The organism is Providencia rettgeri (assembly GCF_013702265.1).
Taxonomy (GTDB): domain Bacteria; phylum Pseudomonadota; class Gammaproteobacteria; order Enterobacterales; family Enterobacteriaceae; genus Providencia; species Providencia zhijiangensis.
Genome location: NZ_CP059348.1, coordinates 461,372 through 692,057 on the forward strand (window position 1 = coordinate 461,372; position 230,686 = coordinate 692,057).

186 protein-coding genes, 1 tRNA gene, 3 rRNA genes and 2 pseudogenes (2 of these 192 cut by a window edge) are annotated in these 230,686 nt (G+C 44.3%); 136 read left to right on the forward strand and 56 right to left on the reverse strand.

Going from position 1 to position 230,686, the window contains the following annotated elements; all coding sequences use genetic code 11:
• A protein-coding gene (gene aceK, locus H0913_RS02095) for a bifunctional isocitrate dehydrogenase kinase/phosphatase (RefSeq protein WP_181477905.1) crosses the window boundary here: on the forward strand, nt 1-91 show its 3' portion. The gene continues 1,652 nt to the left of window position 1, outside the view; only the last 91 of its 1,743 coding nucleotides appear in the window; the start codon falls outside the window, past its left edge; it ends in the stop codon at nt 89-91.
• 62 nt (nt 92-153) lie between these two features.
• Here aceK and H0913_RS02100 read toward each other — a convergent pair whose 3' ends face one another.
• Nucleotides 154-792: a bifunctional 4-hydroxy-2-oxoglutarate aldolase/2-dehydro-3-deoxy-phosphogluconate aldolase gene (locus H0913_RS02100; protein WP_108479271.1), complete on the reverse strand. Its 639-nt coding sequence runs from the start codon at nt 790-792 to the stop codon at nt 154-156.
• Between the two features lie 41 nt (nt 793-833).
• Nucleotides 834-2,684: a phosphogluconate dehydratase gene (gene edd / locus H0913_RS02105; protein ID WP_181477906.1), complete on the reverse strand. Its 1,851-nt coding sequence runs from the start codon at nt 2,682-2,684 to the stop codon at nt 834-836.
• A 235-nt stretch (nt 2,685-2,919) separates the two neighbouring features.
• Between edd and H0913_RS02110 the strand changes: the two genes are divergently transcribed.
• The 3 genes from H0913_RS02110 to H0913_RS02120 all read left to right on the forward strand — a co-directional run bounded on the left by H0913_RS02110 (nt 2,920) and on the right by H0913_RS02120 (nt 5,620).
• Nucleotides 2,920-3,714: an N-acetylmuramoyl-L-alanine amidase-like domain-containing protein gene (locus H0913_RS02110; protein WP_181477907.1), complete on the forward strand. Its 795-nt coding sequence runs from the start codon at nt 2,920-2,922 to the stop codon at nt 3,712-3,714.
• A 412-nt stretch (nt 3,715-4,126) separates the two neighbouring features.
• Entirely contained in the window at nt 4,127-4,405 is a 279-nt protein-coding gene (locus H0913_RS02115; protein WP_154601991.1) for a helix-turn-helix domain-containing protein, read from the forward strand.
• Nucleotides 4,406-4,732: 327 nt separating this feature from the next.
• On the forward strand, nt 4,733-5,620 hold the full coding sequence (locus H0913_RS02120; protein WP_154638679.1) for an N-acetylmuramoyl-L-alanine amidase: 888 nt from the start codon (nt 4,733-4,735) through the stop codon (nt 5,618-5,620).
• Between the two features lie 56 nt (nt 5,621-5,676).
• Here H0913_RS02120 and iclR read toward each other — a convergent pair whose 3' ends face one another.
• On the reverse strand, nt 5,677-6,507 hold the full coding sequence (iclR, locus tag H0913_RS02125; protein ID WP_036955435.1) for a glyoxylate bypass operon transcriptional repressor IclR: 831 nt from the start codon (nt 6,505-6,507) through the stop codon (nt 5,677-5,679).
• 261 nt (nt 6,508-6,768) lie between these two features.
• Between iclR and metH the strand changes: the two genes are divergently transcribed.
• The 4 genes from metH (at nt 6,769) to H0913_RS02145 (ending at nt 13,460) form a co-directional block, all read left to right on the forward strand.
• Nucleotides 6,769-10,452 (forward strand): methionine synthase, encoded by a 3,684-nt coding sequence (gene metH, locus H0913_RS02130; RefSeq protein WP_181477908.1) that lies wholly within the window; start codon nt 6,769-6,771, stop codon nt 10,450-10,452.
• A gap of 69 nt (nt 10,453-10,521) precedes the next feature.
• Complete coding sequence (locus H0913_RS02135; RefSeq protein ID WP_232368814.1) at nt 10,522-11,112, forward strand: hypothetical protein; 591 nt, start codon at nt 10,522-10,524, stop codon at nt 11,110-11,112.
• 195 nt (nt 11,113-11,307) lie between these two features.
• Nucleotides 11,308-12,864, forward strand: a complete 1,557-nt coding sequence (locus H0913_RS02140) for a tetratricopeptide repeat protein (RefSeq protein WP_181477909.1) — start codon at nt 11,308-11,310, stop codon at nt 12,862-12,864.
• A gap of 350 nt (nt 12,865-13,214) precedes the next feature.
• A complete protein-coding gene (locus H0913_RS02145) occupies nt 13,215-13,460 on the forward strand; it encodes a hypothetical protein (RefSeq protein WP_181477910.1) in 246 nt (81 codons plus the stop codon).
• Between the two features lie 91 nt (nt 13,461-13,551).
• Here H0913_RS02145 and lysC read toward each other — a convergent pair whose 3' ends face one another.
• On the reverse strand, nt 13,552-14,919 hold the full coding sequence (gene lysC, locus H0913_RS02150; RefSeq protein ID WP_154601997.1) for a lysine-sensitive aspartokinase 3: 1,368 nt from the start codon (nt 14,917-14,919) through the stop codon (nt 13,552-13,554).
• Nucleotides 14,920-15,293: 374 nt separating this feature from the next.
• Here lysC and pgi point away from each other — a divergent pair, with 374 nt between their 5' ends.
• The 3 genes from pgi to ubiA all read left to right on the forward strand — a co-directional run bounded on the left by pgi (nt 15,294) and on the right by ubiA (nt 18,678).
• Nucleotides 15,294-16,940 carry a glucose-6-phosphate isomerase gene (gene pgi / locus H0913_RS02155; protein WP_181477911.1) on the forward strand — a complete coding sequence of 549 codons (1,647 nt, stop codon included), beginning with the start codon at nt 15,294-15,296 and terminating at the stop codon, nt 16,938-16,940.
• A gap of 305 nt (nt 16,941-17,245) precedes the next feature.
• Nucleotides 17,246-17,749 carry a chorismate lyase gene (ubiC, locus tag H0913_RS02160; RefSeq protein WP_154601999.1) on the forward strand — a complete coding sequence of 168 codons (504 nt, stop codon included), beginning with the start codon at nt 17,246-17,248 and terminating at the stop codon, nt 17,747-17,749.
• A 74-nt stretch (nt 17,750-17,823) separates the two neighbouring features.
• Complete coding sequence (gene ubiA / locus H0913_RS02165) at nt 17,824-18,678, forward strand: 4-hydroxybenzoate octaprenyltransferase (protein WP_036955408.1); 855 nt, start codon at nt 17,824-17,826, stop codon at nt 18,676-18,678.
• Between the two features lie 78 nt (nt 18,679-18,756).
• On the opposite strand, the gene plsB is transcribed toward ubiA, so the two are convergent.
• On the reverse strand, nt 18,757-21,261 hold the full coding sequence (gene plsB, locus H0913_RS02170; RefSeq protein WP_181477912.1) for a glycerol-3-phosphate 1-O-acyltransferase PlsB: 2,505 nt from the start codon (nt 21,259-21,261) through the stop codon (nt 18,757-18,759).
• A 124-nt stretch (nt 21,262-21,385) separates the two neighbouring features.
• Here plsB and H0913_RS02175 point away from each other — a divergent pair, with 124 nt between their 5' ends.
• Nucleotides 21,386-21,760 carry a diacylglycerol kinase gene (locus H0913_RS02175; RefSeq protein ID WP_154602001.1) on the forward strand — a complete coding sequence of 125 codons (375 nt, stop codon included), beginning with the start codon at nt 21,386-21,388 and terminating at the stop codon, nt 21,758-21,760.
• A gap of 137 nt (nt 21,761-21,897) precedes the next feature.
• Nucleotides 21,898-22,515, forward strand: a complete 618-nt coding sequence (gene lexA, locus H0913_RS02180; protein WP_108479281.1) for a transcriptional repressor LexA — start codon at nt 21,898-21,900, stop codon at nt 22,513-22,515.
• Nucleotides 22,516-22,686: 171 nt separating this feature from the next.
• Here lexA and zur read toward each other — a convergent pair whose 3' ends face one another.
• Complete coding sequence (gene zur / locus H0913_RS02185; RefSeq protein WP_154638676.1) at nt 22,687-23,202, reverse strand: zinc uptake transcriptional repressor Zur; 516 nt, start codon at nt 23,200-23,202, stop codon at nt 22,687-22,689.
• 965 nt (nt 23,203-24,167) lie between these two features.
• Between zur and H0913_RS02190 the strand changes: the two genes are divergently transcribed.
• The 7 genes from H0913_RS02190 to H0913_RS18960 all read left to right on the forward strand — a co-directional run bounded on the left by H0913_RS02190 (nt 24,168) and on the right by H0913_RS18960 (nt 30,579).
• Entirely contained in the window at nt 24,168-24,746 is a 579-nt protein-coding gene (locus H0913_RS02190) for a fimbrial protein (RefSeq protein ID WP_181477913.1), read from the forward strand.
• Nucleotides 24,747-24,847: 101 nt separating this feature from the next.
• Nucleotides 24,848-27,328: a fimbria/pilus outer membrane usher protein gene (locus H0913_RS02195; RefSeq protein WP_232368815.1), complete on the forward strand. Its 2,481-nt coding sequence runs from the start codon at nt 24,848-24,850 to the stop codon at nt 27,326-27,328.
• A gap of 33 nt (nt 27,329-27,361) precedes the next feature.
• On the forward strand, nt 27,362-28,099 hold the full coding sequence (locus H0913_RS02200) for a fimbria/pilus periplasmic chaperone (protein WP_154602005.1): 738 nt from the start codon (nt 27,362-27,364) through the stop codon (nt 28,097-28,099).
• A gap of 11 nt (nt 28,100-28,110) precedes the next feature.
• On the forward strand, nt 28,111-28,602 hold the full coding sequence (locus H0913_RS02205) for a fimbrial protein (RefSeq protein WP_181477915.1): 492 nt from the start codon (nt 28,111-28,113) through the stop codon (nt 28,600-28,602).
• Between the two features lie 11 nt (nt 28,603-28,613).
• Nucleotides 28,614-29,108 (forward strand): fimbrial protein, encoded by a 495-nt coding sequence (locus tag H0913_RS02210; RefSeq protein ID WP_154602007.1) that lies wholly within the window; start codon nt 28,614-28,616, stop codon nt 29,106-29,108.
• Nucleotides 29,108-29,659 carry a fimbrial protein gene (locus tag H0913_RS02215; protein WP_154602008.1) on the forward strand — a complete coding sequence of 184 codons (552 nt, stop codon included), beginning with the start codon at nt 29,108-29,110 and terminating at the stop codon, nt 29,657-29,659. The genes H0913_RS02210 and H0913_RS02215 overlap by 1 nt, the downstream gene beginning before the upstream one ends.
• Nucleotides 29,660-29,724: 65 nt before the next feature.
• Entirely contained in the window at nt 29,725-30,579 is an 855-nt protein-coding gene (locus H0913_RS18960; RefSeq protein WP_154602009.1) for a hypothetical protein, read from the forward strand.
• Between the two features lie 147 nt (nt 30,580-30,726).
• On the opposite strand, the gene H0913_RS02225 is transcribed toward H0913_RS18960, so the two are convergent.
• The 8 genes from H0913_RS02225 to H0913_RS02260 all read right to left on the reverse strand — a co-directional run bounded on the left by H0913_RS02225 (nt 30,727) and on the right by H0913_RS02260 (nt 39,256).
• A complete protein-coding gene (locus tag H0913_RS02225) occupies nt 30,727-31,203 on the reverse strand; it encodes a FidL-like protein (RefSeq protein WP_154602010.1) in 477 nt (158 codons plus the stop codon).
• Nucleotides 31,204-32,163: a winged helix-turn-helix domain-containing protein gene (locus H0913_RS02230; RefSeq protein ID WP_154602011.1), complete on the reverse strand. Its 960-nt coding sequence runs from the start codon at nt 32,161-32,163 to the stop codon at nt 31,204-31,206.
• A gap of 452 nt (nt 32,164-32,615) precedes the next feature.
• Nucleotides 32,616-34,646 (reverse strand): TonB-dependent receptor plug domain-containing protein, encoded by a 2,031-nt coding sequence (locus H0913_RS02235; RefSeq protein WP_154638675.1) that lies wholly within the window; start codon nt 34,644-34,646, stop codon nt 32,616-32,618.
• 141 nt (nt 34,647-34,787) lie between these two features.
• Nucleotides 34,788-35,633: a ModD protein gene (modD, locus tag H0913_RS02240; protein ID WP_181477916.1), complete on the reverse strand. Its 846-nt coding sequence runs from the start codon at nt 35,631-35,633 to the stop codon at nt 34,788-34,790.
• On the reverse strand, nt 35,630-36,448 hold the full coding sequence (locus H0913_RS02245) for a class I SAM-dependent methyltransferase (RefSeq protein WP_154602014.1): 819 nt from the start codon (nt 36,446-36,448) through the stop codon (nt 35,630-35,632). Before H0913_RS02245 ends, modD begins: the two co-directional genes overlap by 4 nt.
• A gap of 11 nt (nt 36,449-36,459) precedes the next feature.
• Nucleotides 36,460-37,227 carry an ABC transporter ATP-binding protein gene (locus H0913_RS02250; protein ID WP_181477917.1) on the reverse strand — a complete coding sequence of 256 codons (768 nt, stop codon included), beginning with the start codon at nt 37,225-37,227 and terminating at the stop codon, nt 36,460-36,462.
• Entirely contained in the window at nt 37,224-38,228 is a 1,005-nt protein-coding gene (locus H0913_RS02255; protein ID WP_181477918.1) for a FecCD family ABC transporter permease, read from the reverse strand. The genes H0913_RS02250 and H0913_RS02255 overlap by 4 nt, the downstream gene beginning before the upstream one ends.
• Nucleotides 38,225-39,256 carry an ABC transporter substrate-binding protein gene (locus H0913_RS02260; RefSeq protein WP_181477919.1) on the reverse strand — a complete coding sequence of 344 codons (1,032 nt, stop codon included), beginning with the start codon at nt 39,254-39,256 and terminating at the stop codon, nt 38,225-38,227. The genes H0913_RS02255 and H0913_RS02260 overlap by 4 nt, the downstream gene beginning before the upstream one ends.
• A 194-nt stretch (nt 39,257-39,450) precedes the next feature.
• Between H0913_RS02260 and gntR the strand changes: the two genes are divergently transcribed.
• The 3 genes from gntR to gntU all read left to right on the forward strand — a co-directional run bounded on the left by gntR (nt 39,451) and on the right by gntU (nt 42,559).
• Nucleotides 39,451-40,446 (forward strand): gluconate operon transcriptional repressor GntR, encoded by a 996-nt coding sequence (gntR, locus tag H0913_RS02265; protein ID WP_181477920.1) that lies wholly within the window; start codon nt 39,451-39,453, stop codon nt 40,444-40,446.
• Nucleotides 40,447-40,661: 215 nt separating this feature from the next.
• Nucleotides 40,662-41,204, forward strand: coding sequence for a gluconokinase (gene gntK, locus H0913_RS02270; RefSeq protein WP_036955343.1), 543 nt, complete (start codon nt 40,662-40,664; stop codon nt 41,202-41,204).
• Nucleotides 41,201-42,559, forward strand: coding sequence for a gluconate transporter (gntU, locus tag H0913_RS02275; protein WP_154602019.1), 1,359 nt, complete (start codon nt 41,201-41,203; stop codon nt 42,557-42,559). Before gntK ends, gntU begins: the two co-directional genes overlap by 4 nt.
• Before the next feature lie 90 nt (nt 42,560-42,649).
• Here gntU and H0913_RS02280 read toward each other — a convergent pair whose 3' ends face one another.
• The 7 genes and pseudogenes from H0913_RS02280 to H0913_RS02310 all read right to left on the reverse strand — a co-directional run.
• Nucleotides 42,650-43,876 carry an SGNH/GDSL hydrolase family protein gene (locus H0913_RS02280; protein WP_154638672.1) on the reverse strand — a complete coding sequence of 409 codons (1,227 nt, stop codon included), beginning with the start codon at nt 43,874-43,876 and terminating at the stop codon, nt 42,650-42,652.
• Entirely contained in the window at nt 43,827-45,011 is a 1,185-nt protein-coding gene (locus tag H0913_RS02285; RefSeq protein ID WP_181477921.1) for a DUF459 domain-containing protein, read from the reverse strand. Before H0913_RS02285 ends, H0913_RS02280 begins: the two co-directional genes overlap by 50 nt.
• Entirely contained in the window at nt 44,998-46,416 is a 1,419-nt protein-coding gene (locus H0913_RS02290; protein WP_181477922.1) for an MBOAT family O-acyltransferase, read from the reverse strand. Before H0913_RS02290 ends, H0913_RS02285 begins: the two co-directional genes overlap by 14 nt.
• Before the next feature lie 435 nt (nt 46,417-46,851).
• The gene (locus tag H0913_RS02295; protein ID WP_154602023.1) at nt 46,852-47,658 is read right to left on the reverse strand and encodes a protein bax; all 807 of its coding nucleotides are present in this window, start codon (nt 47,656-47,658) and stop codon (nt 46,852-46,854) included.
• Between the two features lie 471 nt (nt 47,659-48,129).
• Complete coding sequence (locus H0913_RS02300; protein ID WP_181477923.1) at nt 48,130-49,281, reverse strand: DUF4056 domain-containing protein; 1,152 nt, start codon at nt 49,279-49,281, stop codon at nt 48,130-48,132.
• Complete coding sequence (locus H0913_RS02305; protein ID WP_181477924.1) at nt 49,281-50,426, reverse strand: BamA/TamA family outer membrane protein; 1,146 nt, start codon at nt 50,424-50,426, stop codon at nt 49,281-49,283. The genes H0913_RS02300 and H0913_RS02305 overlap by 1 nt, the downstream gene beginning before the upstream one ends.
• Nucleotides 50,426-50,635, reverse strand: a pseudogene (locus tag H0913_RS02310) (hypothetical protein); the annotation flags it as partial. The pseudogene H0913_RS02310 and the gene H0913_RS02305, both read right to left, overlap by 1 nt.
• A gap of 151 nt (nt 50,636-50,786) precedes the next feature.
• Between H0913_RS02310 and H0913_RS02315 the strand changes: the two are divergent.
• Nucleotides 50,787-51,767 carry an IS5-like element ISEc68 family transposase gene (locus tag H0913_RS02315; RefSeq protein ID WP_181478652.1) on the forward strand — a complete coding sequence of 327 codons (981 nt, stop codon included), beginning with the start codon at nt 50,787-50,789 and terminating at the stop codon, nt 51,765-51,767.
• Here the strand turns inward: H0913_RS02315 and H0913_RS02320 are convergent.
• Nucleotides 51,702-52,739 carry a hypothetical protein gene (locus H0913_RS02320; RefSeq protein WP_232368816.1) on the reverse strand — a complete coding sequence of 346 codons (1,038 nt, stop codon included), beginning with the start codon at nt 52,737-52,739 and terminating at the stop codon, nt 51,702-51,704. The genes H0913_RS02315 and H0913_RS02320 overlap by 66 nt on opposite strands.
• 266 nt (nt 52,740-53,005) lie before the next feature.
• On the reverse strand, nt 53,006-53,188 hold the full coding sequence (locus H0913_RS02325) for a hypothetical protein (protein ID WP_181477925.1): 183 nt from the start codon (nt 53,186-53,188) through the stop codon (nt 53,006-53,008).
• Nucleotides 53,189-53,451: 263 nt separating this feature from the next.
• Here H0913_RS02325 and H0913_RS02330 point away from each other — a divergent pair, with 263 nt between their 5' ends.
• The 6 genes from H0913_RS02330 (at nt 53,452) to arnT (ending at nt 62,230) form a co-directional block, all read left to right on the forward strand.
• Complete coding sequence (locus H0913_RS02330; protein ID WP_181477926.1) at nt 53,452-54,900, forward strand: DUF4026 domain-containing protein; 1,449 nt, start codon at nt 53,452-53,454, stop codon at nt 54,898-54,900.
• 69 nt (nt 54,901-54,969) lie between these two features.
• Nucleotides 54,970-55,428 carry a regulatory protein RecX gene (locus H0913_RS02335; RefSeq protein ID WP_108479297.1) on the forward strand — a complete coding sequence of 153 codons (459 nt, stop codon included), beginning with the start codon at nt 54,970-54,972 and terminating at the stop codon, nt 55,426-55,428.
• Nucleotides 55,429-55,708: 280 nt separating this feature from the next.
• The gene (gene dcuC / locus H0913_RS02340) at nt 55,709-57,067 is read left to right on the forward strand and encodes an anaerobic C4-dicarboxylate transporter DcuC (RefSeq protein WP_036955315.1); all 1,359 of its coding nucleotides are present in this window, start codon (nt 55,709-55,711) and stop codon (nt 57,065-57,067) included.
• A gap of 313 nt (nt 57,068-57,380) precedes the next feature.
• Complete coding sequence (locus H0913_RS02345; protein ID WP_036955312.1) at nt 57,381-58,640, forward strand: aromatic amino acid transport family protein; 1,260 nt, start codon at nt 57,381-57,383, stop codon at nt 58,638-58,640.
• Between the two features lie 234 nt (nt 58,641-58,874).
• A complete protein-coding gene (locus H0913_RS02350; RefSeq protein WP_154602029.1) occupies nt 58,875-60,149 on the forward strand; it encodes a bifunctional O-acetylhomoserine aminocarboxypropyltransferase/cysteine synthase in 1,275 nt (424 codons plus the stop codon).
• Nucleotides 60,150-60,583: 434 nt separating this feature from the next.
• On the forward strand, nt 60,584-62,230 hold the full coding sequence (arnT, locus tag H0913_RS02355; protein WP_181477927.1) for a lipid IV(A) 4-amino-4-deoxy-L-arabinosyltransferase: 1,647 nt from the start codon (nt 60,584-60,586) through the stop codon (nt 62,228-62,230).
• Nucleotides 62,231-62,515: 285 nt separating this feature from the next.
• Here arnT and H0913_RS02360 read toward each other — a convergent pair whose 3' ends face one another.
• Nucleotides 62,516-65,620 carry a MexW/MexI family multidrug efflux RND transporter permease subunit gene (locus H0913_RS02360; protein WP_181477928.1) on the reverse strand — a complete coding sequence of 1,035 codons (3,105 nt, stop codon included), beginning with the start codon at nt 65,618-65,620 and terminating at the stop codon, nt 62,516-62,518.
• A gap of 9 nt (nt 65,621-65,629) precedes the next feature.
• The gene (locus tag H0913_RS02365; protein ID WP_181477929.1) at nt 65,630-66,727 is read right to left on the reverse strand and encodes an efflux RND transporter periplasmic adaptor subunit; all 1,098 of its coding nucleotides are present in this window, start codon (nt 66,725-66,727) and stop codon (nt 65,630-65,632) included.
• A gap of 101 nt (nt 66,728-66,828) precedes the next feature.
• Between H0913_RS02365 and soxR the strand changes: the two genes are divergently transcribed.
• The 7 genes from soxR (at nt 66,829) to H0913_RS02400 (ending at nt 73,531) form a co-directional block, all read left to right on the forward strand.
• Nucleotides 66,829-67,311, forward strand: a complete 483-nt coding sequence (gene soxR, locus H0913_RS02370; RefSeq protein ID WP_181477930.1) for a redox-sensitive transcriptional activator SoxR — start codon at nt 66,829-66,831, stop codon at nt 67,309-67,311.
• A 194-nt stretch (nt 67,312-67,505) separates the two neighbouring features.
• The gene (locus H0913_RS02375) at nt 67,506-68,291 is read left to right on the forward strand and encodes an SDR family oxidoreductase (protein WP_154602034.1); all 786 of its coding nucleotides are present in this window, start codon (nt 67,506-67,508) and stop codon (nt 68,289-68,291) included.
• 35 nt (nt 68,292-68,326) lie between these two features.
• Entirely contained in the window at nt 68,327-69,574 is a 1,248-nt protein-coding gene (locus tag H0913_RS02380; RefSeq protein WP_154602035.1) for a styrene monooxygenase/indole monooxygenase family protein, read from the forward strand.
• 11 nt (nt 69,575-69,585) lie between these two features.
• Nucleotides 69,586-70,122, forward strand: coding sequence for a flavin reductase family protein (locus H0913_RS02385; protein ID WP_225577094.1), 537 nt, complete (start codon nt 69,586-69,588; stop codon nt 70,120-70,122).
• Nucleotides 70,123-70,136: 14 nt separating this feature from the next.
• Nucleotides 70,137-70,919, forward strand: coding sequence for a cyclase family protein (locus tag H0913_RS02390; RefSeq protein ID WP_154602036.1), 783 nt, complete (start codon nt 70,137-70,139; stop codon nt 70,917-70,919).
• Between the two features lie 3 nt (nt 70,920-70,922).
• On the forward strand, nt 70,923-72,536 hold the full coding sequence (locus H0913_RS02395) for a phytoene desaturase family protein (RefSeq protein WP_181477931.1): 1,614 nt from the start codon (nt 70,923-70,925) through the stop codon (nt 72,534-72,536).
• A 98-nt stretch (nt 72,537-72,634) separates the two neighbouring features.
• Entirely contained in the window at nt 72,635-73,531 is an 897-nt protein-coding gene (locus H0913_RS02400) for a SphA family protein (RefSeq protein WP_154627248.1), read from the forward strand.
• A gap of 176 nt (nt 73,532-73,707) precedes the next feature.
• On the opposite strand, the gene H0913_RS02405 is transcribed toward H0913_RS02400, so the two are convergent.
• The gene (locus H0913_RS02405) at nt 73,708-74,715 is read right to left on the reverse strand and encodes an AraC family transcriptional regulator (RefSeq protein WP_154602038.1); all 1,008 of its coding nucleotides are present in this window, start codon (nt 74,713-74,715) and stop codon (nt 73,708-73,710) included.
• 717 nt (nt 74,716-75,432) lie between these two features.
• Between H0913_RS02405 and H0913_RS02410 the strand changes: the two genes are divergently transcribed.
• The 10 genes from H0913_RS02410 to H0913_RS02455 all read left to right on the forward strand — a co-directional run bounded on the left by H0913_RS02410 (nt 75,433) and on the right by H0913_RS02455 (nt 88,415).
• Nucleotides 75,433-77,631 (forward strand): indolepyruvate ferredoxin oxidoreductase subunit alpha, encoded by a 2,199-nt coding sequence (locus H0913_RS02410; RefSeq protein ID WP_181478654.1) that lies wholly within the window; start codon nt 75,433-75,435, stop codon nt 77,629-77,631.
• 8 nt (nt 77,632-77,639) lie between these two features.
• A complete protein-coding gene (locus H0913_RS02415) occupies nt 77,640-79,184 on the forward strand; it encodes an indolepyruvate oxidoreductase subunit beta family protein (protein WP_230089105.1) in 1,545 nt (514 codons plus the stop codon).
• 10 nt (nt 79,185-79,194) lie between these two features.
• Complete coding sequence (locus tag H0913_RS02420; protein ID WP_181477932.1) at nt 79,195-79,617, forward strand: acyl-CoA thioesterase; 423 nt, start codon at nt 79,195-79,197, stop codon at nt 79,615-79,617.
• A gap of 28 nt (nt 79,618-79,645) precedes the next feature.
• On the forward strand, nt 79,646-81,961 hold the full coding sequence (locus tag H0913_RS02425) for a bifunctional salicylyl-CoA 5-hydroxylase/oxidoreductase (RefSeq protein ID WP_181477933.1): 2,316 nt from the start codon (nt 79,646-79,648) through the stop codon (nt 81,959-81,961).
• 28 nt (nt 81,962-81,989) lie between these two features.
• Nucleotides 81,990-83,132: a cupin domain-containing protein gene (locus H0913_RS02430; protein ID WP_154602041.1), complete on the forward strand. Its 1,143-nt coding sequence runs from the start codon at nt 81,990-81,992 to the stop codon at nt 83,130-83,132.
• 110 nt (nt 83,133-83,242) lie between these two features.
• Nucleotides 83,243-84,154, forward strand: coding sequence for a fumarylacetoacetate hydrolase family protein (locus H0913_RS02435; RefSeq protein WP_154638653.1), 912 nt, complete (start codon nt 83,243-83,245; stop codon nt 84,152-84,154).
• 18 nt (nt 84,155-84,172) lie between these two features.
• Complete coding sequence (locus H0913_RS02440; RefSeq protein WP_154638652.1) at nt 84,173-85,204, forward strand: carbon-nitrogen hydrolase family protein; 1,032 nt, start codon at nt 84,173-84,175, stop codon at nt 85,202-85,204.
• A complete protein-coding gene (locus H0913_RS02445) occupies nt 85,201-85,956 on the forward strand; it encodes an Asp/Glu racemase (RefSeq protein WP_154602044.1) in 756 nt (251 codons plus the stop codon). Before H0913_RS02440 ends, H0913_RS02445 begins: the two co-directional genes overlap by 4 nt.
• An 85-nt stretch (nt 85,957-86,041) precedes the next feature.
• Nucleotides 86,042-86,494 carry a MarR family winged helix-turn-helix transcriptional regulator gene (locus tag H0913_RS02450; RefSeq protein ID WP_036955244.1) on the forward strand — a complete coding sequence of 151 codons (453 nt, stop codon included), beginning with the start codon at nt 86,042-86,044 and terminating at the stop codon, nt 86,492-86,494.
• Between the two features lie 274 nt (nt 86,495-86,768).
• Nucleotides 86,769-88,415: a Na+/H+ antiporter gene (locus tag H0913_RS02455; protein ID WP_154602045.1), complete on the forward strand. Its 1,647-nt coding sequence runs from the start codon at nt 86,769-86,771 to the stop codon at nt 88,413-88,415.
• A gap of 19 nt (nt 88,416-88,434) precedes the next feature.
• Here the strand turns inward: H0913_RS02455 and H0913_RS02460 are convergent, their stop codons facing one another.
• Nucleotides 88,435-88,938 carry a PIN domain-containing protein gene (locus tag H0913_RS02460; protein WP_230089106.1) on the reverse strand — a complete coding sequence of 168 codons (504 nt, stop codon included), beginning with the start codon at nt 88,936-88,938 and terminating at the stop codon, nt 88,435-88,437.
• Between the two features lie 71 nt (nt 88,939-89,009).
• Nucleotides 89,010-89,471 (reverse strand): helix-turn-helix domain-containing protein, encoded by a 462-nt coding sequence (locus H0913_RS02465; RefSeq protein ID WP_154602047.1) that lies wholly within the window; start codon nt 89,469-89,471, stop codon nt 89,010-89,012.
• Nucleotides 89,472-89,801: 330 nt separating this feature from the next.
• Between H0913_RS02465 and H0913_RS02470 the strand changes: the two genes are divergently transcribed.
• The 3 genes from H0913_RS02470 (at nt 89,802) to H0913_RS02480 (ending at nt 91,261) form a co-directional block, all read left to right on the forward strand.
• Nucleotides 89,802-90,218: a YybH family protein gene (locus H0913_RS02470; RefSeq protein WP_181477934.1), complete on the forward strand. Its 417-nt coding sequence runs from the start codon at nt 89,802-89,804 to the stop codon at nt 90,216-90,218.
• 161 nt (nt 90,219-90,379) lie between these two features.
• Complete coding sequence (locus tag H0913_RS02475) at nt 90,380-90,667, forward strand: zinc ribbon domain-containing protein (RefSeq protein ID WP_154602049.1); 288 nt, start codon at nt 90,380-90,382, stop codon at nt 90,665-90,667.
• A 36-nt stretch (nt 90,668-90,703) separates the two neighbouring features.
• The gene (locus H0913_RS02480) at nt 90,704-91,261 is read left to right on the forward strand and encodes a class I SAM-dependent methyltransferase (protein WP_154602050.1); all 558 of its coding nucleotides are present in this window, start codon (nt 90,704-90,706) and stop codon (nt 91,259-91,261) included.
• 46 nt (nt 91,262-91,307) lie between these two features.
• Here H0913_RS02480 and H0913_RS02485 read toward each other — a convergent pair whose 3' ends face one another.
• Nucleotides 91,308-91,928 (reverse strand): flavin reductase family protein, encoded by a 621-nt coding sequence (locus H0913_RS02485; RefSeq protein ID WP_154602051.1) that lies wholly within the window; start codon nt 91,926-91,928, stop codon nt 91,308-91,310.
• 684 nt (nt 91,929-92,612) lie between these two features.
• Between H0913_RS02485 and H0913_RS02490 the strand changes: the two genes are divergently transcribed.
• The 11 genes and pseudogenes from H0913_RS02490 to H0913_RS02540 all read left to right on the forward strand — a co-directional run bounded on the left by H0913_RS02490 (nt 92,613) and on the right by H0913_RS02540 (nt 101,448).
• Complete coding sequence (locus H0913_RS02490; RefSeq protein WP_154602052.1) at nt 92,613-92,954, forward strand: helix-turn-helix domain-containing protein; 342 nt, start codon at nt 92,613-92,615, stop codon at nt 92,952-92,954.
• Nucleotides 92,955-93,085: 131 nt separating this feature from the next.
• Nucleotides 93,086-93,637 carry a fimbrial protein gene (locus H0913_RS02495; protein WP_154602053.1) on the forward strand — a complete coding sequence of 184 codons (552 nt, stop codon included), beginning with the start codon at nt 93,086-93,088 and terminating at the stop codon, nt 93,635-93,637.
• 116 nt (nt 93,638-93,753) lie between these two features.
• Nucleotides 93,754-94,293 (forward strand): fimbrial protein, encoded by a 540-nt coding sequence (locus H0913_RS02500; RefSeq protein ID WP_154602119.1) that lies wholly within the window; start codon nt 93,754-93,756, stop codon nt 94,291-94,293.
• 104 nt (nt 94,294-94,397) lie between these two features.
• A pseudogene (locus H0913_RS02505) lies at nt 94,398-94,670 on the forward strand (FimD/PapC N-terminal domain-containing protein); the annotation flags it as partial.
• 71 nt (nt 94,671-94,741) lie between these two features.
• Nucleotides 94,742-95,856, forward strand: a protein-coding gene (locus tag H0913_RS02510; RefSeq protein WP_181478664.1) for an IS3 family transposase whose coding sequence is annotated in 2 segments (ribosomal slippage) — nt 94,742-94,994 and nt 94,994-95,856 — 1,116 coding nt in all. Because the reading frame shifts where the segments join, the coding sequence is not laid out codon by codon here.
• A 43-nt stretch (nt 95,857-95,899) separates the two neighbouring features.
• Entirely contained in the window at nt 95,900-98,107 is a 2,208-nt protein-coding gene (locus H0913_RS02515; protein WP_232368819.1) for a fimbria/pilus outer membrane usher protein, read from the forward strand.
• Nucleotides 98,108-98,161: 54 nt separating this feature from the next.
• Nucleotides 98,162-98,890, forward strand: coding sequence for a fimbria/pilus periplasmic chaperone (locus H0913_RS02520; RefSeq protein WP_154602055.1), 729 nt, complete (start codon nt 98,162-98,164; stop codon nt 98,888-98,890).
• Between the two features lie 31 nt (nt 98,891-98,921).
• On the forward strand, nt 98,922-99,314 hold the full coding sequence (locus tag H0913_RS02525; RefSeq protein ID WP_181477935.1) for a hypothetical protein: 393 nt from the start codon (nt 98,922-98,924) through the stop codon (nt 99,312-99,314).
• The gene (locus H0913_RS02530; RefSeq protein WP_181477936.1) at nt 99,307-99,837 is read left to right on the forward strand and encodes a fimbrial protein; all 531 of its coding nucleotides are present in this window, start codon (nt 99,307-99,309) and stop codon (nt 99,835-99,837) included. Before H0913_RS02525 ends, H0913_RS02530 begins: the two co-directional genes overlap by 8 nt.
• Nucleotides 99,837-100,370: a fimbrial protein gene (locus H0913_RS02535; RefSeq protein ID WP_181477937.1), complete on the forward strand. Its 534-nt coding sequence runs from the start codon at nt 99,837-99,839 to the stop codon at nt 100,368-100,370. Before H0913_RS02530 ends, H0913_RS02535 begins: the two co-directional genes overlap by 1 nt.
• Nucleotides 100,371-100,383: 13 nt before the next feature.
• Nucleotides 100,384-101,448: an adhesin gene (locus H0913_RS02540; protein WP_181477938.1), complete on the forward strand. Its 1,065-nt coding sequence runs from the start codon at nt 100,384-100,386 to the stop codon at nt 101,446-101,448.
• A 2-nt stretch (nt 101,449-101,450) separates the two neighbouring features.
• Here H0913_RS02540 and H0913_RS02545 read toward each other — a convergent pair whose 3' ends face one another.
• Complete coding sequence (locus tag H0913_RS02545) at nt 101,451-102,224, reverse strand: AraC family transcriptional regulator (protein WP_181477939.1); 774 nt, start codon at nt 102,222-102,224, stop codon at nt 101,451-101,453.
• A gap of 205 nt (nt 102,225-102,429) precedes the next feature.
• Between H0913_RS02545 and H0913_RS02550 the strand changes: the two genes are divergently transcribed.
• The 3 genes from H0913_RS02550 to H0913_RS02560 are packed head-to-tail and all read left to right on the forward strand — an operon-like array spanning nt 102,430 to nt 106,348.
• Nucleotides 102,430-104,841 carry a DMSO/selenate family reductase complex A subunit gene (locus H0913_RS02550; protein WP_181477940.1) on the forward strand — a complete coding sequence of 804 codons (2,412 nt, stop codon included), beginning with the start codon at nt 102,430-102,432 and terminating at the stop codon, nt 104,839-104,841.
• On the forward strand, nt 104,838-105,476 hold the full coding sequence (locus tag H0913_RS02555; protein ID WP_154602061.1) for a DMSO/selenate family reductase complex B subunit: 639 nt from the start codon (nt 104,838-104,840) through the stop codon (nt 105,474-105,476). The genes H0913_RS02550 and H0913_RS02555 overlap by 4 nt, the downstream gene beginning before the upstream one ends.
• The gene (locus H0913_RS02560; protein WP_181477941.1) at nt 105,473-106,348 is read left to right on the forward strand and encodes a dimethyl sulfoxide reductase anchor subunit family protein; all 876 of its coding nucleotides are present in this window, start codon (nt 105,473-105,475) and stop codon (nt 106,346-106,348) included. The genes H0913_RS02555 and H0913_RS02560 overlap by 4 nt, the downstream gene beginning before the upstream one ends.
• Nucleotides 106,349-106,381: 33 nt before the next feature.
• Here H0913_RS02560 and H0913_RS02565 read toward each other — a convergent pair whose 3' ends face one another.
• From H0913_RS02565 to H0913_RS02585, 5 genes are read right to left on the reverse strand one after another with little or no spacing between them, the layout of a single operon-like run.
• Nucleotides 106,382-107,083 carry a molecular chaperone gene (locus H0913_RS02565; RefSeq protein ID WP_181477942.1) on the reverse strand — a complete coding sequence of 234 codons (702 nt, stop codon included), beginning with the start codon at nt 107,081-107,083 and terminating at the stop codon, nt 106,382-106,384.
• Nucleotides 107,084-107,095: 12 nt separating this feature from the next.
• On the reverse strand, nt 107,096-108,172 hold the full coding sequence (locus H0913_RS02570; RefSeq protein WP_154638696.1) for a fimbrial protein: 1,077 nt from the start codon (nt 108,170-108,172) through the stop codon (nt 107,096-107,098).
• 11 nt (nt 108,173-108,183) lie between these two features.
• A complete protein-coding gene (locus tag H0913_RS02575) occupies nt 108,184-110,691 on the reverse strand; it encodes a fimbria/pilus outer membrane usher protein (protein WP_181477943.1) in 2,508 nt (835 codons plus the stop codon).
• Nucleotides 110,692-110,705: 14 nt separating this feature from the next.
• Nucleotides 110,706-111,398 (reverse strand): molecular chaperone, encoded by a 693-nt coding sequence (locus H0913_RS02580; RefSeq protein WP_154602066.1) that lies wholly within the window; start codon nt 111,396-111,398, stop codon nt 110,706-110,708.
• Between the two features lie 52 nt (nt 111,399-111,450).
• Nucleotides 111,451-112,044, reverse strand: coding sequence for a fimbrial protein (locus H0913_RS02585; protein ID WP_154602067.1), 594 nt, complete (start codon nt 112,042-112,044; stop codon nt 111,451-111,453).
• Between the two features lie 647 nt (nt 112,045-112,691).
• Here H0913_RS02585 and H0913_RS02590 point away from each other — a divergent pair.
• Nucleotides 112,692-113,114, forward strand: a complete 423-nt coding sequence (locus tag H0913_RS02590; RefSeq protein ID WP_006663313.1) for a DoxX family protein — start codon at nt 112,692-112,694, stop codon at nt 113,112-113,114.
• A gap of 61 nt (nt 113,115-113,175) precedes the next feature.
• Here the strand turns inward: H0913_RS02590 and H0913_RS02595 are convergent, their stop codons facing one another.
• From H0913_RS02595 to H0913_RS02605, 3 genes are read right to left on the reverse strand one after another with little or no spacing between them, the layout of a single operon-like run.
• Nucleotides 113,176-113,991: a DNA polymerase beta superfamily protein gene (locus H0913_RS02595; RefSeq protein WP_420720236.1), complete on the reverse strand. Its 816-nt coding sequence runs from the start codon at nt 113,989-113,991 to the stop codon at nt 113,176-113,178.
• A 22-nt stretch (nt 113,992-114,013) separates the two neighbouring features.
• On the reverse strand, nt 114,014-115,240 hold the full coding sequence (locus H0913_RS02600; RefSeq protein WP_006663311.1) for an RtcB family protein: 1,227 nt from the start codon (nt 115,238-115,240) through the stop codon (nt 114,014-114,016).
• Between the two features lie 2 nt (nt 115,241-115,242).
• Nucleotides 115,243-116,361, reverse strand: coding sequence for a slipin family protein (locus H0913_RS02605; protein ID WP_181477945.1), 1,119 nt, complete (start codon nt 116,359-116,361; stop codon nt 115,243-115,245).
• Between the two features lie 480 nt (nt 116,362-116,841).
• On the opposite strand from H0913_RS02605, the gene rtcR reads away from it, so the two are divergent.
• Nucleotides 116,842-118,419: an RNA repair transcriptional activator RtcR gene (gene rtcR / locus H0913_RS02610; RefSeq protein WP_181477946.1), complete on the forward strand. Its 1,578-nt coding sequence runs from the start codon at nt 116,842-116,844 to the stop codon at nt 118,417-118,419.
• 74 nt (nt 118,420-118,493) lie between these two features.
• Here rtcR and H0913_RS02615 read toward each other — a convergent pair whose 3' ends face one another.
• Nucleotides 118,494-126,686: an invasin domain 3-containing protein gene (locus H0913_RS02615; RefSeq protein ID WP_181477947.1), complete on the reverse strand. Its 8,193-nt coding sequence runs from the start codon at nt 126,684-126,686 to the stop codon at nt 118,494-118,496.
• Nucleotides 126,687-126,943: 257 nt separating this feature from the next.
• Between H0913_RS02615 and rnz the strand changes: the two genes are divergently transcribed.
• Nucleotides 126,944-127,858 (forward strand): ribonuclease Z, encoded by a 915-nt coding sequence (rnz, locus tag H0913_RS02620; protein WP_181477948.1) that lies wholly within the window; start codon nt 126,944-126,946, stop codon nt 127,856-127,858.
• 61 nt (nt 127,859-127,919) lie between these two features.
• Here the strand turns inward: rnz and H0913_RS02625 are convergent, their stop codons facing one another.
• Nucleotides 127,920-128,699, reverse strand: coding sequence for a DeoR family transcriptional regulator (locus H0913_RS02625; RefSeq protein WP_181477949.1), 780 nt, complete (start codon nt 128,697-128,699; stop codon nt 127,920-127,922).
• 46 nt (nt 128,700-128,745) lie between these two features.
• Complete coding sequence (gene deoC, locus H0913_RS02630) at nt 128,746-129,414, reverse strand: deoxyribose-phosphate aldolase (RefSeq protein ID WP_154602075.1); 669 nt, start codon at nt 129,412-129,414, stop codon at nt 128,746-128,748.
• 182 nt (nt 129,415-129,596) lie between these two features.
• Between deoC and rbsK the strand changes: the two genes are divergently transcribed.
• The 3 genes from rbsK to H0913_RS02645 all read left to right on the forward strand — a co-directional run bounded on the left by rbsK (nt 129,597) and on the right by H0913_RS02645 (nt 133,066).
• Nucleotides 129,597-130,517 (forward strand): ribokinase, encoded by a 921-nt coding sequence (gene rbsK / locus H0913_RS02635; RefSeq protein ID WP_154601062.1) that lies wholly within the window; start codon nt 129,597-129,599, stop codon nt 130,515-130,517.
• A 161-nt stretch (nt 130,518-130,678) separates the two neighbouring features.
• Nucleotides 130,679-131,986, forward strand: coding sequence for an L-fucose:H+ symporter permease (fucP, locus tag H0913_RS02640; protein ID WP_154602076.1), 1,308 nt, complete (start codon nt 130,679-130,681; stop codon nt 131,984-131,986).
• Nucleotides 131,987-132,049: 63 nt separating this feature from the next.
• The gene (locus H0913_RS02645; protein ID WP_181477950.1) at nt 132,050-133,066 is read left to right on the forward strand and encodes an aldose 1-epimerase family protein; all 1,017 of its coding nucleotides are present in this window, start codon (nt 132,050-132,052) and stop codon (nt 133,064-133,066) included.
• A gap of 43 nt (nt 133,067-133,109) precedes the next feature.
• Here the strand turns inward: H0913_RS02645 and H0913_RS02650 are convergent, their stop codons facing one another.
• Nucleotides 133,110-133,517, reverse strand: coding sequence for a DUF2750 domain-containing protein (locus H0913_RS02650; protein ID WP_154602078.1), 408 nt, complete (start codon nt 133,515-133,517; stop codon nt 133,110-133,112).
• A gap of 142 nt (nt 133,518-133,659) precedes the next feature.
• On the opposite strand from H0913_RS02650, the gene H0913_RS02655 reads away from it, so the two are divergent.
• The 6 genes from H0913_RS02655 (at nt 133,660) to H0913_RS02680 (ending at nt 140,111) form a co-directional block, all read left to right on the forward strand.
• Nucleotides 133,660-134,673 (forward strand): mechanosensitive ion channel family protein, encoded by a 1,014-nt coding sequence (locus H0913_RS02655; RefSeq protein ID WP_154602079.1) that lies wholly within the window; start codon nt 133,660-133,662, stop codon nt 134,671-134,673.
• 272 nt (nt 134,674-134,945) lie between these two features.
• Nucleotides 134,946-137,105 (forward strand): ornithine decarboxylase, encoded by a 2,160-nt coding sequence (locus H0913_RS02660; protein ID WP_181477951.1) that lies wholly within the window; start codon nt 134,946-134,948, stop codon nt 137,103-137,105.
• Between the two features lie 99 nt (nt 137,106-137,204).
• Nucleotides 137,205-138,140: a nucleoside hydrolase gene (locus tag H0913_RS02665; RefSeq protein WP_181477952.1), complete on the forward strand. Its 936-nt coding sequence runs from the start codon at nt 137,205-137,207 to the stop codon at nt 138,138-138,140.
• A 16-nt stretch (nt 138,141-138,156) separates the two neighbouring features.
• Nucleotides 138,157-138,630 carry a DUF6882 domain-containing protein gene (locus H0913_RS02670; RefSeq protein ID WP_181477953.1) on the forward strand — a complete coding sequence of 158 codons (474 nt, stop codon included), beginning with the start codon at nt 138,157-138,159 and terminating at the stop codon, nt 138,628-138,630.
• Between the two features lie 184 nt (nt 138,631-138,814).
• A complete protein-coding gene (gene dusA / locus H0913_RS02675) occupies nt 138,815-139,840 on the forward strand; it encodes a tRNA dihydrouridine(20/20a) synthase DusA (protein ID WP_181477954.1) in 1,026 nt (341 codons plus the stop codon).
• 97 nt (nt 139,841-139,937) lie between these two features.
• Nucleotides 139,938-140,111, forward strand: a complete 174-nt coding sequence (locus H0913_RS02680; RefSeq protein WP_181477955.1) for a hypothetical protein — start codon at nt 139,938-139,940, stop codon at nt 140,109-140,111.
• Between the two features lie 104 nt (nt 140,112-140,215).
• Here H0913_RS02680 and H0913_RS02685 read toward each other — a convergent pair whose 3' ends face one another.
• Nucleotides 140,216-141,199, reverse strand: a complete 984-nt coding sequence (locus tag H0913_RS02685) for a quinone oxidoreductase (RefSeq protein WP_181477956.1) — start codon at nt 141,197-141,199, stop codon at nt 140,216-140,218.
• 212 nt (nt 141,200-141,411) lie between these two features.
• On the opposite strand from H0913_RS02685, the gene dnaB reads away from it, so the two are divergent.
• From dnaB to H0913_RS02700, 3 genes are all read left to right on the forward strand, one after another.
• The gene (gene dnaB, locus H0913_RS02690) at nt 141,412-142,821 is read left to right on the forward strand and encodes a replicative DNA helicase (RefSeq protein WP_036955040.1); all 1,410 of its coding nucleotides are present in this window, start codon (nt 141,412-141,414) and stop codon (nt 142,819-142,821) included.
• 206 nt (nt 142,822-143,027) lie between these two features.
• Nucleotides 143,028-144,110, forward strand: a complete 1,083-nt coding sequence (gene alr, locus H0913_RS02695) for an alanine racemase (protein ID WP_154638709.1) — start codon at nt 143,028-143,030, stop codon at nt 144,108-144,110.
• 64 nt (nt 144,111-144,174) lie between these two features.
• The gene (locus tag H0913_RS02700) at nt 144,175-145,371 is read left to right on the forward strand and encodes an aromatic amino acid transaminase (RefSeq protein ID WP_036955033.1); all 1,197 of its coding nucleotides are present in this window, start codon (nt 144,175-144,177) and stop codon (nt 145,369-145,371) included.
• A gap of 60 nt (nt 145,372-145,431) precedes the next feature.
• On the opposite strand, the gene uvrA is transcribed toward H0913_RS02700, so the two are convergent.
• The gene (uvrA, locus tag H0913_RS02705; protein ID WP_154602086.1) at nt 145,432-148,266 is read right to left on the reverse strand and encodes an excinuclease ABC subunit UvrA; all 2,835 of its coding nucleotides are present in this window, start codon (nt 148,264-148,266) and stop codon (nt 145,432-145,434) included.
• A 343-nt stretch (nt 148,267-148,609) separates the two neighbouring features.
• Here uvrA and H0913_RS02710 point away from each other — a divergent pair, with 343 nt between their 5' ends.
• The 16 genes from H0913_RS02710 to ilvN all read left to right on the forward strand — a co-directional run bounded on the left by H0913_RS02710 (nt 148,610) and on the right by ilvN (nt 169,743).
• Complete coding sequence (locus H0913_RS02710; RefSeq protein ID WP_036955024.1) at nt 148,610-149,128, forward strand: single-stranded DNA-binding protein; 519 nt, start codon at nt 148,610-148,612, stop codon at nt 149,126-149,128.
• A gap of 217 nt (nt 149,129-149,345) precedes the next feature.
• On the forward strand, nt 149,346-150,521 hold the full coding sequence (locus tag H0913_RS18815) for a tyrosine-type recombinase/integrase (RefSeq protein ID WP_034613846.1): 1,176 nt from the start codon (nt 149,346-149,348) through the stop codon (nt 150,519-150,521).
• Nucleotides 150,518-152,116, forward strand: coding sequence for a tyrosine-type recombinase/integrase (locus tag H0913_RS02720; RefSeq protein WP_049246663.1), 1,599 nt, complete (start codon nt 150,518-150,520; stop codon nt 152,114-152,116). Before H0913_RS18815 ends, H0913_RS02720 begins: the two co-directional genes overlap by 4 nt.
• Nucleotides 152,109-154,118, forward strand: a complete 2,010-nt coding sequence (locus tag H0913_RS02725) for a hypothetical protein (RefSeq protein ID WP_001279565.1) — start codon at nt 152,109-152,111, stop codon at nt 154,116-154,118. Before H0913_RS02720 ends, H0913_RS02725 begins: the two co-directional genes overlap by 8 nt.
• Nucleotides 154,111-154,587, forward strand: a complete 477-nt coding sequence (locus H0913_RS02730; protein ID WP_000240784.1) for a hypothetical protein — start codon at nt 154,111-154,113, stop codon at nt 154,585-154,587. The genes H0913_RS02725 and H0913_RS02730 overlap by 8 nt, the downstream gene beginning before the upstream one ends.
• A gap of 60 nt (nt 154,588-154,647) precedes the next feature.
• Nucleotides 154,648-155,790 carry a helix-turn-helix domain-containing protein gene (locus H0913_RS02735; RefSeq protein WP_001172094.1) on the forward strand — a complete coding sequence of 381 codons (1,143 nt, stop codon included), beginning with the start codon at nt 154,648-154,650 and terminating at the stop codon, nt 155,788-155,790.
• The gene (locus H0913_RS02740) at nt 155,790-156,341 is read left to right on the forward strand and encodes a DNA-binding protein (RefSeq protein ID WP_049246660.1); all 552 of its coding nucleotides are present in this window, start codon (nt 155,790-155,792) and stop codon (nt 156,339-156,341) included. Before H0913_RS02735 ends, H0913_RS02740 begins: the two co-directional genes overlap by 1 nt.
• Before the next feature lie 97 nt (nt 156,342-156,438).
• Nucleotides 156,439-156,663, forward strand: coding sequence for a helix-turn-helix domain-containing protein (locus tag H0913_RS02745; RefSeq protein WP_001283160.1), 225 nt, complete (start codon nt 156,439-156,441; stop codon nt 156,661-156,663).
• Nucleotides 156,664-156,675: 12 nt separating this feature from the next.
• Complete coding sequence (locus tag H0913_RS02750; protein ID WP_034613856.1) at nt 156,676-158,817, forward strand: N-6 DNA methylase; 2,142 nt, start codon at nt 156,676-156,678, stop codon at nt 158,815-158,817.
• Nucleotides 158,814-159,968, forward strand: coding sequence for a restriction endonuclease subunit S (locus H0913_RS02755; protein WP_049246659.1), 1,155 nt, complete (start codon nt 158,814-158,816; stop codon nt 159,966-159,968). The genes H0913_RS02750 and H0913_RS02755 overlap by 4 nt, the downstream gene beginning before the upstream one ends.
• 14 nt (nt 159,969-159,982) lie before the next feature.
• Nucleotides 159,983-162,115, forward strand: coding sequence for a RecQ family ATP-dependent DNA helicase (locus tag H0913_RS02760; protein ID WP_049246657.1), 2,133 nt, complete (start codon nt 159,983-159,985; stop codon nt 162,113-162,115).
• A complete protein-coding gene (locus H0913_RS02765; protein ID WP_001103168.1) occupies nt 162,112-163,500 on the forward strand; it encodes a DNA-processing protein DprA in 1,389 nt (462 codons plus the stop codon). The genes H0913_RS02760 and H0913_RS02765 overlap by 4 nt, the downstream gene beginning before the upstream one ends.
• A 12-nt stretch (nt 163,501-163,512) precedes the next feature.
• Nucleotides 163,513-166,755, forward strand: coding sequence for a type I restriction endonuclease subunit R (locus H0913_RS02770; RefSeq protein WP_049246655.1), 3,243 nt, complete (start codon nt 163,513-163,515; stop codon nt 166,753-166,755).
• 809 nt (nt 166,756-167,564) lie between these two features.
• A complete protein-coding gene (ivbL, locus tag H0913_RS02775; RefSeq protein ID WP_108479355.1) occupies nt 167,565-167,654 on the forward strand; it encodes an ilvB operon leader peptide IvbL in 90 nt (29 codons plus the stop codon).
• Between the two features lie 104 nt (nt 167,655-167,758).
• Complete coding sequence (gene ilvB, locus H0913_RS02780; RefSeq protein ID WP_154638710.1) at nt 167,759-169,456, forward strand: acetolactate synthase large subunit; 1,698 nt, start codon at nt 167,759-167,761, stop codon at nt 169,454-169,456.
• Between the two features lie 2 nt (nt 169,457-169,458).
• The gene (gene ilvN / locus H0913_RS02785; protein ID WP_132497153.1) at nt 169,459-169,743 is read left to right on the forward strand and encodes an acetolactate synthase small subunit; all 285 of its coding nucleotides are present in this window, start codon (nt 169,459-169,461) and stop codon (nt 169,741-169,743) included.
• Between the two features lie 45 nt (nt 169,744-169,788).
• On the opposite strand, the gene H0913_RS02790 is transcribed toward ilvN, so the two are convergent.
• Entirely contained in the window at nt 169,789-170,346 is a 558-nt protein-coding gene (locus H0913_RS02790; protein ID WP_181478668.1) for a helix-turn-helix domain-containing protein, read from the reverse strand.
• Between the two features lie 341 nt (nt 170,347-170,687).
• Here H0913_RS02790 and H0913_RS02795 point away from each other — a divergent pair, with 341 nt between their 5' ends.
• Nucleotides 170,688-171,884, forward strand: coding sequence for an MFS transporter (locus H0913_RS02795; protein WP_154602091.1), 1,197 nt, complete (start codon nt 170,688-170,690; stop codon nt 171,882-171,884).
• 72 nt (nt 171,885-171,956) lie between these two features.
• On the opposite strand, the gene H0913_RS02800 is transcribed toward H0913_RS02795, so the two are convergent.
• Nucleotides 171,957-173,642: an ArnT family glycosyltransferase gene (locus H0913_RS02800; protein WP_232368820.1), complete on the reverse strand. Its 1,686-nt coding sequence runs from the start codon at nt 173,640-173,642 to the stop codon at nt 171,957-171,959.
• Nucleotides 173,643-174,197: 555 nt separating this feature from the next.
• Here H0913_RS02800 and H0913_RS02805 point away from each other — a divergent pair.
• The 3 genes from H0913_RS02805 to H0913_RS02815 all read left to right on the forward strand — a co-directional run bounded on the left by H0913_RS02805 (nt 174,198) and on the right by H0913_RS02815 (nt 178,440).
• The gene (locus H0913_RS02805; RefSeq protein ID WP_181477957.1) at nt 174,198-175,544 is read left to right on the forward strand and encodes an NCS2 family permease; all 1,347 of its coding nucleotides are present in this window, start codon (nt 174,198-174,200) and stop codon (nt 175,542-175,544) included.
• A 292-nt stretch (nt 175,545-175,836) separates the two neighbouring features.
• Entirely contained in the window at nt 175,837-177,486 is a 1,650-nt protein-coding gene (locus tag H0913_RS02810; RefSeq protein ID WP_036955001.1) for a Na+/H+ antiporter, read from the forward strand.
• Between the two features lie 66 nt (nt 177,487-177,552).
• Nucleotides 177,553-178,440: a carboxylate/amino acid/amine transporter gene (locus tag H0913_RS02815; RefSeq protein ID WP_154602094.1), complete on the forward strand. Its 888-nt coding sequence runs from the start codon at nt 177,553-177,555 to the stop codon at nt 178,438-178,440.
• Here H0913_RS02815 and metR read toward each other — a convergent pair.
• A complete protein-coding gene (gene metR, locus H0913_RS02820; RefSeq protein ID WP_154602095.1) occupies nt 178,337-179,293 on the reverse strand; it encodes an HTH-type transcriptional regulator MetR in 957 nt (318 codons plus the stop codon). The genes H0913_RS02815 and metR overlap by 104 nt on opposite strands.
• A gap of 108 nt (nt 179,294-179,401) precedes the next feature.
• Here metR and metE point away from each other — a divergent pair, with 108 nt between their 5' ends.
• On the forward strand, nt 179,402-181,681 hold the full coding sequence (metE, locus tag H0913_RS02825) for a 5-methyltetrahydropteroyltriglutamate--homocysteine S-methyltransferase (protein WP_181477958.1): 2,280 nt from the start codon (nt 179,402-179,404) through the stop codon (nt 181,679-181,681).
• 64 nt (nt 181,682-181,745) lie between these two features.
• Here metE and H0913_RS02830 read toward each other — a convergent pair whose 3' ends face one another.
• Complete coding sequence (locus H0913_RS02830) at nt 181,746-182,135, reverse strand: YidB family protein (RefSeq protein WP_154602097.1); 390 nt, start codon at nt 182,133-182,135, stop codon at nt 181,746-181,748.
• Between the two features lie 421 nt (nt 182,136-182,556).
• On the opposite strand from H0913_RS02830, the gene ltnD reads away from it, so the two are divergent.
• From ltnD to tatC, 17 genes are all read left to right on the forward strand, one after another.
• Nucleotides 182,557-183,465 carry an L-threonate dehydrogenase gene (gene ltnD / locus H0913_RS02835; protein ID WP_181477959.1) on the forward strand — a complete coding sequence of 303 codons (909 nt, stop codon included), beginning with the start codon at nt 182,557-182,559 and terminating at the stop codon, nt 183,463-183,465.
• The gene (gene otnK / locus H0913_RS02840; protein WP_181477960.1) at nt 183,462-184,739 is read left to right on the forward strand and encodes a 3-oxo-tetronate kinase; all 1,278 of its coding nucleotides are present in this window, start codon (nt 183,462-183,464) and stop codon (nt 184,737-184,739) included. The genes ltnD and otnK overlap by 4 nt, the downstream gene beginning before the upstream one ends.
• Entirely contained in the window at nt 184,732-185,373 is a 642-nt protein-coding gene (locus H0913_RS02845) for an aldolase (protein ID WP_154638716.1), read from the forward strand. The genes otnK and H0913_RS02845 overlap by 8 nt, the downstream gene beginning before the upstream one ends.
• A gap of 10 nt (nt 185,374-185,383) precedes the next feature.
• The gene (otnI, locus tag H0913_RS02850) at nt 185,384-186,163 is read left to right on the forward strand and encodes a 2-oxo-tetronate isomerase (protein WP_181477961.1); all 780 of its coding nucleotides are present in this window, start codon (nt 185,384-185,386) and stop codon (nt 186,161-186,163) included.
• 9 nt (nt 186,164-186,172) lie between these two features.
• Nucleotides 186,173-186,940, forward strand: coding sequence for a DeoR/GlpR family DNA-binding transcription regulator (locus H0913_RS02855; RefSeq protein WP_036954967.1), 768 nt, complete (start codon nt 186,173-186,175; stop codon nt 186,938-186,940).
• 57 nt (nt 186,941-186,997) lie between these two features.
• Nucleotides 186,998-187,957: a D-erythronate dehydrogenase gene (gene denD / locus H0913_RS02860; RefSeq protein ID WP_181477962.1), complete on the forward strand. Its 960-nt coding sequence runs from the start codon at nt 186,998-187,000 to the stop codon at nt 187,955-187,957.
• Nucleotides 187,958-187,968: 11 nt separating this feature from the next.
• Entirely contained in the window at nt 187,969-189,345 is a 1,377-nt protein-coding gene (locus H0913_RS02865) for a GntP family permease (RefSeq protein WP_036954960.1), read from the forward strand.
• A gap of 283 nt (nt 189,346-189,628) precedes the next feature.
• Nucleotides 189,629-190,384: a uridine phosphorylase gene (gene udp / locus H0913_RS02870; RefSeq protein ID WP_006658334.1), complete on the forward strand. Its 756-nt coding sequence runs from the start codon at nt 189,629-189,631 to the stop codon at nt 190,382-190,384.
• A 282-nt stretch (nt 190,385-190,666) separates the two neighbouring features.
• Nucleotides 190,667-191,449 carry a tyrosine-protein phosphatase gene (locus tag H0913_RS02875; RefSeq protein ID WP_154602103.1) on the forward strand — a complete coding sequence of 261 codons (783 nt, stop codon included), beginning with the start codon at nt 190,667-190,669 and terminating at the stop codon, nt 191,447-191,449.
• A 184-nt stretch (nt 191,450-191,633) separates the two neighbouring features.
• Nucleotides 191,634-192,164: a DedA family protein gene (locus H0913_RS02880; protein WP_154602104.1), complete on the forward strand. Its 531-nt coding sequence runs from the start codon at nt 191,634-191,636 to the stop codon at nt 192,162-192,164.
• 105 nt (nt 192,165-192,269) lie between these two features.
• Nucleotides 192,270-193,625: a DNA recombination protein RmuC gene (gene rmuC / locus H0913_RS02885; RefSeq protein WP_181477963.1), complete on the forward strand. Its 1,356-nt coding sequence runs from the start codon at nt 192,270-192,272 to the stop codon at nt 193,623-193,625.
• Between the two features lie 75 nt (nt 193,626-193,700).
• Complete coding sequence (ubiE, locus tag H0913_RS02890) at nt 193,701-194,456, forward strand: bifunctional demethylmenaquinone methyltransferase/2-methoxy-6-polyprenyl-1,4-benzoquinol methylase UbiE (protein WP_036954951.1); 756 nt, start codon at nt 193,701-193,703, stop codon at nt 194,454-194,456.
• Nucleotide 194,457: 1 nt separating this feature from the next.
• Nucleotides 194,458-195,111, forward strand: a complete 654-nt coding sequence (locus H0913_RS02895; protein WP_154602105.1) for a ubiquinone biosynthesis accessory factor UbiJ — start codon at nt 194,458-194,460, stop codon at nt 195,109-195,111.
• On the forward strand, nt 195,098-196,732 hold the full coding sequence (gene ubiB / locus H0913_RS02900; RefSeq protein WP_154602106.1) for a ubiquinone biosynthesis regulatory protein kinase UbiB: 1,635 nt from the start codon (nt 195,098-195,100) through the stop codon (nt 196,730-196,732). Before H0913_RS02895 ends, ubiB begins: the two co-directional genes overlap by 14 nt.
• A 113-nt stretch (nt 196,733-196,845) precedes the next feature.
• Nucleotides 196,846-197,133 carry a twin-arginine translocase TatA/TatE family subunit gene (gene tatA / locus H0913_RS02905; protein ID WP_036954943.1) on the forward strand — a complete coding sequence of 96 codons (288 nt, stop codon included), beginning with the start codon at nt 196,846-196,848 and terminating at the stop codon, nt 197,131-197,133.
• Between the two features lie 3 nt (nt 197,134-197,136).
• Nucleotides 197,137-197,673, forward strand: a complete 537-nt coding sequence (tatB, locus tag H0913_RS02910; protein ID WP_036954940.1) for a Sec-independent protein translocase protein TatB — start codon at nt 197,137-197,139, stop codon at nt 197,671-197,673.
• 3 nt (nt 197,674-197,676) lie between these two features.
• Nucleotides 197,677-198,438, forward strand: a complete 762-nt coding sequence (tatC, locus tag H0913_RS02915; protein WP_036954937.1) for a Sec-independent protein translocase subunit TatC — start codon at nt 197,677-197,679, stop codon at nt 198,436-198,438.
• 86 nt (nt 198,439-198,524) lie between these two features.
• On the opposite strand, the gene rfaH is transcribed toward tatC, so the two are convergent.
• Nucleotides 198,525-199,019, reverse strand: coding sequence for a transcription/translation regulatory transformer protein RfaH (rfaH, locus tag H0913_RS02920; protein ID WP_181477964.1), 495 nt, complete (start codon nt 199,017-199,019; stop codon nt 198,525-198,527).
• A gap of 174 nt (nt 199,020-199,193) precedes the next feature.
• Here rfaH and pepE point away from each other — a divergent pair, with 174 nt between their 5' ends.
• The 3 genes from pepE to fre all read left to right on the forward strand — a co-directional run bounded on the left by pepE (nt 199,194) and on the right by fre (nt 202,215).
• Nucleotides 199,194-199,919 carry a dipeptidase PepE gene (pepE, locus tag H0913_RS02925; protein WP_181477965.1) on the forward strand — a complete coding sequence of 242 codons (726 nt, stop codon included), beginning with the start codon at nt 199,194-199,196 and terminating at the stop codon, nt 199,917-199,919.
• A gap of 111 nt (nt 199,920-200,030) precedes the next feature.
• Nucleotides 200,031-201,503, forward strand: a complete 1,473-nt coding sequence (ubiD, locus tag H0913_RS02930) for a 4-hydroxy-3-polyprenylbenzoate decarboxylase (protein WP_181477966.1) — start codon at nt 200,031-200,033, stop codon at nt 201,501-201,503.
• A gap of 10 nt (nt 201,504-201,513) precedes the next feature.
• Nucleotides 201,514-202,215 carry an NAD(P)H-flavin reductase gene (gene fre / locus H0913_RS02935; RefSeq protein WP_181477967.1) on the forward strand — a complete coding sequence of 234 codons (702 nt, stop codon included), beginning with the start codon at nt 201,514-201,516 and terminating at the stop codon, nt 202,213-202,215.
• 251 nt (nt 202,216-202,466) lie between these two features.
• On the opposite strand, the gene fadA is transcribed toward fre, so the two are convergent.
• Both fadA and fadB read right to left on the reverse strand, forming a co-directional pair.
• Nucleotides 202,467-203,633: an acetyl-CoA C-acyltransferase FadA gene (gene fadA / locus H0913_RS02940; protein WP_181477968.1), complete on the reverse strand. Its 1,167-nt coding sequence runs from the start codon at nt 203,631-203,633 to the stop codon at nt 202,467-202,469.
• A gap of 4 nt (nt 203,634-203,637) precedes the next feature.
• Nucleotides 203,638-205,830 carry a fatty acid oxidation complex subunit alpha FadB gene (gene fadB, locus H0913_RS02945; RefSeq protein WP_181477969.1) on the reverse strand — a complete coding sequence of 731 codons (2,193 nt, stop codon included), beginning with the start codon at nt 205,828-205,830 and terminating at the stop codon, nt 203,638-203,640.
• 258 nt (nt 205,831-206,088) lie between these two features.
• On the opposite strand from fadB, the gene pepQ reads away from it, so the two are divergent.
• The 8 genes from pepQ to rrf all read left to right on the forward strand — a co-directional run bounded on the left by pepQ (nt 206,089) and on the right by rrf (nt 215,654).
• Nucleotides 206,089-207,423: a Xaa-Pro dipeptidase gene (gene pepQ / locus H0913_RS02950; RefSeq protein WP_154602112.1), complete on the forward strand. Its 1,335-nt coding sequence runs from the start codon at nt 206,089-206,091 to the stop codon at nt 207,421-207,423.
• Nucleotides 207,423-208,049, forward strand: a complete 627-nt coding sequence (locus H0913_RS02955) for an IMPACT family protein (protein WP_181477970.1) — start codon at nt 207,423-207,425, stop codon at nt 208,047-208,049. Before pepQ ends, H0913_RS02955 begins: the two co-directional genes overlap by 1 nt.
• Nucleotides 208,050-208,064: 15 nt before the next feature.
• Entirely contained in the window at nt 208,065-209,516 is a 1,452-nt protein-coding gene (trkH, locus tag H0913_RS02960; protein WP_108479348.1) for a Trk system potassium transporter TrkH, read from the forward strand.
• A 48-nt stretch (nt 209,517-209,564) separates the two neighbouring features.
• Entirely contained in the window at nt 209,565-210,089 is a 525-nt protein-coding gene (hemG, locus tag H0913_RS02965) for a menaquinone-dependent protoporphyrinogen IX dehydrogenase (protein ID WP_181477971.1), read from the forward strand.
• 475 nt (nt 210,090-210,564) lie between these two features.
• A 16S ribosomal RNA gene (locus H0913_RS02970) occupies nt 210,565-212,105 on the forward strand.
• Nucleotides 212,106-212,190: 85 nt separating this feature from the next.
• Nucleotides 212,191-212,266 (forward strand) — tRNA-Glu (locus tag H0913_RS02975).
• A gap of 226 nt (nt 212,267-212,492) precedes the next feature.
• A 23S ribosomal RNA gene (locus H0913_RS02980) occupies nt 212,493-215,398 on the forward strand.
• Between the two features lie 140 nt (nt 215,399-215,538).
• A 5S ribosomal RNA gene (gene rrf / locus H0913_RS02985) occupies nt 215,539-215,654 on the forward strand.
• Together the 16S, 23S and 5S rRNA genes with 1 tRNA gene alongside form the textbook arrangement of a ribosomal RNA operon.
• A gap of 449 nt (nt 215,655-216,103) precedes the next feature.
• On the opposite strand, the gene idi is transcribed toward rrf, so the two are convergent.
• From idi to H0913_RS03005, 4 genes are all read right to left on the reverse strand, one after another.
• Nucleotides 216,104-216,625 carry an isopentenyl-diphosphate Delta-isomerase gene (gene idi / locus H0913_RS02990; RefSeq protein ID WP_181477972.1) on the reverse strand — a complete coding sequence of 174 codons (522 nt, stop codon included), beginning with the start codon at nt 216,623-216,625 and terminating at the stop codon, nt 216,104-216,106.
• Between the two features lie 179 nt (nt 216,626-216,804).
• A complete protein-coding gene (narL, locus tag H0913_RS02995; RefSeq protein WP_230086564.1) occupies nt 216,805-217,443 on the reverse strand; it encodes a two-component system response regulator NarL in 639 nt (212 codons plus the stop codon).
• A 70-nt stretch (nt 217,444-217,513) separates the two neighbouring features.
• Complete coding sequence (gene narX / locus H0913_RS03000) at nt 217,514-219,307, reverse strand: nitrate/nitrite two-component system sensor histidine kinase NarX (RefSeq protein WP_154602818.1); 1,794 nt, start codon at nt 219,305-219,307, stop codon at nt 217,514-217,516.
• A gap of 74 nt (nt 219,308-219,381) precedes the next feature.
• Nucleotides 219,382-220,302 carry a DUF808 domain-containing protein gene (locus H0913_RS03005; RefSeq protein WP_181477973.1) on the reverse strand — a complete coding sequence of 307 codons (921 nt, stop codon included), beginning with the start codon at nt 220,300-220,302 and terminating at the stop codon, nt 219,382-219,384.
• A 211-nt stretch (nt 220,303-220,513) separates the two neighbouring features.
• On the opposite strand from H0913_RS03005, the gene H0913_RS03010 reads away from it, so the two are divergent.
• The 5 genes from H0913_RS03010 (at nt 220,514) to H0913_RS03030 (ending at nt 226,086) form a co-directional block, all read left to right on the forward strand.
• A complete protein-coding gene (locus H0913_RS03010) occupies nt 220,514-221,500 on the forward strand; it encodes a glycosyltransferase (RefSeq protein WP_181477974.1) in 987 nt (328 codons plus the stop codon).
• Nucleotides 221,501-221,740: 240 nt separating this feature from the next.
• Entirely contained in the window at nt 221,741-222,487 is a 747-nt protein-coding gene (locus tag H0913_RS03015; protein ID WP_181477975.1) for a helix-turn-helix transcriptional regulator, read from the forward strand.
• A 348-nt stretch (nt 222,488-222,835) separates the two neighbouring features.
• The gene (locus tag H0913_RS03020; protein ID WP_154637938.1) at nt 222,836-224,137 is read left to right on the forward strand and encodes an NAD(P)/FAD-dependent oxidoreductase; all 1,302 of its coding nucleotides are present in this window, start codon (nt 222,836-222,838) and stop codon (nt 224,135-224,137) included.
• Between the two features lie 57 nt (nt 224,138-224,194).
• Nucleotides 224,195-224,563 (forward strand): cupin domain-containing protein, encoded by a 369-nt coding sequence (locus tag H0913_RS03025; protein WP_154602814.1) that lies wholly within the window; start codon nt 224,195-224,197, stop codon nt 224,561-224,563.
• Between the two features lie 29 nt (nt 224,564-224,592).
• Entirely contained in the window at nt 224,593-226,086 is a 1,494-nt protein-coding gene (locus H0913_RS03030) for an aldehyde dehydrogenase family protein (RefSeq protein ID WP_181477976.1), read from the forward strand.
• A gap of 63 nt (nt 226,087-226,149) precedes the next feature.
• Here the strand turns inward: H0913_RS03030 and H0913_RS03035 are convergent, their stop codons facing one another.
• Complete coding sequence (locus tag H0913_RS03035; RefSeq protein WP_154637989.1) at nt 226,150-226,818, reverse strand: helix-turn-helix transcriptional regulator; 669 nt, start codon at nt 226,816-226,818, stop codon at nt 226,150-226,152.
• Nucleotides 226,819-227,215: 397 nt separating this feature from the next.
• On the opposite strand from H0913_RS03035, the gene H0913_RS03040 reads away from it, so the two are divergent.
• From H0913_RS03040 to phoA, 3 genes are all read left to right on the forward strand, one after another.
• Nucleotides 227,216-228,709, forward strand: coding sequence for an APC family permease (locus H0913_RS03040; protein WP_154602812.1), 1,494 nt, complete (start codon nt 227,216-227,218; stop codon nt 228,707-228,709).
• Complete coding sequence (locus tag H0913_RS03045) at nt 228,684-229,289, forward strand: DUF3156 family protein (RefSeq protein ID WP_232368821.1); 606 nt, start codon at nt 228,684-228,686, stop codon at nt 229,287-229,289. Before H0913_RS03040 ends, H0913_RS03045 begins: the two co-directional genes overlap by 26 nt.
• Before the next feature lie 150 nt (nt 229,290-229,439).
• On the forward strand, nt 229,440-230,686 hold the 5' portion of the coding sequence (phoA, locus tag H0913_RS03050) for an alkaline phosphatase (protein WP_154637940.1). It continues 193 nt past the right edge of the window; 1,247 of the gene's 1,440 nt are visible here — the first part of the coding sequence; the start codon lies at nt 229,440-229,442; the stop codon falls past the right edge of the window.

Below are 230,686 nucleotides of genomic sequence, written 5' to 3' on the forward strand. Positions count from 1 at the left end.
TATTTTGGATGGGTATGTAGAAGATGTGTTTGCTTACTCGGAAGATCTGCGCTTTTGCCGTCGATTTCTTCACGCTATCTCTGCGGCTTAGTTGATTGAAAGTGGGTCAATGACCCACTTTATAACTCAACCACTCACATCATAACTTAGCAATTACAGCGCGCCTTGCACCGCTTGCTGTGCTAATTCGGTGATTTTATCGTAGTTGCCATTTTCCAGAGCATCTTCTGGTACTAACCATGAGCCACCAATACACAGCACGCTGTCTAGAGCGAGATAATCACGGTAATTTGCGAGGGAGATCCCGCCTGTTGGGCAGAAGCGAACTTGGGAGAAAGGCCCTGCAATCGCTTTGAGCGCTTTCACGCCACCATTGGCTTCGGCTGGGAAGAATTTGAATTCTTTAAGTCCGTAGTTCATGCCCGCCATTAATTCAGATACGGTGGAAATTCCGGGAATTAATGGAATGCTGCCTTGATTTGCCGCCGCTAATAATTCGTCCGTTAAACCTGGGCTGATAGCAAATTGCGCACCCGCTTGGGTCACTTCAGCCAGCTGTTTTGCATTGATAACGGTACCGGCACCTACAATCGCTTCAGGGACTTCTTCAGCAATAAGTCGGATGGCTTCGATGGCGCATTCCGTTCTTAACGTGACTTCCAATACTTTGATACCGCCTTTGAGTAAGGCTTTTGCTAAAGGAACGGCTTGCTCGAGTTTTTTGATCACAATGACAGGAACAACAGGACCTTGTTTTAGAACATCTTCAGCAGTCATTTTCCAATTATTCATAATAAATCCTATTAAGCGGCATAAACTAAAAATTAATACAGTCAGTCATTAATACTACAAGCACCTTCTTCGGCGCCGGATAAATGTTGTCTTAATGCACCAAACAGCTCTCGACCACAACCCACTCGTTCTGCACTCAGGTCGGCTTGATAAGGTTGACGAGCGGATAAAATGTGTTCGTCGACGAGAAGCTCAATTTCTCCCGTTAATGCATTAACGCGAATTAAATCACCGTCTTGGACTTTGGCGAGTAAGCCGCCATTGTAAGCTTCTGGGGTGACATGAATAGCAGAAGGTACTTTGCCCGATGCTCCCGACAATCGCCCGTCAGTGACTAATGCCACTTTATAGCCTTTGTCCAATAATACTCCGAGTGGCGGCATTAATTTATGTAATTCAGGCATGCCATTCGCAGATGGTCCTTGGAAACGAACCACAATGACGCAGTCTCTGTCTAATTCGCCTGCTTCAAAACGCGGTGCAATATCATTTTGATTATTGAACACGATGGCTGGGGCTTCAATCACTTGGTTTTCAACGGGAACGGCTGACGTTTTCATCACAGCGCGACCAAGGTTCCCAGACAGTAGTTTAGTCCCACCGTGATGGGAGAAAGGATGATCAATATCAGCAATCACTTCAAGATCATAAGAATTTTTTGCCCCTTCGCGCCAAGATAACTGACCGTTGTCCAACCAAGGTTCGAGGGTATAACGTGATAACCCAAACCCGGCGACGGTGTGAACGTCATCATGGAGTAAACCTTTAGCAAGGAGCTGGCGGATCAACAACTGAACGCCACCGGCCGCTTGGAATTGGTTAATATCAGCTTGGCCATTTGGATAAATTCGGCAAATCAGAGGAACGACAGCAGAAAGATCAGAGAAATCATCCCAATTGATAATAATGCCGGCGGCGCGTGCAATCGCCACCAGATGCATGGTGAGATTGGTGGATCCCCCTGTTGCCAGAAGCGCCACAATACCATTTACAATCACTTTTTCATCAACCAGTTTACCAATCGGTAAATAATTTCCTGATTGCTCAGTAAGGCGTGTAATTTGGCGAGCCGCAGCACGAGTGAGTTCATCACGTAATGGGGAATCTGGTGGAACAAAGGAAGAGCCAGGTAAGTGTAACCCCATCACTTCCATCACCATTTGGTTAGAGTTTGCGGTACCGTAAAATGTGCAGGTACCAATGCTGTGATAGGACGCGGCTTCAGCATCAAGTAATGCATTGCGGTCAACTTTCCCTTCAACGTATAGCTGACGAATTCTCACTTTTTCTTTGTTGGGTAAGCCAGTGCTCATGGGGCCTGCAGGGACAAAAACTGCGGGTAGGTGCCCAAAAGAGAGCGCGCCCATCATCAGCCCCGGAACAATTTTATCGCAGATCCCTAAATAGAGCGCGCCATCGAACATATTGTGGGAAAGTCCGATGGCAGTGGACATCGCGATAACATCGCGGCTCAGTAATGAGAGCTCCATACCATCTTGCCCTTGGGTAACACCATCGCACATGGCAGGAACACCCGCAGCTACTTGTCCAATCGCACCATTTTCCAGTAGCGCTTGTTTCAATTGGTCAGGGTAGCGGTCATAGGGGCGATGAGCGGAAAGCATGTCGTTATAGGAGTTAATGATAGCGATATCGGAACGAGTCATGCTTTTGAGAATACTTTTTTCTTCACTTTGGCAGGCAGCAAAACCATGAGCCAGATTCCCACACGCTAATTCAGCGCGATGTACAGTACTGCTACGAGCCTGTTCAATTTTTTCGAGATACGCTTTTCGACTCTCTTTCGAGCGCGCGATGATACGTTGGGTGATCTGTAAAATATGGTCATTGACCTTCGTTGAAGGTGTGACGTCAGAAATATTTTTGCTCATGATAATGGCTCCATTATACAAACAGTACTCTTTATGTTACCGGTAACATTGTTCAATGAAAAAACAATTGTTGCAATGATCAAAATGAAGATTTCGACATATCTGTGATCTGAATCAAGAAGAGGATCGGGGAGTAATTTGGGAGTAATCGTGACCATTTCAGCCTAACAGAATGATAAATAATAACTATAATGAGTTGGTCAATGGCATTGAGATAAAAATCAAGTAGGGAAATATGGCTGGGTTGAAAAAACGGAATTCGCTTGGGTGGCTGTTAGGTGTTTTTTGGTTGTGCTCAAGCAGCGTTCAAGCGACAGAAGTGCCTGAAGTGGTTTTAACCACAGGATCTTACGGCGTATTAGAGAAGGCGATTTCAGCTAGTCAAGGTAGTTATGCTGAGCAAAAAATGGCGAATGCAACCGCCACTTTGTTGGGTACTCCCTACAATAATCGCACTTTAAATATGGATGCATTCTCAACGGAACGGTTAATCATTGACTTAAAAGCCGTTGATTGCATGACATTCATTGAGTATAGCGAAGCCTTTAAATATGCGGATGATGCTGAACAATTTGCCTCATATTTAGAGAAAGTACGCTATGTTGATGCAAAAGTCGCATTTAATCAACGTCGTCATTTCTTTTCGGATTGGGCAGAAGGGGATCATAAAGTGGTCTCTGATATAACAGCTCAATTGAGCCCCCACACTATTTTTGTTAATAAACAACTTAATAAAAAAAGTAACGGTGATCCTATTATTGCCACGATTAAAATAACACCAAGAGTGATTGGTTATATCCCAACTCGATTTATTGATAGAAAATTACTGAAGCAGTTAAAAACAGGGGATTACATTGGTATTTATTCCCCTGCATCAGGATTGGATGTCACCCATGTGGGTGTTGTTATTAGAGATGGCGAAAAAGTGATATTTCGCCATGCTTCTTCGCAACGAAAAAATTTACGGGTAATGGATGTCGAACTATTTTCTTATCTTCAAGGAAAAAGTGGAATTATGGTATTTAGATAAAGCTGGCTTGAAAGTTAAGCCCGCTAATTACTTATTTTTTAATGCTGATTACGTATGACATTATTTTAAATAAATTTCAAATCTTAAAATAAAATTAAAACGTAAGTACAAGTGATTTTTAGTTACCAATTATTTCCATAACTATTTAAATTGTAAAACATTATTAAATTAGAGATGTTTTAATAATAGTTTCACAAGGTTAAAACAACGAGTGACATTAAAAAATATTTTTATAAAGCAATGGATTACAACTAAGAATAGTAAAGGTTAAAAATTAAAATCATAATGGCACCTTAAATTCCTATCAATAATAGTTAATTCGATTGTTTTTATCTATTTTAAAAAAAACAGATTGTTTTTATAATGCCCGTTAATGTTTGATTGAGTTCTTTATATTGAGGTGAGCATGTACATGTCAGAAAAACAAAATATTTATGCTTTGCTTGGCAATCATCTTCGTAAAGCTAGAGTACGTAAAGGGTTATCAGGTCAGGAGTTAGCGGCTATTATTCAACTTAGTCAGCAGCAGGTATCTCGATATGAACTGGGTGTGAATAAGCTGAGTTTAGATAAATTAATCGAGATTGCTATTTTACTTGAAATTGATATTCATGAAATTACAACTATGATTGCACGTCAATTTGAGAAAGAGAAAGATAATTCTAGTGAGGTGGCTCTAGCGAGTTTTTAATTTATTTTCACTTTCCTTAAATTTTAATAGGTTAAAAAAATTATAATGATTAAATGATTTTAATTATTAATGCTATCTTCAATGTAATAATTAAATGTCATAAATCTGATGATTCTGCTTTTAAATGATAAAAGCAGATAACGATTAAATTCGATTAGCTTTTTTTATAAAATTATTCATATTCTGCTTTTTTTGATTCATTTAATTTACTCTTTTTTTATATTTGCTCATATTTAAGACGATTCTTTACGAAAAGTTCTCATGGTTTTATCGAGGGCGGTGTGCTTAAATGTGCGACAATTCAACATGGAAAAAGGGCAGTTTTAAATGGCTAGGGCAATATGGATATTTGTCATATTCCTACTTGTCGGTTGTTCAACGACACCTTCAAAAACGGGTTACTATCTCGATCAGAGTTACCCGTCACAGAATACCAGTGAGCGTATTCAATTTATTGTTCTGCATTACACTGTTTCTGATGATGCCCACTCAATTAAAATATTAACGAAAGGAAAGGTGAGTTCCCACTACCTCATTCCTAGTCAACCTGCACAAAAAAATGGTCAGCCTGTTATTTTACAACTCGTTCCTGAGCGTTTGAAAGCGTGGCACGCAGGGGATAGCCGCTGGCAATATCATCATGGACTTAATGATAGCTCGATTGGTATTGAAATCGTTAATGAAGGTTTGGTGAGAAAAAATGGTCAAGATATCTGGCCGCCTTTTAATGACTCACAGATAGATGCGTTGATCCCGCTATTGAAAGACATCATGCAACGTTATGACATTCCGCCTGAAAATGTCATTGGTCATAGTGATATCGCACCACTGCGTAAGCAAGATCCGGGACGTGCATTTCCGTGGCAATCATTAGCGCTGCACGGGATTGGTGCTTGGCCTGACCCTCAAACCGTCAATAAGTATTTAGCTGGGCGACAAATTAATGCACCTGTCAGTGTATTAAATCTACAAAAAGCATTGAAGTTTTATGGCTATGCGGGGATCCCACTGACAGGAAAATTAGATAAAGAAACGAAGCAGACGTTGCGTGCATTCCAAATGCATTATCGTCCACGGGATATTGATGGGCGGGCAGATGCGGAAACGGAAGCTATCGCTTTAGCTTTGATTGAAAAATATCGCAATATGCCGAAATTCAAACAATCTTTGAAATCGAATAAATCGGAAAGCGTATCCGGTCAACAGGGTGATTAACCCGTCAGTAACATGATTAATTGAAGAAGTGCGGGGAGATCCCGCACTTTTACTTGCTAGCGATTAGCGCCATATTCATGGCTGATTTCTTTAGCGGCTTTGATCACCATCGCTCCCAACTCAGTTACCCGATCATCGGTGATCCGTGAAAGTGGCCCAGAAATTGAGATCGCAGCAAATGCCTCTTTATGCTCATCATAAATACAGGCGCCAATACATCTTAACCCCAGCGCATGTTCTTCATCATCATAAGAAAACCCTTGTTTTTTAGCTTGTTGCAGATTTTCTTTCAATGCGGATGGGTTAGTTAATGTATGCGGTGTATAGGCATGTAAGCCTTTTTTGCCAAGTAATGGAATTAGCTGTTCTTCAGGCAAATTGGCAATAAACGCCTTTCCTGCACCCGATGCATGTAATGGCAGTTTCCCGCCAATCGGAGCAGACATGCGCATTAGTGCATTACATTGTACTTGGTCAACAATCACAGCGTCATATTCCGTGTGATCTAAAATCGCTAAATTAACGGTTTCGCCAGATTCTTCCATCAAACGGCGTAATATCGGATGGACAAGGGCTAATAAATTACGACTTTCAAGGAAGCTACTGCCGATGATAAAGGCATGAGAAGCGATGACCCACAGCCCAAGATCCCCTGTCTGGCGCACAAAACCGTGCTGCTCTAGGGTCATTAATAAGCGGTGAGTTGTGGAATTAGGTAAACCAGCTTGAAGGGCTAAATCGGTGAGGGCGATCCCCCCGGTTGATTCAGAAATGTATTCCAAAAGCGTCAGTCCACGGCTTAAGGATTGAACTTGTCCGGCAGCCGTAGCGCCACTCGCAGGTCCTTTTGCCTTCTTTATTTTTTTAGTAATAGGTGTAGCCGCCATCAAGTGTCTCCTGACAGGAATGAATATTCGTTTCTATTATGAATGATTTCATTCAAAAATACTCATCGGATCAGCAAAAAGTCGATCTTTGGCAACCTGAAAAACTCTCATCATAACGACGAATTTTCTCTTCTGAAGTTATGGTAGGATGTGATTCATACAAATTTAGTTTAGTTTCAATTCATTGACGTTTTAGCTGTGTGAAGTCACAGCATGGGGCCGATTAAGCCGAGGGATTATCATTTTCAGGAGGACAGTGCAGTGTCCAGCAAGAAAAACCAATTAGAACAACAATTAAAAAATAGAATTCTCGTCCTAGATGGTGCGATGGGAACGATGATCCAACGCCATAAACTCTCTGAAGAGCAGTTTCGCGGCGCGCGTTTTGCAGATTGGCCAAGTGATTTGAAAGGCAATAATGACTTACTTGTGCTTACCCAGCCCGAGATTATTCGCGATATCCATAGCCAATATTTTGCGGCAGGGGCGGATATTGTTGAAACCAATACATTTAACTCCACCACCATTGCGATGGCGGATTATAAAATGGAAGCCCTTTCTGCACAAATCAATGAAACCGCAGCTCGCCTTGCTCGTGAATGTGCCGATGAGTGGACACGTAAAACCCCAGAAAAACCGCGTTATGTGGCTGGGGTCTTGGGACCAACAAACCGTACGGCATCGATCTCCCCTGATGTGAATGATCCGGCCTATCGCAACGTCACGTTTGATCTGCTGGTGGACGCGTATCGCGAATCCACACGATCGCTGATTAAAGGTGGTGTCGATCTGATCATGATCGAAACTATCTTTGACACATTAAATGCAAAAGCGGCGATTTTTGCCGTAGAAACTGAATTTGAAGCCCTTGGGATCCATTTACCAGTGATGATCTCAGGGACTATCACTGATGCCTCGGGACGCACCTTATCGGGGCAAACCACGGAAGCATTTTATAACTCATTGCGTCACTCTCAGCCGCTATCATTCGGGCTTAACTGCGCACTGGGGCCTGACGAACTTCGTCAATATATCGCTGAATTATCTCGTATTTCAGAGTGCTATGTTAGCGCCCACCCCAATGCAGGATTACCGAATGCATTCGGTGAATACGATCTTGATGCCCAAAATATGGCGCAGCAGATCCGCGAATGGGCGGAAGCTGGCTTTTTAAATATCGTCGGTGGATGCTGTGGTACCACGCCACTTCATATCCAAAAAATGGCGCAAGCCGTTGAGGGGCTTAAACCTCGCCAGTTGCCAAAATTGCCAGTGGAATGTCGTTTATCCGGTTTAGAGCCGCTGAATATTGGTGCGCAGTCTCTGTTTGTGAACGTGGGAGAGCGTACTAATGTCACAGGCTCAGCAAAATTCAAGCGTTTAATTAAAGAAGAAAATTACCAAGAAGCCCTTGATATCGCTCGCCAACAAGTGGAAAACGGCGCGCAGATCATCGACATCAATATGGATGAGGGAATGCTAGATTCTCACGCGGCGATGGTGCGCTTTCTGAATTTGATCGCGGGGGAGCCGGATATTGCACGGGTACCTATTATGATCGATTCCTCAAAATGGGATGTGATCGAAAAAGGCCTGAAATGCATCCAAGGCAAAGGGATCGTGAACTCCATCTCAATGAAAGAGGGAGTTGATGCCTTTATTGAACACGCCAAATTAGTCCGTAAATATGGTGCGGCAATGGTGGTCATGGCGTTCGATGAAGTGGGGCAAGCAGATACCCGCGAGCGTAAAATCGAAATTTGCCGCCGTGCATACCAAATATTGACGGAAACGGTCGGTTTCCCGCCTGAAGATATTATTTTTGACCCGAACATTTTTGCGGTTGCTACGGGGATTGAAGAACACAATAACTATGCTGTTGATTTTATTGAAGTCTGTAAGGATATTAAAGATCAACTGCCCCATGCATTGATCTCCGGCGGGGTATCAAACGTCTCTTTCTCATTCCGAGGCAATGATCCGGTACGTGAAGCCATTCACGCGGTTTTCCTGTACCACGCGATCCGCAATGGCATGGATATGGGGATCGTCAATGCGGGACAATTGGCCATTTATGACGATCTTCCTGCTGAACTCAAAAACGCGGTAGAAGATGTGATCCTCAATCGCCGAGAAGATGGTACTGAAAAGCTACTGGAACTGGCTGAAAAATACCGTGGAACAGGGGGACAAGAGCAGCAAGTTCAACAAGCGGAATGGCGCAGTTGGGAAGTGGAAAAACGGCTGGAATACTCGCTAGTAAAAGGGATCACGGAATTTATTATCCAAGATACGGAAGAGACCCGCCAACGCGCATCAAGCCCTATCGAAGTGATCGAAGGCCCGTTAATGAACGGCATGAATGTGGTGGGCGACCTATTTGGTGAAGGAAAAATGTTCCTGCCCCAAGTGGTGAAATCCGCTCGCGTGATGAAGCAAGCCGTGGCGTACTTGGAGCCGTACATTCAAGAACTCAAACAATCAGGAAGCAGCGCAGGTAAAGTATTATTAGCGACGGTGAAAGGGGATGTGCACGACATTGGCAAAAATATCGTGGGCGTCGTTTTGCAGTGTAATAACTATGAAATCATTGATTTAGGCGTCATGGTGCCATGTGAAACGATCCTGAAAACCGCTCGTGAACAAAACGTAGATATCATCGGTTTATCGGGGCTGATTACACCGTCATTGGATGAGATGGTGCATGTGGCAAAAGAGATGGAGCGACAAGGGTTTGCCTTACCGCTATTGATTGGTGGCGCAACCACTTCGAAAGCTCATACAGCCGTAAAAATCGAGCAAAACTATTCAGGGCCCACGGTCTATGTGCAGAATGCATCCCGTACGGTGGGTGTCGTCGCCGCATTACTTTCAGCAACTCAAAAAGCCGAGTTTGTAGCCCGAACGCGTCGTGAATATGACACGGTTCGCTTGCAACATGGGCGCAAAAAGCCAAGAACCCCACCCGTCACATTAGAAGCCGCTCGCGCTAATGGGGTGAATATTGATTGGCAACAGTACCAGCCGCCAGTTCCTAAATTCCTAGGCGTTCAAGAAGTGACGGCATCGATTAAAACATTGCGTGACTATATCGACTGGACGCCATTCTTTATGACATGGTCATTGGCAGGCAAATATCCGCGAATTCTGGAAGATGAAGTCGTCGGGGAAGAGGCGCGTAAATTGTTGGCGGATGCCAATGCGATGCTCGATACGCTGGATAGCCAAAAATTACTGACGCCAAAAGGGATTTTTGGCATTTTCCCTGCAAACAGCGTAGTGGATGATGTGGAAATCTATCGCTCCTCTGCTCGGGATGAAGTCCAAGCGGTTGCTCTGAATTTACGCCAGCAAACGTTGAAAACCGATTTTCCTAACTACTGTTTATCCGATTTTGTGGCGCCGAAAGAGAGTGGTAAAGCAGACTATATCGGTGCATTTGCGGTTACTGGCGGGTTAGAAGAGGATGATTTGGCTGAGCAGTATGAAAATGTCCACGATGATTATAATAAAATCATGGTGAAAGCCTTGGCTGATCGCTTAGCAGAAGCCTTTGCAGAATATTTGCATCAACAAGTCAGAACCCAGTATTGGGGCTACGCACAGGATGAAGCGCTGAGCAACGAAGAGTTGATCCGCGAAAATTATCAAGGCATTCGCCCTGCGCCGGGTTATGCCGCTTGTCCTGAACACACAGAAAAGGAAAAAATCTGGCAACTCCTGAATGTGGAAGACAAAATTGGTATGAAACTGACCAGTTCTTACGCTATGTGGCCGGGAGCCTCGGTGTCGGGTTGGTACTTTAGTCACCCTGATAGTAAATATTTTGCGGTGGCGCAGGTGCAAAAAGATCAAATTGAAGATTATGCTAAACGCAAAGGAATGACTGTCGCAGAATTAGAACGCTGGTTAGCACCGAACCTCGGCTATGATCCAGAAGATTGATTTGATCCAGAAGATTGATTTTTCAGTTATTCGCCTCCATCTTATAGGTAGGAAATCTATTGGGAGCAAATGATGAGCTATGAATTTATAATTGAAGGAAAACTGCCGTCCTCGGTAGTTTATCCTTATCAGATCCAAAATAGCGCTGCACCAGACACGTTTATGATGAGCGAAGATGCGGTGAGTGCCATGATGAGTATTTTGCAAATCATGGACAAATTGGATACTGAAGATTCATTGACGGAACATTGCTTTAACCAAATTTGGTTAAGAAGCGAGTTAACGCCAGCAAGAGCAGAAGAAATTTATCTGTTCTTGGAAAACCAAGAGCGGGTTGAGCCGATCCCTTCACAAGAAGAAATCGACGCGTTTTATCAAGCCCAACAAGCGGAAGATAAGTTACTCTCTAAAGAAAGTACCAAAGAAGGTATGGTTCCGGTTCATAAATTTGCGACCAATGATGGCTGGTTAATTACAGCGAAAGAGAGTGAATTAATTGCTGAGGTATTTTCAGAAGAATTAGTGGGTGAAAACCATTTTGTGGTTTCCCAAATATCGACGCTATGCAAAATTAGTCATCAAAAATTGGAATTGATTTTAATTGAGTGGGGTAAGTTTAATTTATTTGCTAGTAAGCATGGTGGATATCGCGTTAATTAATTTTCCGCATTAAGGCAATTTAATTATTAATTAGAGGGTGATTAGCTCGTTTTATAACCAATTACGATAATCACCCAAATTATTTTCTTAAAAATTCACTTCATTTGGTTATTTTCTGCTTATAGTCCTTATGATTTTTGTATGGGAATGATATCTTATATAGCAGTGGTCAATGCCAAGCTGTGAGTAAATGTCATGAAATTACCCTCTCTCTTATTTAGTTTCTGCATTATCTGTGCCCCTTATGTGCAAGCAGAGCCAATAGAGTCGGGTTCGTTTCATAACCAGCCAGCCAAAGCGGCTGCTAATCAATCTTCTACCCCAAATATCACCCCTGTAGTTTTAACGCCTCAGGCGGATTCTGCTTTAGTTGAACCTTTACCTAAAGCCCTTGAAGTGACTGAGCCAAGCAACCTTCCAACCGATTTCCAAAGTAGCATTAAAGAGGCTAATGCGGGCAAAGTTGATGCCATGATTGATGTGGGTGTTGCGTATTTGGATGGCACAGATTTTCTCGATGCTGATGAAAATAAAGCCTATTACTGGTTTAAGAAAGCTTCTGATTTAAATAGTAATGATGGTGATTACTACATCGGTATGCTGGCGCAGCGCAAAAAGGATTATGAGCAAGCGGGTAACTGGTATCGTAAATGCGCCGAAAAAGGCGATGCATATTGCCAATATGCGATGGGCTATTTATTTGAGCGCGGTTTAGGTGTCGAAAAAGACTATAAACAAGCACGCGCTTGGTATTATGAAGCCGCAGAGCAAGAGCAGGAATATGCACAGTTTGCCATTGGGCTGTTTTACCATGATGGGCTTGGTGGTGATATTGACTACAATAAAGCTTTTACATGGTATGAGCGCAGTGCACGTAATGGCGTAGCCTCTGCCGTGAACAACTTAGCCGTGATGTATGAAAATGGCGAAGGCATGGAAAAAGATGAGGACACGGCGATTTACCTGTATCGCCAAGCTGCGAATATGGGCTCCCCAGTTGCACAAAAAAACATGGGGGACTTTTACAGTAAAGGTCATCCGCTCGTTGAGCAAAATAACTACCAAGCCGTTTACTGGTATAAACGCGCGGCAAACCAAGGTGAATTTTCAGCTCAATATGCATTAGCGCAAGCGTATGAGACAGGCGATGGCGTTGGGCAAGACCTGAGCGAAGCCTTCAAGTGGTACCAAATGGCTGCGGATAATGAATCTGCTGAAGCCGCCATGAAAGTGGCTGAGTATTATGAAAAAGGTCTTGGCGGTGTTAAGCCTGATATGGCCAAAGCGACCCAGTGGTATATCGAATTAGCCGATTCAGATATTGTTGATGCACAATTAAAGTTAGCGAATTTATACCTGGCGGGTCAGTTGAAGGATGTTGAGATCCAGCAGATTGTGAAGTGGCTGGAAGTCACGAAAGAAGACAATATGGACGCAAAAAACCAGTTAGCAATTTTCTACCTGACTGGAACTGGAGTTCAACAAGATAGCCAAAAAGCACGAGAGCTTTTGGAGTCTGCGGCATTCAAAGAAAACAGTGATGCGCAAAATAACCTCGGCGTGATGTATGCTCGAGGAGAAGGCGGTAGTAAAAATATTTTCCGCGCTATTATGTGGTTTGAGCGTGCAGATAAATTGGGTAATGTGACCGCAAAAAATAACTTAGCATTATTGCAAAAAGACCATAATGCAAAAGCGAATATGCTGCAATATACAGAAAGTGTAAAAGATTCATTACCTTCTAGAAAATGAGTTAATAAAAAGATCCATTCCATTTTATTTGAAAGCCAATAACCTTATTAATATTATTGGCTTTTAATCATCAATGTCTATTTCGATTTTTATCATATTTACAAATATCATTTTGATATTCTTAGGAATTACTTTAATTGTACTTTTTCTTATCTACTTTTGAATAGAAACTACGTATATCTACACCATAAAATTTATCAATCTTTGTGAATTAGGAAGCTATTTTTATTTAGCTAAATAATGAAGTATAGTTTTATTAACTGGTTCTTTGTTGAGTCTTTGTTGTAAATCTCTCCATTAGATTAGAACGAGTTTAGTTGTTTTTTGAGTATGAAAAAATGAGGTGTCAAATGAGCACTTATTGTTTTTTTATTAAATCCGACGAAGTTGTTGCGTTAGAGATGAAGGAAACCCAAAAAGCGTCAGAGTTGCTGAGTGCGGGTTATCAGAAGCAGTTTGAAGAGATAGAGGCGAATAGCAAAGATTTAGCGTTAGCGCGCTTTGCGGATATTCGCGGAGAAGAGCTAAAAAGCACCTATGCTTTTGCGGGTGAGTCGACGTTTAGTGGGCTGATTACTTCTTTCCTAAGTCGTTAAATTTATATTTATTAGCAAGTCAAACGGGCAATCAAAAGATTGCCCGTTATCGTTTCTGGCTCGCTATCATATTATGAATAGCTATTCGCTATCACTCAAAAAGATTATTGTGCAGCGTGCGAATAATCTCTTCCGCGTCGTTACCCGGCACAAGCAGACAAATATTATGGCTGCTAGCACCGTAACTGATCATGCGAATATTAAAGGATTCCAGTGCGCCGAAAATCTGTTTTCCGAGCCCGTTCACTTGTGATAGTTGGTTGCCAATAATCGCCACTAGAGCAAGGTTTTCTTCCACTTCTACGCGGCACAGCGCGGATAATTCGGTCATTAAGGCATTAGTTAGTAAGCTACCATTAGTGCCTGTTGAGCCCGTTGTATCTAATGTCAGTGCGACACTCACTTCCGATGTGGTGATCAAATCCACGGAAATATTATGGCGCAGCAAGATAGTAAAAATCTCTGCTAGGAAACCACGCGCATGCAGCATTTTCAAACTGTGCAGCGTCAGTAACGTTTGTTTGCGGCGTAGTGCGAGCGCTCTAAATTGCGGTGGGTTTTCCGTTTGGTCACTGACAATTGTTCCGCCTGCTTCTGGCGCTTTACTAGAACCGACGAATACTGGGATCCCCGCACGCACTGCGGGTAATAACGTGGCTGGATGCAGAATTTTGGCGCCGAACGTCGCCATTTCAGCCGCTTCATCAAAGGCGATTTCATCGATTTTTTGGGCATTCGGCACCACGCGAGGGTCGGTAGTGTAAATACCAGGTACATCCGTCCAAATATCCACGCGGGATAGGTTCAATACTTCAGCCAGTAAGGCCGCGGTATAGTCACTTCCTCCGCGTCCTAGTGTGGTGGTGCGCCCTTTGGCATCACGACCAATAAACCCTTGAGTGATAACAATTGACTCGGCTAAGCGTGGAAGTAACTGCTGCTGTGCGAGCACTTGTAGCTGTTCAAGATCCGGCTCAGCGCGCCCAAAGCTTTCATTGGTTCTCATCACTTTACGGACATCAAACCACTGTGAGGATGCTCCACGTTGACGCAACACTTCCACAAACAGTAATGTGGACATAATCTCGCCGTGACTGACCATTTCGTCCGTTAAGGCATCGGAAGTGGCCAGAGAGGCTGAATCGGCTAAATGGGCAATATTCTCAAGTAGACGGTCGATTTCTTCGCGGATCACGTTCGCAGTTTGCAGGTGTTCGATAATGTCATATTGAGTTTGTTTGACTCTTTGCAGTAGCTCGTTGCGTTTATCAGTGTCACAGCCTTCAGCGAGTTCAATGAGTAAGTTGGTGATCCCCGCACTTGCGGAAAGCACAACCACACGAACTTGATCATTTGCCAGTACGATGTCTGCACTTTTATTCATGGCGTCGAAGTTAGCGACGCTTGTGCCACCGAATTTTGCGATAACAAACTGATTACTGCCAGCTACTGTATTCATTTTCCAATCCCTTTAATTAAACCGCCTATCTTTAAATAATGCATTAACCCAAAATAATTCCTGCGGCGCTGGCCGAATGAGGCACTACATCAACAGCTTGAAATACGTTGGAGTAATAGATTTATCGACTTTGGCACGTATCGTCAATAATGAATCGAGGTAAATCAGTAATTCTAATGATGGGCAAATGATTATCGGTTTTCCCAATACCTTTTCTTTTTTAATCCTTTTGGGGATGAGATGACAGTTGGCGTTAGGTTTGGGAGAATAGACCTAACAACAGCAGATTATGAGAACGCAGAAAACCGATAAGCTTCGTGTCCTCGGCGAGTTACAATCTATTATTATTTGAAATTGTTTTGGAGGTGTTATCCATGAAAAGTATCAATCCAAGCCAGACGGCGGCATGGCGAGCGCTAGAGCAGCATTTTGCAGACATGAAAAATGTGCATATGCGTGACTTATTTGCACAAGATGAACAGCGCTTTACGAAGTTTTCAGCCACTTTTGATGACCAAATCTTAGTGGATTTCTCCAAAAACCGTATTACACAAGAGACATTGGACAAACTTTTGGCATTAGCCAAAGAAACGCAACTGGAAGATGCAATCAAAAGTCTGTTCAGTGGTGAGAAAATCAACCGCACTGAAGACCGTGCTGTGCTGCATACCGCATTACGTAACCGCGACAATACCCCAGTGCTGGTGGATGGCAAAGATGTGATGCCAGAAGTGAACGCAGTGCTGGAAAAAATGCAGCAGTTCAGCGCGCGTATTATTAGTGGCGAGTGGAAAGGGTACACAGGTAAAGCCATTACGGATGTGGTGAACATTGGGATTGGTGGCTCAGATCTGGGACCATTTATGGTGACTGAGGCGTTACGTCCTTATAAAAACCATTTAAATATGCACTTTGTTTCCAACGTTGATGGCACTCAAATTGCAGAAACATTGAAGGATCTCAATCCTGAAACTACGTTATTCCTGATAGCTTCGAAAACCTTCACAACGCAAGAAACCATGACTAATGCGCATTCAGCGCGTGAGTGGTTATTGACGTTTGCCAAAGATGAAAAACATATCGCGAAGCATTTTGTAGCGCTCTCAACGAACAGCGAGCAAGTCGCAAAATTTGGTATTGATACCAATAACATGTTCGAATTCTGGGATTGGGTTGGCGGTCGTTACTCTCTGTGGTCAGCGATTGGTTTGTCTATCATTTTATCCATCGGTTATGAGAATTTCGTTCAATTACTGAGCGGTGCTCATGCAATGGATAAGCACTTCACGCAAACGCATCTAGAAAGCAATATCCCCGTTTTATTAGCGCTGATCGGCATCTGGTACAACAACTTTTTTGGCTCAGAAACTGAAGCGATTCTTCCATACGACCAATACATGCATCGCTTTGCTGCCTATTTCCAACAAGGCAATATGGAATCAAACGGAAAATATATCGACCGTAATGGCAATGCAGTCACTTACCAAACAGGTCCAATTATTTGGGGTGAACCGGGAACTAACGGGCAACATGCGTTTTACCAGTTGATTCACCAAGGGACAAAAATGATCCCATGTGATTTTATTGCGCCGGCAGTGACACACAACCCGCTGGGGGATCACCACGCTAAATTGCTGTCTAACTTCTTCGCACAGACTGAAGCGCTAGCCTTCGGTAAAACCCGCGAAGTGGTGGATGCAGAATTTGCCGCGCAAGGTAAAACCGTTGAAGAGATGGAATATGTAGCACCTTACAAAGTGTTTGAAGGTAACCGCCCAACTAACTCTATTCTGCTTAAAGAGATCACGCCGTATTCATTAGGGGCGCTGATCGCTATGTATGAGCATAAAATCTTCACCCAAGGTGCAATTTTGAATATTTTCACCTTTGACCAATGGGGGGTAGAGTTAGGTAAGCAACTAGCGAGCCGTATTCTGCCTGAATTGGAAAATAGCCAAGCGGTGGCGAGCCATGATAGTTCCACCAACGGGCTGATTAATTGCTATAAAAACTGGCGTTAATGGCGTTTTTTTAAGCGACTAATAGCCTGTGATTGGCAGGCTATTAGTATCCTAATAAAATACGATTTTTAAGCTAACTCATTATAAATCAAATATTTTTCACAAAATTTTTACAATTTGTGTTGAATTAGCGACTTTTTATATAAATTGTTATCTATCTTTAACCTTGCACAACAACAACGTGCTATTCTATCGCCCAATAATTTAGATGAACGATGCTGGTTGTGGCTTTAACGCGCTAGACGTTAACACGCTGGAGTAGCAATCAGGGGATAACCATAATTACTATGGTGGAATTTGATTGAATGCCTGAAACGATTTTTACCTCTCACCCGATAAACTGGTTAGAAGAGGGCGACGAGAGTGTTCCTGAAAGTGTATTGGATTGGTTGCAAGAGCAGGGGTCGATGACCAAGCGGTTTGAGCAGCATAGTCAGAAAGTGACAGTAATACCTTATTTAGAACGCTATATCTCACTGGATATGCTCACCGCCGACGAACAAAAATGCTTACCAATTAGTGAGCGTTATTGGCTACGGGAAGTGATTATGTATGGGGATAATATCCCTTGGTTGATTGGCAGAACGCTGATCCCAGAAGAGACGCTCACCGATAATGACAAACAATTAGTGGATATTGGGCGAGTCCCATTAGGGCGCTACCTCTTTAGTCATGAAAACCTAACCCGAGATTATATTGAAATGGGATCCAGCGCTGACCGCTGGGTACGCCGCTCCTTACTAAGATTGTCCGAAAAACCATTATTATTAACCGAAATATTTTTACCTGAATCACCTGCATATAGATAACTATCTAACATAATTCAAATAACGTTTATGGGTAAAATAGAAGCATAAAGGAGCACGACAACGTGGAGGGAAGTATGGCGCTAAGTAAATGGCATGCATACAGCCGTTTAATGCGTATTGATAGACCTATTGGCTCACTGTTATTACTGTGGCCAACCTATTGGGCGCTGTGGATTGCCGCCCAAGGCACGCCAAGTTTGCATATTCTGATTGTCTTTACGGCAGGTGTATTTTTAATGCGTGCCGCAGGCTGTGTTATCAATGATTTTGCTGATCGTAATTTCGATGGGCACGTAGAAAGAACCAAACATCGACCACTGCCTAGCGGTGATGTCACGGAAAAAGAAGCAAAAATCCTATTTGCTGCGCTAGTGGGGCTCTCTTTCTTATTGGTATTGAGTTTGAATACCATGACTATTTGGTTATCGGTCGCAGGCTTAGCGCTAGCGTGGATCTACCCGTTTGTAAAACGCGTGAGCCATTTACCTCAAGTCGTATTGGGGGCTGCATTTGGCTGGTCAATCCCGATGGGATTCTCAGCCGTTAGTGAGTCCTTACCATTAGTTTGTTGGTTACTGTTTTTAGTGAATATCATCTGGTCAGTGATTTATGACACCCAGTATGCGATGGTTGACCGCAACGATGATTTAAAAATTGGCGTGAAATCGACGGCGATTTTGTTCGGTCAATATGACAAGCTGATTATTGGTTTGCTACAAATTGTCATGGTTGGCTTGCTGGTGGTGATTGGCTCATTAGCTAACTTAGGCATGGTTTATTATGGTTCGTTAGTGCTAGCCGCTGCGCTGTTTGTTTATCAGCAGCAATTGATGGTGAACCGGGAACGAGCGCCGTGCTTTAAAGCGTTTATGAATAATAACTATGTCGGTTTTATTCTGTTTATCGGTATGGTGATTAGCTATTTTTAACCATTAAAACGGGATAAGAAAAAGGGTAATGCATCTGCATTACCCTTTTTTATTGGTGCGTATCATTGACTTGCGAGATTACTCTTGCGGAGCTTCTGAGTCTGCATCAGCACTTTCCGGCGTATTTTTCGGTGCCGGTTTTGGTGCAGAAAGTTCTTCAGTTTGGCTAACGCTCTCAATGGTCAGACGGATTTCCGGTGACATCAAGCGTGCAAGCACAGCGTACAAGTTCTTCGCATTCGTCGAGAAAATATCGTTCTCGTTATTATCGATGTAGCCTTCTTCTTTGAGTGTGTCGACCAGTGTTGAGAACACGGCTTTATCAAAGAATTCAGGGGCGTTAATACCGTGAAGAACGGACAGACGCTGTGCGAGCATGCGGCTCTCTTTTTCCAACGTATTGCGGCTGACTTCTGGGCTTGCATTGAGTAATGACAGCGTGATGGCGTAGCGTTGCAGTGTCTCACGAACACCTGCGGCCAGTAGCTGCAAAGGACGGATACGGCGAGGATTTAACACCACCATATTCTCATCTTTCACACAGATCAGTTGTTGGCTGTTCAGCTCATTAATCAATGTATCCACCGTTTCCGTGAGCGCGTTTGCGTCATAGCGCATAAATAGCTCAGCTTTCAGGAATGGATAAATCAGCGCAACTTGCTGGTGGATTGCGTCACGGCTAATTCGCTCATGGTGCAGCACAATGCTGGCGATAAGCGAAGGCAGAACCAGTAAGTGATGAATATTGTTACGGTAATAGGTCATTAAGACGGCATTTTCGCGTGGCAGAATAATAATATCCCCCATGCTGTCTTTTTCGACTTCAAACTTATTCATCTGCAAAGCGTGTTCAAGCAGCTCTTCAGCCGTTTTGTTCGGCGTGGTTGCATCGGCAGTGTAAGGCACATTGCGCAGTAGCTGCAGATAGCACTCGATTTGCTCAAGCAGCTGTTCACGGGTGAGTGAGCGCTGGCGTGAAGCCAACAATGCCGTTGAACATAAGTTAATCGCGTTGGCAGCTGCTGCATTATTGATATTCACCATAATGTTATCGGCTAAGCTGCTGACGGTTGGGTTCAACCAGCTTGGTCGTTGTGGCTCAATCGGGTCGATAGATTCACGCCAATTTGGTACGCGGTTATTTAAGTATTGGGTCAGTGAAATTGGTTGCCCAAAGTTCACATAGCCTTGGCCTAAATTACGCAGTTTGCGCAGACCACGCACCATGGAGAAGAAGCCTTCTTTCTCTTTCTCAGCACCACGCAGCTCTTTTGCGTAAGTTCCCACTTCCATCACATGCTCGTAACCAATATAGATAGGGACGATGGTGATAGGGCGGGAGTCTCCGCGTAGCATCGCTTGTAAGGTCATCGACAAGGTACCGGTTTTCGGTTCCAGTAAGCGACCTGTACGCGAACGACCGCCTTCCACAAAGTATTCAATGGAATAGCCGCGAGCAAATAGCTCACTGAGGTATTCGCGGAATACAGTGGAATAGAGCTTATTACCTTTGAACGTACGGCGAATAAAGAATGCGCCCAAACGGCGGAAAATCGGACCGGCTGGCCAAAAGTTCAGGTTAATACCCGCTGCAATGTGTGGTGGCACCAGACCTTGGTGATAAAGCACATAAGAAAGCAGCAGGTAGTCCATATGGCTACGGTGAGAGGGCACATACACAATTTCGTGGCCATCTTGCGCCAGCTGGCGAACGCGCTCAGCATGTTGAACGTTGATCCCTTGGTATAAGCGGTTCCATGTCCAGCCTAGTACGCGGTCAGTCAGTCGCACTGCTTCATAAGAGAAGTTGGCGGCAATCTCTTCCATCATCGCCACGGCATTTTGTTGGGCTTTTTGTAATGGAATTTTTTTACTGCGAGCTTCGTCTTCAACGGCTTTTTCAATGGCTTTAGAGGACAGCAGCTTATTAAACAGCTCATAGCGTGCTGGTAATCTAGGCCCTACAGCCGCCAAACGCTGACGAGAGTAATGAATTCGTGCTACGCGAGCGAGTTTATTGGCAATGATGGTATCAGTGCCATGCTCTTGTGCCATCTGGCCAAGAGAAATGCTCGGAGAAAAACGCACAAAGCTATCGCGCCCTAACCACAGGACTGCAAAGAATTTTTGCACACCGTTTAAGAGTTTCAGCGGGGCAGGCTTATGCCCTTCGCGACCCGGCGCACGTCCAAACATGACGGATGCAGGTAGCATTTGAATATCAAGATTTGGGTTGTTTTTATGCAAATCCAGATACGCATGGAATATTTTTACTGACTCTTTACGTGGATCTGGGGAGTAGTAACGGAACACACGCGGGCCATCATCAATAAACACATAGGCTGGGAGCTTGGTGCCATTGATGTCGTTATCCATGAGTGGATCAGGTAAACCAATCGCTAAGCATTGTTGGCGAAGCGTGAGCAGGTCGGACTTTGAGTGATATGGCAAGACATACAGCGTTGGCTTGTTTGGGTCAAGCTGCAACTCTGTTATCGGGTCCGTTGGGATTAGTTTACTTTTTACCAATAATTTCAGTGGTAAATTCAACGTGTTGTAATATATTTTACGCCATAGTGACATAAATGATTATAGCCTCTTGTTAGTAATGCTGCGCAATCATATCAGAAAGCAATGTTTAGATCTGTTATCGATAATTCACTTTGACTGCAAAAGTTGATTATTGTTTAGAAATTAAGGAAAAAATATGGCAAGTCAAACTAAGGGACTCACTCGGGTCATCAAAGCGGCTGGATACTCCCTTAAAGGTTTAAAAGCAGCATGGGTAAATGAAGCTGCATTTCGTCAAGAAGCGGTTGCTGCTATCATTGCGATAATTATAGCTTTTTACTTGGATATTAGCCAAATTGACAGAATTTTGTTGATTGGATCAGTGGTTTTAGTCGCTATTGTTGAGTTAATTAACAGTGCGATTGAGGCGGTTGTTGACCGTATTGGTAGTGAATACCATGAATTATCTGGACGAGCGAAAGATATCGGCTCCGCAGCCGTGTTCGTCACGATAGGATTGGCTCTGTTTATCTGGGGAACCGTTTTATGGGCGCGTTATTTTGCGGTTTAGTTGGCTAAAAACAGTAAAAGCGATAAAAAGCCAGAAATTCATCAACAAATGCAGATTTTGGCTAATTTAACAGTTCCCAATACCCATTTACCTGTATATACTCACAGTCTGACTGTATAAACAAACAGGGGAACGGGATGAAAGCACTGACAGCTCGACAACAGCAAGTTTACGATCTGGTGCGTGACCACATTTCGCAAACGGGCATGCCACCAACACGCGCTGAGATAGCAGCAAGTTTGGGTTTTCGTTCGCCTAATGCGGCAGAAGAACATTTAAAAGCCTTAGCTCGTAAAGGGGTAATTGAAATTGTTTCTGGAGCTTCCAGAGGCATTCGTCTGTTGTTAGAAGAAGAATCCGAAGATTTAGGGCTTCCTCTGATTGGACGTGTTGCTGCCGGCGAACCATTGCTTGCACAAGAGCATATTGAAAGCCATTATCAAGTCGACCCAGAGTTATTTAAACCACACGCGGACTTTTTATTACGCGTAAATGGTATGTCGATGAAAGATATCGGTATTATGGATGGTGATCTACTTGCGGTACATAAAACGCAGAATGTCCATAATGGGCAAATTGTTGTGGCGCGTATCGAAGATGAAGTCACGGTTAAACGCTTTAAGCAACAAGGTAATCGCGTTGAACTTATTGCTGAAAACGCTGATTTTGCACCAATCGTGGTTGATTTGCGCGAACAGAATTTTACCATTGAAGGTCTGGCTGTTGGGGTTATCCGTAACAGTGATTGGCATTGATGATGAGTGATTGAGTCTGGCAGCAGACTCAATATCTCTTTTCCGAATAGTCTTTCTTTATATAGTTATTTTCACTTTTTACTTCTTTATATAGACCTTCTTTATATAGCCATTTTTCATGTTGCTATATAGATCCCTTTCTTTTACTTCCTGTATATCTCTTCTTCTATATCACTTCTTTTTTGAACTGACTGTATTGTGATGGTCATGTTCACAGTGTTCGTGATCTTGGCAATTGGAAACCTCAAAACATTTTTGGCATAAACCATGGTTTTCTACCACTGTATGCCTGAGATGAAAATGATTTTCTTCGGCTAGTGTACTAATCGCTTTTTCGATGGTTGTGCAGTCACTTTCAGTCACATTGCCACAATTATCACAAATTAACATCACTGAAATATGGCTTGGATTATCGACATGGTGACAAACCACATAGCTGTTTGTGGATTCAATTTTATGAATAAACCCTTGTTCCATGAGGAACTCTAAACCACGATAAACGGTAGGAGGTTTAGCCTGAGGCTCTATTTCACGCAGTAAATCTAGCAAATCATAAGCACTGATCGCACCGTGTTGTTGCGCAATTAACCGCAGAACAGTCTCTCTTTGTGGGGTCAAACGCACGCCTCGAGACTGACAAATACGTTCGGCCGTCGTAAGCAGCATGTCTTCACTGATTGTTTTCATCTTGTTTGGCCCCACCTGGATAGCTTCAAGTTTTTATTACTGTTTAGTTTACCATAACTTCCATTTCTGTTGTGTTTGAAATGATGGTGATGAAATAAACAGTTTTTTACTAAATTGAATACGCAATTTTAACTTTAATAAAGTCAACGTTAATAAAGAATGAATATCTTATTTAAAATGTGGCTTTTTTTATTTTAAATAAATCATTAATTGCTGCATTTTAGTTAATCATTGAGTGTTAATTTTAACCAAATAAAAACAATTATTGAAATTCATTGTTACTATTTGACGTTGATTTTAATTAAGACTTATCTTACACCTTGTTTTTTATGTAGCGATTACTGGTAGGAAAAAGACACTCAATAGATGTTAAATCTAATAAATTTGCATCTTTACGGTTTATTAAGTTGTATATAAATATAAATATAGGTTTTTATATTTATAGGTTTTTTGCAATATTTAGACATTTTTATAAATGCAAAATGAAGCCTTCATATAAATCTTTCTAAGTAATTCATCATTTCTTCAGGTTTAAGTACTCATTCAGTGAATAAAACTTGTTTATCTGCATTTTGTCGATATAAAAAACCAAGTCAACGCTTTATTTGGGTGGTTTTTGACAACATATGTCACATATGTAGAATTGACATCAGAAAATATCACAAGGTAGTTATCAGGATTCATTTAGTGTTCTATATCAATTTTAATTAATTAATGAATGACTCAATAATTAATTTAGAAGTGAGAATGTTGGCTTAATGAGTTCTGTTTTTTAAATCACATAAATGAGATGGATCTCGTTTATATAAAAAAATCTCTAACCTGAATGAAATTCATCAAGTAGGAAAGCTAGAGGAATTTTCAAGGATGCACTGCTTAAGTAAATAGACTTGATTTTGCATCAGTGAAAACAGGAAAGAGAAAAAGAGAAATAGCAGTTCCTACTCATTTAAAGGAAAACTTTTATGAAACTGAATAAATTAGCATTAACTCTAGCTTTAGGTTTAGGTGTTGGCGTTTCTGGTGCTGCTTTAGCTGCTGATCCAGTAGAAAGCTCACAAGGTGAAATCCGTTTTACTGGTTTCATTAACGACGTTCCATGTTCAATCGATGCTGACAACCTGAAGCAACTAGTTGAATTCGGCGAAATCGCATTACACGAACTGACTTCTAACCAATTCCGTTCAGACAGCAAAACGTTCGATATCGTTCTGAAAAACTGCTCTACTGAAACTTACAAAAACGCAAAAATCACATTTACTGGTTCTACAGTAAATGGTTTCCAAGGCTTCACTGGTGACTTACTGGGCTTAGGCGGTAAAGTTAAAAACGCTGGTATCGTAATCACTAACGGCGCTGACAAAATCGTTGAATTTGGTAAAGCATTCCCAGGTACTGGTGACGGCTACGCGTTAAATAATGGTGACGGTTCACAAACTACTCTGCACTTCGCAGCGTACGTTAAAGGTAACGAAGACCCAACTCAAAAAGCTACTACAGGTCGTTTTGACACTGTAGCTAACTTCAAAATTGTTTACCAATAATAGTCAGTTTCTATAGAGAATAATATGGCGTAGTCATACGCCATATTTCTTATATCGTCTTCACTGTATTTGTTTGTATAGGCGCATAGTTAATGAAAAGCATGAAGCTAAATCTAATTACAAAATTAATGCTTTTAATGTTAACGCCAATGGTTGCATTCTCTGAAGAGGCCGTTGATTTTAACACCGACTTCATTGATTCTGAAGGTAAAGAAAACGTCGACTTCAGTAAGTTCTCTCACGCCAATTATGTCCCTCCTGGGGATTACTCTTTAGCGATTGAAGTTAACCGCGCTAAAGTTTCTATGGAACAACCTATCACCTTTTTTAATCCTAATTACGACGACAAAGTTTCGTTGGCATGTATCACGCCTGAAATTTATGCATTATTGGGATTAAAAAAGGAGTGGAATAGCCAAGTCAAATGGCTAGATGATGGAAAATGTTTGGATATTCGCTCAGTTCCGGATATGACCATTCAAGGAGATTTGGCAAAGAACGTTGTGCAGTTCAATATTCCTCAGGCCTACATGGAGTACTCAGACCCTGATTGGGACCCACCATCTCGTTGGGATGACGGGATCATGGGTGCATTTATTGACTATAACGCGACAGGACGCGTTGTTAATAAACAAACCGGCGATAAAGGAACGAAATCAGGTCTGACGGCCACAGGGACAATGGGGGCAAACTTCGGTGCATGGCGTTTGCGTGCCGATTGGCAAACTCAAAACGGTGAGCTGAATAAAGGCAGTAAATCATGGTCTTGGAACCAATTATACGCCTATAGAGCCATTCGTTCACTGAGTGCGCGTTTGACGATCGGGGAGCAATATTTAGCGTCAAACCTGTTTGACAGTATTCGTTATCTTGGTGCGAGTTTAGAAACTAACGAATCCATGTTGCCACCTCGCTTACAAGGCTATGCGCCTGAAATTGCGGGTGTTGCAAAAACGAATGCGACAGTCATGGTAAAACAAGATGGCCGTATTATTTATCAAACAGAAGTTAGCCCTGGTCCATTCCGTATTCAGGATGTGAACTCATTCGGTGGTGGTACGCTGGATGTGGTGATCCAGGAACAGGATGGCACAACAAGTAGCTATCGAGTGGAAACCTCTCGATTGGGTACGTTGACACGCCCTGGTCAGCTGATTTATCAATTTGTGATGGGTAAACCGAGTAAAGATGACCATGATACTCAAGGCCCTGCATTTAGCATGGGATCGCTCTCTTGGGGGGCAACAAACAATATCACGGTTTATGGTGGTTTACAGGCATCATCTGAATATCAAAACGTTGCATTTGGTTTAGGTCGTGACTTTGCACCATTTGGTGTGTTATCAGGAAACATCAACATTTCTCGCGCGCAAATGGGGCGACTGGATGACAATGAAACGTTAACCGGTAACTCTTATAACCTAACGTATTCTAAGCAGTTTGATGAAATTAACAGTCAGATTACGTTTGCGGGTTATCGATTCTCCGAACGAAATTATATGTCAATGAGCCAGTTTATTGACCGTCGCTATAAAGGCGATAAGGTCGATAGTGGTAAAGAACTTTATACCATTATCTTTGGTACGGCGTTCCCGGATTATAACGCCAATATGTATTTGAACTATTCGCACCAAACCTATTGGAATAGAGCATCAACCAACCAGTATAACTTTACGCTTTCAAACTACTTTGATATTGGCAAAGTAAAAAATATCAGCCTGAGTTTAACTGCGTATAAAACGAAATCACGTGACCGTGATGATGATGGCGTTTATTTAAACCTCATGATCCCATTAAATAAAAATGAGTCGAGCATAAGTTATTCCAGTTCCTTTTCTGGGGGGAATAACTCCAATAACGTTAACTATTATAGCCGAATTGATAATCGCTCTTCTTACTCTGTGTCTGCAGGTAACTGGGATAAAGATAAAGTCACGACCGCGGGTACATATAGTTACGATGGCGATAGAAGCCAGCTGAATTTGAGTGGTACCTATATTCAGGATAACCAAACCGCCGTTTCTATGCAGTTAAAAGGCGGTATGACGATGACACCTGAAGGTGGCGCGATACACCGTAATAACTCAGTTCGTGGCGGATCCAGAATATTAGTCGATACTAATGGTGTCGCAGATGTACCCATCTTAAATGGAGTAACACCAATAAAAACTAACCGTTACGGTAAAGCGGTGGTCACCAGTGTGATGGACTACAACCGTAACAACTTAAATATTGATCTGAAAAATGTGCCGGATAATGCAGAAGCGCTGCAATCCACACAGTATGCAACCCTGACAGAAGGTGCCATTGGTTACCGTAAATTCAATGTCATCACGGGTGAAAAATTAATGGGAATTATCAGCTTGGCTGATGGAAGCTATCCACCATTTGGGGCTTCAGTGAAAAATGCGAAGAAAGTAGAAGTTGGAATTATTTCAGATAAAGGTTTTGTTTACTTAGCGGGTGTTAACCCATCAGAGTCGCTGGATGTGGTGTGGGGTGATGATACGTCATGTCATATTCAACTGCCTGAAAAATTAGATAGCAACATGGAGCATGATGTTTTATTGCCATGTAAATAATTAAAAAAAAATTTTAACGTCAACGGTGAAAATATGAATTTATTAACTAAACGCAATGCGGTCGCTATTTTAAGCGCCTCATTACTGGCTCAATCAGCTTATGCAGCCATTGCTATTGATAGAACTCGTGTGATTTACAACGAGGGCGATAAATCAGTGAGCGTAGGTTTAAGTAATGAACACAAAACCAGCCCTTATTTGGCGCAAGCATGGATAGAAAACGATAAAGATGAAAAAGTAAATTCTCCCTTTATTGTGACGCCACCAGTCCACCGACTTGAAGCGGATTCAAAAAGCCAAATTAAAATTCAGTCTGTGCCTGCTATCGCTAAATTACCGAAAGATCAGGAAAGCGTTTATTACCTAAACGTGCGAGAAATACCACCACGCAGTGAGAAAGCCAACGTATTACAAATTGCGTTACAAACAAAAATTAAATTGTTCTATCGTCCAGCTGCGATTGCGACGAAAGAAAGAATGGAAACTATTCCTCAAGAAAACGATATAAAACTGGTAAAACAGGGTGGTGGATATGTCGTTAAAAACCCAACCCCTTACTTCTTATCAGTCACTAAATTCAGCAAAGGTAAGACAGAAGTTGCCGATTTTGAACCTATTATGGTTCCACCACGTGGTGAAACTAGCTTAGGAAAAAATACAGGGGATATCGGGACATCACCAACCTTAGTATATCTCAACGATTTTGGCGGTACGATTGACTTGAAATTTAACTGCAGCGCGGTTGAGTGTTCTGTCGTACCTAGAAAATAAGGTCTACCGCTATGATGTCTATTAAAAATTTAGCCAAGGTATTATTGATATCATCGACTCTTTTTACGTCAGGTGCCTTTGGATTTTCAGGCTACCTGTATGTAGAAATTAAAGGTGTCGTCTTATCCAAGCCCTGCCAGATTAATAATGGACAAGCCATAGAAGTTGATTTTGGCAATGTCATGACCACGCGTATTGAAGGTGAAGTGTATAAACAGCCAATGGACTACACCATTACCTGTAAAGACGGCGTTCAACCAAAATTGAATATGTATATTGACGGCACACCCGCTGTGTTTGACCAGCGGGTGCTTAGAACGAGTGTCGATAATCTCGGTGTCCTTTTTAAGGCGGATACCAATGATTTTCCATTAAAAAGTAGACGTACCTTTAACTTTGCATCACCGACTAAATTATTTGCGGTGTTGGTGAAGAAAAGTGGTGCTGATTTACCAGCGAAAGCCTTTACGGCTAATGCGACACTCAAAGTCGAGTATCAATAAAGGTGATAAACATGCGGAACATTTATAAGCTTATTGGGGTGTTTTTACTGTTTATCTTATTCCCTTTCTCTGCAACGGCGAGAGATAACGAAACAGACATTCTGATTAAAGGTAATTTAATCACACCGCCGCCGTGTCATATTGATAATGGTAAAGATATTGAAGTGGAGTTTGGTAACGTTCCCATTAAATCCATTCAAGGTAATGCCCAGAAGAGACAAGTGAATTACCAAATCCAGTGTGAAGAAAACAAGAACAACTGGGCCATGTATTTAACGTTAAATGGCGCAAAAAGCACGTTTGATACCAACGGATTGAATACTGGTATTACTAACCTAGCGGTTAAATTTCAACTAGGCGATCAAACTTTAGATTTAGGTAAAAAATATTTAATTAACCCAAGTAACCCTGGGGTGCTTTGGGCTGTATTGGTTCGTGATGGTAATAAAGAGCTGAAAACGGGCGACTTTCTTGCGAACGGAACCATGCTTGTGGAGTACCAATAATGAATAAGAAAATACGTTTTGGAATTTTATTTGCATTACTGGGAAACCTCGCTGCGGTAGCAACAATGCCTGCGCAAGCCGCGCAGAATAATATGAAAATCAAAGGGACGTTGGTGAACGCACCTTGTGTGGTGTTACCAGAAAACTCAAAGGTTGAAGTTGATTTTGGTGATATTCGATTGTTGGATATCTATGAACCGGGATTTCAATTTCCTAATGAACCCTTCACGTTAGTGTTATCAGATTGCGATTTGACTATTGCACAAAAGTTGAAAGTAAAATTCTCAGGAACTGAAAACTTACTGCTGCCAGGTTCCCTTGCGTTGACGGGCAGTGATTTAAACCCTGGATTAGGTATTTTTATTGAGTTAACCGATGGAACCCCGATGAAAATTAACCAATTTTCATCGCTAATGCCAATCAGTAAAGCGGGTAAGAATGAATTACAGTTTAATTCATTTATCAAAGCGACATCGGATGTTGTGAATAATAAACAAGTGAAAGTCGGTAAAATATCAGCCACTGCAACATTTATATTTGAGTACGAGTAATTTTATTATCAAAGTGTATTGCTTTGATTTAACTAAGCTTTATTAAGTAAATAAAGAGAACTGAAATGGGAAAACGAATTCAAAGGTTATTTTTAATACCGTTGCTTTTTATAAGCTCTCTTGGTTATGGGTCGACATATTTCTCGTATGTTGAAGATATTGTTTCTTCAGGTAGTAGCCATACCTATTATTACCAATTTGATTATTGGAGAGCTAGCTCTTCTACGGAACCAAACCCATGTGTTTCTGTTTTAGGCTCTGGAGGTGCTAGGAACTGTTATTTTACGATTAACCATTTACATACAGCGCCAAATATTGGGGGCGCAGGGTCTCGTAAAGACTGGGAGTGTTCCATAAATTTCGCGACTTATCCGACGATGCAATCAATTATTGATGCAGCGCAAAACCAATGTGGTTTGAGTTTTCCTAAAAGAGGGGATAGTCGTCACTCCGGAGCTATTACAGCAGATGAGTGTGTCGGTATCTTTTTAGACACAAACCGCACTAGTAGTTCCGCAAAAATGTTACCTGGTGGAATCTGTGGTATTGCGCCACCACCTGCCGGTAAGTGCTATTTCAATTATGTTCCAAATAACCGAATGGAATTAGATCACGGTACATTGAACACTGGGGATCTGAATGGAAATATGCAGCGTGGATTCTTCTCGATTGTTTGTAACCAAAACATGCGAGTAAAAGTTTCTTCAAACATGGTGCAAGAGTATGTGAATTTACGTCCGAATGGTGAATTGATGTCACGAGTGACATTGAACGGCCAACCTGCTTGGTATGGTACGATTATTAATGCAAGAGCAAATACGAATGAGCTTGTGACAGTAGAATCTGTATTGAAAACGAATGGTACGGTTGCGCCGGGTAACTTTAGTGGTGTGATTACACTGGTAATGACCATTCCATGATGTAAAGCGTTAAAAATTTTGTATTCGTCATTTTCCCATGTTGACGGTTTTGCCTACTTAAACGTAAATGTTGGTAGGCTTTTTTTTAATCTTTTTTATTTATTCTAAAGTGCGCATTTTTAATATAGAAATTATTAAGCTTTATACTTATTCAACATAGCAAGTGAAGGCAGAATAGGCCTCATCCTTCAAAATATAAACATTATCTTCCATTCTAGTAACATTCACATAATATTTTATTTTGTCTTTTTCCAATTGAATGAAATTGGAGAATACTTCATTAGGAGTGCTATCAGAGTTTGTGACTGATGAAGAATTCATCACGATTGAATAATTACCCTTTTTATCTACTGGTGTATAGGAAAAATAAATAGCACGATCTAATCGATAAATGGTTTCTTGGTTTTTTATATAACCATAAAAATTCATTCTTCCATTATGATTGTCTGAAACCTGTAATGACATCTTAGATTTAAGAATAATACCATCCGGTGTACCATTTTCTTTTATCCAAACAATTTCAGAATGACAAAGTTTTATATCATCTTTACCTTTTGCAAAGGTAACATAAGTAATGGGGATAATAACCGCAGCTAGAGTTGCAGTAATAAGATACTTTTTCATTTAAATTCTCTGATCGTTAATAGAAACACAGTCAAACTTATTATTTTTTTCTTTACAAACGCTAATTGCAGCATTTTTATCAAATGAGTAAGAGGCATTGACATCAGAAAGAACAATAATTCGTTTTGGCTCTTCGCAGGAAATATTATATTTATTTAACTTTTTATTAATAAAATCGAGATTGGTTTTTTTTGCCTGTTCATTCATTTTGATGGGTGATTGAAATACGCAATTATCTCGGTTTCCAAACGTTGTATAGCTATTCCGCTCATCATCATTTTGTTTTAATGTGTTGATAAATAAGTAAAATGAGCCTATCAAGATGAATGAAATGATAGAAAATAAAAGCATTCTACCTTTTAGATTACTATTTTTAGTGGCAATAATTTCTGAAGTTGAAATGGTTTTTTTTGTTGAATCATCGGTACTATTACTTATTGAAGCATTAAATTCTACAATTTCATTTTCACCCCCTGAAATAGAGACTTTTGTAAGTTCAGTATTTTGGGGTATTAGCAAACTCTTAGATGGGGTGACAAGTGTTTCTGTTATCCCATAATTATCTGAGGTGATAATTTCACTAGATACAGTTTTTTTGTTGTCATTATCCATTGCAATACTGGATAGATGACTATCAATTCTAAATCCTTTTTTAGGAACCGTAACAATTGTTTTTGGATCAATACCAACCAGCTCAAGTTTTTTCCTTATTTCGCTGATATAGGTGTTTAAATTATTATTTGAGCCAACCAGACCATATTCTTCCCAAACATTTGTAAGAAGTTCATCTCGGGTAGCAATGCCTTTCTTTAAATTCAATAAAAGGATTTCACCAAATAATCGAGCCGCAGGTTTAGATAATTCAATATGTTGATCTGGATCATCTTTTAGAAAAATACGACTTGTCCTGTGCTCAAAAATAAACTTGTTATCGATTGTATAATCATGTTTTTCAATCATAGTTATCGTCTGCTCTCTGAAATTCAAATAATTCAATAGCTAAGCCACCATTAATTAGTGGCTTAATGTAATTTAAGTTAAATTTATTCTGGGGATTTATATATTTTTATTAATTTAATTATGAGTATAGTCTAAATAGGGATTGGAATAACTTCAAGTATTCGGGGATGAGCTTTTTTGCTATAAATTAGCAAAAATATTGATTTGAATATCATATCGGAGCAATAAACTAAATAAAATATTATTGATAGTTTATTATTATAAATATATTCGTTTTTGTTGTTATATCGGTAGATAAAACTAAATTTTGAGGACTCTAAGTAGAGTTATTTATAAGAATTATCCTAAGGGATTTCGCTTAATTCTATTTATAGGTCAAATTAACTGATAAGACAATTTATTTCTCAATTTATAAGGCAAGAAAGTAATATCTTGCCTTATATAATTACGTATTAGTATTTATATTCAATTCCTAGCCAATAGTTGCGACCTTCTTCTATATAGCCATCGGTATATTCATAGGACTTGTCGAACAAGTTGTTGACTGAGCTGTTCACGGATAGCCCATGCCCTAAGTCATAATCCACGCGGAGATCGGTTTTGGCGAAGCCGCGTACCTTATCTTCACTGTCCACATAGTTAAATGCCCAGCTTCTGGCTTCTTCTGTAATCGTAATGCTCATTGGCTCATATGGCGTGAATTTCACCCAAGCAAACGCTTTGTGGGTTGGCAGCTCTGAAACATGGCGTACGCTATAATGTTTCGGATCAGCGTGAATATAGCTGTAGTTCACACCCGCTTCCATCCAATCGGTGATCTGCCCTGTGGTGCCTAGATCCGCGCCGATATAATCCACTTTGCCGCTATTACGGTTTTGCAGTAATGCGCCACCTTTTTTATTTTCGCCTACATGGTGCGCCATGATGGCATCAGAAACGTGGTTATAGTAAGTGCTTGCTGTGTAGCTCCACACAGGGGTGAAATGCCCTTTGTAAGTTAAATCAAAGGTCAGTGCGCGCTCAGCATCTAAATGTGGGTTAATGAGAAATGAATCATCATTCTTCATTTTGTTCTCGGTGTAGCGCTCTTTCTGTGTTGGGAAACGTGTTCTTTCGGATACAGAGAATTGAACGGTATCTTCATTTTCTAAATGGTAACGCGCCATCATTTCCCAGTTAAAGGCATGTTGGTTGTTATTGTCATAATGTTGAACGCCTTCCATTGCACCGGTTTTTTTATTGTATATATAGCGTTTTCCATCATCACTATCACGCCAGTCATAGCCAATTCCGCCGATGATATCGAGCTTATCTGTCGCGACCCATTGGTATTCGGTGGAGACAGACCAGGTTTGATCTTTATAACGGTCAAATGGATTGGTTTTATTACTGCGGGAGCGGTGAACGTCTTCTTTCCAATGTGCGGCAAATGACAGCATATCTAATTCGCGTACCGTAAAGTCTGCGCGTAGGTCTGCACCGTTACTGTAGTCATCATAGCGGCTGTAGTTATAGTTGCCTTTTTGATAATCCTTGACGGATTTGTACTGGTGCAGCGTGTTTTTAAATGAATCGTGATAAACGCGGCTTTGCAGGGCAATACCGTCAGTGACTTGGGTTGTACCATTAAAGTAGATGCTCTCTTTATCATAAGCTGGCCACTGCCAGATCTGCTGCTTATCAGAGTTGGCATTCGGTGCACTGTTTTTATCACCATCTTGCTTAATATAAGTCACCACATACTCATCGGCTTCTCGTGGCGTCCAGCCCATTTTCAACATCAAACGCTTATCATCGGTGGCGGAGTTAGTACGGCGCCCGTGAGTCCCTGCATAAGGGTTATTATCGTCAGAGCTAGGTAGGCCCATAAAGCGCTGTTTATATTGGCTACCACTGACTTGAATAAAACCTAAATCATTGCGACCACCAAGGCGGGCGCTAACGTTATGGGCATTATCTGCACCACGTGCAAAGCCTTGGTTCAGGCTGATATTCGCTTCAAATGGTTTTTTCGGGGTGGCGGTGGTTAAGTTGATGGCACCGCCCATTAAGTTTGGGCCTTGTAACAGGGAAGTATACCCAGTCGAAAGCTCGACACTCGCCAGTTCGCTGGTCATAAAGCGCCCAAGATCAAGGGTACCGTCATAAGGAACATAAGTCGGGATACCGTCGAAGAAAACGGGGACTTGGCGGCTGTCAAAGCCACGCACGTTCACTTGAGTTTCGTTACGGTTACCGGATTTTTGAATCGCCACGCCGGGTAGGGTGCTTAGGGCTTGAGCCACGTTGGTTTTATTGAGTTGCTTCATTTGCGACTCAGTGATCACGTTAGCATCAGCGGCGAGTGGGGTGCTCCAGACGGACATCACATCGCGGCTAGCATCAGCTTGTGCCTGATTATTCTCTGGAGAGGTAGTTGCTGCTTGCCCCTGTGCTGCGAATAACGCCATTCCTATCAAATAGGTAATTTGTTTTATTTTCATTATTAATAATTTCCAGTTAGTTTTTCCTGCGATTTATATCGATATATTTATTTTTATATAACGATAGGCGTCGCTTTTGCCATAAAACACCATCCCGCGGTTAGCCGCAGGATAAGGTTTTAAATCTATGTATTTGGGTCGTTAAGATTTAAATATCTGTACTTTGATGTCTCTCGGGTTTGCGTAATAGGGCGCTGAAGTCACCAACAGAGGAATCCCTGTTTGCGCAAAGCTTTCGATGGTTTGCAGGTTAACGCCACCGGCAATGGATAATCGGCAGCGAGATTTTTTATCATTCACCAAGCGTTGTAATTGCTGAATCTGCTCTACGGGAAGTTTATCCAGCTGAACAATATCGGCGTTAGCAGCAATGGCAAGCAGGGCTTGCTGATAGTCATCGGCTTCAACAATGATCTGCTTCTCTGGGGCGGCCGCTCGTAACGTATCGACATGTAGTTGCCAATCATCGGGGTTGGCGAGGCAGTTGCGATGGTTAGTGAATAGCAAGATAGTTTCTGCGCTACCCGTTCGATGGATAATGCCGCCACCGGCGAGGATCGCGGTTAACGCAAGAGGCTTGGTTGCGGGAATGGTTTTTCGCGTGCAAGCGAGCTGCCCATTAGGGTGATATTTTTTTAATATCATGACCATTTGATGGGTGTAGTGACTGACACCACCGCACCATTCCAAGACATTCTGGACTGCCTTCCATCCTTGATGCAGTGCTTCAACCGAGCCAGACGCGCTAATCAAGCGGCTTTGTGGCTCCACAATATCTCCGTCACGAAATAGGCATTCGCTGCGTATGCCCAGCTTTGTGAGCATACGTTGGGCGATATCCAACCCGCTGACACAGCCGCCAAGCTTAGAGGTAAAGGTCATAGTGCCTTGCTGGGTATGCAAGCCAAGAGCGCGGCTGGTGAGATCCCCATACTGGATATCGTCGAGCAGCAACTGGTCAATCAAGGCGTCAGGCACGTAGATCATAATGTCAGTTCCGCTTCATCCACCACATCCCATGAGACCATCGCCCAATCGCGGGATGGGAACGGTAGGGTTTTGCCATCTGCGGTTTGTTTTTGGTAGTAAGCACGCAGTTTTTCAATTTCTTCTTCGGTGAGATCTTTGAGAGACCAATTTACGCTATCGATAAACGCATCCACGTTATCGAATCCACCTCGGTTTGGACTTTTAATAAAGTCGACACGGGCGTGGATCCCCATTTGATGCAGGACATTCACGGCATAGATATAGGTTGGCAAGCTAACCACTTCACGCCCAATTTCGCGGATAATTCTTTCATCAATAAATGTCGGGTTAACGGTGTGGGTGGTATATACGCGCAGGTTAGTTTGGCGGTTTAGCTTTAACATTGCGGCTTTTAAGTCATCCACGAGAGTAGAGCGAGAGGCCACCGAAATATCGGCTTTTGGTAAATCATCCCAGCTATCTTCCCACGCAAGGGTTTTAAATTGCGCATTGGTGACATTCATTTCTTTGGCACGAATATTGGCCATTTCGAGCATACCTGCGCTGTAGTCAATGCCGGTGACAGATTGAAATTGGTTAGCGAGATAAAGGCTAATAGAGCCGGGCCCACATCCTACATCCAGCAAAGTTTTTGCACCCGTAAAATCCATTAATTGGCGAAAGCGAATTAAGTATGGATCGTTCGGATTGGCACAGTTTTGCGCCATTTGGTGGGCTTTTTTATCCCAATGCTCTGGCTCTTTGCGTGTGCGTTGGGCTTGTTGCATATGCTGCTGATACATTGCGGCAAAATCGAGTTGGTGAATAAGCATGATCCCTGACCTTAACAAGTAAAATTGAGTGGAAGCTGAAAATGCGCCGTAATACTCGGTGCATCGATATTATAGAGTTCTGCCAAGTTAGTGAGCGTTAACATACTTTGAGTCGAGCCTTGCCGTGCCTGCTGTTGTTTGTTGAGTAAAATGACATGGTCGGCAATGGCGGCGGCATGTTGGGGATGATGGGTGGACATCAACACCGTGATCCCATGCTGCTTCAGCGTTTCGATATGCTGTAACAGCCGAATTTGATTCCCAAAATCGAGGCTGGCTGCGGGTTCATCCATAATCAATAACTTGGGTTTTTGGACTAAGGCTCTGGCAATTAAAACCAGCTGCTTTTCTCCTCCGCTGAGGGTGCTATACAAGCGCTCTGCAAGGTGTTCAATGCCAAATTGGGCCAATTGCTCCATGGCACTGGCTTTTTCTTTTTCCCCCGGTACGCTGAACGCAGAGAGATAAGGGGTCAGTCCCATCATCACCATATCGACCACCGAAAACGTAAAGGGCGTATCGTGAGCTTGAGGTACGTAAGCAATCACTTTCGCGATATCTCGCTGTTTCAGTCGGTTGATGGATTGCCCTTGCAAGCATATATCCCCATCAATGGCAGGAAGTAACCCTAATAAGGTTTTCATTAAGGTGGTTTTTCCGCACCCATTCGCACCCAGCAAGCAGGTCATCTCACCTTCAGGTAAATGCAGGTTAATGCCTTCAATAATGGCTTGGCGGTGGTAGCCGATCGCCACATTTTCTAGGGTTAAAATACTCATTTAACCCGCCTTGTTTGTAGCAAAATGGCTAAGAAAAAGGGCGCGCCCACGGCGGAGGTTAAGATCCCGAGCGGTAACTCAATGGCAGCAATGGTGCGAGCTAGCGTATCGGTGATTAGCAGTAAAATAGCGCCGATAGCCATTGCCGCAGGAAGTTGATAGCGGAAGTTAGCACCCACTATCATTCGCGTAATATGGGGAACAATTAGCCCTACCCAGCCAATAATGCCGGCTATCGACACAGTGCTGGCGGTGATCAGTGTTGCGCTAACAATCAAAATGGTGCGATTGAGCGTGACATTCACCCCTAAACTTTTGGCTTCTTCATCGGATAAACTCAGTAAATTCATGCGCCAACGCAACATCAATAAGGGGATAAAACCCACTATCATGATGGGCAGGACTGACCATAAATCTTGCTGAGTAATGGAAGACAGACCACCCAGTAGCCAGAACGTGATAGAAGGAAGCTGCGTGTAAGGGTCGGCTAAAATTTTCATTAATGAGATGGCGGAGCCGCAAATCGCACTGACGGCAACCCCAACCAGCACAAGGGATAGAATAGGATCGTGCTGGCGGGCTAGACGAGCAATCAAATACACCACCGCCACCGTGATAAGCCCACCCACAAAGGCAAACAGCTGGATAGAAACCAGAGACTGCCCGAGAAATATCCCTAAAACAGCCCCGACGCCCGCCCCTGCGGAAACCCCTAAAATATCGGGGGATACTAGCGGGTTACGGAACATGCCTTGGTAAGCCGCGCCGGCAATCGCCAGCCCGCCACCGATTAAAATGGCGGCTAAGACGCGCGGAAAGCGAATTTGCCAAAATACCGTGTTGCTGCGAGGGTCGTCCACAGGCGCTTGGATAAACAAGCGATAGAGCTCTTCCAAGGTTAGTGAGTATTTACCACTGATTAATGCCATCAGAAAACAGAGTAGTAAAATAGCCATCAATAATAATGGCTTAGTTTTGGTGTTGAGCCAGCTCGCCGTCATGACCTTTCCATTAGCAAGTCGATCTGCTCTTGAGTGAGCGACGAGTGATAGAATAGCTCAAAAAATTGTCTGAGATCGTGCGTGATAGTCTCTTCAACCGCTTTATCAAAGTGGCTTTGTAGGCGGCGCATGCCCAGTAAACGGTTGATCCCCGGTGGGCCATCTAACCAACCAAATGGCATACCACTGAAGATGAAAAGATTATTCGATGAGACAGCTTTGAGTCCTGCCCATAATGGCGAGCGAGTGATTAATTCAACTGATTCATCATATTGGGTGATGATAATGTCGGGTTCCCACTGGTACAGCTGCTCCATAGAAACATCGGTCAAACCGTGGAAGTCATCGATGTCCACCACATTGCGAAAACCGAGCATTTCGATAGCTTCAGTATGAATAGAGCCTTTTGTACCGGTTTGTAGTCCTTTTGCACCTCTGGCGAGGTAAAAACTGAGGGGGTTTTGTTGTTGAGTCAGTGCAAATTGTTGAGCATTGCTAAGATAGCGTTCTGCGATCATACTCAGTTTTTCAGCTTGCTGATTAACATTCAATAGACGACCAAGTTGACGCAGCTGTTGCGGAGCATCAATCAGCTTGCCGTCCATCAGCAAATACGGGATACCGGTTTGTTTAGCAACTTTTTCCGCTTGGGAACGGTAGGTTTCATCGATATTGCCAGTATCGAGGATCAAATCAGGATGGTAAGCCAATAATTGTTCAAGGGATAACGTGCTACCTCGTCCCGCAAGACGACCATAAACAGGCAAATTCATCCATTGTGGCGCAAACAGTTCACTATTTCCTTTTTTCAAGTTAATCGAGGCAAAACCCACCATTTTTTCTGGGGCGAGAGCAAGCATCAGCAAGTCTGCGGGCGGGCCAGCCGTGATCACTTTTTGAATGTTACCGTTTGCAGGTAAAGTACCGAATAATGCCTCTGCGACAGGGCTGCGACTAAATGCAGGTAAACTGTAGAATGCCGCAAGGACAGCGCAGGATTGGATAAAATGTCTTCTGTTCATTGCCATAATTAATATCGTTATACTTATATTTATATAGCGCGAAAATTAGCGAAGTCAGGCAATAGAGTCAACAGTAAAAACGAGATAGCACTGAAAAGTCGATGTTTCTGTGATTTAAAGCAATATCAAGGATTGATATCCACTGGCAGATCGCAGAACATAGCGAAATATAACGGCGTATTATAGATAATCTGGGATATATGAAGAATAAAAGACCTTCTTTGCAAGATGTAGCCGACCGAGTCGGTATCACAAAAATGACGGTGAGCCGTTTTCTGCGTAATCCTGAGCAAGTTTCAGAATCCTTGCGCGGGAAGATTGCCAGTGCAGTGGAGGAATTAGGTTATATCCCAAATAAAGCACCTGATATTTTGTCGAATGCCACAAGCCACGCCATCGGCGTTCTATTGCCATCATTAACCAACCAAGTTTTTGCGGAAGTGATCCGCGGTATTGAAGCCGTGACCGACAAACATGGTTATCAAACCATGTTGGCGCACTATGGTTATCGTGCAGAAAAGGAAGAAGAGCGCCTAACTTCGCTGCTTTCTTACAATATCGACGGCGTGATTTTAGCGGAACGTACCCATACCGAGCGCACATTACGCATGCTCAAAACCGCAGGTATTCCCGTGGTTGAAATCATGGATAGTATCACTCCCTGTTTTGACTCCGCAGTCGGCATTGATAACTTTGAAGCATCTCGCCAAATGACGCAGGCGATGATCGACCGTGGCTGCCAGAAAGTCGTCTATTTAGGGGCGAGGCAGGATGAGCGGACAATCATCCGCTTGGAAGGTTATGAAAAAGCCATGCTCGATGCCAAACTGACTCCACGTAATTTAATGACTCAAGAGAGCTCCTCTTATTCTCTTGGTGCACAATTACTTCAAGAATGTCGCGTAAAATACCCCGATACCGACGGGCTATTTTGTACCAACGATGACTTAGCCATCGGTGCTATTTTTGAATGCCAGCGTTTAGGGATTAATGTCCCCAACGATTTGGCTATTTCGGGCTTCCACGGCCATGATGTGGGGCAGGTGATGACGCCAAAACTCGCCAGTATCTTAACCCCCCGTGACCTTATGGGGCGCAAGGCGGCAGAAGTGCTGCTGGCAAGGATGCGCGGGGAGAAATTATCGCAGAAAAAATTCGATGTTGGTTTTAAGTTACTAACTGGTGAAAGTATCTAGTAAGGTTGCATCGAGTCAGCAAAAGATTATTGCGATTACCATCACAATTCCGCTGTTTTCTTCACCTATCTAATTGCTAAATAAATATCCACTAGCAATAATGTTACCCGTAACCTGTTACCGGTAACATCCCGCCAGGGTACCGGAATAACAACCTAAATTAAATTTCAAATCTAGAATTAAATAACCTCTTTTCAACACCCGAGGAGTTTCCTATGAGTGATACCCAAAATCAAAACTACACATTTGTCTTAATGGGGGTATCGGGTAGCGGCAAATCCGCAGTGGCGAGTGGCGTTGCTCAGCAGTTACAAGCTGCCTTTTTAGACGGGGACTTTTTGCACCCGAAATCCAATATTATGAAAATGGCATCCGGACATGCACTGAATGATGACGACCGTCGTCCGTGGTTAGAAGCGCTGAATGGTGCCATTTTTGCAATGCAAAGAACCAATCAAGTTTCTCTGGTTGTGTGCTCTGCATTGAAAAAGAGTTATCGCGATATTCTTCGTGAAGATAATAAAAATCTCTATTTTATCTATCTGAAAGGCGATGCAGCAGTCATTGAAGAGCGCTTAAGAGCGCGTCGTGGTCATTTCTTTAAACCAGAAATGTTGAAATCACAGTTCGATACACTGCAAGAACCAGATACCCAAGAAGCTGACGCTTATGCGGTTGATATCCGTCCTGCGCTCAATGAGGTTATCGACAATACCTGTGCAACCATTCGTCAAATCATGACGGGAGATAAAGCATGAACGCACCAGTAGAAACACTAAGTACCTTAACATTGGTACTGACCGCCGTTGGCTCGGTGGTGTTATTGCTATTTTTAGTGATGTACGCGCGTTTACACGCTTTTGTGGCGTTAATGATTGTATCGATTGGTGCGGGTCTATTTTCCGGTATGCCAATCCAAGATATCACTGCAACCATGCAAAAAGGGATGGCGGGAACCCTTGGGTTCCTTGCTATCGTCGTCGCCTTAGGTGCGATGTTCGGTAAAATCCTGCATGAAACAGGTGCATTGGATCAGGTCGCTCATAAGTTATTAGACCTTTTTGGTGAAAAACGCGCGCACTATGCGGTGGGGATCGCCGGTTTAATCTGCGCACTGCCATTGTTCTTTGACGTGGCTATCGTGCTATTAATCGGCGTGGTATTTGCCGTCGCTAACCGTACAGGCCACAATGTGGTTCGCTTAGCTATCCCTCTGTTTGCGGGTGTGGCAGCAGCGGCAGCCTTCCTGTTACCGGGGCCAACACCCATGCTGGTGGCGTCACAAATGGGTGCAGATTATGGCTGGATGATTTTAATTGGTCTGTGTGCGGCTATCCCTAGCATGATTTTAGCGGGCCCACTGTTTGGTAGCTTTATCAGCAAGTTTGTTAGCATTGAAATTCCTGCCGACTACCAAGCACCACAAACATCAAATGGCAAAATGCCAAGCTTTGGTTTCAGTTTAAGCCTTGTGTTGTTCCCACTATTACTGGTCGGTTTAAAAACCATCGGAACTCACTTTGTGGAAAAAGGCTCAAATTTAGAAAATTGGTTAGAATTTATTGGCCATCCATTTACTGCATTATTACTGGCATGTTTGCTGGCAATCTACGGCTTAGGCTTCCGTTACGGTATGGACAAAGAGCGCGTGATGGCGGTCTGTTCTGCAGCAATTCAACCTGCGGGTATCATCCTATTAGTGACCGGTGCGGGTGGCGTGTTCAAACAAGTGCTGGTGGATTCTGGTGTGGGTCCTGCATTAGGTGACTCACTGATTGGTGCAGGTTTACCGATTGCTGTTGCGTGTTTCGTTTTAGCGGGTGCGGTACGTGTTATCCAAGGCTCTGCAACTGTTGCTTGTTTAACGACTGTTGGTTTAGTCCTGCCTGTTATCGGTGAGCTAGGTTACTCTGGTGCTCAACTGGCGGCATTAGCGATTTGTATCTCTGGTGGTTCATTAATTCTGAGCCATGTGAATGACTCTGGTTTCTGGTTATTCGGTAAATTTACTGGCGCAACTGAAGCTCAAACCTTAAAAACGTGGACTATCATGGAAACGATTTTAGGCACCACGGGTGCGATTGTTGGGATGATTTTCTTTACTTTCCTGTAAAACTGATTTCTCTCTATCTCTTCTGTAAAAACAAAAGTCAGCTTACTTCGGTAAGCTGACTTTTTTGTATGTGAAGATAACGAAATAGGTTTATTTCAACATCTGATTAAACTGGCTATATAGAGCCTGTGCACTTTTCTTATAACCATCCGCAGAGAAATGCACATTATCAGGACGGGCTAAACCTTGTGATGCCCATGCGCGGATAGAACAAGGCCCGCCCATGTTAGCTTGCCAATCCCAAAACAGCGTATGTTCCTGAGCAGCAATGTTTTTCTGAATGCGGATCACATCCATCAAATTCACCGGCATCTGTGCGCTACAACCCGCAGCATTACTGAATTTAATTGAGTCGCTCGGGCCCACTAGCATAATCACCGCATTAGGCGACTGCTGGCGGATCTGGCGAATTTTATCCCGTAGGTTTTGCTCGTAAGCCGCCAAATTCAGGGTGTCATTAAACGCTTCGTTGGTACCGAAGGCTAAAATCACCATATCTGGCGACATTTGTGCCAGCGTGGCGCTCCACTGCGGTTGCCACTTATCCAGCATGTTGATGGTCGCTCCGTTCAAACCGATGGCAGACAACATCACGCCGGGTTTATTCGAACGGACTAACCATCCACCCATTTTGAGGTTACTTGCCGCACCAACTGACACGGTTGATGGCAATTGAGTACTCACTGGTGCAGAAAATTGCCAGCTATTTCCTGTGGCAGGTAAGGCAACCGTCGAAGACGAGGATGGCGAAACCTGCATCTGGGCACCATTTGAGCTTTGGTACAGTGCTTGTAAGCGATAACTATTTTGAACAGGCTGCAATGGCTTTAATAAAACATTGCTCTTGCTACCTTGTGGCTCAGCTATCAATCCACCTAACGGGTAGTCAAAACGCTCGTCTTTACGGCTACTGGAAAGTGACCAATCCGACTTATCACTGACGCGATTAATGGTGGCGGTGCGTTGACCCGGTACCGAAATTGGCGGTACAAAACCAGGGCCTGCATCTCCATAGCGTTGTTGGAACAATGCTCTTAATTCACCCGTGAAAAAATCGGCAGCCGTGTGTGAATCCCCTATCTGGACGATATGGACTTGTTGGCCACCTTGGCGCAGCTTAGATGCCAATTGGCTTAAATTGGGTTCACCGTTATTGACTAACTGCCCTTGCTCTGTAGGCGCTTGCCACTGAGTTTGCGACGTTTTGCCGCGTTTAGTATCAGGGGTTTGACAAGAGACTAAGCCTAATGACAGCAGGGTAATAACACTAGCTGTGAGTAGCTTGCTCTTGACCTGATTCTGGTTGTTCAGTTTCATGAGGTTCCTTGTTTTCCTCTTCGAAATGGATCAGTGAAAATACGCTTTCGGCAATCATTTGCTGCCCTTTACCACTGAAATGGATCCCATCACCACTGCGCAATTTTATAGCATTGCTACCATCCCCAATATAGTCGGAATAGTCGTCATTTTTATATTTAAAGACGTCATTGGCAGAAATGTACATTTCGCCATATTTCGCAACTTCGGTTTGGTAGAGACCGCGTAGGAACTTCATTCCATCGGAAAGGGTGTTTTTACGCATATTCGGTGGACCCACCCAAATCACATCGACATGATGTTGGCGTGCGGTGGAGAGAATTTCACTGATACGCGAGCGATAGGTTTGTTCCCACTCTTCACTCTTGAATTTCACATACTTATAGCCCGATTGTGGTGGCATATCCCACGGGTCATTAGGCCCTAAAAATACCACTAAGACTTTAATGTTCGGGTTATCGTTTAATGCTTTGGCAATGGTATCTGGCCAGTTAAAGAATTTAGGGTACGCAAGACCCGTACTCTGCTTACTTAAGTTAATACTCTCAATATTATACTTTTTCAACAGCATGTTTTTAACATGGGGAGCGACACCCTGCATCATGGAGTCCCCAGCAAACAATACCTGATCCCCCGCAGCAATATTTGCTATCTGTTTTTGAACGACAGGCCCTTCAGGTTGCGCAATAGTCACGCCAGCAAAAGTTCGTCCCGGAATTTTAGCGTGAGCTTGAGGGCGTTTTAATAACTCAGGGAACGTGACCGATAAGCTCTCTGCGGGATGAATATAACCATTAACAAAGTGTAGCCCGACACGGAAATCTTGCGGGAAAACTAACGTTTTGTGGTTAGCGGCCATTTGGGCGGCAAGTTTATCTTCGGCAGCCTTTTGCCCAGACGCGTGATAGGCAAAAGTTGCCCCCGCTTCTTGGACACCATCATGTAACGCGCTCCCGTAATCCCAGACAGGGTTTCCGCTGATTTTCGCCCATGGGGTATCTTGGTGATACTTTTGCTGCCAGAACCGCTCTAAGGAGCTTTGGTTTAACCAAATCAGTAGCAAGCCCGTGATGATGACAATCAGCACCACTTGTCCGGTTTTTTTCAGGTTATTTTTAAACTCAGAAGTTAGCATAGATAAATCCTGGCATTCCCGAAGGTGAAAGCATAAACATAATCGTCAATACGATGGCTAATGGGATTGGGTAATAGTACCAAGCGATATCTTGATATTTCTTGGCTACATACTGATAGCCTTGAACAAAATAAGGGTAGGCGAGGAACAGTAACCAGAATGCAATCAGCAATCCGAGGTTCGCGCTAATTGAGGCGATAAATCCAGGTTCAACAAATTGATTGAGCATCACCAGCGCATCATCAAACGATGGGCTACGGAAGAAAATCCATGCAAAGCAGACAAAATGGAAAGTCAGAATTCGTGCAAGTAATTTTGAAACGTGGGCATTGGGAATTAAGTGGGTTCTCCCCAGTTTTTTCATTAGCTCAGTTTTAATATTAAAAATTACCGTTCCTAAGCCATGGATCGCGCCCCAAATAACAAACGTCATTGCTGCGCCATGCCACAGACCTGAAATTAACATTGCGGTTAATACGTTGATATTTTTGCGCACAAATCCTTTGCGACTGCCGCCCAATGGAATATAGATATAGTCCATGATGAAGGTCGATAAACTGATATGCCAACGTTTCCAGAAATCTTGCAAGTTGGTGGCTAAGTATGGGGCATTAAAGTTAAGTGGCACTCTAAAACCTAATAGCAATGCAATCCCCGTGACTAAGTTGGTATAACCGGAGAAGTTAAAATAGATATTCCACGCGTAAGCGTAGGTGGCAATTAATATTTCCCCTGCACTAAAGCCTGCGGGAGCATCAAATACCGAATTAACGTAGTTTTCAGCAAGGTAAGAGCTGAATAGAAACAGTTTTACCAGTGCTAAGCTAATTAACAAAATGGCGCGGCGAGAGTCGAGAATAACGCGGCTTTCAGCTTGGATTTGCGGTAAAAAGTTTTTCGCACGGTTAATTGGACCCGCCACGATACTTGGGAAAAAAGCCAAATATAATACAACGTCAAAAAAGTCGGCTTTTTCAATTTCTTTGCGGCACACCGAAACGGTATAACTAACGGAATGGAAGGCGTAGAAAGAGAGCCCCAATGGTGCCAGCAGCTCCAGCACAGGCAGTCCAACGCTAAATCCAAACTTATCGAGGGTTTGCTGAATAGTTTCTTGGAAGAAAGAATAATATTTAAATGCGGTAAAGCAGCCAATAATCCCGACAGCTAATAACGAATATACCCATCGGTTAGATAACCAAACCGTTGCCCAGTTGGTGAGCAAATAGATAAATAACGTGTAGCCAAACAGAATATAGGCAAAGTCAGGGCTAAATGAGTAGACAAAGAAATAACTTGCTGTGATGAGCAACCCATTCTGCAATTTAGAGCTGGGTTGGCAGCCCCAATAAATAAGAAAAAAAACTAAAAAAGAGCCAAGAAACTCAAATGAGAAGAAATTCATATTAGACTCAGGGTGTTATTTGTTATGGGTGACCATGATATTTATTCTTTTTCCCGATGCAATCAGAATTTCGTCATATTTCGCGCCGTCGCGGTGTTGTCATTGTATCGCCATCCTAGTCACATACTTATGTTTACTCGTCATACTTCAAATTTTAGGGGTGTTGGCTGCGCTCAGCTACCCTAGTCACATACTTATGTATGCTCCTAGGGATATCTTCTCTTGCCGCCTACCTAAAACCCGAATTATTTAGAGTAAATCGGGGATAGGGAAAATAAGTTATACAAGATTCAAGATTCAAGATTCAAAGTCTAAGAAGTATAGCTGGGGCGGGGTGGGTTGTCATATTTCGAGTGGATGGGAAAAAATGCAAAAAAAATCCACTTTCGAAAAAGTGGATTTTTATACTGTGTACCTGGTGTGTAGATACTAAAATTAGCTGCGAGTCGCTGCTCTTTTTTGAGCTTGTGTAATCAATTCTTCGTTGCTCGCGTACATCTCTTTCAAATAGCGGTTATATGATGAACCTAACTCTGAGTACCCTTTCATATCGTTAATCAGCTTGACGGAGTCTAACTCATCTTGTGATTGACGCTGTTTAGCACGCGAGTGACGTAAAGACTCATACGCGTTATGGGTATTCATGTTCTTCATATAGGCAGTCACTGTTGCTTCAACAGAAGCATAAGCTGAGTAGCCTTTGATCTTTCCTTTGCTAACTTGGCAACCGCTACCACAGCGCATACCAAATAAATTTCCGTTTTGTAGAGCAAGCTGAGAAGTACCCCAACCAGACTCTGTAGCCGCTTGTGTCGCAACTAAATGTGTTGGCATGATGTCTACACGACTTAACAGCTTATCCCAATTAATACGTTTTGGGTTGCTGCAACTGATGCCATAACTATCGCAGATCTGGGTTAGGCGACGTAGCTCTTGGGCGCTCCATTTGGTGTTTGTGCGCACGGAAAGCAGCCAGTTACGCTCTTCCATAATCTGTTGATTGACTTTTTCAATCACCGGGACAATCGTTTTCAAAAACGCTTTCTTACGTGGAGTACCAGACGGATATTTACGCATATCAGGCAGTGGTGTTTCTGCTTGATTTGAGTTTTGTGCCGACTTCAGTGTGAAGTCTTTTTTAAGCATCGTACTGGTACTGGTGGAGCCAAAACTGAGGCCCGAAAACAAAAGTAAAAATAAGAAAGCGAAGACGGCGTTTGTCCTCATCGTTCGAGAGGGCATTTGCTTCTCCTATGTTTCTCTGAACAAAAATCGAGCGAATGGTAGCAGAATAATTTTTCACGAGCTACCTTTATCCGACTCACATTAACTAAATTTCTGTATTAGTATGTCATTAAGTGTTGATTTATTTTAACTTAATGATTTTAGATTATATATAATTGCATTATTTATATTTTCAATGCTGTATTTATCAATTTTTGTTTTTGATTTCATTATGTAATCATCTGATTTAAGCTAAATTTGATTGGTTTTCAAACAATTAACAGGTGTATTGTAGGGGTGTTATGTTTAAAAAATAACCAATCAGCAGTCTAAATTTTAAACAAAATGGGGTGTTTCGCATTTTATGAGTGGTATTGGTTGTTAAAAATACAGAATCTAAATCGACTTTCAATGCGTGAAAAGGTCAAAAAAAAGACCGTTTTTTGACCTTTTGTTTCAGCTAAATATTACTATTGATCGACGACCTTTTTAGTCGTTGAATGGCACAGTTTGCTGTTTCTGATCTTCAATTTTTGCATTCTCAGCGAGCCGTTTGAAATCATCAACTGTCCAATATGTTTCTGGAATAGGAAGTTGTGCCATATGATCGGTGGGGACTAAGCGAAACTGTGCGAGAGAGGATAACGTAAATCCTGCATATTCCGACGGCAAACTGAGTTTTAGCCCTAAAGTTGCTACAGCCTGAGTAGGTAAAAATGGATAGCGGTTATCGGTGGTGTCATAATCGCGCGTGAGCACTAAAAATTTATCTGGAACACGCTTCGAACTATTCCACCAAAGCCCATCAATTTTGTTAAATGCATGGCGAGTTAAGGGTTTTTCTTGAGCCCCAAGTTGATGTAATGCAATAGGAAGCAGTGCTTCGAGCGATTGCGAGAATATCGCAAGTGACTCAGCACGACCTTGTAAAATCAGCGAACTCGCCAGTCTTGCACCCACTAAGTTGGAATATAAGTCTTCGGGAGAGAAGGCGGATATCCCCTCAGAAAAACCGGGAACCGATTGATAACCATACCATTGTGCAATTTCATGCCAAGCGGCTAACTGAAACGCGAGCTTGGCCGCTAGATAGGTACTTAACGTGTAGCGCTCTGCGGGGGAGGCTGGTGGTGTAAAGGCGGAAAAATGGATTTGTCTGCTCGCGAGTTCATCGCTGAGAGTTAATGTCCACTCTTCACCTAGCTTTGGGTAAATCTGGCTAAAGAGATATAACGTATAGTCGGCGGTATCTCGAACATGGGCAATATCAATAAACCCACCATCTATGGTATAGATAAGCCCCACTTTTTCGTTACTGATCCCCATTAGACCTGCGGTGGCGCCCAAGTAACTATCATTATAATGGTGCTCACCGAGATTATCGGCTTCCACAATGTTGTCGATGGTATAAAAAGGAACGGGGATACCTGCCACTTCGGCTTGCAGGTCATAGCCAAAAGCGCAGCAGGCTCGAAGTCCTTGAGGGGCTTTGAGATCTTGTAGAATAGGCCACGCTTGGGATGCTTCCTCGTTAGAAGTCGTATCTAGATTAAGATTCGCTGCAGGTAGGTTCAGTTCTTCGCGAGTTTGGCAGGCGACGAGCATAAATAAAAAACATGAAGTTATTGGCAGCTTAAACATTAGAAAGACTCACCAACTTGGAAATAGACCCCCGTACTGTTGCGACCAACACCAAAATCCAGTCTCACATTCATCCGAGGCTTAAATTCAAAACGATAACCCACTCCGGCACTTGGTAGCCAGTGTCCAGCACCTAACTCTGAGGGAGAGTCGCTCATGGTTCCTGTGCCTAACCAGCCAACAACCCCGTGCCGCCAGTCTAATTTATGGCGCAACTCGATTTGACTCGTAAAAATATTGTTGTCCCGATAGCGCCCTTCATAGTAACCCCGCATGCGGTTACTGTTACCTAATAAAGAAAGCTGGTTCCATGGCACATCTCCCGTGGTAAAACGGGCATAGTTATCAACGGCTACGACAGTTTTTTCTGTGAGCTCATGGTAATAGGCATATTGCAACTGGGTCGCTTGAAAACGGGTATCACTACCGAAGTTTGGTGAAAAATAAGTATAGATGACCTCGAGTGTTTGCCCATGGTGTGCGTTGGGTAAAAAGTCTCGGGTGTTATAGCTATAATAGGCGCTGATGCCTGAGCTAATAACCGAACGACCGCCAACTGACTGCGAGAAGTAAGCTTTTGCGCCTTCATCGGGGTCGCTGGCATTGATCGACGAAAAATTCCATCCCAGTCCCACATAGGTGGCATCGGTTAGCTTGTATAAAGCCCTTGGGGTGATTTTGAACTCTTGAGAATGATATTTTTCTTTATTACTCTCTTTTTTTCCTGCTGCGTATCCTTTGCCCCAATAATACGTCGGAACATTATTAATGGTACCGGAGACAAACAGTCGCCATTGGTCACTATCTACAAAGTTGTAGTTAGTGAAGTTGAGTCCAAAAGCCCCTGTGGATGATGCAAAACCACTTAACCCAATCGAAGAGGGCTGAGTTTTAGTGTCTTGTTTGTCGAGACGATACAAGCCCACTAAAGCGGTTCCGACACCTAATCCCATTTCAGGGGTATAAAAAGGCCCCGGTAAAACGCCCCAGTCGATAGTTTTGGATTCATCAAAGCTGTTTTCGCCCCCAAGTTCGCTGAGCCAACCATCAATTTTTTCCCGTTCAGGAAGGATTTGTGCTTGCGAGGAGAAGGCAAAGATAAGGCTGAGGAGTGTCAGCCTACGCAGGTATTTCTGTTGTAACATTAAAAACGGAACTCGCCTGAAATAAAGAAGCTGTTACGGTTATTAAAACCAATTTCGGTAAGGACGTTAAAGTTACGAGTTAACTCAACGCGAGCACCGACGGTATTGTTCCATTTATGGGCAAGGTGTTGTTCAACATCGAACTTAGTATCAGCGGGTGCTAAAGCCATCCATTTATTTAATTCGGGTGGTAAATCTAAATTACTAAGGAAGGTGCGAACAAGTCCCATGTGTGGTCTGCGTCGGCTTACTGGCTTGGATGCAAGGCGTGGTTCGCAGCAAATGGCCCTAGGGAAGGTGCGAATAAGTCCGAGATGTGAGATCATCGTATTGTAACCTGAACCCAGAATGAGTAACCGGATGAGCCAGCAACTGACTTTTGCCGATAGTGAGTTTTCCAGTAAACGCCGCCAGACCCGCAAAGAAGTTTTGCTTGGCAGAATGGATGACTTGCTTCCCTGGGACAAATTACTTGGCGTTATCGAGCCTGTGTATCCCAAGGCCGGTAATGGTCGCAGGCCCTATCCGCTGGAAACCATGCTGCGTATTCACTGCATGCAGCAATGGTACAACCTGAGCGATGAGGCCATGGAAGATGCCCTCTATGAAATCGCCTCCATGCGCCAATTTGCTCGCCTGTCACTGGATAAAGCCATTCCAGACCGCACTACCATCATGAATTTCCGGCATTTGCTGGAGCAGCATGAACTGGCCCGCAAAATCTTCAGTACCGTTAATCACTGGCTAGCAGAGTGTGGCGTTCTAATGACCCAGGGCACCTTGGTGGATGCCACCATCATTCAAGCCCCCAGCTCTACCAAAAACAAACACAACAGCCGTGATGAAGACATGCACCAGACCAAGAAAGGTAACCAGTGGTACTTCGGCATGAAAGCGCACATTGGCGTGGACGCCAAAAGTGGCCTGACCCACAGTCTGGTGACCACGGCGGCTAACGAGCACGACCTCAATCAGGTTGGCAAGTTACTGCATGGCGATGAAGAGTTTATCTCAGCCGATGCTGGTTATCAGGGGGCCGAAAAGCGCGATGAGCTCAGCGATGTCAGCGCAGACTGGCTTATCGCCAAGCGTCCCGGCAAAGTGAATGCATTGAAGCAACACCCGCGCAAGAACAAGCTGGCCATCCGTTACGAATACCTGAAAGCGAGTATCCGAGCGAAGGTTGAGCATCCATTTCGGATAGTAAAATGTCAGTTTGGTTTCGTCAAAGCCAGGTACAAGGGGCTGGCTAAAAATGACAGTCAACTGGCGATGTTATTCACCCTGGCGAACCTGGTTCGAGTTGACCAATTGATACGGGCACAGGCGAGATCTACCTGAAATGAGGAAATTGGCCTGAAACAGGGCCAAAATCAGCCACGAAGAGACGATTTTGGGCTGAAAATTGGAAAATTGAGCCACAGGACGTCGATAAAGGACGGTTTGGGGCGTCATATCGGGAGCTGCGGACCACTTAATCGCAGCTTCCCTAATATTACCTTTAAAACGCTGGGTAATATCTTGGTACATAGCACCGGTCCAGACTTGGACTTTAGTATTACCTTGACCAGAAATGAGTGGCTCAAAGACAAACTCATAACCAATGCGAGGGGTGATGACTAAGGCTTTAATATCCCCATCAATAATATCTAAATTGGTTTTGGTGTAGTTGATATCTAAAGTGGAGAAAAATTGGTTATAACCTCCAGCGAAGGTCACTCCACCCCCATAGGATTTACCATCATAATCTAATTCAAATGGGAGATTCTTACCGATAGGGATTGGAACATTTTGGCCAAATATTTTAACATTAGCTTCAACGTTCGTTAGGTTAGTTGTTGATGTTCCTTTGGTTTTTCCATAAACACCATAGACATTCATAAATGGGAATATCCAAGTATCCAGTTTTAACATTTGAGATTGGTTTTTGCTGCGGGTATGCCCTGTCTCTATTTTTAAATCTTTATTCATGTCGAATTTAACAAATGGCATTCCAGGAACTTTGATCTCTGAATTTGTATGAAAGCCAATTTTATCCACTACAACATCCTGACGCAGATTCATATAGCCATAACTGACCCCAAAAGGTTCCGGTAAGTCATAGCCTCGAGCGCGAGCTTCATCTCCCCAAAAAGGTAAAATACGGGATTCAGTCGTCGATGAACGAGTCACTCCGCCTTCGTTATTCGCTTTAGGAACGCCAGATTCGCTCATGCTTAATGAAAATAGTGGTGTATCACTATCGGCAAAGCTGGCGGGGGCAACCAGACAAGAGGAAAGTAGCAGCGCTGCGCTGTATTGAATGCGTGTCATAATGAACTCAATGATTAGTAGAATAGAATGAAGGAAATAATAAATTATCTTAATTTAATTGGCTTACAATTATCGATGAAAGCTTAGCATACATTATAATTGATAATATGGCCCATGGTGCTATTTTAATGATATTTTGCTACTGATAAATGCGTATTATTATCAATATGATGGATATGACTAAAATATAGGAAGGATATTATTGAGGCGTTAAAGAGGGTGCTGAAACTCTGGGTATTTCAGCACACATTAGAATAAGAACAGTATTATTTGCTGTTTTTCTGATGAAACTGAACACGCTCATGGAAGTAGTCTTTTAAATGTGCTTCCATATTGTGGATTTTTTGTTCCAGCGCATTAATTAAGACATCATCATTATTCATATCAAAAACGCGCTTCATTGCGAGGTCATCAATATATTCTTTTTGTTTCTCAGATAAATCAGCCATGTTGTAAAGCCTCTATTTTCAAAACCTATATAAGAAAGGATTATTTCACCAACCAAAAGCCTTGGTGATGCTGGTTCTCATTGTGCCCTAGTGAATACGGGATGAAAAGTGGAATTACGTTGCATCAAATAATGATGATTAGTGCTCCTAGTTTAAATATGAGAGATTAAACGCCTATCTGATTGGGTTAAGAATTATCACAATATTCTTACCGAATATAAGCTGATATCCTCCGGTAAGATAATAAATAACAGGGCAAAATAGTGAACAATAAACAACAATACCTTGATATTGCTGCTGGAAACGGGGAAAAAGAAGCCTCGATGATGGTGGCAATCCCTGCGTCAGAGCTGACCTCCCTACAACTTGAACAGCGTCTGGAAGAGCAAACCTATTTTACTGAAGGGGAAATCGATTACCTGCCAGATGAAGAAGGCGGCGGTTTCTTCTTTACCTGCAAACGTGGCGAAGAAGAGTTACGTTTTTACGTTTCGCTTGTGGAAAGCGACCCGGAATACACCATCAACCCGTATTTCGCGACAGATCCTATTAGCCAAGAGCTGTATGCCGAAGCGAGCAATGCGCCTCAAGCGGTGGTGGTTGAATGCCTATTCCAAGAAAAGCCTTTGGTGAGCTACTTACAGCAGCTTAAAATTATCCAAATTTTAGTGCCTGATTTATTATTGGGCTTGGATATTTCTGCCGCAGGTAAAGTCTTTACCCGTGAATGGCTTAACTTCCAGTTAATCGACGATTTAATGCCAAGCATTGATTCTCTGTATGTGGTACATGCCATTTACGATCACGATGAAAACTCAGAAGATTCCGCGCCAACCAAATATTGGTTCCATACTCATGGTTTAGCACGTTGCGGTTTATCGGAAGCGGAAATTATTATTCCACACCCGATTGCGTCTTATTATGGGATCCCTGAGTTGTTCTGGAGCTTTGTGAACAACAGCATTACTAACGGAAAAATCGACTTCAATGAACCGATTTTCATTGGGCAAACACAAACCGGCTATGAGTATTTAGTGGCGGTGCCTTTTGAAGAAGGTCTCCTTCATGTAGGAACCTCTACACCGATTGATAATTTAAAACCACTGGAAGAGATGAACTTCGAGTTTGGTGATATGAGCTCTGAGCGCTTTATGGGGGATTGGCACGATCGTGACGAATCTCACCAGCATCCGTCCGTAATGTTATTCCGTGTTACTCAAGAAAACCCAACATTGGAAAGTTTCTTCGAAGGGTTTGAAGACCAAAATGCGATGATGTTTATGCGTACCGATGAAGAAACGGCGGATATGTCCAGCAAAGCCAGACTGCGTTGGGAATATTTCACCCATATGTTAGATAACTATGGTCCAAAACCGGTCGCACCGAAAAAAGGGTTATTTGCGAAGCTACTCGGAAAATCGGAAGAAGAGGAAGAATCAGAGTGGCGCTTCCTAGTCAAATGCGGCATTAGTTATCAAGATGAAGATGGCGACGAGGGACACGAACATATGTGGTTTGAGCCGTTGACATGGAACGGTGACCAATTTGAAGGCCGCTTGATTAACCACCCATTTTACGTAGAAACCATGGAAGAGGGCGGCGTTTATCCGCTAACGCGTGACCATATCACGGATTGGACTATTTATTATCAGGACGGTAGCTATACTCCTGATACAATCTATAAACTTCTTAGTGGTGCTCAAGTGCATTAATCTATCTTGATTGACTAATGCGAATAGGGCACTGAATTCAGTGCCCTTTTTAATGAGTTAAATGCGACAATGACCCAACCTGAACTGTACCAATACGCCCTATTTTTACTTTCCAGACGCGATTATGGCAAAGCGGAGTTATTTGCCCGTATGAAGCGCCGTATGTATGAGAAAAATGAAGGCATTATCGATGAGCAGTTGATTGAAGGGGTGTTAGACAAACTGAGTGAGCAGCATTTTCTGGATGATGACCGCGTGGTGTCGCTGTTATTGCAGGGGTATGCGCGTAAAGGTTATGGACCTTTGCGGATCAAACAAGAAATGCGCCAAAAAGGATTTGCTGAGACATTAGTCGAACACCATTTTGCCGAGCTTGATGTTGACTGGTTTGAAAAAGCAGCTGAAGTGCGTAGTAAAAAATTTGGTGATGAAATCCCAACTGACTTTAAAGAGAAGGGTAAACAAATTCGTTATCTGCAATACCGAGGTTTTTTTGGTGACATGATATTTGAGTTATTCTCGCGCTAATTTTTGCAGTTAATCCTACATTATTTATGATTGTCATTATGTGAATAATCACGCCATTTAATATCGTTCAAATGACTATTATTTGACTTTAGTTTAAATGATTAACGCCCCTGAGTTTCATTTCTTTTGCTTAGTCAAAAAATAATATTTTTTTGACTTGTGTTTTTATCTATTTCTAGATTAAAAATATTGTCCACTATGATCATTATCAGTGTATTTCGCTTTTTTTTTAGGCAGAGTACCTCCAATAATTACAAAATGAGACGGGCAGGAGAAACACATGATTGAGCTCTTAATAGGCGTATTGGTCGCCGTTGGAGTTGGGCGCTATATAATAAAGGGTTACTCTGCAACAGGGGTATTAATGACGGGGGGTATTTTACTCCTGATTATTACCGCGTTAATGGGTAAAAGCATTTTACCAGAATCAGTGAAAGCAACGGGATGGCGCGTTACTGATATTCTGGAATACATCAAGTTCTTATTAATGAGCCGAGGTGGTGACCTCGGTATGATGATCATGGTGCTGTGTGGGTTTGCGTCTTATATGACTCACATTGGTGCGAATGACGTGGTGGTTAAAATTGCCTCCAAGCCATTGAAAATGATCAACTCCCCATACTTATTGATGGTTGCGGCGTATATTGTTGCTTGCTTGATGTCACTGGCAGTTTCATCGGCAACAGGTTTAGGGGTGTTATTGATGGCAACCCTGTTCCCTGTGATGGTTAACGTCGGGATCAGCCGTGGCGCAGCAGCGGCTATCTGTGCGTCACCCGCCGCTATCATTTTGGCACCAACGTCTGGAGACGTTATCTTAGCGGCGAAAGCAGCGGAAATGCCTCTGATTGATTTCGCATTCAAAACCACACTGCCTATCTCCATCGCTGCAATTGTTGCGATGTCAGTGGCTCACTTCTTCTGGCAGCGTTTTCTGGATAGAAAAGAGCACGTTAAAACCGAAATGCTGGATGTGAATGAAATCAAAACCCACGCACCGGGTTTCTACGCGATTTTACCGTTTACCCCAATCATCGGTGTATTAGTGTTTGATGGTAAATGGGCACCTGAACTGCATATCGTCACTATTATTGTTGGCTGTATTATCATGGCTGCAATCATTGAATTTATTCGTAGCTTCAGTGCAAAACATGTCTATGGCGGATTAGAAGTTTGCTATAGAGGCATGGCGGATGCGTTTGCAACCGTCGTGATGCTGTTAGTGGCAGCCGGCGTCTTCGCGCAGGGTCTAAGCACTATCGGCTTTATTAAAGGTTTGATCGACTTAGCACAATCCTTTGGTTCAGGCGCGATTGTGATGATGATTGCGCTGGTGGTGATCACCATGTTAGCGGCGATGACGACAGGTTCTGGTAACGCACCATTCTACGCATTCGTTGAATTGATCCCTCACTTAGCGAAGCAAATGGGCGTCAACCCAGCTTACCTTGTCATCCCAATGTTACAGGCATCTAACTTAGGTCGTACATTATCACCGGTTTCTGGGGTGGTGGTTGCGGTATCGGGGATGGCGAAGATTTCACCGTTTGAAGTGGTGAAAAGAACCTCGGTTCCTGTATTAGTTGGGCTTATCGTTGTTGTGATTGCTACCGAGATTTTAGTGCCTGTTTATTTGTAACAAAATAGGTATTTCTCCATCTAAAATGGCTAGAAATTATTCTAGCCATTTTTTTATCGATATTTATTTCGGTTAATACTTAGGTTTAAAAGAAAAAAACTCTACGCTTTTTTGATGTGGTGTTTGGGTATTTTCAATCAAATGATAAAAATTTATTTGCGATTATTAACAAATTGTCATTTTTTTAGATTCAGATATGAGATCTACACCAAAAAGCCAGAAAGATTAATCAAAATAAGCTAGTTGCTCTAACGCATTTAATGCAAAATTCGCGCATCTTTTTTTATCCATTTTAAAACGATGAAGTGACGGTATGAGCACAATAAAAACCGCAGTAAACACGACAGACAAACCTGCTAGTAAGTGGACGTATAAAGACTTCACTTGGGTATTATCTCTTTTTGGTACCGCCGTTGGTGCGGGGGTTCTTTTTCTGCCAATTAAAGCTGGCGCGGGTGGTTTCTGGCCATTAGTTGTATTAGCTTTAATTGCAACACCAATGATTTGGTTAGCTCATAAAGGGTTAGCGCGTTTTGTTTTATCGGCTAAGAAACACGATGCTGATATCACCGATACTGTGGAAGAACATTTCGGTAAAACAGGCGCGAATATCATCACTTTTGCTTATTTCTTTGCGATTTACCCAATCGTATTAATTTACGGCGTGGGTATCACTAACACAGTAGACTCATTCTTAGTGAACCAAATTGGTATGGACCCACTGCCACGTTGGTTGCTGTCTGGAGTGTTAATTGCAGCAATGACCGCAGGTGTGGTATTCGGTCGTGATTTAATGCTGAAACTCACTTCTATGATGGTTTATCCATTAGTCTTCATCTTATTAGCATTGTCTCTGTACCTGATCCCTGAGTGGAATACGTCGATGTTAGAAGTCGCACCAGATTGGAGCGCAATGCCGATTGTTGTCTGGATGGCAATTCCTATCATCGTATTCTCTTTTAACCACAGCCCAATCATCAGCCAATTTGCAAAAGACCAACGTCAGCAATTTGGTGACCAAGCCGTGATTAAAACTGACATGATCACTGGCGGTGCAGCATTTATGCTAACTGGCTTCGTGATGTTCTTCGTATTCTCTGTAGTACTGTCACTGAGCCCAGCTGAGTTAGAAATCGCGAAGAAAGAAAACATCAGCGTGTTATCCCATATTGCGAACATTAACCCATCACCAATCCTGTCTTACTTAGGGCCTATCGTGGCATTCGCCGCTATCGTTTCTAGTTACTTTGGTCACTTCTTAGGTGCGCACGAAGGTCTGGTTGGTTTAGTGAAATCACGCTCTTCAGTTTCTGTGAAGAAAATTGAATTAATCTCTTTACTGTTCATCGTGATCACCACGTGGATCGTCGCGATTATCAACCCAAGTATCTTAGGTATGATTGAAACCATGGGTGCTCCAATGATTGCGGCAATCCTGTTCATCCTACCAGTTGTTGCGATGCGTATTGTTCCTGCAATGAAGCCGTTCAGTACCTCTAAGCCAGCGCAAATCTTTACGCTGCTATGCGGTTTAGCATCAATTACCTCTGTGATTTATGGCGCGTTCGCGTAATTAAATTCAGTTGTACCGAGACCCATATTGCTTCGGCAATATGGGTTTTTTTGTTTCTAAAGTGGGCTTATTTATTTTGTGAATAACTATAGATGAAATTATTTCAAGTCTAGATGGTTGTGTGAGGGATCTACTTGGGGGATATTGGAAAGGACTGCCGTGAAATAATAAGTACCGTGAAATAAAAACAAGAACCCATTCAATTGGCAGTGCGGGTATAACAAGGATAACGCAATGAAATTAGAAACATTATCAATCCACGCAGGCTATTCTCCAGACCCTACAACCAAGTCTGTCGCGGTGCCTATTTATCAAACCACCTCTTATGCATTTGACGATACACAACACGGCGCGGATCTGTTCGACTTAAAAGTTGCAGGTAATATCTATACCCGCATTATGAACCCGACCAATGATGTGCTCGAAAAGCGTGTTGCTGCTCTTGAAGGGGGGATTGCCGGACTGGCGGTGGCGTCTGGAATGGCGGCTATCACCTATGCAATTCAAACTATTGCCCAAGTCGGCGATAACATTGTTTCTGTGGCAAAACTGTATGGCGGTACGTATAACTTGCTGGCGCATACTCTGCCGCGCCTTGGTATCGAAACCCGTTTTGCTGAACACGATGATTTAACTGCACTAGAAGCCCTGATTGATGAGAAAACAAAAGCCGTTTTCTGTGAATCTATCTCTAACCCTGCGGGCTTTATTGTTGACCTTGCGGCGCTGGCAGAGGTTGCGCATCGCCATGGCGTACCTCTGATTGTCGACAATACCGTAGCGACCCCGTATTTATGCCGCCCATTTGAACACGGTGCGGACATCGTGGTGCACTCGTTAACTAAATATATTGGTGGTCACGGCACCTCAATCGGCGGAATGGTGATTGATTCAGGTAAATTCCCGTGGGCGGAGCACGCAGAGCGTTTTTCTCTGCTAGTTGAGCCTGATATCGCCTATCACGGCGTCAGTTATACTGAGCACTTCGGTGCGGCGGCTTTTATTGCCCGTTGCCGCGTAGCACCGCTGCGTGGGACGGGAGCGGCATTATCGCCATTTAACGCCTTCTTGATCTTACAAGGTCTGGAAACACTCGCATTAAGAATGGAACGCCATACTGAAAACGCATTGAAAGTGGCTCAATTCCTCGAAAATCATCCTCAAGTGGCATGGGTAAAATATGCGGGTCTACCAAGCAACCCTGAGCACGCACTTGCGCAAAAATATATGCAAGGTAAACCTGCCAGTATCATGTCTTTTGGGATCAAAGGCGGGCAGGAAGCCGGTGCGCGTTTTATTGATGCACTGAACCTGATTGTTCGTTTGGTCAATATTGGAGATGCAAAATCATTAGCGTGCCATCCAGCATCTACCACCCATCGTCAATTAAATGATGCGGAGCTAGCACGTGCAGGGGTATCGCGCGATATGATCCGTTTATCCATTGGTATTGAACATATCGATGACATTCTTGCTGACTTAATTCAAGCCTTGGATGCAGCTAAGTAAATCTTGTTAAGCAGCTACCGATAAATAAAGGTGGTTATTGTGAAGAATATATTGCAATAACTGCCTTTATTGTTTCCTACGTGATTAACTATTGAGGTTTATTCTTCTTTCTAGGATTAATAACTATTCGCAATCAGCACTGTTTTTTAATTTATTTTTCATTCTGTTAAAAATAAATGGAAATTGCTGAACTATTGTTTTTTAATCGAGTCTTAACAAGCAGCTCATCCTGTTATCTTAATGTTGAAATAAAATATTCATTTATTGATTGTTTATCTCATATGGGCGTATGAAATACGAAAATGTTTATTGGTTTATACTGGGTTTAGTCGAACTAACGATAATAGAACCCTGATTTGATTAATCAAAAGCGCCTGAAGCTTCGGCGAAAATAATAATTATTAAATATTTATGACAATAATGGTTGAGATTAAATGATGATGGCAAATAATAAAGTTGCCTACTTTAAGTGGTGCCTATTATTCGGTTTTGTACTCATAACCTATTTTCTTCCTCTCAATGGACGAATGCTATGGCAACCCGATGAGCTACGCTATGCAGAAATCAGCCGTGAGCTGATATTAAGTAGCCATTGGAGCGTACCTGAGCTGCTTGGTATCCGCTATTTTGAAAAACCGATTTTTGGTTATTGGGTCGGTTCTTTCTTCCAAATGCTATTTGGTGAAAACAATGTCTCGGTTCGATTAGGCGTGGTGTTTAGCACCCTGATCAGCGGGTTATTTGTTTATCTCAGCGCAAAGATGGCATGGAAAAATAAAGACCTCGCGTTTAATGCGGTGCTTATTTATCTTTCCATGTTTATGATTTTGACCATTGGGACATACAATATCCTTGACCCAATTGTGACCGCCTTTATTACGATGATTATCTTCTTTTTCCAATGGGGGATAACCACGACACAACGCACTCATAAATTGTATGCCTATATTCTGATTGGCGTGGCATGCGGCTTAGGGGTCATGACAAAAGGCTTTTTAGTCTTAGTGCTTCCCGTTTTAGTGTGTTCCGTTAGCGCAATTTACTTCAGAAAGCTCAAAGACGTCTGCCTGTACGCATTAATTTCGATTCTTGTCGCCGTGTTAGTTTGCTTACCGTGGGCGCTCACGATTGCCAGCCTAGAGCCAGATTTCTGGAGCTACTTTTTCTGGGTTGAGCATATTCAGCGTTTTATGGCGGATAACGCACAAAACAAATCTCCGTTCTGGTTCTATATGCCGATTTTATTGGCGGCAGTGCTTCCGTGGTTAGGTTACCTCTTCTCATCCCTTGCACATGCAGTTCGCGCGAGAGGCATGAACCTTTATTTCTTATTGTGGGCGGCGCTACCTTTCCTATTTTTTAGTGTCACTAAAGGGAAGCTACTCACCTATATTCTGCCGTGCATCGCACCTATCGCGATTTTGATGGCATCCTATTTGCAGCAGATTTTAACCCAGAATAAAGTGGCTACCATTCGTCTGAATGCGCTGATAAACATTACGCTGGGTATCGCGGCGGCAGGGGCATTTATTGCCTCCCCTTACTTCCCTAAAATGAATTTATATCAAGGGGATGAAAGCTACAAAATGTGGATTGCCGCAGGAGCATTTCTATTTTGGGCTGTGATGGGTGTGGTGTCATTTAACCGTAAATTCTGGTCATTGGCCGCTGCCTGTACGTTAGTGCTCAGCCTCAGTATTGGGCATGTGATCCCTAAATACATTGAGAGCAATAACACCCCGCAAGGCGTGCTAACTAAATACCAAGATCAGCTACAAAACCGCGCGATACTCTTAACCAATAATGTGGGATTAGGCACTGCGTTGGCTTGGGTACTCAAACGCGATGACATTACCATGCTGTATCAAACAGGTGAGCTAGGTTACGGGTTGAATTACCCTGATGCAGAAAATCGTTTTTACCGTTTAGAGCAGCTACCAAGCTTGCTGGCGAGCAAAAATAATCGCAACGTTGCGGTGGTGGTTGATGCTTCACAAAATGAAGTTATTGATGCTCTACCGGGTACTCCAATCATTATTAAAGAAGGTAAGTTAGTGATGGCTTTCTATGAAGGCCAGTAAATTAATAGCCTGATAATAGATTGACGAAGAGCCGCACTACGAAAGTATGCGGCTCTTTTTTCTATTGATTAAAACATTAAGTAAAACATAGCCGAGAACACTATTTACGCCATCGGTTCGTGACGTCGGAGTGCGTGTTCCTTGATGGATAAGGATGATAAATCATCATCATTGCCACACTGTTGCTCATAGGATGAGTCGAAAAATCCGTTGACTTGCTGTCATGAACTGTTCGCTTTTCCTTGCGAGTGGGAACAAGTGAAAGATGGTTTAACGATGATAAATTCATGGTGCCGTCTCCTCAGAGTGTTTAATTAAACGGTTAGCTTCAGCCAGCTCATAACGTCTTGGGGTTAACGCTGTCGCACTGTGATTACGTGCCAGAACGGAATAGATAGTTGGCAACACAAACAGGGTAAATAGCGTCCCCACCAGCATGCCAGTGACAATCACCAGACCTAGCCCAAAGCGGCTATTTGCTCCGGCGCCAGTCGCGAACAGAAGAGGAACTAAACCGATAACCATTGCCGCCGTTGTCATCAAAATCGGGCGTAAACGGATTTGTGCTGCTTTTAAAATGGCGTGGCGTTTATCTAACCCTTCGTTAGCTTGCAGCTCATTGGCAAACTCCACCATTAAGATCCCGTGTTTACTGATAAGCCCTATCAAGGTAACTAAGCCAATTTGGGTATAAATATTGAGGGTGGCATAACCCAGCGCCAGCGGGATCAGCGCGCCACAGATAGACAGCGGAACGGTAATTAAGATAATCAACGGATCCACTAAACTTTCATACTGCGCCGCGAGCACCAGATAGATAATGATCAGCGCCGCCATAAACGCGAAGGCGAGGGTGTTTCCTTCTTGTTTATATTGGCGCGAATCGGATTGCCAATCATGGCTAAAACCGGCGGGTAGTTCGCTGGCTACCTCATCGAGATACGCCACCGCTTGCCCTAAGGTGACGCCCGGAGCAGGGATCGCTTGGAAAATGGCCGCATTTTGCTGATTAAACTGAGACAGTTTATTCGGCTCTACTTGCGTGGAAATATCCACCACCGTCGACAGCGGGATCATGCTGCCATCTTCGGACTTAACATAATGGCGGGATAACGCTTCAGGCGTCAGTCGCTGGCTGCGTAGGCTTTGGGGGATCACATCATAAGAGCGTCCATCCATGCCAAAGCGGTTGATATAATTCTCACCCACTAGCAACGTTAAGGACTCACCAATATCCTGCATACGAATGCCTAAACTGTTAGCTTTCGAACGATTAATGCGAACTTCAACCACAGGGTTGTTATAGTCGAGGTCGCTATCTACCACCATAAACAGGCCGCTTTCACGCGCTTGCTGTTTGATCTCTTCCATGGTGCGATACAGTACCGGATAATCTTGCGGGCTTTTTAGCACCATCTGAATCGGCAAACCGCCGGTCGAACCCGGTAATGCTGGCAACTGGAACACAAAGATACTGTTACCTTCCACATCCCCAACGCGATTTTGTAAATCCGATTGGATCGCCGACGCAGGGCGCTCTCGTTGCTCCCAAGAGGTTAAGTTTGTCCCCCCGAAGCTGGCGGAAGGGCCATCGGTGCCGTTAATAATCCACGTACTTTCGGTTTCGGGTAGCTCCATAAACACATCGTGTAATTTGCGGGAGAAACGCTCCACATACTCAAGGTTGGCATGTTGCGGAGACTTAATCGCCGTTAAGACGCTCGATTGGTCTTCAACTGGTGCCAGTTCTCGCGGCGCCGCTTGATACAACATCGGCAGGCTGATCACGACGCCGACAGCCAAAATTCCGGTGATCCAGCGATTCTTCAATGAGAAATTCAGTACCGCTGTATAGTAATGGGCAAGGGTCTCGAAGAAGGTTTCTGCCATTCGCGCCATGCGCCCTTCATTCTGCTTTGAGTTCAACATAAACGAACTCATCACCGGAGAAAGGGTTAGCGCCACTATTCCTGATACAATCACCGCGCCCGCCAGCGTGAGCGCAAACTCTTTAAACAGTGCTCCCGTCAACCCAGACATCAAGCCAATCGGCGCATACACTGCGGCGAGGGTAATCGTCATTGCAAGGACGGGGCCAGCCACCTCACGGGCACCAATCAACGCCGCCAGAACAGGGGATTTTCCTTCCTCAATATGGCGATGCACGTTTTCCACCACTACGATGGCATCATCCACCACTAACCCAATCGCCAGCACCATCGCCAGTAAGGTTAGCAAGTTAATACTAAAGCCGAACGCCATCATCAATGCCGCCGCACCTAGCATGGATAGTGGAATGGCAAGAATGGGAATAATCACGCTGCGAATCGAACCTAGGCACAGATAAATTACCGCGATAACAATCAGCAAGGCTTCCACGAGTGTGTGGATCACTTGGTCGATGGAGGCCTTAATAAACCGTGAAGTTTCAAAGGCCATTTCCACTTTTACCCCCGGCGGCAGGGTTTTGATGATATCTGGCATTAACTTATTCATGCCATCTACAATCACTAGCGGGTTACCCGTTGGGGTGGCAAATAAACCTAAGTAAATGGCAGGTTCCCCGTTCATTAAGCCACTGGTTTCTGTAGATGCCGCCCCCAGCTCAATGGTGCCCACATCCTTTAAGCGCACCAATCCGTTACCATCATTGCGGATCACCAAATCACGAAATTCATCCACATTGGTTAAATCGGTATTCACATATACGTTGGAAATGACAAACTCTCCCTTCACTTTACCGGGAGCCGCTTGATAGTTATTTTGGCGTACCGCTTGGGCGACTTCAGCCGCCGAAATACCGCGACCAGCGAGTTTATCCGCATCCAACCATAAACGCATCGCCAGCTGCTGCCCGCCAAATACTTGCACTTTCGCCACTCCATCAATAGCGGAATACATCGGTTCCACTACGCGGGAAAGATAATCGGTTAGCGCAGGAATCGAAAGTTCGGTACTGGAAAAACCAATATAAGCGACGGCGGTAGACTCCCCAGAAGAGAGCTCAATCACAGGGTCATACGCCTCTTTTGGCAGCTTATAACGCACTTGGTTGACTTTTGCCATCACTTGGGTGAGGGCTTGAGTGGAATCGCGGTTTAGCTCCATGCGCACGGTCACAAGGCTGCTGCCTTGAACGGAGGATGATGATAAGTAATCGACCCCTTCAACGGAAGAGACCGCTTGGGCAATCGGCTGAGTCACAAACCCCTGCATTAATTTTGCCGAGGCGCCCGGATATTGGGTGGTAATAGTAATTGTCGAGCTTTCTAACTGAGGGTATTGGCGAATGGGTAATTTGCTTAGCGCAAACAGCCCCATCAACACAATTAAGGCACTGACCACTAACGCTAATACCGGTCGGCGCACAAACAAGTCCGTAAATTTCATCGTTCGTCCTTATGAGCCTTGCGGGGTTTCAGATAATGTATTTTGAGCAACAGGGGTAATGGCAGAGCCATTATTCAGACGTAGCTGCCCAGAACTGACCACTTGGTCGCCTTCCGCAAGTCCGTGCTCAATTTCAATATTGCCATCAAAACGCTGCCCCGTTTTCACGGAAACGCGCTTGACCGTCATGGCATCACCGGTACCTTCGGCGATAAACACGGTATCCCCGTAAGCGGTGTAAGTGACTGCGGTTTCAGGAACGGTCAGTACCGTATTGTTGGCTTGTCGCACTACCGTGACATTGGCGTACATCCCCGCTTTTAACTTCCCATTGCTGTTATCCAGAGTGGCTTGCAACGCAATCGTTCGGGACTTACCAATCAATGGATCAATCGCCGTCACTTTGGCAGGAAATGGTGTTTCGGGGTAAGCATCGACAGTGATGTCCACCACTTGCCCTTGGTGCAATTCGGGAGAGGCTTGCTCGTCTAAGGAGAAATTCAGCTTCAGCGTTTGGGTATCCACAAGGCTGGCTATCGCTTCGCCGGGGCTAAGATATTGCCCTTCATGGACTTGGCGAATACCAATGGTGCCATCGAATGGGGCATGAATGGCTTTTTGCGCAATCAATGCTTGGGTTTGCTGAATCAGCCCCTGTGCCATATCGCGTTCGGCACGGGTGCTATCCACCTGCGCTTCCGCCACTAAATGTTGCGCAGACAGAGAACGGGTTCTGTCATATAGACGGGCGGCATTGCGGTATTGTGCTTGATAGCGGGCTAAATCTGCACGTTCCACCGCATCATTGAGCTGCACCAGTAATTGCCCTTTTTTGACCTGTTGACCGGATTCAAACCCAATTTTGGTGATACGCCCACTGGTTTCTGCGGCCACAAACACCTGACTACCTGCTTCTAATTCCCCCACACCGTAAAAAGTGCGTGGAGCATTAGCCAAGGTGACGGGAGCAAGAGCCACTTTCACTGGAGGATATTGATAAGCCGCTTGCGGCTTATCGTCTGAGCTGGCGTAAGTCGAGTAAATGGCGGCTCCCCCACCTACGGAGAGAAGCCCTGCACATAGCAACGTTAGCGTTTTTTTATTCATTATGATTGGCATCTTAAATTGACAATTAAAGAGGCTGGCACTATAAAACCTTAAGTTAAGTTGAGGTCAATAGGAGGTGAGCAAAAATGGTGGGCAAAACCATGAATACGATAAAAAAGCGGGAAATTGCCGCTGAAAAGGTAGATTTTTCACGGGCTCTGACGGTAGGGGAAGTGGCGAAACGTGCAGGCGTTCCGGTCTCTACGGTGCATTTTTATGAAGCGAAAGGGCTGATTCAAAGTACCCGAACACAAGGAAATCAGCGGCGTTTTCCACCGGTGGTTTTACGCTACATTGCCATTATCAAAGTGGCACAAAGTACCGGTATTCCCCTCAAAGAGATCCAAGATGCATTGGGTCAGTTTCCGGCAAACAGCAAATTGACGGCGGAAGAATGGAAAGGGATGTCAACGGAATGGAAAAGCTCATTAGATAGACGAATCAAACAGTTAACTCGATTGCGCAATGAATTGGATCACTGTATTGGTTGTGGTTGTTTGTCTCTCAAAGATTGCCCTTTGCGCAACCCTGAAGATATCTTAGGCAACCAAGGTTCCGGCGCCCAAATCCTCGAACGTCCTTAAATCACACTTTTCACTATCTGGATAGCCACTGCAAAATGTGGCTATTTATCCATTATTATCATCATGTTATTAATCAAATAGCCGCGCTGTGTGGATAATCTTTGCGCATATGGGCTACCGATTTTTGCCTTTTTTGCGTAATGATTCGTCATGTTAATTTTTTGTGAACGAATGAGAGCAAAGAGGGCACAGTGATGAAAGGTCTGAATAACAAAATTGCCATCGTGACGGGTGGTGCAACCAAAATAGGCGCAACCGTAGCAAAAATCTTATGTTCCTATGGGGTCAAAGTCACTATTTTCGATATCGACAAAACCAACGGGGAAAGTGTGGCGCAATCGGAGCCCAATATTGACTTTCTGCCCGTGGATATCACCGATGACCAACAATTAAAGCAAGGCATTGATCGCGTTGCGCAAAAATATGGGCAACTCGATTTTTTGGTTAATCTGGCCGCCACCTATCTGGATGATGGCCAAGCCTCTTCACGTCAAGACTGGCTAACGGCATTAAATATCAACGTGGTGAGCGCCGTGATGGCTGCGCAATTTGCCAAACCGCATTTAGCCAAAGCAGGTAAAGGGGCGATTGTTAACTTCACCAGTATCTCTTCCTCGGTGGCGCAAACAGGTCGCTGGCTTTATCCCGCATCGAAAGCCGCCATGCTAGAAGTAACGCGTAGCCAAGCGATGGATTATGCCCCCGACGGCATTCGCGTCAATTCCGTTTCCCCTGGTTGGACATGGTCTCGGGTGATGGACGAACTGACTGGCGGCGACCGCCAAAAAACCGACCGCGTCGCGGCGGATTATCACCTTTTACAACGTGTTGGAGACCCTGAAGAGGTGGCTCAAGTTGTGGCATTCCTATTGTCTGAGCTGGCGAGTTTTGTCACTGGCGCAGATTACGCGGTCGATGGTGGATACTCCGCCATGGGGCCTGAACAGGCGAAACCCGCCATTCCCCGTCTTGCAGAATAAGACACCCTGATTTTAATTTTATCGAGGAATTCACTATGCGTCGTATTGCAATCGTAGGTGGTGGTCAGGCGGGTATGCCATTGGCATTAGGGCTGCTGGACAAAGGTTATGACGTGACGGTTGCCACCAACCGTACCCCAGATGATGTGAAAAATGGCCGTGTAATGTCTAGCCAATGTATGTTCGATATTTCACTGCAATTTGAGCGTGACTTAGGGATCAACTTCTGGGAAGACAAATGCCCACCCGTTGAAGGCATTGGCTTTACCGTCCCGCATCCTGAAAAAGCGGGTGAAAAAGCCATTAGCTGGCGCTCACGTATTGATAACTATGCCCAAGCCGTTGATCAGCGCATCAAAATGCCTTACTGGCTAGAGTTATTCGCAGCGCGTGGCGGCAACTTGATGATTGAAGATGTGGGCGTCGCAGAGTTAGAGAAACTTGCCGAAACCCACGATTTAGTGATCTTAGCGGGGGGGAAAGGGGAAATCGTTAAGCTGCTAGAACGTGACCCGACTCGCTCACCGTACGATAAACCTCAGCGTGCGCTAGCGCTTACTTATGTTCACGGCATGCTGCCAACCCCTGAATTTTCACAAGTTTCATTCAACCTGATACCGGGTGTGGGGGAGTATTTTGTGTTCCCATCCCTCACCAATAGTGGCGACTGCCACATCATGGTTTTTGAAGGTGTGCCAGGTGGGCCGATGGATCAATGGGGAGAAGCGCGTACGCCACAAGAGCATTTGGCCTACAGCAAAAAAATCATCGATACCTATTTACCTTGGGAAGCAGAGCGCTGCCGCCATGTGGAACTAACGGATGAAAACGGTATTCTGGCAGGGCGCTTTGCGCCAACAGTTCGTAAGCCAGTTCTCACGCTGCCATCAGGGAAAATTATCTTCGGTTTAGGGGATGCATTAGTCACCAACGATCCACTCACTGGACAAGGATCGAATAACGCCACGAAAGCCAGCAAAGTCTATTACGACGCGATTTTAGCCCGTGGTGACAAGCCGTATACCGCGGAATGGATGAATGAGACGTTTGAACAATTCTGGAAATACGGTCGCCATGTTGTTGAGTGGACGAACGCTCTATTAGCGCCGCCACAGCCACACATTCTTAATGCATTAGGCGCAGCGCAACAGCTGCCAACCTTAGCGCACACCATCGCGAATGCCTTTAACTATCCACCGGTTCTTGCACCATGGTGGCACGATGCCCATGCCTGCGATGCGTATATTCAATCGCTGATGCAAGAAGAAGTTCGCGCTTCGTAGGAGAAATCAGTATGTCGATGATTGCAGAGGACACGCTTATGTGCGAAAGCGAATGGGGTCATACCGAGTTTGAATCAAAAACCTTACGCAATTTACTAGGCTGCTACCCCACTGGGGTAGCCGTTGTGACCACCCGCACCCCTGATGGACGTGACGTTGGGTTGACCATCAATTCATTCGCATCACTGTCGTTAGATCCGCCTTTAGTGTTGTGGAGCTTAGTGAATCATTCACCCAACCTTGCGGTATTTCGTGATTGCCAACATTTCACGATCAATATCTTAGGTAAAGATCACCAAGAGTTGGCGATGCGTTTTGCTAATCCTCGAGTCGAAAATAAATTCGAAGATGTCGCCGTGCACATCACGCCAGAAGGGATCCCCGCCTTACACGGCGCGATCGTGACGTTAGTGTGTGAAAACCACAAGCAGGATCATATTGGCGATCACTTATTGATGGTGGGGCATGTGCGCCGTATTGGTAGTGAAACGGGCAAGCCTTTAGTTTTCCACGGCGGCACATTTACCGCCTTACATGAAGCGCAATAGGCGCAGGAGATAGTATGGAACAGCAAACTTTGATGTCATTCGCCAGCGAGTTACAAAAAGGCAATATTCAGATTATCGACCTGACACAAACTTTATCGCCTTCATTTCCAGCATTGCAACTGCCAGCTGAGTTTGGGCAAGTGTGGTCATTCAAAATGGAGCAAATCTCCCGTTATGATGAAAACGGCCCCGCTTGGTATTGGAATAATTTTAGCTGCGGCGAACACACGGGTACCCACTTTGACGCTCCCGTTCACTGGATCAGCGGTAAAGATCAGCCAAAAAACACCGTTGATACTATCCCGCTCCACCACTTTATTGCCCCAGCGGTAGTGGTTGATGCAAGTAAAGAAGTCGCGCAAAACCCCGATTGGGTCTTAACTGTGGACTTCCTGCAAAAATGGGAAGAGAAACACGGCAAAATTCCAAAAGCGGCATGGGTTTTACTGCGTACGGATTGGTCGAAAAAATCCGATAACCCAGAAGCGTACGTGAATATGCGCGAAGATGGCGCTCATACGCCGGGGCCTTCTCAAGAAGCGGTTGAATGGCTTATCCACCAACGTGACGTTAAAGGCTTTGGGGTTGAAACCATCAATACCGATGCAGGGCAATCTTACAGCTGGCCTGTGCCATACCCGTGCCACACGCTAATGCACGGCAACAATAAATACGGCCTGCAATGCTTGAAAAACCTCGACCAACTACCGGCTACTGGAGTGGTGATCGTCGCAGCGCCCCTAAAAATTGAAGGCGGCTCGGGCAGCCCATTACGCGTGCTTGCGCTGGTGGGGTGAGGTATGGCGACCTTATCCAACCCCCAAGTGATCGTGGTCGGCAGCGGGATGAACTCGCTGATGTGCGCCGCCTTATTGGCGGTGCGTGGGAAATCGGTCTTGGTTCTAGAACGTAACGATCGCCTTGGCGGTTGTATTCGTACCGAAGCGTTATTTGAAGGCTACACTCACGACCTACTTTCTTGCTGGTATTCACTGTTCGTTGGTAGCCCTGGCTACCAAGAGTTAGCGCCATTGCTTCAAAAACAGGGTTTGGAATTCGCGCAATGCGACTATTCCACTGGATTGGTGCAGCCAAATGGAAAATCAGTGGCATTAAAGCGAGATATTGCTGAGGCCGCCAAACAGCTGGATGCTCTCGCCCCCGGTGACGGTTTAGCGTTTCGTCAAATGGCCGAAAAACTGTTTAGCGAAGATGCCGCACTGACATTTGGTCTATTAGGACAAAATCCTTACAGTGGTGGCATGTTCAAATTACTGTTTTCCGAGTGGCGCAAACGCGGGGTTGATGGTTTGCTGGATTTCGCTAAATCCGGCGTGGAAAGTTTTCGTCGCTGGTCTGAGCGGGAATTACAGCATGATTTCAGCCGTGCGTTGATGGCACCGTGGGTGCTGCATACAGGGTTAGGGCCTGATGAAGCCAGCTCGGCGCTGATTGGCAAACTGACGTTTGCCGCAGTTGTGGCGGGTGGCATGCCCGTTGTTAAAGGCGGCAGCTACCGAATTGTTGACGCGTTCGCCAAAGTGATTGAGCAACATGGTGGCGAGTTACGTACCAGCGCTCATGTGGAGAAGATCATCACACAAGGCAGCGGTAAAAATAGCCGTGCCACAGGGGTTCGTGTGAATGGGCAGTTTATCCCTGCGAGCGAAAGTGTGGTGTGTAACGTGACGCCAACTCAGCTATATGGCGGCTTGCTTGATGAGGTTTCGCCACAAGTGAAGCAGCGGGCGAAAGGCTATCGTTATGGTCGCGGTGGGATGCAAATCCACTTTGCGCTAAGTGCGCCACCGCCTTGGTGCAACCCTGAACTACTCAATGTGCCATTGGTTCATTTCACGGAGAGTATGGAACAAGTGTGCATGTCGGTTACGCAAGCCAATAATGGCTATCTGCCGGATCGCCCGACGTTTGGGATCGGTCAACCCACCACATTAGACCCAAGCCGTGCTCCTGAAGGCGGGTGGATCTTGTGGATCCAAATGCAAGAATTACCTCGCCATCTTAAAGGGGATGCGGCGGGAGAAATTGCGATCCCTAAAGATGGACGCTGGAATGATGAGGTGCGTGAAGCAGTCGCTGATCGCATTCAACAGCGTTTGGAAATAGTGATGCCCGGTGTGTCTGATTTGATCGTTGGCCGCAAGGCGATTTCCCCCGCCGATCTCGAACGTTATAACTGCAATCTGGTGGGTGGGGATCCGTATTCAGGAACCTGTTCGCCAGATCAATTCTTTTGGTTGCGACCGTTTGCCGCTTCAGGGCAGACCAAAGCGCATCAAACGGCAGTCAAAAATCTGTTCCATATTGGGGCATCAACTCATCCGGGTCCCGGTCTTGGCGGGGGCTCTGGGTATTTAGTCGCTGAGAAATTAGCAGCGAAGAAAAAGCGGTAATAGAGAATAGGCTTTAGTCGATTCAAGGCAAGACAAACACAGCAAACATAAAAGTAAACATATAAAAAATATCATAAAACCACTACAGCGGCAGGTAAATGATGAATAAAGAAATGGTGAATAAGCTGCTCGTCGGCTCGTGCTTGGGTGCACTGTCATTTGGTGCTGTGGCAACAGAAGGGGGCGGTCTTGGGATCTACCCTGATGGGCTAGAAAACTTTATGTCTGGCGCATTGCCACCGCAAGGTGTTCATGTGCTGGTCTATGGTGGAAATGCCCACTATGACAGTGTTCGTGACAACAAAGGCGATAAAATTCCAATCCCCGGTTTTAGTGTGAATGTGAACGTACTCGCACCACGCTTTATCTGGGTGACTGACCAAAAAGTGTTTGGTGGCGATTTAGCGTTTCACACCATTCTTCCTTTGTTGGATGTGACGGCAAAGGCAGCAGGGAATAAAGAAACCAGTCGTGGACTTGGGGATATTACTTTCGGCCCCGCACTCGGTTTCCATCCTTCCGCTGATTTGCATTATGTCTTAGGGCTGGATGCTTACGCACCAACCGGAAAATACAGTAAAACTGACCCATCAAGTTTAGGGAAAAATTACTGGGTATTACAGCCAGTGTGGGCAATCAGCTACATTCCACCTGTCGGGGTGAACGCGGATTTAAAAATGATGTATGACTTTAATTTCCGTAACAATGATACGGACACGCGTTCAGGGCAAGCATTCCACGCCGATTATGCATTAGGCTGGGGCTTTGGTAATGGCTGGGTCGCGGGTATTGGGGGCTATGGATTTATGCAAACCACCAATGACAGCGGTCCAAACTCAGCACAAGGTAAGGCTCAAGCCTTCGCTGTGGGTCCTTCAATCCGTTATGCAAACCCACAAGGTTGGCTATTTACGGCAAAGTGGGAGAAGGATTTTTCTGTGAAAAATCGCCCAGAAGGTTCACAAATTTACCTCAAAGCATCTATTCCGTTTTAATTCCTTCCTCTTCAATATTGGCAGCCGAAAGGCTGCTGATATTGAAGTACATAATTCCTATTACCTATTTTCATTTTCAGGTGGTAGTCGAGTCTTCCATATATGAAAAAATGACCGTACAGCTCGCTAATCAGCCATACGGTCATTTTAATCTAGACTGGTTTTACTACATGAATTTACGCTTTTTTCATACTTTGGCTTGGACTCTCTCCATAGCGTTGCTTATATTCTGCGCTAAACCGTCCCATATGGGCGAATCCCCAACGCAATGCTACGCCAGTCACGCTGGTGGCTTCCCCTGACATCAATTCGGCTCTAACTCGCTCCATACGCAAATCACGTAAATATTGCATTGGGCTAATATCTAAAAACTCTTTAAAACCAGCATATAAGCTGCGCAAACTGACGCCAGCAATATGGGCGAGTTGTTCAACGGTAATTGGCTCGTGGGCGTGTGCTTCGAGATACTCTTGAACGCGGCGCACATGACGCGGGCGAATGGTGGCACGGCGCATACCGGAATCTTCTAAATAATTATGTTGGTGGGTGGAAAGTAGAGTGACAGAAACCAATTGTTCTACTTGGGTGGTTATCAGCTTATGTTGCAGTAAATCAGGCGTGCGCGTAGCGCATTCAACCAAATAATTCATCAACGTACGCCATGCAATACAAGACTGCCAAGCAAACCCTAATTCAAAAACTAACGGTTTCTCTAAGGTATGCCCAAGTTGCCCAACCAACGTACGCTCTAATAAAGAACGAGAAATTCTCAGCATAAATTGGTCATTATCACTGTTCCAACGCATCACCGTAGACTCTTCTGGGCTAAGTAAAGAAGCCATCTGCGGTGTGGATTCTAAGGTTTTCCCGCCGCTTTCGATCATTGCACTACCTGACAATGGCATTTGCACCAGAAAAAAATCTTCCAGTTGCCCGGGAGTGATAGCCACATCAGCCCCATAGCGTAGGCGGCTGAGGGAAATATCCCCCATTGGAATGTAATGCATTCGAGCATCAAGACGTTGATGCGGGTTAAGTAACTGAAATTGATGGGGCTTCATCACGCGACCCACCATGGATTTGATCTCTTCAGGATCAGCTGAACTGAATAATAATCGCTCAGAAGAACAGAGTTGGTTCTCTATCTGAGGTGCAGGTGCGTAAGGCCATGAATTGCTCAACATAAGGAGGTGCCTCCAAAGTAAACACTGTGCCCTTGATAGGTTGCCTAGCGAGTGTCGCGATAAGCTAGAATCCTCGAGGGGCACTATGGGATATTTCGATATCTCATTGTTATTTTTTTATTATCTTCGACTTATCACGCAGGTCGATTTTGTTAACATTTCATTAAACAATTTTTAACCAATTGTGCTTCCGAACATAGCATAAAGGAATTTGCTTACCTAGCCATATTTGTGCAAAAACTATCCGAATACTGCAAAAAAATAGAGAGAATTCACTGATTGTGATTTCTATAACAAACTAAAAAATAAAGTTATTTTTATTAAATGTTAGTTTTAAATATATGATTATTCATATTGTTTTATATATTTCTCTACCTATTAGTTAAGCAAAAAGTTATCTATGGTGGAATTTCATTTTTTATTAGAGGAATACTCTAATACCCTTATATTTGTAAGGGATAATTAGGATTATTAGTTGATTAATTAGGGAAATTAGCCATGGCTTTCTTTGGTGGTGATTCTTATCAGTCGTCCCTTTCCCTGACATTTTTTCATTATTTTACAATGATTTTGTCCGCTCTATGCACCCCTTATCCACTCTCTGCAAAAATCTAATATACATGATTAATCATGGATTGACCGTTTATTAACAAATGAGATACAAGAAAGAAACACAAAAAAGATAACAACGTGCTGACGTTGACTGGTGAGGTTAAAATGGCTGAGCGCTCGTTTGTTCAAGAAGTTCAAAAATTACGGCAGGGTGAAGGTGAAGTCTTCAGCGGTGAAGGGATCCTTGCCGTTACGAAAGCATTACTCGAATCAGGGGTTTCCTATGTGGCAGGCTATCAGGGAGCACCCATTTCCCACTTGATGGATGTGCTGGCAGATGCGCAGGATATCCTATCGGACTATGGTATTCGTTTCGAAAATAGCGCCAGTGAAGCCACTGCCGCCGCGACTTTAGCCGCATCGGTTAATTACCCTTTACGTGGTGCAGTGACATTCAAAGCAACAGTTGGTACTAACGTGGCTTCTGATGCATTAGCAAACTTAGCCTCTGGCGGAGTACTGGGTGGTGCGTTGATCATCGTCGGCGAAGATTACGGCGAAGGTTCCTCCATCATGCAGGAACGTAGCCACGCATTTGCTATGAAATCCCAAATGTGGCTACTCGACCCTCGGCCTAATTTACCTTGTATTGTTCAAGCAGTTAAAGATGGTTTTGATCTTTCCGAAGCCAGTAATACCCCAGTTATGCTGCAAATGCGCATTCGCTCTTGCCATGTTCATGGACAGTTCACATGCTCTGATAACCAACACCCTAAATTTACGGTCAAAGATGCGTTAGAAAACCCAACTCGTGACGTGAGCCGCATCGTGTTACCGCCAGCCAGTTTTTTACATGAAAAAGAGAAAATTGAGGCTCGCTGGCCTGCTGCCATCAAATTTATTCAGCAACGTGAACTCAACGAATTTTTTGCGGAAGATGCCGAAGATGTGGGGATCGCCTTACAAGGTGGCAACTACAACACGCTGATCCGCGCATTAAACCAGATTGGTCTCGCCGACGTTTTTGGTAATAGCAAAATCCCGTTGTATGTCATGAATGTAGCGTACCCGCTGATTGATTATGAATTTGAACGCTTTTGCCGCAATAAAAAAGCCATTTTGGTTTTAGAGGAAGGGCAACCCAACTTTGTTGAGCAAAACGTGGCGAATATTTTACGTCAACGCAATATTGATGTGGCGCTGCATGGCAAGGATATGCTGCCAATGGCGGGAGAATATAACACCGCGACGGTATTGGCGGGGCTGCGTTCATTTTTCGAACGCTATGGCAAAATTGAGCCACAAGTGAAAGCGGCTGCAAATCAGATTCGTATTCCAACCATTAATGTCGCGGCCGTGAAAGCCGACGATGACCTGCCTGAATATGTGAACGCTGCGGAACCTACTCTGAATGAAACGGTACATGCGCGCCCACCAGGGTTCTGTACTGGCTGCCCTGAACGACCCATTTTTACTGCAATGAAGCTAATTGAGCGTGAATTAGGCGAACACCATGTGAGTGCGGATATTGGCTGCCATTTATTCTCGATTCTGCCGCCATTTAACCTCGGTAACACCACAATGGGTTACGGGCTGGGTGGCGCGGGTGCTGCTGCACTCAACGCGAAGGCGGGTAAACGGGCGATTTCTGTGATGGGAGATGGCGGTTTTTGGCATAACGGGTTAACCAGCGGTATTGCTAACAGCGTATTTAACCGTAGCGATAACTTAACCATTGTTGTTGATAACAGTTATACCTCAGCAACGGGTGGACAAGATATTTTGTCGTCAACGGCGCTAAATCCGACTCGCAGTACTGGTCATGAGATTGAAAAAGCCGTTAAAGGTGTTGGGGTGAACTGGGTGAAAACCATCACCCGTACCTACGATTTAAAAGCCATGACGAACACCTTGCGTGAGGCGCTGACGACGACAGAAAGCGGTCCTAAAGTGTTAATTGCGCAAAGCGAATGTATGTTGAACAAGCAGCGTCGCGAAAAGAAAAAAGTCCGTGAAGATGTTTCAGCAGGCAAGCGAGTTGTCCGTGAACGTTTTGGTGTTGATTCAGATACTTGCACGGGAGACCACTCCTGTATTCGTTTATCGGGTTGTCCATCTTTATCAATCAAACCTAACCCAGATCCTTTACGGACAGATCCAGTCGCGACAGTGATGGATAGTTGCGTAGGCTGTGGGCTGTGCGGTGAAGTCTCCCATGCAGCAGTGCTGTGTCCTTCATTCTTTAAAGCTCAGATTATTACCAATCCAAATGGTTGGGACAAACTGCGCCACCGTGTTCGCGGCTGGTTTATTGGCTTCTTGCAGCGTCGTGATGCACGCCGCCGTGAACAACTGAGTTTTTAGGGGGGCACATGACTCAATCTTTAATGACTTCTAAACCGTTAATGACTTCTCAACCGCTAATGGCTTTGCAGCCGATCAAAATCGCCATCCTCGCGATGGGCGGTGAAGGTGGTGGCGTTCTCGCCGATTGGATTGTCAATCTTGGCGAAGATAACGGTTATTTTGCGCAAACCACTTCTGTTCCAGGCGTGGCACAGCGTACTGGGGCAACAATTTATTATGTTGAATTATTCCCTGGTGCTGATAACCCGCAAACTCCTTCACCTGTTTTAGCGTTAATGCCAATGCCCGGTGATGTGGATGTGGTGTTGGCTTCAGAGCTGATGGAGGCTGGGCGCGCTGTACAACGTGGCTTTGTGACTGCGGAGCGTACCACGCTGATTAGTTCGACCCATCGGGTTTATTCCATCGCAGAAAAATCGGCTATGGGGGATGGGCGAGTGGATAGCCAAGCGTTGATCCGCCATGCGGGGCAAGCCGCCCGTCAGTTTGTGCATTTTGATATGGCGCAAGCGGCGCAAGAGAGTGGCAGCGTGATCAGTGCTGTACTGTTTGGAGCGCTGTTTGGCTCGGGGGTTCTGCCCTTTAGCCGTGAACAATTTGAAGAAACCATCGTTCGTGGTGGCGTTGGTGTGAAACCGAGCTTGCGGGCATTTGCATTGGGTGCTGAAAAAGCGGCTCAGCCTGAAGAAGCTTATCAAGCAGAATCTGCAAAAACGGTAGAAAAAACGCCAAAAAACAAGCATGTAGCTGCTCTCCTTTCTCGGATTGAAAGTCAGTTTCCTGACCATGTTCACTACCTTGCGACCGAAGGTGTTCGTCGGCTGGTTGATTATCAAGACCCTGCGTATGCCGAAACGTATCTCAACCGATTACAAGGGCTGTTTGCGCAAAAAGGCGGTGATGACCCGCGTTTACAACGTGCGCTAGTGCGCCACTTAGCGCTGTGGATGTCTTATGAAGACACCATTCGCGTTGCGGACTTAAAAATTCGCGATAGCCGCTTTGCCCGAGTACGCAGTGAAGTCCAAGCGAAAGATAACCAATTGCTCGACATCAATGAATTTATGCATCCAAGAATCGAAGAGATTTGCGAAACGCTTCCCAAAAGTTTAGGCAACTGGTTGATGAAACCACATTGGGTACACAAAGCCGTTCGCAAATTGACGCAAAGGGGACGAACAATCACTACCAGTTCCTTGTGGGGATTCTTACAGTTGTACGTGCTAGCCGCATGGCGCAGAGGGCGTCGCTCAACGCTGCGTTATCAGCTTGAAAATAATCGCATTGAAAAATGGCTAGCCACCGTCGTGCAAGCCGCAAAAAGTAACCCTGCTTTGGCAACCGAAATTGCGCAATGTCAGAGAGTGGTGAAGGGGTATAGCGACACTCATGCTCGTGGATTGCGCAATTTCCAAGTTTTGATGGAGATTGTTGAACGTCATGGTAGCCAGCTAGCACCGATTAATTTACGTGAATTACGTGAAGCGGCGCTGGCGGATGAACATGGTAATGAGTTGAAAAAATGCCGTCAGCGTTTGGCGATGGAATAAGGATAGCATCATGAGTTTACTGACATTTTCTCAAAACCATCGGATCAATTTTTCAGAGTGTGATCCCGCAGGGATCGTGTTTTACCCGCAATACTTCGTGATGTTTAACAACCTCATTGAGCGTTGGTTTGATGAACTACTCCCTGAAGGATTTGCGGGGTACATCCTCGATCAGCGCTTTGGTTTGCCCACGGTGCATTTAGAGGCGGATTTTAAAGCGATTAGCCGTATGGGGGATGATGTTCAGCTTGAGCTGCATGTCGAACGCATAGGCGGTAAATCACTGACTTTACGTCAACGCTGTATCAGCCTTGATGGCGAGTTGCGCATGGAAGTGACGCAAACTTATGTCACTACATCACTGATTACGCATCAGGCTATTCCAATTCCTGAAGCACTGTATAGCGCCTTAACCCAGCAGCAACCGGTGTAATGGCACAACGTAATAAAGGAGAAACTCCATGAATATCGTTTGTATCGGCGGCGGTCCCGCAGGGCTTTATTTCGGGTTGCTGATGAAACTACAAAACCCAAGTAACCGTGTGGTGGTGGTTGAACGTAACCGCCCTTATGACACCTTTGGTTGGGGCGTAGTATTTTCTGATGCCACATTAAGTAATTTGCGCAAAGCAGATCCAGTCTCAGCAGAAACGATCAGTGCTGAATTTAGCCATTGGGATGATATCGACATTCACTTTAAAGGCAGCTGTAATCGCAGCGGTGGGCATGGGTTTATCGGTATTGGGCGTAAAAAGCTTCTCAATATCTTGCAAGATCGCTGCCTTGAAGTGGGTGTGGAGTTGGTATTTGAAACCCAAGTGGCGGATGACCAAGAAATTGCACGTCAATATGATGCGGATCTGGTGATTGCATCTGACGGGATCAACAGCGCAGTCCGTACTCGCTATGAAAATATCTTCAAACCCGATATTGATCAACGCCGTTGCCGTTTTGTTTGGCTAGGAACGAAAAAGATTTTCGACGCATTTACCTTCTTGTTCGCGGAAAATGAACACGGTTGGTTCCAAGTTCACGCTTATCAATTCCAAGAAGGCTTATCCACATTTATCGTAGAAACCACCGAAGAAACTTGGTTGAAAGCGGGTATTGACCAAATGTCCCAAGAAGATGGAATTGCCTACTGTGAGAAGCTGTTCGCCCCGTGGCTGGATGGTGAAAAACTGATTGCCAATGCAGCGCACTTACGTGGTGCCGCGATTTGGATCCGCTTCCCTCGCGTGATCTGTGATAACTGGGTGCACTGGACTCAGCCAACAAGCAGCAAGGAAGTTCCTGTAGTGCTGATGGGGGATGCCGCTCATACCGCTCACTTCTCTATTGGTTCAGGCACAAAACTGGCTCTGGAAGATGCGATTGAGCTGTGCGAAAGCTTGAAAGCGACTCAAGGAGATTTGCACAAAGGACTTGAGCACTACCAAAAAGTTCGTAGTGTCGAAGTGCTGAAAATCCAGAATGCGGCGCGTAACTCAACCGAGTGGTTTGAAAACGTGCAGCGGTATGAAAACCTCGATCCTGAGCAGTTTGCTTACTCTTTATTAACCCGTTCTCAGCGCATTTCTCATGAAAATTTACGTGTGCGTGATAGTAACTGGTTAACCCATTATGAAAACTGGTTTGCCGAAAAATCGGGTTTACCAACGCAGGTAGCTAGTCAAAAAGTCGCTCCAATGTTGACGCCATTTCGCTTGCGTAATGTGGAACTGAAAAACCGTGTGATAGCGTCTCCAACTTTGCTGTATTGCGCAACGGATGGGCTAGTCAGTGATTTCCATCTGGTACATATCGGTAGTCGCGCATTAGGTGGGGCTAGCCTGATTATGACGGAAATGACGGCGATTTCTCCTGAAGCACGAGTCACGACAGGCTGCCCAGGAATTTGGAATGATGCGCAAGTGGCGGCATGGAAAAATGTAACGCAATTTGTACACCAAAAAACGGATGCGAAAATTGGGATCCAACTAGGACATGCTGGGCGTCGTGGTTCAACACAGCGCGGCTGGGAGCAAGAAAGCCACCCAATGAAACAAGGTAATTGGCCATTAGTTTCCGCATCACCATTACCTTATTTACCTTCAATTTCACAGACACCCACTGAGCTAACCGAAGCCCAAATGGTGACGATTATCGATCAGTTTGTGGCGGCCGCAAAACGTGCGGATCAAGCTGGTTTTGATTGGTTAGAGTTGCAAGCTGGGCATGGTTATCTGCTATCAAGCTTTATTTCTCCGTTAACTAACCAGCGTACCGATGGGTTTGGTGGGTCGTTAGAAAATCGTCTGCGTTTCCCGCTAGCGGTAGTGAGCGCGGTCAGAAAAGTATGGTCTGACGATAAGCCACTGTCTGTGCGTATCTCTGCGACAGATTGGGTTGAAGGCGGCACAACAGTCGATGAGGCTGTACTGATTGGGCAAGCTCTCCATCAAGCTGGCGCGGATATTATCGACTGCTCATCGGGTGAAGTTTCTCCTCTTCAGCAGCCAGTTTATGGGCGTATGTATCAAACCCCAATGGCGGATCGTATTCGCAACGAAGGATCGGTGCCGGTAATTGCCGTCGGAGCGATCACTGATGCGGATCAAGTGAATAGCATTATCGCGTCAGGGCGAGCAGATCTTTGTGCGCTTTCTCGACCACTCCTTGCCGACCCTGCTTGGTTACTCCATGAGTGTGCTCGCTTTGGGTGGAATTCAGTCACGTGGCCAGCGCCTTATGAGTATGGTCGCCAACAATTAATCCAACAATCGAAAAGCCGTTAATGGCGCAAATGCGAGAGGAGGAAACACCATGACAGCCCACTCCCATGAAATTCAGTCCCATGACCAATACAGAGAAAATGTCGCAGGACGCGCAGATGTGGAAGATACACCAGAGTTGTTGGCGTATTACAAGCAGTTAGATGAACTCAAAACAGGTGCATTGTGGACGGTTGCCAACAAAATTGAGCCGTGGCAGCCAAAATCTCAATCTGTGCCTGTGTTATGGCGCTACCAAGATTTACGTGAGCATGTTTTGCGTTCGGTGGATTTGGTGACCCCGGAAAAAGCGGGGCGCCGTGTGATCTACTTAAACAACCCTGGTCGTCAAGATGTGGCAGCTGCGGTGGGTTGGTTGTATTCCGGTTTACAGGTGATGCATCCGGGGGAAGCGGCTTCTGCTCATGCTCATTCATCATCAGCATTGCGTTTCATTATGGAAGGGCGTGGCGCCTACACCATTGTGGAAGGGCAAAAAATGATTCTAGAAGCCAATGATTTTGTACTAACGCCTAACGGTACTTGGCATGAACATGGGGTGGAAGAAGGCGGACTACCGTGTATTTGGCAGGATGGTCTCGATATTCCATTAGTCAATGCGATGGAAGCGGGTTTCTACAAGGTTCACCCTGATTTACATCAAGCGCAAACTCGCCCAATTGATTATCCCGTTGGTATGTGGGGAGCGACAGCATTGCGCCCACACCATGTGGGATGGGATAAGCCGTATTCGCCATTATTCAAATATCAGTGGGGGCCAACTTATGAAGCATTGCAACGCGCTGCAAAAGTGACGGATGGCTCGGTGTTTGATGATGTTTTAATGAACTACACCAATCCATTAACGGGCGGGCCTGTGATGCCAACGATTGGGGCTAGTATGCAGTTATTACGCCCTGGGTTTGTCGGTAAAGCTCATCGTCATACGGGCAGTTTTATTTACCAAGTGGCGAAAGGAAAAGGGTATTCGATTATTAATGGGCAGCGCTTTGACTGGCAAGAGCGAGATATTTTCTGTGTGCCATCATGGATGTTCCACGAACATGTGAATACATCCCAGAGCGAAGATGCGTGCCTGTTCTGTTTTAACGACTTGCCAGTGATGCACTCCCTTGGTCTCTATTATGAAGAGGCGCTTGTGGACAATGACGGGCACCAAAAAGTGATTAGCTAAGTTTTTGTTCTAACTATTTATTTTTTTAGCTATTTATTCCGATTATTGATTTTAATTATTTACGTGAAGATTTCAGTTAGGTCTTAAGACCTGACTCAAGGAGAAAAATTATGCGTCTTATTACTTACCGTTCAGATGTTACCGCAGCAGCACGTTTAGGGGCGATTGTTAACGAGCAAGTCGTGGATTTAGCGAGATTAGCGGAAGAGAACGGTCAATATCTCCCTGATAATATGCTGGATTTTATTGATTTAGGCCCTCAAGGGATCCGTGCAGGTACTGAATTATTAAACGCACATAAAGGCCAATTTCCTGCGGGAACGGCATGGCCAGTACAGAACGTAAAAATTCTAGCGCCAATTCCACGTCCAAGAAAAAACATTTTTGGGATCGGTTTGAACTATGTTGAACACGTTGCGGAATCAAGCCGTACGCTGGACACTTCTAAAGAGCTACCAAAAGAGCCAGTTATCTTTTCTAAACCGCCAACAACGGTGATTGGCCCAGGTGATGCGATTGAGCACAACAGTAAAATCACTCAGCAGCTGGATTGGGAAGTGGAATTGGCGGTGATTATGGGGACGCGTGCTAAAGGGGTCTCTGAAGTAGACGCACTGAATTATGTGTTCGGTTATAGCTTAATGATTGATATGAGTGCGCGTGATTGCCGTCGTGCGGGTCAATGGATCTACTCAAAAGGTCAGGATACTTACGCACCATTTGGCCCGTGCATCGTAACGGCTGATGAAATTCCTGATCCTCACTCACTGAATCTGAGTTTGAAAGTTAACGGTGTAACCAAGCAAGACTCCAATACTCGCCACATGCTGTTTAACGTGAATGCGTTAATTGCTGATATCAGCAAAGGCATTACCTTAGAGCCGGGGGATATTATCGCAACGGGTACTCCTGAAGGGGTTGGTGCGGGTCGTTCTCCACAAGAGTGGGTATGGCCGGGTGATGTGATTGAAGCGTATGTCGAAAAAATCGGTGAATTACGCCATCCAGTGGTTGCGGTATAACCCAAGGGAGATAGCAACATGTTGAATCTACCTCAATTTAAGGCGGCGGCAGTACAGGCCGCCCCTGTATTCCTCGATACTGATGCGACAGTTGATAAAGTGTGTCGGTTGATTGAAGAAGCGGCTGATAATGGTGCCAAATTAGTGGCATTTCCTGAAGTGTTTGTCTCAGGCTACCCGTATTGGAGCTGGGTGATGAACCCAATTGATGGCAGCCCTTGGTTTGAGAAACTGTGCAAATCTGCCATTGAAGTTCCGGGGCCTGAAATTAAACGAATCGCCCAAGCCGCTGCTCGTCACCATATCAACGTGGTGGTGGGTGTGAATGAGCGTAATCCGAACGGGATTGCCACGCTATACAACACTTTAGTAACGATTTCTGATGAAGGTAAAATTTTAGGGCGTCACCGTAAATTAGTCCCAACGTGGGCGGAAAAATTGACGTGGGCAAATGGGGATGCCTCCTCGCTGAAAGTTCACCAAACCAGTATTGGGCCTTTAGGGGCGCTGGCATGTGGCGAAAATACCAATACGTTGGCGCGCTTCTCGTTATTGGCTCAAGGCGAATTGGTTCATATTGCCAGTTATATTGCATTGCCAGTGGCACCAAAAGATTATGACATGGCGGATGCGATTCGTTTACGTGCTTCAGCTCACTGCTTTGAAGGTAAAGTGTTTACCATCATTTCGTGTTCAACAGTTTCTGAAGAGATAGTTGAAGCTATGGCTGCGTCGCATCCTGAATCCCGTGAGTTGCTCGCGCGTCAAAATAGCGCGTTTTCCGGCATTATCGGCCCCGATGGTCGAGTGATCGGGGAACCATTGATTGATAAAGAAGGCATTGTATACGCTGAAATTGATTTGAATCGCTGTATTCAACCTCGCCAAATGCATGATATTACAGGACACTATAATCGCTTTGATATCTTTGACTTACAGGTCAATAGACGCCCATTAACGGCAGCTCGTTTCCATCATAGTGGACAAGATGTTGATGAACTTAATCAGTTTGCTGAATCGGATGACTCTTCAGTGGAGAAAGGACTATGAGCTTAGCACGTACATTTCGTATTGGTCAGATTGTGCCTTCATCAAATACCACGATGGAAACTGAAATTCCGGCCATATTGCGCGCCCGTGAAGCGATGTTTGCCGAGCGTTTTACGTTCCACTCTAGCCGTATGCGTATGCAGAAAGTCACCAAAGATGAATTAGCAAAGATGGATTCAGACAGTGACCGTTGTGCCATTGAGCTTTCAGATGCCGATGTTGATGTATTAGGGTATGCCTGCTTGGTTGCTATTATGAGCATGGGGAAGGGCTACCATCGTGTTTCGCAAAAACGCCTTCATCAGTGCACTATCGATAACGGGCATCCAGCACCAGTAGTCACCAGTGCAGGCGCATTAGTCGAAGGGTTACATGCCATTGGCGCAAAAAAAGTGTCGATTTTGACGCCGTACATGAAGCCATTAACGCAAATGGTCATCGACTATATTGAACATGAAGGTATTGAAGTGGTGGATAGCATTTCGTTGGAGATCCCTGACAACCTCGAAGTGGGCAGACAAAACCCATTAGCGCCAGTGGAAATCACCAAAAAGCTGAACACCAATGTGGATGCGATTGTGGCATCGGCTTGTGTGCAAATGCCATCATTACCATCGATTCAACTGATTGAAAATAGGGTGGGTTTACCAGTGTTGTCATCGTCTGTGGCAACAACCTACATGATGCTAAAAAAATTGGGGCTAGATACGCGAGTGGATGGTTTTGGCTCGCTACTTAGCGGAAGATTTTAGTTAAATTATGTTAAGAGTTCGGTTTCCTTCTGCTACTCTGCTAGCTTCTAATGTCATAAAACCAGAAGCGAGAAAAGAGGAATTGATGCCTGAATCGAAAGTCTTCGTTGATAATTACCTGCCTGCTCTTTTGGGGCAGGCATGGATGCTAGTTTCATCTGAATTTCATGCAGTTGTGGAAGCTAATGGGCTATCGGTTTTGGAGTGGAGAGTGCTTTCCACATTAGCGAATAATGGTTCGATGGGGATCACCGAGCTGTCGCAAAAAACTGTCAGTAAGCAACCAACAATCACGCGGGTATTACAACGATTAGAGCAGCAAGGGCATGTGATCCGCCACAATAACCATACGGGAAGTGACCGCCGTGTGACTCTCGTGAGTGTGACGTCGAGTGGTGTCGAGCTAGTCGAAGGGTTATTGATTGCTGCGGAAGAACACGAAAGGCAGGTTTTGGCTCCTCTTGGTGTTCGTAAAAGCAAAATGCTCAAGCAAGTTTTACAAGAATTGATTGATAGACATAGCCCAGAAATCAAATAGATAAGTTACATTGAAATACTCGGAATTATCCGTTTTTGATGAGTGATAAGGATTTATAACAGAAGAACAGATTAAATCCTTATAAAACACTAGTGTATTGAATAGAAATGTAATGTATTGGAAATTAAGTAATATCCTGTAACACAATGATTGCTATCGTAGTTTTTGATTTGTTTTATTTTTTTATTCGGTAATAAATTGATGCTTTACATTGATTTGATTTATCTATTTACTGCAAGGCAGATAACTAAGATAAACCATTATGGAGCACTCAATGTCAGTAGTGACACTTGTACTCGTTTTTTTACTTGCAGTCATCGTGAGCGTATTTGTTTCTCGATTACTTAAAGACATCATTCCATTACCCATTATCCAGATAGCGCTAGGGGCTGCCTTGTCGTTATATGGATTTACAGTGGAATTCGAACCGCATCTTTTTCTATTTTTATTTATTCCTCCATTGCTATTTCTTGATGGATGGCGAATTCCAAAAGAAGCCTTATTCCAAGAAATTAAGCCAATTATGTCATTGGCGATTGGCTTGGTGGTCGTCACCGTTATTGGGATGGGGTTCTTTATCCATTGGCTGATCCCAACGATTTCACTGGCGGTTGCCTTTGCACTGGCGGCTATCCTTTCCCCAACTGACCCAGTGTCGGTATCTGCAATGACAGTGAATTCGCCACTGCCATCGCGTATGGCGCACATTCTTGAAGGGGAATCTCTACTCAATGATGCGACGGGCTTAGTGTGCTTTAGCTTTGCGGTTGTGGCTGCGCTGACGGGGGAGTTCTCTCTGGCATCTGCTGCGGGCCAATTTGTGCTGGTGGCATTTGGTGGGATAGCGATTGGTTTATTAGTCGCATGGGCAATCGGCTGGTTAAACCAATTCTTGGTCAAGCGTACGGGTGAAGAGCCGGCTATCCAAATTATGATTAGCCTATTGATGCCATTTACAGCGTATCTGCTGGCTGAGCATCTGCATGTTTCTGGGATCCTTGCCGCCGTTGTTGCGGGTATTGCGATGCACTACGAAAAAATCGCAGGGCGTATGCAAGCAGCGACTCGTATGCAAAGTAAGGCCGTTTGGGACACGGTACAGACAGGCTTAAACGGCATGATCTTTATTCTGCTGGGTGAGCAGCTACCGGGTATGTGGACGAACCTACCGCAGGTAGCCGAAGCCGCAGGTGCTAGCCATCCTTGGATGTTGTTTGTGTATGTTGCGGTTATCACCCTTGCATTAGGTGCGCTGCGTTTTGCTTGGGTATGGATATCAATGACCTTGACCGTTTTCCACAATCGTCGTCGTGGAAAGCAGGCAGATGAAGTGCGTATCCGTATGATGGCAGTGATGGCAACAGCTGGGGTTCGCGGGGCAATTACCTTAGCAGGTATTTTAACATTGCCATTCTTAATGCCAGATGGGTCATTATTCCCTAACCGTGATGTGGCTATCTTCCTTTCGATGGGCGTGATCCTGTGTTCGTTGTTAATTGCTAGTATCGCATTGCCGATTTTAACCAAAGGTTTGGTGCAAGATTTACCTTACGATAACGATGAAATTCGTGCACGTTTGGCATTAAATGAAGCCGCAATGGCGCATATTCGCGAATTAATGAATCACCCTTCTGACGATATGGATGAAATTGCGATGCGTACCGAAGTGGGTGCTCAACTGTTAGAAATCTATGGTCGCCGTTTGGATAATACGGATGAAACGGAATCGGATGTGTTTGATTTACATAGAATGATCGAAATGGAACGTTCGATGTCAGATTCGGCTCTGAAAGCGAAGCGTGAAGCGCTATACCAAATGCGTAAAGGGAAAAACATCAATGAGCGTGTGTATCATCGCTTACGTGATGAGCTTGATTTAAAAGAAGAAACATTAAATCACCATAAGAGTTCAAAACACTAGTTTTTGTGATTTTTGTATATCAAATCATGCTCTGGTATTTTTCGAGTGCTTTGACTGTCATCGGCAATCCTTGGCGTAACAAGGCGGCAAAGTACTCGTTAATATTTATTTCTGGCTTTGTTAAGCTGAGTCGTTGTCGGCGCACAGCGGATAAAGCCAGAGCATGGTTTAAATCAAATAAGTCTGAAATAAACTCATCTGGATGCAAGGCTTCTATTTCTAATTGATCCATAGATTCTTTTGGAAAATCTTTTAGATTGAGCGTCACAATGATTTTTGCATGGCATTTTATGGCTGCAGCAACAACATGCCGGTCATTAAGGTCGGGCAATTCAATACCTTCAATTAATGGTTCATATTGACTGACTCTAGCGTCTGGTAGCGCATTATTCATTAGTGAGGCGGTTCTGATTAACTGTTTTTGGGCTAAATCAGGACGGTTACTGAGTAGATTCCGTTGCCATTCGTCTTGAATAGTATCGGTCCATTTTGCTTGATACAGGCCTGTAATGGCTAGATGCATGAGTAAATCCCGTAAAAGGGATGGATATAAAACACATGCATCTAGTACAACAGGAAAAGGGGAATGGATCATCAGTAAAGACCAAGCTCCTGACTTTGGTCTACCAGCGCTTGCATTGCCTGTAAGCTCTCTTTCTCTCGTTGAGCTTTGAATTGCATTAAATCTGCAAAAAGAATACGGCGATGACGACCTGTTTTATGAAAAGGAAGTCTACCTTCTTCTAGCAGTTTCACCATATGTGGGCGAGAAACATTAAGAATATTAGCCGCTTCCTGCGTTGTTAGCTCTGCATGTACGGGAACAACTTGTACTGCATTACCTGCTGCTAGCTCACCCAAAATAGCCATTAACAATGTGAGTGCTGATGTTGGTAACTCAATTTGATGAATATTGTCATCAGCATCTTTAATGGATATTTGCTGGGTTTCTAACTTAGTGGAGAGATAAGTTGCAAGCTCTCTTTGTCCGCGTACTGCCGCCTCAATCTCCTTTGGAGCCGGGAGGCTCATACTATTAAGAATTGAGTGTGTCATTGCTATTCCTACTTATAAGGTTAATTGCTATCAATTGCTTAGAAAAAATGTTTAAAAACCGATCAGAGAATAATCGAAATAAACGAAAATCGCAATAAACGAAATGATGCTGGAGGTGAATAAATTATGAGCATCCTGACTTGACTGTAGATAGATAGCTGATAATGTAATCTCTAATTATATTCAGGAAAAAATTATGTCACAGCATGTAGCTCACCTCATTATTATGATGACCATCACTTAACTGGTGGGAGTTTGCTGCATCCTCAACCCGCCAGATAAGGCGGGTTTTTTGTCCTTGTCTGGTTAGCATTCAACAAGGAGCCCTCTATGAATCTTTTCGAAAATACTCAAAAACATACGCAAGAACTTGAAGCCCTAATTGCTAACGCGGATCGAGCTATCACAGAAGAAAATTTCAGCTATTTAATGAATTTTTATTCTGAGAATGGCTCATTAGTGGTGAAAGACGGTTTACATGTCCATGGAAAAGAGAGCCTAAAAAAAGCGTTTTCAGCCATCGCTGAATTTTTTAATCACAGCCTGCAAGTGTCTCAAGGTGCGGTGAAAGTTATTTTTGGTGAAGATTGTGCCTTAGTCTTGGCTGAAACCATTTTGAGTGCGCAAATGCAAGACGGTACGTCATTTAACACGGTGCGAGATGCCACCTACGTTTTTAAACTGATCGACGGTAGGTGGCTATGTGTGATTGATAATTCCTATGGAACTTCATTGCTGAAATCCTAAGAAAAGCTTTTGCTCTTCACCATTTGTGTCATGAAAAAACAGCGAGATTCAGTTTACGTAATAAATGGTTTTTTATTGTAATTATTAAGCTTTACTGTTGTCTTTGGAGTTAAGTCTAAGGTTTATACTCGAGACAAGAATAACGGTGGAGGATATTTATTATGTCAATTTTCAGCTGGTTATTTAATCTCGGTAGAAATCGCTATGACTCGAAACGCGATAGTCAATATCGAGGTCATTCAGGACATGGCAGTAGTTCTAAGCATGGTTCTAGAAGTCAACATGACTCTCGAGGTAAACACGGCGGGGGTTATCAATACAATGATGGTCGAAGCGAAGATAATTATTTTTCACAGGGGCAAAATCTTCAAAAGATAAGATGCCGACAATGCCAAAGAGCCGTAGACCCAAATGCCAATTTTTGCGGTGAATGTGGAGCATCAACTTAAGGAAATAGAAAAGGTACTTCTGATTCAGGAGGAAGCATGGCGGAATCATTTTTTTCTCATAAAAATCATTACCAGCTCTATGTTAAGAATTTCATTGCATCACCAGCTTCGATGGGAACGGTATTCCCATCATCTCGTTGGTTATGCAATACCATGGTCGATAATATCGATTGGGCGCAGTGCAACCAGATAGCGGAAATTGGCGCGGGTAATGGCGTGATGACTCGCTATATTGTGAATAAAATTACGGCGCAAACACGTTTAGATCTCTATGAAATTAATCGTGATTTTCTTGATATTTTAAATCAGATTGATGACCCGAGAGTGGCGGTTAATCCCTGCTCTGCAGAATATTTATTGGGTGATTATGATTTGATTATTTCAGGAATTCCTTTTCTTTCCCTGAATAAAAAAACCAGTATGCGGATATTAAAACAGGTGCGTCAGAGCCTGATAAAGCATCAGGGTAAATTGGTGTTATTTCAGTATACTCAAGGCTGTGAGGCGTTATTTTCGCGTTATTTTTCATTTACAAAGGAACGCGTATATCGCAACTTTCCACCTGCTTGGGTGTATACCTGTGTCCCCAAATAACGCATCTTAGGCCAGCGTGATAGAAACTGGCCTAAGGCTTTTTACGTTATTTAGGGCGATACATTTCGAGTTTTTGTTGCTCTTCAATCCAGTAATAATCCGCAGGTCCCCCCGCCCGCATCAGAGGTTTTTGGCGGGCACTGTTATATAAGCCTTGCTCTAAGGTGGCTTCATCGATATGCACCATCACCACTTCCCCCATGACCATCCACGTATCCAGTAGGCTGCCGTCTGCACGCTTTAATTGTTGATATTCAGTGACCACACACTCCATGGAAACAGGCGTTTGGGCGATGCGTGGAGGAGTAATTAATGTAGACGGTAAGGTGGAAAGCCCAGTTAGGTCAAACTCACTTTCTCCGTGAGGTAACATCGCACTGCTTGAATTGACCTGCTGCCCAAGTTCAAGAGTCGCAAGGTTATAAACGAACTCACCTGTTTCGATAGCATTGGTGACGGAATCTTTTTTTCCAACACTTGAAAAGACCAAAATAGGGGGGGAGTAGTTAAAAATATTGAAGAAGCTATAAGGCGCAAGGTTGGTGTTGCCTCGCTTATCACATGTGGAGATCCAACCAATAGGGCGCGGACCAATTAATGAGGGAATAGGATCATGGGGAAGCCCATGACCTTGTTGAGGTTGGTAGCTGTAAAACTGAGTTTTCATTATTGGCTCCTTTTTTCGTTATCCTAACGGATTAATTTATTCTAGTTAATATTAGAAAATGAAAAGTGCACGATATGCATAGTTTAAGCATGATATGGATAATGGAAAAATTGTCATGATGAACATGGCTGAGATTAATGAATTTAAATTATATTTAAACTTTTATTAATTGAATTTATAAAACACAAAAAATGAGTTATTTAAGTTTATTTTCATATTTTATGAAAACATTAAGGTTTTATGTTTGATATTGTTTTTTTTAATCTAGAGTAGATTTTATTAAGTTATTATTTTCAGTGTTTATAATTGGATTGCCTTCTCTTTTTTTAATTTTAAATAATATTATTTTTAATAATTTATAATGATGAAAGAAAGCAGATTTTTAAATTATTAGCTAATTATATTATATGAATTTGGTTGTTTAATTCATTGATAATTAATGTTATATAAATTTAATTATGATATTCAAACGATCAATAAAGTTAATTTGATAGGTATTAACTATTGAATGATATAATTTCGATCGATATAAACGTATTTACAGATTTATTTACTGTATCTATATTTTAATAAATTAAATTTCCTGCACTTTGGATATATCCATTTTTTATTGCGCTATTTGCTCAATGAATTGGCTAACTTTGAGTAAATAAAATTAAAGCTATTTAAATTGGTTTTAATATTATGAAAAACAAATATCGATTACGTGAAGAAGTTGGTTCATTTATCAGAGAAGCACGGCTTAATTGTTCATTAACTGGTGAGGAATTAGGGCGTATGCTTCATATTAGTCAGCAACAAATATCTCGCTATGAACGTGGAATTACAAGCATAAACATAGAGACGCTTGATGCTATATTAAAGGAACTAGGCAAGGATTGGTCTGAATTCTTTTTCAAGGTTATTGCTAACTATTCAGATGAAATAGCAGAGATAAAACTACAAGATAATTTTTTATTTCAAGATAAAAAATCAAAATATTCCTATTACGATAAATTAAAGTTCAAAGCCTTACATGATCTTTAATAACGAATAATCAAATTCAAACATTCTTCATTAAGTATGTAATTAATTGTTATTTAATGTTTTTTTGTTCCATTAATTATTTAATGGTGTATTGCGTTTCTTTAATTTTTAAACGAAAGGAAAGTCATTATATGAAACTTAATCAGTTAGCAATCATTACACTGCTGGCAACATCAGCGACTTCTTTTAGTGTTATGGCGGAGAACACAGGTACAGTGAATTTTATCGGTACAGTGGTGACTTCACCCTGCAATATTGCTCAACCATCATTAAAACAAACTATTGATTTTGGTCAGCTTTCTCGCAGAGGTTTAGAGAATGGCCGAACGGCTGAAGTGGATTTTAATATTGAATTAACAGGGTGTGATTTTTCAGATTACACCAAAGATGGTACAGGGGCGGCAGCGGCAGTGAAAAACATGGAGCTGGTCTTTACGGGGCAAAACTACGCTGATGCGGGTAATACTTTGCTTTCAACTTCTCCGGGCAATGCAAACAACGTGGGTATTGGTATTGATGGTTTTGAATTTGGTAAAGCCAAAGATATTTTATCGCGGATTATCAATAAGAAAGGGGATAACACCTTAACCTTCAAAGCATTAGCGAAAGCTGTTGATACCACAAAAGATGTCGCTGAAGGTAAATTCAGCGCAGTGACTAACTTCCGAATTACCTATCAGTAAGCATATGAGTCTACCGCCAGTGAATACTGGCGGTATCAGGACTGGATTGAAGGAGAACGTTGAGGGAGACAATTGTGATTGTTTATCAATGGGTAACTCGCCAATTAGCTCAACTGATGACGATGACCATTCTGGTATGCCCGATAACTTCAGGGGCTGCAGTGAATAAAAAAATAGAGCTTAATGGCAGCGCAACGCTGAAAGGTATTGTCATCGCGACACCGTGTTCGGTTGTCATGGAAAATAGATTTCAAACGATTGATTTTTCACCTTTGGCAATCCCTCTGCTGGGTACGAAGTTGCAGCGTGAGCAGCATAACCAACCTTTTATTATTGAGTTACGAGACTGTGGAAGCCTTTATTCTTCACTCGACAGTAAAACATGGTTTATTCGATTTGCAGGGGAAACAGCGGAACACATTGATACATTTGTACTACGAGGCGCATCACAAGGTCTCGGGGTTTCTGTCCTTGATAGCCGTTTGAACACATTGATTCCAGGGCAATATTACCCTTTAGCAAATAATGTATTACGGCAAGACAAATCAGGAAAAGCGCTCTATCTACAGTACTTTTTACGTCTAGAGCTAACTGGGCAACCTATTCAAGCGGGTAACTATCAAGGGTTAATCCGTTTTTTTATAGATTATCAATAACATAGATTATCAATAACGTCGATTATCAATAACTTGTAGATAAACATGATCTCGAAATCATTTTCGAGAGGGGCACACTCGTCGCATTTGGGATGGTATAGAGCATGATGTTCAAACATAGCAAACTAAGACAGACGATTTTATTGGCGCTAAGTATGGGGATTGGCAATAGCTACGCTGCTGAATTTAATACCGATGTGTTAGATGCCGAAGATATGAATAACATTGATATGAGCCAATTCTCTGTTGCGGGATATGTTCCACCTGGAGACTATATTTTGACGGTTTTTGTCAATGGTCTGCGTTTAGGTGAGCCACGAGATATCGCTGTTTTTGATAATAAAAGTGCAAAAAGTGTAGGTTCTCAGCAAGTGTGTCGGTAATCCCCCCTAAAAATAATCGAGTTCATAAGTAGAATTTTCTCTTACAATAAACTCAGGAGAAAATGATGAAAAAAACAACCTTTACTGATGCTCAAATTATTTCTATTTTAAAACAAGCGGAGCAAGGGGTTCCCGTTGCCCAACTTTGTCGAGACCACGGCATGGGTAACTCCACTTTTTATAAATGGCGTGCCAAATACGGCGGCATGGACTCCTCTTTAATGGCAAAAATGAAAGCCTTGGAAGAGGAAAATCGACGACTCAAAAAAATGTATGCCGAAGAACGACTTAAAGCCGAGGTGATCCAAGAGGCGATGGCAAAAAAGTGGTAAAGGCTTCTGAGCGTCGATGTTTAGCCCAAGAAGTCGTTAAGCAAAATCGGATGAGCATTGCTTTTGCTTGCCGTACCTTTTGTGTGAGTGAAACCTGCTACCGATATCATGCCATTTTATCCGATGAAAATACAGTTATTGCAGAGCAACTCATTGAACTCACACAGAAACAACGAAATTGGGGCTTTGGCTTATGTTTTTTGTATTTTCGCAATGTTAAAGGTTATAAATGGAACCACAAGCGCGTTTATCGTATCTATTGTGAGTTATCCCTTAACTTACGCATCAAGCCACATAAGCGACTTAAACGCGAAAAACCAGATGCATTAAGTGTACCTAAAACTATTAATGAATGTTGGTCAATGGACTTTATGCATGACCAACTCTCAGATGGGCGGAGCTGCCGCCTTTTGAATGTGATAGATGATTTTAATCGTGAAGGGCTGACGATTGATGTGGATTTTTCATTGCCAGCAGAACGCGTGATACGCTCTTTAAATCAAATTATTGAATGGCGGGGAAAGCCGCAATGCATTCGTTGTGACAACGGGCCCGAATATATCAGCCGTAAACTCGCTAATTGGGCAACCAAAAATAAGATCACATTATGCTTTATTCAGCCCGGAAATCCGCAGCAGAATGCGTATATCGAACGTTTCAATCGAACAGTGAGGTATGATTGGTTAAGCCATTATCTTTATGGTGATATTCAGGAATTACAAGATAAAGCAACACAGTGGTTATGGACTTATAACCATGAGAGACCTAACATGGGGCTCGGTGGTATAACACCGATACAAAAGTTAAGCCAACAACGAAGAAAAAATTCTACAGTTAACCTCCATTAAAAATGGGAGGATTACCTGTCTGGCACCTCACTTGCTGGATTTTATGGGGCTAAAAAAATCTGCAGAGGAAAAAGTCACATTATTTCATGACGAAAAATGTTTGAATTTTTCAGCTCTGGCTGGGGTGCAAACCAAAGTGGATTTGCCTTCAATGTCCCTAAAAATGACCATTCCCCAAATGTGGATGGAATATCGGGATCCTTATTGGGTTCCCCCAAAATTATGGGAAGAGGGGATCAATGGTCTATTTGTGGACTACAGCGCGAATATTTCTGCTACAAAAGAAACCGATGGTGATAAGCGTGTTTACTTATCCGGTAATGGTACATCGGGCATTAACATTGGGGCTTGGCGGTTGCGCGGCGATTTCAATGGAACTTATCAAAAGCAGCATGGTGGCAGTTATTCGCAAGAAAAACATAACTTTGATTTCAGTCGGTTATATGCGTTTCGCTCATTGAAAGAAGTAGCTGCACTACTTACGTTCGGGGAAAGTAACTTTTATTCTGACGTGTTTGATTCTTGGCAATATACAGGGATTTCCGTTGAAAGTGATGATCGTATGCTACCGCCAAAATTGGTGGGATATGCCCCTGAAATTATTGGGGTAGCAAAAACCAACGCCATTGTGATCGTCCGTAGTCAGGATCGGATCATTTCAGAAACCTCTGTTCCACCAGGGCCTTTTCGTATTCAAACACTGGATAGCGGGATCCGCGGTGTGCTGGATGTGACGGTGCGCGAAGAAAATGGGGAAGAGAATAAATTTAGCCTCAGTACCGCATCGCTACCCTACTTAACCCGTCCCGGCCGGATAAACTATAAAGCGGCAGTGGGGAAAACACGTTATGACAATCGACATTTAACGGGGGAACCCGTCATTAGTGGTGAATTGTCATACGGTGTATCAAATGCTTGGTCGCTGTATGGAGGAACTCAGCTTAATGCCTATTACCAAAGTGCGGCTTTAGGGATTGGGCGTGACTTGTTCTCTTTCGGGGCGGTCGCGGTGGATATTACCCAATCTTTTGCTGATTATTCAGATGACGATAAAGGACACTTGCAAGGGCGCTCTTACCGTTTTAATTATGCGAAGTCATTCGAGGATCTCCGTACCGATATTACCTTTGCGGGCTACCGTTTCGCTGATAAAGAGTATCGAACGCTGATGCAATATATGGATGAAGACAGAACTGGGCACTCACCGCGAGCCACCAAGGAAAACTACCAAGTCTACTTAAATAAATATTTTGATGATTTTAACCTCTCGTTAAATTACCAGTACAGCACCTATTGGCAGGATGACCCGCAAACCCAGTACGGTTTATACGCCAATACGAGCCTGAATTTTCCTTCTCTTTCCCAATATAGTGGCAATATTGCACTCTCTGCGACACGAACGGAGCGGAGTAATGGTTATGAAGATGATGCCATTAACCTCTACTTGACGATCCCGCTGTACAGCGGGCATAGCCTAACATTTTCTGAGCTGTACTCTCGTTCCAATAAAAAGAATCAATATAACCATAATGTGGGATATAGCGGTTATGGGGATAGGGATAATTACAGCCTAACGATGGGGTATAACCACGGACAAGATGTGGATAGCCAAACGAGCTTGAGCGGCTTTTATTCCCGTGATCTCTCGGATGCCAACGTGTCCGTCAATGGCAGCTATATCCCTCATCAATACCGCAGTATCGGGGCATCGATTAATAGCGGGATCACGATAACGACCAAGGGAGCCGCGCTGCATCGCTCAGCCCACGGTGATACTCGCTTAATGGTGGAAACCTCAGATATTGGCGGAGTTCCGCTGAATAATGGCATCACAAAAACTAACCGCTTTGGTTTGGCGGTGATCCCTAATGTGAATAGTTACCGTAAATCCTCGGCTTCCATTAATACCAGTAAATTACCGGACAACATTGAAGCACTCAGTGCCACCAGCGATATCACGCTCACAAAAGGCGCTATTGGCTATCGAAGCTTCCCCGTGATGAAAGGGGAAAAACTCTTCTCGGTGATTACCTTACAAAATGGCAAAAAACCACCGTTTGGCGCCAGTGTACGTAATGAAGCGAATCAAGAGCTAGGGATAGTTGGAGAAGACGGGGTGACTTGGTTGGTGGGTATCGAGAAAAATGCGGCGTTATGGGTCTATTGGCGCAACCAAAAACAGTGCCAGTTAACTTTGCCTGACTCATTAAGTAGCCCTTCTTCAATGCTGTTACTGCCATGTCAGAAATAATCGGCATGCCAAAAATAACGAAATTTTTATTATCTTTAATCTATGAGGTTGATTATGCTGAATTTTAAACTTATTTCCGCAGCATTGATAAGTCTGTTTATTGGGATACCACAATTTTCCTATAGCGCGGTGACTCTGGATAGAACGCGAATTGTTTTTCCGGGCAATGAAAACTCTATTAATGTGCGCATCGCGAATGATAATCCTGAAGAAGCCTATTTAGCACAAAGTTGGATTGAAGATCTTCAAGGTAAAAAACTGACTCAAGGCGCAATCCTTGCCACACCACCATTACAGCGGGTAGAAGCCAATAGTCACAGTTTAGTGCGTTTGAGCAAAACACCGTTATTAAGTCAATTACCTGATGATAGAGAGTCCGTTTTCTATTTCAATTTGCGTGAAGTTCCGCCGAAATCCACGGAAGAAAATACACTGCAAATCGCCCTGCAATCCCGCGTCAAACTGTTTTATCGCCCTGAAAAAATCCTCGAAGCTTCCCAAACTAAATGGGCGCACAACATTACGTTGCAAAAAACGGCCAAAGGCTACCGTTTGAATAACACCACGCCGTTTAATTTAACGGTGATTGGGGTGGGCAATAGCAAAAAACAGTCGGAAGAGAGCACTTTCGAAGTCGTGATGGTCGCCCCAAAATCCACATTCGATATTAACAGCCACACACTGACAACGCCGTATTTAACCTACATCAATGACTATGGTGGCAAGCCAACACTGGTATTTCGTTGCCAAGGAGACACCTGCACGGTCTCCGGGGAACAGTAATGAAACCAAGGCATAAAAAGGGAGAATGTGGATGAATATTATCCGGTTAGCCATCGGGATTATCACAATGACCGTAAGTGCTTGGGGGCAAGGCGAGGAATTTTTAGGCAGCGTGCCACCTACTGAATCCCATTATGAATCTTCCCATGCGGGGTGGTTTTTGGTGAATGCCATGTTATTCAATGCACCATGCAGTTTAGAGGTAGGGAAAACGCTGAAATTGACCCATTGCGGTGCTGGGGTTGTATTTAGTGAAAATAAGAATGGAGCAAAAACTCCCGCACTTTTGCGGGTGGTGGATGCCTTAACGGGGGAAGAAACGGTGCGTTACCCCGTGGTACTTATTGATGGAAATAACCCCGTTCAGCTCCCTTCTGTGATTGATAAAGCACACCCACTGCGACTGGAGGTGAGTTATGAGTAAGCTAACCCTGTTTTGGTGGCTGATGGCGCCCCTTTTTTGGAGCTTTTCGACTCAAGGTAATGCGCAATTTCTGGATGTGGAGTTTAGCGGGGAGTTAGTGCATTTATCCTGCAAAGTGAGTGCCGGTTCTGTCAAAAAAGAGATCCAATTAGACGAGTTACGCATGGAGTCTCTTAATCTGGGGGAGATCAGCCCTATCACGCCATTTTCTATTGAGATCGACCATTGCCAGCGTGCAGAGCTGGGGAAACTTATCAAGATGACGTGGCATGGGACGCAGTTAGTGAATATTGATGGGGACAGCTACCTTATCACTCAAGGCGACAGCGGCGTGGTACTGGGGATTATGGACCGTGAAGATAAACCTATTGCTTGGGATGAGCCGATTGATGTAGGCAGCGTTGCCGTGGTGAACGATGAACAGTCTTTATCTTTTGGGGTGGTAGCGCGCAAACCGCCTTATGGCTACGTCAGCACAGGGCAGTTCTCCGGTTGGGCTACGTTTTCCGTGGAGTATAAATAGTGAAGCAAATCAATAAAATCAGAAAGTATTTGTGGGGTTTACTGTTATTTATCTCACCGGTGGTTTATGGGGATGTGTTTGTGGATGTCGCGGCAACAATGGTCGACCCTGCTTGCCACGTACGCAGTGAAAATAATGATTTACCACTGCAAATTAATTTTGGGGTGGTCGAAATTAATGGTGCGCCAGGGGTTTCGTTAACCAAAGATTTTCCGGTGTATATCAGTGGGTGCTCAGGAAGAAAAACGTTATCGGTTCTACTCAACCCAAAAGGCTATGGAACAGAGGAGTACCAAGGTCGGCAAGTTTTATCCACTAGTGCAAAAGGGTTGGGAATCGATTTTTCTGATATCACTGATGGGTTAATCTTTCCTTTAGAACTCAATCAATTACAAACTATCACGCCACAGCCTATCAGTGCGACGGAGCACCGTATTAATCTTCAAGCAAAGTTGGTGAATACACGGCCACTCAGCCAATTACCCGCAGGAAGATTCACGTCGGCAATGATGATCTCAGTCACTTATCATTAATGGAAATACTAATATGTTGAAAATAAAATCCATCGTGCGAGCAGGTTGTTTGGTGGGCGGAATGCTATCGGCAGCGATGGCTCATGCGGATTATGCGGCGCAAATTATCGATCCTAATACGGGTTACACCATACGCGTGAATAACAGCAGTACGCTGGCGGATCATCCTGATAGGGGGTCTGACGGTCAAAATTACTATCAAGTTGGGGAGCCTTTTGTGGTGGATAGTAACCTTGCGGAACCGATTGGTATGGTGAAGTGTGTCGGGCGCCGCTGGGGAAGTACAAGTACGCAAATTTTGCCAGCAAATGCGTTTCATCGATTATTTATGTATGTGCCTGAAACGGGGTTTTCGATTGCAGGACTCAAAGCGTATCGATTGAACGCCAACCTTGTGATGACGGTGCAATCCGACATGATGGAATGGACGAACCGCAGCTCCGGTGTGTGCTCAATGTCTTATGCGGATACAAAATTTGAGGTTCCTCGATTTAATAACCATTTTCCTATCACCATGACGTTTTATATCAAAGAGCAAATTATCGATGGGCAGTTGATTATTAGTGAAATGCCATTAGCGGGTTACGTGCGTGCATTTACCAATCCCAGCGTGGCACCCCCTTATGATAGCTGGCCACTTCACGAATCTTCTGTGCCATTACGCTTGGCGGCTTCGCAAATTAATATCGGTGCAAAATGCACATCCAGTACCAGTAGCGGGGAGCAAGGGATATTAAATCTACGCCATGGGCAGTTAAACAGCTTGTATTATGACAACCGTGCTAGCGGCCAAGTTACTTACAGTTGCCTCTTCCAATCAGCGACCAAAGTGCGGTTACGATTGGACTACACGCCGGATGATGACCCTCAAAAGCGCTTACCGATGAAAAATGAAGCGAACGATACGATTTACAGCGATTTGGTGATCACCGATCTTGAAACGGGGCAATCTGGCAAAGAGATCAACGCGGAAATTCACAGCCTGAAAGAGTTCGAAATCAGTAGCCACCTACAAGGGGAAAATGCCCAAGCGGGTGACTATCGCGGTTCTGCATGGCTGATTGCCACATTGGATTAAGGCTAGGATTCAATACGTTGAATAAAGCTCGATGGGGTTTGTCCAAGCCATTTTTTAAACATGGTTGAGAACGAACCCACATTGCTGTAACCAAGATCAAACGCCACTTCCGTGATCGACTTGCCTGCTGAAATCTGGCTAATGGCACTTAGTAAGCAGGCTTGTTGTCGCCAATCTGAAAATGACAAACCTGTTTGCGCCCCAAAAAAGCGGCTAAATGACCGGTCGCTTTTATGCAATTTTGCGGCCCACTCTTGGGGATGCGAGGTAATTTGCGGTGATTTTAAAAATTCACGGCACAGAGCCGCGAGGCTTTCATCCCGAGGGATCGGCGCAAAAAACGGCAGCGGCTCGGCTCGCGCCACTTCATAGAGGATCAACTGCATCAATGATCCATCGCGTCCGTTAGGATCATATTCCAGCGGCACATCAACCGCTTCTAATAACAATTGGCGAAGTAAAGGCGTGACGCGCAAAACTTCGCATCGATTGCCTTGGCGGGGCGCTGCCGCAGGTTCGATATATAAACTGCGGGTGCTGACATTCAGCATCCGTGTTTCATGAGCCGTATTCTCCGGGATCCACACGCCACTGTCAGGGGGAATAACCCACTCACCATCTTCAGTACTCACCTCAATTAGCCCCGTTGCACCATATAAGAATTGAGCGCGGCGGTGCTTATGCGAATCCAACAGTACGTTGGGTAAGTAATCCGTCGCAAGTGCGATAACATCCCGGGCGACACTATCAATGGTACTTAGTGGAATATTTCTCATCGTAATTTTGGTTACCGTCGTTCATTGGCTGAAATTCAAACATAACGAATTATTTTCTGAATATAGGCAAAATTTATTGATATAACCACATGTTTCACGCGGTTGGCTGAAATTCCAATGCCTTTGGCGGTTTTTCAAAAGTTGGCTCAGTGGGAAATGTTTACGCTATCGCGGCAACCTAATGTACGCCAGAGGTAGAGTTATCATGAAAAATTATAATGATCAGAGTGAACATCTGATTGAATCATTAACCCGTCGTCGGTTTATTCAAGGCAGCTCTGCACTCATGGCTGTCCCATTTATTGCCACGAACACGGCCGCTTCAACACCAGAAAATCCCAATATTATTCCGACGACCACCTTGCCAAATGACGGTGAGCGAGTGGTTTCCACATGCAGCAGTTTTGACTGCGGCGGAAAATGTGATATTCGCGCCCACGTTAAACAGGGCGTTGTTACGCGCATCAGCACACGTCCCGATGGCGATCTTGATGAAGAGATGCCGATTATGCGTGCCTGTGTGCGTGGGCGCAGCTATCGCAAATTTGTCTACCATCCGAACCGCTTAAAATACCCAATGAAGCGCGTGGGCAAACGTGGTGAAGGGCATTTCGAGCGAATTAGCTGGGAAGAAGCCACCACGCTTATCGCTGAAAATATGCAGCGAATTAACCAGCAATATGGCCCTGCATCACGCTTTGTGAGCTTAAGTACTGGGGTGACGGGCGGCATTTTTTCAGGGGCGAATATGCTACGCCGCCTGTTTAATTTGACGGGGGGATTTCTGGAAAATTACCACTCCGTCAGTAACGGTAACACTATGGCAGTGACGCCCTACACTTATGGCACCTCGGCGAGCGGCAGTACATTAGATACATTGGAAGAGACCCCATTGGTGATTTTATGGGGGCATAACCCGAATGAGACTATTTTCGGGCACACCAACCATTACTTCCAAAAAATGAAGAGAAATGGCACTAAGTTTATTGTGGTGGATCCGCGCTATTCCGATACTGCCTCTTCGCTGGCGGATCAGTGGATCCCGATTTTACCGACCACCGATAACGCGATGATGGATGCCATGATGTACGTGATCATCAGCGAAGGTCTGCATGATCAGGCATTTATCGATACCTACACCGTTGGCTTTGATGAGCACCAAATGCCTGATGGAGTACCGGAGCATGAATCCTTAGTCTCCTACTTGATGGGGAAAAAAGATGGCGTGGTGAAAACCCCTGAATGGGCGGCGCCGATAACCAAAGTGCCTGCACAAACCATTCGCCAGCTTGCCCGTGAATATGCCACAACCAAACCCGCCGCTTTGATGCAAGGGTGGGGACCGCAGCGTCATATTTGTGGGGAGCGCTCTGCGCGTGGTGCGACATTGCTGGCAACCATTACGGGAAACGTCGGTGTGAAAGGGGGTTGGGCTGCTGGTTATGGCATGGCCGTGACGCCAGATCTTCGTAAAACACTGGCGGGTCCCAGCCTGTTTGAAAACCCAGTTAATGCGAAAATTAATATCACCAACTGGGTACAAGCCTGTGAAGATGCCAGCCTAGTTACACCGGATAACGGCTTAAAAAATGCGGAAAAACTGGATACCGAAATCAAAATGATTTTTTCCCTTGCGGGAAATTACATGACGAACCAGAACCCTGATATTCGCCATGCCGCCAAAGTGCTGGAGGATGAAAACAAGGTTGAGTTTATCGTCTACAGCGACCTGTATATGACCCCAAGCGCCAAATATGCCGACATTTTACTGCCTGAAACCAGCTTTTTAGAACGTTGGAATGTTGGCGGGACGTGGGGCACAGGGAATTACATTATTCTGTCTGAAAAGGTCGCGGAGCCTGAATTTGAACGTCGCAGTGATTATGAGTGGCTCTGGGATGTGGCAAACAAATTGGGTGTGGGTGAAAAATTCAGTGAAGGGCGCACGGAAAAGCAGTGGATTGAACATCTGGTCAATGATGCTCATGAAAAACGTCCTGAAGATGGAATTCCCACTTTTGATGAATTGTTGGTTAAACGCCGCCATCTTTTGAAACATAAACCCCATACGGGGCATGTAGCATTTGAGAGAAATATTAAAGACTTAGCCAATAACCCGTTTGAAACCCCATCGGGCAAAATCGAGATTTTCTCGAAACGTCTGTATGACCGTAATGACCGCGATATTCCGGCGCTCTCCCATTATGTGCCTGCGATTGAAGGCCCTGAAGATGCTCTAACACAGCAATATCCGCTGCAATTGATTACGTGGAAAGGGCGCAACCGCGCGAACTCCACCCAGTTTGCGAACCCATGGTTGCAAGAAGTGCAGCGCCAAGAGTTGTGGATCAACCCGATCGACGCGAAACGCCGCCAAATTACAGAGGACGATCGCGTGAAGGTGCATAACGATCGAGGTATCACGATGGTACCTGTCAAAATCACGTCGCGGATTATGCCGGGAGTAGTGGCATTGCAAGCGGGAGCATGGTGGCAGCCAGATGAAAATGGTGTCGATCAAGGGGGATGTGCCAACGTTTTAACATCTGCACGCAGTACTGCAATGGCGCACGGTAATGCCCATCAAACCTTATTGGTGGAGGTAGCAAAAGCATGAGTAAATTCCACGTTTATCCCGCAGTGAGTGACAAACAACTCGGGTTTTATATTGATTCGGCGCGCTGCTCAGGATGCAAAGCGTGTCAGGTTTCCTGCAAAGATAAAAATAATCTCGAAGTTGGACGTAAATTTCGTCGGGTTTATGAGATCACGGGCGGAGAATTTATCGAAAATGGCTGCGGCAGTTGGGAGAACAACGTGTTCGCCTACACCCTGTCTATCTCGTGTAACCACTGCGCCGACCCAATGTGCGTAAAAAATTGCCCAACTACTGCCATGCACAAGCGTGAAGGGGATGGCATCGTGATGGTCAATACGGATAAATGTGTGGGTTGCGGAACTTGTGCGTGGTCGTGCCCCTATGGTGCGCCGCAGATGAATCCCGAAACCAAGCAAATGTCCAAGTGCGATTTCTGTATTGATTTACAACTGCAAGGGCAAACTCCCGTATGTGTGGCGACGTGCCCACTCGGTGCAATTCAGTTTGGCCCTATTGATGAGCTGCGCGAGCGCTTTGGCTCGCAAGCGGATGTGAAAGGGCTGCCAGACTCATCCATTACTCACCCCAATTTAGTGATCCACCCGCACCAAGGGGCGGGGCGTCATACCGCGATCCAAGGAGCGAAAAAATGAATGAATGGCCACTATTAATATTTACCTTGCTGATGCAAGCCTCTATCGGGTTAAGTGTGATGCTGGGGATTTGTGCAAAAAGATTGGCGACGACTCTTGGTGGAAATATTCCTTCGAGCTTTCTGTTGCGCTATTTGTTTATCGCTTGTGTGCTGGCGGGTATGGGTTTGCTCTCCTCCATTACACACTTGGGGGTGCCGCTCAATGCACCCAATTCGTTATTAAACATTTTCTCCTCTTGGCTCAGTCGTGAAGTGGTTTTTACGGCGACTTACTTTACGTTCTTGGGCCTCACTTTTTTGTGGATGTGGTTTAAAAAACGACTGTCTTACGGGTTATTGGGGTTGGCGATTATCGCGGGACTGTGTGATGTGTATGCGATGGGGTCGATTTACCGTTATACCTCCATGTTAGTGTGGATGAATGACAATACCTACCTGATGTTTTATGGGGCGATGTTGACCCTAGGGGCGGCAGGCTACTATTTACTGGTTAGCCTTCTACTGAAAGATCGAGGTCAAAATAGGGCGCTTGCATTATTGATGGTGGTGGGCGTGAGCTTAGTGGTTCGTTTGATTTATCAACCATTCTACGAAAACTATTTGCTGGAAACCGCTTACACCAATGAATCCGTCACTTTTCCCATTGATTCAATTAATGCTTATCAACAGATTTGGTCACTGCGTTTAGCCAGTTGGGGGGTTGGGTTTATTGCCATTGTGGCTATTGGTATGGGGGCATTTTATCGCATTAAAGGCGAAGCACAGGGCGTTCTGGTTGGGCGTAGCCACTATGTTCTTGTGGTGGGCTGTGTTTGTGCGCTGATTGCGGAGTGTATGCTGCGTTACTGTTTTTATACGATCCATATTTAAAAATGAATAACCGAGCCAGATAGGTTCGGTTATCTAATTTACGCTTAAAGCATGGGTGACTAAGCTACCTTGATCATTGATATACACCGCAATAAGTTTACCATTTTGCCGATGACTCCCTTCTAGCTTTTCGGTTGAATACGGTGGGATCATAACGCTCTTCGCGATGGGGGTATTTTGGCTATTTTCATAATAGAGCTGTGAAATATTCAAAAAATAAGGGGTAGGGTTTTTAATCGAAAGCTGATTCTCTGAATGAAAAGCACTCACGTTATTGATAAATGATTCTACGCCACTGGCAAGCGCTGCGGGTCGATAAAAAACTTTGATACGAATTTGTAGCGCTAACTGAATAATATTCATCCCTTCTTTATTTTGAGGTTTTGGCGAGATATCAAGTACATTCAGGTAAAAAACAGATTCTCTATCTTGCGGTAAATCCCCTCCAATAAATCGAATCCGTAATTGCGCGCCATCATGAGCGGCGATTTTGGTCACAGGCGGCGTCACAATAAACGGCGCCTCTGTTGTTTCAGGGGTGGAATGGACATTGCCCTCATCAACCCAACTCTGGACTAAGCTTGCTTGTTCACTGTCATTAATGGTTTGAATATTGGCAGATTTTTGGTCGCTTAAGTAAATCAGACGCGTTTTTTTGAGTATTAAGCTCGCGTGCGTCTGTGAGCTGAGAAGGAGCAACATAAAACTGTAAATAATCCCTTGAATATACCGCATTTTTTCATCCTTCTAATTATAAGACATGACAACAGTTGCGGTGCTGGATACAGGGCCTTGCGTCACGATGGCAGGGGTATAAGGGTAATAGTAAGCCCCCATATTGAGGGTAAATGATGGGGATATTGGGCTCCCTTTTGTTACCGTGAAAATAGAGGTTGCGGTATTTTGTGCAGCCACGCTATCGGAGAGGGTAATTGGGCTGGTGGGGTTACTTGCAGTGACCAAGCGAAAACCTACACCTGCGGCGCCTTGGCTGGCAGTATTATTCATGGTGGTTTTATCTGTCGCGAGTAAGCTGCTGCTGGATAAAAAGATATTGATATCTCTTGATGCGTTGCCTCCTGCAAGAAAATCACTGCAAGTGAAGTTGAGATTAAAGGGAGTATAGCCTGCACGTGTTGCTGATTTGACGGTACTGATGCTGACGGGGGGCAGGGTCACTACTAAACCTTGGTTTGCAAAGTTACAGGTGGTGGTAATAGGGCTATAAGTCACTTGAACGGGTTGTAAATAGATATCATCGGGCTGAGTTGTCCATACAAATCCCAGTAAAAATGCTAAGAGTCTAGCCACCACATCAATAAGCCATTGTACAAGACCTAAAGTGGATGCATCCGAAGCAAAAACAACGGGGTTAATCGTTGCTGTGCTTCCTGCAATTTCAATATAGTTCGAGCTCGGTTTGACGGTCACCAGTGTAAATTGCATGGTGAAATTTACATTGAGTTCATTGGCGTTATGGGAACCAGGGGACAAGTTTGACACATTGTTTTTTTCTAATTGGGTGACGGTGACTTCTACTAATTGCTTACCTCCATTGAATCCCACGGTCGCTTTTCGACCTTGAAATGGTGAGGCAATACCTACGACATTAGGGAGTAATCCATTATTGGTACAAGTAAATGTACCGGAAAATATGGTTCGAGAGTCTTTGGTTACGACAGTCGATGAGCTGGTTAAATCGTTTGATAAATCAAAAGTAATAGGGGATGCCGTGACGGTTGACGCTTGTCGACAGTTAGCAGAGGCATACTGGCTGACGGCAAGTAAACTTGAAAATAATAGTGCCAATGTGGTTTTTTTCATTGGATTTTCCTTTATTGACAGCGGTTTTTACCTTTATCCATCGTGTTAACTGGTTGATGGATCACGCACTCTTTTTCCCCTTTCAGCTTGATATGTAAGGCTGAAGGTAGCTGTTCACTCTTAAGGTACAGCACGCCAGATTGCCCTACATAGCCAATATTTTGCTGCTGTGGATCGACGACTTCAGTACCGAATGGCAGGCTGTGGCCATTGGCTAACTCACCGCGTAAAATAAAGGTTTGTCGAGTGTCAGTTTCTAACTTGATGTAGTTAACTGCGCCTTGGTACGGGCTGATGTTTGCCATATTTCCGAGCACTTCAGCGCCTGCCGTATTTTCGGTATCAGAAAGGGTATATGAATTAGCGCGATAAGGGGTGCTGTTGGTCACTAGCACCACACCGCGCTGATTGGTTAGCGTGGTTTTATCGTCATTGACCATCATATTATTGGCCATTGGGGCATCAATGATGGTGTAAGTATCTCCGGTATCATCTGATAAGGCGATATGGTTAGGAATAGCGACCAAGGTACCTCGAGCGCCTAATCCGGCCTGACGATAATCATTCGCTTCGGTATATGAACCGGATAATGTGGTGTAAGGGTGCTTATAGGTAATATTTCCACCGAGGACATTGTTACCCCCAGACTGATTCGTGCCTGTCACGGTGTAATTAACTTGGTTATCTTTCCCCGCGATACCACTGACACTCAAGGCCGTTTGTTCATAGTGAGAGTCAGTAAAATAGCTGCCTAAGCTCACGTTAGCGCGTTTTTCGAATAGGCTAATAGGAACGCTAACATTCATATAAACGCGGGTTTCTTCTTTGTTATCGTAATTACGCATCCGTGATACGGACACGCTGTAGGAAATGTCGTTATAGTTGTTGGCATAACCAACTTGATATTCTCGGCTACTGCCGTGAGTATTCCAGTAATCACGATGGGTTCCAGAAACAAAAACAGAGCCATAATTGTCGCCAAGTTGCTGATTCAAGTTAACGGTGAAGGTATTTTTCGCCCGTGAGCCTCGTAAGGCATCGAAATTACTTAGCGAGAGATCGGAATTGTTATTATTATTGCCAATTTGGTTGGCATTTTCGTCTTGATATCGCTGCCAGGCTTTATAGTTATCATGAGAATAAATTGAATCGACAAAGCTATAGTAGCCGCTAGTGGAATAGCGGTATGTGGCGAGAGTTAAACTGGTCGAGGTGGCGTCAATAAATTTACTGTAGGTTAAACGATAGCTTTGGCCACTCTTATCTCCGCTATCTAATTTAGTTTTGGCATGAGTGATGTCTGCGGAGATAGCACCAAAGCGAAAGTTCCAACCACTCCCAATAACGGCGGAGTAATATTTCTCACTGAGCAGAGCGCCGGAATAGAGCGTCACTAAGTTATTCAAGCCGTAATGATATTCGCCCTGAATAAATTTAGGTTGGTATGAGGTATTGTCGATTTTGGCTTGCCCAGCAAGAACGTTATAGTTGGAAACACCCTCTTTAAGCATATCGGGTACGGCGGAGTAGGGAACAGAGAATGATTCTTTTCGGCCATCCGCTTCTTGTATTACCACCAATAAATCACCGCTTCCCGCGCTAGGCTGAATATCGTTAAATGCGAATTCACCTGGCGGCACGTTTTCTTGATAGACCAAGTACCCATTTTGATAAACGGTGACTAAGGCGTTGGTTTGTGCGACGCCTCGAATAATCGGCACAAAGTTTTGGCTTGAGTTCGGCAACATCCCCACTTCCGTTGCGAGCATTATTCCTCGCATACGGATGCTATTAAATAGCGCCGTTGGTGTATAAAAATCGCCAGCCTTCAGCCCTGAATTAATCTGGCTGATTGGGCGGTATACATAGCGGGTGTTATTGCGCCATTTTTGCGAGCCATGGGATGAATAGCGATAGCTTGATTCATCACGAAATTGCCATGCACCTAAATTGACACCCGAGTTGAGGGTAGCATAGAAATTCTCATTATTTCTCTTCTCGTGTTTCTTCTCTTTATAACTGTAATAGTTTGTATTATAAGCAAAAATAATGGCTGGCACGCCATGTTGCCACAAGCTGGGATCGACATAACCAGATTCAGATTGTTTAATCGACACTTGTGGAACAGTAATGTTTAGTCGCAAATCACTGATTTTAAATTGGTAATGTAGGTTGGGTGCCAGTGAGCTGAGTTGAACATATGCGTTATCTTCAGTCTGATCTGTTTGGTTAGGTGTGGTTTTTAAGCCGAGCTTAGGGACATCACTTTGCGCAATGCTGATTTGCTTACCATTATCTTCAACATTGATGTCAAACTGTCCTTTCCAAACCTGATTAACATAGATGTCCGCAAGCTGTTTGCCAGCTGGAATTTGTCCATCAGAATAGAAACGAGAAATATCTCCTTTTGCAGATTCACCCACCAAAAGGGAGGTATCAAATTCATCTGCAAATGCATTTTTTAGATAAGTCTGTAGCCCTATTAAAATAAGGATGTAGAGATAATTTTCTTTTTTCATGATGGTTTCTTCTGTTAAAGCTGAAGGTTTTTAGATTTGAAAACACCATAATCATCAACATAAGTCAGAATAAGATTGCTACCTTTTAACTGCTTTTTTAACGGCAGCGTTTTGGATGTGTGTGGTGGAACCATCTCGGAATCAACAAGCGCTGTTTTTTTATCTTCAGGCGTTGTAATAGCAGCGATTGTAAAGTGGTATTGGGAGTTATTATTCACGACAATACCGTTATTATTTAGCTGGTAACTAATATTGTCCGTGATATTTTCAGGTGATTCAGTTAATCCCGTAGGTCGATAAAATAATTTTATTCTTGAACGTGCCGCTAATTGAATTCCATTTTTACCTTTCATTGAATCAGGTGCTTTAGGAATATCTAGGACATTTAAATAAAAAACACTTTCAACATTATCTGGAAGTTTTTTATCTGTTTTTTTGATTTTTAATTGTTGCCCTTGTAAACCCTCTATTTTGATAATGGGAGGATAAAGATAAAAAGGTGCGTCTGAATTTTCAGGCGTTGAGTTTATATTGCCATCATCAATCCAAGATTGAACTAATGATGGTGTTTTACTGTTATTAGTTAATTGAATGGACATGCTTTGTGCAGCTTCTGGATATATAATCCTTGTTCCTGTAATAATAACGTTTGAAAATGTTTCTTTAGAAAATAATAAAAGAAGTAAGAATAATAATTTTATTTTCATAATAAATTCTCACTAAAAGCTAGGCTCAGAGGAACCTAGCTTGAGTTTATTGTTATAGATATGAAACGGTATAAATAACGTTTGATTGCAGCGCACCGACAGATGCGGCAGTCGCATTTGTTTTGTAGTAACTCGCAATTAAGTTCAATGTTGCACCCGCAGCTGAAGTGGTATTGGCTGCAGTTAGCTGAGTATCAAAGGTCGTATTTAATGGAATAGCAACAGTTGGTGATCCAGTTTGTGATAAGCTGAAACCTACGTTGCGAGCAACGGTCGGGTCATTTTCGTTCACTGTTGTATTCATTAAATACAGGCCTGAAGGCGAAATATTACTTGAAGAGAAGTGAAGTTTTAATGTTCCTGCTGGTGTACCTCCACCAACAATTGCACAGTTTGAAAAGGTAAGCCCAAAGGCTTTTTGGTTTTTTGTAATAACTGTACTTGCCGTTGTTCCTGCATCAGAAGATATAATCGGATCTAAAGCAATCGACATATCAGCGCTGTTATTACCATTAATCGTACAGGTAGTATCACTAATTGCACCGGAGAAAGAAATAATACCTCCAGGGCTATTTGTGGCAGCAATTACTGAGCCAGATAACACGGATAAGGACAGTATTGATAGAGAAAGTATATGTCTAGGCATAATTAACCCCATCGAGGTTCTCGATTAATTAAAATAAGTGATTTTTTTCGCTAACCAGAATTGACTAGCTTTTTAAGCTTAGACAAGGTTTAAAGATCTTCAAGATATGTAAAGTGGAATTCTCAGGTTTATAAAACCAATGATTTTAAATTTTCAGATTAAAAATCTGCATTTTTTATTTTTAATTATCTTATGTACTATTTTTTTGCTTGTAATGAGTGATGTTACTTAGTTAAGTATAGATAATATAAGAAAGATTTTATTTCTTGGTTTTTTCCTATTTTATTTTTATTCTGGCATTTTTTGTTTTTATTTATCTTCAGTATTTAAACAAGTAAAAAGAGTATTTTGCTTTTCTTATATTTTTGTTTAATTAATTAAAAATTTATTGAGTGATTAGTCTTGTTAATTATGTAGTCAATTTTTGATGGGGTACTTTTCAATTTAACTGCACATTGAGTTGTGGGGTTCAAAAAATTAGTTCAAAAAAAGAGAGCATAAACGCTATTTTTGAATAAGAAATAGTGCATTAAAAATAACTAAAATTACCTTGATATAGATGAATAAAATGAAAATTAAAACAATTCTCATTTCTGATTTTTGAACCATAATGATAAGTAACATAACGTAGAGAGATGGGGTGCAAAATGGTCGGACTTTTCAATCGTTGTTTGTCACATGAAGACGCAGGAAAACTTCTGTTGCGCTTAGCGGTGGGTGGATTAATGCTATTTCATGGAATGAGCAAGTTGCTAACAGGTGCGAGTGGCATCAAAGGGTTGTTAGCCTCTTATGGTTTACCTGAATTTATTGCTTACGGCACAATTTTGGGTGAAGTGGTTGCCCCTATTTTCATTGTGTTGGGTATTTTAACCCGACCATCCGCGTTGTTAGTGGCGTTCACGATGGTTGTTGCATGGTTAATGGTGGGATTAGATAAAACGTTTTTACTGGATAAAACAGGGGCATGGGCGATTGAGAGTATCGTTTATTTCTTTGTGAGCGCGCTGGCGATTGCTTTGTTGGGTGCCGGGAAATATTCCGTGGTGAAAAGTGAAAATTGGCGATAAATAGTGTGGAATAGTGAAAAGGGCATCGAAATCGATGCCCTTTGTTTGATAACGAAAACTGCTATTTAGCACTAAATTCTAAGATGGTTTTCTGTAAGAACGTATCTAACAGGCGACTATCTCTACAAGACGGCTCTGGAAATTGATAGCGTTCCATGTTGTCTATCGTTTCCTGGATTAATGCATCAATAGCGGGTCTGCGCGTACCATAAAGGCTTTCTTTGCCTCGACTTTTTATCTCTAGCAGCGTATTAATTTCTGCTAATACATCCTTTTGGCTAACACATGCCGCGACTAAATCACTAAAAGCCATCGGTGGCATATTTTTATGGTTCTCTATCCATCGCAAGGCTAATACGGATCGTAAGATATAAAAGTATTTTTTTAATCTCACTTCTTCGACCTTAAAATCAGTGTGTAAGTTTCTTTTACTGATAGAAAGGTAGTGATAACGCGCTTTTAACGGCGAGTAAAATTGTTCAGCCAGTGATTCTAACTGAGCAAAGAAGCCCTCATCTTTATGGTAAACAATCGGTGATTGTAACCATTCAATTAATGCGGGGTTGGAATTACGCATCAGTTTTAAGGCTTTTGATAATTCCCAACCCGACACATCCAGTTCATCGTCAATCGGCTTTTCTATCACATCACGCTTTCTATCTAGTGTGAGATACCAATCGAGGGAATGCACATAGATAAAGCGCACATCATAATCGCTGTCTTGCGAGGCAAATCCCCAACCACGACTACCGGATTCACAGGCAAATAATATTTTGACTTGATGAGTGCGTTCTATCTCGCTTAATGTTTTACGTATCCTTTCTTGCATAAGCATGGATACGCCATCACTTATTTTTTCCATGCTGCTATTTTCCATTTGAACTCCTAATTGGGGAAAATTACCCCTTCACACATACCACTTGGCGTAGCGTATGCACAATTTCTACTAGCGACGATTGGGCTGCCATAACTGCATCAATGTCTTTATAAGCCATTGGAATTTCATCAATCACATCGCTATCTTTTCGACATTCAACATGCGCCGTCGCTATCTTTTGGTCGCTCACTGAAAAACGTTTTTTAGCCTCTGTTCGGCTCATTACACGTCCTGCGCCGTGGCTACATGAACAAAAACTCTCTTCGTTTCCTAGACCGCGAACAATAAAGCTTTTGGCTCCCATTGAACCTGGAATAATCCCCATTTGCCCTTTTTGGGCAGATACCGCCCCTTTTCGGGTTACTAGGATCTCTTCACCAAAATGTTGCTCTTTCTGCACATAGTTATGGTGGCAGTTTACGGCTTCTTGCTGGGTCATAAACGGTTTGGTGATTTCTTTCGATAGCGCTTCCAGTACGCGGTGCATCATCACTTCACGGTTATGGCGAGCAAAATCCTGCGCCCAACCTACGGCTTCCATATAGTCGTTAAAATATTGGCTTCCTTCTTGGAAGTACGCCAAATCACGGTCTGGTAAGTTGGCGATATGCTGCTGCATATCTTTTTGCGCTAAGGTAATAAACAAGTTACCAATCGCATTTCCCACACCGCGAGACCCGCTATGTAGCATCACCCAAACGCGGTCTTGCTCATCCAAACACAGCTCAATAAAGTGGTTTCCCGTTCCCAACGTTCCTAAGTGATTGTAATGGTTAGTTCCACGCAGTTTTGGGTATTTATCGCAGATGCGTTTGAACTCTTCATCCAGTTGCGCCCAGTGGGTATCCACAATATCAGGGGCGCGATGCCAAGCGCCTTTATCTCGACCATGTCGATGGGTGGTTCGTCCGTGAGGTACCGCCGCTTCAATGGCAAAACGGATATTTTGCAGGCTATCTGGCAAATCCGATGCAGTTAATGATGTACGCACCGCAATCATCCCACACCCGATATCCACACCAACCGCCGCAGGGATAATCGCTCCTTTAGTTGGGATCACGCTCCCAATGGTGGAGCCTTTACCGACATGCACATCTGGCATCACTGCTAGGTGTTTAAAGATAAACGGCATTTTTGCCGTGTTTTGCAACTGGGTCACTGCCGCAGGATCAACTGGAACTCCGTGAGTCCACATTTTTACTGGCGCACTATTGGGTTGCATGATTTGGTTAAAGTTATTGTTATTCATTGTTATTCCTTAATTTTTACCAATCCGTTTAATACTTGATCCAATCCACCGTAAACGGAAATTTGGTCGATTCGATGTGCAATACTTTCTAAGGTTTCGAGCTCTTTTAAACGCAAGGCAACGGGATTGTTTTCCATCACTTTGGCAGTATTTAACAGTGAGCGCGTGGCAGCGGTTTCTTCGCGGCGACGGATCACGTTGGCTTGCGCCGATTTTTCGGCTTCTACAACCTGAGACAAGATGGTGCGCATGTCTCCTGGTAAAATAATGTCTTTCACGCCAATGCTATCGATTTCTAAACCGAAGGTGAGGGCGGTTTGTACCACATGCTCCATCATCAGCTGGTCGATTAACTGCTTGTTTTCCAACAGTTCATCTAAGGTACGTGTGCCGATAATTTCACGTAGGGCAAATTGCAGCTCGCGATATAAATAATCCACTGGTTGGCTCAATTTGGATAACGCCAACAAAATGTCGGCATAGCGCCAGTTTGCCGATAAGTTAACACGCAGAGTGACTTTATCTTTGGTCAAAATCTCCTGACCGCTGACTTCCAATGCTTGTAATCGCGTATCAATCACGTCCACTTCAGGTTTACGACAAATTTTCCAGTAACCGTAAGTGCCAGGTTGTAAAATCGATTGGATCTCGCCATCCAACTTAAAGATACCGACATGCCATGCAGGAACTTGGCTGATTAACGCCAGATCAGTGCCTTTGATGCGTTTTTTACCCGCCAAACGCGCCAGCAATGTTGGGTTGATAACGACATCGTCAGTTAATTGGGTTTCGATGCGTAACGTATTGCCAGTTTTCCAGTACAGGCGGCGCGTTGCGGGCGCTAAAATTTCCGTCAGGCTGTTATGCCAATAAACAAAGCCCATTTCATCATCTGCGAGAGTGATGTTCACGCAGTATTCTTCAACCCAATCAGGATGAAACTGGCGTAAATGCTCAGCAAGTTTCTCTTCAATTGGGTCATTATTCAGTTCAAACAGTGAAACGGTCAGTTTATTAAACCAATCATTAAGGCGATATTCGCCAGCGGTGAACAGTTGCTTGAAGTCGCCTTTATTTGAAGTCAGTGCAATGTATCCCTGTGCCACGTTAATTTTTGTCATTGTTATTTTCCTTTTTATTTATTGAGGTGTTATCGAAATCATTGACGAAGCGAGGAGGGAAACAATCGAGCGCCATACGGCTGTCTACTGTTTTGCTCAATGCCCGGTGCGATGACTCGGATAACACTGTGTGGCGAAACGGCAACCACGTTTTATTCATTTGGTTTTGAATGTCGGGACTCGAACCCGATAGCGCATGCTATTACCAGATAGGTCTTACCAACGGCGGAATACAGACCATGAAGTGGGGCTAGCCACCATGTCTGCACCGGTAGAACTGAAGTTCTGACAAATTCCGGTAGTGGACGATTAGACTATTGCCAGATGCGTGCCAACTTTTGAAAGATAATTAAAAATATTTATAATTACTTGATATTAAAAAGATAATTATTTTTATGGTTTTTCTGATGCCATTTTGTGGCTTAATGATTTATTCTTTTTTATATATTTTCATATCGCCTTTTATAAATATTTATAAATATGAATCAAAAAAGAAAAGTGGTTATTGGCGTATTGGGTACTGTGCTTGATAGACGCGGTAAAAAAGCCAATCGCTGGAAAAAATGGCGCCCTACTGTGGGACTGTGCCAGCAAGCAGATCTAGATATTCACCGTTTTGAGCTAATTCATCAGGTGAACGACTACTCGCTCGCGTGCCGGGTGAAAGAAGATATTGAGCAGGTATCGCCGAAAACGGAGGTGGTGCTGCGTGAAGTGGATATTGCGGATCCATGGGATTTTGAAGAGGTCTACACTTCACTGCTGGATTTTTCTGCGGACTACCCTTTCGATACAGAAAACGAAGAGTATTTGGTGCATATCACCACGGGCACCCACGTGGTACAAATCTGTTGGTTCTTGCTGACGGAAGCCCACTATTTGCCCGCAAAACTGATCCAAACTTCACCAACTCGCGGGGAACGGGAAACCGATCCGGTGGGTATGTATGCGGAAATTGACCTCGATTTAAGCCGTTATGCGCAGATCACCAGCCGCTTTGAAAGCCAGCAACAGACTCAGTTGGCGTTCTTAAAGGCGGGTATCGCCACCCGTAATCGGGCGTTTAATACCATGATTGAGCAGATTGAGCGCGTGGCACTGCGTTCTAAAGCACCGATTTTGCTCAATGGCCCTACGGGTGCAGGGAAATCTTTTCTCGCTCGGCGAATTTATCAATTGCGCCAAGGACGCCACCAAGTTAAAGGGCGTTTTGTGGAGATCAACTGCGCCACTTTGCGTGGTGATAATGCAATGTCTACGTTATTTGGGCATGTGAAGGGTGCATTTACGGGAGCGCTTAATCCGCGCCAAGGGCTACTAAAAGAGGCCGACGGCGGCATTTTATTTTTGGATGAAATTGCCGAATTGGGTCTTGATGAGCAAGCAATGCTATTGAAAGCCATTGAAGAAAAAAGCTTTTTTCCGTTCGGGTCAGACAGTGAAATTCAAAGCGATTTCCAGTTGATTGCAGGAACCCATCGCAACCTTGCCGAGTGGGTGGAAGAGGGGAAATTCCGCGAAGATTTATTCGCCCGTATTAATATGTGGACATTTGCGTTGCCGGGGCTGGCGGATCGCCGTGAAGATATTGAGCCGAATATCGATTATGAATTGGCAAAATTCTGCCAAGCGGAGCAGAGCCAAATCCGCTTTGATAGAGAAGCTCGTCAACACTATGTTCAGTTTGCTTGCTCCCCTCAAGCCGCATGGCGTGGTAATTTCCGTGAATTAGGTGCTTCAATTTCCCGTATGGCAACCTTCGCGGAACATGGGCGTATCACCCAGTCAGTGGTAGAGGAAGAAATTCAGCGCTTAAGCCAGCAGTGGCAGCCAAAATCTAAGCTACAACTTCCTGAACAAGTGGGGGAAATCGACCTATTTGAGCAGCAGCAGTTGGCCACAGTACTGGATGTGTGCAGGAAATCTTCTTCCTTGTCTGAAGCGGGACGCACACTATTTGCGGTTTCTCGCCAACAGAAAAAGCAACCGAATGATGCAGATAGGCTGCGAAAGTATTTAGCCAAATTTGGGTTGGATTGGGATGGGGTGAAGGAGTGATGAAATAAAAACCCCACGCTAAAGCGTGGGGTTATCAATGGTGAAAATAAACGCTTTAAAGAAACTTTCCTTGCTTAGTTAAGGTCTTCAACACAGACGGCATTAAGTATTTGATTTTTAATCTCTACATCAACAATGAGTCCACCGAATGGGTTGTAGATGCTATTGTGCGTAGAGGTTTGATTATCAGCCAACCAGAGGAATTCCCCAAAGCCAAATTTACCAGAAATATATTGGCTTCCCCATTCATGGATAAGGGCTTCTCCAACTAGGCGTTGGTGCATACCAACAGTTTGGAGATCCTTATATTTAATTAATCGACTTGGAGCTTGGCAAATCGATTTTGAACCGTATGCACTGATTTTACCCTGAAGGGAATACCACTTTTTCAGTGTAAAACGGTAATCAACAGTACGTTTATATCCTGTATGAGCTTTAGGAGCGCCTTTAAATATTGGGATCATTGCATTACCTTGTGCGATTGCTGTTGGTTGGCGGTGCATAGTGACAACACCTTTTTCATCAATAGATAGCCAATCAATGTCCACACTCCAGTCGTAATCCTCCTGCTGGCCAATAGGCACGGTGATTTGGAATCTAGCGCCTTCAAATCCAGTATTAGGGAATCCTTCATTAATAGGGAATTTCTTAGGATTATCAATGGTTTTTACTTCAATTTGACCATAGGTAATCACAGTGATAGGTGGTACTGATCCTGCATAATCAATGGACTGGCTATCAAGGGTAATGGTTGATTTGCCCACCTGTGGATTATTAAAGTTACTGACATACACACCATCATGGGTTTCATTCATGGCAGCTGTAACCGTTCCCGCACTCGCAGAAACCTGCGGTTTTTTCCCTTTAATTGGGTTTCCATTAGCATCTTTTAAGACTAATTTAACAACAACGTTGGCATTACTGCCTTCATCGATTTGATCAGAGTTAACCGAGAATTCACTCTTTCCTGTGGCAAAAACAGGGATACCGCTTTGTACAGAGATGCTAATTGGTGAGCTGGTTTTTGTGCCGACTTTTGCTGTAATGACATAATTACCGCTAGCAGATAAGGTGAGCGCTCCTTTGTGTTGCGCACCTTGTAATTGCCATGTCGGTTGACTCAAAGCACCATTAGCATTCTGCATAGAGATATCCGCCGAGTTTATGATGACGTTGTTTCCATAAATATCTTTAGCCGCCAATGTAAAATTCACTTGTTCATCCATCGAGATATCATTGTTATCAACAGATAACTCAACGCTATTAATGTGCTGTATCTCTGTGAAGGGTTGAACGGTAACTTTTATAGCGTTATCAATGCTATTCACGTTTGCTGTTAGTGTATGCTCGGCAACTTTTTTCAAGTTAACCAACGCGGTATATACACCCGTTTGGCTACCGTCTTCAGCCCAATTTGGAGAGACAAAGTTTTCAGGTGAATGGCTATCAGACAATGAAATATCGGTATTGCGAATGTCTTTCACGGCGTTCCCATAGGTGTCTTTCAGTATTAGTGTCAGTGTGGTTGATTCATTAGGTAAGAATTGGTTTGCACTGGCTGAAAGTTGAATGGATGCGACGTTATCTTTACCACTTGGTGAATTCACACGAAGGCTTTTCGTTCCAATAATGGTATTCACGTTGACAGTCATGGTGTAGTCCCCAACCTGGTTTAATGTGAGGTTGGTTTGATATGTTCCATCTTGGTTCTCAATCCAAGTGACAGTTTGACGTGTTGAACCTAGCATTAACTCAATATGTTGATTTTCAACTGCCATGACGTTATTCCCAAATTGATCCACGAGAGCTAGAACTAATTTGGTTTGTTCTGCCACTTCAGATGTTGCTGGAGCTTGCAGTGTAACGGAGGCCACATGGAAATACCCTTTCAGCGGGGTTACGTTAATTTGTGCCGTTTGAGTTTGTCCATTGACCTTGGCGACTAAGGTGTGTGGTTTCACATTATTGAGCTGTATATCCGTGACGTAGGTACCTAATGTTGTTGGTACTTTTACCCATGTTGCTTGGGTTGGGATTTGTGTATCAGTATTCGTTAGTTCAATATCTGAGACGGATATATTATCGACTTCGTTACCAAAGCGATCTTGCACTTTTAAGGTCAGTGCAGTTGTTTCTCCAGCAGAAACTATATTTTTTGACGACGTTAGGATGATTTGGCTGACATTAGCCGCACCTTTGAGGGCATTGACAGTCATTTCAGGTGCTTGGGCCTGCTGCTGGTTCACCACGGCTCTTAATGTATGTTTTCCTATGCGTAACAACGGCAGGGACGCTTTATAAATACCGACAGTATCCATGCGCCAAGCTATCCTGCGGTTATCAATGGTTTCAGCGGTATGGCTATCATTCAATGAAATGTTGGCGCCATTGACACCTGTAACGAGGTTACCGTATTGGTCTTTGAGTTCTAAGGTTAGTTCAATGCTCTCACCAGCTTCTAACGCGGTGGTATTCGTGGTTAATTGGGCGTGAGCGACCTTAGTGTGACCCATGGGTGCGGTGACCTCAATGGTTTCAATGCGGCTATTTTGCTGGTTGACGGTTGCGCGTAGCGGGTAAACACCAACCTGATTAATTTGCAATTGCGTGGTATAGAGGCCATCGATGGCTGATGACCAGGCTTTATCAAGTTTGGCATTTTGCTGTGCTAAGTGAATATCGTTATCTTGAATATTGATGACGCCATTATCGACCAAGTCTTTTAGCGATAATGTTAACTCGGTGGTATCTCCAGCTTCGATGACGGCATCTTTGATCGTCAGTGCGGCGGTATTGACGCTGCTAGCTCCACTCAAAGCTGAAATATCAAGATCCACGTCATTACTCAGTACATTTTTCACAATCGCTTGCGCGGCTTGTGAACCTAACCGGTTCATCAGTAATTCAATGGAATAGCTTCCATCACGGTTATCCAGCCAGTTAGAAAGCTCTTTTAAGTCCGTTAATAAGCTTAAATGGGAGCCAGCCCCTGTGAGTGGGTTGTCAAATTTATCCATTAAATTCAGTGTTAAGGTCACACTATCTCCTGATCTCACTGATTTTTTACTGCTGTGTAGCGTCATTTTTTCTAATGCGCCTCGTTGCCCCGTTCTATCAAAGGAACTCAGCGAAATTGCTATCGGATTATTAATAGTCCAATTTGAGGTTTCAACTTGGCCATTTACGGTGATTTTAACCGTATGCAGACCTTTTGACTGGGCAGGAAGTTGCCCTGCATATTGGCCAGTATCACCGAGTTCAGTTAATTGAATCGGGTGAGCCACACCATCAATTTCAATGGCAATATCGCGATTAAGCACATTATTCACGACATTTCCGTACCGATCTTTCATGGCAACGATAAGAGACGAGGCCTGCCCCGCTTCGACAGTCGTTATTGGGGAGATCTCCAATTGCGTCACCGAGGATGCTCCATGAGGCGGTGTGACGTGAAAATCAATATGGCGAGAAATAGAATTGACCGCCATGGTGAGTGCGTGATCCCCGACGGTATTTAATTGAACTTGTGCGGTATAAACACCCAAGTTACTCATTTCAACCCAAGTGGCTGGAATGGATGCGCCGGAATTATCAGTTAAGGCAATATCGGCGTTATCGACTTGAGAGACAGGATTACCATGCTGGTCTTTCAGCTCTAAGGTCAGTGTGGCAGATGAACCTGCAGTAAGACTTGCGGTGTTGGTGGTGAGCTGCGCATCACTCACTTGGTTATGGCCAACAGAGGTAATGGCATGAACCAGCACACTATGTTGTTTATGGTTAACGGTGGCTTTTAATGAGTGAACACCCCCTTTAGTGATGATGGTATCGGCGATGTAAACACCATTTTGTTGATGGTGCCATTGCAAGCCATTCAGTGAGTTTCGTGTATTATCATCATTGATATTGATGTCGCTGGCTAATACGTCTAACACCCCATTATCAAATTGGTCGAGCAAGGTGAGGGTTAATTGGATTTGTTCACCCACAACAAATTGTTTAGGGGTAGCATTGAGGCGGACTTGATGAACACGAATCGCCCCTTTTAATGCTGTGACATCAACATCAACGGTAGGGCTATCAATAAAATTAACCGTGCTAATGAGCTTATGGCGACCTAATTGATTGAATGGAAGCTCTGTGGTGTAAACGCCATTGCCTTGCTCTTGCCATTGAATATTCGACAGCGCCAATTTGTTATTTTCTAGCTTGATATCGTTTGAAGAGAGTTGCACGACGCCATTATTGTACTTATCACGTAAAATCAGTGTGAGCGTTGTGCTTTGCCCCGCAGATACTTGAGGATGCTGAGTTTGCAACTCAACGATGGTGATTGATGCTCTGTTCTGCTGTGGTGCTACTGTGATTGAAATAGCTTGGCTAGTGATAGTGTTGACGGCGGCATTCAGGGTATCACTGCCTAATTTGGTTAGCGGAAGCGACGCCGAATAAGTCCCGTCTTGGTTATCAGTCCAGGCTACAGCGCCCGCTTGGTTATGGCTCAATGTGACCGCCGAAGCCAGACCGGTTAATGGGTTTTTAAAGGTATCTTTTGCGGTGACGGTTAATGCCAGTGTGTCACCGGATTTGAGGTCGGCCAGCGAGCCCGTTGTCAGTTCGACCGTTGCCAGCACCCCTTGCTCACCCACATTGCCATGGATTTTCGTTGGCATCGGCGTTGGTGCTTGGACGGTTAAGGTCGCTTGGTTGGAATCTTTACCGTTGACGGTGACCTGAATATTTTTGCTGCCGCTATGCTGCGCGGGAAGTTCGACTGTGTAGCTGCCATTCGGATTTTGTGTCACTGGCAGGGTATGCGTTTGATTATCGATAGTAATATCAAGTTGTTGAACGCCAGTGATGGTATTGCCGTTGCCATCGGTCAGTTCCACTTTTAGTGTTGGCTTATCGCCGGCATTCGGGGTTGTATTGATTGGGGTGATCACCACGTTTTGCACGCCCGAGTGACCCGTTAGGTTCGCGACGTTAACGGAGATCGCCTTGCTGCTCACGGTATTGACGGAGGCTGTCAGGGTATCAATACCCAGTTTCGAGAACGCTAATGTTCCAGAATATGTGCCGTCTTGGTTATCGACCCATGTCACTGTGCCCGTTTGAGCGTGGGTGAGTGCGATCGCCGACACCAGACCAGTTAATGGGTTTTTAAAGGTATCTTGTGCAGTGACGGTTAATGCCAGTGTGTCACCGGATTTAAGGTCGGCCTGCGAGCTCGTTGTCAGTTCGACCGTTGCCAGCACCCCTTGCTCACCCGCATTGCCATGGATATTCGTTGGCATCGGCGTTGGTGCTTGGACGGTTAAGGTCGCTTGGTTGGAGTCTTTACCGTTGGCAGTCACCTGAATATTTTTGCTGCCGCTATGCTGCGCGGGAAGTTCGACCGTGTAGCTGCCATCCAGATTTTGTGTCACTGGCAGGGTATGCGTTTGATTATCGATAGTAATATCAAGTTGTTGAACGCCAGTGACGGTATTACCGTTTCCGTCGGCCAGTTCCACTTTTAGTGTTGGCTTATCGCCGGCATTTAATGTCGGATTGATGGCGCTTAACGCCACGTGGTCAATTTTTGAAATACCGCTATTGTGAGAGACAGTCAAAACGGTTTTAGGGCTATATATACCGTTAATATTTGCGGTGATATCAAGATCGCCAATGGTGGTTAAGGGGAGGTTGACCACATAGTCACTGTGCCCTTCATCGCGCCAAGCCAGATCTTTTCCTTTCATATTGCCAAGATGAAGATGGTTGAAATCCACATTCTCAATTGCGTTACCAAAGCTATCTTTTAACGTGACGATAATGAGTGGATTGTCGCCAGATTTAAAGTTCGTACGGTTAGGATTGATGTCTATGTCAATGCTGGCAATAACACCTAAAGCACCATCAGGACCGCTGCCATCTGTCGAACTTGATTGTATGGTACCCGCTTCGCGTGTCGTGAAGTTTCGTTCAAGGGAGACGATATTGTCCATCGCGACTTGGATAGTGTGCTCGCCGGATTGCAGTCCATAAACTTTCGCAGCATAGGTACCGTTATCGACATCAATGCCCCAAATTGGTGTTGAACTCACCTTTTGATCGATGGTGATGGTTGCGTCATTATTGGCATCAATAATCGGATTGCCTTGATTATCACGTATCTGGAAGACCACTTGGCTTTCTCTGCCTGCGTACACTTCAGGTATTTCTAGAATGGCGATTTGATGCGCTTTGCCACTTATAAATTCAACAACTTTTGTTTCACTGTGACCGTTGATAGAGAGAGTCACTTCACTGGCTCCCGCTTTTACGCTGGTTAATGTGACTTCCACAAGGCCGTTTTCGTTTGTTGTGGCTTTATCGACGATTTTTGCATTTGTGGCAGAAAAATTGACTTCGTGGTTGGGGATAGGATTTTTATTCTTATCTGTAATCAGCGCTTTTACTGAATGGGCCGAGATACCATCTGCAATTACCGCGGGACGGGAGACGGTAAAATTATGGACATAGGCCTCCGCTACATCTGGTATGAAAGTGACTTGGGTTTTCACTGGCGGATGATTGCCTGTGTAGACAGTGATTTCATAGGCGCCTGCAATTTGTGAGGTAAATTGCACCTGCGCTTCGCCTTTCGCATTGGTTGTTGTGGTGTATTCTACTGGTTTAGCCACTTTCATCGCCTGCATTTTTTTACGCAGGTCGCGTTGGATGTCTGGATGGGCTGCTGTATTGGCTTTTTGAGCAATTAGCGCGAGTGTGTTGGGTAAGACAAAGACGACTTTTGCGTTGGGTGCGGTATTACCGTGGGGATCTCTGACAATGGCGGTGAGACCGTTGATGTCATTACCATTGGCTAACCCTTTTCCATAAAATGTGATATCGCGAGGGTTAATGCTGAGGACGCCAGAATCGGTCACTTCAACCAATGTTTCAGCCACTGGAGAGGCATTTCCGTTTACGTCATAGGCTATTGCACGCAAGCGATAGCGGTTTGCTTTTTGGGCATCTTGTGTGGTTTTGGCGGTCTTATAGGACGGTAAGATCAGAACTGCAGTGTGATCGGTTGAGCTAATTGAACCTCCCGAAGCCAGAAGTTCAGGGGCGTTCCATTCAATATGTTTGAGTGGATATTGGCTGGTGAAGGATTTGACCAATGGGATAGATTGCCCGGTTTCACCTTGAATTTTGGTTGGTAATGACAGGCTCAGCAGCGTTTTCTTTTGGTAATCAAGAATAATGCTGTTATTACGCTCCACAAAGTCATAACGATTCCCCGAGAGGCGACGCGCTTCTGCTACTTTGGTTGGATCTACATGATGGGCTAGGCTCTTACCAAAAATCCACGTAAATTGAAGTTTGGCTTGAGTTTCGGATCGGTTTTTACTGCCAAATTTATGATTAGCATTCAATGTGAATAATGGGAATGGTGTCCAGTGAGCGCCGATAGTCGCAGCGCTCGGGTTTTTCTGGCGTTGATTTTTTCCAAATAAAGCAACACTATCACCATAATATTGTTCATATTTTAGGTTTCCGCCCAGTTGTGGATAAGCAGGAAGCCAGCTTTCGATTTGGACATCCCAGCCATGAGCGGGTTTCGCGTTATAATCATGGTTGAGTTCTGGAGCGCTTTTCCACGAGGTTAAGCCCAAATAGCCATTGGCATTAAATTTTAGGTAGTCTTGCCAGTATTCCACGCCTAATCCCGCGCGAGTGTGTGCGTGTGAGATGTCGTGGTCGATAAAAGCGTTAATTCCAATGGTATTTTTTTCATCGAAGTGGCGTAGACCGATCCCATTGTTTGTATGCAATCGCTCATCACTACGGTGAATACTGTGCTGGGTAAATAGCAGGGCTTTGGGATGGTCATACCAAGGGATCAGCCAGTCTAGCTGTGAATTCTTAATGGAGAAATTTTTATCTATATTAATATTGAGCCTGGCATTACCCGCTTTGGATAACCAATTTTCAATTTCTTTAGTAGCTTCACTCGCCACTTTATTGCGAACATAGTTTTGCGCTTTATCCGACAAGTTTTGCTCGTTTTTGTTTTGGGATAGGAATGAACCAAGTGTCTTACTGTATTCGGCGACCAAACGTTCAGTATTATCTTCTGTGACGTTATTTTCACTGGCCAATGATGGTAGGTCGTTGTTATCCAACATTTTTGCATAACTTGGGATAACAGGCATAATGGCTGATGACCAGATAGCCGTGAAGATAACAAAACCGTTAGCTAGCTTTTTTTTAACCGTTAAAGACGCGGAGCTCATTCAATCTATTCCTAATAGTAAAAATTAACGCGGCTATTCTGAATACTTGAAAGAGTAAGAGCTTGTGAATTAGTTTGACTTAAAATGAAGTCGGATTTGCCTGTTGGAAAAGCTGAGAATTCCATTAATAGAACGGAAATTTCAGCGACGAAAATTACAAGATAAAAATCGTGACGTAAAAATGAAGGTTAGCGATTTTGGAAAAGTTTGGAATTTCGGTTTAATCAATTAAAAACAAAAAGATAGGAATAAATGGGATGGAACTGACTTTTCTCGGAACTAGCGCAGGTGTGCCAACAAAAGAGCGCAATGTCACCAGCATGATATTAAATTTAGTCGGTATCCGTAAAAGCTACTGGCTCTTTGACTGTGGCGAAGGAACTCAGCACCGAATCTTAAACAGTCCCGTTAAAACACCCAAAATCGAGAAGATTTTTATTACCCATTTACACGGTGACCATATTTTTGGGTTACCGGGATTGCTCTGTAGCCGCTCTATGGGAGGAACGACGGATCCCTTGACGTTATATGGGCCAAAGGGGCTGAAGCAGTATGTGGAAACTGTTTTATCAGTGAGCGACTCCTACATGACTTATCCTCTTGAAATTGTAGAAATTGAAGCGGGTAAGTTATTTGATGATGGGGAGCTAATTGTCACTGCGTATCGGTTGGATCACCGCGTAGAATGTTATGGCTATCGTATTGAAGAACATCCAAAACCGGGGGCGCTAAATGTGCAAAAACTGGAGCAAGATAGGATCCCTCGTGGGCCTTGGATGCAGGCACTGAAGAAGGGCGAAGTTATTGAGTTAGAAGATGGTCGCACCGTGAATGGAGCCGACTACCTTGGTGAGCTAGTTACAGGTAAAGTGGTCGCGATTTTTGGGGATACTATCCCAACACCAGAAGCGTTGTTGTTGGCTAAAAATGCCGATGTCATGGTGCACGAAACTACGTTAGAAGTGGCGCTAGAAGCGAAAGCTAATGAGCACGGGCACTCTTCAACTCGCCAAGCGGCGCAGCTTGCCAAGCAAGCGGGGGTAAAACGATTTATCGCAACGCATCTCAGCGGGCGCTATGGCGCAGAGGATATTCCTCGTTTATTGGCGGAGTGCCAAGCCGAATTTCTTGAAACGCAGATAGCGGAAGATTATTTGACGGTTAAAATTTAGTGAGAAAACAAATCGACACGATTTCAAACGTGTCGATTTTGTTCGAATGAATAGTATCAGGTTAGTAAATCACTTTCACAAACCCATTGCGGCAGTAAGCTTCGTATTCATCACTTAGCTGTCGGTTTGTCACAATCACATCAAACTGAGACAATTCGCCCATATTGGCGGTCGCCACTTCATCAAACAGGTTATAAGGCGCTAATAAAATCTTGCGAATCGATTTTTCCATGCCTTTCTTTTTCATCGGTAAATCATCGAGATTATAGCAAGTCACCCCATAGGCGCTGTGAACCCCAGTGGCAGACATAAAGGCTTTTTTGGGATTGATGGAATCGAGTAAAGAGGGCAGCGTAGGGCTGTAAAACGAATCACTTTTGGGGCGATATTCCCCACCACACAGTAGCGCTGTGGCATTTTTTTTCTGGCTCAAGGCGAGAAAAACGTTATGGGAATAACAAATGCCAGTAAAGCTGATTTCTTCAGGGATCAATGCTATCAAGGTGGCCATTTCGATGCCATTGTCGAAAAAGATTACATCATCTTCACTGACCATACTGGCGGCTAAATTAGGGATATACAGCTCTTCAGTTTGATCGGGTGTGAAAACATCGGCATGGGGTTCGTGCGGAGCTAAAGCAGTAGGTTGAGTGACAGAAACAATATAGCCACCAAGCAGTGACATGGGGATAGGGCCTTCGGTGTCCGCATTGAGATCTCGGCGAATGGTCATTTCAGAGACTTCAAGTATTCTCGCGGCTTCTTTAAGATGAATGCGTCCTGAACGTTTAATACATTCACTTAATCGGCGAAGGCGTTCTTTTTGTTTAGTTTCTATCACCCTGCAATCCTTTTTATAATGGCGCGGACGAACCGCGCCCCGTTGTTTAGTAGTCACTTGGAGTGGTATTTTCTCCAGTCACAATAGCGACACTCGCGCTTGCACCAACGCGGTTAGCACCCGCTTCAATCATCTTAATTGCGGTTTCACGCGTACGTACGCCACCGGATGCTTTGACGCCAATTTCATTACCAACCACTTTACGCATTAATGCCACATGATGCTCAGTGGCACCCATTGTACTGAATCCTGTTGAAGTTTTCACAAATCCAACGTTAATTGTGCGGCAAATTTCACAAACCTGTGTAATTTCTTCATCAGTTAACAGGCAAGTTTCGAGGATCACCTTCAGTGTTGCTTTACCACAGGCCGCAAAAACGGCTTCGATATCTTGACGAACGAAGTCTAAATCACCGCTTTTCAGCATACCTACGTTGATGACCATATCCACTTCATCGGCACCACGGCGAACAGCTTCAGCGGCTTCAAACGCTTTAGCCTCTGTTAAACATGCGCCTAATGGGAAACCAACAACACAGCACACCATCACATCGCTATCTTTTAAACATTCGCTTGCCAATGGGACATAACCAGTGTTAACACACACTGAAGCAAAGTGATGTTGAGCCGCTTCTGCACATAACGTTTTGATATCGTTAACTGTTGCGTTGGCAGCCAATAAAGTGTGATCAATATATTTCGCTAAATCTTGCATTTAAACCTTCCTATATGAAGTTTTTCAGAATAGATGTGGAATAGGTAACAAAGAATGAGGAAATGTGGCAGATATAACACTTGATCATTCGTTATTCGAGATCCTAATCACAAATGATATTTTTGCAACATGATAATGTTAGGATTATATCATTATGTGATTTATTTAACACGAGGGACATTATGGATATAGCAGTTATCGGTTCAAACATGGTCGATTTGATCACCTACATTGATCAAATGCCTAAAGAAGGGGAAACCCTCGAAGCCCCAGCCTTCAAAATCGGTTGTGGCGGTAAAGGGGCAAACCAAGCTGTTGCCGCAGCAAAATTAAACTCCAAAGTCATTATGCTCACTAAAGTAGGCGACGATATTTTCGCGGATAACACCATTCGTAATCTTGAGTCTTATGGCATCAATACTCGCTATGTGGAAAAGGTACCGTGTACCTCCAGTGGTGTTGCGCCGATTTTTGTGAATCAAAACTCATCGAACAGCATTTTGATTGTCAAAGGGGCGAATAAGTTTTTATCCCCTGAAGATATCGACCGCGCCGCGGAAGATCTGAAAAAGTGCAAATTGATCGTATTGCAGCTGGAAGTGCAGCTGGAAACGGTTTACCACGCGATTGCCTTTGGTAATAAGCACAACATTCCTGTGTTACTTAATCCAGCGCCAGCACAACGCGCACTGGATTTAGATTACGCATGCCGCTGTGATTTCTTTGTACCGAATGAAACTGAGTTAGAAATTCTGACCAATATGCCAGTAGATACCATGGATAACGTGCGTCGTGCTGCACAATCCCTGTTAGACAAAGGCCTGAAAAACCTGATTGTGACTTTAGGTGATAAAGGTGCGTTATGGATGACTCGTGAAAGCGAACTGTTCATTCCTGCTATCAAAGTGAACGCGATTGATACCAGCGGGGCTGGCGATGCGTTTATTGGTTGCTTCTCTCATTACTATGTTCACACCGGCAATATTGAAGAGGCGATGAAAAAAGCCGTTCTATTTTCAGCCTTTAGCGTTACCGGAAAAGGCACACAATCTTCTTACCCAAGTATCGAGCAGTTCAGTGAGTTTGTGCAGTTGAATAATTAGTATTAACCATCTTTCAAGCGCCAGAAGCATTACCTGTACCCACAATATTTGCTCTGAATTTGAACGATGTTGAGCATGACCGGTTGAAATGAAGGTTGCCATTAGAGCAAAAAAGCCCGTTTAACCGGTTAAAAATATTATAAAAACTATTAAGGGTTAATATGAACATCAAAAATATAACTCAGTTACCTGATGGGTACCTGAATAAGACACCTATATTCCAATTTATCCTACTTTCCTGCTTATTCCCGCTTTGGGGATGCGCAGCAGCATTGAACGATATTTTAATCACACAGTTTAAAAGCGTTTTTGAACTCAGTAACTTTGCTTCTGCATTAGTGCAAAGTGCGTTCTACGGTGGTTACTTCTTGATTGCCATTCCTGCTTCTTTGGTTATCAAAAAAACCAGTTATAAATACGCGATTATGATCGGGCTTATTTTGTATATCGCGGGTTGTTCTATGTTCTTCCCTGCGTCTCATATGGCGACTTACACCATGTTCTTGGCGGCGATTTTTGCTATCGCGATTGGTTTAAGCTTCCTTGAAACCGCAGCCAATACCTACAGTTCGATGATTGGTCCAAAACAGTACGCGACTCTGCGCCTAAACATCAGCCAAACCTTCTACCCAATCGGTGCCGCTGGCGGGATCTTATTAGGTAAATATTTGGTCTTCTCCGAAGGGGAAAGCCTGCAAAACCAAATGGCGACTATGGATGCGACTCAAATCCATGAATTCCGTTTAGCGATGCTGGAAAACACTCTTGAACCCTACCGTTATATGATCATGGTATTGGTTGTTGTGATGATCCTGTTTTTACTGACTAAATTCCCGAAATGTAAAGTGGCAGAAACGGTGGATCATAAACGTCCTTCTGCACTGGATACCTTAAAATACTTAGCTAAAAACAGCCGCTTTAGAAAAGGGATCATCGCTCAGTTCCTCTATGTGGGAATGCAGGTTGCCGTTTGGTCGTTCACCATCCGTTTAGCACTGGAAATGGGGGATATCAACGAGCGTGATGCCTCTAACTTCATGGTGTACAGCTTTGCTTGTTTCTTTATCGGTAAATTTATTGCCAACATCTTAATGACCCGTTTTAACGCCGATAAAGTCCTGATTATCTATTCCATTATCGGTGTGCTGTTCTTAGTGTATGTGGCTTTTATGCCAAGCTTCACCGCAGTGTATGCGGCAGTATTAGTCAGTATTCTGTTTGGACCATGCTGGGCAACTATCTATGCGGGCACTTTGGAAACCGTCGACAACGAGCATACTGAAATGGCGGGTGCGGTGATTGTCATGGCGATTGTTGGTGCGGCTGTTGTACCTGCAATCCAAGGCTATGTCGCGGATATCACTCACTCCCTGCAACTCTCTTTCTTAGTTTCCATGCTGTGCTTTGTGTACGTAGGCATTTACTTCGTTGGCGAACGTCGCTTTAAAGCGAAACAAGAAGCCAAATAATAGACTGCAATTCAGGGTAGGCGCTACGCCTACCCCTCTTTACCTCAAACCGTGAGTATGACAATGAACACAATTATCCCGTTACATAAACGCTTATTTACGGAAAAACCGACCTTAGTTTTGAAAAATAGCCAGTTTTCCGTTTCCGCATTTGTCTATCAATCAGGCGTGCAAGGGCTGCGTGTTGAAAACTCGCAGGGGCACTTAACCATTTTGCCATTTTTGGGGCAGATGATTTGGGATGCTGAGTTTTGCGGGCAAAATCTGAAAATGGAAAATATGTTTTCAGAACCTAAGCCTGTTCCAACCGTGATTGAAACCTATGGTTGCTTCGCCTTCCATTCTGGAATAATCAGTAATGGTTGCCCATCGCCAGAAGATAATCACCCATTACACGGGGAAATGCCCTGTGCACCAATGGATAGCGCATGGCTTGAATTGACGGAAAACAGCCTTAAAGTGTGTGGCGAATATGAGTATGTGATGGGCTTTGGCCACCATTATCGTGCCGCGCCATCCGTACAATTAAATGCGGATAGTGCACTGTTTGATATCCATATGTCCGTCACTAACTTGGCATCCGTACCAATGCCGCTTCAATATATGTGCCACATGAACTACGCCTATGTGGACGACGCCACGTTAACGCAGAATATCCCAGAGCAGGCGATTAAGCTGCGTGAATCCATTCCTGGGCATGTGCATCCAACCCAAAAATGGCTCGATTTTAATCAAGCGCTCAAGTCAGGCGAGGTGACGCTGAATCAGCTAAATCAACCGCAAATGTGTGACCCTGAAATTGTCTTCTTTATGGACAATCTGAGCCAATATACTGCAAATCCTGAATTTAAGATGACTTCACCAGCAGGTAATACCTTTGTGACTCGTTTTAAAGCCAATGAGCTGAATTATGCGACTCGCTGGATTTTATATAATGGCGATCAAAAAGTGGGGGCATTTGTGTTACCAGCAACCTGCCGCCCAGAAGGGTTTATTGCTGCTAAAAATAACCAAACACTGATTTGGTTGGCGGCGGGAGAAAATCGCCAATTTACCGTGACGACAGGCGTCGAACAGTAAATTTTGTTTTTGAGTTTTTATGAGGCTGCCAATGTGCAGCCTTTTATTCATATTGCTGGCACTCTTCTTGTAGGTCATCGAGCACGCTCTGAGCATCAAATATTGGGGTACCCTTGCCATTGGGTAGCATCATAATGGCCGTTTTAATATTGGCGCTCGCCATGTCAGGTAATATTTCCGTCATTAAATGTTCCAATGTCATAGGAAGAGGGGAACATCCGGCCCATTCATCGGTTAAGCATAATTCGGCATACTCTTTTGCGACCCATAACGGTAAAAACAAACATGGGCTATCATCTTGAGCCGTGACTAAACCCTCATGATTACCCAATGTCCATACTTGCTCCCAATCCGCAACCTTGCCGATAAAATAGTCATATCGTTGATGAGGATTCAGTAGTAGAACATTTTGGATTTCTTGTTTTTTAGGTGAGAAATAGACACTGTTCATTATTAGACTACCTGAAAAGTAATTGATAATTATTGAGAAAATTAAATGAATAATTGATATCTTAGCAGTTATTCACTCACTATTTAGAGTGTTATATTTTACACAGCAAATTAGTTTTCAATGTCAGTTTAGGGCAATAGACATGATAGAAGCATTACTTGAAAAATATGCCATTGGCATGACCATCATTGCCGTCTGTTTAGCGTTGTATTTGCTTTTTGAAGTTTTACACAAGCGGCATAAACATAAGCGAAAAAGCATTTTGGTGCATGTGATCCAAACCATGGTGCTGTGCGTGATGGTGTTAGTGGCGGCTCAATCGGTGGATATGGCAGCCAGTGACTTTGATTTAACCTTTATTTCAACACCACTGATTAATTTAGTCGCCATATCGGTGATCGCATTGATCATCACGCGAAAATTCTTCCAATTGGTTAACCGCCTAGAGAAGAAACAGATTAAAAAAGGCAGCGATCCAACTTCTGCGAGGATTATTGCGCGCGTATTTAAGACTGCGGTCATCGTCATTATTATGCTGTTATTTGGCGAACATTTTGGCATGAGTTTGTCAGGATTAATGGCCTTTGGCGGCATTGGCGGTATCGCCATCGGTATGGCGGGTAAAGATATTCTGAGTAACTTTTTCTCAGGGATCATGCTCTATTTCGACCGCCCGTTTAATATTGGAGATTGGGTCAGTTCGCCAGATAGAAATATTGAAGGGACAGTCGTCGAGATTGGCTGGCGGATCACCAAGATTGTCACGTTTGACCATCGCCCGCTCTATATTCCTAACTCACTGTTTTCTTCCATTAGCGTTGAAAATCCAGGGCGCATGACCAACCGACGAATTAAAACGGAAATCGGTTTACGCTATGAAGATTCCGACAAAGTTAGCGCGATTGTGGAAGATATTCGCACCATGCTGAAGCAAGATGAAAATATCGATACAGGGCAAACCTTGCTGGTCTATTTCGATGCGTTTGCGGATTCCTCCCTGAATATTATGGTGTACTGCTTTACGAAAACCACCGTATGGGCTGAATGGCTGGATGCACAGCAAGCGGTCTATTTGAAAATTATTGAGATAGTTAAGCGTCACAATGCGGACTTTGCATATCCATCTCAAACCCTGTATGTGGAAAGAAACAAGTAACCTCGTCGTCCTCGAAAATTAACCGACTGATCCACTGTCATTATTGTCTGTTTCGGTCGGTTAATCTGCAAATAATCTATTTTTTATGGTTTATGACTAAAAAGCCGGTGAGGTTATCCGGAAATTTTTATACTATTAACCAGTGAGTTATAAAAAATATTCACCCTAGGCAAAACTGAATAATTTTGCATTAATTCTGACTATTTCAATCTCAGTATCTATCAAGTATATTGAGCCCCTCTTTACCTCAGCTAACCAAGAGCCAGACTGCTATGAAGAAAATCAATGTGGCATGTAGCCAGGGGGTCGCTATCTATTTTACGGGTCAATTCCAGTGGGTAGATATTCGCGATGCACAGTTAAATAATATCGCTGCGGTTGTGCTCTCAGAACAAGATGCCAACCAAGGGCTGTGGAAGAGAGTTGCAGACAGTAAACTCAGTATTCCGCTGTTTGTCATTAGTGACAAGCAGCTACCAGACAATGCACCAACGCCTGACTATTTGACCGCATTATTACCGCCAGCGCCTGCTGCGCGTGAAGAGAATAGCTGCCAATTACGGGATGCTGCAAACCAATACCTTGAACAGTTATTACCGCCATTCTTTGCGCGAATGATGGATTATGCTGCGGGTCATAATGTGACGTTTGCCTGCCCCGGGCACCAAGGCGGACAATTTTTCCGTCGTCATCCAACGGGCGAACAGTTCTACCAATTCTACGGTGAAAACCTCTTTCGCACCGATTTGTGTAACGCCGATGTGGCGATGGGGGATTTGCTGATCCACGAAGGGGCAGCCAAAGAAGCGCAAAAATTTGCGGCGAAAGTGTTCAATGCAGATAAAACCTACTTTGTGCTTAATGGTACGTCGTCATCCAATAAAGTGGTGCTGAATGCCTTATTAACACCCGGTGATTTAGTGTTGTTTGACCGCAATAACCATAAATCTAACCATCATGGAGCCCTGATCCAAGCGGGGGCAACACCCGTTTATCTAGAAACGGCACGTAACCCATTTGGTTTTATTGGCGGGATTGATGCCCACTGTTTTACTGAAGAATACTTAAGAAACGCGGTGAGCGAAGTGATGCCTGAAAAAGCACAGGCAGAAAAACCGTTCCGCCTTGCTGTGATCCAGCTCGGGACATATGACGGCACGGTCTACAACGCGAGACAAGTGGTGGATAAGATAGGGCATCTTTGCGAATACATTCTGTTTGATTCCGCGTGGGTGGGTTACGAACAGTTTATTCCGATGATGCGCCAATGCTCGCCGTTACTGCTGGAACTGAACGAGAATGACCCCGGTATTATGGTGACTCAATCGGTTCACAAACAGTTAGCGGGCTTTTCCCAAGCGTCACAGATCCATAAAAAAGATAATCATATCAAAGGCCAAGAGCGCTTTGTTTCCCATAAGAAACTGAATAACGCGTTTATGATGCACGCCTCTACCAGCCCGTTTTACCCGCTGTTTGCTTCATTGGATGTGAATGCGCGTATGCACCAAGGGGAAGCGGGGGAAATGATGTGGATGGAGTGTGTGAGGCAAGGGATTGAAGTTAGAAAATCCATTATTAAACACTGCCGTCACTTTAGACCGTTTGTGCCAGAGTTAGTGGATGGCAAGCCGTGGCATGAATACCCAACCGAGCAAATTGCGTCGGAACAGCGTTTCTTTAATTTTATTCCGAAAGAGCGTTGGCATGCGTTTGATGGCTACGCGCAGGATCAATATTTCGTTGACCCTTGCAAGCTGATGCTGACGACGCCGGGGATTGATGTTGAAAGCGGGGAGTATGAGTCTTTCGGGGTTCCTGCCACGATTTTGGCGCATTTTCTGCGTGAGCACGGCGTGATCCCAGAAAAATGTGATTTGAACTCCATCTTGTTCTTGTTAACCCCAGCGGAATCACGTGAAAAGCTCGAACTGCTGGTTTCTCATTTAGTGCGTTTCGAGCAGCTTCTGGATGAAGATGCGTTATTTGAAGACGTATTGCCGTCAGTGTATCAGCGTTATCAGGAACAGTATCAAGGGTATACTCTGCGTCGATTATGCCAAGAAATGCATCAATTAAGCGTGGATTTTAATATTAAACAGCTGCAAAAAGAGATGTTCCGAAAGGCACATTTCCCTGTGGTGAAAATGAATCCACAACAGGCACACCTAGAGTTTATTCGTGGCAATGTGGAGTTACTGCCGCTGGATGAACTAGAAGGGCGTATTGCCGCAGAAGGGGCGTTGCCTTATCCGCCGGGCGTGCTGTGTGTGGTGCCGGGTGAAGTGTGGTCAGGGCCTGTTCTTCAGTATTTTAAAGCGCTGGAAGCGGGAATTAATGCCTTGCCGGGTTTTGCACCTGAGCTACAAGGGGTCTATATTTCGAAAAATGAAAATGGGCCAAAACGCGTGTATGCGCATGTTTTGAAATAAATTTCCCCGTATTCAGACATCAAGCATAGATTTTGCCGCATGAGATAGCTAAATTGGGATCCGCGAAATGTGGATCCCGATTGACGATAAGGCAACCCTATGACGAAAAAGATTATTTTAGACTGTGACCCAGGGCATGACGATGCCATCGCTATGCTACTGGCTTACGGTAATCCAAACATCGATTTACTCGCCGTCACCACGGTTGCAGGCAACCAAACTCTCGAAAAAGTCACCCGTAATGCCCGTGCCATTGCTGAAATGGCGAATATTCGCGGTATTCCTTTTGCAGCAGGCTCTGCGCGCCCATTAGTGCGTGAAGTGGAAGTGGCACCCGATATCCATGGAGATTCTGGGTTGGATGGCCCTGAGCTTCCAACACCAACGTTAGCGTTGGATGAACGCCATGGGGTGAATTTGATCATCGATACGATCATGTCCCACCCACCAAAAACCGTTACCTTAGTGCCTACGGGGGCGCTGACCAATATCGCATTAGCCGCAAGGTTAGAACCTCGGATTGTGGAGCGCGTGAAGGAAGTGGTGTTGATGGGCGGTGGCTACCATGTGGGAAATTGGAGCCCAGTCGCGGAATTTAATATCAAGATTGACCCAGAAGCGGCGCATATCGTTTTTAATGAAAAGTGGCCGTTAACCATGGTCGGTTTGGATCTCACTCACCAAGCACTGGCAACGCCAGATGTGGTGGCGAAAATTGCTGAAATAGACACGAAATGCTCAAAATTTGTCGTCGAATTGCTGGATTTCTTCGGGAAAATGTATAAACAGGCTCAGGGTTTTGATGCGCCTCCGGTGCATGATCCTTGTGCCGTTGCCTACGTGATTGACCCGTCAGTGATGACTACCCAGAAAGTCCCTGTGGACATCGAATTAACGGGAACGTTGACTCTCGGTATGACGGTGGCCGATTTTCGCCATCCAGCCCCAGCGGATTGCCATACGCAGGTTGCCGTGAAATTAGACTGCGATAAGTTTTGGCAGATGGTCATCGACGCACTGAAGAATATTGGTTAATGGAATCGTATTTAACATGAATAGTGAATTAGAACAGATGCCTTACGAGGCATTAATTGAACGCAGCATGAATTCCCTGCAATTGAAAAACCAGTTCCATTGCGATAATTGGAAACTGGATGAAGCCAGTTGGTCAGTGGATCAAGATGAAGGCACCATTATTTTCCATGCACCGGACAATATAATGGTGACGGCACCCGTGCAAATCGTTGGGACTTATGACCAAAATGTCGGGAGCTGGATGTGGGGCTGGGCGAATAGCTCTATTGACCCATCATTAATGCAGGATGCGATTGCGGTTAAAGCCTACGGCGAGCGCCAAGATAATAGCTTGCTAACTTCCCGAGTGAGTGATATCGAAGAGTATGATGCATGGCAGTTGTCGGCATTGGCTTGTGAGTTAAATGAGCAACAAGGTGTTTATCGCGGCGTTGCAGGTAGTACACTGATTTTTATGACATTCGGCCAAATTTCCCTTCAAAAAATCTAAGCCATAAACGCCTTTTTTATTGTTGATAAAAAGGGCGTCACTAACTCCTCAAAAACGACTTGCACAGTTTATTATGGCAATAGTTTATTATGACAAAAGAAAGCCAGCTGTTAAAATGCGGCTTTCTTTTGCTATTTCACAACAGCATAAGCCTTAAATTCGATATCAACGCCAAAAGACCAACATGCAACAAAATCAAACGATAGAACAAAATACACCATCAACAACAGATGGTTACAAAAATCTTAACCGCTTCTCGGTTGCGCCTATGCTCGATTGGACCGACCGTCATTGCCGTTATTTCCATCGCTTATTAACGAAAAATACGTTGCTGTACACCGAAATGGTGACAACTGGTGCGATCATTTATGGCAAAGGCGACTACCTTGCTTATAGCGAAGAAGAGCATCCAGTTTCCTTGCAATTGGGCGGCAGTGACCCTGCGGCTCTAGCGCAATGTGCAAAATTAGCGCAAGAGCGAGGTTACGATGAAATCAACCTGAACGTCGGTTGCCCATCAGACCGCGTACAGAACGGACGCTTTGGTGCGTGTTTAATGGCAGATGCTCAACTGGTCGCAGATTGTGTCAAAGCGATGCGTGACGTGGTATCTATCCCTGTGACGGTGAAAACGCGTATTGGGATTGATGAGCAAGATAGCTACGAATTTTTATGCGAATTCATTGATACCGTCTCCACAAAAGGGAACTGTGACATGTTTATTATCCATGCTCGCAAAGCGTGGTTATCCGGATTAAGCCCAAAAGAAAACCGTGAAATTCCCCCTCTGGATTACCCTCGTGTATACCAATTAAAACGTGACTTTCCGCATCTCACCATGGCAATTAATGGGGGGATTAAAACCCTCGAAGAAGCCAAAGAGCATTTAAAATATTTAGATGGCGTGATGGTGGGTCGTGAAGCGTATCAAAACCCGTCAATTTTAACCGCGGTAGATAATCAATTGTTTGATGAAACAATGCCAATCGTTGATAGCGTTGCCGCTGTTCGTAGTATGTATCCATATATCGAAAAAGAGCTGTCTAACGGGGCTTATTTAGGGCACATGACTCGTCATATGTTAGGGATTTTTCAAGGAATTCCGGGGGCTCGTCAATGGCGTCGTCACTTAAGCGAAAATGCCCATAAACAAGGTGCTGACTTATCTGTGGTCGAACAAGCGCTCGCGTTTGTAACTCGCGGTGAGTAAATATTACTTAAATGAAACTGCAATTTTGGTTGATGCGGGCTGAATAGGATTATCTGCATGCTATGATAAAACTCATGAATGAATGGGGAAAAAGCAGATGAAAATATTAATCGCAACCTCTTTGCTGCTGTTAGTTGCTGGATGTTCGGGGTCAGGTGGGCAGATGCGAGAACCACCAAAGCAAGATCCCTATGAAGGAACGGTGTTAAACACCATTAAAGAGAACCAGCAGATCTACAAAGAGCAGCAAGCACGCAAAGGGCATTATTAATTAGTGCAACTGAAGTCATTAATCAGTGCAACTGAAGTGAGTAAAATTGCCGTTGTTAGAATTTTAAAAGCGCCAGTTATTGTTAGCTGGCGCTTTTTTATGAATTAAGGAATGAGCAAGCTTGAGCCTTGGGTTTTACGTTGTTCCAGTGTTTGATGGGCTTTTTGGGCATCTTTCAGCGCAAAAATTTGAGATGCCGGCACATCCACATTCACTTTGCCACTTAAAATCATGTCAAACAGGGCTTTGCTGGCTTGGTCTAACTCTTGTCTGTTAGTGACATAGCCACCTAATGATGGGCGGGTCACGTACAGGGAGCCTTTTTGATTTAAGATCCCTAAGTTAACCCCAGTTACGGCGCCAGACGCGTTACCAAAGCTCACCATTAAACCGCGACGTTTCAGTGAATCTAAAGAAGCCAGCCAAGTCGCTTGACCTACAGAGTCATACACCACATTCACTTTTTCGCCATGAGTGATTTCTTTTACGCGTTCAGCGATGTTTTCGGTTTGGTAATTGATAACTTCCCATGCGCCTGCTGCTTTCGCACGCTGCGCTTTCTCTTCAGAGCCAACGGTACCAATCATTTTCGCGCCTAACGCTTTTGCCCATTGGCAAGTAATTAGACCAACACCACCTGCTGCAGCGTGGAATAAGAAAACTTCATCTTTTTGAACTTGGTAGGTTTGATTGAGCAGGTAGTAAACCGTCATACCCTTAAGCGAACAGGCTGCCGCTTGTTCGAAGGTGATGCCGTCGGGTAAGTGTGCCACGGCATTGACGGGCACATTATGAACTTCACTGTATGCGCCTAGCGGACCTTGTGCGTAAACGACGCGATCACCCGGTTTGAAACCGGTGACTTGGGAGCCAGTTTTAACCACTACACCGGCCGCTTCTGTGCCAAGCCCACATGGCAAACTTGCAACTGGATACAATCCACTACGTACATAGGTATCAATAAAGTTAATACCAATTGCACGGTTTTCGATTTGGATTTCATTTTCAGCCGGCGCATTCGGGGAATAGTCGACAAAATTGAGAACTTCAGGACCACCATGTTGCGAAAATTCAATACGTTTTGCCATGATCATCTCCAATGAGTGAGTTTGTTTTTATTAACAGTATCAATTGCTCCATCATAACGCGATGCTTTAATGAGAAGAATTATCGGTTTGTGCGCTGCGTTAAGATTGTGCCTGCAATAATATCTTGTGCAGATAACAATAAAGACGCCACATGACACCTAAGATTGGCGTATACTAACTGTTGGTTAATTATAGACGTGGATATTTCAAGTATGGCTAAAAAACCCTCCTCAGATTACAAGACAAACCCACCGCGCGATCAGCAAATGGAAGGCTTAAAACTTCCACCGCACTCTATCGAAGCGGAACAGTCTGTATTGGGGGGGCTGATGTTAGACAACGAACGTTGGGATACGGTTTCCGAGCGTGTTACATCAGCCGATTTTTTTAGTCGTCCTCACCGCACTATCTTTGCACAAATGCAAATCCTGCTTGAGCAGGGCAAGCCCATTGACTTGATCACTCTGTCAGAATCCCTTGAACAGCAAGGTGAATTGGACAGTGTTGGGGGCTTTGCTTACTTAGCTGAATTATCGAAAAATACCCCAAGTGCGGCGAACATCAATGCTTATGCGGATATCGTCCGTGAACGTGCTATCGTGCGAGATATGATTTCCGTCGCCAATGATATTGCTGATGCTGGGTATGACCCACAAGGCCGCAGCAGTGAAGATCTCCTCGATTTCGCGGAAACCAAAGTTTTCCAAATTGCAGAATCGCGCGCAAATAAAGATGAAGGTCCGAAAGGGATCGAAGCGATTTTGTCGGAAACCGTTGAAAAAATTGAACAGCTTTATCAGCAGCCTCATGATGGTGTCACCGGGGTTTCCACGGGCTATCAAGATTTAGATAAGAAAACCGCAGGGTTACAAGGCTCAGATTTAATTATTGTTGCCGCGCGTCCATCCATGGGTAAAACCACCTTTGCGATGAACTTGTGTGAAAATGCGGCAATGACCGAAGAAAAACCAGTCCTTATCTTCAGTTTGGAGATGCCCGGCAACCAGATCATGATGCGTATGCTTGCATCACTGTCTCGCGTTGACCAAACCCGTATCCGTACGGGGCAGCTTGATGATGAGGATTGGGCACGAATTTCGAGCACCATGGGCATATTGATGGAAAAACGCAATATGTACATCGATGACTCATCGGGGTTAACGCCAACAGAAGTCCGTTCTCGTGCTCGCCGAATTTATCGCGAACACGGCGGGTTAAGCCTGATTATGATCGACTACCTTCAGTTAATGCGCGTGCCTGCGTTGTCCGATAACCGTACATTGGAAATCGCCGAAATTTCTCGTTCTCTCAAGGCGTTAGCGAAAGAATTAAACGTGCCAGTGGTGGCACTCTCCCAGTTAAACCGTAGCTTGGAGCAACGTGCAGACAAACGTCCAGTCAACTCCGACTTACGTGAATCAGGCTCCATCGAGCAAGACGCCGACTTAATTATGTTTATCTATCGTGACGAGGTTTATCACGATAACAGCGACCTCAAAGGGGTCGCAGAAATTATTTTAGGTAAACAGCGTAATGGTCCGATAGGGACGGTGAGATTGACGTTTAATGGGCAGTGGTCGAGGTTTGATAATTATGCGGGGCCAGCTTACGACGACGAATAATCTCGTCATACTTCACACTGTGGCGTTGTTGGCTGCGTTCGCTAACCTGAGTCACATACTTATGTATGCTCCCCAGGCTTAGCTTCTCTTGCCGCCTAGCCACAGTGCGAATTATTTAGAGATTGGTAAGCTCGTCATATTTTGAGCTTATAGAAGACTGAAGACTAAATAAGTTAAATTTTAAAATGAATAATTAAGAGGAAGAAATGAAAGCGGCAACCGCATTAATAAACCGCCGCGCTCTGCGACACAACCTGCAACGCGTGAGAGAATTGGCGCCAAATAGCCGTCTGATTGCAGTTGTTAAAGCAAACGCTTATGGTCATGGATTAATTGGAGTTGGCACCGAAATTCAAGGAATTGTCGACGGTTTTGGGGTGGCGCGTTTAAATGAAGCCCTGCTGCTTCGACATCAAGGCGTGACAAAACCCATTGTTCTATTAGAGGGCTTCTTCGAAAAATCCGATTTGCAGTTGATGGTGGAATACAACATCGATACGGTGATCCACTGTATTGAACAACTGGAAATGCTGGAAAATGTCCAACTCGCCAAAAAAATCAAAGTCTGGATGAAACTCGATACTGGCATGCATCGCCTTGGCGTACTTCCTCAGCATGCGGAAAGTTTTTACCAACGCCTTAAAAGCTGTAGCAACGTTGATTTACCTATCAATATTGTTAGCCACTTCTGTCAGGCCGATGCGCCTGAACTCCCAACCACCAAAAAACAAATCGAATGTTTCCAACAGTTTGTGTCTGACAAACCAGGTGAAAAATCCATCGCAGCATCCGCGGGGATCCTCTTATGGCCAGAAGCTCATTATGACTGGGTTCGCCCCGGTATTATGATGTATGGCGCTTCACCACAAGAAGGCAAAAGCGCTGCAAGCTTCGGGTTATTACCTGTTATGACCTTAAAATCCAGCCTGATTGCGGTGAGAGAACATTCAGCAGGGCAGTGTGTTGGCTACGGTGAAACATGGTGCAGTGAACGTAATACCCGCCTTGGGGTGGTAGCGATTGGTTATGGCGATGGTTATCCGCGTAACGTGCCATCAGGAACGCCAGTTCTAGTAAATGGACGAAAAGTGCCGATTATTGGACGAATTTCCATGGATATGACCGTCGTGGATTTAGGGCCAGATGCCACCGATAAAGTGGGGGATGACGTCATTCTATGGGGAAATGCTCTGCCAGTGGAAGAAATTGCCACACAAACAGGCATCATTAACTATGAGCTTTTGACGAAATTGACCTCACGAGTCTCAATGGAATATGTAGACGAATAGGTTTTAAAGGGTTATTTTCACAAGACAAAAGTAATAAAGAAAACCTACAAGTAGGAGATATCCTGTGTACCAACATGTTGATGCTTATCCGGGCGACCCAATTTTATCGCTGATGGATGAATTTAATAAAGATACTCGTGAAGGCAAAATTAACCTGAGTATTGGTCTTTATTATGATGCAGAGGGGAAAACCCCTGAGCTGGAAACCGTCGGCACAGCGAAAGCTGCACTGAGAAAACTTCCGGCAAGTGCATCGCTTTATCTGCCAATGGAAGGTTTGAAAGATTACCGTACTGAATTACAAAAATTGGTGTTTGGTGAAGATTGCCCGCTAATTGCTCAAGAGCGCATTGCTACCGTACAAACCATCGGTGGTTCTGGCGCACTGAAAATTGGGGCTGATTTTTTACACCACTATTTCCCGAATTCAGAAGTCTGGTGCAGTAACCCAACATGGGAAAACCACGCTTCTATTTTCTCTGGCGCTGGCACAAAAGTGCATTATTACCCTTATTTTGATGAAAAAACCAAAGGGGTTAAATTTGATGAAATGCTAGAAACTTTCAAGAAGTTACCAGAAAATAGCATCATCTTAATGCACCCATGCTGCCATAATCCAACAGGCTCCGATTTAACGCCAGCTCAGTGGGATGAAGTGACGAAAGTGGCACTTGAACACAAATTGATCCCATTCTTAGATATCGCATATCAAGGTTTTGCGGAAGGTATCGATGAAGATGCTTATGCAATTCGCACGATGGTAAAAGCGGGTCTGCCAGTATTCGTCAGCAATTCATTCTCGAAAATCTTTGGTATCTACGGTGAACGCGCAGGGGGTTTATCTGTTATCTGTAAAGATAAAGATGAGCGCGATCGCGTGCTGGGGCAATTGAAAGCGGGCGTTCGCCGTCTGTATTCAAGCCCACCGTCTAACGGCGCAAAAATTGTTGCGGCAGTACTGACTGATAGCCAACAAAAAGCCAAATGGCTAGACGAAGTGGAAGAGATGCGTCTGCGTATTTTAGATATGCGTACTGTTTTGGTGGATGAGCTGAAAAAAGCGCTGCCAAACAAAAACTTCGACCACCTGTTAAAACAGCGCGGTATGTTCAGCTACACCGGATTTTCTCAACAACAAGTTGACCGTCTGAAAGATGAGTTTGCGGTTTATTTAGTTGGAACTGGTCGTGTGTGTATGGCAGGGGTGAACCGCCATAATGTGAAGCGCATTGTGGAAGCATTTGCAGCAGTTAGCCAATAACAAATTGTTATTCAAGCATAAAAAAGGGAAGCTGAGCTTCCCTTTTTTCTTTAACGTCATTTAGTATCCACGCGCTAAGATAGGCTTCAAGAAACGTGCAGTATGGGATTTTTTACATTCAGCCACTTGTTCTGGGGTGCCTGAAATTAAAATTTCACCGCCACCGCTACCGCCTTCAGGGCCTAAGTCGACAATCCAGTCTGCCGTTTTGATAACATCCAAGTTATGCTCGATGACGACGATGGTATTGCCTTGGTCACGTAGCTGATGCAAGACCACAAGCAGTTGTTGGATATCGGCAAAATGCAATCCGGTGGTTGGTTCATCTAAGATATAGATGGTTTGTCCGGTGCCGCGTTTAGACAACTCGCGAGCTAATTTTACGCGCTGGGCTTCACCGCCTGACAAGGTTGTCGCAGATTGACCTAAGCGAATATAAGACAGACCTACATCCATCAGCGTTTGCAGCTTACGCGCTAGCGCAGGCACGGCATCAAAGAATTCACGGGATTCTTCGATGGTCATATCCAACACTTCATGGATGCTTTTGCCTTTGTATTTGATCTCTAAGGTTTCGCGGTTATAGCGCTTGCCTTTACATTGGTCACACGGCACATAGACATCGGGTAGGAAGTGCATTTCGACTTTAATCACCCCATCCCCTTGGCAGGCTTCACAACGACCGCCTTTCACGTTAAAACTGAAACGCCCTGGGTTATAGCCACGAGTCCGTGACTCGGGTACACCTGCGAACAGCTCACGAATTGGTGTAAAGATACCCGTGTAAGTGGCTGGGTTCGAACGTGGAGTACGTCCAATAGGGCTTTGGTCGATATCGATCACTTTATCGAAATGCTCTAAACCTTCGACATTGGTATATGGCGCAGGGTTAATCACTGTAGCGCCATTTAATTGACGCTGAGCGATTGGGAATAACGTATCGTTGATAAGCGTCGATTTACCGGAACCAGAAACCCCGGTAATACACGTAAATAAACCAACCGGAATATTCAGGGTAACATTCTTCAGGTTGTTGCCTGTTGCGCCAGAGACAGTCAGTACTTTGTCTTTATTAAACGGAACACGAGTTTGTGGAATATCAATCTTGCGCTCGCCACTTAAGAACTTACCGGTTAACGATTCAGGGTTAGCAACAATATCTTCCAATGTGCCTTGCGCTACAATTTGCCCACCGTGAACACCGGCTCCTGGGCCAATATCAATCACATGGTCGGCTGCGCGGATCGCATCTTCATCATGCTCAACTACAATGACGGTGTTCCCCAAATTACGTAAGTGAATCAAGGTTTCCAGTAATCGGTCATTATCGCGCTGATGGAGCCCTATAGACGGTTCATCCAACACATACATTACCCCAACCAGACCCGCTCCAATTTGGCTTGCTAGGCGGATACGCTGCGCCTCACCACCGGATAAGGTTTCTGCGGAGCGTGAAAGGCTTAGGTAATTCAGCCCCACATTCACTAAAAATTTCAGGCGGTCGCTGATCTCTTTCAGGATTTTTTCGGCAATCTTGGCGCGTTGTCCGCTGAGTTTTAAGTTTTGGAAAAACTCCATCGCATGACCGATGCTGTAATCTGCAATTTCAGGCAGCGTGGTATTTTCCACAAATACAAAACGGGCTTCTTTACGCAGACGAGTTCCTGCGCAAGTCACGCAAGGGCGGTTGCTAATGTATTTTGCTAACTCTTCGCGCACCGCGGTGGATTCCGTTTCTTTATAACGGCGTTCCATATTGTTAAGCACACCTTCGAACGGATGGTGGCGTACGGTAATATCTCCGCGATCATTACGGTATTTGAATTCAATAGTTTCTTTGCCAGAACCATACAAAATGACTTTTTGAATGGCAGGGCTGAGTGAGTCATAAGGGGCTTCAACATCAAACTTATAGTGTTCGCCCAATGACATTAACATCTGAAAATAATAGAAATTACGACGATCCCAGCCGCGGATAGCTCCGCCTGCAAGGGAAATTTCGGGATTTTGAATCACGCGTTCAGGGTCAAAAAACTGCTGAACCCCTAAACCGTCGCAGCTTGGGCAAGCCCCTGCTGGGTTGTTGAATGAGAATAGGCGCGGTTCTAACTCCATCATGCTATAGCCACAAACGGGGCACGCAAAGTTAGCGGAGAACACTAATTCTTCAGCTTTTGGATCATCCATATCTGCGACAACAGCGGTGCCGCCAGACAGTTCCAGTGCAGTTTCAAAGGATTCCGCAAGACGCTGGGCGATATCGTCGCGTACTTTGAAGCGGTCAACCACCACTTCAATGGTATGTTTTTTCTGTAATTCGAGTTTTGGTGGATCGGATAAATCACAAACTTCACCATCAATACGGGCGCGAATATACCCTTGGCTCGCTAAGTTATCGAGTAACTTAACGTGCTCACCTTTACGCTCTTTCACGACCGGAGCCAGCAGCATCATACGGCGATCGGTCGGCTGTGCGAGGACGTTATCCACCATCTGGCTAACGGTTTGTGCTGCAAGCGGAATATCATGATCAGGGCAGCGAGGCTCACCCACACGGGCAAACAATAGGCGCAGGTAATCATGGATTTCGGTAATGGTCCCGACCGTTGAACGCGGGTTATGGGAAGTGGATTTCTGTTCAATGGAAATAGCAGGCGACAGCCCTTCGATATGGTCAACATCCGGTTTTTCCATTAAAGACAGGAATTGACGAGCATACGCGGATAGTGATTCAACATAACGGCGCTGACCTTCAGCATAGAGGGTATCAAAGGCGAGGGAGGATTTCCCTGAACCAGATAGCCCTGTAATAACTATCAGCTTGTCTCGGGGGATGATGAGATTGATATTTTTTAGGTTATGCGTGCGTGCGCCGCGGACTTCGATATTCTCCATTTACCACTTCCCGAATGAATTGATAGTGAACAAAAATGAACTTGGTCGTCTTAATGAATGAGCCAGTACTAATAAACGATTTAGTATTGCACAAAATTTGCTGAATGGATATACAGTATATGTGCTCTTTCTATATCATTTCATAGGGGGCTGATGGCAACTTATCTGTGACGCCAATAATTAGCGTCTATACTAAAAATCAGTAATGCAGATTTCACTTAAATTTGGAAAGCGCTTCGCAACTTCTCATCAGCAATCTCAATTTATGGTGCAATACAGATAGGTCGTGGTAAACTTCACGGTCAGTCCAGAGATTAAAAATTCAATGCATCAGGAGTAATAAATGGCCACCAGAGGCGTAAATAAAGTAATTCTTATCGGTAACTTAGGACAAGATCCAGAAATCCGTTATATGCCTAACGGCGGAGCTGTCGCTAACCTGACTCTGGCAACTTCTGAAAGTTGGCGTGACAAGCAAACCGGTGAAATGCGTGAAAAAACCGAATGGCACCGTGTTGTGATTTTCGGCAAATTAGCCGAAGTTGCTGGTGAATATCTGAAAAAAGGTTCACAAGTTTATATCGAAGGTTCACTGCAAACCCGTAAATGGCAAGACCAAAGCGGTCAAGATCGCTACACCACCGAAGTTGTGGTAAATATCGGCGGTTCAATGCAGATGCTTGGTGGTCGCGGCGGTGATGCACCATCACAAGGTCAAAGCGGTGGGCAAGGCGGTTGGGGTCAACCACAACAGCCACAAGCAGCACAACAATTCAGTGGTGGCGGCGCAGCGCCAGCGCGTTCACCAGCTCCACAAACTAATGAACCACCAATGGATTTTGATGACGATATCCCATTCTAGCCCTGATAAATATTAATTTGTAATCTTTTAGGTTTGGTTTGTTTTAAAAAAGACATATAAATTAATAGCTTAAGTTAATAAATAGCCCTCTTTTGTCTGTAAAGATACTAGAGGGCTTTTTATTGCCTAAAAAATGTGTGATTATTAGAATTCGTATATTATTATTTTTGTAAACCTGTAGGTTTTTAAGTTTTGTAATTGTAAAGATGTGGCTTGAATGAGAATCGTAACTGTAAGTCATAGATCAGGTGATTTATTGCCAATACTTTTGGATGGTGATGGTTTGCCGATTCCCTCTCCAAATGAATTTCTGTTGAGTCGAAGAAACTTAAGTACAAACACGCTAATCAGGAATCTTCGAGAGTTGTCTGTTTTGTATCGATGGCTGGAGGACAGACAAATCGATCTGAGAGCAAGGCTGAAAATTGGCACACTATTCACAGAGGCTGAATTCAGTGGTGGTCTGATAGAGTTCCTAAGAAAAGATATGGAATCTGAAGATAAGGTTGTCTCGCCTCATACATTCAATAATCGATTAGCAACGATCCGACAGTACTTCGTATGGGAGCTCGATGTTTATATTTCATCTTTACCACTAAGTGATTCCCAATATGAGGTTCTTCAGGCTGCAAGGAAGCGCCTAATGGGATGGATTGATCGAGCCTTTATAAATACTCCAAGGGCTGGAAGTATTTCGAGGAAGTCTCTAACCAATGACGAAGCCGAGTTCTTACTCCAGTGTCTGAATCCTGAAAGTCCAGATTCGTTTGCGCATTTCGAGCCTGTTAAATTTAGAAACTTCGCGGCGGTGTCTCTGATGCTTAATTGCGGACTTCGCCCTGGGGAATTGCTTAGTTTGCGTGTAGAGGATATTCAGATTGGCTCGATCTCGTCGGTGACTGTTAAAAGAAGGTCCCCGGACCCGCTCGACAAGAGAAAACCAAGACCCAGTGTCAAGCGCAATGGCAGGGTATTGCCTTTAGAAGGACATCACTTTGTGCGAATGCTGGATCGCTACATAGTTGAGTGGAGGGAGATTTTGGAGCAGAAATCGAGCAGTGAAACCGACTATTTGATCTTAAGTGATGAAGGCGACCCTCTGTCTCATTCGTCTCTTACGCAACTTTTTTCTCGTCTACGGAGTGAATATTCTGGTTTGCTTCCGGAGATTCTTACACCTAAATCTCTGAGGCATACCTTTTCTAGCCGTATGGAACAGGTACTTAGGGCGGCAGGCATGGAAGAGGATAGAAGGAAGCAAGCCTTGGCTATGTTGCGAGGAGACTCAAGTTTGGAGTCCCAATCTGTGTATATCGCTCAAGAGGTTGAAGAGCAGGCTCGTCGGGCACTTTCTGACTATCAAAAGAAATTGATTACAGGGTTCAATAAATGAATTTGCTCTTGCATAAAGCGCCCCAGATTTCTGACTCTGCGCTAGAGTTACCCTCTCAATTTTTTACTCGAGAGGGTGTAAAAGTTGAGATTACTGGTGATAGATGGACATTTCCTCTTCTGTATCGGCATAGCAGGCTTGATTTTTCTCGAGTTGAAAACGACACGCTTAAAACTTCGATTAAGCGCTGTATTATTGATCAGGCATCAAGGGTGTCAACTCATGCAGGGTGCCAGTACTGGAGTGATATATCCGCTGCAATAGTCTCTCGCCAAAAAAAGCACTCCTTGTTGCCCGACATTTCCGCTGATGAATTTCAAGAACGTCTGATTGCTGTAATGGAAGAGGCAATCAGTCAGGCGCGAAATAAGCACAGGCTGTGGGCGTTGTACCGGCCAATTCAGTGGTACATCTGGTGCTCTGAAAACTATTCGGAGCTCGGGTTCTCGATAGCCTATGCACAAGAGCTCGATTCTCTAGAAATTCCAGGCAACCCTAAGGGTGAGGCGGTTCGTCAGGAAGATCCAGAATGTGGGCCGTTGCATAGGACGCTGGAGCTTCAGCCTATAATCAATGCGCTTAAGCAGGATCAAAGTAAAGTCTACGAGCATTTGCAGCAAAAAACAGCTGTGGCTCTATCTATAGCTTTTGGCCGAAACCCCGCGAATTTAACATTTTTAAAAGAAACTGATTTAGTTGACCTGACACCGGGTTCATCGCCACCGTGTTATGTCTTGAAAATGCCAAGAATAAAGAAAAGGCAGTTGGCTCCAAGGGATGACATGATCGATGAGTATTTAGAGCCTGAGATCGCAAAGCACGTTTTGGAGCTTATAGATGCGTCCAGGCATAGGAAGCTTCTAATTGAGGTAGATGGAAAGGCAGTAGAAGTCACCAGACCTCTATTTATAAACCCCAGAAAAAATGCTTATGCGATTGATTCAAAGCGTTGGGATGAGGCTTATAACATGCTGTCCACTGGGATAGCGAACCTTGTGAAAGCTTTTATAAAACGTCACAACATTATCTCGCCGCTTACTGGCGAATTATTGCATGTCACGCCAAGGCGGCTGCGATATACCTTGGCAACTGGGCTGGCTGCTGAGGGAATCAGTAAGCGTGAGCTGGCCAGAATACTGGACCATACAGATACCCAGCACGTGAATGTCTATTTTGAGATGGCTGGAAAAATAGTTGAACACCTAGACAAAGCAACCGCGAAAGGTTTCTCGAAGTACCTCAATTTTTTCAAAGGCAGGCTAATCGATAGTGATGAAGATGCTGTCAATGGTGAGCGAGATGACAAGCATCTAACGTTTGTAGATGATCAGAATCCTGCTGATCAAGCTGATATTGGCGTGTGTGGTGAATCTAGCGTCTGCCACCTTAATCCCCCCTACTCATGTTATTTGTGCCCCAAGTTTCAGCCATATCGTCATGCTGATCATGAGCATGTCTTGGAGTGCCTGCTGGCCGGTCGCGAAGAGCGTTTGAAGAAGTACGAGAATGCGCGATTGGGCATGCAGCTCGATGAGGTAATCGCAGCGGTCGCACAAGTAGCCAAACTCTGTGAGGAAGGGGGGCATCATGTCTGATGGTCGCTCTAATCGCAAGGCCAAGGTCGTCCCTTTCGTTGATCGTCTTGAGCGTGACAGGAATGAAAATCTCAACTCTTTAGTCAGCAAAGCAAAGCTAATGAAGCTGGAAGGGTTTGAGTCGGTTGTTTGGGAGGACCCCGAGTGGCAAGTCGATGCAGGTCGCCTAGTCAAGTTAACTGGTAAAAATACGAAATCAGCCTCTTTTGGTTTTTTGCTATCTCCGAAGCTGGGTTCAGCGCCACTAGACGGTTGCTGGGAGCTGGTTGCCAAAGCATTGTTTGTTCTCAGGTTCCACAGAAAATATCAATCAGCACCGAATCAGCGCAGTTTCATTACCGCTATTGGATATGTCTCATTTGCAGCTAAACAGTTAGGGCAGGAATTAGTTGGGCTTACGCCAGAGGCTCTGGATAATGCGTCTGGTTTAATTTCAAAACACTACAGTGAAACCACTGCCTATAACCTTCACAAGCATGTTGCAGAGTTCGCAGCGCATTGTGATTCGAATGGTCTATGTCGGGTTTTATTTCAGTACAAATACGCCAAAATGAAGCGTCCCGCGAGCACGGGAGGGATAAATCACAAAAGGTTGGATGATCCAGAGGCTCTGGATACGAAGTCGGACAAACTTGTCGATCCCGCTGTGTTTCGAGTCATTGGCGAACTCTACTTAAACGTTCCCAAAGAGCATAAGTATCGCTTCTATATTCTGATGTTGACGCTACTTGCTTGCACAGGAAGGCGATTCAGTGAGATTTCACTATTACCAAATCAGCAATTGTCTTCTGATGAAGAGGGGATTGCCTATATCGAATACTTTCCGCGGAAGGCAAGTCGTGGTGACGTTTTCACACCTAAGCGTAGACTTTACTTGCCGTCAGAAGTGACCCCCATCGTTGGTGATGTGCTCGTTGAGTTAGCGGAAATTACATTTGAAGCGCGTTTAACAGCGGAAGAAATTCACAAAGTTGGTGAGCCTGATCTAAGGTTTCTGGATGGCATACCTGAAGATAAAAAGCTCTACGCGGCTGATTTAACTGAATTGGGGATCAGTCATACTGTTTTGGGCACAACTGGCTGGCTCAGGAAGCAAAACCTCGCGTGGCCAGATCATAGCGCATTAACCAAGCAGGGAATTAAGCCTGCAAATCCCATTTTTTACACTTACAAAAGTGGATTGGTTGAATACTGTTTCCGTGATTTCTCGGGAGCATATTTATCGGCTCTTCATACGGACCAATTTGGTAAAGAATACTACCTAAAAGATCTTTTATTCATTCGTTCTCTTGGACTTTCCAGCGGAAGCTACGCTCATTGGCTGGCCACAAGTTGTAGCCAGTCCATGTTTACTACATTTCTCCGCTATTTCCCTGCGCTCGCCGCCGAATACGCCTCCAGCAGTATCGAGGTGGACTTCACCAGTCATCACTTCCGCCATACGCTCAATACTCTGCTTGATGAGGGCGGGTTAAGTGACCTGCTGCAAACTGAATGGTTTGGTCGAACGAACCCAAGAGACACCAAAGCCTATCAGCATACATCCCGTGAAAAACGAGCACTGATGCTCCGTGAAGACATCAAAAAAGGTTTGGTTGGAGGTCAGTTAGCTGAGCAAATCAAAGTGGTTCCGGTAGAAGTACAGGATGCCATTCTGAAAGCACGAATTCAGGCCGTACATGATGTCGGTACAGGTATCTGCATCCACAATTTCTCTCAAACCCCCTGCGAGCGCCATTTGCAGTGTTCGGCGGACTGTAAAGACTACGTGTGGGCTAAGGATGATAAGGGGCGTCTGGACGAGCAAAAACGCCAATATGCGCTTACTGCTCTAGCCCGAAAAAAAGCTGAACAGCAGTTGGATAGCACTAAGCCAAAAAAGAGTGCTGACTGGCTGGCACACAACGATAAAAAACTGAAAACACTGGCTGCCCAACTGGCCGACAACGGGGTGGAGCACTTTGATCCCGAACAATATTTACACGAGGTAGAGCATGGTTAAGCGCTTCAGACGCATGTCCGACAGTGACATCAATACAATCGTTGCCGATTTGGATCGCTGGGCGTTGGGTGAGCTTGGATCAAAACTCACCTGGGCTGTGCTAGAAGAGCGCTTTGGCTTTAGTCGCCAGTCGCTCCAAGCTAAATCTGAGATCAAGGCCGCCTATGACAACGCCAAGCGAGCATTGTCGGGCGGATTGGTGAAAACCAAAGAGCAGGCCACTAAAGAGGCCGAAGAGCTTCAGGTAGAGGTAGATCGCCTCAAAGCGGAGCTAGATGCCTACAAGCGAAAAGAAGAGCAATGGCTGCGCCGCTGGCAGCAAATCGCCTTTCATGTGCGGCAGAAAGGGATACAGATGGCTAGCGTTGATAAGGCCCCACCAGAAGGGGCTGAGCTGCCCTCAAACACTGAAACCGCGCAGATACTCCGGCCGTTTGATAAGGAAGTTCCACCTTCAGGGAGGGTTTAGTAGGCACTAGTCTGGAGATTTTAAACTTGACAAAACTTGACTGCGGCATATACTTCGCGCATGCAAAAAAGACTAAATACAGATAAAGCACAGCAGGCGATCGATAAGGCAGGGTTAACCCAAACTGCCGTCGCGGATGCTCTAGGCGTAACCAAAGAAGCCGTTTCCCAGTGGCTTTTGCACAAGTCTTTTCCCCGACCTAACAAGCTACTTCAGTTAGGCAAGTTGTTAAATCTCTCTTTTGATGATTTGGTCATCAAGGAAGATCCGCACGCCCCGAAAGTGGCATTCCGCAAAATGCGCGGTACCAAAACCAAGGATTACCATATCGAAAAAGCGCAAGAGATTGGTCGCTTTTTGCGTCACCTCGTGCCCTATTTGCCGTTTGACACCTTTGAAATGCCGCCGGTACTCAAGTCGCCGAGCTGTGATTATGACTATCTTCGAACGGTAACAGCGAAAGTCAGAGAAGATATTAATCTTGGCCCGGTGGAGTGTGTGGATTTCACGCATTTGATTCGCCGCTTCAGCGAACTACAGGCCGTTGTGGTCCCAGTTATGTGGGGAGCAAAGCAGCGTCATGAAAATGCAGTACACATACACCTTCCTGACTCGGGCAGCACATGGGTATACCTGAATCTGGATACCAATACCCATGACTTCAAGTTCTGGATGGCACATGAGTTGGGGCACTGTCTTTCGCCAAGCCTTGAGGGTGATGACGCGGAAGACTTCGCCGATGCTTTTGCCGCGAGCTTGCTTTACCCTCATGAATTAGCGGAGCAGGCCTACGAAGTGTTGGTTAAAAAGCCGTCGACTGCTGCAAAGATCAATACGTTAAAGCAGATGGCAGAGCTGCAGGTAATTTCCCCAAATACTATCCTTCAGCAAGTTAACAAGTACGCAAAGCGGCTTGATAGAGCTGAAATTATAATGGGTAATTCCTTCTTTGGTGCGGTAACCAAATTTAACCAGCAATTCCTAAATATCAGCGAAGCCCTGTTCGGTGATAATGAGCTGGACGAATACGGCAAGCCAAGCGCGCGCGACTACATCGAAAAAGTAGAAGGCGCTTTCGAAACTCCTTTCTTCGATATGCTTCGACAATATCTGAAAGAGCACGATAAAGGGCCGGGTTATGTTCAAACTGTGCTGGATATGCCACTCCTCGATGCACAGAGTATCCACGCAGAGTTGACCTGATGCCGCAATCGAAAATCCTCGTTGATACCAACGCCTACCTAAGGTTGGCCAAAACCGTACGCCCCTTACTGTTTGTGCCCTTTGGTGACAACGAGTATTGCCTGTACATTCTGCCTGAACTCAATGAAGAGCTGGCGGGTAGGAAGCTGCAAAGTAAGTTCCCTTGGGTAGATGACGAGGAATTCGCCGAGAATCGCAAACACTTCCCCCAAATCGGCAAAAAACAAAAGAAGTCCATTCAGCAAACCTTCGAATACGTGTGGGATCATGTGCAAACCGAGTTGCCGGGTCCGTCCAAGGTGGATACTTGGTATGTCGCCTATGCATTGGAGTTGGGTGTACAGGTGGTGACGGACGATCAGGATATGACTGATTTGGCCAAAGCCTTCGATGCGCAGGTCATGCCAACCTTAGAGCTGCTCAAAATCATGCTGGACTGTGGCCATACAGACATGAAGACCATCAATGGCCTGGTTGAGTACTGGAAGTACTTTGCAGACATGCCTGCCAACTTCAAGCCCGACTACCAGCGCCTGTTTGGTGATCAATAAGCCTGAAAGCTTTTCTTACTTGATCTCCCTCCCAGATCCTATATATTGACAGTCTTGTACTTTTTCGACACCTCCGACATAGCTGAGATACCTCGTCATGAGTGACCCCATATTGACCATCAAAGACGTGGCCGATTACCTCAAGGTGAATGAACGGACCATATACCGGTTGGCTGCAAGCAGCGAATTACCGGGCTTTAAAGTGGGTAACTCCTGGCGATTCAAACAGAGCGAGCTGGAGCAATACATCGCCGCCCAGCACAACCGCGCCGGTGTCAGCGAAGCAATGAAATCACCAAACAGTAAATCAGAAGATAACTAGGAATCCGGCCCCATGGCACAACTGGAAAACATCGAAGCAATTGAAAAACGCCTGTGGAAATCGGCTGATACCCTACGCGCCAACTCCGAGCTGGCCAGTAACGAATACTTTTTGCCGGTGATGGGGCTGATCTTCCTGCGACATGCTTACAGCCGCTACTTATCGCTAAAAGACGAGATAATCGCAAACCTGCCCAGCCGTGGCGGTAAAACCCGCGAGCTTACAAAAGAAGATTTCTCTAAAAAGAGCGCCATCTATCTCAAGCCAGAAGCACAGTTCGACTACCTCATTGCTCTGACGGATGCTGATAATCGCGCCGAAGCCATTATTCATGCCATGGACTCCATCGAGACCGATTACACCAACCTCCGTAACCAGCTGCCGAAGCAGGAATACAACAACATTCCCAATGATGTATTAGGTATGTTGCTGCGTACGCTCAACCCAGAAGAGCTTAAAAAAGCCACGGGTGATATCTTTGGCCGTATCTATGAATACTTCCTCACCCAGTTTGCCGATCAGGGTGCGCACGATGGTGGTGAATTTTTCACGCCGGTATCGTTAGTGCAGTTGATTGTGAATGTGTTGGAGCCAGATCACGGCAAAATTTTTGACCCGGCTTGCGGTTCCGGGGGCATGTTCGTACAAAGTGCCCACTTTATGGAGCGGCACGCGCAAGACCCGCATGAACTCACCTTTTACGGCCACGAAAAAAATCGCGTGACCACACGCCTGGCCAAAATGAACCTGGCGGTACACGGCCTTGAAGGCAACGTGGAAGGTGGTGAAGCCGCCATTACCTACTACAACGATCCCCACGAAGGCCTGTTCGGCACTGTCGACTATGTGATGGCCAACCCGCCCTTTAACGTGGATGAAGTCGACGCCGATAAAATCAAAGGCGATAAGCGCCGCTTGCCGTTTGGCTTGCCGGGCGTAAATAAAAACAAAAAAGTCAGTAACGCCAACTACCTGTGGATTCAGTACTTTTATAGCTATCTCAACGATTCGGGCCGAGCAGGTTTTGTCATGTCATCCCAGGCTTCCAGTGCTGGGCGGGACGAAGCTAAGGTGCGCGAGCAGTTGGTCAAAACCGGTCATGTGGACATCATGGTCGATATTCGCGGTAACTTTTTCTATACCCGCACCGTGCCCTGCCAGTTGTGGTTTCTGAATAAAAACAAGCCCGCGCACCTGAAAGACAAGGTGTTAATGCTGGATGCACGCAACGTCTACCGCAAAGTTACCCGCAAGATTTACGACTTCAGCCCCGAGCAGCAACAGAACCTGACTGCCGTGGTCTGGCTATACCGTGGCGAAGGAGAGCGTTTTGTTGAGCTGGTGCAGCAGTATATCGACAAGTCAATTTTCGAAGCTCGCTCCTGTGAACAATCTGAAGCGCTAGCCTGCGAGCCAATACCAGACTTTATCACTCAGTTGGGAAAATTCGGCCAAGCCTTTCAACCCTTTATGGACAAACTGGAGCAGGGCGGCGTGAGTGTTGAGCCTTATGTCGATTTTCTGAATGCCAAAGGCTCGGTCGAAGGCGGTTGGTCCGCGTTTCAAATCCTGACCAACGACCTGCAGAAATGGTGGAACGAATACGACTATAACGATGCTGCCAGCCTGCTGGACTTCATCGATAAAGATACCTGCCTAAAAGACCTGGCCGAACAAAGCCGCAACCTGATTAAAGAAATCGACCTGGCTTATAAGCTGGCAACCCGCGTGATTGAACTGGCCGAAGCCAATGATGCAAAAGACAGCGAACTCTGGGATAACACGCTGTTAAATGGCCGCAGTCGCAGCAACTTAAAGAAAACCGCCGATGACGCCCGCAAGCTGGCCGTAGAGCAACTCAAGCAGGTACGCTACTTCTACAAGCAAGCCCACTGGCTGTTAAGTCGCTTCCCGGAAGGCAAGCTCTGTGATGTGGAAGGCCTGGTCAAACTGGTAGATATCAAAGCGATCGAAGCCGCTGACTGGAGCCTGACGCCGGGCCGCTATGTGGGTGTGGTGCCGGAAGAGGTGGATGAAGACTTCGATTTTGAAGAAACCCTGCATGATATTCATATTGAACTGCAAGGTTTGAATTCTGAGGCCATAGAGCTAGCCGAAAAAATTGCCCGTAACTTTGAGGAGTTGGGGGTATGAGCTGGCAAAGCGAACCTCTGTCAGCGTTAACCCTCAAAATTGGTAGCGGCTCAACTCCAAGAGGTGGTGATTCTGTCTATATATCTGAAGGTACAACGTTAATCCGTAGCCAAAATGTATATAACAATGAATTTTCAACGGATGGCTTAGTTTATATCGATGAAAAAACAGCAGAAAAAATGAAAGGCGTTAGTGTTGAGAAGGAGGATGTTCTTGTCAACATTACCGGCGATTCTGTTGCACGATGCTGTTTGGTCCATGATGCAGTACTCCCAGCAAGGGTAAATCAGCACGTTGCGATTTTAAGAACAAATCCAAAGAAGCTTCTGCCACATTTTCTTGCTTTCTACATGGTATCACCCTTCATGCAGGCCAAGATGCTTTCTTGGGCTGGTACTGGTGGAACCAGAAAAGCACTGACAAAAGGCATGCTAGAGGGATTTGAAATACCACTCCCCCCTGTTGATGTTCAAGATAAAATCGTCCAAAAGATTAGGACTTATAACGACCTCATCGAAAACAACCGCCGCCGTATTCAGTTGCTGGAAGAATCCGCTCGCCTGCTGTATCAGGAATGGTTTGTTCACTTGCGCTTCCCCGGACATAAGCAAGTTAAGATTACTGATGGTGTGCCGGAAGGGTGGTCAAAGGAACCTTTAGAGAACTTACTGGTTCTTCAGCGTGGGTTCGACTTGCCTGTTTCCAAACGTATAGAAGGAAGCGTTCCCATCTATGCATCCACAGGTATTAATGGATTCCATAATGTGGCGAAGGTAAAAGGCCCTGGTGTCGTCACGGGAAGATCTGGTTCACTGGGAACGGTAATGTATGTTGCTAAAGACTATTGGCCACTCAATACGACATTGTGGGTGAAGGAATTCAAAAAAGCGTCACCCATATTCGCAACATATTTGCTAAGAGCAATGAAGCTTGAAGGCTATAACGGCGGTGCGGCTGTTCCCACATTAAATCGAAATGACGTTCATAAGGTCGATGTTCTGTGCCCTGAATCGAAATTAATGAATGAATTCGAAGTTCAGGTAGAAAACATTTTCAAACAGATAGACAAACTAAAAGAATATAACGAGAAGCTAGCCCAAGCACGTGACCTGCTACTACCCAAACTTATGAGCGGCGAGCTAACCGTGTAAATCAAGGAGTGATCATGAACCGTGCCCAAGCCCAACAATTATTACAAACCGCTCTAGCTAATCCCGCCGCCGAATTCCGTGATGGACAGTGGGAGGCCATTGATGCACTGGTGAATCATCGGCAGAAACTGTTGGTGGTACAGCGCACCGGTTGGGGTAAAAGCTCGGTTTACTTTATCAGTACCAAAATTTTCCGCGATCGTGGTATGGGGCCAACCATTATCGTATCGCCTTTGCTGGCCTTGATGCGTAACCAAATTGAATCTGCTGCTCGACTTGGCATAGTCGCCGAGACGATGAATTCAACCAATACTGATGATTGGCGTTCGGTAACTCAGCGGATTCTGAATAATCAAATCGACTGCTTGTTGATTTCCCCTGAGCGCTTGGCTAATGACAGCTTTATTGAAACTGTGTTGCAGCCCATTGCCGACCGCATAGCCCTGATGGTGATTGATGAAGCGCACTGTATTTCCGATTGGGGTCATGACTTCCGCCCCGACTACCGTCGTATTGTGAATATTCTTCGCCAGTTGCCTGCCAATACGCCGGTGCTGGGCACTACAGCCACGGCGAATAACCGCGTGGTTGCGGATATTCAAACTCAGCTTGGAAATATTCAAATTCACCGTGGTCCGTTGATTCGGGAAAGTCTCTCCTTGCAGACCATGGTGTTACCGGATCAGGCATCTCGTTTGGCTTGGTTGGCGCAGGTGATACCCACGTTGCCGGGTACAGGTATTGTCTACGTACTGACTCAGCGTGATGCCGATTTGGTTGCAAAATGGTTGAATCAGCAGGGGATATCTGCACTGGCATATTACAGTGGCGTAACGCATCCTAATTTTGTTAATTATGCAGGGAAAGAAGATACAGATCTCTACCGCCAATTTCTGGAAACTCAGTTACTAGAAAACAAAATCAAAGTTCTTGTTGCAACTACTGCATTAGGGATGGGGTATGACAAACCTGACCTAGGCTTTGTGCTTCATTACCAAGCCCCAAGTTCGATAGTTGCTTACTATCAACAAGTAGGTCGCGCCGGTCGTGGAATCGAAAATGCGATTGGCGTACTAATGTCAGGTACTGAGGATAACGACATTCATGCTTTCTTTCGCCGAACAGCCTTTCCAAGTCAAGATGATGTTCAGCGTCTACTTGCAGCATTAGAAGATGCAGACGGATTGTCACTTGAGAAGTTAGAGAAAGAAGCAAACCTGCCGCAAAAGCGTATAGAGCATGTTTTGAAATATTTGCGTACTGAGAGTCCATCGCCTGTCATTGCGATTGGAAAGACTTGGTTTAGAGCTCCTGTTCGCTACCAAATGGATCTAGAGCATATTCGTAAAATTACAGAGATTCGTGAGCGCGAGTGGAGCGAGATTAATGATTATCTCAATACTTCAGGTTGTTTAATGTTGGCTTTACGTAATGCGCTTGATGACCCTTCACAGGAAACTTGTGGCAAATGTGAGAACTGTATTGCGGAGCCAGTGCTTACCAAAGTTTTCGATCAAGAAATTGGAATAAGAGCAACTCAGTTTTTAAGACACTCAGAAGAAATTATTAAGCCCCGTAAGCAAATAGCAGCTTCGAATGATGAGGCAGCGAGAACATTTGTTGAATATGAATTTCCGCGTAATCTCGGTGACTTAGTCGCTCAAGAGGGCCGTGTTTTATCCCGCTGGGGCGATGCCGGTTGGGGGCGGACGGTTGCCGACAACAAACATGCCGGGCGTTTCAGTGATGAGTTGGTTGAAGCCATGGCAGAAATGATTCAGCAGCGTTGGCAGCCTAACCCCGCACCTCAATGGGTATGTTGCGTGCCGTCGCGTAATCATCCTGAACTGGTACCGGATTTTGCTCGCCGGCTGGCTGCACGCTTGGGGCTGCCGTTTGTGAATGCAGTTAGCAAAGTCAAAGACAATCAGCCGCAAAAAGGCCAGCAGAATCGCTTCCACCAATGTCGCAATCTGGATGGTGCATTTGCTGTGACTCAGCTTTATCAGGGGCAACCGGTTTTGTTAGTGGATGACATAGTGGACTCCGGCTGGACGCTAACGGTCGTCGCGGCACTCCTCCAGCAAGCAGGCAGCGGCGTGGTTTACCCCATCGCGCTGGCTTCATCTTCGGTGAAAGACTCATGAATGTATCCCGCTTTTCATCAGCTGATGGCTCTTTACCAGCTAACGGCTCTTTGTCACCCACGGCGCAAGCGACCTTGCTGTTGACCAGCTATTTCTCAAAAGCCAGTAGCGAAAGCGCAAAGCCGCTGACCAATGCCGAATGGGGTCGCTTTGCCTTGTGGTTAAAAGAAAAGTCCACCACACCAGCTGATCTGTTGGTTTCCGACCCGAAAGCTTTGCTGCAAGGCTGGCACGATGCGCGTATCAGTGCGGAGCGCATCATTGAATTGCTGAGCCGTGGTCATAGCCTCGCACTGGCCATGGAAAAATGGCAACGGGCAGGCCTGTGGGTGGTCACCCGTTCCGACCCGGAATATCCAAGGCGTTTAAAGCAGCAGCTAAAAACAGATTCCCCGCCAGTGCTGTTTGGTTGTGGTAACAAAGCCTTGTTGAGTGCCGGTGGCTTGGCGGTTATTGGCTCGCGCAATGCCAGTGAGTCTGATTTGGCTTTTACCGACCAAGTGGGGGCTAAAGCAGCGGCAGAGGGTATTGCCATTGTCTCTGGTGGTGCTCGGGGTGTCGATGAAACGGCAATGCTGGGGGCTATGAAACAAGGCGGTGTGGTGATCGGCGTGATGGCCGATAGCCTGCTAAAAGCAGCGACCAGCAGTAAGTGGCGTAAAGGTCTGATGAATGGCCATGCAGTGCTGGTATCGCCTTTCTACCCCGAGGCGGGGTTTAGTGCGGGTAATGCCATGGCTCGTAATAAATATATCTACTGTCTGGCAGACAGCTCTCTGGTGATTCACTCCGGTAAAAAAGGTGGCACGCTCAACGGAGCAGAAGAAAATCTGAAAAAGGGATGGGTGCCGCTGTGGGTTAAACACACGACGGACAAGGATGCCGCCAATGCCGATTTGGTCACCAAAGGTGGCCGTTGGCTGGAGGCTGATAATACTCAAGCCTTCAAGATTGCGGAATTAATGTGCAATGAAGGTGGGCGTGTGAATCAGGTGAAGGAACAAATGGGCGATCTCTTTTCCATGCCTGCACAGCCCGAATTGTTTTTTGAGCCTGAATCTAATCCTGAGCCAGATTCTGGGCCTGAAGAAGTTATAGAGTCAGAGCGCGAGATAGTCGTTAGCGAAAGCCAGACAAAGATTCAGGCTATTCCAGAGCAGACTGCCGAAAGCGAAGCTGCCCCATCAGGCCCTGTCGATTTCTATCAGATGTTTATCTCCGAACTTCAACACTTGGCTGAAAAGCCAGTAACCGTTGATGCGCTGATTGAAAGCACACAGCTTCATAAGTCTCAGTTAACTGAGTGGCTGAAACGTGCTGTTGATGACGGGGTGGTGAAAAAGCTCAATCGCCCTGCACGTTTTCAAGTCAAGAACAAGAAATAGAAGGATTTGCTCATGGCCATGACAGAAGAAACCCTGGTTCAGGAAGTCACTGCAGACTACTTGCTGAATCAGTTGCAGTGGGATGAATCTGTCCTGGGTATGTATGAAAAGCTGGGCAAGGAGGGTGATTTAGGTCGGCTTTCAGAGCAAGAGGTGGTGTTAACCCGCTATTTGGGCGAGAAACTGATAGAGCTCAACCCTGGCTTGCCGGATGTCGCCTACCAAGAGGCGCTGCGCGTGGTTTGTGAGATGCCAGCATCCACCAATATTGTTGCTGTAAATAAGGAGAAATACTCCCTTCATAAGAATGGCGTAGAGGTGAGCTTCCATAACGAAAAAGGTGAACGGGTAAAGAAACGGCTTCGCCTGTTTGATTTTGACAACTACGAAAACAATCACTTCTTGCTGGTCAGAGAGTTTTGGATCAAAGGCGATATTTATCGTCGCAGAGCAGACCTTGTGGGCTTTGTGAATGGTATTCCGCTGCTGTTTATGGAGGTGAAAAACGTTCACAAGGATATCCGTGCTGCCTATGAGCAAAATCTTGCGGACTACAAAGACACCGTCCCGCACCTGTTTTATCACAACGCCTTTATTATCTTGGGCAATGGTATTGACGCCAAGATTGGCTCCGTTTCCAGTAAATTTGAGCATTTCAATGACTGGAAGCGTTTGAATGAAAGTGAGCCTGGTGTGGTGGATATGGAAACCTTGTTGAAAGGTACCTGCTCCAAAGCCAATCTCATGAACATTTTTGAGAACTTCACTCTGTTTGACCAGAGCTCGGGCCGCCTGGTAAAGATTATTGCCCGCAATCACCAATATCTTGGTGTCAGCCGTGCCATTGATGCCGTGATTAATCGTGGCGAGCGGATGGGTAAGTTGGGAGTTTTCTGGCATACCCAGGGCTCTGGAAAGTCCTATTCGATTGTCTTTTTCGCTCAGATGGTGCATCGAAAACTGGGTGGGAACTATACCTTTGTGGTGCTGACTGACCGAGAAGATCTCGATACACAGATTTATAAAACCTTTGCAGGCTGTGGCTTGGTCGACAACGATAAAGACCCGTGCCGCGCCGATAGTGGTAAAGACCTGAAAGAGCTGATCGGCCAGCAAAAGGCGTTTGTATTTACCTTGATTCAAAAATTTAACGAAAAAGTCGACCCTAAAAAGCCTTATTCCGAGCGCGACGACATTATCGTCATCACCGACGAAGCTCACCGCACGCAATATGGCACGTTGTCGTTAAACATGCGCAACGCCTTGCCCAATGCCAGTTTTATCGGCTTCACCGGAACTCCATTATTTAAAGATGATGAGATAACCAAGAAGGTTTTTGGTGATTACATCTCTACCTATGACTTTCAGCGGGCTGTCGAGGATAAAGCGACAGTGCCCTTGTACTACGATGCCCGTGGTGAAGAATTGGTATTTACCGATGAAGATGGCAACGAGCATACGGTTGCGGACCCCAAAGGCATCAATGAGCGCATAGCGGAAAAGCTGGATGAGTTGGAAATTGAGGATGTAGACGTTCAGCAAAGGTTGGAGCGAGAGCTGAAGCGTGATTATCACATTATCACTGCAACCAGCCGACTGGATCAGATAGCACGTGACTTTGTGGCTCATTATGCCAACGCTTGGGAAACCGGCAAGGCGATGTTTGTGTGCCTCGACAAGATCACTTGTGTACGGATGCACAAATTGATCGATTTTTACTGGCAACAGGAAATTAAAACCAAAGAAAAAGCACTTTTGTCGGCTACGGATGAGCAGGATCTAGCTTGGCGAGAGCGGCAATTGGCGTGGATGAAAGAAACGCTGATGGCGGTTGTGGTCAGTGAAGAGCAAGGTGAAGTCGCCAAGTTTGAAAAATGGGGGCTGGATATCAAGCCTCACCGCCAGTTGCTTAAAGCAGGATTTGAACTGGCTGATGGCTCTCGACTGGACATGGAAGAAGCCTTTAAATCCAGCGAACACCCTTTTAGAGTCGCCGTTGTCTGTGCCATGTGGCTGACCGGATTTGATGTGCCCACACTTTCTACCCTCTATTTGGACAAGCCTTTGAAGGCGCATACCTTGATGCAAGCTATCGCCAGGGCTAACCGAGTAGCGGAAGGCAAGAATAACGGTTTGATCGTGGATTACTGCGGGATACTGAAAAACCTGCGTAAAGCATTGGCAACCTTCGCCGGTGCTGGTGACGAGGGTCATGGCGGAGGTGAGGGCGAAAATGAACCCGCCAAGCCCAATGAAGAGTTGTTAGAAAGTCTGAACGAGTCGATCAGTTTTGTTGCTGAGTTTTTACGAAAGCATGATTTTGAACTAAGCCGGATTATTACAGAAACAGGTTTTGCTAAAAATGCAGCGATTGCTCAAGCCAAGGAAATCATCAATCAAAATGACGAAACACGAAAACGTTTCGAGGTAATGGCCAGAGAGGTGTTCAACAAGTTTAAAGCCTGCATTAACGTGCCGGGCGTTAATGGCTATCGTGATATGCGCGATGCCATCAACGTACTCTATAAGAGTTTGCAGGCAGATAAAGAGAAAGCCGACATCTCCGATATTATGAAGGATCTGTACGAGATTGTTGACGGTAGCATCGATACCACCCATAAAGTCAAAGAACCGAAACCGGATGGTGATCGAATTTACGATATCAGCAAGATCGATTTTGAACGGCTCCGCCAGGAGTTTTCTAGATCAGAGCGAAAGAATACTACAGTGCAATCGCTCAAGCATGCGGTTGAGAAGAAGCTAGCCAGGCTCATGATGCAGAACCCGTTACGTACCGATTATCAAGAGCACTACGAAAAATTGGTTAAGGAATATAACCAAGAAAAGGATCGCGTTGTTATTGAAAAAACCTTTGAGGCACTGTTAAAACTGAATGAAGAGCTTTCTCATGAAGAGAAGCGCGCAATCAGGGAATGCTTGGACGAGGAGTCTTTGGTATTGTTTGATCTCCTTAGTAAGCCGAATTTGCAGCCAAAAGAGATTGCCAAGATCAAACAAGTCGCCACTACGTTGTTGGCAACGCTAAAGGCAGAGCGGCTGAAAGTTGCAAACTGGCAGCAGAAAGAATCGACGCGCGACGCGGTTAAGCAGCAGATATTTGATTTTCTTTATGATGAAAGAACAGGGTTACCCGTTGAGCAATATGAAGAAAATGAGATTTCAGATATCACTGAAAGGGTGTTTCTTCACATATATCGGGCGTACCCCGAACTGCCATCGCCCATTTATGGGTGAAGAATTACGCGGAGTTACGCATGGTTTGCGTAATTACGCATATGATGCATAATTGTGCGTAATTTGAGGCAACTCTATCCCAAACCTCAAATAGGCCGGTTACCTGCCGGATGGTGCCTTGGTCTAATGAGCTCTTAGCCGGTGACGGCTTGAAAGCGGGTGTAAATACCAAGGTTTGACATAGAGTTGATGGCAAGAGCGGGAAATGGATTTTATTTCGCCGAGATCTTGCTAAAATGCGATTCAATGTTCGGTAGAAACAACCAGCCTTCCAATACCCGCCTTTTTGATTTTGGGTGTTGGAGCCGCCTGAGTTGATCAGGTGCTGTCGCTGAAAGTGTCAAGATTCTATCTTTACGCTTGGCGGCTAATACTTCCACAGTACCTGCCCAGGAAGTTGATAATATTGGGCTTAACTTAACAGCTTTGGCTTTCTTTATGATAAAAGCCAATATTTTCAATGGGTTGAATGGTTTGTTTGCTGCTTTATGTGAACTACCATTTTAATTTCTACATTAGAAAATCAAAATCATCGATTAAAGCCCTTAGTATTAAGGGCTTTAATTTTTTATAAGCAATTTCAATTCAAATTATCACAACTCAACAACATTCTGTGATATGCCTCTCATTTGAAATCCACAACCAAGAAAAACGAAAAAAAGGGTTGTGAAGGTTAGGATTTTATGGTTTCTTAAATGCAGCAAACACAAAAATGAAAAATCAGACAGACTTTAGCTAAACAAGAAATTCATTAAACATGGATTTTGGCTAAATCAGACAGAATTAAATTACAGGAAACTCCCGTGAAAATGACTGCTAACCGTTCAAACCTACTACTTACCGCGCCACTAGCCGCGGTAGTCGTGCGTGTGGTGGTGGTCGTGGGCTTAGCGCCGTAACGGGAACAAATCACGCGATTTAGAAACCCCGCCGGCGCAAACCGAGCGGGGTTTTTTTATGACCTAAAACTCGGATCCGCAGGCTAGTGAAGGAATAAAAAATTATGAGCGAGTCGGGCACAACATCACCACAAAAAACCTGTTTTACAGGCGCAGAATTGATCGTCCATTTATTGGAAAAACATGGTATTACCATCGTTTCTGGTATCCCGGGCGGGGCTGCATTGCCATTCTACGATGCGCTGGGGCAGAGCAAAAAAATTCGCCACATACTGGCGCGTCACGAGCAAGGTGCGGGTTTTATTGCACAGGGAATTGCGCGTAGCACAGGCAAAGCGGCGGTATGTATTTCCTCGAGCGGTCCCGGTGCCACTAATTTAGTGACTGCCATTGCGGATGCGAAACTGGATTCAATTCCACTGGTATGTATTACTGCGCAGGTGCCATCTTCGATGATTGGTACCGATGCGTTTCAGGAAGTGGATACTTACGGTATTTCAATTCCAATTACGAAACACAACTATTTGGTACGCAGCATTGAAGACCTGCCTCGCGTTATCTGCGAAGCATTCCGTATCGCTGAATCTGGACGTCCGGGGCCTGTTTGGATTGATATTCCAAAAGATGTTCAGACTGCAACCATTGAATTAGATGCGCTGCCAGAGGTTTTACCGAAAGATAAAGCCCCAAGTTTCGATATGGAAAAAGTGATCCAAGCGGCGGAAATGATCAACCGCGCGAAGCGTCCAGTACTTTATTTCGGGGGCGGGGTGATTAGCTCAGATTCAACCGCGACGGCTATCGCTTTTGCCGAAAAAGCCTCTTTACCAACGACAATGACCTTGATGGCATTGGGTACCATTCCGATGCGTCATCCGCTGTATTTGGGCATGTTGGGTATGCATGCGGCACGTAGCACGAATATGATCATGGAAGAGTCTGATTTGCTGATTGTTATTGGTGCTCGCTTTGATGACCGCGCCATTGGTAAAGCGGAAAAATTCTGCCCGAATGCCAAAATCATTCACGTTGATATTGATAAAGCAGAAATCAGTAAAATCAAACGTCCAGACATTGCTATCCATGCGGATGCAGGGCAAATCTTAGAATTACTGTTACCGTTAGTTGAGCGCAATGATCGTCAAGAGTGGGTTCAGCAAGTTAATGATCTGAAAAATAATTACCCGCTGAACTTAGCGAATGCGGATGATCCATTAGATCACTACGGTTTGGTATTAGCCACCGCACGTGCTGCAGGGGAAGAGGCGATTGTTACAACGGACGTTGGACAACATCAAATGTGGGCGGCGCAAGCTTATCCATTGTCACGTCCTCGCCAGTGGTTAACATCCGGTGGTTTGGGCACCATGGGCTTTGGTTTACCGGCAGCGATTGGCGCTGCATTGGCTCACCCCGATAAAACCATCGTTTGTTTTTCAGGTGATGGCAGCTTAATGATGAATATTCAGGAACTGGCAACAGCGGCGGAGCATCAATTAAACATTAAAATCATTTTAATGAACAACCAAGCGCTTGGCATGGTGCATCAGCAGCAAGATTTATTTTTTGAGAATCGTATCTTTGCTGCGGCTTATCCTTATCAGACCGACTTTATTAAAATTGCCTCTGGGTTTGGTTTCCAAACGTGTGATTTAAATAATGAAGCTGACCCTGAAATGGCGCTGGAAGCGATTATGAACACTAAAGGACCTTGCTTAATTCATGCCTTGATTGATGTAAATCAGAAGGTATATCCAATGGTTCCTCCTGGTGCCGCTAATATTGATATGATCGGAGCGTAATTATGGTATTTGAACATCACCCAATCGCCTTAGAATTAATTGTTCGCAACCATCCGGGCGTCATGTCACATATTTGCGGGCTGTTTGCGCGTCGAGCATTTAACGTGGACGGCATCCTATGTATGCCAATTAAAGATAGGGACGAAAGCCGCATTTGGTTATTAGTTCAGAAAGATGAGCGTTTATCGCAGATGGTTAACCAAGTTGAAAAACTAGAAGACGTCCGTGAAGTTCGCTTTAGCGATGACCTGCGCGTGTTTGAAACCATGCAGGATTATTTGCAGTAATTCTGAATAAATAAGGTCGGCTTACAAGGAGCGTAGGCTGACGAATTACACGCCATCACTTAAGTGTGAATAGGTCATCACGACGGTGGCGTGCACATCCCCCTCAATGCATAAGTAAGCATGAGGAAAGTCTCCGCTGAACGCGTAAAAATCCCCAGCCTCAAGAACGACATTTTGTTCATTTTCTAAGCGCAGCATTAGGGAGCCTGCGTGCACCAAAATGTGTTCATGGGTACCGACCATATGCGCGGGGCTATTAATAATGGCGCCTCTTTTCATACTAAGTTGCCAAATTTCAGAGACGTTACCCATACTGATGCGGAATTTAAATTGCTCTAAATAATCGCCTTCGAGTGGCGTGGCCTTCACCAAATAGGGATAAGATTCATTTTGACGTGTAAATAAATCGCTGAGCGGAAAACGCAGAGCTGCCGCAATGGACTCCAAAGTATCGATGCGTGGATTTGAATCCCCTGATTCCAACTTAGAGAGGGCGGCTTTAGAGATCCCTGATAAATGAGAAAGCTCACTCAGAGAAAGGTTTCTCGCCTGACGTAGCAGACGCACTTTCTGGCCAATTTTTATATTTATTTTATTTTCCACGACACTGTCTTCCACAATATTATTTTTATAAATTCTCATTTCTGCTGCCAATTCTAACATCTTAAATATGAAATGTCAGAAACCCGATATTATGAAAATAATATTTTGCCGAATGAGAATAAATGGAAAAATAATCTAAAAAATTACTTTTTAAATACACAGTTATAAAAATAAGATTTATTGTTCTTTCAGTGTGTTATTTTGTTGAATAAATTCATGATATAATTTAATTTGTATTATTCTAATGACTGAATATGTTACAGCGTTTTATTTCAAATAAATAATATCTTTTCGGAGTTTATATCTGACAATTAATCCTAATTGAGCAGATTAATACAAAAATGAGCCCTGCTAATTCGAGTTTTCAACATTTTCGACGTTCTGCTTCTTTTGCTATTTTTACGATTACAACCAGCATTGCCGTTATCGGCATTGTGATTGGTCTCAGCATCCCTATGGTGGCGCTGCGACTGAATAATTTTGGTGTGGGTGAGCTGTACATTGGCATTATCTCTGCGGCTCCAGCCTTGGGGATGTTTTTGATTGCCCCAGTGGTACAGCGCATTGTGAAGTGGTGTGGAAAGCGCAAAGCGATGTTAATCGCGACGGTGATCTCCGCTATTAGCTTACTGCCACTATTGAGTTCCCTACCTTTATGGCTGCTTTTTCCTTTACGGTTGATTACGGGACTTGCGAGCGGGGTGATGATTTGTTTGGGGGAAACATGGATCAACGAATTATCCCCTGAAAACAAGCGAGGGCGTATATTGGCGATTTACACGACGGTATTTACCGTTAGCCAATTATTAGGTCCGTCATTTATTGCCTATTATGGTGTGGAAGATAAATCGCCGCTGTTTATTTGTACCTTGATTCACTTAATTTCTGTGGCTTTATTCCTACTTATGGATCAAAAAGTGGGAGATAGGCTCGCAGAAACGGCGTCAGAATCTAACTTTTCAATTGTGCAGTTCGTGAAAGTTGCTCCTGGAATTTGTGCCGGAATTCTATTTTTTGCTTTTTTCGATGGCACTATCTTGTCAATGTTCCCAATTTACGGGATGGGCATGGGGCATACCGAGGCGGTTGCGGCGATGATGATCAGCGCAATTTTGGCGGGAGATGCGATTATGCAAATGCCATTTGGTTGGTTAGCTGACCATATGAATCGCGAAAAACTGTACCGAATTTGCGGCGTGGTGACGTTAGGGGCAAGTATGTTGCTACCGTTCTTAATTACGCACACTTACTTTATTTGGGTTTTACTGTTTGTGTTGGGGGCGACGGCCGGGGCCATTTACACTATTGCTTTAGTACAGATTGGCCAATACTTCAGAGGGAATGAGCTGATTATAGCCAACGCCGCAGCGGCAATGTTATGGGGAATTGGTAACCTTTCTGGACCATTGTTGGCTGGCGCTGCAACGGCGATTTCGCCATCAGGTCTGCCGATATTATTGATTGGAATAGCGGGACTATTTTTATGGTTTACCCGTGAAAAATATGGCGCTCAAGCCATTGAGCAACAAGCTCAGTAACATTTTTTATCCTCAATATATAAAAAAATCCCCGAGTTCAGTTCTGGCTCGGGGATTTTTATTCGCTATCAACTATTCTGTCACTCGATAAACCACTAAATTCTCGCGGAATTCATCAGGACGATGATTTGACCAAAACAATTTCATGCCTTCAGGCGCAGGTTGAATTTCTTTGGATAACACAATCAGCCAGCGGCACTGTTGCGGCTTCTCAAATTCCAGCTGCCTTTGATGCAAAATACCCGTGTAGTAGTAGAGCATCGGCGCTTCGGATTCCCCAAGGTTTTCGGAAGCCATACAGTCATTCTGGGTAAATTGCCCTTCTAAATGATGACGAAGGTCTACAAAAACGCCTTCGTAGCCTTTTGAATAATCAATCCAACCAACAAACAATGTGAGAATAATGCTCCACACGCTCACCATCCCCAGAGACCAGTTTCTTATCGCTTGGAAAGCGCTGTCTGAAGAGGAAATAAGACGATTGCGGAAGAACCAAAAACAGGTAATAAAAATGCCCGCTATCAACGCAAACACAGAAAAATGCATTTGGTAATCAAGCGGTAACCAACGACCAAAAACAGGTAACCATTGGGCGTGATGACCCGTTAATACGATAACGTAGCAAGCCCACAGAAAGAGAATTAACCCAGACCAGAAAAAAGCAGCGAAGCGTGCAAATGCGTTCAAGATTTTCTCTGAAAACCAGCCAAGAGCCTGCACGCCGAGGATCGCCATCGGAGCAATAAAGGGCAGCAAATAGAGCGCTCGCCCACTGGCAGACATTTGCAAGAATGCGACGCCAAGGACAGGAAATATGGCAATCAAATATTCATTATGATCGCGCAGGCGTTTGAGTGGATGACGTAAAAAATAGGCTGTCGCTAGTAGCCCTGCAGGAAGGGCAAAGAATGCAATAGCGGAAGGAATTCGCGTGAAATTGGCTTTAGCTCCTAACTTTTCAACGGAAAATCCAAGGAAACGGCCAATATTATTTTCCCAAAACCAAGTCACGAACAGCTCGGGATGCTGCACATACAGCATAATTGGCCAAGGCAGGATAGCGATGAGAGAGACTAAGCCTGCGAATAGCGCGGGTAGCCAAAACTGTTTAGAGCGGCATTGAACAAGAAATACAGGCGCCAAAAATAGGCTGATCCACAGAACGCCAGGAATAAATACGCCTTTAGATAAGGTGGTGATAATGGTTCCAAGGCAGAGCCAGAAGGCGGACGTAGCAATTTTCTGTTGCTGAATTAACCCTAATAAGCCATATAAGCCGATGGTAGCCCCTGTAATTAACGAAACATCCGTGAACATTTCATGGGTGTGTCGCAATATTCCCGGCGCACAAACGTACAGTGCAAAGGCTGTCCAAATACGGGCATCAGAAAAACTGTCAGATTTAAAAAAGCGGCGAGCTAATAAAACAAAAAAATAAAAATTAATAATAGAGAAAAATAAACTGGCGCTGCGTGCGGCATCGTATAGCGGCATCACTCCCGATAATAAATGAGAGAAAATCGTCGCCGTCCAATAATAGAATGGCGGTTTTTCCATAAAAGGCTCGCCCGCATTGGTCGGTACCAGCCAATTTCCAGTTTCATACATGGTTTGAATAATACCGAAACTGTAGTTTTCATCTTGCTTCCATGGGCTATGCCCATAAATCCCGGGAAGGAGATAAATCAGTAAAAATACAGCAAAAAGTATTAAGGCACTTTTTGGCATTGTTTTAATTGAGGCTGTAATGGTTGACATAATATTTATAGCGAGTGTTAAGTATTATTAAAAAATATATTTATAAAAATAATCACCAGAGAAATGAGTTATTTAATTAGTATTAGAGAATAAATACTTTCATAAACAGATTATTTATTAAAAACTCAATATTAGTGGGGATTTTAGCAACACTCTTCCGCATGTATTTAAACAAAGGGTATATAGAACGAAATATGACTGACTTTTATGGAGGATTGTAAAAATACGGCGTAGTTTTTATGGTTTTTTGGCTAAAAAACCGCCAATCATAAAACACTTGATCAATTCCCCCCTTTCGAACGATAATTACGCTCTTCACAATTCGCCTCACTTTGTTCTGAAAGCCAAACGTTTGCGCACTGTCCCTAGAGAGTCATTCTGTTTACCAGTTATCTCGGTTCAGTAAACATTTTTTCAAAAAGGTAATCGTTTACGTGAGTTTCAGTTTGAGGCGATATTCGCTAAGTCACCAAGCAAAAAATGAATAAATGCTTATGAAAAGCTTAGCAAAAATAGTGACATAGAATTTTCTAAAATTAATAGCAGAGGTATACCATGGCAGGCCAACAGGCTTCATCCAATTGCAAATTGGATTCATATTTTAAGATCACAGCGCGTGGCTCATCAGTGCGTCGCGAAATCATTGCGGGATTAACGACATTCTTAGCGATGGTTTATTCTGTCATCGTCGTGCCGGGTATGTTAGGACAAGCAGGCTTCCCCCCTACTGCAGTATTTATCGCAACCTGTTTAGTCGCGGGTTTCGGTTCTTTATTAATGGGGTTATGGGCGAATCTGCCAATGGCAATTGGCTGTGCAATCTCATTAACGGCGTTTACCGCCTTTAGCTTGGTGTTAGGGCAACACATTAGTATTCCAGTTGCGCTGGGTGCCGTGTTCTTAATGGGGTGTTTATTCACCATTATTTCTGTGACAGGTATTCGTAGTTGGATTTTACGTAACATGCCAATGGGCGTGGCTCACGGTACGGGTATTGGTATCGGCCTGTTTTTACTCTTGATTGCAGCAACGGGCGTTGGCTTAGTGGTTAAAAATCCAAATGCAGGCTTACCCGTTGCGCTGGGTGAATTTACTTCATTCCCTGTTTTAATGTCTCTGATTGGTTTAGCTGTAATTTTCGGTTTAGAAAAACGCCGTGTACCGGGCGGAGTGTTATTAGTCATTATCGCGATTTCGATTATTGGTTTGATTTTCGACCCTGCCGTTAAATACCAAGGTTTCTTTAAACTGCCTTCATTCGGTGAAGATGGTTTAGCGCTGATGTTCAGCATGGATATCATGGGCGCCCTTCAAGCAGCGGTTCTGCCAAGTGTTCTGGCATTAGTGATGACGGCAGTTTTTGATGCAACGGGGACTATCCGCGCTGTTGCGGGTCAAGCGAACTTGCTGGATAAAGACAGTCAGATTATCGATGGTGGAAAAGCGTTAACCGCTGATTCTGTCAGCAGCATTTTTGCTGGGGCGATCGGCGCATCACCAGCCGCGGTATATATCGAATCTGCAGCAGGAACCGCAGCAGGCGGTCGTACAGGTTTAACCGCTGTAGTTGTTGGTGTTTTATTCTTATTTATCTTGTTCTTATCGCCATTGTCTTATCTGGTACCTGCCTATGCAACGGCGCCAGCACTGATGTATGTGGGTCTGTTGATGTTGAGCAATGTCTCGAAATTAGATTTCGATGATTTTGTGGATTCGATGTCAGGTTTACTGTGCGCGGTATTCATCGTATTAACCTGTAATATCGTCACCGGTATCATGCTAGGTTTCGCTTCACTGGTTATCGGGCGTATCTGTGCGGGTGAATGGCGTAAACTGAATATTGGTAGCGTGGTTATCGCGGTTCTATTGGTAGCGTTTTATGCTGCCGACCTCGCTATATAAAGGTAATTCTAATGATAGGGCGGCACCTGTTGTCGCCCTTTAACGGATTGTTGCGATTCGTTCTAAACTCCAAATTATTTTCCCGTCAGATAGCCTGTTAAGGATAGAATAGTGCTAAGGCGGTAAATGAAGTGAAAATGCCTATTTTCAACCACTGGCTGCCTTGACTGAAAATCTCATGGTCTGGACGGTGCTATCTCTTACTATGCGGCGGCAGGCAAATTTTGGGTTCTCCCGTTATACTTTAAGCTGCGATATTTAGGGTATGCATTAGTTAATAAGTAAGGGCAACATGGAAATTTTCTTTACTATTCTGATTTTGATCTTGGCTGTCTCTGTTTCTGGTGTGGTGACGAAAGTCATTCCCATCCGTATTCCCCTTCCTCTTATTCAAATTGCTATCGGTGCATTATTAGCGTGGCCTCAATTTGGGTTGCATGTCTCCTTTGACCCCGAACTCTTTATGGTTCTTTTGATTCCACCGCTGTTATTCGTCGATGGTTGGAAAACCCCTACCCGTGAATTTTTCCAGAATGGACGAGAAATTTTCATTCTGGTATTAGTGCTAGTGTTAGTAACCGTTATCGGGATTGGTTATCTGATTTACTGGTTGATGCCTGGTATTCCACTTATTGCCGCCTTTGCGCTGGCTGCGGTACTTTCCCCAACAGATGCGGTGGCATTGTCCTCTATCGTCGGGAAAGGGCGAATTCCCAAGCGCATGATGAGCGTACTCGAAGGGGAAGCGTTGATGAACGATGCTTCCGGTCTGGTGGCGTTGAAGTTCGCCGTGGCGATTGCCATGGGAACGATGGTCTTCAGCGTATCGGGCGTTACAATCGAATTCTTTAAAGTCGCAGTCGGTGGCCTGTTGGCAGGTGTTGCTGTGACGTGGTTATACAGTAAGTCTCTGCGCTTAATGAGCCGCTGGAGTGGGGATGATCCCGCAACACAAATCGTCTTCATGCTGTTGTTACCATTCGCTTCCTACATGATTGCGGAACATATCGGTTTCTCAGGGATTCTGGCGGCGGTTGCTGCGGGTATGACTATCACCAAATCCGGTGTTATCCGTAATGCGCCTTTGGCGATGCGTTTACGTGCTGATAGCGTCTGGTCGATGTTAGAGTTTGTCTTTAACGGCTTAGTGTTCATTATGCTCGGTTTGCAATTACCGGGGATTTGGGAAACGTCAGTTATTCAAGCAGAACTCGACCCAAGCGTTGAAACTTGGATGCTGTTTACTGCCGTTGTTATTATCTATTTTGCCTTACTGATTTTGCGTTTCTGCTGGCTATGGTTGATGAAGAGATTCAGCCGCCTGTTCCTGAAAAAACGCCCATTACAGTTCGCGAGCTATACCGTCCGTGAATTGTGGTTAGCGTCGTTTGCCGGGGTTCGTGGGGCAATTACCTTAGCCGGTGTGCTCTCGGTGCCATTGTTTCTCACCGATGGTTCTCCGTTCCCTGCAAGGTACCAGCTAGTGTTTATCGCCGCAGGGGTCATTTTATTCTCCATTTTTGCGGGCGTTGTGGCGTTACCGCTTCTGCTGCGCAATTTTAAAGTGGGGGATAAAGAGGCGGATATCAACGAGATCCGTATGGCGAAAGCCGCAATGGCCGAAGTGGCGATTGTCAGCTTGAACAAGATGCAAGAGCGTTTATCGGCGGATGTGGAAGAGCAATTAGACTCGGAAGACATCAACGAAGTCGCGACAAGGGTGATTGGTCATTTACGTCGTCGAACTGCCGACCAAGACGAGATGGAACACAACTTGCAGATTGAAGACCTTGAACGGCGTTTTCGCTTAACGGCGCTACGTGCAGAACGCGGTGAGCTCTATCACTTACGCGCAACACGAAAAATTAGCAATGAAACCTTGCAAAGTTTGCTGGTGGACCTGGATTTATTAGAAGCCGTACTGATCGAAAAAGAGCATTAAAACGAAAAAACGAGTATTCTACGGGCATCTTGTTTGTTAAATCATTGTGCTTGAGAGTGAACAACAATGTGGTTACTCGTTTTCACGACGCTGCTCTGGGCAGCGTCTTTTAGTTTAATGGGGGAATACCTCGCAGGGCAGGTAGATAGCTGGCTATCTGTGCTTATCCGCGTGAGTTTAGCCTCTTTGGTATTCCTACCTTTCCTGCGTTGGCGCAACTTCAGTGCCAAAGTGATCTCACTGTATATGCTAGTGGGCGCTTGCCAGCTGGGGATCATGTATTACTTTGTTTTCCAAGCCTATAAATACCTGAGCGTGGCAGAATTTTTGCTATTTACGGTATTAACTCCGCTATATGTCACGTTGATTTACGATCTTTTAGAGCGCCAGCGACTACGTAAAGGCTACCTGTTTAGCTCGATATTAGCCGTGATTGGTGCTGCCATTATTCGTTATGATCACCTTAGCGAATCATTCTGGATTGGATTGATGTTTGTGCAGCTTGCCAACATCTTCTTTGCACTTGGACAAGTGGGCTATAAGCGCTTAATGGAAGTGCATCCGATCCCCCAGCATCAAGCCTTTTCATGGTTCTACCTCGGTGCGACGTTGATTGCCTTGGTGGGATGGCTACTGTTTGGAAATAAGGCGATGGTGCCGACAAGCCAAGCTCAATGGATAGTTTTACTCTGGTTGGGCGTGGTTGCGTCGGGGATTGGTTATTTTCTGTGGAATTATGGCGCCACAAAAGTGGATGCCGGAACCCTCGCGATAATGAATAACATGATGGTTCCAGCAGGTTTATTAGTGAATTTTGCCATTTGGCAGCAACATCCTAATTGGCTCAGTTTTACCATTGGGTCGAGCCTGATAATTGCGTCTCTGTGGGTGCATAAGCGCTGGATCCTCGCACCGGCTTCACGTAAGACAAATTCTCCACCGCGTGATCAGTAGCGGTATTGGTAAATGTTTCAATGGCTGGCTGGCGCTGTTCCCCTTCACGACATGCAGCGTACAGTCGGCTCCATAACCCACTTCCTAAAGTTTTCGTTGTAATCAAACCTTGCTTTTCAAAGGAATCCACCGCCCAGTGTGGCAGTGCCGCAATCCCCATTTTAGCCGCCACCATCTGAATTAAAATCAGCGTATTGTCGACGGTTTTGATATTGGGTGAAATACCGGCTGGCTGTAAAAAATGACGCCAGATATCAAAACGTTGACGCTGAACTGGATAAATCAGCAATGTCTCTTTGGCAAGATCATGAGGCTCAATTAACGGTTTTTTAGCTAAAGGGTGGTCATTCGCTACCACCAGTTTCACTTCATAATCAAACATCGGCGTGTAGTGCAAATCTTGATCCGCCAGAATATCAGAGGTCATCACGATATCTAATTCCCGCGAAAGTAATTCAGGCTGCGGGTCAAAGGTCACGCCAGATTTAAAATCAACGGTCACTTGTGGCCATGCTTGCCTAAACTGTTGCAATGCAGGGGTTAGCCACTGAATACAGCTGTGGCATTCAATCGCGATACGTAGAGTACTGACCGTCGGTTCATTGCAGACACGAATGGCATCTTTCACCATTGGCAAAATACGTTGCGCTAGTTGCAGCAGAACTTCCCCTTGCGGCGTGAAATGGACGGGCTGAGTTTTACGAACAAACAGTTTGTAGCCTAAGCGATGCTCTAAATCACTAAATTGGTGAGATAGCGCAGACTGAGTCTGGTGCAGGTGCGTCGCAGTGGCAGCTAATGATCCGTATTGGCTGAGCGCCTGCAACGTTTTTAAATGTTTTAATTCGATCATGAGAAACCTTCAAGTAGACGATGAATAATTTGCGCTTGTGCTTTATACAGTACCTGTTGATTATAGATGTGTAAACATCTAGACGGCTAAATATTTTAAGGGGTCAATATGTCTGTTATAAATCATACACTTGGTTTTCCACGTGTCGGTCTGAAAAGAGAACTCAAACGTGCACAAGAAGATTATTGGGCAGGCAAAATTGACCAATCTGCACTTCTTGAAACAGGTTACCAATTACGTGTTCGTCACTGGGAACAACAAAAAAATGCAGGTGTAGACCTGCTACCCGTCGGTGACTTTGCGTGGTATGACCAAGTATTAACCACTAGTTTATTACTAGGAAACGTTCCGCCGCGTCATCAAAATGAAGATGGCTCTGTTGATTTAGATACCTTATTCCGTGTAGCTCGGGGTCGTGCGCCAACAGGCAAGCCAGCGGCAGCGGGAGAAATGACGAAATGGTTTAATACTAACTATCACTATATCGTGCCGGAATTTCAGCAAGGACAACAATTTAAACTGTCGTGGAATCAACTGTTTGACGAAGTCGACGAAGCGTTAAAACTCGGTCATCACGTTAAGCCTGTCGTCATTGGCCCGATTACCTATTTGTGGTTAGGAAAAGTGAAGGGACCTGCCTTCGATCGCCTATCGTTACTGAAAGATTTACTGCCTGTTTACCAAGAAATTCTAACTAGACTGGCTGAAAAAGGCGTGGAGTGGGTGCAAATTGACGAGCCCGCATTGGTACTCGATTTACCTCTCGAATGGCAGAACGCGTATCAACAAGCGTATCAATCCTTAGCAGGTAAAACTAACTTATTGTTAACCACCTATTTTGACGGTATTAGCCATCACTTGGATGTGATTAAACAACTGCCCGTGCAAGGACTGCATGTGGATGTGGTTGCGGGCAAGGATGATATTGCGGCACTACATCAAGCGCTTCCTAAGGACTGGGTGCTTTCGCTAGGGTTAATTAACGGCCGCAACGTATGGAAAGGGGATTTAGGCGAGAAATTCCAACGGGTGAAACCGCTGCTAGGGGAGCGTACTCTGTGGGTCGGTTCATCTTGCTCGTTACTGCATAGCCCAATTGATTTAAATGATGAAACGCGTCTGGATGCCGAAGTGAAAAGCTGGTTTGCATTTGCGCTGCAAAAATGTGAAGAACTGGCGCTATTGACGAAAACACTCAATCAACCAACGGCAGAAAATATCGCAGCGCTAGAAACCTATAGTGCGCCAATTCGTGCTCGCCGCACCTCTTCTCGAGTCAATAATGCGCAGGTCGCTCAGCGCTTAGCCGCAATTAACTCGAAAGATACCGAGCGTACTCGCCCTTATGTAGAGCGTGCTGAACTTCAGCGCCAACGTTTTAATCTGCCATTGTGGCCAACCACGACGATTGGCTCTTTCCCGCAAACCAGTGAAATTCGTTCTTTGCGTCTTGATTTCAAAAAAGGCAATGTGGATCAACTGAATTACCGTACCAGTATCAGTGAGCACATCAAACAAGCTATCAAGGAGCAGGAGCTACTGGATATTGACGTCCTCGTTCATGGTGAAGCTGAGCGAAATGACATGGTGGAATATTTCGGTGAACACTTTGATGGCTATGTCTTTACGCAAAATGGTTGGGTACAGAGTTACGGTTCTCGCTGCGTGAAGCCACCTGTGATCATTGGTGATATTAGCCGTCCAGAAGCCATTACCGTGGAGTGGGCCAAGTATGCGCAGTCGTTGACGGATAAACCGGTGAAAGGAATGCTGACAGGCCCGGTAACAATCCTGTGCTGGTCATTCCCTCGGGAAGATGTCAGTCGTGAAACAATAGCCAAGCAAATTGCGCTGGCATTGCGTGACGAAGTGGATGATTTACAAAAAGCGGGTATTGGCATCATTCAGATTGATGAGCCTGCATTACGTGAAGGGCTGCCGCTGCGTCGCGATGAATGGAATGACTATCTGACTTGGGCGGTAGATGCCTTTAAATTAAGTGCCGCTATCGCCGATGATGAGACACAGATTCACACCCATATGTGTTATTGCGAGTTCAATGACATCATGGATTCGATTGCTGCGCTGGATGCCGATGTGATCACCATTGAAACGTCGCGCTCGGATATGGATCTATTAGACGCATTCGAAGATTTTGATTATCCAAATGAAATTGGTCCGGGGGTTTATGATATTCACTCGCCTAACGTCCCAAATGTAGAGTGGATTGTGGCGCTATTACGTAAGGCTGCACAGCGAGTTCCCGTGGAGCGTTTATGGGTGAACCCAGACTGCGGTTTAAAAACTCGGGGATGGACAGAGACTCGCCAAGCACTGGCTAACATGGTGGAAGCGGCGAAAAAACTGCGAAATGAGTATCAAAGCTAGTAACAAGTTAGTTTAGTAAAAAGCCCACTTTAAAGTGGGCTTTTATTTGTGCCAAAGATCGGGCTTAACCGAACAGTTTTTGTTTCAGTAAGTTCATGCCAATTGACGCTAAATCGATATTTTCTGGCAGCACACCATTCGGGCTCGCGCTATCCACGATAGTCGGTAAATATTTCGCGACCATATCTGTTGCTTGTTGTGGATCTAAACCAACGCGTTGAGCGAGCTCTTGGATCCCTGAATCACCGAAAACTTGCATTAGCTGGCTAGCATTAACTGGCAAATTTTCACCTTCAGCAATCCATGATGAAACGATCCCGCCTAAGCCTTCAGTGTTAAATTTATCGACGACACCGGAGAGCCCGCCTTGCTTTTCAACCCAATCAATAACAGATTGAAACTGTTGCATTTTATCACCTGCAACCATGCTTAACACTTGATCAAACAGACCCATTTTGACTCCTCGATAACGTAATTGATGCGTTCAATACCAAGTATGGAACATTTTACAAAAAATAATAGGCGGCTATTTTGGGGAATTTACTCAACAGGTCAATGAAAATCAGAGACAAAGAGGGAATTTAATCGGTATAAAAACCAATGGATTAAAAAACAACCAAATTACTCACAGTTTTTATCACACTTTCTTGTGAAGGGTAGCATCAGATTGCCAAATATAAAAACACTTGAATATCAATAAGATAATAAACAATTGTTTAAAATTTATATTATCTTTAGTGTGATGATAGTCATGTGTTTGTGAATTTGGTTATGTGAAAATTCACAACATTCACCAGAATTCACAGTATTTACCAAAACTAACCGTATTAACCAGAATTTATCATTTGTTGGAACTGACAACATCAGGGGGCTAGATGAAAAATACCGTTAACCATGTTGGCGTTATTGGTCTGGGTTCGATGGGGATGGGGATCGCGCAATCACTAATAAGAAATAAGATCCCAACCTATGGGTTTGATTTAAATCCACAAGCGTGTGAGACGCTACTCGAATATGGGGCACAAGCCACAGGGCAAGATGCCGCGCAGTATGCGCAACAGCTAGATGCGCTACTTATGGTCGTCGTCAATGGCCAGCAGGTTGAGGCGATTTTGTTTGGTGGTGAGAAACCACTGGTAGAGCAGCTTCGTCCAAATACGATTATTGTATTGCACAGCACACTGGCGGCGGAGCAGACAAAACAGATAGCTCAGCGCCTTGCCGAATACCAGCTTCTATTAGTCGATGCGCCGATATCTGGCGGCGCGATTAAAGCGGCAGAAGGCAAACTGACCGTCATGGCATCGGGTTCCCCCGAGCTATTCACTCAGCTTGCGACGGTATTTGAGGCAATTTCAGAGCGCCTTTATCGTGTGGGGGATGAAATCGGCCTTGGCTCAACCGTGAAAACTATCCACCAGCTATTGGCGGGGGTGCATATTGCGGTTGCTGCGGAAAGTATGGCGCTGGCGGCAAAAGCGGGCATCGATTTAGATGTGATGTATGACATCGTCACCCATGCGGCTGGTAACTCATGGATGTTTGAGAATCGCATGCAGCATGTACTTGACGGAGACTATACCCCTAAATCGTCAGTCGATATTTTTGTGAAAGATCTCGGTTTGGTGATACAAACCGGAAAAGCGCTGAATTTCCCGCTACCTCTGGCGGCAACAGCGCATCAAATGTTTATCTCAGCCAGTAATGAAGGTTTTGGCTTACAGGATGATAGTGCCGTTATCAAAACCTTTAAGGGAATTACTTTACCGGAGAAAAAGGCATGACAGTGAAATTAGGCGTGATTGCTGATGATTTTACCGGCGCGACAGATATTGCAGGCTTTATGGTACAAAACGGCTGGAAAGTGGTGCAGCTACTGAATGAGCCGAATGAAAATACTCCAATCCCTCAAGATGTGGATGCCATTGTGGTGAGCTTGAAAAGTCGTTCTTGCCCTGTGGATGAAGCCATTAGTGCCTCGGTGAATGCCTGCCGCTGGCTGAAGGAATCGGCGCAGTGCCAGCAAATTTTCTTTAAATATTGCTCCACATTTGATTCAACCGAGAAAGGCAACATTGGCCCAGTGACTGATGCACTGATGAAGCAACTGGGTACGTCATTATCATTAGTGTGCCCTGCATTGCCTGTTAACGGTCGAACCGTGGTACATGGGCACCTGTTTGTTAACGGCCAATTGCTCAATGAAAGTGGAATGCAGCACCACCCAGTCACCCCAATGACCGATGCCAACCTGATGCGCGTCATGGAAAAACAGTCGGCAGGTAAAGCGGGGCTGATTAATCTGGCGACAGTGCAAAAGGGCAGCGCCGCTATCACTGAACAGTTAGAACAGCTGCGCCAGCAAGGTATCAGCTATGCGGTTGTGGATAGCTTCACGATGGATGATTTACTGCCTATTGCTCAGGCTTCGCAATCACTGCCTTTATTAACGGGCGGGTCAGGATTAGGGGCTGCCCTTGCGAATATTGATAGCCAAGTGGCTTGGGGGCAAGGGGAAAGCCGCGGCACTAAGCCGACGGGGAAAGAGAGAAAAACGGTCATTTTATCGGGAAGCTGCTCGCTAATGACCAACAAGCAAGTACAAAGCTATCAACAAGTTGCGCCTAGCAAAGCGCTAGATGTGGGTGAATGCATCAATAATCCAGACTATGCAACGGTATTAGCACAATGGGTTAAAGATCAGAAAATCACAGGGTTAGCGCCTCTGTTATATGCCACCCAACCGCCAGAGTTATTGAAGCAAACGCAGGAAAAATACGGCGCTGCGTTATCGAGTACCGCGGTAGAAAATGTGTTTGGGCAGGTAGTGACGTTACTTCAGCAGCAAGGTTATAACACTTTTATTATCGCGGGCGGTGAAACCTCTGGAAAAGTGGTGCAAAGCCTTGGAACTGAACAATTAAGTATTGGCTCACCTATCGCGCCGGGTGTGCCTTGGGTACAAGACTTAGCAAGCGGTAACTGGTTAGCACTGAAATCAGGCAATTTTGGTCAAGAGAATTTCTTCCAGTTAGCACAGGAGATGGTTAATGAGTAATGAAAAGGCGCTACGCCAAGAGTTAGTGGATTGGGCGAAGTCAATGTTTAATCGCGGCTACAGCAGCGGTGGTGCAGGCAATATCAGCGCCCGCCTGCCGGATGGCTGCATTATTGTCACCCCGACTAACTCAAGCTTTGGCGATTTAGATCCTGAGCGCCTGAGCAAACTAGACGCGCAAGGTAACTGGATTGATGGTGACAAGCCAACAAAAGAAGTTTCCATGCATATGGCAATGTATTTGCAGCGCCCAGATTGCCAAGCGGTGGTTCATCTACATTCACCTTGGCTAACGGCACTGTCCTGTTTACCGAATTTAGATACCGCAAACTGCTTACCGCCGATCACGCCTTATTACGTGATGCGTGTGGGCAAATTACCGTTGATTGAATATTTACCACCGGGTGATGACCGTATTGGTGAAGAAATCGCAAAATTAGCGCCAAATCATAATGCGATTTTACTCTCTAACCACGGCCCCGTTGTTGGCGGAAAAACGTTAAGACAGGCGTTTTTCAATGCGGAAGAATTAGAAGATACCGCACGTCTATACATTACATTGCGCCCACACGGCTTCACCACGTTAACGCAAGAGCAGGTTCATGAGCTCGAAAGCCGTTATCCACAGAAATGAGGCGATAGACATGGCAAAATTTGCAGCAAATCTCAGTATGATGTTTAACGAAGTTCCGTTTATTCAACGCTTTGAACGTGCCGCTCAGGCTGGCTTTAAGGGCGTTGAGTATCTTTTCCCTTATGAAGAAGATGCGGATGTTATTGCGGGTGAATTGAAAAAACATCAACTTACTCAAGCTCTATTCAATATGCCTGCGGGAAATTGGGGCGCTGGCGAGCGTGGAATGGCGTCTATTCCCGGTCGTGAAGCAGAATTCGCTCAAGGGGTACAAACCGCCCTGAAGTACGCTTTAGCATTAGGCTGCAAGCAAGTGCATGCTATGGCAGGAAAAGTGGATGATAAATTCACGCCTGAAGAGCAAAAAACGTGTTTTATTAAGAATATACAGCATGCTGCGGATGTGATGGCTGGGCACGGCATTCGTGTGCTTATCGAGCCGATTAATACCCGCGATATGCCGGGGTATTTCTTAACGACCCAAAAGCAGGCTGAAGCGCTGTTACCTGAAATCAATCGCGAAAACGTGTTTATTCAATTGGATTTATATCACTGCCAGATTATGGAAGGTGACTTATTGAAAACAATTGAGCGTCTTTGGGGTAAATTTAGTCATATTCAGATAGCATCAGTACCTTTTCGCCATGAACCTGATAGCGGTGAAGTCAATTACCCATGGATTTTTAATCAACTCGATGAAATGGGATATGAAGGCTGGCTGGGATGTGAATACCACCCAGCAGGACGCACCGAAGACGGTTTAGGCTGGCTAAAGCAAGCTAATTCCTAGGAGAACCGAATGATCCCTTCCGAACGTCGTGATTTTATTTATCGCTATGTCTATGAGCACCAAACTGTGTCTATCAATGACTTAGTGGGTTTAATGAATGTCTCTCATATGACGGTTCGACGTGATATTCGCATGTTGGAAGAGGAAGGGAAGGTTGTCGGAATTAGCGGTGGAGTTCGGTTAAATGATGCGTTACGCCAAGAGCTTCCGTGGAGTGAAAAGGCAAGACTTCATCATCAAACGAAACGCGAAATCGGTCAATTTGCCAGCTCACTGGTTGAAGATGGTCAGGTGGTTTACCTCGATGCAGGCACCACCACCTTTGAAATTGCCCGTGTATTGGGTGAGCGTTTTAATCTCACTATCGTGACCAATGATTTTTCCATCATGCAGTACTTGATGAATAAATCACAACTGAACTTGTATCACACAGGCGGGCAGGTTGATAAACGCAATCACTCCTGTGTTGGCAATACGGCGGCCGCTATGTTGCAGACACTGAATGTAGACATCGCGTTTATTAGTACCAGCTCATGGGATCTGCAACATGGGGTTTCCACTCCTCATGAGGAAAAAGTCCAAATAAAACAAACTTTATTGGATGTTGCTCGTCGGTGTGTACTGGTTTCAGACAGCAGTAAATTCGGTAAATACGGTATGTTCCGTGTCTGCCCATTAGATCAATTGCACGACATCATTTGTGACCAACATTTACCGTCTGATGTGGTGCAACGGATACTCGAAAAAAACATAAAACTTCATTTAATAAATACATAAAAAAACATCTTACCTACTGATGCATAGCCCGACAGGGTTATAGCAAGGAGAATGACAATGAAAGTTATTATTACTGGTGGCGCAGGCTTTCTGGGCCAGCAGCTAGCCGCTGCTTTGCTTAAAAACAACCAAGGATTAAAATTTAACCAGCTCGTTTTAGCGGATATTCAATGCCCTACATCGCCTATTGAAGACTCTCGTGTGAGTTGCGTTGCATTAGATTTAACCCAGCCAGAAGCCGCAGATAAGCTGATTGACGCGCAAACTGACGTGGTATTCCACCTTGCGGCGATCGTCAGTAGCCATGCTGAAAGTGACTTTAACTTAGGCATGAAAGTGAACTTCGATGCGACTCGCCAATTGCTTGAAGTCGCTCGCGCTAAAAACCCTGCCATCAAGTTTTTATTCACCAGCTCCCTTGCGGTTTTTGGCGGTGAATTACCGGATGTGATCACCGACCTGTGTGTTGTGAACCCTCAGTCTTCTTATGGCGCTCAAAAAGCCATGTGTGAATTGATGGTGAACGACTATTCCCGTAAAGGCTATGTGGATGGACGCGTGATGCGCTTACCTACCATTAGTATTCGCCCGGGAGTCCCGAATAAAGCGGCATCTTCTTTTGCTAGCGGTATTATCCGCGAGCCACTAAATGGGATTGAGAGTGTTTGCCCAGTGTCTCCAGAGTTGGCGCTATGGTTATCTAGCCCAGAAACGGTAATCAACAACTTCATCCATGCGGTTTCGATTCCTGCAGAGAAATTTGGTCTTTCACGCACAGTGAACCTGCCAGGGATCACCGTGACAGTACAAGAGATGATTGATGCCCTGCGTGATGTCGCTGGTCAACAAGCAGTTGATTTAATTCGCTTTGAACCGGATGAATCCATCAACCGCATTGTGGCAAGCTGGCCGGGTAAATTCGATATTCGCCGTGCACTGGATTTAGGCTTTAAAGCTGATGGGTCATTTAGCGATGCGATCCGTTCCTTCATTAAGCACCATGGCTGTGCGAAATAGGAGATTAAATAATGTCCTATATTCCTATTATTGGCCTCGCGGTGGCCATATTTGTCCTTATCTTTTTAGTATTGCGAACGCGGGTTCACGCCTTGTTAGCGATGTTGATTGCGGCTGCAATCGCAGGGTTATCAGGGGGATTAACTGCGGCGGAAACCGTCACCGTTATTACAAAGGGCTTTGGTTCGACCCTCGGTAGCATTGGTATTGTTATCGGTCTCGGGGTAATGATGGGAAGGGTGCTGGAAGTGTCCGGTGCTGCTGAACAGATAGCTTATAGTTTTATCAAATGGTTAGGTAAAAAACGCGAAGAGTGGGCGCTGGCAATTACCGGTTATATTGTCAGTATTCCTATCTTTGTAGACTCTGCATTCGTTATTTTGTATCCGCTGGCAAAAGCGTTAGCGAAGAATGGGAAGCGCAGTATTTTAACCCTTGGTGTCGCATTGGCGGGTGGTCTGGTTGTTACCCACCATACTGTGCCACCAACTCCGGGCCCTCTCGGTGTTGCTGGGATCTTCGGGGTTGATGTTGGTGCCATGATTTTAGCGGGAATGACACTGGCAGTGCCGTGTGTCATCGGAATTGTGTTCTACGCTAAATGGCTGGGAACTAAATACCCAGAATTCATGCCAGATGAAACGGGCAGCGAAGATTTAAAAGAAGTGCACGCGCGTTACATGGAAGAAAAAGCCAACAAACCATTACCGAGCTTATTCTTATCATTGTTACCAATTATCACGCCAATTCTGTTGATCTTCATTAATGCTATCAACGGATTATTACTGAAAACAGCCGCATTCCAAGGTATGGATGATAATTGGTACTTCCAATCATTCCAATTCTTGGGAGCACCGATTATCGCCTTATCTATTAGTGTCCTGATTTCGGTCTATACGTTAATGCCAAAAGCATCGAAAGAAGAAGTTATCGACCGTATGGAAGAAGGTTTACAAGCGGCGGGTATCATCCTGCTTGTGACAGGTGCTGGTGGAGCATTAGGTGCAGTATTGCGTGACAGCGGGACGGGAACCATTCTTGCGGAGCATGTCGCGAATTTACCGATTACGCCCGTATTAATCCCGTTTATTATCGCGACATTAGTGCGTTTAATTCAGGGGTCTGGAACGGTAGCAATGATTACCGCAGCATCGATTTCTGCGCCAATCATTAGCCAAATTCCTGATATCAACTTATTGGTTGCAGCTCAGGCAGCAACAATGGGGTCTCTGTTCTTCGGTTATTTTAACGACAGCCTTTACTGGGTGGTGAACAGAATGATGGGGATCAAAGACGTTAAACAACAAATGATTGTTTGGTCTATTCCAACAACAATAGCTTGGGCTATCGGGTTGGTGGGGGTCTTGATCCTTGATGTCGTGCTATAAATCTAGCATGTTGATATTGTAGTATTTTCTATATTCTGCCTATCTAAAGCGCCCATTCGGGCGCTTTCTTTCGATAATCACAAACATTCATCTATACTGGGTGTATCTCATTATTCACATTCATCTTAAGATAACTTATTTGTGATCATGATCTCGTTTTAATGAAATTCAAGTGTATCTGTTTCTATTAAAGTAGATATTGGTCACTAAATTAATCAAAGCTAAGCGCTATATTGACAATAACGTACTAATTCAATGATGCCATTGTGTAAAGGAGTTTGATATGTCTGACGTTTTCCACTTAGGTTTAAAAAAGAGTGACTTACAGGGTGCAACTGTTGCTATTGTTCCTGGGGATCCTAACCGTGTTGAAAAAATTGCACGTCTGATGGACAACCCTGTACATTTGGCTTCATTACGCGAATTCACTTCATGGCGTGGCGAGCTCGATGGCAAAGCCGTGATTGTCTGCTCAACGGGTATTGGTGGTCCATCAACTTCTATCGCAGTTGAAGAGCTGGCTCAGTTAGGTATCCGTACTTTCTTACGTATTGGTACAACAGGCGCAATCCAAGAAAACATCAATGTGGGTGATGTACTTGTCACCACAGGTGCGGTTCGTTTAGATGGCGCAAGCCAGCACTTTGCACCACTGGAATTCCCTGCAGTTGCTGACTTCACGTGTACTAATGCGCTGTATGCTGCGGCGACAGAAGCGGGTGCAACTGTACACGTCGGTATTACCGCATCTTCCGATACTTTCTACCCAGGTCAAGAACGTTACGACACCTATACAGGCCGCGTAATGCGTCACTTCAGAGGTTCAATGAAAGAGTGGCAAGACATGGGCGTGATGAACTATGAAATGGAATCTGCAACGCTGTTAACCATGTGTGCAAGCCAAGGCCTGCGTGCAGGTATGGTCGCTGGGGTTATCGTAAACCGTACTCAGCAAGAAATTCCAAATGAAGCGCTTCTGAAAAAAACAGAAGGCAATGTTCTGAGCATCGTTGTCGAAGCTGCTCGTCGCCTGCTGTAATCCTAATTAGCTGACCCGTTTACTGACTTCACTCGGTTGTGGATTTGCGGTAAACGGGTTCAGTTATCATCGTGCTACCCATGCATCTTAAATATTCTTGTATCTCTAATTGATCAGCGCAAAATTTATTTTCTCGCGTTTTTCTTATTCCCTTCATCGATGAATCTGTTATTGTCATTTAAAACAATTAATAGAAGCCTCTTAAGTTACTCAAATTACAAGTAATTGATGATTTCGTTTATTTTTAGTTTGAGCAATGACAGAGCTAAAAAGGGAAAACGTATGTCAACCAAACCTTACCTTCACCCCTCTGTACTGCCTTTAACAGGTGGAATTAACTTTCGTGATTTAGGGGGAAAAAAGCTTTCCAATGGCGGAAAAATAAAGCCCGGTGTTTTATTTCGTTCTGGGGCGCTCGACCGATTAACCCAAGATGATGAAAAAGTCTTACAGTCACAAAACCTTTTCCAAATCATCGATTATCGCGATGAAGCTGAAATTTTGGATAAACCAGATGTGGTGTGGCGTGGCGCTCATTATGTACATGCCCCTGCGAACCCGCTGGCAAAAGAAGTGAGTGCGAATCTTGATAAACTCACCCCAGAAGTACTAGAACAGTTTGATCCTCAAGCTTTTATGTTCCGCCTCTATGAGTTGCTTCCGTTGAATAATGCCGCTTATCACCAATTAGTGAACATGTTGAAGCAGCCAGAAAAAGGTGGGCTTGTGCAACACTGTGCTGTGGGTAAAGACCGCACAGGAGTTGGCTCGGCTCTCGTGCTGTTTGCGCTGGGCGCAGATGTGAATACAGTAATGGATGATTACCTTTTAACGAACGAGACGTTAGCGCCATTTCGTAATCATTTACTCGAAGAGTTCTCCAAGACCATGAGTGAAAACGTGGTGAAAAAATTCGAATATGTATTTTCTGTTCGTGAAGAATTTTTACAAACTGCATTGAAAAGTATAGAAAATAATTATGGCGGTGTGGATAGCTGGCTAGAAAAAGACTTTGGATTAGATAACGCTCAGCGCAGCGTATTACAAAGTTACTTCCTCGAATAAACCTCTGCGGAATTGAAGTTGCAATGCGCCAGTTTTGTTGCAACTTTATTTACTTCCAAGAACTATAATATATTCACTTAGCGGCGTAATAATTGCTTATCTTAATAACAGTTAATTAGCTGAATAATAGTTACTTAGTCTACTCATAGTTAACATACTAATCTCAAACCGTAGGAATTCGCCCTTGAGCATTAATGAAATTGTCACGGTCATTACAGAATTCACTCGCGCTCACGAAGTGTGGGCTATCCCTATTGTGTTCATTCTTGCGTTTGGCGAGTCCCTAGCTTTCTTATCGTTATTGCTCCCTGCGACCGTTATCTTGCTTGGGCTAGGGGCATTAATTGGTGAAAGTGAGATTGCCTTTTTCCCGATTTGGTTAGCCGCTGCATTGGGCGCATTTTTCGGGGATTGGGTCTCTTATTGGTTTGGTTTTCACTATAAAGATAAAGTTCGTGAAATGTGGCCGATTTCCCGCAACCCTGAAATGGTAGATAAAGGGCATCGCTTCTTTGAGAAGTGGGGTGTTTGGGGTATTTTCTTTGGTCGGTTTTTCGGGCCACTGAGGGCGGTAGTGCCGCTTGTTGCGGGGATCTGTGAAATGAAGCAGCGACATTTCCAAGTCGCTAACCTAGCCTCAGCGATGATTTGGGCGTTTGGTATTTTAGCCCCTGGCGCGCTTGGTTTACGTTGGTTTGCGAGTTGGATGGGATAAGCTGCGAAGCCGCTCGCAAAAAGTAGCCGTTGGGAGATTTACCTCTGGACACTTATACAGTATCCCATTACCTTACTCTAGATTTTAAAAAGTAAGGATTGAGTCGTGGATACCTCTCTTTTATATGCAATTATTGGCGCCTTGAGCGGCATTTTGGTCGGCGGTTTAGCGGTCTGGTTTTCTATTGTCCAAAAAATAGCGGGAAAAGAGCGAGAGCTACAAGAGGTATACCGCCAATTGGCGGCGTGCGATGAAAAAAATGTGCATTTAGCGCAGTGGAAAGAGGAATGTGACAGGCTCGATCAGGAGCTACGTACACAGCGGGATATTAACCGCGAACAGGAAGCAGAGCTGCGGGAAGTGATGACCCGCTTTGAGCAGACTCAACTCGCCAATGAAGAAAAACAACGGATTTTACAAAACAGCGAGCAGCGCCTTACCGCTCAGTTCGAAAATTTAGCCAATCGTATTTTTGAGCAGAACGAACGTCGAGCATCCGAACAACATCAGAAAAATTTAATGGCGATGCTGTCACCGTTTCGTGAGCAACTTGAAGGGTTTCGCCAGCAAGTACAGCAAAGTTATGGTGAAGAAGCCAAAGAGCGCCATACACTCACTTATGAAATTCGCCAATTACAGCAGTTAAATAGCCAAATGACCAAAGAAGCGGTCAATTTAACCCGAGCCCTAAAAGGAGATAATAAAATCCAAGGGAACTGGGGGGAAACGATTTTAACGCGGATTTTAGAAGTTTCAGGGCTGCGAAAAGGCAGTGAATTTGAAACTCAGGTAAGCATCAATACGGGGTTTAATAGCCGCTATCAACCCGATGTGATTATCCATCTTCCTGAAGGCAAAGATGTGGTGGTCGATGCGAAAATGTCGCTGGTGGCTTATGAACACTATTTTAATAGCGATGATCCAGAACAGCAGCAGCAAGGCATCAAGGAGCATGTGGCGTCCATTCGTAACCATATGAAAATGCTCAGTCGCAAAGACTACCATCAGTTACCGGGAGTTCGCTCTTTAGATTATGTGCTCATGTTTATTCCGATTGAGCCTGCGTATTTATTAGCATTAAAGGAAGCGCCTGAACTACTTGATGAAGGATTAAAACTGAATATTATGTTGGTTTGTCCATCCACCTTACTGGTGGCCGTGCGTACCATTAATAATTTGTGGCGCTATGAACGGCAAGAGCAAAATGCTCAAGAAATCGCAGATAGAGCCGCTAAAATGTACGATAAGCTGCGTTTATTTATTGATGATATGCAGGTATTGGGCTCGAGTTTAGAGAAAGCAAATCATACTTATTCTTCAGCAATGAAGCGCCTTGCTGAAGGCCGAGGTAATTTGCTTGCTCAAGCGGAAAGTTTTAAAGAGTTAGGTGTGGAAGTTAAGCAATCTATAGACCCTCAGCTAGCTGAGCGGGCTGACAAGTCTAATTGTGCGGAATCTTAGAGTTATAATAGGGTTTTCACTCAAAGGCTGGTACACTTCACAAAAAAGTTTGAACGATTAACAGGCATAATAGAAATGACCGAACCAACAAAAGAAACCATCGATTTTGGTTTCCGTACTGTAGAGAAAGAAGAAAAAGCTGGCCTAGTCGCAAATGTTTTTCACTCTGTAGCCTCTAAATATGACCTGATGAATGACTTAATGTCTTTTGGTATTCATCGTATCTGGAAACGTTTCACAATCGAAGCGAGTGGTGTGCGTCGTAATCAACGCGTACTTGACCTTGCTGGTGGAACTGGTGACCTCACTGCAAAATTTTCTCGCCTTGTGGGTGAAAAAGGTGAAGTGGTTCTCGCAGATATTAACGATTCAATGTTAAAAATGGGACGCGAGAAACTGCGCGATTTAGGCATTGTTGGTAATGTTAATTACGTTCAAGCGAACGCAGAAGAGTTGCCATTCCCTGATAACTATTTTGACTGTATTACTATCTCTTTTGGTTTACGCAACGTCACCGATAAAGATAAAGCATTACGCTCCATGTTCCGCGTATTGAAGCCGGGTGGACGCCTATTAGTGCTTGAGTTCTCTAAACCAATTCTTGAACCACTGAACAAAGCTTACGATGCATACTCATTCCATATTTTACCGCGTATTGGTCAAGTGATTGTGAATGATCCTGAAAGCTATCGTTACCTGGCTGAATCTATCCGTATGCACCCAAATCAAGAAACCTTGAAAGGGATGATGGAAAACGCAGGTTTTGAGCAAGTCTCTTATGACAATATGACCGGTGGTATTGTTGCATTACATAAAGGGTTTAAATTCTAAGATGGAAGCACCATCAGCGCATATTGAAAATCCTAATACTGTTTTGTATTCCTTGATGACGGCATTAATGGAAACTTCCTTGAACCACATGTTGTTCAAGGAAAAAGTCCTGCAACCTGCAAGAATGCGTTTAGCGGGTAAAGTGATGGGGATTGAGCTTAAAGAGCTGAATAAAACCCTGACTCTTATTTTTGCTGAAAATCATGTTGATGTATTAAGTGAATGGCAAGAACCTGCAGATTGCACTATCAAAACGTCACTGTTTACATTGATTAAGTTGAAAGATAAGCAGCAGCTTTCACAACTCATCAATAATGGTGACATTGTGATTGAAGGCGATATGCAAATTGTTCAACACTGGTCTTCATTACTGGATTTAGCTATCTGGAACCCAGCTCATTATTTATCCCCTTATATTGGTGATGTTGCGGCAGAAGGCATCAGTAAAGTGTTAGGTAAAGGGGCTTGCCTCGCGTCTCGTTTAGTCAGTCGCCAAAAAACATACGTTAAAGACATTATTCTGGAAGAGTGGAAAATGGCGCCAAGCCAGCTGGAATTAGTGCATTTTAGCGATGAAGTTGAGCAGGTTTCAAATTCAATGAGTCAGTTAGAACAACGACTCAATCAGTTGGAGGAGAAGAATGACTCCCGGTGAAATAAAACGTCTTTACTTCATTATTCGGGTATTTCTCTCTTATGGACTAGATGAGCTGATCCCTAAAATTAAGCTGACATTGCCTTTAAGAATTGGGCGGTTAGGTTTTTTTTGGATCAAAAACAGACACAAAGATAAAGATCTTGGTGAACGACTGCGCCTAGCATTGCAAGAATTAGGGCCGGTTTGGATCAAATTTGGTCAAATGCTTTCGACTCGCCGAGATTTATTCCCTCCCGCAATTGCCGACCAGCTGTCATTATTACAAGACAAAGTGGCGAGTTTCGATGGTAAATTAGCCCGTCGTTATATTGAAGAGTCACTCGGTGGTCCATTAGAACAATGGTTTGATAACTTTGATGAGCAAGCTCTTGCCTCTGCGTCGATTGCCCAAGTTCATACTGCAACATTAAAAGAAAATGGCAGAGATGTTGTTTTAAAAGTGATTCGCCCAGATATTTTACCTGTCATCAAAGCGGATATTAAGCTGATGTACCGTATCGCCAATTGGGTTCCTCTTCTTCCTGATGGACGACGTTTACGCCCTAAAGAAGTCGTGCGTGAGTACGAAAAAACCTTAATTGATGAGCTAAATCTTCTTCGCGAATCTGCTAACGCTATCCAGTTACGACGCAACTTTGAAAACAGTTCTATGCTGTATATCCCTGAAGTTTATCCTGATTATTGCCGTGAAAACGTGATGGTCATGGAGCGTATCTACGGTATTCCTGTTTCAGACATTGCGGCACTAGAAGCGCAAGGCACGAACATGAAGTTGCTGGCAGAGCGGGGCGTCAAAGTCTTCTTTACCCAGGTATTTCGTGACAGTTTCTTCCACGCAGATATGCACCCGGGCAACATTTTTGTTAGCTACGACCACCCAGAAGATCCTCTCTATATTGGTATCGACTGTGGGATCGTGGGTTCACTTAACAAAGAAGATAAGCGCTATTTAGCTGAAAACTTTATTGCTTTCTTTAATCGAGATTACCGTAAAGTTGCTGAGTTGCATGTGGATTCTGGCTGGGTTCCGCCAGATACCAATGTTGAAGATTTTGAGTTTGCTATTCGCACCGTTTGTGAGCCTATCTTTGAAAAGCCATTAGCTGAGATTTCATTTGGGCATGTGTTATTGAATCTGTTCAATACCGCCCGTCGCTTTAATATGGAAGTTCAGCCGCAATTGGTGTTATTGCAGAAAACCTTATTGTACGTTGAAGGTTTGGGTCGTCAGTTATACCCGCAGTTGGATTTATGGAAAACAGCAAAACCATTCTTAGAGGATTGGATCCATAGCCAAGTGGGTATTCCGGCTATCACCAAAGCGTTAAAAGAAAAAGCGCCATATTGGGCGGAGAAAATGCCAGAAATCCCCGATTTGATTTATGGGGCATTAAAGCAGCACCGTTTCTTGCAGTCTAATATTGAACAGCTTACACAAGAGTTAAAGCACCAACGCACTAAACAACGTAAATCACAGTACCTATTAGGAATTGGGGCAACCTTTATTCTTTGTGGTAGCTTATTCTTTATTTCCGACTTAACCCGAATTGCAGCAGCATTTATGGCTGTAGGTGCATTGTCGTGGCTTGTAGGTTGGTGTAAAGGAGAGGATAATTAAGTAGACTTTGTTTTGCGACAAGTTTATAAGGCTGTGATCATTTCCGTATTTAGCGTTGGTTGTATATAATAGAATTAGTTACAATTGATCCCAAAACTATAGAGGTATTAACAATGGAATCAACTTTTGCAATGGCTGCTTTCGGTAGTCCTTGGCAATTAATTATCATTGCTTTGCTTATCATTTTAATTTTCGGCACCAAGAAATTACGTTCTTTAGGTTCTGATTTGGGCGAATCACTTAAAGGCTTCAAAAAAGCAATGAGTGATGATGAAGCTGCAAAAGCGAAAGCAGAGCAAGAGAAGCAAGACGCTGATTTTGCACCAAAAAATATCACTGAACAACAGGCTCCTGAAAAAAAAGACAGCCCAGTTGAGAGCAAAAATAAAGAGCAGGGATAAACCGTGTTTGACATAGGTTTTAGTGAACTACTGCTAGTTGCGATCATCGGTCTTGTGGTATTAGGCCCACAACGTCTACCAGTGGCAGTGAGAACTGTTGCTGGTTGGATTCGTGCTATGCGCTCTATGGCTGCTAATGTCCAGAATGAGCTATCACAAGAACTGAAATTGCAAGAACTGCAAGAGACTCTTAAAAAAGTTGAAGAGAAAGCGGGTTTGGAAACGCTTTCTCCAGAACTTAAAAAGTCGATGGATGACCTGCGTCATGCTGCTTTGTCTTTACAAAGTGGTTATCAGGCAACAACCAATGATGTCCAATCTGAGTTGAACAAAGCAAAAGAGATCACAGAAAACTACGATGCTGCGGTAAAGGAATCCCATGCTAGTTCTTCGCAAACTCAAGAGTCAGACCCTGATCCTGAGTATGCTGCTAAGATGGCTGCAGTTGTTGAAGAAAAACCTGCTTCAGCAACACCAACAGACTCTAAGCCACTCGATGCTAAAGTAACAAACTCCAATCAAACAGAAAGTGAAAAATAACACATGGCTGTCAATGATGCTCAACCACTTATTAGCCACCTGATTGAACTAAGAAAGCGGCTACTAAACTGTTTGATTACGGTATTAATCGTCTTTGCGGCGCTCGCTTATTTTTCAAATGATATTTATCGCCTTGTTGCTGCGCCTTTGATTGATAAGCTGCCTGTTGGCTCTCAAATGAGTGCGACAGACGTAGCATCGACGTTTTTTACCCCGATTAAACTGACCATGATGGTATCTGTATTTGTTTCGATACCGGTCATTTTGTACCAGGTCTGGGCATTTATCGCGCCTGCGCTGTATAAGCATGAACGTCGATTAATGCTGCCGTTACTGGTATCAAGTAGCTTCCTATTCTATCTAGGAATGGCATTTGCTTACTTTGTGGTATTCCCGTTAGCTTTTGGCTTCTTTGTAAAAACAACGCCAGAAAGCGTTAACTTTATACCGGATATCAGCAAATACCTCAGTTTTGTCATGACATTGTTTATGGCATTCGGAGCTGCGTTTGAAGTGCCAATCGCGATTATTTTACTGTGCTGGACTGGCGTAACGACTCCAGAATCACTCAGACGTAAGCGCCCATACATCTTAGTAGGTGCGTTTATCGTCGGGATGTTCCTGACTCCGCCAGATGTTTTATCGCAAACTCTACTCGCAGTACCGATGTACTTGCTGTTTGAGCTTGGGGTATTACTGTCGAATTTCTATGTTGGCAAAGGTCGACGTAGAGGCGATGACGAAGAAGAAGAGCCAGAAGAATAGTCACGGTGACAACGTTATTGTGAAATAAAAAGCCCATTCAATGGGCTTTTTTTATGCCGGTTTGAAACAAATATATCGCGAAAAACTTATTCGGACTCTTTTCTAAATTGCGTATTATCAATGACTTTTGCGACAGTGGTATTTAAGATGTTAAGCAAAAGAATAGAACGCGACTCACCATTTGGTTCATTGAAGATGGCCTTAACACCGGCAAAAATGCCTTCAGTAATAACAACACTGTCTCCCTGAGAAGGGAGATCCGGAGATTGAGTATGGCTGATAGGCGTCTGCTGTATGAGCTCAATTATCTCTTCAGGAACTTCAGCCGGTAATGCGCCAAAGCGAATAAAGTGGCTGACACCGCGTGTAGATTGGATAGTGGTTGTATGAATTTGCTCATGATCGAATTTTACAAACAGGTAATTGGGAAATAGCGCTTCAGTGATAACTGTGCGTTTGCCTCGAACGACTTTTTCCATTTCAGTCATTGGAGTCATGCAAGTCACATCTTGTCGAGTTAAGTGCTCAACCGCTCTATCCAGTTGCCCTCGTTTGCAATACAGCAAATACCATTTTTCCATTTTTTGATCCCATCCAACAAATTTATGCTCATGATAACAAATTAAGGCATAAGAATGTGACTAATGATGAGTAGCACAATATTATTCATCTACACAAGTATCGATTAATTCGATAGTTACGAAATTAGATACACAATAAACACAGCAGTTAATACACTTTTTGTAGGAGACACCATGGATATCTTTTTACTGAGTAATGGCAAACTTTCCGGCAACCCTGTATGGCTAAGTTACGCATTACCAAGAATTAGCGAAATGATTGAACGTAAACAGATTAAGTCTGCAGTATTAGTGCCTTATGCTGTTTTACGAGGTTCTCACGATGAGCGTGCGGAGCAGTTAAGCGATGCTTTAGGTATTAAAGTGACTTCGATTGAACATTTTGAGAGCCCAGTAGAAGCCATCGAACAAGCAGAATGTATTCTTGTGAGTGGCGGTAATACATGGTGGTTAAATAAATGCTTGCATGAGAATGGCTTAATTGTTGCTATCCAACGTGCAGTACGTGAACGCGGTGTACCTTACATTGGTTGGAGCGCAGGTTGCAACGTGGCGACTCCAAGCATTCGTACAACGAATGATATGCCTGTGAGTAATGCAGTTATCATGCCGTCCTTGGGTCTGTTCCCAATGCAAATCAACCCACACTATATTGATGCGCATATTTCTGGGCATATGGGTGAAACACGCGATGAGCGCCTACAAGAATTCTGTGTTATTAACCCTCATGAAGTGGTTGTTGCGTTACGTGAAGGTAGCGGATTACAGATCAAAGGTAATGAGTTAAGTTACTTCAGTGGCAAAAATGAAGGCTTCAAGTTGTTTCAGCACAACAAAACATTCCCTGAGCAATTTGATACCGTATCATTAAAGGATCATGTTCCGTTTGATTGCAAGTAAAGTGATATACTTAATCTGAAGATATTGATTATTAAGTATGTTTAACAGCAACTTGTAACCTTGGCTGGGAACCTTATAATGAGGTTCCTCCTGTAATAGTAAAAGAAGATAATGAAATACCGTGACCTTAGAGATTTCATCGCGCAGCTTGAAAAGCAAGGCGAACTAAAACGCATTACGATGGAAGTCGATCCTTACTTGGAAATGACTGAAATCGCAGATCGTACACTAAGAGCAGGGGGGCCAGCCTTACTATTCGAAAATCCTAAAGGCTATAACATGCCCGTTCTGTGTAACTTGTTTGGTACAACCAAGCGCGTTGCTATGGGAATGGGGCAAGAAGATATTAAAGCCTTACATGATGTGGGTAAGTTACTCGCCTTCTTGAAAGAACCAGATCCTCCGAAGGGTTTTCGTGACTTAATGGACAAATTGCCGAAATTCAAGCAAGTGCTGAACATGCCAGCTAAACGCTTGAGCTCAGCGCCTTGTCAGGAAGAGATTTGGGCAGGTGATGATGTTGACCTGACTAAGATCCCTGTAATGCATTGCTGGCCGGAAGATGCTGCGCCGCTGATTACTTGGGGTTTAACGGTCACGAAAGGTCCTCATAAAGAACGCCAAAATTTAGGTATCTATCGCCAGCAAGTCCTTGGTAAAAATAAAATTATTATGCGTTGGTTATCTCATCGCGGTGGTGCGCTGGATTTCCAAGAGTGGTGTCAGGCTCATCCAGGTGAACGATTCCCAGTCGCTGTGGCGCTAGGTGCTGATCCCGCAACGATTTTAGGCGCAGTGACGCCGGTTCCCGATACGCTATCTGAATATGCTTTTGCTGGGTTACTCCGGGGCAATAAAACGGAAGTTGTAAAGTGTATTTCTAATGACTTAGAAGTTCCCGCTGGGGCTGAAATTATCCTTGAAGGGTATATTGAACCTGGCGAAATGGCACCAGAAGGTCCTTATGGCGACCACACGGGTTATTATAATGAGATTGATGATTTCCCGGTATTTACTGTGACTCATGTGACTCAACGTCGCGATGCGATTTATCACTCTACTTATACAGGTCGTCCACCGGATGAACCCGCAGTATTAGGGGAAGCCCTGAACGAAGTTTTAGTACCTATTTTACAAAAGCAGTTCCCTGAAATTGTGGATTTCTATTTGCCACCAGAAGGTTGTTCCTACCGTCTGGCGGTTGTTACCATGAAAAAACAGTATGCAGGACACGCAAAAAGAGTAATGATGGGCGTCTGGTCTTACCTGCGCCAGTTCATGTACACTAAGTTCGTGATTGTTTGTGATGATGATATCAATGCTCGTGATTGGAAAGATGTTATTTGGGCCATCACAACACGTATGGATCCAGCTCGCGATACTGTCATGATGGAAAACACACCGATTGATTATCTCGATTTTGCATCACCGATTTCTGGACTTGGTTCCAAAATGGGAATGGATGCGACCAATAAATGGCCGGGAGAAACCAACCGTGAGTGGGGACGCCCAATTGTCATGACGCAGAGTGTCAAATCCCGCGTAGATGATATCTGGGAACAGTTAAATATTATTGAAAAGTAAGAGGAAAATCATGGCAACTTTGAGCTGTAAAGTCATATCTGTTGAATCTATCACGGATACAGTTTATCGGGTTATTTTGTTGCCAGACGGACCTTTTCATTTTAAAGCGGGTCAATATCTTATGGTCGTTATGGATGAAAGAGACAAACGACCATTCTCTATGGCTTCTACACCTGAAAATAATCAATCTATCGAACTGCATATTGGCGCATCAGAATTTAATTTGTACGCGATGGCGGTGATGGATCGTATTTTAGAACAGCAACGTATTGATATTGATATTCCTCACGGCAAAGCGTGGTTCCGCGAAAATAGCCAAAACCCGATGATCTTGATCGCAGGCGGTACTGGCTTCTCTTATACCCATTCTATTTTATTGGCTGCACTGGCTGAAAATCCTCAACGAGATATTACTTTCTATTGGGGTGGTCGCCAGTTGGAGCATTTGTATGATCTCGGTGAATTACAAGCTATTAGTGAGCGTTATCCTAACCTGAAAGTTGTCCCTGTTGTTGAGCAACCGGATGAAAATTGGCGTGGAAGAACGGGAACTGTTTTGAGTACCGTGCTAGAAGATTTCGGTGATTTGTCTGGGCATGATATTTATATTGCAGGGCGTTTTGAGATGGCGAAGATTGCGCGGGATAGGTTTTGTAATGAGAGGGGGGCAAGGTCCACCCAGTTGTTTGGCGATGCTTTCGACTTTTTGTAATTTGAGTATCCCCGTTATATTTCAAGCCACAGGGGTGTTGGCTTCATAAAGCTACCCTATCACATACTCCAGTATGCTCAAGGGATAGCTTTACTTGCCGCCTACCTGTGACCTGAACTATTTAGGGGATGGACTGAGTTGTATTCAATATTCTGGTTGATTGAGTTTCACAGCTGTTTTGTGGATAAAAAAATCCCGCCCCTGACTAGGCGGGAACATTGCAAGATACGACAATGTAACGGCAAAATGAATTAGACTCTTTCGATAATTGTGGCGATGCCTTGCCCAAATCCAATACACATTGTAGCTAAACCAAACTGCTTATCATGTTGCTCTAACTGATTAAGTAACGCGGTTGTGATCCTTGCGCCAGAGCAACCGAGAGGGTGCCCTAAAGCGATTGCTCCACCACTTAAATTCACTTTCTGATCCACTTGGCTTTCTGAAATTTGCAGACCTTTTAGGCAAGCAATAGACTGAGCCGCGAAAGCCTCATTAAGTTCAATAATATCAATATCATTCAACGTCATCCCCGCACGCTTTAACGCTAACTCAGTTGCAGGAACCGGTCCAAATCCCATGATGGATGGATCACAACCAACCACGGCCATGGCTCGAACTTTTGCACGAGGTTTTAATCCATGCTGTTTGGCATAAGATCCACTGGCAAGTAGCATGGCTGAAGCACCATCAGACAGTGCTGACGAATTGCCTGCGGTCACAGTACCACTGACAGGGTCGAAAGCGGGTCTTAGTGCAGCGAGTCCTTCCAAAGTGGCATCAAAACGGATGACTTCGTCATAGTTGATTGAAATCAGATTGCCATCGGCATCATGCCCTGCAATCGGAACGATTTCACGGCTAAATTTACCATTCTTGGTTGCCGCAGCCGCGCGTTGGTGAGATCTCAATGCAAAAGCATCTTGCTCTTCTCGGCTGATTTTATACATTTTAGCAAGCATCTCAGCAGTTAAACCCATTGCTCCAGAGGCTTTTGCTACGCGTAATGTGAGCTTTGGATTGAAATCAATACCGTGAGTCATTGGAACATGCCCCATATGCTCAACACCGCCAATCAAAACGGAGTGTGCATCGCCCGTCATAATGAAACGGCTTGCATCATGAATGGCTTGCATCGAAGAGCCACAAAGGCGATTGACTGTAACCGCTGGCACGGTGTGCGGGATATCAGTTAGCAATGCCGCATTTTTGGCGATATTAAAACCTTGCTCTAAGGTTTGCTGAACACATCCCCAAATAATGTCATCCAACTCTTTCTTTTTCGCATTGGGATTGCGTTCAAAAATTGCATTCATCAGGTGTGCAGAGAGGTCTTCTGCTCTTACATGACGAAATACACCGCCTTTGGAACGGCCCATTGGTGTGCGTATACCATCAATAATGAAGACATTTTCCATAGGATTAACCTCTCGCAACTTTTTTAACATCAATAGCCACAACTGGTGGCTGCGGATAGTATCTGGCGTTAGTGGCCGCTTTTTCTTTTAATCCATTTGGAACCTGATAAAGCGGGCTTAAATGGGAGTAGGACTCCGCAGTTTTGACGTAAGACTGGCTACCGAGTGTGTCAAGATAGCAGAAAACACCCCCACGGAATGGTGGAAAGCCAAGGCCATAAACTAGCGCAATATCGGCATCTGAAGGGCTTTGAATAATACCTTCTTCAAGGCAGCGAACCACTTCGTTCACCATTGGTGTCATCATTCGAGCAATAATTTCATCTTTAGTAAATGAACGCTTACTTTGGCGAATCGAATTTAATAGTTCATCGGTTTTTGGGTCATCAATTTTCTTTGGCTTTCCTTTTTTATCTTTTTCATATTGATAAAAGCCTTTGCCATTTTTCTGACCAAAACGTTGTTGTTCAAACATAATATCGATGGCGTTTTTACCTACTTTTTGCATTCTTTGCGGGAAGCCTTGAGCCATGACTTGCTCTGCATGAAACGCGGTATCAATTCCAACAACATCCAGTAGATAAGCTGGGCCCATTGGCCAACCAAACTCTTTTTCCATGACTTTGTCGATTTCTCTAAAATCGGCGCCATCTTGAAGCAGCAAGTTAAAACCAGCGAAGTAAGGGAAAAGAACACGGTTAACGAAGAATCCGGGGCAATCATTCACAACGATTGGGGTTTTCCCCATTTTATTCGCATAGGCAACGACTTTAGCGATAGTGTCATCGCTGGTTTTTTCACCTCGAATGATTTCCACTAAAGGCATGCGGTGAACTGGGTTGAAAAAATGCATACCACAGAAATTTTCTGGGCGTTTAAGGGAATTTGCTAACTCGGTAATTGGGATGGTTGAAGTATTAGAAGCCAGTATAGTCTCTGATGTGATGAGTGATTCTACTTCAGACAGTACGGCAGCTTTAATTTTAGGATTTTCAACGACAGCTTCAACGATCACCTGAGAATTTTCAATACCAGCATAGGACAACGAAGGGTGAATAGCTGCTAGTGTTGTCGCCATCTTATCTGCGGTTATTCTTCCTCTTTCAAACTGACCATTGAGCAGTTTTCTTGCTTCATCAATACCTAAATCTAATGATTTTTCATTGATATCTTTCATTAAAACAGGAACGCCTTTGCTCGCAGATTGATAAGCAATGCCGCCACCCATAATACCCGCACCCAAAACAGCCGCATGGGTCGGAGCACCTGCGGAGCCTGCAATTTTTTTACTGGTAGACTTAACCTGTTGATCATTTAGGAAAACACTCACTAATGCGCGAGCAACATCACTGTGAGCTAACGGGACAAACGCGGCAGTTTCATGTTTCAGCGCTTCATCGCGGGTGCAGTTAGCTGCTTTTTCGATGGTATTGACGGCGCTCATTGGTGCAGGGTAGTGTTTCCCTGCAACTTGATAAACCATGCCTTTGGCAACATTAAAGCTCATTGCCTGCTCAAGTGCGCTAAGTTTTAACGGCTCAAGTTTTGGCTGTCGTGCTTGACGCCAATTTAGTGCACCAGAGATAGCTTGCTCGATGATTTGTAAGGCCGCTTGTGGTAATTTTTCAGTTTCGACAATCGCATCCACTAAACCGAGTTTAAGTGCTTGAGGCCCACTAACATCTTTACCTGTAGTGATAATTTCCAGAGCGCTATCAAGACCAATAAGCCGAGGTAAACGTACTGACCCGCCAAAGCCAGGCATAATCCCTAACTTAGTCTCAGGTAGGCCAATTCTGACATCCGGTGACGCAATTCTAAAATCAGTAGCGAGTACACACTCACAGCCACCACCCAGCGCATAACCATTAATGGCACTAATCGTTGGGACGGGAAGATCTTCAAGGCGATTAAATATACTATTTGCGTAACCAAGCCAATCACTGAGGGTTTCTTTAGATGCTTCGAATAGGGATAAAAATTCTTTGATGTCTGCGCCAACAATAAAAGCGGGTTTATCTGAGCGCAAAATAACGCCTTGTAAATCGCTTTGTTGTTCGAGTACTGCAACGGCTTCATCAAGTGAAGCGACGGTATGTGTATCCAATTTATTGATTGGTCCTGATGAGTTAAACACCAGTTCTGCAATACCTTTTTTCAACCATTGAATAGAGATTGTCTCACTTTGATAAAGCATGCTGTTCTCCTTTATGTGGCGGTCTTATCTGGTATGACCAGATGAAAATCAGTGTGACGATAATGTTAATTAAATGCAAATGGTTAATAACAAAACTGGAAGGCGGCTCACAGGAATTAAGGTAAATAACACAAGGTGAAAATGATATTTTCATTAATAATCAATGTATTAATCTTATCTTGTCATTGAGTGCATACACGTTATTAGCAGAACGTGATAAGCTTGATTTTTCTAACTAATACTGAAAGGTTGAACGAAATGGAAAAACTGGCTGGACTCTACGCAGAACATATTAAAACGTTACAAGAAACGACTCAGCAAGTTTTACAACGCAGTAAATTAGATGCCATCTTGATTCATTCGGGAGAGCCAATTCGCATTTTCCTCGATGATAGTGACTACCCATTTAAAGTAAATCCGCATTTCAAAGCTTGGGTTCCTGTAACGGATGTCCCTCATTCCTGGTTATTAGTCGACGGTGTGAATAAGCCGAAGTTATGGTTTTACTCACCCGTTGATTATTGGCATAGCGTTGAACCTTTACCAACTAGCTTCTGGACGAAAGAAGTTGAACTTATTCATCTAAAAAATGCGGATGAAATTAAAGGCTTTTTAGCTAATTTACCGAAAGAGCATCTAGCTTATATTGGCTCCTCTGCAAACAAAGCTGAATCTCTAGGTATTTCGACACACAATATCAATCCAAAACCTGTACTCGATTATTATCATTATCACCGTTCATATAAGACAGACTATGAGCTGTACTGCATGCGCGAAGCTCAAAAAATGGCGGTGAATGGTCACTTATCAGCTTTTGAAGCTTTCCAAGCCGGAGCAAGTGAATTTGATATTAATATTAGCTATTTAGAAGCGACAGGGCATCGTGATACGAATGTACCTTACGGTAACATTGTGGCTTTAAATGAAAATGCAGCCGTGCTTCACTACACTAAATTACAGCAAACAGTTCCGAGTGAATTACGTAGTTTCTTGATTGATGCCGGTGCTGAGTACAATGGTTATGCCGCTGATATTACTCGTACTTATGCCGCTAAGAACAAAAGCGAATTTGCAGAATTAGTTGCGGATTTGAATACAGAACAACTCGCGCTGATCGCGTCTATTAAAGCTGGCGTACGTTATACCGATTATCATGTCGATATGCATCACCGTATTGCGAAATTACTCGTTAAACATGGAATCGTGAAAGGAATTAGCGAAGATGCGATGGTTGAAAATGGTTTAACAACACCATTTTTACCACACGGGTTAGGCCACCCATTAGGTCTGCAAGTGCATGATGTAGCAGGCTTTATGCAGGATGAGGATGGTACTCATTTAGCTGCACCTAAAATGTATCCATTCTTACGCTGTACTCGTATTTTGGAACCAAGAATGGTGTTAACTATCGAGCCGGGCCTTTACTTTATTGAGTCCCTGCTTTCTGCGTGGCGTACAGGGGAGTTCAGTCAGCACTTTAATTGGGATAAAATCGAGCACTTCAAACCTTATGGTGGTATTCGAATTGAAGATAATATCGTCATCCATCATAACCATATTGAAAATATGACTCGAGATTTGCATTTACCGTAATGAAAGCGTACTCAATTCCGGCAGAAACGATCTCTTTTTCGGAAGAGATCAAAAAAAGCCGTTTTATTACTTATATCGCTCATACCGAGGGTATTGAAGCTGCGAAAGATTATATTCAATCGATTAAAGCGCAATACCCCGATGCCCGGCATCATTGCTGGGCATTTGTAGCGGGGCGACCTGATGATTCTCAACAGTTAGGTTTTTCTGATGATGGAGAGCCTACGGGAACAGCAGGTAAACCCATTATGGCGCAGCTATTAGGTAGCAACTTAGGTGAGATCACTTGCGTTGTTGTGCGTTATTTTGGTGGAATAAAGTTAGGTACGGGTGGGCTAGTCCGTGCTTATGGCAGTGGGGTTCAGCAGGCACTGAAGTTGCTCTCAACAAAAACGAAAGTCCCTCAAAAAATCTTCAATGTGGTATGTGATTACTCACTTATCAATGGAGTTGAGCAATTATTAGCTCAGGTAAATGGTACTATATTGCTCAGTGATTATAATGAGTCTGTATCTTTGCAAATTTCTATTCCTGCTACTTGTGAGCAGGAGGTTAATGATAAATTACGTGATATTAGTCGTGGGGAAGTTACTCTCTTAGAACCGTCACAAGAGCAAACAGCATAGCAAGGAACCGGCCGAATGCATTTTCGCGCAATAACTCGTATTGTCGGGTTACTCGTCATTATCTTCTCTTTTACTATGGTCATACCTGGTATTGTCGCACTGATATATCGCGATGGTGCGGGACGAGCATTTAGTCAAACTTTTATAACGGCATTGCTGATTGGGCTTTTTTTATGGTTACCTACGCGAAATAGCCGACATGAATTAAAAGCAAAAGAAGGTTTTTTGATTGTTGTTCTGTTCTGGACGGTGCTAGGAAGTGTCGGGGCGCTGCCATTTATCTTCTCTGAAAAACCCAATTTATCTGTTACAGATGCCTTCTTTGAATCCTTTTCTGGGCTAACAACTACCGGTGCAACAACTCTGACGGGATTAGACTCTCTTCCGAAAGCGATTTTATTCTATCGGCAGATGTTGCAATGGCTTGGAGGGATGGGGATTATTGTACTCGCTGTCGCGATTTTGCCTCTCTTAGGTGTCGGGGGGATGCAGCTCTATCGGGCTGAGATGCCGGGGCCATTAAAAGATAACAAAATGCGTCCGCGAATTGCGGAAACGGCAAAAACCCTTTGGCTTATTTATGTATTGCTAACTATTGCGTGTGCGATTGCATTATGGATCGCCGGTATGGATGTGTTCGATGCGATATCACACAGTTTTTCAACCATCGCGATCGGTGGGTTTTCTACCCATGATGCCAGTATCGGCTACTTTAATAGTCCTGCCATTAATACCATTATTGGCGTCTTTCTAATTATCTCGGGTTGTAACTTTGGTTTGCACTTTGCGGTTCTAACGGGAAGAAGCCTTGGGATTTATTGGCGCGACCCTGAATTTAGAATGTTCATCAGTTTCCAGTTTGTTCTAGTCGTGATCTGTACCGCGGTGCTGATGTATCACTCCGTATATGCTGGCTTTGGACAAACGCTGGATCAAGCCTTTTTCCAAGTGGTCTCGATGGCGACCACCGCGGGCTTCACCACCGACAGTTTTTCTGGCTGGCCGCTGTTCTTACCAATGCTTCTATTATGTGCGGCGTTTGTCGGTGGATGCGCAGGGTCAACGGGAGGGGGATTAAAAGTTATTCGTATCCTTTTACTGTTCCTGCAAGGCTCACGAGAATTAAAGCGATTAGTACATCCTAATGCGGTCTATACCATTAAATTAGGGCAGCGGGCGCTGCCTGAAAGGATCATTGAAGCTGTCTGGGGATTCTTCTCTGCTTATGCTTTAGTTTTCGTGGTTAGCTTGTTGCTTTTAATCGCCACCGGGGTGGATGAGTTTTCTGCATTCTCAGCGATTGCAACAACGTTGAATAACTTAGGTCCTGGCTTAGGTACTGTTGCTGATAACTTCACGACAATGAATCCTGCAGGTAAATGGATTTTAGTTGTCACGATGCTGTTTGGTCGTTTGGAAGTGTTTACTTTATTAGTGTTACTGACCCCAACTTTCTGGCGTGAGTAATATAGCTGCGTCGCTAACGTATATAGATAGTAACGATTAGGAAGAAAAATGAGTTATCTACTTTTGCACTCAAGCACAGATGGGCAAACCAAAAAAATCATACTTAAAATGGCAGAACAATTACGTCGCGCTGGGCGTGAGTGTGATATTCGTGATTTGAATTCAGATAAAAGCTTTAACTTATCTGCTTACGAAAAGGTGCTAGTGGGAGCTTCTATTCGTTATGGACATTTCAATAAGCAGTTAGTGCGTTTTGCCACAACCCATCAAACTCAACTTAATTCGATGAAGACGGGATTCTTTGCCGTTAACCTTACAGCAAGAAAAGAAGGTAAGAATACTGTTGAGACGAATGCCTATACTCGTAAGTTCTTAGAGAAGTGTCCATGGCAACCGACTGTGAAGTCTGTTTTTGCAGGTGCGCTGTTTTACCCCCGCTATAAATGGTTTGATAGAGTGATGATCAGACTGATTATGAAAATGACAGACGGGCCAACCGACCCAAATACAGAAATTGAATACACTAATTGGGATGATGTTGCTGAGTTCGCAACGAGATTTGATAATATCTAGGCTTATTTTTAAACAAATCGTGGTTGATTTATACGATTTGTTTAAAAAGAAAACGGTCGAATAAAAATATTCAAAAAACACTTGCAGGATTTCTGCGACTCCCTATAATGCGCATCCACTGACCGGGAACAAGCCAACGCAAAGCGCGATGGACACTGAACCGGCAGCGAGAGAATCTGAAAAGATTAAGCAAAAAAAATGCTTGACTCTCACTGAGGAAAGCGTAATATATGCCACCTCGCGACAACGACCTAAGTTGATAAAAACTGAGTCGAATTTCTCAAGAAATGTCGCACCGCTCTTTAACAATTTATCAGACAATCTGTGTGGGCACTCACAGGACACTATCAAAAAAATATTTGATTTTAAGTCTTGAAGAGTGACTAACACGTTAATTCATATATATGAACTAATAGGTAATTTGGTTTCTTCGGAAATCAAACGACAGTAAACATTCTTTGAGCATCAAGCTTTTTAATTGAAGAGTTTGATCATGGCTCAGATTGAACGCTGGCGGCAGGCCTAACACATGCAAGTCGAGCGGTAACAGGGGAAGCTTGCTTCTCGCTGACGAGCGGCGGACGGGTGAGTAATGTATGGGGATCTGCCCGATAGAGGGGGATAACTACTGGAAACGGTAGCTAATACCGCATAATCTCTAAGGAGCAAAGCAGGGGAACTTCGGTCCTTGCGCTATCGGATGAACCCATATGGGATTAGCTAGTTGGTGAGGTAATGGCTCACCAAGGCGACGATCCCTAGCTGGTCTGAGAGGATGATCAGCCACACTGGGACTGAGACACGGCCCAGACTCCTACGGGAGGCAGCAGTGGGGAATATTGCACAATGGGCGCAAGCCTGATGCAGCCATGCCGCGTGTATGAAGAAGGCCTTAGGGTTGTAAAGTACTTTCAGTTGGGAGGAAGGCGTTGATGCTAATATCATCAACGATTGACGTTACCAACAGAAGAAGCACCGGCTAACTCCGTGCCAGCAGCCGCGGTAATACGGAGGGTGCAAGCGTTAATCGGAATTACTGGGCGTAAAGCGCACGCAGGCGGTTGATTAAGTTAGATGTGAAATCCCCGGGCTTAACCTGGGAATGGCATCTAAGACTGGTCAGCTAGAGTCTTGTAGAGGGGGGTAGAATTCCATGTGTAGCGGTGAAATGCGTAGAGATGTGGAGGAATACCGGTGGCGAAGGCGGCCCCCTGGACAAAGACTGACGCTCAGGTGCGAAAGCGTGGGGAGCAAACAGGATTAGATACCCTGGTAGTCCACGCTGTAAACGATGTCGATTTGGAGGTTGTTCCCTTGAGGAGTGGCTTCCGGAGCTAACGCGTTAAATCGACCGCCTGGGGAGTACGGCCGCAAGGTTAAAACTCAAATGAATTGACGGGGGCCCGCACAAGCGGTGGAGCATGTGGTTTAATTCGATGCAACGCGAAGAACCTTACCTACTCTTGACATCCAGAGAATTTAGCAGAGATGCTTTAGTGCCTTCGGGAACTCTGAGACAGGTGCTGCATGGCTGTCGTCAGCTCGTGTTGTGAAATGTTGGGTTAAGTCCCGCAACGAGCGCAACCCTTATCCTTTGTTGCCAGCACGTGATGGTGGGAACTCAAAGGAGACTGCCGGTGATAAACCGGAGGAAGGTGGGGATGACGTCAAGTCATCATGGCCCTTACGAGTAGGGCTACACACGTGCTACAATGGCGTATACAAAGAGAAGCGACCTCGCGAGAGCAAGCGGAACTCATAAAGTACGTCGTAGTCCGGATTGGAGTCTGCAACTCGACTCCATGAAGTCGGAATCGCTAGTAATCGTAGATCAGAATGCTACGGTGAATACGTTCCCGGGCCTTGTACACACCGCCCGTCACACCATGGGAGTGGGTTGCAAAAGAAGTAGGTAGCTTAACCTTCGGGAGGGCGCTTACCACTTTGTGATTCATGACTGGGGTGAAGTCGTAACAAGGTAACCGTAGGGGAACCTGCGGTTGGATCACCTCCTTACCATTGAAGTGTACTTGTGAAGTGCTCACACAGATTGTCTGATAGAAAGTAGAGCAAAAAGCGCGTCTGCGAAGCTGACTGTAGTGTCCCCTTCGTCTAGAGGCCTAGGACACCGCCCTTTCACGGCGGTAACAGGGGTTCGAATCCCCTAGGGGACGCCAATTGCGCGGAGAATGAGTGAAAGACGTTCCCCACAAATAATGATTAAGCCAATTACGTTGTAGTTGGTTTAACAATTATGCTCTTTAACAATCTGGAACAAGCTGAAAATTGAAAACAACGCACATTGTTTATCGCTTAAACAATGTGAGAGTCTCTCAAAAATCTCAACTTGAATGTGTTCAATTGGCCGTCGGGTCAGTTGATAAAGACACCTTCGGGTTGTGAGGTTAAGCGACTAAGCGTACACGGTGGATGCCTAGGCAATCAGAGGCGATGAAGGACGTGCTAATCTGCGATAAGCGTCGGTAAGGTGATATGAACCGTTATAACCGACGATTTCCGAATGGGGAAACCCAGTGCAATTCGTTGCACTATCGTTTGATGAATACATAGTCAAACGAGGCGAACCGAGGGAACTGAAACATCTCAGTACCTCGAGGAAAAGAAATCAACCGAGATTCCCCTAGTAGCGGCGAGCGAACGGGGAGCAGCCCAGAGTCTTAATCAGCATTAGCATCAGGAGAACGGTCTGGAAAGGCCGGCAGTAAAGGGTGATAGCCCCGTATCCGAAGGTGTTAGTGTTGTGAACTCGACGAGTAGGGCGGGACACGTGTTATCCTGTCTGAATATGGGGGGACCATCCTCCAAGGCTAAATACTCCTGATTGACCGATAGTGAACCAGTACCGTGAGGGAAAGGCGAAAAGAACCCCGGCGAGGGGAGTGAAATAGAACCTGAAACCGTGTACGTACAAGCAGTGGGAGCACCCTTGTGGTGTGACTGCGTACCTTTTGTATAATGGGTCAGCGACTTATATTCTGTAGCAAGGTTAACCGTATAGGGGAGCCGTAGGGAAACCGAGTCTTAACTGGGCGAATGAGTTGCAGGGTATAGACCCGAAACCCGGTGATCTAGCCATGGGCAGGTTGAAGGTTGGGTAACACTAACTGGAGGACCGAACCGACTAATGTTGAAAAATTAGCGGATGACTTGTGGCTGGGGGTGAAAGGCCAATCAAACCGGGAGATAGCTGGTTCTCCCCGAAAGCTATTTAGGTAGCGCCTCGTGAACTCATCTTCGGGGGTAGAGCACTGTTTCGACTAGGGGGTCATCCCGACTTACCAACTCGATGCAAACTACGAATACCGAAGAATGTTATCACGGGAGACACACGGCGGGTGCTAACGTTCGTCGTGAAGAGGGAAACAACCCAGACCGCCAGCTAAGGTCCCAAAGTCATAGTTAAGTGGGAAACGAAGTGGGAAGGCTCAGACAGCCAGGATGTTGGCTTAGAAGCAGCCATCATTTAAAGAAAGCGTAATAGCTCACTGGTCGAGTCGGCCTGCGCGGAAGATGTAACGGGGCTAAACTATGCACCGAAGCTGCGGCAGCGATATGTAAATATTGTTGGGTAGGGGAGCGTTCTGTAAGCCTGTGAAGGTGTGCTGTGAGGCATGCTGGAGGTATCAGAAGTGCGAATGCTGACATAAGTAACGATAATGCGGGTGAAAAACCCGCACGCCGGAAGACCAAGGGTTCCTGTCCAACGTTAATCGGGGCAGGGTGAGTCGACCCCTAAGGCGAGGCAGAAATGCGTAGTCGATGGGAAACGGGTTAATATTCCCGTACTGGTGATAATTGCGATGGGGGGACGGAGAAGGTTAGGCTGGCCGGGCGACGGTTGTCCCGGTTTAAGGATGTAGGCAGGTGAATTAGGCAAATCCGGTTCACTATATGCTGAGGTCTGATGACGAGTCACTACGGTGGCGAAGTAGCTCATACCCCGCTTCCAGGAAAAGCCTCTAAGCTCTAGATTATCATTAATCGTACCCCAAACCGACACAGGTGGTCAGGTAGAGAATACTCAGGCGCTTGAGAGAACTCGGGTGAAGGAACTAGGCAAAATGGTGCCGTAACTTCGGGAGAAGGCACGCTGGCATTAGGTGAAGTGATTTACTCATGGAGCTGAAGCCAGTCGCAGATACCAGCTGGCTGCAACTGTTTATTAAAAACACAGCACTGTGCAAACACGAAAGTGGACGTATACGGTGTGACGCCTGCCCGGTGCTGGAAGGTTAATTGATGGGGTTATCCGTAAGGAGAAGCTCTTGATCGAAGCCCCAGTAAACGGCGGCCGTAACTATAACGGTCCTAAGGTAGCGAAATTCCTTGTCGGGTAAGTTCCGACCTGCACGAATGGCGTAATGATGGCCAGGCTGTCTCCACCCGAGACTCAGTGAAATTGAACTCGCTGTGAAGATGCAGTGTACCCGCGGCAAGACGGAAAGACCCCGTGAACCTTTACTATAGCTTGACACTGAACATTGAGCCTTGATGTGTAGGATAGGTGGGAGGCTTTGAAGCGTGGACGCCAGTCTGCGTGGAGCCAACCTTGAAATACCACCCTTTAATGTTTGATGTTCTAACGTAGCCCCATTATCTGGGGTGCGGACAGTGTCTGGTGGGTAGTTTGACTGGGGCGGTCTCCTCCCAAAGAGTAACGGAGGAGCACGAAGGTTGGCTAAGCATGGTCGGACATCATGCGGTTAGTGCAAAGGCATAAGCCAGCTTGACTGCGAGAGTGACGGCTCGAGCAGGTACGAAAGTAGGTCTTAGTGATCCGGTGGTTCTGTATGGAAGGGCCATCGCTCAACGGATAAAAGGTACTCCGGGGATAACAGGCTGATACCGCCCAAGAGTTCATATCGACGGCGGTGTTTGGCACCTCGATGTCGGCTCATCACATCCTGGGGCTGAAGTAGGTCCCAAGGGTACGGCTGTTCGCCGTTTAAAGTGGTACGCGAGCTGGGTTTAGAACGTCGTGAGACAGTTCGGTCCCTATCTGCCGTGGGCGTTGGAAGATTGAAAGGGGCTGCTCCTAGTACGAGAGGACCGGAGTGGACGCACCACTGGTGTTCGGGTTGTCATGCCAATGGCATTGCCCGGTAGCTAAGTGCGGAAGAGATAACCGCTGAAAGCATCTAAGCGGGAAACTTGCCTTGAGATGAGTCTTCCCTGACTCTTTAAGGGTCCTAAAGGAACGTTTAAGACTAAGACGTTGATAGGTTGGGTGTGTAAGCGTAGCGATACGTTGAGCTAACCAATACTAATGAACCGTGAGGCTTAACCTGACAACACCGAAGGTGTTTTCGAGATGAGAGATTAAAGTTGATTCAATGAAGTGGGACGCCGAGAGGTGGACACGACAGCTTGTTCAGGATTGATATTCTGGTTTAGTGATTAAAGGCTAAACGGGAATAAACAGAATTTGTCTGGCGGCAATAGCGCGGTGGTCCCACCTGACCCCATGCCGAACTCAGTAGTGAAACGCCGTAGCGCCGATGGTAGTGTGGGGTCTCCCCATGTGAGAGTAGGGAACTGCCAGACATTAAATTAGCTGAGAAGCCACCCATTGGGTGGCTTTTTTGCGTTTGGGGCATGAAAAATAGGCGATAAAAGGCCAGATTGTCACCCTCTGAGGCGTGATGATCGAGAAAGTTATCGCCGAATCTCGAAAGCTCCCTAAACTCTACGTTTCTTGCTTTTGGAGTATCACCATCTGTGGGGCATCACTGTAGTTATCCAACAAAAAAAGCAATACCATCATCTCAAGGTTAATAACCAAGTCTCGCTAATAGCAGATTATTTCGACAGAAAAATTTCTCGTGTGATGTGGTCACTTAACGTCAGAATCAGATCTCAAACAGGCATTAAGATCCTTCCATTGATCTAATTAAGACTAAAGACTATCGATTACAGTCTCTAATGCTTATTAAAAGACTCTCTGTGGCAGATATAAAATGAATGTATGCAGTTGACGCAATATAGACGAAGGATTAGGAAGAAAAATGCAGTAACGGGTATTTTTCCCAGATTTTTTTGAACCATGGAGTGAATTTTTCAGGATGAGCACTGATTTCTTGGGCTAAGGTTTCAAGGCTAACCCAGCGGGTAGCTCCGACTTCTTCAGGATTAGGAATGACTTGATTATCATAGTACCCCACAAATAGGTGGTCATACTCATGCTCAATTAGCCCACCATTAACATCCGCTTTATAAATAAACTCACCAACATGAGTTAATGAAGTTGAAAAACCGAGTTCTTCCGCTAAGCGACGTAAAGCTGCATCATGGGTATCTTCTTGTGGCCTTGGATGGCTACAGCAGGAATTGGCCCACTGTCCAGCAGAATGATATTTATGAAAGGCGCGTTGTTGAATGAGCAATTCATTCTTACGATTAAAAATGAAGATAGAAAATGCACGATGCAGGCAGCCTTGCTGATGAGCAAGTAATTTTGGCATGCTACCAATCGGCGTGTCTTGTTCATTAACTAAAATAAGCTGTTCTTCTATCATAGTGGTCATCTGTATCAGTAAGAGTCAAAAACAAGCTTATTATAACTGGAAAAAAATGACTTGTAGATTAGAGCTATTAATAGCCTTTGCTAATTTGCAATGGGAGATTGATAAAGTGCATTCATAGCTAGATGAATCGATCATTTAGCTATGAATGAAGACGGTATGATAAAAAAATATTATTTTTGTTGGAGTACCCAGACAGCGGCTTCGACTCTAGATTTTAGATTTAGTTTTTTAAGTAAATGTTTTACATGTACTTTTACGGTGCTCTCTGCGATGTCTAAATTTCTCGCGATCATTTTATTTGATAATCCTTGAGCTATAAGCTCTAAAATGTCAGATTCTCTTGGCGTTAGTGCGGCAGCATCGCTTTCATTTTGTGATTGATTTTCTCTTAATGATTCCGCAAGAACAGAAGTTAATGTTGGGCTAACCACCATTTTTCCACTTGCAGCTTCTTTGAGTGCGATAATGAGTTCTTCAGGTTCCATATCTTTTAGTAAATAACCATCCGCACCTCGCTTAAGCGCACTGATCAAATCGTCACTATAATTCGATACGGTAAAGAGAATAATTCTACCTGACAGTTCGCGTTTTCTGAGCTCATCTAGGGTTTCAAAACCATTCATTCCGGGCATATTGAGATCTAAAAGGATCAGGTCAGGATCTTGTTCTTCTGCTATCTGAATACCCGTTTTGCCATCACCAGCTTCACCAATAACTTGAAGTGAAGGCTCTAAGCTAATCAGCTGTTTTACACCATTTCGGAGCATTGGGTGATCATCAATAAGTAGGATCGTTGATTTTTCGGTCATTATATTTTTAGTCTCCATGAATGATTTGATCCGGTGTTTTAAATATCAAATGTTCTAAATGTCAGATGTTTTAAATATCAGATAAAGGGAATGTAACTTTCACTTCGGTTCCCCCTTCTGTACGTTGAGTAATGTAACACTCGCCATTCAGGCTAAGTGCTCTTTCTCTCATAATTATGAGGCCATAATGATTAAGTTTATTTGGATTGTCATCGATACCATTGCCATTATCATCAATTGTAATGATGACGGTGCCTCTATGTTGGCTTAATGAAACTTTAGCCCAAGTTGCATTGGCATGCTTCAGAATATTACTTAGTGCTTCGCGAATAATTTGTATTATGTGGATAGATTGGTGTGGCGAGATACTTTTCGCTGGAATTTCATAATTAAGTTGAATATTAAAGCCAATACGCCCACTAAATTCACCTAAAGTGCTTTTGAGTGAAGGTAATAATCCTGATTCTGTGAGTTTCAAGCGGAAAGTCGTCAATAATTCCCGTAACTGACTGTATGCAGTATTAATTTCTGTACGCATCTCATTGAGCAAATGTAGAGTTGTTTCTGGTAATGGTTCTGGTTGCATTTGCAGATAGCTAATTTGCATTTTTAAACATGAGAGTGATTGCGCGATAGAATCATGAAGTTCTCTGGCAATCGCGGCACGTTCATCCATAATCAGCAGCTGTTGTTGTTGCTCTATCTGTTGCTCCATGGTGAGCATACCTGAAATTTGCTTCGCGAGCATAAGAACCAATCTGTTTTTTTCATCAGAAAATGGTTGTTTTTGCTCAATTTCACCGATAATTACACCATATCGGTGCATGTTATCAGAGAGATCCCACTGTAACGTTTGATATTCTTTTGCTGGAGCATTGTTTAATTGATCATAGTTTAATGGATGCTGATTAGTAGAAGGTAGCTTTGCTTTATCTATTTCGAGATTGGTTGTGGCATAAGAGATTTCATGGAAATATTGTTCATTGCTATCTTCATATAATTTGAGTCGCAAGTTTTCTAACTGTGTAATGTTTTTCAGCTCCGCGAGAACTTTTTGTAATCTTGAATAAAGCGTTTCCGATGAGTGTAATATTTGATTTGATTGATAAAGATATGACAAAACACGGTTTTTAGCGAGTAAGTCTGCGGTCTTTTCTGCTACACGTTCTTCGAGTTGGTGATAACTTTGCGCCAGCTCATCAGACATATGATTAAGGGTTTCACCTAGGGCATTGAGTTCATCTTGCTTATTATTTTTCATGGGATAGCGCTGAGTAAAATCTTTACGCCCAATGGCATTAACCATAGAAAGTAGCTTCATCCATGGGTAATAAATTTTTCGTCTCAAATGCCAGATTGTCCCCATCAATAGCAAAAAGACTAAGCTAATAAAAATCAACTGAGTCATCGCAACGTAAGCGATTTTTTTCTCAGTTTTATCATCAATGTTATGAACTAACTCATTGAGCATATTAACAAAAGTAATAACTTCATAGCGGGCATCATCAGGCGAAGATGCCTTAGTGAGTGCGGGTCTTAAAGTGTTCAGCCAAAATTCATGTATTTTATTAAATTCAGGTGTGAGATTTTCAATTTTAACCACTTGGGTGAGCTCGGGGCTGAGTAAGTCTTTCTCTAACTCATCAAGGTAATTTTGGTTATGTTGGTTTATGGGCGTTAAAGAAAGTAGGCGGTAACTTTGCATGCGCAAGGAACCTGATGTGTTAATGGCATGCGCGTTGCCTTGTACACTGATGATCATGCGGTTGGAAATCGTCATACCGATAATGCCCAAAACAGCAATAAGCAGCATTAACCCAATAACCTGGTTGATGATCGAAAATCGTCGGTAAAGTGTTGGCATTCTTCCTTTATCCTGATACAAAATAAACTGACTATTACCATAATGTATCTAAGGATATTAGTCAGTTTTTAGCTTTATTTTGTTTTTTTTAATTGAGCAAAAAAGTTAATAATGAAAACAATAAGTAAACCGATAGCTAGGCCAAAAATTAAATTAAGAATGGAAGGAGTTAAAAATTGTAGTGTATTACCAATAACACCGATATTACCTGTCTTTTCTGCTATTTTTTCGATCCATAAGTGTAGATAGGTAATTCCGTGAGTGAGTATCCCACCTCCGACCATAAACATGGCAGCCGTCCCTACAACAGATAATGTTTTCATTAAATAAGGGGTTACATAAATTAACCCATTACCGCATTTACGCAGCAAAGTAGATGCTTTTTTCTGTAGATAGAAGCCTAAGTCATCTAGCTTGACTATACCAGCCACTAACCCATACACCCCGACAGTCATGACAATGGCAATAATTGATAAAACTGCAAATTGGTTCAGGAGAGTTGTTGAAGAAACGATACCTAAGGTAATAGCGATAATTTCCGCAGATAAAACAAAATCAGTACGGATTGCACCTTTAATTTTTTGTTTTTCAAATGCCGCTATTTCTTGTTCTGAGGGCTGCGCCTCTCGTGCAGCTTCTGACGGTGAAGTCTCATGTTTATGTAGATATTTATGGGCAAGTTTTTCAGCGCCTTCAAAGCAGAGATATGCGCCTCCAATCATTAATAATGGTGTGACTGCCCACGGAATGAAAGCGCTAATCAATAATGCGAGTGGGACTAAAATGAGTTTGTTGGTGAAGGAGCCCTTTGCGACAGCCCAGACGACAGGGATCTCTCTTTCGGCACGAACGCCAGTGACTTGTTGAGCATTTAAAGCGAGGTCATCCCCCAGAACACCGGACGTTTTTTTTGCTGCCATTTTTGTCATCACTGACACATCATCTAGAACTGCTGCGATATCATCTAATAAGGCAAGTAAGCTACTTCCAGCCACAGGAGGATCCTTTTGTTAAGGTGAGGTATAATTGACATCTCTTAGGTAAGAGAAGCCAAAATTAGTTCACAGCGATTTGATAATTTGAGTAATAATAGAATTAGGTAAAGTTGCCGTTATCATAACAGTTTTGATTGAATTATGAATTTTTCATAAAAACTAGAATATATTTTGTCATTATCATTCATTTTTAATGAGCGTAAGGTTAAACATGTCCCTTCAGCCTGTATTGAGTATCGTTGTTGCGGTTTATAACGGCGAAAAGTTTTTACCCCATTTTTTTGACAGCTTAATTGCCCAAAAACTCGAAAACTGGGAACTGATCGTTGTGAACGATGGTTCAAAAGATGATAGCGAATCCGTGATCCTTCAATACGAAGATAAGTTTGAGAATTTCAAAGTACTCACTCAGGAAAATGGTGGTGTTTCCGTTGCGCGTAATACTGGAATGGCTGTCGCAACAGGGAAATACATCACTTTCCCTGATATTGATGATGAAATTGATGCCAGAATGTATGGCCGCTTATTAGAGATTGCCTTAGCGGGTGATCTGGACGTAGCTACGTGTAATGGTACTTATGTTTATACTAATGGAGATGCTCCGAAGGCTATTTTCCCGCCGAATAAAGTGCCTTCTACTGGCGTGATTACGGGTCCTCAATGGCTACAAATTGGCTTGAGCTCCCGTAAATTTCTCCATGTAACATGGTTGAATCTGTATCGTTTGTCATTAATTCGAGAACACAATTTTACCTTTGAACCTAGATTGCACCATCAAGATATTCCTTGGACTACCGAAATGCTGCTGGTTGCCAAACGCGTGCAGTTTATCAATGAACAATATTATGAATATCTGATCCATAACCAATCTGTTTCTCACTCTTTAACCGGAGATGAGCGCTCAGTACGTAAGATCAATACCTACCTGAAGATCTTGGATATGTTGATGGATATCTATAAACGTCATCCTGAGGAAGTGAAACAAGCACCGGCCTGCTTATGGCAAGTGGGGAAAGAAGGTTTAGGTGTTGTTTTAGCGCTATTAGCCATCAAATCACCGGAAACGCAAAAGCAGATGGTCCAGCTGTTTTTTGATAAAGGTTACTGGGATATTGTTTGGAAGCATGCCACAACGCTGAAATTAAAATGGCGTTTGATCCGTCGTTACAGCAAATTGAAAGCCATTATCAATAAATAGTTTTCTAGCAGCCTTCGGGGCTGCTCTATTTTACCCTTCCTGTACTCCCTTAGAACTCGCCTTCAACTTATTAAATAATTGATAAAATATTATTAATGTTTATGGCATATAATGTGAGTTAATTAACATATTAATAACAAAAAAATTGAGCTTCCTCTCAGAATATGGTCTTTATAGGGCTATAGTTCGCCTGAATATACACGGTGATAAATTATTAATAAGTTAATGAGCGAGGGCTGAATGGATCATTATCTGCATAAATTACCTGACCTTATTGACTCCGTGGCAACCAACCAGTTTTACCCTAATTTGTTGTCATGGCTGTCCTCTTTTGTGGCTTTTGATAACGCCATTATCTATGCCTTCGAAAAAGAAGGCGCACCGCGCTTTCTGTCAAAAGTTGAAAAGCGTAATAGCGACAGTATCAATCGTATTTATCAGCGTGGCGCCTATTTGATGGATCCTTTCTATCAAGAGCTACAAAAGGGTGGCAGCTCTAAGGTGCTAACATTGAAAGACGTGGCACCGAAAGGATTTTATCATACTGATTATTATCTTAATTTTTATCGTAAGACGGGGTGGTGTGATGAGGCGGGTTTATTGCTGGAGCTATCAGCCGATAAGCAATTAGGTATTTTCTTCGGTAATGAAGATCAACCTTTTCTTTCAGACGAAAATAAACAAGCCTCATTAAAAGATGCTTTTGATATTATTCGAAGTATTGCTCGATTACATAAGGAAGTAGTCCCTAATTCAGTTTCTAGCCATTACCGCAATACTGACTTACAGACTTGCTTTGGTTTGACGCCAAGAGAGTGTGAGGTTGTTGAATTAATTTTGGAAGGTAAAGGTTCCCCGCAAATTGCCGAAGCGCTGTTTATTAGCTTGGGTACTGTCAAAAATCACCGTAAGAATATCTATCAAAAATTAGAGATCAACTCTCAAGTTGAATTGTTTAATTTGTTAATGACTCCAATAAAACAGTAATTGAGTGGGGTTAGTTTATTTCTGGTATATATCAGATGGTTAAACTAAGGCGTTAAAATAAGTTTTATTTTTCAATCAATTACAATTTACTTTCAGTAGTAAAACACTCCTTGTCTTCTCTCTTTATCAGAATATGTAATATTTTCTATTAATATAATAATAAATATTTATCTTTTTGAATTTAAACATAAAAGATTTAAATTGATTTAATTTTGTTTATAAGTAAATATTGTATCCACGTCACAAATGTTAACTTTATGTTTCGAATGTCCCTAAAGGGCTATGTAACTGTTAATGATTGGTTAAGATAATCAAGGTTATTGCAAGATACTAGATAGGGTATCCATTATGAATAACCAAGTAGAATCATTAACTTATTACTCAGCAACTAAAAAATATGACCTGCGATTCTCAACCTTGAAAGAAGACATTGATGTAGATGTCGTGATCATCGGGGGGGGATTCTCAGGAATTAATACAGCATTGGAATTGTGTGAAAAGGGCATTACCAACATTGCTATCTTGGAAGGTCGTCATCTTGGTTATGGCGGCACAGGGCGCAATGGTGGGCAAGTGATGGCCGGTATTGGTCATGACCTAGACGCGATTAAAAAGCATGTTGGTTCTGAAGGTTTAGAAACGATTTTTAAACTGAGTAACATGGGCGCGGGGATCATGCGTGACCGTATCGCCAAATACAATATTGATGCGGATTTTTGCCATGGTTACGCCTATTTAGGTAGCAATAAGCGCCAAGAGAAAACCCTGCGCAGTTGGTTGGCGGATTTTAAGGCTGTCGCGCCAGATGAAGAAATTGAATTTTATGCAGGTTCAGATTTAAAGCAGATCATCGGATCTGACGCTTATACATGTGGGATCAAACACATGGGCGGCGGGCATGTTCACTCACTTAACCTGTTACTGGGGGAAGCGAAAGCAGTGAGTGAATATGGCGCAAAAATTTTTGAAAACAGCCAAGTATTAAATGTTGAGTATGGCGATACGGTAACGGTTCGTACCGCGATGGGCTCCGTAAAAGCGAAAAAAATGTTGTGGGCGTGTGATGGTTTCTTGAATGGTCTTGAGCCAACGTTATACCCAAAAACAATTAACACCTATGCCTATCAGTTAATGACAGAAGAGCTTTCTGATGAACTGATTGAACGTATTAGCCCAATTCGTGGGGCATACAGCGATATTCGCCCAGTCATCGATTACTACCGTGTGACCAATGAAAATCGCCTTCTATTTGGTAGCTCGACGTACTTTTTAGAATACATTCCATCTGACTTGAAAGAGTGGAACCGTAAATTGATGCTGAATGTTTTCCCATACCTGAAAGACGTCAAAATCGAGCTGGCATGGGGTGGCCCAATGGCGTGCAGTGCCAACCTGTTCCCGCAAATTGGCACGATCCCAGGTCATAAAAACGTGTTCTACGTGCAAGGCTACTCGGGCTTTGGTGTTACGCCGAGCCAGATAGTGTGCAAGGTGCTTGCTGAGGGGATGGTTGAAGGCTCCAGCCGTTATGATCTGATGAGCTCGATTCCTCATGCTGACATTATGGGGAAAGACAGCATGCGCAATGCCATTGTGTCACTTGCCAAGTGTTGGCATCAGTTATCAGGATATTGGCAAGGTCGCCGCTAAGTTTTCCTAAATTTAATGTCCATTTTTGATTTTATTACATAAGAGAAGGTAAGAAAGATGATCAGCCCATTACTGTTAAACAAAGCACTTCCTGAATTACTGAACATTGGTAGCGTGAGCAATTTAGGTTCTGTGGTTGTTGAAGGCGACCCACAAGCAAGCGTGGCGATGATCCACGGCGAGCCAACAGATAATCTGACTTGCGGTATTTTTGCGTGTACAACAGGTAAATTTAAGATGGTTTACCCATTTGATGAAATGGCAACTGTCCATGAAGGCTCGGTGAAATTAACCGACGTGAAAACAGGTGTTACCGTGGAATACCACAAAGGCGACACTTGGTTTGCAGCCAAAGGCACTGAAGTACTTTGGGAAATCAGCACACCACGTTTTGTAAAACACTATTTAGCCTGCGTGAATGCGTAATTCGATAAATTAACGAGGTGGAGATAACGATGAGTGAGTTAACCCTGTTACCAGAAGTGAGAGAATTCTTGAACCGTCAACACGGTCATTTTATTAATGGATTGCCTGTTTCTGGCAAGGGAGATGCTTATTTTGAAGTCGTGGATCCAGCCACCGAGCAAGTGATTGCGAAAGTGAAAGAAGGGACTCGCGAAGAAGTTGATACAGCGATGAATGCGGCATATGCCGCATTTAAAGGCTCATGGGCAAATACCACACCGATGGAACGAGGCAACTGTTTGAATCGTTTAGCGGATTTGCTCGAAAAACACTTAGAAGAATTGGCGCAATTAGAAACCTTAAGTTCTGGGAAAACCATTCAGTTATCACGTTTTCTGGAAGTAGGATCAGCGGCGCAGTTTTTACGTTATTTTGCGGGCTGGGCAACCAAAATTAGCGGTGAAACCCTGAATGTTTCTTTGCCATCATTTAATGGCGAAAAATACTCGGCATTCACCCAGCGTGAGCCCGTCGGGGTGGTTGCGGGGATTATTCCATGGAACTTCTCCATTATGATTTCCATTTGGAAATTAGCAGCCGCATTGACATGTGGCTGCACGATTGTACTGAAGCCAAGTGAGTTTACTCCTCTGACCATGTTACGCGTGGCTGAACTCGCTAAAGAAGCGGGTATTCCCGATGGCGTGATTAACATCGTTAATGGTGGCGGTCGCGAAGTGGGGACTGCTTTAATCAGCCATGAACTTTGTTCGAAAGTGACCTTTACAGGCTCTGTTCCGACTGGATTGGCGGTAGGGCGCTCAGCGATGGAAGGCAAACTGACTCGCGTCACATTAGAATTGGGCGGTAAAAACGGTGCAGCATTCTTAGCGGATTTATCCGTGGATAAGATTGTGAGCGGCATCATTGAAGCGGGTTATTTAAACCAAGGGCAAATTTGTGCAGCCGCGGAGCGTTTCTATATTCCATCTAAATTGATGGATGCGGTTCTGGACGAACTAAAAGCGCGTTTATCGGCAATAAAGATTGGTTCTCCATTAGATGAAACCACAGAAATGGGGCCATTAGCCAATAAAGCCCATTACGATAAGATCTTAAGCCTATTTGAAAAAGCACGCCAAGATGGTAGCGAAATTGTCTATGGCGGGCAGCCAATTGCTGGAGCGGGTTACTTTGTACCGCCTACGATTATTCGCGCAAATGGCCCAGATGATGTGTTAATGAAAGAAGAGACATTTGGTCCTATCGGTACGTTCTTAGCTTATGATGATGAAAAAGAGCTGGTTACGATGATGAATAGCACGCCATTTGGTTTAGCGGCGAGCGTGTGGACGAATGATCTTAGTAAAGCAATGCGCATGGTTTCACAAATTGAAGCAGGAACCGTTTGGGTGAATATGCACACTTTCCTCGACCCAGCAGTGCCTTTCGGTGGCATTAAGTCGTCTGGAATTGGTCGTGAATTTGGTAGTGCATTTATCGAACACTACACTGAATTAAAGTCCGTCATGGTGCGTTATTAGAGCGTTAGTGGTTTTGTTTTTTCTGTAAAGCAACAGTTTTCCCGGCCAATGTGCCGGGATTTTTTATAGAATTTTATCTTGGCGGATAATAAATCCAGATGAAACTAATTCAGTCCGGTTGCTTACATTGGCTTTGGTAAAAATATTACGAAGGTGGGTTTTCACGGTGGAAAGCGAAACGCCCAATAGCAACGCAATACGTTTATTACTGGCGCCTTCTCGCACTAAGTGAATAATTTCCTGCTCTTTCGGGGTATAGGAAACCAGAGAATCAGGTCGCACATCAAATGTCATAAGCTCCGCAATCGGTAAGATTGCATTGAGCCTAATCACCTCTTCTGGCGTAAATGGTGTATCGCGTAGCACGGAAATTCCCGCCACAATCTTATTTTTACGGCGAATAAAAATCTCTGCCATATCCGCGATATGGTTCGGTTGCATAAAATCATGGAAGAAGGTTTGATCGTGCTGACGCATTTCCATCGGCATCTTCACTAAACGGAGATCCTCACCGCGAAAATGGTCGGGATGTAAGGGATCGTGCTGGGAAAAGGCCGAGAGATACTCTTCATGCATACGTGCGGAAATCCCATACAGTACATGGTTTTCTGGCTGCCAGTGTTCATTCACCAGATAATAAACCGCCGCAGAAATTGGAATGATATGGGCAATTGTATTTAGGCAGCAGTCGATTAAGCCCTGTTGACTCTCACTAAATAGCGGTTGAACCATCATCATACCCCATCAAAATATACAGTTTACTATCATGCAATTTAATTCAATTAACATAAAGTAAACATGTTAATAACGTGAGCTTGATTACACTATTCAAAACTTGTTTTTTATCGCTTAGCGGGAGTTTGCTGCCTTTGGGTATCTTTCGTAGTGCATTTGTTAATATATTAATGAGGCAATTTTCAACTAACCATTGATATTTCAATGATTATTATATTATTTGAGTTTTAAAAGGGTACTTTTCGTCTTGGACTCTGCGCGCGCCCCTCTCTATGGGTATCGTTCTAAAGGACGATGGCGACATGTTTGTGCTTATTTCTATAGTGAGAATACAGTCACTTCGTTTTTACAAAAAATTCACAATTCGGGCTGTGAGCAGAGAGAGGGAAGCAAAATGAATTTATCCTCAAAATTAACATCACATATTGAAAAAGGTAAGGTCGGCTTTCCAACAACGCTCGCCAGTTCGGTTGGCGTGATTATGGCAAGCCCTGTGATCCTCACTGTAACCAGTGGTTTTGGGATCGGCGGTGATACTTTTGCCTTAGCTGTTTTACTGAGCTTTATCATGATGCAGGCTCAATTAACCACATTTTCTGAAGCGGCGGCAATTTTACCAACCTCCGGTTCTGTTTACGACTATATCTCCTGCGGTATGGGCCGTTTTTGGGCGATTACAGGGGCGCTGTCTGCCTATCTGATTGTTCACGTTTTTGCTGGCACCGCAGAGACCATTCTGTCCGGTATTATGGCATTAGTGAACTTTGAAAGCCTGAATACAGTGCTGGAAACCAACAACTCCTCTTGGATGGTGGGTGTTGGTTTAGTCGTGGCATTCGGCTTACTGAATGCATTTGGTATCGAAGCTTTTGGTAAAGTGGAAGTTGTGCTGACATTTGCTATGTGGAGCACGCTAGTGATTTTCAGTATTTGCGGTTTGCTGATGCCATTTCACGTTTCCGCAGAAGGCTGGTTTGGTCAAGGGCTGAATATTTCTGACCCGACCATTGTTCTTAGCTTTGTGGGAATGGCGATGTTTATGTTTGTCGGCTGTGAGTTAGTGACACCGATGGCGCCTGAAATTAAAAACTCAGCCAAAGTGATCCCGCGTGCGATGGCGATTGGTTTATGTGGCGTAGCATTCTGTATGTTCTTGTTTGGTGCAGCACTGACTAACCAAGTCGAAAACGTGATTGTCGATCCGCAAAATGGTGTGAGTCTATTAGAAACGCCAATGGCTATTCCTGCGTTTGCTGGACAAATTATGGGTGACTTCGGTAAATACTGGATTGGGATTGCATTGTTGCTGGCGGGTGGGGCGACCATCAACACCTTAATGGCAGCGGTTCCGCGTATTCTTTACGGTATGGCGTTAGATGGTGCATTACCAAAGGTATTCGCTTATTTACACCCTCGTTTTAAAACGCCAGTGTTCGGTATTTTAGTGGCGGTGATGATCCCATGTTTACACGCATTTGCTATCCAAGGGGATTTAGACAGAATTATCCCGTTGGTGCTGGCGGCTGTGTGTTCGTGGGGAACGGCGTACTTATTGGTGACGATTTCTGTGGTGCTATTGCGTATTCGTCGACCTGATTTACATCGTGCTTATCGCTCACCATTCTTCCCTATCCCACAAATTATTTCGAGTGTGGGGATCATCCTTGCGATTGTTTACATCACGCCGCCAGGCATGAATAAAGCGGATGTGTATATCCCATTTGCCATTATGTTGGGATTAACCGCGAGTTATGCATTAGGTTGGACCGTGTTAGTGCAGAAAGTGAATCCATTTAAACCTGTTCCGGTTGAACAAGTATTATCCAACTCATTTGAAGATGACAATGCAGAGGAGGTGGAACTTGAGCCTTTACGTAACCTTGCCTAAGTCACCATGGTGGAAAAAGTTAACCCAAAAGCGCCTCCCGACAGGGTATCAAGCGGGGTTAACGCTAAATCGGATAGAGAAAGATATCGCCCCTTATGTTTGTGAATGGGGGGCACCTGGAATGCTCCTCATCCAATTGCCTCAAGGCATTAAAGTGGAAGTGACTGAGCGTGTAAAAACCTTGTTTATGGCGTTTATTGTGCATAGCCGTTTTGCAGTTTCAGGTAAATGTGATAGTGCGCTGGTGGCACAGATTGATGTGAAAACCGCAGGATCTGCGCGGAAAAAACACGTTCAGTTCACGACACAACAAACGGATGGGAAACGTTTGGTCGAAAGTTTGGAGCAGTACCCTGTGATCCGCCAAACTTTCGAAGAGCTAGACTTCACTCATTGTCATATTGCTGTCAAAAATGGGGTTTGGCGGTGTGACATTGAGCCTTATACCGCATCGGAAATGGTTAGTCGGATCCCAGCTGCTCGGCGTTATTTACGTTTGACTGAGCAGCAGCGTCACCGTTTATTGAGTGCACTGCAGCTGATTTCACAGCTCATGAGCCAACCTATTTCTCATCCATAACGCCCAAATCGGGCGTTTCGCATTTATGACAATCATCTTTATATCGACATAAAACCGTCATTCAACTGTCATCTAGCTGCTCTAGCATGCTGGTCAACTATTCGAAGCATACTTATTTACTCTTCTTATTGATTGGCAAGGATAAAATTTATGACAGGTCATTTTATGAAATCTATGTTAGCCGTCGCCGTAAGTACGTTAATTCTAGGAACTGCAATCCCAACTTATGCCGCGGATAAAAATGATGCAGTTTCAGAAAGTCGCGCTGCAAAAGGGGATATCACTAAATTTGGTGGTGCTCGCCGTTTATCGACTGAACAGACGGATATCATGAAAGCAGCACTGCATAATGGTCAAGCAAAGAACGTCATTTTATTTATCGGCGATGGTATGGGTGATTCTGAAATTACCGTCGCACGTAACTATGCAGAAGGCGCTGGCGGTTTCTTTAAAGGAATCGATGCACTGCCAATCACTGGGCAATACACCCATTACGCATTAGACAAGAAAACACAAAAACCAGACTATGTAACTGATTCTGCGGCATCTGCAACTGCATGGTCTTCCGGTGTGAAAACCTATAACGGCGCTTTAGGGATTGATGTGTTTGGTAACGACCATGACACATTGATTGAAATTGCAAAACGTAATGGCAAAGCAACGGGCAACGTGACGACATCGGAAATCCAAGATGCAACGCCAGCGGCTCAATTTGCTCACGTGACGGGGCGTAAATGTTACGGTCCAGAAGAAACCAGTGAAAAATGTGCAACTAATGCATTAGAAAATGGCGGTCGTGGTTCTATCTCTGAACAGTTAATGATCACCCGCGCCGATGTCACATTAGGTGGTGGTGCAAAAAGCTTTAAGCAGGAAGCTAAAGCGGGTGATTACAAAGGGAAAACCTTGGAAAAACAAGCGGAAGAGCGTGGATTCACTATCGTTCGTGATGCTAAGTCACTCGATGCAATCAAAGAAGCTAACCAAGATAAGCCAGTGTTAGGCCTGTTCCATGATGGCAATATGACCGTGGCGTGGGAAGGTCCAAAAGCCACTTATCACGGCAACTTAAATAATGCAGCTTTAGAGTGTAAACCGAATTCTAAGTTAGACCCGAATGCACCGACATTAGCGCAAATGACGGAAAAAGCGATTGATTTACTGAAAGTAAATCCGAATGGCTTCTTCTTACAGGTTGAAAGCGCATCTATCGATAAACAGGATCATAAAGCGAACCCATGTGGCCAAATCGGCGAGACTGTCTCGCTGGATCAAGCAGTGCAAGTGGGCTTAGATTTCGCTAAGAAGCACGGTGATACGCTGGTTATCGTGACGGCTGACCACTCGCATTCTAGTCAAATTATTCCAGACGGAACTAAGTCATCAGGCTTAACTCA

Excerpts from the sequence above, each read along its gene's own strand:
- lysC (WP_154601997.1), bottom strand. The coding sequence starts at position 14,919 with ATGAATACAGTAGCTGGCAGTAATCAGTTTGTTATCGCAAAATTCGGT.
- H0913_RS02390 (WP_154602036.1), top strand. The coding sequence starts at position 70,137 with ATGGAACAGCAAACTTTGATGTCATTCGCCAGCGAGTTACAAAAAGGC.
- H0913_RS02495 (WP_154602053.1), top strand. The coding sequence starts at position 93,086 with ATGAAACTTAATCAGTTAGCAATCATTACACTGCTGGCAACATCAGCG.
- H0913_RS02410 (WP_181478654.1), top strand. The coding sequence starts at position 75,433 with ATGGCTGAGCGCTCGTTTGTTCAAGAAGTTCAAAAATTACGGCAGGGT.
- H0913_RS02460 (WP_230089106.1), bottom strand. The coding sequence starts at position 88,938 with ATGCATCTAGCCATTACAGGCCTGTATCAAGCAAAATGGACCGATACT.
- H0913_RS02425 (WP_181477933.1), top strand. The coding sequence starts at position 79,646 with ATGAATATCGTTTGTATCGGCGGCGGTCCCGCAGGGCTTTATTTCGGG.
- H0913_RS02560 (WP_181477941.1), top strand. The coding sequence starts at position 105,473 with ATGAATGAATGGCCACTATTAATATTTACCTTGCTGATGCAAGCCTCT.
- H0913_RS02120 (WP_154638679.1), top strand. The coding sequence starts at position 4,733 with ATGGCTAGGGCAATATGGATATTTGTCATATTCCTACTTGTCGGTTGT.
- dusA (WP_181477954.1), top strand. The coding sequence starts at position 138,815 with ATGCAACAAAATCAAACGATAGAACAAAATACACCATCAACAACAGAT.
- H0913_RS02660 (WP_181477951.1), top strand. The coding sequence starts at position 134,946 with ATGAAGAAAATCAATGTGGCATGTAGCCAGGGGGTCGCTATCTATTTT.
- H0913_RS02135 (WP_232368814.1), top strand. The coding sequence starts at position 10,522 with ATGATGAGCTATGAATTTATAATTGAAGGAAAACTGCCGTCCTCGGTA.
- udp (WP_006658334.1), top strand. The coding sequence starts at position 189,629 with ATGTCTGACGTTTTCCACTTAGGTTTAAAAAAGAGTGACTTACAGGGT.
- H0913_RS02830 (WP_154602097.1), bottom strand. The coding sequence starts at position 182,135 with ATGGGTCTGTTTGATCAAGTGTTAAGCATGGTTGCAGGTGATAAAATG.
- H0913_RS02575 (WP_181477943.1), bottom strand. The coding sequence starts at position 110,691 with ATGAAAAAAGAAAATTATCTCTACATCCTTATTTTAATAGGGCTACAG.
- H0913_RS02555 (WP_154602061.1), top strand. The coding sequence starts at position 104,838 with ATGAGTAAATTCCACGTTTATCCCGCAGTGAGTGACAAACAACTCGGG.
- H0913_RS02680 (WP_181477955.1), top strand. The coding sequence starts at position 139,938 with ATGAAAATATTAATCGCAACCTCTTTGCTGCTGTTAGTTGCTGGATGT.
- H0913_RS02395 (WP_181477931.1), top strand. The coding sequence starts at position 70,923 with ATGGCGACCTTATCCAACCCCCAAGTGATCGTGGTCGGCAGCGGGATG.
- H0913_RS02500 (WP_154602119.1), top strand. The coding sequence starts at position 93,754 with ATGACGATGACCATTCTGGTATGCCCGATAACTTCAGGGGCTGCAGTG.
- H0913_RS02490 (WP_154602052.1), top strand. The coding sequence starts at position 92,613 with ATGAAAAACAAATATCGATTACGTGAAGAAGTTGGTTCATTTATCAGA.
- H0913_RS03020 (WP_154637938.1), top strand. The coding sequence starts at position 222,836 with ATGAATAACCAAGTAGAATCATTAACTTATTACTCAGCAACTAAAAAA.
- H0913_RS02285 (WP_181477921.1), bottom strand. The coding sequence starts at position 45,011 with ATGCTAACTTCTGAGTTTAAAAATAACCTGAAAAAAACCGGACAAGTG.
- H0913_RS02215 (WP_154602008.1), top strand. The coding sequence starts at position 29,108 with ATGAATAAGAAAATACGTTTTGGAATTTTATTTGCATTACTGGGAAAC.
- H0913_RS02590 (WP_006663313.1), top strand. The coding sequence starts at position 112,692 with ATGGTCGGACTTTTCAATCGTTGTTTGTCACATGAAGACGCAGGAAAA.
- H0913_RS02175 (WP_154602001.1), top strand. The coding sequence starts at position 21,386 with ATGGCAAGTCAAACTAAGGGACTCACTCGGGTCATCAAAGCGGCTGGA.
- H0913_RS02545 (WP_181477939.1), bottom strand. The coding sequence starts at position 102,224 with ATGAGAAATATTCCACTAAGTACCATTGATAGTGTCGCCCGGGATGTT.
- H0913_RS02465 (WP_154602047.1), bottom strand. The coding sequence starts at position 89,471 with ATGACACACTCAATTCTTAATAGTATGAGCCTCCCGGCTCCAAAGGAG.
- H0913_RS02605 (WP_181477945.1), bottom strand. The coding sequence starts at position 116,361 with ATGACAAAAATTAACGTGGCACAGGGATACATTGCACTGACTTCAAAT.
- H0913_RS02405 (WP_154602038.1), bottom strand. The coding sequence starts at position 74,715 with ATGTTGAGCAATTCATGGCCTTACGCACCTGCACCTCAGATAGAGAAC.
- H0913_RS02145 (WP_181477910.1), top strand. The coding sequence starts at position 13,215 with ATGAGCACTTATTGTTTTTTTATTAAATCCGACGAAGTTGTTGCGTTA.
- rnz (WP_181477948.1), top strand. The coding sequence starts at position 126,944 with ATGGAACTGACTTTTCTCGGAACTAGCGCAGGTGTGCCAACAAAAGAG.
- H0913_RS02345 (WP_036955312.1), top strand. The coding sequence starts at position 57,381 with ATGAGCACAATAAAAACCGCAGTAAACACGACAGACAAACCTGCTAGT.
- tatC (WP_036954937.1), top strand. The coding sequence starts at position 197,677 with ATGGCTGTCAATGATGCTCAACCACTTATTAGCCACCTGATTGAACTA.
- alr (WP_154638709.1), top strand. The coding sequence starts at position 143,028 with ATGAAAGCGGCAACCGCATTAATAAACCGCCGCGCTCTGCGACACAAC.
- H0913_RS02585 (WP_154602067.1), bottom strand. The coding sequence starts at position 112,044 with ATGCCTAGACATATACTTTCTCTATCAATACTGTCCTTATCCGTGTTA.
- H0913_RS02470 (WP_181477934.1), top strand. The coding sequence starts at position 89,802 with ATGAATCTTTTCGAAAATACTCAAAAACATACGCAAGAACTTGAAGCC.
- H0913_RS02655 (WP_154602079.1), top strand. The coding sequence starts at position 133,660 with ATGATAGAAGCATTACTTGAAAAATATGCCATTGGCATGACCATCATT.
- H0913_RS02420 (WP_181477932.1), top strand. The coding sequence starts at position 79,195 with ATGAGTTTACTGACATTTTCTCAAAACCATCGGATCAATTTTTCAGAG.
- H0913_RS02565 (WP_181477942.1), bottom strand. The coding sequence starts at position 107,083 with ATGCGGTATATTCAAGGGATTATTTACAGTTTTATGTTGCTCCTTCTC.
- H0913_RS02300 (WP_181477923.1), bottom strand. The coding sequence starts at position 49,281 with ATGTTTAAGCTGCCAATAACTTCATGTTTTTTATTTATGCTCGTCGCC.
- H0913_RS02280 (WP_154638672.1), bottom strand. The coding sequence starts at position 43,876 with ATGAAACTGAACAACCAGAATCAGGTCAAGAGCAAGCTACTCACAGCT.
- H0913_RS18960 (WP_154602009.1), top strand. The coding sequence starts at position 29,725 with ATGGGAAAACGAATTCAAAGGTTATTTTTAATACCGTTGCTTTTTATA.
- H0913_RS02485 (WP_154602051.1), bottom strand. The coding sequence starts at position 91,928 with ATGAAAACTCAGTTTTACAGCTACCAACCTCAACAAGGTCATGGGCTT.
- H0913_RS02205 (WP_181477915.1), top strand. The coding sequence starts at position 28,111 with ATGATGTCTATTAAAAATTTAGCCAAGGTATTATTGATATCATCGACT.
- H0913_RS02875 (WP_154602103.1), top strand. The coding sequence starts at position 190,667 with ATGTCAACCAAACCTTACCTTCACCCCTCTGTACTGCCTTTAACAGGT.
- H0913_RS03010 (WP_181477974.1), top strand. The coding sequence starts at position 220,514 with ATGTCCCTTCAGCCTGTATTGAGTATCGTTGTTGCGGTTTATAACGGC.
- modD (WP_181477916.1), bottom strand. The coding sequence starts at position 35,633 with ATGATCTACGTGCCTGACGCCTTGATTGACCAGTTGCTGCTCGACGAT.
- H0913_RS02520 (WP_154602055.1), top strand. The coding sequence starts at position 98,162 with ATGCTGAATTTTAAACTTATTTCCGCAGCATTGATAAGTCTGTTTATT.
- H0913_RS02515 (WP_232368819.1), top strand. The coding sequence starts at position 95,900 with ATGGGGCTAAAAAAATCTGCAGAGGAAAAAGTCACATTATTTCATGAC.
- H0913_RS02570 (WP_154638696.1), bottom strand. The coding sequence starts at position 108,172 with ATGAAAAAAACCACATTGGCACTATTATTTTCAAGTTTACTTGCCGTC.
- H0913_RS02600 (WP_006663311.1), bottom strand. The coding sequence starts at position 115,240 with ATGAATAACAATAACTTTAACCAAATCATGCAACCCAATAGTGCGCCA.
- ilvN (WP_132497153.1), top strand. The coding sequence starts at position 169,459 with ATGGTATTTGAACATCACCCAATCGCCTTAGAATTAATTGTTCGCAAC.
- pgi (WP_181477911.1), top strand. The coding sequence starts at position 15,294 with ATGAAAAGTATCAATCCAAGCCAGACGGCGGCATGGCGAGCGCTAGAG.
- H0913_RS02255 (WP_181477918.1), bottom strand. The coding sequence starts at position 38,228 with ATGACGGCGAGCTGGCTCAACACCAAAACTAAGCCATTATTATTGATG.
- H0913_RS02415 (WP_230089105.1), top strand. The coding sequence starts at position 77,640 with ATGACTCAATCTTTAATGACTTCTAAACCGTTAATGACTTCTCAACCG.
- H0913_RS03030 (WP_181477976.1), top strand. The coding sequence starts at position 224,593 with ATGAGTGAGTTAACCCTGTTACCAGAAGTGAGAGAATTCTTGAACCGT.
- H0913_RS02760 (WP_049246657.1), top strand. The coding sequence starts at position 159,983 with ATGAACCGTGCCCAAGCCCAACAATTATTACAAACCGCTCTAGCTAAT.
- H0913_RS02315 (WP_181478652.1), top strand. The coding sequence starts at position 50,787 with ATGAGCCAGCAACTGACTTTTGCCGATAGTGAGTTTTCCAGTAAACGC.
- H0913_RS02260 (WP_181477919.1), bottom strand. The coding sequence starts at position 39,256 with ATGGCAATGAACAGAAGACATTTTATCCAATCCTGCGCTGTCCTTGCG.
- H0913_RS02720 (WP_049246663.1), top strand. The coding sequence starts at position 150,518 with ATGAATTTGCTCTTGCATAAAGCGCCCCAGATTTCTGACTCTGCGCTA.
- H0913_RS02250 (WP_181477917.1), bottom strand. The coding sequence starts at position 37,227 with ATGAGTATTTTAACCCTAGAAAATGTGGCGATCGGCTACCACCGCCAA.
- iclR (WP_036955435.1), bottom strand. The coding sequence starts at position 6,507 with ATGGCGGCTACACCTATTACTAAAAAAATAAAGAAGGCAAAAGGACCT.
- ubiE (WP_036954951.1), top strand. The coding sequence starts at position 193,701 with ATGACCGAACCAACAAAAGAAACCATCGATTTTGGTTTCCGTACTGTA.
- H0913_RS02365 (WP_181477929.1), bottom strand. The coding sequence starts at position 66,727 with ATGAATAAAAAAACGCTAACGTTGCTATGTGCAGGGCTTCTCTCCGTA.
- H0913_RS02190 (WP_181477913.1), top strand. The coding sequence starts at position 24,168 with ATGAAACTGAATAAATTAGCATTAACTCTAGCTTTAGGTTTAGGTGTT.
- pepQ (WP_154602112.1), top strand. The coding sequence starts at position 206,089 with ATGGAAAAACTGGCTGGACTCTACGCAGAACATATTAAAACGTTACAA.
- edd (WP_181477906.1), bottom strand. The coding sequence starts at position 2,684 with ATGAGCAAAAATATTTCTGACGTCACACCTTCAACGAAGGTCAATGAC.
- H0913_RS02685 (WP_181477956.1), bottom strand. The coding sequence starts at position 141,199 with ATGGCAAAACGTATTGAATTTTCGCAACATGGTGGTCCTGAAGTTCTC.
- arnT (WP_181477927.1), top strand. The coding sequence starts at position 60,584 with ATGATGATGGCAAATAATAAAGTTGCCTACTTTAAGTGGTGCCTATTA.
- rfaH (WP_181477964.1), bottom strand. The coding sequence starts at position 199,019 with ATGGAAAAATGGTATTTGCTGTATTGCAAACGAGGGCAACTGGATAGA.
- H0913_RS02865 (WP_036954960.1), top strand. The coding sequence starts at position 187,969 with ATGTCCTATATTCCTATTATTGGCCTCGCGGTGGCCATATTTGTCCTT.
- H0913_RS02375 (WP_154602034.1), top strand. The coding sequence starts at position 67,506 with ATGAAAGGTCTGAATAACAAAATTGCCATCGTGACGGGTGGTGCAACC.
- metR (WP_154602095.1), bottom strand. The coding sequence starts at position 179,293 with ATGATCGAATTAAAACATTTAAAAACGTTGCAGGCGCTCAGCCAATAC.
- H0913_RS02525 (WP_181477935.1), top strand. The coding sequence starts at position 98,922 with ATGAATATTATCCGGTTAGCCATCGGGATTATCACAATGACCGTAAGT.
- H0913_RS02320 (WP_232368816.1), bottom strand. The coding sequence starts at position 52,739 with ATGACACGCATTCAATACAGCGCAGCGCTGCTACTTTCCTCTTGTCTG.
- H0913_RS03025 (WP_154602814.1), top strand. The coding sequence starts at position 224,195 with ATGATCAGCCCATTACTGTTAAACAAAGCACTTCCTGAATTACTGAAC.
- H0913_RS02380 (WP_154602035.1), top strand. The coding sequence starts at position 68,327 with ATGCGTCGTATTGCAATCGTAGGTGGTGGTCAGGCGGGTATGCCATTG.
- H0913_RS02855 (WP_036954967.1), top strand. The coding sequence starts at position 186,173 with ATGATCCCTTCCGAACGTCGTGATTTTATTTATCGCTATGTCTATGAG.
- uvrA (WP_154602086.1), bottom strand. The coding sequence starts at position 148,266 with ATGGAGAATATCGAAGTCCGCGGCGCACGCACGCATAACCTAAAAAAT.
- ubiB (WP_154602106.1), top strand. The coding sequence starts at position 195,098 with ATGACTCCCGGTGAAATAAAACGTCTTTACTTCATTATTCGGGTATTT.
- metE (WP_181477958.1), top strand. The coding sequence starts at position 179,402 with ATGTCTGTTATAAATCATACACTTGGTTTTCCACGTGTCGGTCTGAAA.
- idi (WP_181477972.1), bottom strand. The coding sequence starts at position 216,625 with ATGATAGAAGAACAGCTTATTTTAGTTAATGAACAAGACACGCCGATT.
- fucP (WP_154602076.1), top strand. The coding sequence starts at position 130,679 with ATGAACATCAAAAATATAACTCAGTTACCTGATGGGTACCTGAATAAG.
- denD (WP_181477962.1), top strand. The coding sequence starts at position 186,998 with ATGAAAGTTATTATTACTGGTGGCGCAGGCTTTCTGGGCCAGCAGCTA.
- H0913_RS02480 (WP_154602050.1), top strand. The coding sequence starts at position 90,704 with ATGGCGGAATCATTTTTTTCTCATAAAAATCATTACCAGCTCTATGTT.
- H0913_RS02770 (WP_049246655.1), top strand. The coding sequence starts at position 163,513 with ATGGCCATGACAGAAGAAACCCTGGTTCAGGAAGTCACTGCAGACTAC.
- H0913_RS02550 (WP_181477940.1), top strand. The coding sequence starts at position 102,430 with ATGAAAAATTATAATGATCAGAGTGAACATCTGATTGAATCATTAACC.
- H0913_RS02670 (WP_181477953.1), top strand. The coding sequence starts at position 138,157 with ATGAATAGTGAATTAGAACAGATGCCTTACGAGGCATTAATTGAACGC.
- H0913_RS02580 (WP_154602066.1), bottom strand. The coding sequence starts at position 111,398 with ATGAAAATAAAATTATTATTCTTACTTCTTTTATTATTTTCTAAAGAA.
- otnI (WP_181477961.1), top strand. The coding sequence starts at position 185,384 with ATGGCAAAATTTGCAGCAAATCTCAGTATGATGTTTAACGAAGTTCCG.
- H0913_RS02360 (WP_181477928.1), bottom strand. The coding sequence starts at position 65,620 with ATGAAATTTACGGACTTGTTTGTGCGCCGACCGGTATTAGCGTTAGTG.
- H0913_RS02210 (WP_154602007.1), top strand. The coding sequence starts at position 28,614 with ATGCGGAACATTTATAAGCTTATTGGGGTGTTTTTACTGTTTATCTTA.
- H0913_RS02895 (WP_154602105.1), top strand. The coding sequence starts at position 194,458 with ATGGAAGCACCATCAGCGCATATTGAAAATCCTAATACTGTTTTGTAT.
- ivbL (WP_108479355.1), top strand. The coding sequence starts at position 167,565 with ATGACTGCTAACCGTTCAAACCTACTACTTACCGCGCCACTAGCCGCG.
- H0913_RS02755 (WP_049246659.1), top strand. The coding sequence starts at position 158,814 with ATGAGCTGGCAAAGCGAACCTCTGTCAGCGTTAACCCTCAAAATTGGT.
- H0913_RS02730 (WP_000240784.1), top strand. The coding sequence starts at position 154,111 with ATGGTTAAGCGCTTCAGACGCATGTCCGACAGTGACATCAATACAATC.
- H0913_RS03040 (WP_154602812.1), top strand. The coding sequence starts at position 227,216 with ATGAATTTATCCTCAAAATTAACATCACATATTGAAAAAGGTAAGGTC.
- H0913_RS02455 (WP_154602045.1), top strand. The coding sequence starts at position 86,769 with ATGTCAGTAGTGACACTTGTACTCGTTTTTTTACTTGCAGTCATCGTG.
- ilvB (WP_154638710.1), top strand. The coding sequence starts at position 167,759 with ATGAGCGAGTCGGGCACAACATCACCACAAAAAACCTGTTTTACAGGC.
- H0913_RS02845 (WP_154638716.1), top strand. The coding sequence starts at position 184,732 with ATGAGTAATGAAAAGGCGCTACGCCAAGAGTTAGTGGATTGGGCGAAG.
- H0913_RS02665 (WP_181477952.1), top strand. The coding sequence starts at position 137,205 with ATGACGAAAAAGATTATTTTAGACTGTGACCCAGGGCATGACGATGCC.
- pepE (WP_181477965.1), top strand. The coding sequence starts at position 199,194 with ATGGATATCTTTTTACTGAGTAATGGCAAACTTTCCGGCAACCCTGTA.
- H0913_RS02440 (WP_154638652.1), top strand. The coding sequence starts at position 84,173 with ATGTTGAATCTACCTCAATTTAAGGCGGCGGCAGTACAGGCCGCCCCT.
- H0913_RS02350 (WP_154602029.1), top strand. The coding sequence starts at position 58,875 with ATGAAATTAGAAACATTATCAATCCACGCAGGCTATTCTCCAGACCCT.
- H0913_RS02140 (WP_181477909.1), top strand. The coding sequence starts at position 11,308 with ATGAAATTACCCTCTCTCTTATTTAGTTTCTGCATTATCTGTGCCCCT.
- H0913_RS02735 (WP_001172094.1), top strand. The coding sequence starts at position 154,648 with ATGCAAAAAAGACTAAATACAGATAAAGCACAGCAGGCGATCGATAAG.
- H0913_RS02435 (WP_154638653.1), top strand. The coding sequence starts at position 83,243 with ATGCGTCTTATTACTTACCGTTCAGATGTTACCGCAGCAGCACGTTTA.
- H0913_RS02740 (WP_049246660.1), top strand. The coding sequence starts at position 155,790 with ATGCCGCAATCGAAAATCCTCGTTGATACCAACGCCTACCTAAGGTTG.
- gntK (WP_036955343.1), top strand. The coding sequence starts at position 40,662 with ATGAGTGATACCCAAAATCAAAACTACACATTTGTCTTAATGGGGGTA.
- H0913_RS02815 (WP_154602094.1), top strand. The coding sequence starts at position 177,553 with ATGTGGTTACTCGTTTTCACGACGCTGCTCTGGGCAGCGTCTTTTAGT.
- H0913_RS02710 (WP_036955024.1), top strand. The coding sequence starts at position 148,610 with ATGGCCACCAGAGGCGTAAATAAAGTAATTCTTATCGGTAACTTAGGA.
- H0913_RS02445 (WP_154602044.1), top strand. The coding sequence starts at position 85,201 with ATGAGCTTAGCACGTACATTTCGTATTGGTCAGATTGTGCCTTCATCA.
- narX (WP_154602818.1), bottom strand. The coding sequence starts at position 219,307 with ATGCCAACACTTTACCGACGATTTTCGATCATCAACCAGGTTATTGGG.
- H0913_RS02400 (WP_154627248.1), top strand. The coding sequence starts at position 72,635 with ATGATGAATAAAGAAATGGTGAATAAGCTGCTCGTCGGCTCGTGCTTG.
- H0913_RS02765 (WP_001103168.1), top strand. The coding sequence starts at position 162,112 with ATGAATGTATCCCGCTTTTCATCAGCTGATGGCTCTTTACCAGCTAAC.
- ubiC (WP_154601999.1), top strand. The coding sequence starts at position 17,246 with ATGCCTGAAACGATTTTTACCTCTCACCCGATAAACTGGTTAGAAGAG.
- H0913_RS02230 (WP_154602011.1), bottom strand. The coding sequence starts at position 32,163 with ATGATTGAAAAACATGATTATACAATCGATAACAAGTTTATTTTTGAG.
- fadA (WP_181477968.1), bottom strand. The coding sequence starts at position 203,633 with ATGGAAAATGTCTTCATTATTGATGGTATACGCACACCAATGGGCCGT.
- zur (WP_154638676.1), bottom strand. The coding sequence starts at position 23,202 with ATGAAAACAATCAGTGAAGACATGCTGCTTACGACGGCCGAACGTATT.
- H0913_RS02115 (WP_154601991.1), top strand. The coding sequence starts at position 4,127 with ATGTCAGAAAAACAAAATATTTATGCTTTGCTTGGCAATCATCTTCGT.
- H0913_RS02450 (WP_036955244.1), top strand. The coding sequence starts at position 86,042 with ATGCCTGAATCGAAAGTCTTCGTTGATAATTACCTGCCTGCTCTTTTG.
- H0913_RS02100 (WP_108479271.1), bottom strand. The coding sequence starts at position 792 with ATGAATAATTGGAAAATGACTGCTGAAGATGTTCTAAAACAAGGTCCT.
- H0913_RS02325 (WP_181477925.1), bottom strand. The coding sequence starts at position 53,188 with ATGGCTGATTTATCTGAGAAACAAAAAGAATATATTGATGACCTCGCA.
- deoC (WP_154602075.1), bottom strand. The coding sequence starts at position 129,414 with ATGCAAGATTTAGCGAAATATATTGATCACACTTTATTGGCTGCCAAC.
- gntR (WP_181477920.1), top strand. The coding sequence starts at position 39,451 with ATGAAGAATAAAAGACCTTCTTTGCAAGATGTAGCCGACCGAGTCGGT.
- H0913_RS02385 (WP_225577094.1), top strand. The coding sequence starts at position 69,586 with ATGTCGATGATTGCAGAGGACACGCTTATGTGCGAAAGCGAATGGGGT.
- fre (WP_181477967.1), top strand. The coding sequence starts at position 201,514 with ATGGCAACTTTGAGCTGTAAAGTCATATCTGTTGAATCTATCACGGAT.
- H0913_RS02800 (WP_232368820.1), bottom strand. The coding sequence starts at position 173,642 with ATGTCAACCATTACAGCCTCAATTAAAACAATGCCAAAAAGTGCCTTA.
- H0913_RS02225 (WP_154602010.1), bottom strand. The coding sequence starts at position 31,203 with ATGAAAAAGTATCTTATTACTGCAACTCTAGCTGCGGTTATTATCCCC.
- H0913_RS02245 (WP_154602014.1), bottom strand. The coding sequence starts at position 36,448 with ATGCTTATTCACCAACTCGATTTTGCCGCAATGTATCAGCAGCATATG.
- H0913_RS02725 (WP_001279565.1), top strand. The coding sequence starts at position 152,109 with ATGTCTGATGGTCGCTCTAATCGCAAGGCCAAGGTCGTCCCTTTCGTT.
- H0913_RS02745 (WP_001283160.1), top strand. The coding sequence starts at position 156,439 with ATGAGTGACCCCATATTGACCATCAAAGACGTGGCCGATTACCTCAAG.
- H0913_RS02530 (WP_181477936.1), top strand. The coding sequence starts at position 99,307 with ATGAGTAAGCTAACCCTGTTTTGGTGGCTGATGGCGCCCCTTTTTTGG.
- dnaB (WP_036955040.1), top strand. The coding sequence starts at position 141,412 with ATGGCTAAAAAACCCTCCTCAGATTACAAGACAAACCCACCGCGCGAT.
- fadB (WP_181477969.1), bottom strand. The coding sequence starts at position 205,830 with ATGCTTTATCAAAGTGAGACAATCTCTATTCAATGGTTGAAAAAAGGT.
- H0913_RS02750 (WP_034613856.1), top strand. The coding sequence starts at position 156,676 with ATGGCACAACTGGAAAACATCGAAGCAATTGAAAAACGCCTGTGGAAA.
- dcuC (WP_036955315.1), top strand. The coding sequence starts at position 55,709 with ATGATTGAGCTCTTAATAGGCGTATTGGTCGCCGTTGGAGTTGGGCGC.
- gntU (WP_154602019.1), top strand. The coding sequence starts at position 41,201 with ATGAACGCACCAGTAGAAACACTAAGTACCTTAACATTGGTACTGACC.
- otnK (WP_181477960.1), top strand. The coding sequence starts at position 183,462 with ATGACAGTGAAATTAGGCGTGATTGCTGATGATTTTACCGGCGCGACA.
- H0913_RS02290 (WP_181477922.1), bottom strand. The coding sequence starts at position 46,416 with ATGAATTTCTTCTCATTTGAGTTTCTTGGCTCTTTTTTAGTTTTTTTT.
- soxR (WP_181477930.1), top strand. The coding sequence starts at position 66,829 with ATGAATACGATAAAAAAGCGGGAAATTGCCGCTGAAAAGGTAGATTTT.
- H0913_RS02540 (WP_181477938.1), top strand. The coding sequence starts at position 100,384 with ATGTTGAAAATAAAATCCATCGTGCGAGCAGGTTGTTTGGTGGGCGGA.
- H0913_RS02615 (WP_181477947.1), bottom strand. The coding sequence starts at position 126,686 with ATGAGCTCCGCGTCTTTAACGGTTAAAAAAAAGCTAGCTAACGGTTTT.
- H0913_RS02645 (WP_181477950.1), top strand. The coding sequence starts at position 132,050 with ATGAACACAATTATCCCGTTACATAAACGCTTATTTACGGAAAAACCG.
- H0913_RS02195 (WP_232368815.1), top strand. The coding sequence starts at position 24,848 with ATGAAGCTAAATCTAATTACAAAATTAATGCTTTTAATGTTAACGCCA.
- H0913_RS02335 (WP_108479297.1), top strand. The coding sequence starts at position 54,970 with ATGACCCAACCTGAACTGTACCAATACGCCCTATTTTTACTTTCCAGA.
- ltnD (WP_181477959.1), top strand. The coding sequence starts at position 182,557 with ATGAAAAATACCGTTAACCATGTTGGCGTTATTGGTCTGGGTTCGATG.
- H0913_RS18815 (WP_034613846.1), top strand. The coding sequence starts at position 149,346 with ATGAGAATCGTAACTGTAAGTCATAGATCAGGTGATTTATTGCCAATA.
- H0913_RS02305 (WP_181477924.1), bottom strand. The coding sequence starts at position 50,426 with ATGTTACAACAGAAATACCTGCGTAGGCTGACACTCCTCAGCCTTATC.
- H0913_RS02650 (WP_154602078.1), bottom strand. The coding sequence starts at position 133,517 with ATGAACAGTGTCTATTTCTCACCTAAAAAACAAGAAATCCAAAATGTT.
- lexA (WP_108479281.1), top strand. The coding sequence starts at position 21,898 with ATGAAAGCACTGACAGCTCGACAACAGCAAGTTTACGATCTGGTGCGT.
- tatA (WP_036954943.1), top strand. The coding sequence starts at position 196,846 with ATGGAATCAACTTTTGCAATGGCTGCTTTCGGTAGTCCTTGGCAATTA.
- H0913_RS02595 (WP_420720236.1), bottom strand. The coding sequence starts at position 113,991 with ATGGAAAATAGCAGCATGGAAAAAATAAGTGATGGCGTATCCATGCTT.
- trkH (WP_108479348.1), top strand. The coding sequence starts at position 208,065 with ATGCATTTTCGCGCAATAACTCGTATTGTCGGGTTACTCGTCATTATC.
- H0913_RS02805 (WP_181477957.1), top strand. The coding sequence starts at position 174,198 with ATGGCAGGCCAACAGGCTTCATCCAATTGCAAATTGGATTCATATTTT.
- H0913_RS02110 (WP_181477907.1), top strand. The coding sequence starts at position 2,920 with ATGGCTGGGTTGAAAAAACGGAATTCGCTTGGGTGGCTGTTAGGTGTT.
- narL (WP_230086564.1), bottom strand. The coding sequence starts at position 217,443 with ATGACCGAAAAATCAACGATCCTACTTATTGATGATCACCCAATGCTC.
- rbsK (WP_154601062.1), top strand. The coding sequence starts at position 129,597 with ATGGATATAGCAGTTATCGGTTCAAACATGGTCGATTTGATCACCTAC.
- H0913_RS02235 (WP_154638675.1), bottom strand. The coding sequence starts at position 34,646 with ATGAAAATAAAACAAATTACCTATTTGATAGGAATGGCGTTATTCGCA.
- plsB (WP_181477912.1), bottom strand. The coding sequence starts at position 21,261 with ATGTCACTATGGCGTAAAATATATTACAACACGTTGAATTTACCACTG.
- H0913_RS02430 (WP_154602041.1), top strand. The coding sequence starts at position 81,990 with ATGACAGCCCACTCCCATGAAATTCAGTCCCATGACCAATACAGAGAA.
- hemG (WP_181477971.1), top strand. The coding sequence starts at position 209,565 with ATGAGTTATCTACTTTTGCACTCAAGCACAGATGGGCAAACCAAAAAA.
- H0913_RS02955 (WP_181477970.1), top strand. The coding sequence starts at position 207,423 with ATGAAAGCGTACTCAATTCCGGCAGAAACGATCTCTTTTTCGGAAGAG.
- H0913_RS02795 (WP_154602091.1), top strand. The coding sequence starts at position 170,688 with ATGAGCCCTGCTAATTCGAGTTTTCAACATTTTCGACGTTCTGCTTCT.
- H0913_RS02200 (WP_154602005.1), top strand. The coding sequence starts at position 27,362 with ATGAATTTATTAACTAAACGCAATGCGGTCGCTATTTTAAGCGCCTCA.
- rtcR (WP_181477946.1), top strand. The coding sequence starts at position 116,842 with ATGAATCAAAAAAGAAAAGTGGTTATTGGCGTATTGGGTACTGTGCTT.
- H0913_RS02475 (WP_154602049.1), top strand. The coding sequence starts at position 90,380 with ATGTCAATTTTCAGCTGGTTATTTAATCTCGGTAGAAATCGCTATGAC.
- H0913_RS03035 (WP_154637989.1), bottom strand. The coding sequence starts at position 226,818 with ATGGTTCAACCGCTATTTAGTGAGAGTCAACAGGGCTTAATCGACTGC.
- ubiA (WP_036955408.1), top strand. The coding sequence starts at position 17,824 with ATGGCGCTAAGTAAATGGCATGCATACAGCCGTTTAATGCGTATTGAT.
- H0913_RS03015 (WP_181477975.1), top strand. The coding sequence starts at position 221,741 with ATGGATCATTATCTGCATAAATTACCTGACCTTATTGACTCCGTGGCA.
- ubiD (WP_181477966.1), top strand. The coding sequence starts at position 200,031 with ATGAAATACCGTGACCTTAGAGATTTCATCGCGCAGCTTGAAAAGCAA.
- H0913_RS02810 (WP_036955001.1), top strand. The coding sequence starts at position 175,837 with ATGGAAATTTTCTTTACTATTCTGATTTTGATCTTGGCTGTCTCTGTT.
- H0913_RS02295 (WP_154602023.1), bottom strand. The coding sequence starts at position 47,658 with ATGCCCTCTCGAACGATGAGGACAAACGCCGTCTTCGCTTTCTTATTT.